Source organism: Streptomyces lydicus (genome assembly GCF_000717345.1).
Taxonomy (GTDB): domain Bacteria; phylum Actinomycetota; class Actinomycetes; order Streptomycetales; family Streptomycetaceae; genus Streptomyces; species Streptomyces lydicus.
This window is the reverse complement of record NZ_JNZA01000006.1, coordinates 1-221,138: the sequence shown is the minus strand read 5'-3', so window position 1 is coordinate 221,138 and position 221,138 is coordinate 1. Positions and strand designations below refer to the sequence as shown.

Below are 221,138 nucleotides of genomic sequence, written 5' to 3'. Positions count from 1 at the left end.
GGGGGGGGGCAGCCCCTCCACCCCCCGCCTCCCTCCCCAACCCTTCACCCTCCGCTACATCCCCTAGGAAACTAATTACTCTCCGTGTTCGTTCCCGTAGAGGAAGAGGAGAGCGGCGGGGGAAGGAGGCGACGGAGAGACGGCGAGGAGGAGACAGGAGCAAGCAGGAGGAGGCGGTGTGCGCACGGGCGGATCCGGAGGATGCCCGCGGGCGTCCGTTCGCTACTTGACGCCGAGCGCCAGCTCGATGGGGTGCAGCAGGAAGTACACCAGGAAGCAGAGGCCGACGACGTCCAGCAGCCAGGGGATCTCCTTGAAGCGGCCGGTGGCGGTGCGCAGCAGGATGAAGGCCAGGACACCGATGCCGATGCCGTTGGTGATGCTGTAGGTGAACGGCATCGAGATGATCGTCAGGAAGGCCGGGATGCCGACGGTGGCGTCGGCCCAGTCGATGTCCTTGACGTTGGCGGCCATGATCAGGAAGCCGACGACGAGCAGCGCGGGGGTCGCCGCCTGCGACGGGACGACGGTCGCCAGCGGCGTGAAGATCAGCGAGAGCAGGAAGAGCCCGCCGGTCATCAGGTTCGCCAGGCCCGTACGGGCGCCCTCGCCGACGCCGGCCGTGGACTCCACGAAGCAGGTGTTGGCGGAGGCGGAGCCGAAGCCGCCGCCCGCGACGGCGATGCCGTCGACCATGAGGATCCGGCCCATGTTCGGCAGGTTGCCGGTCTCGTTGTCCAGCAGCCCGGCCTCCTCGCCGACGCCGATGATGGTGCCCATCGCGTCGAAGAAGCCGGAGAGCAGCACGGTGAAGACGAAGAGGCAGCCGGTCAGCACGCCGACTTCCTTGAAGCCGCCGAAGAGGCTGATGTGACCGATCAGGCCGAAGTCCGGGGCGCCGATGATCTTCTCGGGGACGTTGGGGACCGCCAAGCCCCAGGCCGCGTCCGGGGTGTTGGTGACGGCGTTGAGGATGATCGCGACGACGGCCATGGTGACCATGCCGATCAGGATCGCGCCCTTGGTCTTGCGCACGATCAGCACGAACATCAGCGCCAGGCCGAGGACGAAGACCAGCACCGGCCAGCCCTGGAGCTGGCCGCCCTGGCCCAGGCTCATCGGGACGGTGGTGTGTGCGGCGTCCGGGTTGCGGCTGACGAAGCCCGAGTCGACGAGGCCGATCAGCGAGATGAAGAGTCCGATGCCGATGGCGATGGCGCGCCGCAGGCCGTTGGGGATCGCGTCCATCACGCGCTGCCGCAGGCCGGAGGCGACGAGGATCATCAGCACCAGACCGGCGAGCACGACCATGCCCATCGCGTCCGGCCAGCTCATCTTGGGGGCGAGCTGGAGCGAGACCACGGCGTTGATGCCGAGGCCGGCGGCGATGGCGATCGGGACGTTGCCGATGACGCCCATCAGGACGGTGCTCAGGCCGGCCATCAGCGCGGTGGCGGTGACGAGCTGACCGTTGTCCAGATGGTGACCGAACTTGTCGACTCCGGAGCCGAGGATGATCGGGTTCAGCACGATGATGTAGGCCATCGCGAAGAACGTCGCCAGGCCGCCGCGGAGTTCGCGGCTTACCGTCGACCCCCGCTCGGAGATCTTGAAGAAGCGGTCCAAGCCGTTCTTGGGGGGCTCGGGAGCTGGGTTCTCAAGGGTGTCGACCGGCGTGGTGGCCGAGGGGGACATGCGGGGACCTCAGTCGGACGGGCCTGGGCAGGCGCGGGGGCCCGAGGGCCCGGAACACGTACAGAACATGGATATCCGGATCACCTTGGATGAATCGACGATCCAATCCAGTCAGATCCAGAAAGGTTCAGTATGAATAAACAATGCAGTGATCGCTATCTCCGCGCGTAGACCACCGCTGGATCCTTGTGCCGTACGGGGCCGCCGGCTGCCTCCGGTCCGCGGGGGTCGCCCCTTCGGCCGACGCCCGGCCCCTTCCTGACCCCGGCCTCCGTCCCGTGGGCTCCACCGTCCGGCGCCGAAGTCGTCCCCCGTAAGCTGGGCACCATGTGGAAGAAGTCCGAACTGCGCGAGGCCCCGGCGCCCCTGGAGGGCCCCGTCGTCGGGACGATCATCGGCGGCACGATCATCTGGTTCGTGCTCTTCCTCGGCCAGCTTCCCTTCTACGGCTGGTACGCCGACAACGGCCACGCCTGGTGGGTGTGGACCTGTCTGGCCGGCGGCGGCCTGGGACTGCTCGGCATCTGGTACGTCCGCAAGCGCGACGCCGCGATCAAGCGCGCCGCGGCGGCGACCGCCGACCCCTCCTGACCCGACGGCCGACAGCCGACAGTCGACAGCCGCCCCAACGACCGGTTGAAGCCGGTTGCCCCCGCCCGCCCCTCCCCCCTTCCGCACGGCTGCCCCGCCCCCTTCCAGCAGGTGCCTGGCGCCGTCCGCCCGTAACGTCGAGGGCATGACGGAGCGGGCGAGGGCCGGGGCCGGCGGACGTCCCGGGCCGGGTGGCGGTGAGCCGGTCCGGCGGACCGGGCGGGAGCCGGTCCATCCGGGCCTGACCGCCGACGAGGTGGCGGCGCGGGTCGCCCGTGGCGAGGTCAACGACGTACCGGTCCGCTCGTCCCGCTCCACGGTCGACATCGTCCGCGCCAACGTCTTCACCCGCTTCAACGCGATCATCGGCGTGCTCTTCGCGATCATCCTGGTCATCGGCCCGATCCAGGACGGCCTGTTCGGCTTCGTGATCGTCGCCAACACCGGCATCGGCATCGTCCAGGAGCTGCGCGCCAAGAAGACCCTGGACAAGCTGGCCGTCATCGGGGAGGCGAAGCCGGCCGTCCGGCGCGACGGCGTGGCCCGGCCGGTCCCCACCTCCGAGGTCGTCCTCGGTGACGTGATCGAGTTCGGTCCCGGCGACAAGGTCGTGGTCGACGGCGAGGTCCTGGAGAGCGACGGCCTGGAGATCGATGAATCGCTGCTGACGGGCGAGGCCGATCCGGTCGTCAAGAAGCCCGGCGATGCGGTGATGTCCGGCAGTTTCGTGGCCGCCGGCGGTGGTGCGTTCACCGCGACCAAGGTCGGCCGTGCGGCGTACGCGGCCCAGCTCGCCGAGGAGGCCAGCCGCTTCACCCTGGTCCACTCCGAGCTGCGCACCGGCATCAGCCGGATCCTCAAGTACGTCACCTGGATGATGGTGCCGACCGCGATCGGCCTGATCGTCAGCCATCTGCTGACGCTCGGGCTGCCCGGTGACGCGGCGGTCCGCCGGATGGTCGCCGGGATCGTGCCGATGATCCCGGAAGGGCTGGTGCTGCTCACCTCCGTGGCCTTCGCCGTCGGTGTGGTCCGGCTGGGCCGCAAGCACTGCCTGGTGCAGGAACTCCCCGCCATCGAGGGCTTGGCGCGGGTCGACGTCGTCTGCCTGGACAAGACCGGCACCCTCACCGAGGGCGGTATGGACGTCAGCGCGCTCCGGCCCCTGGGTTCCGCCGCTGCGCCGGAGGGCCGGGAGGGGGGCGGGGACGGTGCGCAGGAGAGTGGCGATGCGGCGTACCTGGGGCAGGTTCTCGGCGCGCTCGGTGCGGCCGATCCGCGTCCCAATGCGTCGCTCCAGGCGATCATCGACGCCTATCCGGCGCCCGACGGCTGGCGGGTCGCCGGGGCTCTCCCGTTCTCGTCCGCCCGCAAGTACAGCGGGGCGGTCCTGGCGGGCCCCGACGGTGCGCGGACGACCTGGCTGCTGGGTGCCCCGGATGTCCTGCTGCGGTCCGGTGACTCCCGCCTCGCGGAGGTCGACGACCTCAACGCGCAGGGGCTGCGGGTGCTGCTCCTGGCGCGCACCGCGCGGGAGCTGGACGGTCCCGACCTCAGCCGGGACGTGCAGCCGGCGGCGCTGGTCGTCCTCGAACAGCGGCTGCGGCGCGAGGCCCCCGACACGTTGCGCTATTTCGGCGAGCAGGGCGTCGCCACCAAGATCATCTCTGGTGACAACGCGGTGTCGGTGGGTGCGGTGGCCGCCAAGCTCGGTCTGCCGGGTGCGGACGCCGCCGTGGACGCGCGCGGGCTGCCCGCCGAGCGGGAGGCGAGGGCCGCGGCGCTCGACGAGACCACCGTTTTCGGGCGGGTCACCCCGCAGGAGAAGCGGGACATGGTCGGCGCCCTCCAGGTGCGTGGCCACACCGTCGCGATGACCGGGGACGGCGTCAACGATGTCCTCGCCCTGAAGGACGCGGACATCGGCGTCGCGATGGGTTCCGGTGCCGAGGCCACCCGGGCCGTCGCCCAGATCGTTCTGCTGGACAACAGTTTCGCGACGCTGCCCTCGGTGGTGGCCGAGGGGCGTCGGGTCATCGGCAACATCACCCGTGTCGCCACCCTGTTCCTCACCAAGACGGTCTATTCGGTGCTGCTCGCCATCCTGGTTGCCTGCTGGCAGATCCCGTACCCGTATCTGCCGCGGCATCTGACGCTGCTGTCGACCCTCACCATCGGCGTGCCGGCGTTCTTCCTCGCCCTGGCTCCCAACAGGGAGCGGGCCCGCCCGCACTTCGTCCGCCGGGTGATGCGGTACGCGATCCCGTCGGGCCTGATCGTCGGCGTCGCCGCGTTCGCCACCTATCTGCTGGCCCGCGCGTACTACAGCGGGCCCGGCGCGCTGTCCGCCCAGACCAGCGCCGCCACCCTGACCCTGTTCCTCGCCGCGCTGTGGGTGCTGGTGATCATCGCCCGCCCCTACACCTGGTGGCGGGTCGTCCTGGTCGGGGCGATGGCGGCGGCGTTCCTGGTCGTCCTGGTCACGCCGTGGTTGCAGCACTTCTTCGCGCTGCGGCTGGTGGGTACGACGATGCCGTGGGTGGCGGTGGCCGTCGCGGTGGTCGCGGCGGCCCTGCTGGAGGCCGGCTGGCGCTGGGTGGCGCGCCGGTTCCCCGCCTGACGCCTTAACGGCCGGGTCACGGAAGCCGCCCCGTCGTGGCGGTGCCTGCCGTTTCCCCCTACCCTCCGCCCCATGAAGCTGATTCCGGGGGACCTCGCGCATCAGGTCCTGGCGAGTTCGCACCACTACCACCACTACCACCGCTCCTACGGGGGCGGCGGTGACGGCGTCGTCGACTGGTGGGAGTGGCTGATCATCGGCGTCGGCGTGGTCGTGGTGATCTGGGCCCTGATCAAGAAGTTCAGCTCGGGCTGAGCCGTGCCCCACGGCTTTCGGCGACCCGCCGGACATAACGCAGCGCGTCGCTGAGCCCCCGGGCGAGGTAGCGGAGCTCGCGGGTCCCGGCCCTGTGGTCGGCGAGCAGGTTGGCCGCGTGGCCGAGGATCTCGTCCGCCATGTGGAGTTGTACGCGCTCGATGTCGTCGGCGACGCGGGAGACGTACCCGGTGCCGTCGCCCACGAGGTAGCAGGGTTTCCCGTCGGGTCCCGCCCAGGGCAGCAGCCGGGCGGTGGCGGCACGGCCCGTCATGCGACGGCCTCCAGCCCGTGGGCCCGCTCGTGGGCGACGAGGTAGGGGCGGACGAGCACGGTGGCCTCGCCCCGCACGACGGGGTGCCGTGGCCTCGGGCGGCGTACGGCGGAGGGCGCTTCCGGGTACGTGGCGAGGGCCCCTGCCCGGCGCCGCCCCGAGGCGGGAAACAGTCGCCGCAGCAGCGCTTCGAAGAGGCGGGCGATAGGTTGGCGCACGTCGTCAACTCCAGGGGTTGAGGGCCATGCCCCCGGGTCGTTGCTGCGGCCGCAGGGGTCCTGCGGTTACTCACCATTGCCGATCAACCACGCTGGGTACAGGCTTGACCTGTCACCAAAGTCCAGCAGTGGACAGCAAGTTGAAGGTGAGTTCGCACGATGGAGCTGAACAACGAGGACGACGGCAGGGCCACTCCGCGCACGGTGCTCGGCCGCCGCCTGCGCCGCCTGCGGGAGGCCGCCGACCTCTCCCAACGGGCCCTGGCCGACAAGGTCGGCTACCCGCACACGTACCTCAGCCGGGTGAAGCGGGGGGAGCAGTTACCGTCCCAGGCGCTGGCCGAGGACTTGGATACGCATTTCGCCACGGACGGCTTGTTCACCGAGCTGCTGTCCATGGCGCAGGACGCCTCGATTCCCGACTACGGGCGAGCGATCGTTGAGCGCGAGGGAACGGCAGCTCGGATTCAGGTCTTCGGGAGCAGCCTGGTGCCCGGTCTGCTGCAAACCGAGGACTATGCTCGCGCTCTCTTTCGTGCCTCACTTTGCGGCGAATCCGAGCAAGGGGTGGAAGAACGCGTCGCCACGCGAATGCGCCGACAACAAGTGCTCACCCGGGAGGATGCGCCGCTTTACTGGGCAATCCTGGATGAAGCGGCATTGAAGCGGCCAATTGGCGGGCCGGAGGGTATGTGCCGGCAAATTCGTCATACCCTCGCAGTGGCTCGATCGCCGCACGTCGTGGTCCAGGTGCTGCCCTTCTCCCAGGCGGAACATCCCATGCTGGGAGGCAGTTTGAGCCTTCTCACCCTGCGCAACGGCGCCACGATCGGATACGTGGAAAGCTTCTTTTCCGGGGAGCAGGTGGAAGCGCCGGGCAAGATTCTTGAGCTCACGCACATGTTTGACCTCGCCCGCGCCAAGGCGCTGCCGGAGAGCGAAACTCTCGACCTGCTAAGGAGCTACCTGAGAGAGTACGAAGATGAAGACGATTCCTGACGCGTCCGCACTCAATGGCTGGCGGAAGTCCAGCTACAGCAATGGCCAGGGAGCCGAATGCGTCGAGGTCGCCGACGGACACCCCGGCGTTGTCCCGGTCCGCGACTCCAAACGCCCGCACGGGCCCGCCGTGGCCTTCCCGGCAAGCAGTTGGTCGTCCTTCATCGCCGCCGTCAAGAACGGCGAGTTGGAGCGCTGAGCACCGCCGGCCCCCGTCGCGTCGTGACGGGGGCCGGTTTTCGGGTTCGGGTGGCGGTCAGTCGAACCAGCGGGCCCGGGCGAGTTCTTCGCCGCGGTCCGGGTCCTCCAGGAGGGCCGCGACCTCGAAGCGGCGCGGCCACTGGCCGGTTGACCAGGCGAGGCCCGCCGCGACGCCCTCCAGGGTCGCGGCGTGCAGGGTGCCGTCGGGGGTCAGCCGCCAGTCGAGTTCGGCGGTCTGCCCGGGGCCGTCGCCGACGAGGAGTTCCTCGTGTTCGAGGTACGCGTCGGGGGTGCCGGGGCCGAGCAGTACCCGTACGGCGTGGGGCACCTCGTGGCGGATGCCGTCGGAGCGGACCTCGGCGTCGACGGCTTCGCTCAGCCGGCGGACCTGCAGCAGTTCGGCGAGTGCGGCGGCGCGGTCCGGGGGGACCGGCAGCAGGGGGAGGCGGGCGGCCAGCGGCATCAGGTCCGGGGCGTCGGCGACGACGGCGTCCGCGGCGTCGGCGACCCGTACCTCCTGGTTGAGCACGGCCCGCAGGTCGTCGGGCAGCGTCACCTTGTCGGGGTCGAGTTCGGCCAGCAGGCCGTACAGGGCGTGGAGTTGGGCGGCGCCGACGGTCAGGTCGGGGTCGGCGAGGCGGGCCAGCAGTTCCGCCGCGCCGCCGGGTTCGTCGAGGAGGGCGGCGACCGAGGTCCGTACGCCGAGTGCCCGCAGCACCTGGGCGTCGACGCCGCCGGCGTCCGCGGACTCGTAGAGTCCGGCCAGCAGGGGGTCGCCGGCCGCCGAGCGGAGGCCGGCGGGGCGGCGGCCGTCCAGTACGGGGTGGCCGCGCAGCCACCAGGCGGTGTAGGGGCGTACGGACTCGGTGGTGCCGTCGGGGAGGAGGACGCGGACGGGGGCGGTGAGTGCGTCGCGCAGCGGGGGCCGGGAGAGCATTTCCAGCACCTGCGGCCAGGCGTCGTCGTCGACCAGGTCGAGGTCGCGGACCGCGACCAGTTCGGTGACGACGGGCGGGACGGGGGTGTCCGGGAGCGTGTCGAGGACGTCTTCGCACCAGACGTCGACGGCGTCCAGCAGTCCGACGTCGTCGGGTTCGGCGTAGTCGCTTTCGCGGGGCTCCATCTCGTCCGGGTCGAGCACCACGTCGGTGGCCCGTACGAGGGCGAAGTCCGCGAGCACGCCCACCGCGGTCAGCGGCTGTTCGCCCCATCGTTCGGTCAACTCGGCGTCGCAGGCCGCGAGTTCACCCTCGCGGATGACCCGTTCGAAGGGGCTGCCGGGGTACACCAGCTCACCCGCCGGGGCGAGTTCGCCGTCCTCGTCGGGCAGGGCGAGGGCGCCGAGCCAGGGTTCGTCGCCGGGCGCGAGCCGGGCGTCGCGGACCAGTCCGAGGACGGTTTCGGCGAGTTCCTCCGCGCCGAGCGGGGCGCCGGGTGCGCCGCCGGCGAAGTCGTCGGCGAAGAGGTCGTAGGCGTCCTCGTCGGCGTCCAGGGAGTTCGCGACGGCCGCCCGGACCTGGGGGGTGGCCAGGACGGCGCGGGGTGCGGCCGGGGTGGCGCCGAGCTTTTCCAGCAGCGGGTGCACCGCGTCGGGGTGGGCGACCTTCAGGCCGAGCCGGGCGAGTGTGCGGTGCCGGGTCTCGTCGGTGTCGGCTGCGTCCGGGCCGCCGCCGGGCAGGGGCAGCAGGACCTGGCGGGGTCCGATCGTGGTCCGGGCGGGCCCGGGGGCTCCGCCGGGGCCCTGGCCGGCGGTGCCGGCGAGCGGCACCGGCAGGCCGCTGAGGCGGTCCGGGTCGGTGCCGGCCAGCGCGTCGTAGAGGCGCCACCACCAGCCCGGCGGTCGTTCGACGCCCGCCAGCCGGTCGACCATTTCGCCCAGCGGGACGCGGGCGACGCCCAACGCCCGTAGTTCGGGGCGGCGTTCGAGGCCGGCGGGCAGCAGGCTGGGGAAGAGTTCCGCCAGCACGGCGACCGTCGCGGTGCCCGCGCCCTCGACCAGTTCGGCGTCGACGGGGCGCAGGACGTAGTGGTCGGCGGCGTCCTCGACGGTGTCCCACTGCTCCGCCGGGGTGTCCGCGGGGCCGCCCGGTTCCGCCGCCGCGGGCCCGCCGGCGCTCGGCAGGAACCGTACCCGGGGCAGCAGTTCGAGCACCTGGCGGCGGAGTTCGCCGTCGAGGCCGCCCTTGCCGAGGGGGCCGGGCACCAGGTCGAGGGTGCCGACGGACACCGGTTCCCAGTCGGCGAGCAGCGCCGCGTAGGTGGCGGCGGCCCGGCCCACCAGGAAATCCGCGAGCGGGCCCGGGGCGACGTGGCGGCGGGTCGGCTCCAGGGGGAACGACGCGATCAGCAGGGCGGGCAGCGCGAGGGGTTCGTCGGTGGGCGTCGGGGCGTGCACCACCGGGGTGGTGGCCGCGCGGGCCGGGGCGCCGTCGGCGTCGACGGGTACCGCCCAGGTCACCGTCCAGGCGGGCCGCAGGCGTTCCTCGACGGGCCGGTCGGCGAGCAGTGCCGGGTCCAGCGGGCCGTGGTCGGACGCCACCCGCCACCGGGTGGTGCCCCGCTCGCTGTCCTCGATGACGACGTAGCGGCCGTCGTCGCGGCGCCGCAGCTCGCGTACGCCTTCGGGGGTGTCGACGATCACCTCGGCCAGGCCCGGCAGGGTCAGCAGCAGCGCGGCGTCGATGCCGGTCAGCAGCCGCTCGGCGAGGTCCTGTGCCGCGATGTCGCGCAGCGGCAGGACGACCGCGGTGTCGTAGCCCTCGGGCGCGCCGCCCTCCGCGGGCAGCGGCAGCCGCAGCAGCGGTACGTGGCCGTCGCGGCGGCGCAGTTCGCCGCCCAGGCCGGGGCTGTGTGCGGCGACCTCCTCGGTCATCGCGCGGGCCTCGGCGAGCGACCAGCGCACGCCGCCGGTGCGTCCGACGAGCGCCGGCTCGTCGCTGACCGAGAGCACCGCGGCGAAGCCGACCCCGAAGCGGCCGACGGCGCCGACCGCGATGCTCGGTTCCCGTTTGGCGGAGGCGCGCAGCGTGGACAGTGACTCGACGCCGGTGGCGTCGAGGGGTGCGCCGGTGTTGGAGGCGACGAGTACGGCGGGGGCGTCGCCGTCGGCGGGGTGCAGGGTCAGGCGGAGGCGGCCGGGGACGCCGGCGCGGGCCGCGGCGTCGGCGGCGTTCTGCGCCAGTTCCACGGCGAGGCGGTCGCGGTAGCCGCCGAGGGCGAGGTCTTCCTCGGCGTTGGCGTCCTCACGGAAGCGGGCCGGTGAGGTGGCCCAGGCGTCGAGCACGCCACGCCGCAGCCGGGCCGTCCCGAACGGGTCTCCGGCGGCGCCTCGCACCCACGACGTAGCGGTCACGTCTCTCGTCTCCTCGGTATGTGGTTGGCCCGGCGGTCGTTGGCTTGACGGTATCGCCCCACGTCGCCGGGTGGCCCGCCGCGGCTGTGGTGTGGTGCTGCACGGGCCTGTGGCGGGGCGGCGGTGGGGGTGGGGTGGCCGGGAGGGGGAGCTCGGAAGCCCGGCCGCAGCGTGGTGCGGCCGGGCTTCCGGGTGGTGCGGTGTCGCGGTTGTTTTTCGGGGCCGCGGTCAGCTGTGGCCGAGTTCCTCGCCCGGGCCGGTGTCCTCCACGGAGCCGCCGTCCCGCTCCGGCCGCAGGGCCAGCGGTTCGACGACGGTTTCGTCGACGACGGGGGGTGCGGGGCGCGGCGGCTTCGGCATGACGGCGGCCTCGGAGTGCGCGCCGCAGCCGTAGGCGAGGGAGACGACCCGGCCGTCCGCCGGGGAGAACTCGTTGGCGCAGACGCCGAACGCCTGGCGCAGGGAGCCCGGCAGCAGGGTGAGGAAGCCGCAGGTCATGCAGGTGGCGGGGGCTGCCTGGGCCATGGCGGTCTTGGGGCCGAAGGCTTCCTCCCAGCGGTCCGCGGCGGCGTGCAGGCCGTAGCGGGACAGGACCCGGGCGCGGCGCATGCCCAGTTCCTCGGCGAGGGCGGCGATGCCGCCCCGGGCGGGCGGCGGCTGGTGGGCGGGCGAGCCGGGGAGGACGTCCGCCTCCTCGGTGTCCGCGACGTCGGCGGCCATGCCCTCGGCGACGGCGGAGTTCGGCGGCGGGCTGTCCTCGCCGGTGAAGCCGGGTTCCAGGCGCAGGTCCTCGGCCTCGGTCGGCAGCAGGTCGCCGGGGCCCATGTCGCCGGGGCGCAGTCGCTCGCTCCAGGGCACCCATTCCGGTGCGAGGAGCGCGTCGGGGCCGGGCAGCAGGGCCGTCTCGTCGATCGTGACGAGTTTGGCGCGGGAGGCGCGGGCGACCGTCACGGCCCAGCGCCAGCCGCGGTATCCGGGGTCGTTGGCGGTGAACAGGTGGGTGACGACGCGGTCCGCGTCGGCGACGGCTCCGATGTGCTCACCGACCATGCCGGGGAGGGCGGCTTCCTCCGCCGCCGCCCTGGCAAGGTCGACCGCCTCGGCGCACAGGCGGTCCGGGGTACGGCTTCGCATCGCAGCACTCACAAGAATCGATTCTCTCTTCCACGCCGTCTCACGAGTGCGCCAGCCGGAGCTGTCCTTGTCCTGTCCGGACGACCGGCGGTGACGGGGGCGGGCGGAGCGGACCTGGGGACCGCGTCGACGTCCGCGCCCGACGGTTCGGTCGAGCGCACCTCTTACGACCCATTCTGCGGGATCGTGGATCGCAATGAGACACGCGGCCACTTCCGACCGCCGGTGGCGCGCTACACACGCTACCCCTTCAGCGGTGTACGACTCCTCGGTGGGAGCGGCAAATGTCAGCGGCAGTGCGCGCCGAACTGGGTGCCCCGCGCGGCATCGGCGACAAAGTGCCCTCGCCCGGGCGAGTTGGGGCACTATGGCCGGGTGGCTGCTGCGGGCGGGTCTCCGAGGGTGGCGAAGGTGGCGAAGACATCGCGGAAGTCGTCGAGAGTGTCGTCGCGGACGTCGTCCCGGGGGGTGCCGGTCCCGGCGGGGGGTGGGGGCGCGGAGGGCCGGGCGCGGCGGGCGGGACGGGCGGCGGGGCGGGCGCTGCGGCGGCCGTTCACCGGCGTGGCGCGGCGGTTGCGGCGGGTGACGCACGCGCACGGGGCGGGCGAGTCGGGGCTGGCCAAGCTGATCGAGCTGCACGCGGTGAACTCCGCCGGCGACATGATGATCACGGTCGCGTTGGCCTCGACGGTGTTCTTCTCGGTGCCGACGAACGAGGCGCGCGGCCGGGTGGCGCTGTATCTGGCGGTGACGATGGCGCCGTTCGCGCTGCTCGCGCCGGTGGTGGGGCCGTTGCTGGACCGGGTGCCGCACGGTCGGCGGGCGGCGATGGCGGGGGCGATGCTGGCCCGGGCGCTGCTGGCGTTGACGATGTCGGGTGCGGTGGCCGGCGGTGGGTTGCAGCTGTATCCGGCGGCGCTGGGCGTGCTGGTGGCGTCGAAGGCGTACGGGGTGGTGCGCAGTGCGGTGGTGCCGCGGCTGCTGCCGCCGCGGATCTCGCTGGTGAAGGCCAACTCGCGGGTGACGCTGGCGGGCCTGGTGGCGACGGGGTTGGCGGCGCCGGCGGGGGCGGGACTGCATCTGCTGGGCCCGGCGTGGCCGCTGTACGGGGCGTTCGTGGTGTTCGTGGCGGGTACGTGCCTGTCGTTGTCGCTGCCGCACAAGGTCGACTCGGCGCGGGGTGAGGCGCGGGCGCGGCTGGCGTCCGGGGAGGCGGGGGCGGCGGGCGGCAGGCCGGTGAAGGCGGGGCTGCGGACGGTGGGGCCTTCGGTGCTGCACGGGCTGCAGGCCAATGCCGCGTTGCGGGCGCTCTCGGGGTTCCTGACGTTCTTCCTCGCTTTCCTGCTGCGCGCGCAGCCGCTGGGCGGGCTGGGCGCGGCGGCCTCCCTGGGGCTGGTGGCGGTGGCGGCCGGGGCGGGTAACGCGTTGGGCACGGCGGTCGGGGCGTGGCTGAAGGCGCGGGGGCCGGAGCCGATCGTGGCGGCGGTGCTGGGGCTGGCGCTGGGGGTGACGGTGCTGGCCGCGGTGTTCTACGGGGTGATGGCGGTGGTCGTGGTCACGGCGGTGGCGGCCACCGCGGGGCTGTGTCAGGCGCTGGCGAAGCTGTCGCTGGACGCGATGATCCAGCGTGATGTGCCGGAGGGGGTGCGGACCTCGGCGTTCGCCCGGTCGGAGACGGCCCTGCAGCTGGCGTGGGTGGTGGGCGGGGCGATCGGGATTTCGCTGCCGCTGATCGGCGTGGTGGGGATGGTGGTGGCGGCGGGGCTGGTGGCGGTGGGCGCGGCGCTGGCCGGGCGGGGGCTGCTGGGCGCGGGGCGGCGTGGTGGTTCGGCCGCGCCGCGGGTGGCGTGACGGCGGGCGGGGCGGGCCGGCCGGGGCGTGCGGCGCGGCACGCCGCACCCGCGCGTGGCGTGGGCCGGGGCGCCAGATAGCCTGCCCGTATGACCGCTGCGTTGATCTCCTGGGGCAAGGGCCGCCGTGCCGCTGCCGCCATCGGTGCCGTGTCCCTGGGTCTTGTCACCCTCTCCGCCTGCGAGAAGCCGACCGCGCTCGCGACCGTGACCGTCGGCTCGTCGACCGTGACGGCCGAGGCCACTCCCGGCTGCGACGGCCACGGCAAGGACCTGTCGCGCAAGGCGGTCGCCGCCTGCATCTCGAAGAAGGGCGGCAAGTCCATCACCGTCCACCCCGGTGAGAAGGTGCGCATCGGCGTCGACCCGGAGGTCGCCAAGTCCGGCTGGATCGCGCTCGGCAACGGCCCGGTCATGCGGGAGCCGAGCAAGCAGACGTACCGCAGCTTCGACGTGGACACGCTGTTCATGCAGCAGAACCCGCAGACCGGCCAGACGACCTACACCAAGGACGTCACGCTGCAGGTCGCCGAGATCGGCAAGAGCGAGGGCCCCACCACCATGTGGCACTTCACCCTGAAGCAGAAGGACTGAGCGCTCTGAGCGCGCGGGACGCCGGGGACCGGGCCGCGGACGGCGCGGACCCGGCGGGCCGGGTCCTGGTCGTCACGGCGGTGGCCGCCGAGCGTGACGCGGTGTGCGCCGCGTCGGCGGACGGCGCGGCGCCGGCGGTGCGTACGCTGCCCGGCGGCGGTGAACTGCGGTGTGTGCGCGGCGGGCCGGTGGCGCTGGATGTGCTGGCGGCCGGTGTCGGTCCGGCCGCGGCCGCGGCGGGGACGGCCACCGCGCTGACCGCCGCGGCGCTCGCCGGCGCGCCGTACGGCCTGGTGGTGTCGGCCGGTATCGGCGGCGGTTTTCCCCCCGGTGCCGGCTCTGTTCGCCCGGGTGGGGCCGCTTCGGGGGTGCCGTTGGGTGCGGTGGTGGTCGCGGAGGTGATCGTCGCGGCGGACCTGGGCGCCGAGACCCCCGACGGTTTCACGCCGGTCACCGAGCTGGGCTTCGGGACGGTGGCGCACCGCCCCGATCCGGCGCTGGTCGAGGCCGTCGCGGCGGCGGCCGGCGCGGCCGTCGGCCCGGTCGTCACCGTTTCCACCGTCACCGGCAGTGCCGCGCGCGCCGCGGAGCTGGCGGGGCGTCACCCGGGTGTGCTGGTGGAGGCGATGGAGGGCTTCGGGGTGGCCGAGGCGGCCGCCGCACACGGTGTGCCCGTTCTGGAGATCCGTTCGGTCTCCAATGCGGTCGGTCCCCGCGACCGTGCCGCGTGGCGCATCGGTGACGCTCTCGCCGCGCTCACCGGCGCTTTCCGTACGTTTCCCGGAGCCGTGGCCGCCGCCGGCGGGCCGGCTGCGGAACCGCACCGTCCCTCCAGGAGGACCTCGTGACCCGGCCGTTGAACATCGCGTACTCGCCGTGCCCGAACGACACCTTCGTCTTCGACGCGCTGGCGCACGGCCGCGTCCCCGGGGCGCCGGAGCTGGCGGTCACCTTCGCCGACATCGATCTGACCAACGGCATGGCCGAGCGGGGCGAGTTCGATGTGCTGAAGGTGTCGTACGCGGTGCTGCCGTGGGTGCTGGAGGAGTATGCGCTGCTGCCGTGCGGCGGGGCGCTGGGGCGCGGCTGCGGGCCGCTGGTGCTGACCCGGCAGGGGGGCGGTGCCGCGGATCTGGCGGGGAAGACGGTCGCGGTGCCCAGTGAGCGGTCGACCGCGTATCTGCTGTTCCGGTTGTGGGCGGCGGCGGAGGTGCCGGGTGGTGTCGGGGAGATCGTGGTGCTGCCGTTCCACGAGATCATGCCGGCTGTGCGTGACGGCAAGGTCGATGCGGGCCTGGTGATCCACGAGGCGCGTTTCACGTATCAGGACTACGGTCTGCGCTGTCTGGCGGACATGGGTGAGCACTGGGAGCTGACCACCGGCCTGCCGATTCCGCTGGGTGCGATCGTCGCCAAGCGGTCGCTGGGCGAGGAGGCGCTGCGCGGCCTGGCGGCCGCCATCCGGGCGTCCGTGCTGATGGCGTGGGACGATCCGGAGGCTTCCCGTCCGTATGTGCTGGAGCACGCCCAGGAGATGGACCCGAAGGTGGCCGACCAGCACATCGGGCTGTACGTCAACGAGTTCACCGCCGACCTCGGTGAGGACGGCTATGCCGCGGTGCGCGGGCTGCTCACCCGCGCCGCGGCCGAGGGGCTGGTGCCGCCCCTCTGCCGGGATGCGCTGCGTTTCGTGTGAGGCGCTGAACGGTGCGCCGGTGTGCGGCGCTTGCGGTGCGCCGTGTGCCGTCAGACGTCGAGCTGGTCGGCGACCGCGCGCAGCATGCCGGCGATCTTCGCGCCGTGCGCCTTGTCGGGGTAGCGGCCGCGTTCCAGCTGCTGGGTGACGTTCTCCAGGAGCGTGGTGAGGTCCTGGACGATCGAGGCGAGTTCGTCGGGCTTGCGGCGCTGGGCCGCGGCGACCGAGGGAGCGGGGTCGAGGAGGGTGACGGTCAGCGCCTGGTCGCCGCGCTGACCTGCTACGACGCCGAATTCGACGCGCTGGCCAGGCTTGAGTGCGGCCACGCCGTCGGGCAGCACCGACGAGTGCACGAAGACGTCACCGCCGTCATCGCGGGAGAGAAAGCCGAAGCCCTTCTCGCTGTTGAACCACTTGACCTTGCCGGTAGGCACGTCTGTCCTCGTCCTCGTACTCGTTGGAAAAAATCTGGGCTGGGCGCGGCCGCTGCATCTGCGGCACGGTGCGGAAGAATGCGGAAGAAACGGTCTGGATAGCAATGCAGCGGGCCGTAGGACCCGCCATCACCAAGGCTAATGGTCCGGGGGCCGGTGACAAGACGCCGCCGGGTGGATCCTCAGCGCTTCTGGCCCGGACTTACCCTGGTCAGGTGTCTGACGAAACTCCCCGTGCCGGGGATCTGCTGGTCCGAATCGGCGCGATCATGTTCCTTGTTGGCGCGGCGGCCACTCTCGCCACGATGACGCCGCTGTTCATCGGGGCGCACCCGCTGCCGTCCGCGTTCTACTGGCTGTGCATGCTGATGGGCCTCGGTTTCCTGGTGGCCGCGGGCGGGGTCGTGCGGTCCGCCGCCGCGCAGCGCCGTCAGGCCCGGGCGGCCTCGGCAGCCTCCGGCGTCCCGTCGCCGTCCGCCCCTTCTGCCCCGTCCGCCCCTTCTGCGACGTAGCGTTCCAGCCATGACGGGAAGGCCGTCAGGTCGTCCAGCAGCACCTCGGCGCCGGCCGCCCGCAGTTCGGCCGCGTCGCAGGGCCCGGTGACGACGGCGACGGACAGCGCGCCCGCGGCCCGCGCGCCCCGCACGTCGCCGGTGTGGTCGCCGACGTAGATCCGCGCGCCGTGCTCCCGCAGCGCCTCGGCCTTGGCCTCCGCCCACAGCGAGCCGATGACCGCGTCCGGCTCGATGCCCAGGTGCGCCAGGTGCAGCTTGGCGTTGGGCTCGTACTTGGCGGTCACCACGACGGCCCGGCCGCCCGCCGCCCGCACCGCGGCGACGGCCTCCCGCGCGCCCCGCATCGCCGGTGTCGGCGTGATGGCGAAGTCCGGGTAGAGCGCCCGGTAGAGGGCGCTGATCTCCGTCACCCGCTCCGCGGGGAACCAGCGGCGGATCTCCTGCTCCAGCGGCGGCCCCAGCCGGGTCACCGCCGCTTCGGCATCGACGAAGGTGCCGGTCCTGGTGGCCAGCTCCTGGTAGGCGGCCTTGATACCGGGACGGGAATCGATCAGCGTCATGTCGAGGTCGAACCCGACCGTCAGGGGGTGTGCAGCCATGCCAGCCATTGTGCCGGTGGGCCCGTTCCGGGCCGACCGGGGCCTTACGCTCAGCCCTGCCTTACCCGACTTCCCTTCCGGCCGCGGACGAAGGGTGACGCGCCCATGACGCCCCGGACGTCCGGCCGCCGCCTCGCCCTGATGGCGGTGGCGCTGCTCGCGCTGCTGCTCGCCGTCCTGCTGTCGCTGGCCGTGGGCAGCCGCGCGTTCTCGCCGGCCGAGGTGCTCGGCGCCCTGGTGCACGGCGGCGACGGCGACGCCGTGCAGGTCGTGCGGTTCCTGCGGCTGCCGCGTACCGAGATCGGCCTGCTGGTCGGCGCGGCGCTGGCGATGGCCGGCACGGTCCTGCAGGGCCTCACCCGCAACCCGATCGCCGACCCCGGCATCCTCGGCGTCAGCCAGGGCGCCGCGGCGGCGGTGGTGGTCGCCATCGCCTTCGCCGGGGTCCACACCCTGACCGGCTACGTGGGCTTCGCCTTCGCCGGCGCGGGGGTCGCGGGCGTCCTCGTCCACGCCGTCGCCACCCGCGGCCGGGGCGGCGCCACCCCGGTCAAGCTCGCGCTGTCGGGGGCGGCCGTCAACGCGCTGCTGGTGTCGGTGACGATGACGATCCTCACCACCAGGGCCGCGGCGCTGGACGAGTTCCGCTTCTGGCAGGTCGGCTCGCTCACCGGCCGGGACGCCGAAGTGGCCGCCCGCGTCTGGCCGTTCCTGCTGGCCGGCGCGGTGCTCGTGCTGTCCGTGGCGCGCGGGCTGGACGCGCTGGCGCTGGGTGAGGACGTCGCCAGGGGGCTGGGCCGGAAGGTCGGAGCCGTGCGCGTCGTGGGCGGGCTGGGCGCGACGGTGCTGACCGGCGCGGGTGTCGCCGCGGCCGGCCCGATCGCGTTCGTGGGGCTGGCCGTTCCGCACCTCGCCCGGGCGGCCGTGGGCGGCGGCCACCGCTGGGTGCTGCCGATGGCGGCGCTGCTCGGGCCGGTCGTGGTGCTGGTCTCGGACACCCTGGGCCGGATCGTCCTCCCGCCGTCGGAGGTTCCGGCGGGCGTGATGACGGCGCTGATCGGGGTGCCGTTCCTGGTGGCGCTGGTGCGCCGGAGGGCAGGGGTGGCGGCGTGACGGACCGGAAGGTGACCGGCCGGGTGCCGCGCCAGGGCGGCGTGCCGGGCCGCCGCACTCCCCCGCCCGGGCCGCCGCGGGGCGGAAGCGCGGTGCGGCCCACCGGGCATGCGCTGGTGCGGGCCGGCCGCGGGTCGTTCCTGGTGCACCGCAGGGCGGCGGTGGCCGCCGTCGTGCTGACGGTGTTTCTGGCGGCCGTGTGCGGTGCGTATCTGTCCGTCGGGGAGAGCTTCGTGCCGCCGTCGCAGGTCGTCGACGTGCTGGTGGGCCGGCCGTCGGCCCACGAGCTGGTCGTCGGCACGCTGCGGCTGCCGCGGATGACCGTCGGCCTGATGGTCGGCGCGGCGTTCGGGGTCGCCGGCGGGCTGATCCAGACGGTGGCCCGCAATCCGCTCGCCAGCCCCGACATCATCGGCATCAGCCAGGGAGCGAGCGCGCTGACGGTCGCCGCGATGACCTTCGGCGTCGCTCCCCCTGCGGTGGGCGGGGGGACCGCCACGTACGCCGTCCTGCCCTACCTGTCCGTGGCCGGCGGGGTGCTGGCCGCCGCGCTGGTTTACGTCGTCGCCTGGCGCGGCGGCCTGCACGCCACCCGCTTCGTCCTGATCGGCATCGGCTGCGCCGTCGCGCTGCGGTCGGTCACCCACCTCTTCCTGACGAAGGGCGACTACCTCGTCGCCCAGCAGGCCCAGGTGTGGATGACCGGTTCGCTCAACGGGCGCGGCTGGGCGGAGGCGGCGCCGCTCGGTGGGGCGCTGCTGGTGCTGCTGCCGGGCGTGCTGTGGGCGGCGCGTGCCCAGCGGGCCGTCGTGCTGGACGACGGCACCGCGACCGCGCTGGGCGTCCGGCTCGGCCGCACCCGCCTCGGCCTGGTGGCGCTCGGGGTGGTCCTGGCGTCGCTGGCCACCGGGGCGGCCGGGCCGGTGGACTTCGTGGCGCTGCTGGCTCCGCAGATCGCCCGCCGGATGACGCGGACGGCGCAGATTCCGCTGCTCTGCTCGGCGCTGCTGGGCGCCGTCCTGGTGGTCCTGGGCGATCTGCTCGCCCGCAAGCTCTTCGCGCCGACGGAGCTGCCGGTGGGTGTGCTGACCGCCGCCGTCGGCGCCCCGTACCTGCTCTGGCTCGTCGTCAGGGGCCCTCGCACCGGCGGCTGTGCCGCGACGGGAGGAACAGCGTGACCGGGACCGGTGACAGCGTGCGGCGGCAGGGCGCGGCGGAGGGCGGCGGGGGCCCGGCCGGCCGGCTCGCCGCCCGCGCCCTGACGCTCGGCTACGACGGCCGCACGGTCGTCGAGGGCCTCGACCTGGACCTGCCGGACGGCGCGGTCACCGTCGTCGTCGGCCCCAACGCCTGCGGCAAGTCGACGCTGCTGCGGGCCCTCGGCCGGCTGCTGCGGCCCCGGCACGGTGCCGTGCTCCTGGACGGTACGGACCTCGCCCGCATCCCCACCCGGAACATCGCCCGGTCACTCGGCCTGCTGCCGCAGAGCCCGGTCGCGCCCGAGGCGATCACCGTCGCCGATCTCGTCGCCCGCGGGCGGCAGCCGCATCAGCGGTGGTGGCAGCAGTGGTCGGCGGAGGACGAGCGGGCGGTCACCGACGCGATGGCGCGCACCGGCGTGGCCGGGCTCGCCGACCGCCCGGTGGACGAGCTGTCCGGCGGGCAGCGGCAGCGGGTGTGGATCGCCATGGCCCTCGCCCAGGAGACCGAGCTGCTGCTGCTGGACGAGCCGACGACGTACCTGGACATCGCGCACCAGGTCGAGGTCCTCGACCTGGTGCGGCAGTTGAACCACGACCGCGGCCGCACCGTCGTCGCGGTGCTCCACGACCTCAACCAGGCCGCCCGTTACGCCGACCACCTGGTGGCCATGAAGGCGGGCCGGGTGGTGGCGCAGGGGCACCCCGGCGAGATCGTCACCGCGGAACTGGTCCGGGAGGTCTTCGGCCTGGCGTCGGTGGTGGTCCCGGACCCGGTGACCGGCTCCCCGCTGGTGGTGCCGGGACGCCCCCGCCTGCCGCGCCCCGCACCGTGACCGCCCGCCGCCCCGCCGTCCGCCCCGGCGCACGGTCCTCCCGCCGCCGGTCCCTCCCCCGTACGAGCCGGTCCCTTCCCGTACGAGCCGAAAGGACATGCCATGCCCCGCTCCTCGGTCGCCAGGCGCCGTTCCGTCCTGCCCTCCCCCACCCCCGCCGTGGCCGCCGCCACCGCACTCGCCGCCGTCCTGCTGCTGACGGGCTGCGGCGCCGGTGACGGCGCGTCCTCCGCGGGCGCCGGCGGCTCCTTCAAGCCCGCCGACTGCCCGGCGCAGCCCGCGGTCACCTGGCCGGAGCCGGCCGCCGGCGGCGGCACCCACCCGGTGCGGACGGCGATGGGCGAGGTGCGGGTGCCCGGCGCCCCGAAGCGGGTGGTCGTCCTGGACACCGCCGAGCTGGACTCCGCGCTGACCCTGGGCGTCAAGCCGGTCGGCGCCACCCGCTCCGACGTGGCCTCCGGCTTCCTCGACTACCTCCCCGGGAAGGCCGTCGCCGGCATCAAGGACGTCGGCAGGATCGGCGCCCCCAACCTGGAGGCGGTCGCCGCTCTCAAGCCCGATCTGATCCTGACCAGCAAGGTCCGTGACGGCGGGCGCTACGCGCAGCTGTCGAAGATCGCGCCGACGGTGATGACGGAGACCACCGGCTACCCCTGGAAGCAGAACTTCGCCACGCACGCCGCCGCCCTCGGCCGGATCCCCGAGGCCAAGCGCGCCGTCGCCGCGTACCGGGCGCACGCCAAGCGGGTCACCGCGGCGCTCGGCGGCCCGGCGAAGGCCGGCAAGCTCCGCACGAACGTGGTCCGCTTCGTCGAGGGCGCCGACACCCGCATCTACGGCTGCCGCAGCTACCTCGGCACCGTTCTCGCCGACCTCGGCACCGGTCCCACCGATGTCGTCGACGGCGCCCGGGACGGCCTGATGACCGAGGTCGGGCCCGAGCAGATCGACAAGGCCGACGCCGACGCCGTCTTCTACGCCTCCTACGGCACGCCGGAGAAGTCCAAGGAGGCGCAGATCACCACCGGCGGCCTGTGGAAGCACCTGCGGGCGGTCACCGCCGGGCGCTCCTTCCGCGTCGACGACCAGCTCTGGATCCAGGGCATCGGCTACACGGCGGCCGGCAAGATCCTCGACGAGATACAGCAGCGGCTCGCCGCGAGGTGAGCGGCGCCGGGCGGGCCGGCGGCGGTGGCGCGCCGCCCGCCCGCGGCCGGGCTCAGCGGGCCGCGCGGCGCATCCGCCACAGCAGGTAGAGCGCCGAGGCGACGGCCGCGACGCGGGCCGTGGCCGGCAGGGCGGCGAGGAGTTCCGGGCCCAGCCGGCCCGGGGCGAGCGGCTCGCCCCAGCGGCCGTCGAAGCGGCCCCACATCCACACCACCAGGGCGCCGACGGCGGTCCCTGGCACGCCGAGCGCGGCGAACTTGGTCTCGGTGCGGGTCAGCCGGCGCGAGACGTACGCCAGCGCCCAGCCGCCGGCCAGCGCGAGCCACGAGCCGAGCACCGCGCCGGCCACCAGGAGCAGCACCGCCAGCGTGGGGACGGGGCTGAGCCACGCCCGCAGCGGGAGGCCCCGCACGGCCTCGCCCGGGATGCCGTCCCGGTCGGCGGTGCCGTCCGCGTCGGCCGGGGGCGGTGCGGCGACGGCCGGGCGGCGGCGGGTGAGGACGCGGCGCAGCGGCTTCGGCAGCGGCCGGGCGCCGCCCGCGGCGGGGGCGTCGGCCGCGTCACCGGCGGCGGCCGGCCCGCCGTTCTTCCGCAGCGACAGCCGCCCGCGCCGGCCCGCCGCGCCGGCTCCCGCTCTCTCGTCGCCGGCTGCCTCGCCGTCCTTGCCGCCGTCGCCGTCTCCGTCGCTCTCGGGGCGCTCCCATATCTCCGGGATCTCGATGCCGCCGACGAAGCCGGGCACGGTCTCGCCCGGCCCGAACGGCGCCGGCTCGACCCGCCACCAGTCGGGCGCGTCCTGCGCGTCGCCCAGCTCGTCCGCGCCGGCGAGGTGCGGGGGCAGCCCGGCGGCCGGGACCGCGGGCGCGGGCGGGGCCGGGTCGCCGCCGCGGGGGGCGGGGACCGCGCCGCGTCCGGTGGCGGATTCGCCGGGCGCGGCGGGGCTGCCGGTCAGGCCGGTGCGGCGGGCCAGGCCGGTGAGCCGGTCGCGGGCGGAGGCGCGGCGGGGCGGCGGTGCGGCGGGCGGGGACGGTTCGCCCGGCGGCGGGGCGCCCCCGGCCTCCGCGACCACCGCCTCCGGCGTCCCCAGCTGCGCCAGCAGCTTCTTGACGCCGGACACCGAATCGGCCTGCTGGCCGTCTATCCGGGCGCGCAGCCCGGTCACCAGCCGCATCCGGGTGGCGGCGGGCAGGCCCCGCTGCTGGGCCAGGTCACCGACCCGGCTCAGATAGTCAAAGACGAGCTGATCACTCTCGATCCCCACGAAATCCCCTGCGGCCCGCGCTGGTTGCTCCCCCGACGGTACCCCCTCGCACCCCGCCGGGACCGGAGGCCGCCGGGGCGGGCGGCCGTGGCGTGCGGGCGCCCCGGCGGGTGGGGCGCGGCGTGCCGTGGCGGCTCCCCGGATCCGCCGTACCCGCCGCTGCCTGCCTCCGCGCACCCGGGGCTGTCGTCCGGATCAGGCCGGGCTTGGCCTGATCCGGACGACAGCCCCTCGCCCCGCTAACGTAGGACGAATGACCGATACCCCGCGCACCCTGGCCGAGGAGCTTCGCACCCGCACCGACAGCGGGCTCGTCGGACTGCTGCGGACGCGGCCCGACCTGCTCAATCCGGTGCCCGGCGACGTCACCCAGCTGGCGACCCGGGCCGGGACGCGGGCCTCGGTGGTGCGCGCGGTGGAGCGGCTCGACCGGTTCGTGCTGCAGACCGCCGAGGCCCTGGCGGTGGCGCCCGACCCGTGCCCGTACGGCACGCTGGCCGCGCTGATGGCCGGGGACGCGGGGGACGCGGCGGTCGCCGCCGAGCTGCCCCGGGCGGTGGCGGCGCTGCGGGCACAGGCGCTGGTGTGGGGTCCTGATGACCGGCTGCGGCTGGTGCGCACCGCCCGGGAGCTGCTGACGCCGAGCGCCGCGCACCCCTCGCCGACCGGTCTGGGCCCGACCGTCGCCGAGGCCACCGCCGGGATGTCGCCGGGGCGGCTGCAGGAGATCCTCGCCGCGGCGGGGCTGCCCACCACGCACGACCCGGTGTCCGCGGTGGCCGCGCTGACGGCGCTGTTCTCCGACCGGGTGCGGATGGCGGCGCTGCTCGACACCGCGCCCGCCGAGTCCGTCACCGTCCTGGACAAGCTGCTGTGGGGCCCGCCGTACGGCGGGGTCACCGACCGTCCGGCGCCGCATCTGCAGTGGCTGCTGGACCGGGGCCTGCTGCTGCCGGCGGGCGCCCGCAACGTCGTGCTGCCGCGGGAAGCCGCGCTGCACCTGCGCGGCGGGCGGGCGCACCACACCCCCGAGCCGCTGCCGCCCGCGCTCGCGCCGGCCACCGAACGTGATCCACAGCTTGTGGACAACGCCGCCGCGAACCAGGCGTTCACCGCGCTGGCGACCGTCGAGGAACTGCTCAAGGAGTGGGACCTGGGCGGCCCGCCCGTGCTGCGCGCCGGGGGCCTGAGCGTCCGCGACCTGAAGCGGACCGCCACCGCCCTGGACACCACCGAGCAGCTCGCCGCCTTCTGGCTGGAACTCGCCTACGCGGCCGGGCTGATCGCGTCCGACGGCGAGGCCGACGAGCGGTACGCCGCCACCCCGTCCGCCGAGGAGTGGCTGCAGCTGCCCGACCACCAGCGTTGGGCGGTCCTCGCGGCGGCCTGGCTGCCGGCGACCCGCACCCCGGGCGTGGTCGGCACCGCCGACGCGAAGGGGCGCGCCCTGGCCGCGCTCGGCCCGCACCTGGACCGCTCGCCCGCGCCGGAGGTCCGCCGGCGCGCCCTGACCCTGCTGGCCGGGCTGCCGCCGGGGACGTCCGTACCGGCGGCGGCGGTGCGCGCCCGGCTGCGGTGGGAGCGCCCGCTGCGCGGCGCCGGGCCGGGCGCGCGGGCGGCGGCCGCCCCGGCGGGCGGCACCGTCCCGGCGGCCGGCGCGGTCGGGGCCCCCGCCGAGGACCTGCGGGCGCGGCTGGCCCAATGGGCGCTGGCCGAGGCCGAGTTGCTCGGCGTGACCGGGCGGGGCGCGCTGTCCGCCCACGGCCGGGCGCTGCTCGGCAGGGAACCGGAGGCGGCCGACGCCACTGCCGCGGAGACCGACGCCGCCGCGGCCCGCGCCGCCGCGCTCCTCGCGCCCCTGCTGCCCGAGCCCCTCGACCACGTCCTGCTCCAGGCGGACCTGACCGCCGTCGCGCCGGGCCCGCTGCGGCGGCCGCTCGCCGAGGCGCTGGGTGTGCTGGCCGACATCGAGTCCAAGGGCGGCGCGACCGTCTACCGCTTCACCCCGGCGTCCGTACGCCGCGCGCTGGACGCCGGCCGGTCCGCCGCCGAGCTGCAGGAGTTCCTCAGCACCCACTCCCGTACGCCGGTGCCGCAGCCGCTCGCCTACCTCATCGACGATGTGGCGCGCCGGCACGGCCAGTTGCGGATCGGCGCGGCCACCGCGTACGTGCGCTGCGACGACGACGCGCTGCTCGCGGAAATCCTCGCCGACCGCCGGGCCGCGCCGCTCCGCCTGCGCCGCCTCGCGCCGACCGTGCTCGCCGCCCAGACCTCCCCCGAGCAACTCCTCGACGGCCTGCGGGCGATGGGGTACGCGCCGGCCGCCGAGTCCGCCGCCGGCGACGTCCTGATCGCCCGCGCCGACTCGTACCGCACCCCGCCGCGCACCGCCCCCGGGCCGGTGCCGGACGGCCCGCCGCCGCCCGACCGCACCCTGCTGGAGGCGGCGGTGCGCGCCATCCGTGCCGGTGATCTCGCCGCGACCGCGGAACGCAAGCCGGTGCCCGCCCCCGCCGCGGCCGCCGGGGCCCTGCCGCGCACCACGTCCGCCGAGACCCTGGCGACCGTGCAGGCCGCGGTGCTCACCCAGTCCGCCCTGTGGATCGGCTATGTCAACGCGGACGGTGCCGCCAGCCAGCGCGTGATCGCTCCCGTGCGGGTGGAGGGCGGCTTCGTCACGGCGTACGACCACACCGCCGACGAGGTCCGGACGTACCCGCTGCACCGGATCACGGGCGTGGCGGAACTGGCGGACGACGCGGTCTGACACCTACCGGGCGGGGGCGGCTCGGGGCGGGGCCGGGGCGGCCCTCACCAGGGGTTCCGCCGGTCCCGGACGGGTCCGGTCACCGCCGGGGAGCTGCCGGTCCCCGACGGTCCCGGCCATCGCTATCGGGTCCGTGCGCCGATGCGGCACACTGGACGTTTGGCCGTATGTGCGGCCGAGGTGCCCGGCCGTCCCAGCGGCCGGCGGCCGGGAAGCGAAAGGCTAGGCGCGTGAACGGACCCCTCATCGTCCAGAGCGACAAGACGCTGCTGCTGGAAGTGGACCACGAGCTGGCGGACGCCTGCCGGCGGGCCATCGCGCCCTTCGCCGAGCTGGAGCGGGCGCCCGAGCACATCCACACCTACCGCGTCACGCCGCTCGGGCTGTGGAACGCCCGGGCCGCCGGGCACGACGCCGAGCAGGTCGTCGACGCGCTGGTGCAGTTCTCGCGGTACCCGGTGCCGCACGCGCTGCTCGTCGACATCGCCGAGACGATGTCGCGCTACGGCAGGCTGACGCTGGTCAAGGACCCGGCGCACGGGCTGGTGCTGACCACCACCGACCGCCCGGTCCTGGAGGAGATCCTGCGGTCGAAGAAGGTGCAGCCGCTGGTCGGCGCCCGGCTCGACCCGGACAGCGTCGTCGTGCACCCCTCCGAGCGCGGACAGATCAAGCAGACCCTGCTCAAGCTGGGCTGGCCCGCCGAGGACCTCGCCGGATACGTCGACGGTGAGGCGCATCCGATCGAGCTGCGCGAGGACGGCTGGGCGCTGCGCCCGTACCAGCAGCAGGCCGTGGAAGGCTTCTGGCACGGCGGCTCGGGCGTCGTGGTGCTGCCCTGCGGAGCGGGAAAGACGCTGGTGGGGGCCGGTGCGATGGCCCAGGCGAAGGCCACCACGCTGATCCTGGTGACGAACACGGTCTCGGCCCGGCAGTGGAAGCACGAGCTGGTGAAGCGGACCTCGCTGACCGAGGACGAGATCGGCGAGTACAGCGGGACCCGGAAGGAGATCCGCCCGGTCACCATCGCCACGTACCAGGTCCTGACGACCAAGCGGAAGGGCGTCTACCCCCACCTGGAGCTCTTCGACTCCCGCGACTGGGGCCTGATCGTCTACGACGAGGTGCACCTGCTGCCCGCGCCGGTCTTCAAGTTCACCGCCGACCTCCAGGCGCGGCGCCGGCTGGGTCTGACCGCGACGCTGGTGCGCGAGGACGGCCGGGAGTCGGACGTCTTCTCGCTGATCGGGCCGAAGCGGTTCGACGCGCCGTGGAAGGAGATCGAGGCGCAGGGCTACATCGCCCCGGCCGACTGCGTCGAGGTGCGGGTCAATCTGACCGAGTCGGAGCGGCTGACGTATGCGATGGCCGAGACCGAGGAGAAGTACCGCTACTGCGCGACGACGGCCAGTAAGCAGCAGGTGACGGAGGCGCTGGTACGGCGCCATCAGGGCGAGCAGACCCTCGTCATCGGCCAGTACATCGACCAGCTGGACGAGCTGGGCGAGCACCTGGACGCGCCGGTGATCAAGGGGGAGACCACCAACGCGCAGCGGGAGAAGCTCTTCGACGCCTTCCGGCAGGGCGAGATCTCCGTACTGGTCGTCTCGAAGGTCGCCAACTTCTCGATCGACCTGCCCGAGGCGACGGTGGCGATCCAGGTGTCCGGCACGTTCGGGTCGCGGCAGGAGGAGGCCCAGCGGCTGGGCCGGGTGCTGCGCCCCAAGGCGGACGGCCACGAGGCGCGGTTCTACTCGGTCGTGGCGCGCGACACGATCGACCAGGACTTCGCGGCGCACCGCCAGCGCTTCCTGGCCGAGCAGGGCTACGCGTACCGGATCGTGGACGCGGACGAGCTGCTGGCGGCCGACGAGGACGCGTGAACGGGGCCGCGCCCCGGGGGCTGTGACGCGTCGGAGATTCCGCGGAAGGTGACGGGTCAGAGCGCCTGGGGGCGGGCCGCCGACAGCTCGTCGGCGCGCGGGGCCGGGATATCGGCGTCGGCATCGGTGGTGTCGGCGTCGGCACCGGAAAGGCCGGCGGGGTGCCGCGTCCACCGGATCAGGACCGTCAGCAGCGCGAGCGCGAGCAGCGGGTACGGCGCCGCGAGCGGCTGCTGCCACCAGGAGAAGTGCAGATCGAGGTCGCCGGCGTGCGGGACGATCCACATCGTCCGGGCGGTGAAGGCGACGGTGACGGCGGCCAGCAGCGCCCGGCGCCAGGGGCTGCGCCGGGTGTGCGCGGCGAGGGCGATGAGCAGCGGCACGCACCAGACCCAGTGGTGCGACCAGCTGATCGGTGAGACCAGCAGGGCGGTGACGGCGGTGGCGAGGACGCCCCAGGCGTCCAGGCCGCGCCGCAGAAAGACCCGGCGGGCCGCGTAGAGCCCGGCCACGGCGGTCAGCCCGGCCGGCACCGCCCACAGCAGTCCCGGCTCGGGGTTGTGCAGCACGCGGGTGATCAGGCCCTGGAGGGACTGGTTGTCCACGATCCAGACCTTGCCGACCCGGTCGGTCTCGAACATCCGCCGGGTCCAGAACTCGATGCTGGCGTCGGGCAGCACCAGCCAGCCCAGCAGCGCCGAGAGCAGGAACCCGCCGAGGGAGTTGGCGGCGGCCCGCACCCGGCCGGTGATCAGGAGGTAGACCCCGAAGATCGCCGGGGTGAGCTTTATGCCGGCCGCGACACCGGTGGCCAGTCCCTTGAACCGCGCGCCGTCCGGCCGGGAGAGGTCCCACAGGACCAGGCAGGTCAGCGCGAGGTTGACCTGGCCGAAGACGAAGGTCTGGAAGACCGGCTCCAGCCAGAGGCCGAGCGCGGTGGCGGCGAGCAGGGTCGGCGCGGTGTGCGCGGCCCTGCGCAAGCCGGCGGCCTTGCAGGAGAGGTGGATCAGCAGCGCGAGGAGGGCGGCGTTGACGAGGACGCAGGCGATCTTGAGGGTGCTGAGGGAGAGCCAGGTCGTCGGGATGAACAGCAGCGCGGCGAAGGGCGGGTAGGTGGCCGGGAGGTTCCATTCGGTGACCGTGAAGCCGTAGAGGTCACCGCCGGTCGCGGCGGCCTCCCCCTCGGCGCGGTAGACCACTATGTCGGACATCGGCAGCGGCTGGACCTGGTACAGCATCCACAGTCCGGCGAAGGACACGACGAGGAGCGCCGCTGCGAGCACCAGCCGGCGTGGGTGCGCGGTACTCACCGCCCAGGTGCGTCTCCAGGTCCACGTCCCCGTGCCCGTTCCCTCGGCGGCAGACACCCGTTGTCCCCTCCTCGTCACCCTGCGCACGCCCTCTGCGGCGACGCTAGTGGATCGAGGCCGATCACCCGTAACGGTTTCCGGTCATCCGGATGTCGCCACGACATCGCCGCGGCTTCGGTCTCCGACGGAATGGTGCGGACTCTCCCGGACGGGCGGGGTGGTCCGGGCGGGCGGGGGCGGCTAGTTGTGGCGGTGGGCTCGGTGGCCGGTCCGGTGGTGGGTCCGGTGGTCGGCGGGGGCGGCGTCCTCGGCGTACTCGCCCATGACGACCACGCTGAACGCGGCCCGGCCGAAGACCTTGACCGCACGGAGCGCGTTGCCGAGGACGTGGCGGTGCCCGTGGACGGACGCACCGCCGGCGGAGTCGGGGCCGAGGGCCGTGGCGCCCTTGGCCGGGTGGAGTACGGCGGACGACATGGAGCCTGGTGGAATCGCTGCGCTGCTCATGTCTCCATGATGGAATTCACGCGATTGGCGCACATCGGTCCACAGGTCCATCCTGAACGGCCCTGACGTCAGCCTCCAGACCCACCCCGCCCCCTACGGGAGACCGACGGAAGACCGACGGCCCCTCAGGGTCACCCACCCCGGCACGGGCCGGGCAGGGGCCCGCCACGCCCCTCGCGGCCTCGAAAAAACCCGTTGGCGCGTTCCCGGGGCGCTGACTACACTCGCGCGTCTGCCTGCCTCCCGCCGAGGAGTGCCGCCGTCCGGACGGAAACCGGCCGGCTCTTCGCTTCACGCCGCTGACCCGCGCCGCGCCCGACCCGCGCTCCGCACCGACGCCGGCCCGCCGCGCGCCCCCGACAGGGCCGCGCGCCCGCCGCAGCACCCGCCCCGGAGGCAACGCCGTGCCCTCGCACGCCCACCCGTCGCCCGACCACCACCCCTCATCGCCGGCCCTACGTGCCGAAAGCCTTAACCCGTCGCCCGACCCCCACCCCTCAACGCCGGCACTACGCGCCGAAACCCTTAACCCGTCGCCCGACCACCACCCCTCCTCACCGGACCACCCCACGCCCCCCGACCACGACCCCCTCCAGCGCGAGAAGGACCACCTCGCCGCCTCACGGGCCGCGCTGCGGGCCATGCGGGCCGACGCCGAGGCGCTGAACATCGCCGATGTCACCGCGAACTGGGTCAACGCCGAGGTGCTGCAGGGCGAGATCGACGCCCGCATCAAGGCGCTCGCCGACCTCTCGCACACCCCGCTCTTCTTCGGCCGCCTCGACTACCTGCACGCCCCGGGCCTCGACCTCGCCGAGGGCGCCGCGGGCGAGAACTTCTACATCGGCCGGCGGCACGTCCACGACGCCGACGGCGACCCCATGGTCATCGACTGGCGCGCACCCGTCTCCCAGCCGTTCTACCGGGCCTCCAAGAAGGACCCGATGGACCTCAAGCTGCGCCGCCGGTTCGGCTACACGGCGGGCGAGTTGACCGCGTACGAGGACGAACACCTCACCGACCCGGCCGAGGCGGCCCGCACCAGCCGGCTGCTCCAGACGGAGATCGAGCGCCCGCGCGTCGGCCCCATGCGGGACATCGTCGCCACCATCCAGCCCGAGCAGGACGAGATCGTGCGCGCCGGCATCGGCGGCTCGGTCTGCGTCCAGGGGGCGCCGGGCACCGGAAAAACGGCGGTCGGCCTGCACCGTGTCGCGTACCTGTTGTACGCGCACCGCGAGCGGCTGGCGCGCTCCGGCACCCTCGTCATCGGCCCGAACCGCTCCTTCCTCCACTACATCGAGCAGGTGCTGCCGGCCCTCGGCGAGCTGGAGGTCAAGCAGGCCACGGTCGACGACCTCGTGGCGCATGTGGAGGTGCGCGGCACGGACGAGGCGGCGGCCGCGACGGTCAAGGGCGACGCCCGGATGGCCGAGGTGCTGCGGCGGGCGGTGCGCTCGCACATCGCGCTGCCCGAGGAGCCCTGCGTGGTCGTCCGCGGCTCGCGTCGCTGGCGCATCCCGGCGTATGAACTCGAAGAGATCGTCCAGGAGTTGCGGGACCGCGACATCCGCTACGGCGCGGCCCGCGAGGCGCTTCCGCAGCGGATCGCGCATGCCGTACTCGTACGGATGGAGCAGGCCGGCGAGGCGCCGGACGACCGGGTGCAGGACGCGGTGGCCCGCAATGCGGCGGTGAAGGCGACGGTCAAGGCGGTCTGGCCGCCGGTCGATCCCGCGAAGCTGGTGCTGCGGCTGCTGAGTGACGCGGACTTCCTCGCCGAGCAGGCCGAGGGGATCCTCACGCCCGAGGAGCAGAAGCGGCTCCTGTGGGCCAAACCGGCCCGTAGCGTGAAGAGCGCCAAGTGGTCCGCCGCGGACGCGGTGCTGATCGACGAGGCGATGGATCTGGTCGAGCGGACGCACTCGCTCGGCCATGTGGTCCTGGACGAGGCGCAGGACCTCTCCCCCATGCAGTACCGCGCGGTCGGCCGCCGCTGCTCGACCGGCTCGGCGACCATCCTCGGCGACATCGCCCAGGGCACCACGCCGTGGGCGACCGACACCTGGGAGGAGGCCCTGGCCCACCTGGGCAAGCCGGGCGCGGCGGTCGAGGAGCTGACCCAGGGTTTCCGTGTGCCGCGTGAGGTGATCGCGTACGCGTCCCGGCTGCTGCCCGCCATCGCCCCCGACCTGACGGAAGCCACCTCGATCCGTGAAGCGGCGGGCGACTTCGAGATCCGTACGGTCGATTCGGCGGACCTGACCGCGGCGGCTCTCGCGGCCTGTGACGACGCGCTGAAGAGGGAGGGTTCGATCGGCCTGATCGCCGCGGAGGCCCGGATCCCGACGCTGCGCGCGGCCCTGGAGGAGGCCGGGGTGACCTGCCTGGCCCCGGGCGAGGAGACCTCCGCCGAGGCCCGCTTGACGCTGGTGCCCGCCACGCTGGCCAAGGGCCTGGAATACGACTACGTGGTCCTGGACGAGCCGTCCGCCATCGTCGACGGCGAACCGGACGCCCGCACCGGCCTGCGCCGCCTGTACGTCTGCCTGACCCGCCCGGTCTCCGGCTTGACGGTGGTCCACGCGGCCCCCCTCCCGGAACAACTGACGGGCGCTCCCACCGGGGTCGCTTGACGCCCTACCGGCCGGAACGGGACGCGTACGGAGAGAAGTTGACGGGCCGGCATTGGTGCCCCGTTGCCCCTACACGCCCCACGCACCCCCAGGGCGTCACAGCTCCTCCCCCTCAAGGGACTTGAGGAGTGCGTCCAGGAGGCCGGGGAACCGCGTATCGAGGTCGGCGCGGCGCAACTGCACATAGCGGTTGCGCCCGACCGACCGCGTGGAGGTGAGTCCGGCCTCGCGCATGATCCGCATGTGGTGCGACACGGTCGACTTGTGCAGATGCCCGACGCCCAGCCGCTCCGACGAGCAGTCGCACTGCTCCCCGCTCGCGTAGACCCGCAGCAGATGCAGCCGCGTCGGATCCCCGAGCGCGTGCAGCACCTTCACCAGCTGGATGTCCTCGACGTCCGGCTGCTCCAGCAGCACACCCTCATCCTCATGGGCGCCCTTCACCACGGCCGCACCGCCTCCTTCCGCCTCGCGCTCACCCACCCACCCTATTTCTCTCCCGATTTCTCCCCGGAAACTGTTTGACATCCATCCAACTGTCTCTATTGTTTGACGCACATCAAACTTACTTGCCCGTTCCCCTCACCCCACCGTGTTCGTACCGGGAAGGACACCCGTGCGTCTCCGTTTGCTACTGCTCGCCCTCGGCACCTTCGCCGTAGGCACCGACTCCATGGTCATGGCGGGCATCCTCGGCCTCGTCGCCCGCGACCTGGACGTCTCCGTCCCGGCCGCCGGCCAGATTGTCACCGTCTTCGCCCTCTCCTACGCCGTGCTCGCCCCGGTGCTCGCCACCGCCGCCGCCCGGTGGCCGCGGCGCCGGCTGCTGCTGACCGCGCTCACCGTCTTCACCGTCGCCAACGCGCTCAGCGCCGTCGCCCCCACCTACCCGATCCTGCTGGCCACCCGGGTGCTGGCCGCCGCCGGCGCCGCGCTCTACACCCCGACCGCCAACGCCGTCGCCACCACCCTCGTACCGCCGGAGCGCCGCGGGCGCGCCCTGGCCACCGTGCTCGGCGGCATGACCGTGGCCACGGCGCTCGGCGTCCCCCTGGGCACCTACCTCGGCCGTACGGACTGGCGGCTGACCATGTGGCTGGTGGTCGCCCTGGGCGCCGCGGCGTTCCTGGGCCTCGCGCTCCTGCTGCGCGACCTGCCGGCCCCGGCCGCCGCCCCCGACCTGCGCGCCCGGCTGGCCCCGCTGCGCAACCGCCGCGTCCTGGTGGCGGCCGCCACGACCCTGGTCTTCTTCCTCGCCATCAACGTGGTCTACATCTATCTCGGTACGGCGGTCCGCCCCGCGACCGGCGGCGACGCCGGGCGGCTCAGCCTGGTCATGCTGGTCTCCGGGGTCACCTCGGTCGCCGGCAACTGGCTGGGCGGCCGCGCGGTCGACCGCTTCGGCGTACGCGTCGTCCTGCTCGCCGGTGGCAGCGCGGCCGCGGCGGCCTTCCTCGCCCTCCCCTGGGCCTCCGCGACGATGACCGGAGCGCTGCTCTACGCCGGGGTCGCGCCGCTCGCCGGCTGGGCCGTCGCGGTCGCGCTGCCGCACCACCTGGCCTCCATCGAACCTTCCAGCGCCCCGCTGCTGATCTCCCTCAACAGCAGCGCCCTCTATCTGGGGGTGGCCGCCGCCGGCGGCGTCGGCAGCCTTGCCCTCACCGTCCTCGGCGCGCACTGGTTCCCGCTCGTGTCGACCGTGCTGGCCCTGGTCGCTGTGTCGTTGGGGGCGGTCAGCACCCGGCGACGGGTGAGCGGGGGCGGCGCCGGTACCGACGGCCCCGGTGGCACCACCCTGATCGCTACGTCCTCCGGGACGCCGGCCCCCGCACCCGCACGCACCGCCGACTCGCCGCAGGGCGTGGCCTAGGTGTATTGACCTACGAGATCCTCTGGACCGCCACCCCGTCGAGCGCCTCCCGCCACTCCCGTACCGCCGCGGCGTCCACCGGGGCTGACCAGCCGTCCGGCCGGGCCGCGCCGCCGATGTGGAAGGCGTCGAGGCCGGCCGCGCGCAGCGCCGGCAGATGGCCGAGTCCGAGTCCGCCGCCCACCAGGATCCGCGGCGCGTACCCGGGCTCGGCCGCCGCGGTCCGCGCCTGTTCGGCGAGCAGCACCGGCAGCCCCGCCTCGACGCCGCGTGCGTCACCGGCCGTCAGATACGTGTCGAGCCCCGCGGCGCCCGCCGTCCCCGCCAGCTCCTTGCGGAGCGCCTCGCGGTCGGCGGCCCGGTCGATGGCCCGGTGGAAGGTCCACCGGCAGCCGTCGATCACCTCGGCCAGCGCGGCCACCGCCTCCAGGTCGGGCCGCCCGTCCGGGGTCAGGAACCCCAGGACGAATTCCTCGGCGCCCTCCGCCCGCAGCGCCGCCGCCTCCTCGCACAGCGCCGCCGGGTCACCGGCCGCGAACCCGTCGGTGGCCCGCAGCATCACCCGCAGCGGGAGGTCGACGGCCGCCCGGATCGCCGCGAAGGTGGCCCTGGGCGGGGTGAGCCCGTCGGCCGCCATGTCGGTGACGAGTTCCAGGCGGTCGGCACCGCCGGCCTGGGCGGCGACCGCGTCCTGCGGTCCGAGCGCGATCACCTCCAGGAGCGCGCGCTTGCTCATATGACCTCAATCCTTCAGCGACGACGTGGCGCGGCTGACCAGCGCCGCACCCGACAACAGGTCTAGTCCAATATCCAGCGTACGGGCTGGTCGGCCCCAAGGCACAATGATTCGCATGACCCCCGCGTCCCGTACGGCAGACACCACCGACCCGGCGCCGGAACTCCGCCGGCGCTGGGCCGCCACCGTCGCCGAGGCCCGTGGCAGCAGACGATCCGCGGCACCCGGAGGCGATCCGGCCCCCGACCCCGGGCCGTACGCCGACAACCTCCTCACCCGGTGGAGCGAGCCGCACCGCCGCTACCACACCGTCGAGCACCTGACGGCGGTCCTCGACCGCATCGACGAACTGGCCACGCATGCCGATGACTTGAGCGTCGTCCAGCTGGCGGCGTGGTTCCACGACGCGGTCTACCGGCCGGACCGCTCCGAGAACGAGGAGCGCAGCGCTGCCCTCGCCGAACGCGCGCTGCCCGAGCTGGGCGTCGGCGCGGCCCGTACGGCCGAGGTGGCCCGTCTGGTGCGGCTCACCGTCACCCACGACCCGGCGCCCGACGACCCCGACGGCGAGGTGCTGTGTGACGCCGACCTCGCGGTGCTCGCCGGCGCGCCGGACGCCTACGCGGCGTACGCGGCGGCGGTCCGCGCCGAGTACGCCTTCGTGCCGGAACCCGCTTTCGCCACCGGACGCTCCGCCGTGCTGCGGCAACTCCTCGCGTTGCCGCGCCTGTTCAGGACCCCGCTGGGGTACGACCGCTGGGAGCACCTGGCCCGCCGGAACCTCTCCACGGAGCTGGAGCTGCTGGGCGGCTGAGGACGGCGGCGGGACCACCCCGCCCGCCCCCGACACCCCCCGGTCTCCCGGTCCGCCGTTCCGCATGGCCGAGATCACGTCCGCGACCGGCCCACGGCGGGAATGTAAGGCGTCCTACCGCGGTTAGTAGCTGACATGCCAGCTCCGTCTCCTTCCGCGCGCGCCCGCCTGCCCGTAGCCGTTTACGTCCTCGGCCTCTCCGTCTTCGCGCTCGGCACGTCCGAGTTCATGCTCTCCGGCATCCTCCAGCCGCTCGCCCGTGACCTGGATGTCTCCATCCCGCGGGCGGGTCTGCTGGTCTCGGCGTTCGCGATCGGCATGGTGGTCGGCGCCCCCGTGCTGGCCGCGGCGACGCTCCGGCTCCCCCGGCGTACGACGCTGATGGCGTTGCTGGCGGTCTTCGGGCTCGGCCAGGTGGCGGGCGCGCTGGCCCCGTCCTACGGCGTCCTGTTCGCCTCCCGTGTCGTGAGCGCGCTGGCCTGCGCGGGGTTCTGGGCGGTCGGCGCGGCGGTCGCGGTGTCGCTGGTGCCGGTGACCGCGCGGGCCCGGGCGATGGCCGTGATGGTCGGCGGTCTGAGCATCGCCAACATCGCGGGCGTCCCGGCCGGCGCCCTGCTCGGTCAGCACGCCGGCTGGCGGGCCGCCTTCTGGGCGGTGGCCGGGCTGGCCGCGATCGGCCTGATCGGCGTGGCCGCGCTGGTGCCCCGCACGGCCGTGCCCACCGGCGACGACCGCCCGCAGCTGCGTCGTGAGCTGGCCATCTACAAGGACAAGCAGGTCTGGCTGGCGCTGACCGCCACCGCCATGAACGGCGCCGCGGTCTTCGCTCTCTTCTCGTATCTCTCGCCGCTGCTGACCGACACCGCCGGGCTCGCCGAGAGCTGGGTGCCGACGGTCCTCGCGCTCTTCGGTGTCGGCGCGCTGATCGGTACGTTCATCGGCGGCCGGATCGCCGACGCGCACCTGTTCGGCACGCTCTTCGGTGGCATCTCCGCCTCCACCGTCGTGCTGGCCGTGCTGGCGCTGACCGCGCACAGCCCCGTCGCCGCCGTCGCGCTCTCCCTGATGCTGGGGGTGACGGCCTTCACCACGGCCCCGGCTCTCAACGCCCGGATGTTCAACGTGGCGAACGCCGCGCCGACGCTGGCCGGCGCGACCACCACCGCCGCCTTCAACATCGGCAACACCCTCGGCCCGTGGCTCGGCGGCCTGGCCATCGGCGCCGGCTGGGGCTACCCGTCGGTGGCCTGGACCGGTGCGGCGCTGGCGGCGGTGGCCGTGCTCACCACCGCGTTCGCCTTCCGGCTGCACCGCGCGACCAACCGCTCCCGGCTGGTCGCGGCGTCACCGAAGGCCGCGGACGCGCCGGCTCCGGAGAGCGTCGAACAGCACTGAGCGGCACCGGGCGGGTGCGGAGCGGGGGCCTCTGCCTCGCTCCTCGCCCGCCCCACCCATATCGTCCCGCTCCACACCTGTCGTCCCGCCCCACGCGCACCGTCCCGCCCCACGCGCACCGTCCCGGCCCGCGCACGCCGTCACGCCCCGTTGTCGAACGTCCACCGCGTCTGGCTGTAGACCGACTCGCCGCGCCCGAAGCCGAAGGCCCGGCGGGGCTCGACGCGGAAGACGACGGCGGAACCGGCCTGCCCGTGGAACGCGCCGTCGCGGACGTCGAACTGCCAGTCGCTGCCGTATTTGCCCACGTACAGCTCGGCCAGCCGGCGCAGCGTCGCCTCGTCCTCGACCCGCTCGGCGTCGCCCTCGACGACCACATCGAGCCCTGCGTGCAGGTCGTTGCCGCCGGCCGTCGAGGTGGTCAGCGCGCAGTGCGGGTTGGCGGCGAGGTTCTTGGCCTTGCGCTCACCGGGGCCGGTGCAGAAGTGGAGGGCGTCCTGCGCCCAGACGGCGAGCAGCGGGGTGACGTGCGGGCGGCCGTCGGGCCGGACGGTGCTGAGCCAGAAGATCTCCGCCTCGGTCATCCCGCCGACGGCCGCGGACCAGGCGATCGCCGTGGCGTCCTCGGTGCTGTAGGCGGGGTCGAGCTCGGTGACCGGTGCTCGGCCCGGTGTACTGGCTGACATGGCTGTCCCCTTTCTCACGCCGCGGTACGGCGGGTGGTGCAGCGGTTGGGCGCGCGGTCAGCCCTATCGTGCGGGGGTGCGCCGGCCGGCCGCCGCTGCGACGCGCCGCGGGAGGCCGCCACCGGAGCCGGCCGCGAGGGGCCCCCTCCCGAGGGGGGTGTCTCAGGGCCGCGGCGCCGGGCGGTGCTTGGGGCGGCGCAGGCCCGCTTCCGTCAGCCGCCGCAGCAGTTCCTTGCTGCCGACCTCCACCGCCCCGGCCCGCACCGCGTCGGCGTACCGCTCCGCCGGCAGGTCGTAGTGATCGCGTTCGAACGCCCGCCGGGGGACGCCGATGCGCGCCGCGAAGGCGTGCAGTTCGTCGAAGGATGCGTCGCTCACCAGGTGCGACCACATCCGGCCGTGGCCCGGCCAGATCGGCCGGTCGATGTATATCGCCACCTCAGCGCTCCGGCCGGATCGCCGCGCCGGCCCCCTGCGGCCTGACCGCCCCGGCCCTGCGTGCGCCGGCTGTCCGCGCCCTCCGCGCCGCGGCCATCTCAGCCCTCCGCCGGAGCGCGGAGCCGGCCGACCGGGGCCACCGCGACCGCCGTCTTCGGACAGACCCAGTGCGGGTCGGGCCCCAACTCGGGGGCGACATCGAGGGCATGCGGGTCACCCGTCCCGGTGCACACCGGGCAGAGCGGCCAGCGGCCGTACCGCTCCAGGAGGGCGTCCTGGACGTCCTGGGCTATCAGGCCCGCGACGAATTCCGCGCCTTCAGGCCATTGCTCCACCCACCAACGGCGGTGGGCGACCGCGTCCTCCACGAGCGAGACGATGTCGGCGTCGGCCACCTCGTCCGCCACCAGGTCGGCGAGCACCAGTGCCCGCGCGGCATGCAATGCCTGTTCCAGCTCCATGTCCCCCATTGTCTCCCGACCGCACCCGCGCGCCCGGCGTTGTCCACAGCCCGCCGCGGTCCGGCGGTTTGTCCACAGCCCCCAGCGAGGAGTATTGACGCGGGAGAGCGATGAAATTACTTTTCAAGCGTGAGTAGCAGCGTGAAGGAAACTTTCAAGGGCGTGGCCGTCGAGACGCGGCCGGCCCCGGCACCACCCGCCCCCGCGGCGCTGGCCGCCAAGGTCCGTACGCTCGCGCCGACGATGACCCGCTCCATGCAGCGGGTCGCCGAGACCGTCGCGAGCGACCCGGCCGGCTGCGCCGCGCTCACCGTCACCGGCCTCGCGGAGCGTACGGGCACCAGCGAAGCGACCGTCGTAAGGACTTCCCGGCTGCTGGGCTACCCGGGCTACCGCGACCTGCGTCTCGCGCTCGCCGCGCTCGCCGCCCAGCAGGCCGCCGGCGGCGCACCCGCCGTCACGGCCGACATAGCGGTCGACGACTCCCTGGTCGACGTGGTCGCGAAGCTCGCGCAGGAGGAGCAGCAGTGCCTGGCCGACACCGCGGCCGGCCTGGACGTCAGCCAGCTCGAAGCGGCCGTCGCCGCCCTCTCCACCGCCCGCCGCATCGACGTCTACGGCATCGGCGCGTCCAGCCTCGTCGGCCAGGACCTCGTCCAGAAGCTGCTGCGCATCGGGCTGATCGCGCACGCCCACGCGGACCCGCACCTCGCCGTGACCAACGCCGTGCAGATGCGCACCGGCGACGTGGCCATCGCCATCACCCACTCCGGTCGCACCACCGACGTCATAGAGCCCCTGCGGGTGGCCTTCGACCACGGCGCCACGACCATCGCCATCACGGGCCGCCCCGACGGCGAGATCGCCGCCTACGCCGACCACATCCTGACCACGTCCACGGCCCGCGAGAGCGAGCTGCGCCCCGCCGCGATGTCCTCCCGGACCAGTCAGCTGCTGGTCGTCGACTGCCTCTTCATAGGCGTCGCCCAGCGCACCTACGAGACCGCCGCCCCGGCGCTCTCCGCTTCGTACGAGGCCCTGGCCCACCGCCACCAGCCCTGACGTGGCCCGGCGCGGCCCCGCCCCCGCGCCCGACTTCCGGAAAGAGCCGCCGAGCAATGACCTCCACCGCCGACCACGCCGACCTGCGCGCCCAGCTGGACGCCCTCACCACCGAGGCGTTCCGCCCCGACCTCGCCGAGATCGACCGCCGCTCCACGCTCGACATCGCCCGCACGATGAACGACGAGGACGCCGCCGTCCCCGCCGCCGTGGCCGCCCGCCTCCCGGAGATCGCCGCCGCCATCGACGCCACCGCCGCGCGGATGGCCCGCGGCGGCCGGCTCGTCTACGCCGGCGCCGGCACGGCGGGCCGCCTCGGCGTCCTGGACGCCAGCGAGTGCCCGCCGACCTTCAACACCGACCCCTCCCAGGTCCTCGGCCTGATCGCGGGCGGCCCGTCCGCGCTGGTCAGCGCCGTCGAGGGCGCCGAGGACAGCCGGGAACTCGCGGCCGAGGACCTCTCCGCGATCGGCTTGACCGCGCTCGACACCGTCGTGGGGATCTCCGCCTCCGGCCGCACCCCGTACGCCGTCGGCGCGGTCGAGCACGCCCGCACCCGCGGCGCACTGACCATCGGCCTGTCCTGCAACGCCGGTTCGGCCCTGGCCGCGGCCGCTGAGCACGGCATCGAAGTCGTCGTCGGCCCCGAGCTGCTGACCGGTTCGACCCGCCTCAAGGCGGGCACCGCCCAGAAGCTGGTGCTCAACATGCTCTCGACGATCACCATGATCCGGCTGGGCAAGACCTACGGGAATCTGATGGTCGACGTCCGCGCCTCCAACGACAAGCTGCGGGCCCGCTCCCGTCGCATCGTCGCGCTCGCCACCGGCGCCGGCGAACCGGAGATCGAAGCGGCGCTCAGCCGGACGGACGGCGAGGTGAAGAACGCCATCCTCACCCTCCTCGGCGACGTCGACGGTCCGACCGCCGCCCGCCTTCTCGACGCCTCCGGCGGCCACCTCCGTGCCGCCCTGGCCGCCGCCAGAAATCTCTGACCGCCCGACCGCCGAGGGCCCGAGCCCCCCGCCGGCCCGCTCACCTTGTTCGTCACCACAGCAAGGCACCCACATGTCCGAAGACCCGAACCGCGCCACCGCCGCCGCGCTTCTCCCGCTCGTCGGCGGCGCCGGGAACGTCACCTCCGTCGCCCACTGCATGACCCGGCTCCGCCTCGGCATCCGGGACCGCTCACTGGTCCACGACGAGGCGCTCCGGGCACTGCCGGCCGTCATGGGCGTGGTCGAGGACGACACGTACCAGATCGTGCTGGGCCCCGGGACCGTCGCCCGGGTCACCCCCGAGCTCGAACGCCTGGTGGAACAGGCCCGCAGCCACCCCGAGCCCGCACCGGAACCGGCGCCCGCCACACCCGCCACCACGGCGGACGCCACCACCACACCCGCCACCACCGCACTCGGCACCACCACCGCGTCCGCCATCACCGCCGAGCAGCTGGCCGACCGGGGCGCCGCACTCAAGGCCCGTCAGAAGGCCAGGAACGCCACCCCCGGCAAGCTCTTCCTGCGCCGGATCGCCAACATCTTCGTCCCGCTGATCCCGGCACTGATCGGCTGCGGCATCATCGCCGGCCTCAGCGGCCTGCTCACCAACCTCGGCCGGCTGCCCGCCGTCGTCCCCGCGCTCACCGCCCTCGCCTCCGGCTTCATGTCGCTGATCGCGGTCTTCGTCGGCCACAACACCGCCAAGGAGTTCGGCGGCACGCCCGTCCTGGGCGGCGCGGTCGCCGCGGTCATCGTCTTCCCCGGCGTCACCCACATCACCGCCTTCGGCCAGCACCTCTCCCCCGGGCAGGGCGGCGTGCTCGGTGCGCTGGCCGCCGCGCTGCTCGCCGTCCAGGTGGAGAAGAAGTGCCGGGCGGTCGTCCCCGCGGCACTGGACGTGCTGGTCACCCCGACCGTCACGGTCCTGGTCACGGGCCTGGTCACGGTCTTCGGCCTGATGTACGTCGCCGGCGAGGTCTCCACCGCCCTCGGCACCCTCGCCACCTGGCTGCTGGCGCACGGCGGCGCGTTCGCCGGCTTCCTCCTCGGCGGCCTCTTCCTCCCCCTGGTCATGCTCGGCCTGCACCAGGCGCTGATCCCGATCCACGCCACCCTCATCCAGCAGCAGGGCTACACCGTCCTGCTCCCGATCCTGGCCATGGCCGGCGCCGGCCAGGTCGGCGCCGCCCTCGCCCTCTACCTCCGGCTCCCCCGCAACCGTTCGCTGCGGACGACCATCAAGTCCGCGCTCCCGGCCGGCCTGCTGGGCGTCGGCGAGCCCCTGATCTACGGCGTCTCGCTCCCGCTGGGCCGCCCCTTCCTCACCGCCTGCCTCGGCGGCGCCTGCGGCGGCGGCTTCATCGGCCTGTTCAACCAACTCGGCGACACGGTCGGCTCCACCGCCATCGGCCCCTCGGGCTGGGCCCTGTTCCCCCTGGTCAAGGGAGGCCAGGGCCTCGCCACGACGCTCGTCGTCTACGCCCTGGGCCTCGCCGTCGGCTACGTCACCGGCTTCCTCGCCACGTACTTCTTCGGCCTCGGCACACAGCAACGGGCCGAACTGAACACGGCCCCGGACGCGCAGGCCCCAACGGGCACGGGCACGGAGAAGGACACGAACAAGGACAAGGACAAGGGCACGGACACGGACGCGGACGCCGGGGCGGGCCCGCAGCCCGCGCCCCGCCCCGCCGCCGCGCCCCCGGTCACGCTCACCCCGCCATGATGCTGCCGAACTGCGGCGCGCCCGCGGTCGAGAGGCCCACCGCCGACGGCGCGAGGAAGCGCGAGCCCGTCGTGGTCAGCCGGGTGCCGTCGGAGGGAAGGGTGATGACCGCGCCGTCGCCCCCGTTCTCGTACGTCGCCCCGACGGTCAGATCCGCCTTCTTGTCGCCGTTGAGGTCGGAGAGGAAGACCTCACCACCGAAGAGGTCGTCCTTCTCGTTGGCTCCCGGAACGCCCGGCGAGTTCTGGTGGAAGTACTGCACGTTGTGGACGGTGTCCACGCCCGCCCGGGAGCCACGCAGCACGGTGACCGCGCCGGTCCGGCTCGCCCCGTCGACGGTCTCGGTGGCGGCCCCGATGGCCAGGTCCTGCACACCGTCGCCGTTGATGTCGCCGACGCTCACCTCGTAGCCGAACTTGTCGCCCGTCTCGGAGCTGCCGGGGATCGCGCCGGACTCCTGGGTGATGGTCTCGATCCGGTCCATGCGCGGGCCGGACGCCGAGCCGTGGATGACGTTGACCTTGCCGCCCTTGGTGCTGCCGGGCACCTTGTCGTCGAAGAGCACACCGGTGACGAGGTCACCGAAGCCGTCGCCGGTGACATCGCCGATGGCCGTGATGATCCCCGCGGGCAGCCGCTGGGCGCGCGCCGCGGACAGCCCCGCCGGGGTGCCCGGCAGGTAGTAGTTGACGTTGAAGTACGGGCTCCGGTTGTCGTAGGCGCTGACGACGAGATCGGTGTAGCCCTGGTCGGTGACCTCACCGGCGGTCAGGTTGAGGATGCCGTTGGTGGCCTCCCCGAGGATCGGCAGCGCGATGGCCGTGTGCGCGCCGGGCGCGCCGGACCTGCTGATGCCGCCCTTGAAGACGTGCAGCGTCGACGAGGAGGTGCCGACGGCGAGGTCGGCCGTGCCGTCCCGGTCGAAGTCGCCGGCGGCCAGGGCCGCGCCGAAGCGGTCGTGCCGGGAGGGCGCCGGATCGGCGAGGGTGGCGCTGCCGCTGCCGGAGAGTCCGCCCGCGGCGCCCCACAGGATCTGCACGGTGCCGCCGTCCGCGTCGCCCGCGACGTCTTCGTACGGCGCAGACACGGCGAGGTCGGCGAACCCGTCGGAGTTGAAGTCACCTGCGGCCAGGCTCGCGCCGAAGAGGTCGCCGGCCTCGGCCGCACCCGGCACCCCCGGGGAGTTCTGGCTCAGGGTGACGTGCCGGGAGGCGTCGATGCCGTGTGCCGAGCCGTAGAGGACGGTGAGCGCACCGGCGCGCTGCTTGCCGTCGACGGTGGCGGCCGGCGCGGCGACGGCGAGGTCGCGGTAGCCGTCGCCGTTGAAGTCCCCCTGGCGGCCGTTGGCGGCCGGCGCGGCCGAGGCGGTGCCGGTGGCCGCGGTCAGCAGTCCGGCCGCGAGCGCGGTGGCGGCCGCGGTGACCAGGGTCGTACGGAGATGCTTGGGCATGCGGGGCTCGTTCTCCCTGTGCGCGTAGGGCAGTTGACGTTGCACGGTTGGTGAACAGGAGACCCGCGGAACCCGACGATGGTTGTAGCGAACCCGTGAAGGAGACACGGAGGAAAAGCGAAGACACGACGACACGAAGCCGCCAGGAGGGGAAGAGGCGAAGGGGTGTCAGGGCGCGCCGATGGGCGTCGCTTCGGGCGCCCGGCCCCGGCCGCCGCCCTCCTCGTCCCGCCGCCGTACCGCCGCCCGCGCCAGCTCGGCCGCCAGCAGGGTGAACCACACGCCCACCAGCACCAGATGGATGCGCTGCGGAATGCCGTGCCAGCCGGGACGGCCGAAGAGCGGGCCCACCGTGCAGATGGCGGACGGCAGCGCCACGGCGAGCACCCGCGGGCCCCAGCGCCCGATCAGCGAGCTGCGGGACCCGTCGGTCACGGCGGCCCGGCTCAGCAGCGCCATCGAGGCGAAGAGGAAGAAGTGGGCCAGGGCGCTGGTGACCGTGTGCCACGGATGGACCGCCTCGCAGGCGCGCTCCACCGAGGGCGCGCAGCGCATCGGCACCAGGACGTCGGCGAGGGAGGACAGGCCGAGGCCGGCCAGGGCCGCGCAGCCGTACCGGGTCCAGGCGCCGCGGGCGATGCCGCAGGCCAGCAGCGCGCCCATGATGACGAGCACCGCGCAGCCGCTCTCGATGCCGCCGAAGAGCGGCCGGAAGGGCTGGTCTGCGGCGTAGAGCTCGCTGACGTACGAGTGGCGTGGGTCCAGGTGGGTCGGCAGCAGGAATTCCAGGAGCCAGCCGTTGTAGAGCACCGCCGCCACGGCGAAGAGCAGGGCGCCCGCGCGTGCCGTTCCGCGGGCCTGGCGCGAGGACCGTCCACCGATGAACATGATCAGCGGTGGTCCGTGGGCGAACCGGTGGTGTCCCTGTGCTTCCTGATGTGCACGCACACCCCTTCACGGCCGGGATCGCGGGGAGCGCGTACGCCCCGGTGATCCACTTCGGTCACTGTCCACATGCGATCTGGTGCACAGAGTAACCATCACCGTGTCATGACCCCACGATCTCGGCGAGCCGCATGGCTCGTTCGTATGGCTCGTTCGTGAAGCGGCGCGGGCAGCAGCCGGAGCGGGGCGGCGCGGGACGCAGGCGAAGCGGCCCGCGGAGGTACCGGAAATGCCGCCGGGGCGGCACCCCCTGGGAGGAGGGTGCCGCCCCGACGTACGTCTGGACGTGTGATCCGCGGGGATCAGAAGTCCATGTCACCGCCGGGCATGCCGCCCGGAGCGGCCGCGGCGGCCTTCTCCGGCTTGTCGGCGATGACGGCCTCGGTGGTGAGGAACAGCGCGGCGATGGACGCGGCGTTCTGCAGGGCGGAGCGCGTGACCTTCGCCGGGTCGATGATGCCCTCGGCGATCATGTCGACGTACTCACCGGTCGCGGCGTTCAGGCCGTGGCCGACGGGCAGGTTGCGCACCTTCTCCACGACGACGCCACCCTCGAGGCCGCCGTTGACGGAGATCTGCTTGAGCGGGGCCTCCAGGGCCAGCTTCACGGCGTTGGCACCGGTGGCCTCGTCGCCGTCCAGCTCCAGCTTCTCGAAGACCTGGGAAGCCTGGAGCAGGGCGACGCCACCGCCGGCGACGATGCCCTCCTCGACGGCCGCCTTCGCGTTGCGAACGGCGTCCTCGATGCGGTGCTTGCGCTCCTTGAGCTCGACCTCGGTGGCGGCACCGGCCTTGATGACGGCCACGCCGCCGGCCAGCTTCGCCAGACGCTCCTGGAGCTTCTCGCGGTCGTAGTCCGAGTCGCTGTTCTCGATCTCGGCGCGGATCTGGTTGACCCGGCCCTGGACCTGCTCGCTGTCACCGGCACCGTCGACGATGGTGGTCTCGTCCTTGGTGATGACGACCTTGCGGGCGCGGCCGAGCAGGTCGAGGGAGGCGTTCTCCAGCTTGAGACCGACCTCCTCGGAGATGACGGTGCCACCGGTGAGGATGGCGATGTCACCGAGCATGGCCTTGCGACGGTCACCGAAGCCCGGGGCCTTGACGGCGACGGACTTGAAGGTGCCGCGGATCTTGTTGACGACCAGGGTCGACAGGGCCTCGCCCTCGACGTCCTCGGCGATGATCAGCAGCGGCTTGCCGGACTGCATGACCTTCTCGAGCAGCGGAAGGAGGTCCTTCACGTTGCCGATCTTCGAGTTGACGATGAGGATGTACGGGTCGTCGAGCGACGCCTCCATACGCTCCATGTCGGTGGCGAAGTACGCCGAGATGTAGCCCTTGTCGAAGCGCATACCCTCGGTGAGCTCCAGCTCCAGACCGAAGGTCTGGGACTCCTCGACGGTGATGACGCCTTCCTTGCCGACCTTGTCCATCGCCTCGGCGATGAGCTCGCCGATCTGGGTGTCAGCGGCGGAGATGGAGGCGGTGGAGGCGATCTGCTCCTTGGTCTCCACGTCCTTCGCCTGCTCCAGCAGGGCGGCGGAGACAGCCTCGACGGCGCGCTCGATGCCGCGCTTCAGCGCCATCGGGTTGGCACCCGCGGCGACGTTGCGCAGGCCCTCGCGGACCAGAGCCTGGGCCAGGACGGTCGCGGTCGTCGTGCCGTCACCGGCGACGTCGTCCGTCTTCTTCGCGACCTCCTTGACCAGCTCGGCGCCGATCTTCTCGTACGGGTCCTCGAGCTCGATCTCCTTGGCGATGGAAACACCATCGTTGGTGATCGTGGGGGCGCCCCACTTCTTCTCGAGGACGACGTTGCGGCCCTTGGGGCCGAGGGTGACCTTGACGGCGTCGGCGAGCTGGTTCATCCCGCGCTCGAGACCGCGCCGTGCCTCCTCGTCGAACGCGATGATCTTGGCCATGTGAAGTGGTCCTCCCGGACTGGGGTGGATTGCTCCGGACCGCGCTGGCGCCCGCGACGGACGACCTGCAAACCTGTGTGGTTCCTTGCCCCACCCGGCCTGCGGGCCTCACCGACCCGGTCCTTCGTTGTCACTCTCACTGGGAGAGTGCTAACGCAATGATTAGCACTCGGGCATGGAGAGTGCAAGCCGCTTCGAAGAAGCGTCGATGAGGGGTGGGGGTCGGGCGACGGGTGGGAGCAAGCCGCTTCGAAGAAGCGTCGATGAGGGGCGGTGGCCGGGTGACGGGTGGGCGCAAGCCGTCAGGGGAAGCGTCGGGGACTCCTGGGGCGCGTCGCACGGGTGCGCGGGCGGTCCGCCCGGGCCCCGGACAGGCAGAAGGCCCGCACCCCCTCCAGGGGTACGGACCTTCCCTACGCAGCAGTCGGTCGGCGCCTCAGCCGGCCACCCGGACCATGTCCGCCTGCGGCCCCTTCTGGCCCTGCGAGATCTCGAACTCGACCCGCTGGCCCTCCTCAAGGGTGCGGTAACCGTCCATCTGGATCGCGCTGTAGTGGACGAATACATCCGCACCACCGTCGACCGCGATGAAGCCGTACCCCTTCTCCGCGTTGAACCACTTGACGGTGCCCTGAGCCATGCCTAACTCCCCTATTACTGGCCCTTGCGCAGGACCGCACTCCGCGGACCCGGGTCAGACCTCACCCCGCGAAAGGCCCGTGGGGTGTGCGCCGGAACGCGTCGACCGCCGCTGAATGTATCTGGACAGATGCCCAGCGCAACAGGTCAATCGGACGAGAATTCTGGCGCCGGGGAAACGGCAATATGCGATGAAATCCCGATTCTCCGGGGCAAGTCGGGCCGGGCATACGCGCACTTAGGCGACAAATACCGCACACACTTTGGGCACAACTCTCCGCGGTTTCCACTGCGCTCGGCATGCTCGCGGGGATATCCGGAGGGGGATCACCCTGATGGTATCCCCTTTCGGAAAGCGGAATTGCCCCGTCCGATTTGGCTGGACGGGGCAATTCCGGTCAAGAAGGGGAAAGAGATGGCGCAATTACTGCACCCTCCCGGGCGCGCGCCGCGCCTGCGGGTCAGCCTCCGGCGACCGCCGGGATGATCGACACGCCCGCACCGTCCGGGGTCGCCGTCTCCAGGCCCTGCTCGAAGCGCACGTCGTCGTCGTTGACGTAGACGTTCACGAAGCGGCGCAGCTTGCCGGTGTCGTCCAGCACCCGGGCCGCGATGCCCTGGTGGTTCTTCTCCAGGTCGGCGATCACCTCGGAGAGGGTCGCGCCCTCGGCGGTGACCTCGGCCTCACCGCCGGTGTAGGTGCGGAGGATGGTGGGGATGCGGACCTTGACGCTCATGGTTCTGCCTTCCGGACAGGAAATACGGAGTACGGGTTCTGGGCGCCGCGGCTCAGCCGGCGAGACCGGCCGCGCGGAACGCGTCCAGGTTCGGACGGATCGTGGCCGTGGGCCCGGAGGTCGGCGCGACGGCGTCAAGCGTCTTGAGTCCGTCACCCGTGTTGAGCACGACGGTGGTCAGGGACGGGTCGAGGAGGCCGTCCTCGATGAGCTTCTTGGTGACGCCGACGGTCACGCCGCCCGCGGTCTCCGCGAAGATCCCCTCGGTCCGCGCCAGCAGCTTGATCGCGTCCACGATCTGCTCGTCGTTGACGTCCTCGACCGCGCCGCCCGTACGGCGGGCGATGTCCAGCACGTACGGGCCGTCGGCCGGGTTGCCGATCGCCAGCGACTTGGCGATGGTCTTCGGCTTCTGGGGGCGTACGACGTCGTGCCCGGCCTTGAAGGCCGTCGACACCGGGGAGCAGCCCTCCGCCTGGGCACCGAAGATCTTGTACGGCTTGTCCTCGACCAGGCCGAGGGCGATCAGCTCCTTGAGCCCCTTGTCGATCTTCGTCAGCTGGGAGCCGGACGCGATCGGGATGACGAGCTGGTCGGGCAGCTGCCAGCCGAGCTGCTCGCAGATCTCGTACGCGAGGGTCTTGGACCCCTCGCCGTAGTACGGGCGCAGGTTGACGTTGACGAAGCCCCAGCCCTCGCCCAGCGGGTCGCCGATGAGCTCCGAGCAGAAGCGGTTGACGTCGTCGTAGTTGCCCTCGATGCCGACCAGGTCGCCGCCGTAGACAGCGGCCATGACGACCTTGCCGGCCTCCAGGTCGTGCGGGATGAAGACGCAGGACTTGAAGCCGGCGCGGCGGGCCGCGGCGCCGACCGCCCCGGCGAGGTTGCCGGTGGAGGAGCAGGACAGGGTCGTGAAGCCGAAGGCGCGGGCCGCCTCGACGGCGATGGCGACGACGCGGTCCTTGAAGGAGTGCGTCGGATTGCCGGAGTCGTCCTTGACGTACAGGCCGCCGGTGACGCCCAGCTCGGCGGCGAGCCGGTCGGCCTTGACGAGCTTGGTGAAGCCGGGGTTGAGGTTCGGCTTGTCCGCGACGTCGGTGGGCACCGGCAGCAGCGGGGCATAGCGCCAGATGTTGTCCGGGCCGGCCTCGATCTGCTTCTTCAGGCTCTCGGGGTCGCCGCTCGGCAGGTCGTAGGCGACTTCGAGCGGCCCGAAACACGTCGCGCAGGCGAAGAGGGGGCCGAGGTCGAACCGTTCACCGCATTCGCGGCAGGACAGCGCGGTGGCGGGTCCCAGGGCGACGGAGGGGGTGTTTGCGGCGGTTTCGGTGCTGTGCACAGCCATGGAGGCGAGGCCCTTTCTCCTCATCTTCCTCGCGACGCATCTCGCCACGAGACGGATTTGGCACCTTCCCTAGCCGGGAGCCTCGCGCGCGCTCGGCGCGGCAAGACCGACTGGAGGGTTGCCGGGGCTTCAACGGGCCGTATCCCTCTGCCCCTCTGGATGAGCGGTATGGCGCTGGGCCGAAACCCAGGCGTTTGTTGCGGTGACCCCGACATGCGATGGCCATCCGCGTTGTTCAAGACTGTAACCGAAGGCCCTGACAGTTGAGATAGTCGTCCGAACCGCGAGATGGATCACACGCGAGAGGTGTTCACGTGCTGGAAGAGGTGGAGCGCTGGCTGACCAGCCGCTCCTGGTCCGCCGCGGACCGCCCACTGGGGCAGCTGCTGGAAGCCAAGCGCCAGACCGGTCGTACGGTCAGCGTCGTCCTGCCGGCGCTCGACGAGGAGGCCACGGTCGGGGCGATCGTCGCCACGATCCGCGCCGAGCTGATGACCGGGACCGTCCCCCTGGTCGACGAGCTGGTGGTGCTGGACTCCGGCTCCACCGACCGCACCGCCGAGGTCGCGGCGGCGGCCGGCGCCCGGGTCGTGCACCGCGACACCGTCCTGCCCCGGCTGCCCGCACTGCCCGGCAAGGGCGAGGTCCTCTGGCGCTCGCTGCTGGTCACCTCCGGCGACATCGTCTGCTTCATCGACGCCGACCTGCGGGAGTTCTCCGCCACCTTCGTCTCCGGGATCATCGGCCCGCTGCTGACCGACCCCGAGATCCAGTTCGTGAAGGCGATGTACGACCGCCCCCTGGAGGCCGGGGCGCACACCGCCGGCGCCGGCCAGGGCGGCCGGGTCACCGAACTCGTCGCCCGCCCGGTCCTCAACCTGCACTGGCCGCAGCTGGCCGGTTTCGTCCAGCCCCTCGGCGGCGAGTACGCGGCCCGCCGCTCCCTCCTGGAGCGCCTGCCCTTCCCCGTCGGCTACGGCGTCGAGCTCGGCCTGCTCGTCGACGCCCTGCACACCGTCGGCCTGGACGCCCTGGCCCAGGTGGACGTCGGCGTCCGCAAACACCGCCACCAGGACAGCCAGGCCCTGGGACGGATGGCCGCCGCCATCTACCGCACCGCCCAACTCCGCCTCACCCGCGGCCACTTGGTACGCCCCCGCCTCACCCAGTTCGACCGCGGCGAACAGGGCTTCGTCCCGCGCACGACCGACGTGGACACCGAGGAACGCCCCCCGATGGCCGAAATCCCGGAGTACGCGGCGCGACGCGCGGCCTGACCCGCGCTCCGCACGTTTGCGCGGATCTGTCGCGGGTTACATGTCGCGACATGGTCTCCGAGCGCAATGCGGTCCAGACAGGTGCCGAGGTTCTCGTCGCGTCCAACCGCGGACCGGTGTCGTACGCCCTGGGAGAGGACGGGACGCTGACCGCCAAGCGGGGCGGCGGCGGACTGGTCTCCGGACTGTCGGCGATCGGGCCCGACACCGACGCGGTGTGGGTGTGCGCCGCGCTCGGGGACGGCGACCGGGAGGCCGTACGGCGCAGCGGCGGCAAACTGGATCCGTCCGACACCGGTGGACAGCGCGTCCGGATGCTGGACATCCCGCCCGACGTGCACGCCGACGCCTACAACGGCATCGCGAACTCGGTGCTGTGGTTCGTCCACCACATGCTGTACCAGACGCCGCTGGAGCCCGCCTTCGGCGCGGAGTTCCGCGCGCAGTGGACCTCGTACGAGGCGTACAACCGCGCCTTCGCGCAGGCCCTGGCCGACGAGGCCGCCGAGGGCGCGGCGGTGCTGGTGCAGGACTACCACCTGGCGCTGGTGCCGGGCCTGCTGCGCGCCCTGCGGCCCGACGTGCGCATCGCGCACTTCTCCCACACGCCGTGGGCGCCGCCGGAGTACTTCCGGATGCTGCCGGACGACATCGCCGAGCAGCTGCTGCGCGGGATGCTGGGCGCCGACCAGCTCGGCTTCCTCACACACCGCTGGGCGGACGCGTTCAGCGCCTGCTGCGCCGCGGTCACCGGCGGCACCCGCGGCACCCGGATCGGGGTCTACGGCCTCGGCGCGGACGCCGAATTCCTCCAGGAGCGGTCGCACCGGGCGGACGTCGCCGAACGGAAGGCCGCGCTGCACGAAGAGATCGGCACCGGCCCGGACGGGACGGCACGCAGGACCATCGTCCGGGTGGACCGGACGGAGCTGTCGAAGAACATCGTGCGGGGCATGCTCGCCTACCGGCAGCTGCTGACGGACCGCCCCACGTGGCGCGAACGCGTCGTGCACCTCGCCTTCGCCTATCCGTCGCGCCAGGATCTGGCCGTCTACCGCGAGTACACCGCGGAGGTCGGCCGGCTCGCCGAGGAGATCAACGCGGAGTTCGGCACGGCCGACTGGCGGCCCGTCGTGCTGCACGTGAAGGACGACTTCGCGCGGTCGCTGGCCGCGTACCGGCTGGCCGACGTGGCGCTGGTCAACCCGATCCGCGACGGGATGAACCTCGTCGCGAAGGAGATCCCGGTGGTCTCCGACCGCGGCTGCGCCCTGGTCCTGTCGCGGGAGGCCGGCGCCCACGAGGAGCTCGGCGCGGACGCCCTGACCGTCAACCCGTTCGACGTCACCGGCACCGCGCAGGCGCTGCACGAGGCGCTGACCATGGACGCGACGGAGCGCAGCCGGCGGACCGAGCGGCTGACGGCGGCGGCCACCGCGCTGCCGCCGGCGCAGTGGTTCCTCCGGCAGCTGCGGGCGCTGACCGGCTGAGCCACCGCCACCCGCGCCACTGTGAGCGGCGTCACACCGTGCCGCCTTGAGCCTCACACAAGTGTGAGGGTTCGAGCCTGGTTGCCACGACCCCACGGCACCCAGCGCTTACGAGGTGAGCCCCATGAACGACCCGCTCCACAACGCCCCGGAAAACCACCCCCGCCCCCACGGGGACAACCAGCTCCGCAGCCACTCGGACCACCCGCTCTACGACTACAGCCCGATCGTCGGGCGCGCGCCGATCCGGTGGCCGGGCGGCGCCCGGGTCGCCTTCTACGTCGGCCTGAACATCGAGCACTACCGGATCGACCGCCCCTCGACCAGCACCTTCGCCGGCACCGCCGGGCTGACACCGGACCCGCTGAACTACGGCTGGCGCGACTACGGCCCCCGGGTGGGCTTCTGGCGGCTGCTGAAGGCGCTCGACCGGCACGGCCTGCGCGCCAGCGCGCTGCTCAACTCCGAGGCCGGGGAACGCTACCCGCAGATCATCGAGGCGGGCCGCGCCCGGGACTGGGCCTGGCTCGCCCACGGCAAGAACAACTCCACCTTCCAGGCCGACATGGAGCCCGAGGAGGAGCGCGCCTATCTGGTGGAGATGCTCGACTCCCTGGAGAAGACCACCGGCCGGCGGCCGCGCGGCTGGATGGGCCCGGCCCTCACCGAAACCTTCCGCACCCCGGAACTGCTCGCCGAACTCGGCCTCGACTACGTCCTCGACTGGACCAACGACGACCAGCCCTACCGGCTGAACGTGCCCGGGATGCTGAGCGTGCCGTACTCGGTCGAGCTCAACGACATCGGACTCTTCGTCAGCAAGGGCCTCACCGGCCCCGACTTCGTACGCGTCGTCAAGGACCAGCTGGACCAGCTCCACGAGGACGCGGCGGACGGCGGCCGCGTGATGTCGCTCGCCCTGCACCCCTTCGTCATCGGCCAGCCCTTCCGCCACAAGTACCTCGACGAGGCACTGGAGTACGTCACGAACCACCCCGGCGTCTGGCTGACCACCAGCGACGACATCGCGACACATTACGCGGGCACGGCGGAGGGGGCTTAGGGGCTGACGGGCGCTACGCCGGGACGGCGTGGGCGTCGTGCGCGGGCGTCGTGGGTGGGGGGGGTGGCGTGGGTGGGCGTCGTGGGTGGGCGTCGTGGATCAGCTGTTGTCGAGGTGCTCCGCGAGGGCCGTCAACAGGCCCACCACGCCGGCCGGACCGTCGACCACCAGGTCGGCCCGGTCCGCCAGTTCGGTCACCTCGTCGCTGCCGCTGCAGACCAGGACGCCCGTCAGCCCCTTCGCACGGAGTTCCTCGACGGCGGCGAAGGCGGCCAGGTCGCCAAGGTCGTCGCCGGCGTAGAGGACCGTCGCTGCCCCGGTCTCACGGATCCAGTCCGCGAGGGCGACGCCCTTGTCCATGCCCGGCGGGCGCAGCTCCAGCACGTAGCGGCCCGGCTCGACGATCAGGCCATGGCGCTCGGCGAGTTCGGTGAGCGGCCCGCGCAGCCGCTCGAAGGCGCCCTGGGGGTCGTCGGCGCGGCGGGTGTGCACGGCGATGGCGCGGCCGCCCTTGCGCTCGATGGCGGTCTCGACCCAGGTGCCGTGCCAGACCCCCGAGGTGTCCAGCACGCCGGGGAGTTCGGCCTGTATGGCGGCGACACCGGGATGCGGCGGCGGAGCGTGGAGCGTACCGGTGGCCGCCTCCCAGCGCTCGGCGCCGTAGTGGCCGAGGACGGTGAGGTGCTCCAGCCCGGGCACCGAGTCGAAACCGCCGAGGCGGACCGCCACGGTGGCCGGCCGGCCGGTGATCACTGCGGCCGCTTGCAGATGGGGCACGAGGCGGGCCAGCGCGGCGACGGCGCCCTCGTGGGCCCGGGCCTGCTCCGGGTCGGGGACGATGTCAGCGAGGGTGCCGTCGAAGTCGAGGGCCACGACGACGCGTTCGGGGTGCGCCAGCAACGCGGCGAGGCCGTCGCGGCCTGCGGGTGTCCGCGGCGTCGGCAGGCGGCCGGGTGCACGCTCGGGTTCGGATGTCGGCTCGACGTTCGGGGAGCTGCCCATGCGCCGACCCTACCGGCGAAGGCCGGGCGCACGGCGGGGGCACGGGCGCATGCCCCCGGCGGGTCGGGACGTCAGGCGCGAGAGGGTGGGCGGCGGGCCCGCGGGCGGGCGGGACACGGGCGGCAGGTCCGGGGGACGGATCCCCGGGGGCCGGCTGGCGGGCCCGCGGGCGGCCGACGGGTCCGGGAGCGGGCGACGGGCCCAGACCGACCCGGGCGACAGGCCCGGGCGCGGGCGGCACGGCGGGCCACCGGCGGGCCGGCGTGGGCGGGGTCAGCGGCGCTTCCGGCAGGCGGTGTCAGCGGCGGGCGCGGCGGGCGTCGCGTACGCGCCGCAGGCGGTTGACCGTGACGGGGGCGTGGGCGAGCGCCTGGGGGTCGTCGAGCAGGGCGTTGAGGAGCTGGTAGTAGCGGGTCGGGGAGATGCCGAGCTGCTCGCGGATGGCGCGCTCCTTCGGGCCGGGGCCCTGCCAGGAGCGGCTTTCCACGGCGAGCACGGCCTCGTCCCGAGCGGACAGACCCGAGGCGCTCGTGCTCCCCGTACCGCCGAGGTCATCCGCGCCGCCGGAGTCGTCCGTACCGCCGAGGTCGTCCGCGCCGCCGAGGTTGTCCGTACCGCACAGGTCGTCCGCGCCGCTCGGGTTCTCCGCACCGGCCGGGCCGCCCGTACCGCTCAAGTCGTTCTCCGCACCGCGCGGGTCCTCCGTGTCGGGGCTGTCGCTCGTTGTCACGTTTTCCACGATAGGCGCAGGGTCTGACAGGCCCTTCGGCCTGAGGGCCCTGAGGGCCCTGAGAGCTCTGCCCCACCGGTGCCCACCGGTGCCCCACCGGCCGCTCCCGTTGTCCGCCGCCGCTTGTTCCTTGTTACGGCAACGATTACGGAGAGTAATCAGTTCCCTCGGAGTGTAGCGGGTGGGGGTGCGGCGGGGCGAGCCCCGGCCGCGCCCCCGACGCGGCGCGACGGAACGTCAGCCCGTGGTGTTGTCGGCCTCGTCCGCCGTGTTCTGGATGTCGGTGAGGACGCCGGCCGGGTTGCCGTCAGGGCCGACTGCGGCGCCCATCTTGGCCTTGACGGTCTTGGAGACCAGCGGCCAGGAGGTCTTGTTCGCCGGGTAGAACTCGGCGTTGGCGAGCTGCTTGAGGAAGCCGTGCAGCTTGGCGTACTTGTCGTCGGCGAGCATGTCCTGCGTGGCGGAGGTGGTGACCGGCAGCAGGCCGTAGTCGCCGGAGAACTTCTCGACGTTCTTGTTGCTGTAGACGAAGTCGAGGAACTTGCCGGCCTCGGCGCGGTGGCCGTTCTGCTTGAACGCCATCATCCAGTCGGCGACACCCATGGTGGTCTTGGCCTTGCCGTCGATGCCGGGCAGCTCGACGGTGCCGTAGTCGATGCCCTTGGCCGCGGCCTGCTTCATGAGGGTGGGGTGGCCGTTGAGCATGCCGACGTCGCCGTCGGCGAAGCCCTGGAAGGCGTCCTCGCGGTTGAGCTTGGCAGGGTCGGTGCCGGTCAGGCCCTTGCCGACGAGGTTGTCCTTCAGCCAGTCGAAGGTCTTGATGTTCTCCGGCGAATCGATGCGGTACTTGCCGATGCTGTCGGTGTAGCCGCCGCCCCCGCTGAGCATCCACATCAGCGTCTCGGCCTGGGTCTCCTCCGGGCCGAGCGGCAGCGCGTAGGGCATCTTGACGCCGCGTGCCTTCAGCAGCTGGGCGTCGTGGGCTATGTCGCTCCAGCTCTGCGGCGGGGCGGTGATGCCGGCCTGGGTGAACAGCTTCTTGTTGTAGAAGAGCCGCCGGGTGCTGGCGCCGAAGGGCATGCCGTACTGGACCCGCTGGTACTCGCCGGCCTCCGCGAGGGAGGGCTGGAAGTTGGCCTGGGTGGGGATGGAGAGCAGCTGGTCGGCGCTGTAGAGCTTGCCCTTGGCGGCGTAGTCGGCGTACGCGCCGATCTGGGCGAGGTCCGGGGCGTGGCCGTCCTTGACGAGGTCCTCGACCTTCTTGTCGACGTCCTTCCAGCTGTAGACCTGGACGTCGACCTTGATGCCGGGGTTCTTCTTCTCGAAGGCGCGGGTGAGCTCGTCCCAGTAGTGCTGGGAGCCGTTGGCCTCGCTGTCGCCGTAGTCCGCCGCGATCAGCTTGAGGGTGACGTCGCCGTCGCCCGATCCGCTGCCGCAGCCGGTCAGAGTCAGCGTCATGGAGGCCGCCATCGCCGCCGCCGCCACGCTCAAGTACCGCCGCTGCACCTCTGTTTACCGCCCTTTTTCCCGTTCCCGAAAACCATGTGCTTGCCGGGGATCCCTACGCCGTCTCGGGGATCGCCCTCGGCCGGCGTGAACAGCGAGCTTCCCGCGCGTTCTCCACAAGGTCTACACCACCGGTGGTTGCGCTTCGGTATCGGGCTCCCACACTTCCTTCACGGGGATCGGCACGCGGAGGCCACCGGGAGCGGCGCGCGGCGGCCACCGGGTTCGACCCACCGACGTCACCGGGTCCGGCCCACCTACGCCACCGGGTCCGGCCCATCGGCGCCCCCGGCACCTCCCGGGCCCCCGCCGTTGCTCCACCCCGTGGTACGCCGTGATCCACCCGGTGAGTGGACTAGACCTTTCGGGGCGGAGCGCGCGAAACTGTTCCCGTGAGACACGTCATCGCCCTTGATGTGGGCGGCACCGGGATGAAAGCCGCCCTCGTGGGGGTGGACGCCGCGCCGTCCGACGGGACGCCGCCCGCCCTGCTGTACGAGGCGCGGCGCCCCACCGGCCGTGAGCGCGGCCCCGACGCGGTCGTCGAGGCCATCCTCGGCTTCGCCGCGGAGCTCCGCGACATCGGCACGGCGCGCTTCGGCACGACCGCGGAGGCGGCCGGCGTCGCTGTGCCCGGCATCGTCGACGAGCGCACCGGCACCGCCGTCTACGCCGCGAACCTCGGCTGGCGGGACGTACCGATGCGGGCGCTGCTGTCCGAGCGGCTCGGCGGGGTGCCGGTCGCCCTCGGGCACGACGTACGCACCGGTGGTCTGGCCGAGGGGCGGATCGGGGCCGGCCGGGGCGCCGACCGGTTCCTGTTCGTGCCGCTGGGCACCGGCATCGCGGGCGCCATCGGGATCGGCGGGCGGATCGAGGCCGGGGCGCACGGCAGCGCGGGCGAGATCGGCCACATCGTCGTACGGCCCGGGGGGCACGCCTGCGGCTGTGGTCAGCGCGGCTGTCTGGAGACGGTGGCCTCGGCCGCGGCGGTGGGCCGGGACTGGGCGGCGGCCTGCGGCGATCCGCAGGCCAGCGCGGCGGACGCGGCGAAGGCCGTGGAGTCCGGCGACGCGCGGGCCTGCGCGGTGTGGCAGGGCGCGGTGGACGCGCTGGCCGACGGTCTGCTCACCGGGCTCACGCTGCTCGACCCGCACACGATGATCATCGGCGGCGGGCTCGCCGAGGCGGGTGACACGCTCTTCGCGCCTCTGCGGGAAGCGGTCCGCCGGCGCGTTACGTTCCAGCGGCTCCCCTCGATCGTTCCGGCGGCCCTGGGGGACGCTGCCGGCTGCCTGGGCGCGGGACTCCTCGCCTGGGATCTTCTCTCCACGGAGGTATCCGCCTGATGGCACAGCAACAGTCCGCGCAGCCGCCGTCGGATTCCCGGCGCACGGTGCTGGCCGGCGCCCGGATCGCCCGGCCGTCCGGCGTCGTCGGGAGCGGCCGGATCACCGTCGAGGGCGGCCGGATCGCCGGGGTCCACAGCCGTGACGTGGATCCGGCCGGGGGCGGGGACGCGGCGGGTGTGGTGGACCTCACGGGGCATCTGATCGTGCCCGGGTTCGTCGACATGCATGTGCACGGCGGGGGTGGCGGTTCCTTCTCGTCGGCGGACCCGGGCGAGTGCATGACGGTGGTCGAGACCCACCGCAGGCGCGGCACGACGTCGATGGTCGCCTCCACGGTCACCGGTGAGCTCACCGAGCTGGCCCGGCAGGCCGCCGTGCTCGCCGAGCTGGTGCAGCAGGGTGAGTTGGCCGGTATCCATTTCGAGGGGCCGTTCATCTCCCCGCAGCGCTGCGGGGCCCACCAGCCGGGGCTGCTGCGCGATCCGGATCCGGCGGATGTCCGCAAGCTGGTGGACGCCGCGCACGGTACCGCGGTGATGATGACCGTGGCGCCGGAGTTGCCCGGGGGGCTTGCGTCCGTGCGGCTGCTGGCCGAGGCGGGGGTGATCGCCGCCATCGGGCACACGGATTCGTCGTACGACGCGACGCGGGAGGCCATCGACGCGGGCGCCACGGTCGCCACGCATCTCTTCAACGCGATGCCGCCGCTCGGCCACCGGGCGCCGGGTCCGGTCGCCGCCCTGCTGGAGGACGAGCGGATCACCGTCGAGTTGATCAATGACGGTACGCATCTGCATCCGGCGGTGCTGCAGTTGGCGGTGCGTGAGGCGGGTGCGGGGCGGGTCGCGTTCATCACGGACGCGATGGGCGCGGCCGGTATGAGCGACGGGATGTATCCGCTCGGGCCGATGCGGGTCGAGGTCAGGGACGGTGTGGCGCGGATCAGTGAGGGGCCGACGGCGGGTTCCATCGCGGGCTCGACGCTGACGCTGGACCGGGCGTTCAAGCGTGCGGTGACGCTCGACGGCCTGACGGTTGATCAGGCGGTGCAGGCGCTCTCGGCGAACCCGGCCCGGCTGCTGGGCATCGATGACCGGGTGGGTTCCCTGGAGGTCGGCAAGGACGCCGACCTGGTGGTGCTGGACGCGGCGTGGGACGTGGTCGGTGTCATGCGTCGGGGCGAGTGGCTGGTGCGTCCCCGGGGGGTGTGACGCTCCGCGGTGGGGCCGGGCCGGCTACGTCGGCTGCCGTCCCTCCTGGTGGCCGGGGGTCACCGGCCGGGTTACCCCGGGTCTGGGCCAACAGCCCTGCGCGATGGCATGATCGCTCGCGCACTTGTCCGCATGCCGCCGCGTGCGGTGGCCCGACCCACGGCCGCCCGGCCATGACTGCCCGGAGGGGCGACCATGATCCTCACGGTCACGCTGAACGCCGCCCTGGACATCACCTATCGCCTGCCCCGGCTCCGTCCGCACGGCACGAACCGGGTCACGGAGGTGTCCGAACGGCCCGGCGGCAAGGGCCTGAACGTGGCCCGTGTGCTGGCGTCGCTCGGTCACCGTACGGTGGCCACCGGCTTCGCGGGCGGCGGTACGGGGGAGGCGCTGCGCGCGCTGCTCGCGGACACCGGTGTCACCGACGCGCTGGTGCCGGTGGGCGGTGCCTCCCGCCGCACCGTCGCGGTCGTCGACGAGGCCGGCGGGGACACCACTCAGCTCAACGAGCCGGGGCCGACGGTCTCCCCCGCCGAGTGGGACGCCTTCCTGGGCACCTATCGCGAACTGCTGGGCGGGGCGCGGGCAGTGGCGCTGTGCGGCAGTCTGCCGCCGGGTGTCCCGGTGGACGTCTACGCGCGGCTGACCCGGGCTGCGCGCACGGCGGGTGTGCCGGTGCTGCTCGACACGAGTGGTGAGCCGTTGCGCCGGGGTCTGGCGGCCCGTCCGGATCTCGCGAAGCCCAATGCGGACGAGCTCGCCGCGCTCACGGGGAGTACCGAGCCGCTGCGCGCGGCCCGGGACGCCCGTCGGCGTGGCGCGCATGCCGTCGCCGCGTCGCTGGGGCCGGACGGCATGCTGGCGGTCACCGCGGACGGTGTGTGGCAGGCCGCGCCGCCGCAGCGGATCGCGGGGAATCCGACGGGGGCGGGGGACTCGGCGGTGGCCGGTCTGCTGTCGGGCCTGGTGGAGGACCTGCCGTGGCCGGAGCGGCTGTCCCGCGCGGTGGCCCTGTCCACGGCGACGGTACGGGCCCCGGCGGCGGGCGAGTTCGACGTGGCGACGTATGAGGAGCTGCTGACGCGCGTGGTGGTGACGGATCATCCGTCGGCGGCGTGAGGTCGGCCTCTTCGCCGGTGGCGCGCGATCGCTGATGCGACTTCCCGTCAAGCACCCTGGCTGATATGCGCCTCGCCACTTCTCCTGGCTGCTGAATATCATCACCTTGATCATTATCTCTGGGAGGCGACAGTGCAGACCACGAGGAAGCTCGCACGCATCGCGGCGACGGGAATGGTCACCTTCGGGATCGTGTCCGCCATGGGCGCCGTTGCGACGACGGCCGGTGCCGCCGCAGCGGACCGAGCCGGTGTGTGGGCGGTGGAGGGGCATTCGTTCACCATCCGGGCCGCCGCGAGCACGTCCTCGGCCAAGCTCGCGACCATCGGCGATTCCGGCGCGAAGGTCGCCTGTACGCACACCCCGTGTGTGCGGAACAACAGCGGCGGCTCCTACACCTGCTGGCACGGAGGGCCGTCGGACAACGACTGGCTCAAGGTGGTGTGGGGCAACAGGTCCGGGTGGGTCGCCGCCGCCTGCGTGGAGGGCGGCCGCATCTGACGACCGGGCGGAGGGCTCACCGGCCGTCCACGCCGGGATCGCCGCCCTCAGCCAAAAGGCCGCGGCCGGAGAGGAAATCCTCTCCGGCCGCGGCCGACAACGTCAGGGTCCAGGAGCCCCGCAGCGGAGGCGAAGGGCGTCGCACCGAAGACGTCGGGCGATCGGCTACGCGCCCGTGCTGGCACGGGCCTTCCCGGCGGCACCGCCGCCGATGGCTTAGTTCCTGGTCAGCCAGATCTTGTCGAGGTTCACGTCGCACTGGTTCCCGCTCTCGCAGGACAGCTTGACAGAGTTGGTCCCCTTGTTGAGCTGGATGTACGACCAGGTCTTGGTCCAGCCCTTGTCCCAGGCGCCCTCCGGGGCGTGGGCGAAGTTCTCCATGTTGATCGGCCGGGATTCGGCCTTGCCGTTGATGTTCAGCGTGAGGTTTTCGTCCTTGCCGGGCACGCCGTAGCCGACCCAGAGTTTGTACCGGCCGGGGGCGTCCACGTCCACGGTCCAGGTGGCCGACGCGCCGGGGGTGTTCATGCCCGCGACATACGTCCCGCCGGCCGAGCGGGCCCCGGGGACGTCCTTCGCCGTGGACGCCCCGCCGTCGAGCCGCAGGCTGCCCGCGTCCTGCTTGGGCAGCTGGCCGGGCTTGGGCTTGGCGGGGGGCTGGCCCGAGGGGGCCACCGTGTCGCCGGCGGTCGGGCCGGGCTTGCCGGCGGAGGTGTCCTTGTTGTCGTTGCCGTTGGTGAGCATGGCCACGCCGATGCCTATGCAGACCACGGCGACCACTGCGACGGCGCCGATCAGCAGGCCGTTGCGGCGGCGCGGCTCGGGGGCGCCGCCGTGGCCCGGGGCGGGGGTGGGGCGGGTGCGGTCGCCGCCGGGCAGGGTCTCGGGGGCGGCGTAGTGGGCGTTCTGCTGCCCGTAGGTCACCTGCTGCGACTGCTGGCCGTACTGGCGCTGGCCGACCGCGCGGACCTGGTTGTAGGAGGTGCGCGGAACTCCCGGCTGCCGGGTCGCGGCGCCGTCGCCCGCCGAGCCGCCCTGGCCGCCTTCCGAGCGGTAGAGATAGCCGAACGGGTCGTCGTTCTCCGGCGTGTCCGCGCCGTTGTTGCCGGCCGTCATTCCGTGTCACTCCCAAGCGATCTGTGCGCGTCGTGTACGCGATCGGTACGCGTGCGCAGACATCTCGGCGTCTGCGCGAAAATTGTCTTACGGGCCCCCGGGCGGCGCGCGCCGCATCGGCGCAGCCTACCCTCTCGCACCTGGCGCACACCGGCCCCGGCGGAGCACAAGATCGCTACGGAACGGTGAACTGCTGGTGCGGCGGCCGGCGGGCCCCGGATGTGAGATACGCGGCACCGCGTCCCGCCCGCGCCGTCCGGTGCGGGGCTCGCTAGCCGGCGGCACGCCGGTTGGCCTTGGAGCGGGAGCGCTTTTCCACGTACATCCGCTGGTCGGCGGACTCCAGTACTTCCTCGGCGGTCATTCCGCAGCTGGCCCAGCCGATGCCGAAGCTGGCGCCGACCCGGACGGCCCGGCCCTCGACGCGGATGGGCGGGATGATCGCGTTGCGGAGGCGGACGGCGAGGTCCTGGGCGTCGGCGGTGCCGAGGCCGTCGGCGAGCACCACGAATTCGTCGCCGCCGAGCCGGGCGACGGTGTCGCCGTCGCGGACGCCGCTGGTCAGGCGGCGGGCGACCTCGATGAGTACCGCGTCGCCGGTGTTGTGCCCGAAGCGGTCGTTGATCGATTTGAAGCCGTCGAGGTCGCAGAAGAGCACCGCGAGGCCCTTGGAGCCGTCGTCGGCGGGGCCCTCGGCGGGGGCGACGAGGTGGACGTGGTGGTCGAAGGGGGCGCGGGTGTTGCCCTCGAAGCCGTCGACGCCCTCGAAGGGCTCCTTGTTGTTGGTGCGGAAGCCGTGCGGGTCGCTGGGGTGGCCGCCGGCCGAGGCGTAGGCGTCGGCCATCGATCCGGCGGGGCGGGAGCACAGCCGGGCGCCGAGGCGGGTGCGCAGTTCGGCGCTGTTGGGCAGGCCGGTCAGCGAGTCGTGGCTGGCGCGGTGCGCGAGCTGGAGTTCGTGCCGCTTGCGCTCCTCGATGTCCTCGACGTGGGTGAGGAGGTAGCGGGGGCCGTCGGCGGTGTCGGCGACGACGGAGTTGCGCAGCGAGACCCACACGTAGGTGCCGTCGCGGCGGGCGAGGCGCAGTTCGGCGCGGCCGCCCTCGGCGGAGGTGCGCAGCAGGGTGCCGATGTCCTCGGGGTGGACGAGGTCGGAGAAGGAGTAGCGGCGCAGTCCGGACGCGGTGCGGCCGAGCAGGCGGCACAGTGCGTCGTTGGTGCGGAGGAGGCGGCCGTGCTGGTCGCCGCCCATTTCGGCCACGGCCATGCCGCTGGGGGCGTACTCGAAGGCTTGGCGGAAGCTTTCCTCGCTGGCGCGCAGGGCCTGCTGTTCGCGTTCCAGGCGGACCAGTGCGCGTTGCATGTTGGCGCGGAGGCGGGCGTTGCTGATGGCGATGGCGGACTGGAACGCGTACATCTGGAGGGCTTCCTGCCCCCAGGGGCCGGGCCGGCGGCCGTTGCGGGGCCGGTCGACGGAGATCACTCCGAGGAGTTCGCCGCCGCCGTTGACGGCGGTGTACATGGGGGCGAAGAGCCGGTCCATGGGGTGCCACTCGTCGGGGAACCGGGGGGCGGGGCCGGCGGTGTGCCACTGCGGTACGTCGTCGTCGTCGAGGACCCAGCCCTCGGTGTACGGGATGAAGCACAGGTTGCCCCAGCGTTCCCCCATGGACAGCCGGCGTTCCCAGGAGGACCGCGAGCCGACCCGGCCGGCCATCAGGGCCTCGGCGCCCGCGCTGCCGGCGACGGCGGCGACGACGAGGTCGCCGTCCGGCCGGACGAGGTTGACCGCGGCCAGTTCATAGCCCAGGCCGGTGAGCGCCCCGTCGGCGACGGTCTGCAAGGTGTCCGCAAGGCTGCGTGCGGTGTTCAGCTCGGCGACCACTTGGTGCAGCTGCCGCAGGGTCGCAAGACGGACGTATGGCTCCGACTCGGTCTCCATCGCTCGCTCTCCCTGAGACCTCGACAGCAAACTCCACGATTCTTTGTCGTCCGATTCCTCGCTCACTGAATCACAGTGAGCTGTTCACTCGGTACACAGGGTCAACAATTAGCGCCTGCTGTGACTCAAGTCACAAACCGTGAGCGAGCGTTGGCGTCCCCCGACGTCCCCATTATTGGGCGGAGCCTTCACTCTTTCCACACTTTCTGAACGCAAATCACGGAGTTCGCGGGCGTTCCCGGGGCCTCGGTCGCCAGACCTAGGGCGTGCGTGGTCCCAGGGCCCGATGCGAGCCGTCCGGCGAGGAAGTTAGCGTTCGTGGCGTGTTCACGAAAACCCCTGCCGAAGCGGTGGCCGCCGGGTCCGCCGTTCCCGCCGTACCCACCGTCGCCCTCGCCTCCGTGCCGGGGAGCGTACCGATCCCGCATGCTGTGGGGGTGAGTGACGACGAGTTCCGTGCCGCCCTGTCCCGCCTCGCCGCCGGCGTGGTGCTGATCACCGCCCACGACCCGGACGACGGACCGCGCGGCGAGGACGTCGGCATGACCGCCACGGCGTTCCTGTCCGTCTCCCTCGATCCGCCGCTCGTGATGGTGAGCGTTCGCAACGACTCGCGGATGGACGACCTGCTGGAGCTTCAGCCGCTGTGGGCGGTGTCGGTGCTGTCGGGGCATCAGCGTCAGATCGCCGGACGATTCGCGATGAAGGGCCGCATCAGCGACCGACTGCTCTTCGAGGACACTCCGCACGTACGGGGCGAAGCGTCCGGGGCGCCGCTCGTCGGGGGCGCGCTGGCGACGCTGGAGTGCCGCACCGAGCAGCGGGTGGAGGCCGGCGACCACACGCTCGTCATCGGGCGGGTCCTCGCGACCTCGGTCCCCAACGAGGACGACGGGCCGCTGATGTACTTCCGGGGGAAGTACCGGCAGTTGGGGTGAGCAGGATCCGGCGGGCGCCGCGAGGGGCCGGGCCGCCGTCAGGTCCAGTCGCGGCCCTGGCGGCCGCGCTTGGTGTCGCCGCGCTGCTTCTTCTCGCGCAGTCGGCGCTCGTTGATGCCCCGTGGGATGCGTGACTTTCGGCGCGGCTTGGGCGGCGGCGCGCTCGCCTCGGCCAGCAGCGCGGCCATCCGTACGGCGGCGGTCTCGCGGTTGCGCCACTGGGAGCGGTGGTCGGAGGCCCGCACGGACAGCACGCCGTCGGTCAGCCGGCCGGCGAGCCGCTCCAGGGCGCGCTCCTTCCACACCTGCGGCAGCGCCTCGGTCCTGGCGAGGTCGAAGCGCAGCTCGACCTGACTGTCGCTGGTGTTGACGTGCTGGCCGCCCGGCCCCGAGGAACGCGAGAAACGCCAGACGAGCTCGGCCTCCGGCAGGGCGACCGAGCCGCGGATGACATAGGGCCCGGACATGCGTCCTATGATCCCCCGGACCTGGGCACCCGTCACCCTCTTTTCACGGCCCCGGGCGCGGCGCCGCCGCAGGATTCCTCCTCGGATCCGGCGCCCGGCATCAGGGTTCGGCAAAGAAAGTAAAGGGACCTGGAACCTCGCGGTCCCCTGACGGCGTTGTGGTGGGTGACGGTAGCTTCGTGCGCAGTGCTTCGCATGCCGTACGGAGCCCGACGACTCGACGCGTTGACTAGGAAAGGGACATCCCCATGGCTGTAAGCCTGTCCAAGGGCGGCAACGTCTCGCTCACCAAGGAGGCACCGGGCCTGACCGCCGTCACGGTCGGCCTCGGCTGGGACGTCCGCACCACCACCGGCACGGACTTCGACCTCGACGCGAGCGCGATCGCGGTCAACCCGAGCGGCAAGGTCTACTCGGACCAGCACTTCATCTTCTTCAACAACAAGGCCACGCCGGACCAGTCGATCGTGCACACGGGTGACAACGTCACCGGTCAGGGCGAGGGCGACGACGAGCAGATCAACGTCAACCTGGCGGCGCTGCCCGCCGACATCGACAAGATCGTCTTCCCGGTCTCCATCTACGACGCCGAGAGCCGCAGCCAGAACTTCGGCCAGGTGCGCAACGCCTTCATCCGCATCGTCAACCAGGCCGGCGGCGCGGAGATCGCCCGCTACGACCTCAGCGAGGACGCGGCCACCGAGACCGCCATGGTCTTCGGCGAGCTGTACCGCAACGGCGCGGAGTGGAAGTTCCGCGCGGTGGGCCAGGGTTACGCGTCGGGCCTGGTCGGCATCGCGAAGGACTTCGGCGTCAACGTCTGAGTCCGGCAACGGCAGGTGCGCCCGGGTCCGTGCGGGCGACACCGCCCGAGACGCCGACCCGTTTGTGGGGCCGGTCCCGTAAGGGGCCGGCCCTCGGTGTTTTCCGGGCGCCGCCGGCCGTCAGGCGACGGCGCTCTCCGTCGCCGCTCCGGGCGGGGTGGCCGGCGTCGCCACCTCGTCCAGCGACAGGCCGAGCGCGCCGGCCAGCGCGGCGACCGTGAAGAACGCCGGTGTCGGCGCCCGCCCGGTCTCGATCTTCCGCAGGGTCTCGGCGGACAGTCCCGCCGCCGCCGCGACGTCGACCATGCTCCGTTCGCCGCGCGCCGTACGCAGCAGCGCGCCGAGCCGTGCTGGCCGCCGTCCGCGCCGCGGCCGCGCCGGGGATGCGGCTGCTGGAACTCGACGAGGTGGCCCGCACGGTCCTGCGCGAGGCCGGCGCCGTCTCACCGTTCCTCGGCTACCGGCCGTCCTTCGCCCCCACCCCGTTCCCCGCCGTGATCTGCGCCTCCGTCAACGACGCGATCGTGCACGGCATCCCGGACGCGTCCCGGCTGCGCGACAGCGACCTGGTGAGCATCGACTGCGGCGCCCTGGTGGACGGCTGAGCGAGTGACGCGGCCGTAACGGGCCGCACCCCGCCGCGACTGCCGCGCCCGCGACGGGCGGCCGGGCGGCAGGCAGGGCTACTTGCCGAGCGCCCGCGCCCCGGCCTCGGCGAACTGCTCGTCGAGCGCACCGCTCGGCGCACCCGCGACCCCGATGCCGGCGACCGGCGCGCCCTCGGCCCGGACCGGGGCGCCGCCCGCCAGGAAGAGCGTGCCGGGGATGTCCTTGAGTGTCGGTGCCTGGCCCAGCCGTCCGACCAGCTCCGACGTGGGGGCGTTCCAGGACACCGCGGTGTACGCCTTCCGTACGGCCGACTCGTACGACTGCGGGCCGGCGCCGTCCCCGCGCAGCTGGACGAGCACGCTGCCGTTGCGGTCCACGACGGCGACCGAGACCTGCCGGTCCGCCTTCTTCGCGGCGTCCAGGGCGGCCTGCGCGGCCTGGGTGGCGGCGGCGAGGGTGAGGTGGGTGGTGGTACGGGTGAGGCCCTTGCCGACGGAGGTGGCGGCGGGCGCGTCGGCCTGAGCTGCCGGGGCGGCGGCCGCGGAGACGGCACCGAAGGTGCCCGCGCCGAGCAGGGCGACGGCGGCCGCGGTTCCGGCGAGGATCCGGCCGCGGCGGGAGGCGGCCGGTCGGGCGGCCCGGTCCGAGGACCGGTGGGAGGACGGGTTCGAGGTCGGGTTCGAGGTCGGGTTCATGGCGGCGCTCCTGGTGGCGGTGGCTGACTGGACTCCCATCGTCGAAGCGGCGCGGGGTCGCGCGGATCGGCGTACCGGCCGGGATCGCCGTGCATGATGGGGGACATCGGGGTCGGCCGTTCGGTTGATGCGGGCCGCTCTCCGCCCGGGTTACGACTGACGTGTGAGAGGTCGCGCCGCGCGTGCCGGCGCCCCGCCCCGTTTCGCGGGAGAGCCCGACGAGGAGATCGACGTGCACACCACACCGGAAGCGCCGGGGCCGTCGGGGCCGTCGGCGCCGCCGCGGCCCGCGGCGTCAGGGGGGTGGCCGGCGGCGGGCCCTGCGCGGGACCCCGACCCGGATGCCCGCTGGCTGGGGCCGGTCATTCACGTCGCGTTCTTCCTCCTGCTCGGCGCCTCGCTCGCGCGCTTCCTGACCCACCACCCCGGCGAACCCCGCACCCCGTGGATCATCGCGCTCGGGCTCGTCCTCGCGCTGCTCCACGTCCTCGGGCCGTCCGTCGGCTCCCCTACCGGCGACGAGCGGCGGCCCACCGCCCGGCGGATGCTCTGGCTGGGCGCGGTGGTCGCCACCTGGGTCGTCCTGGTGCTGCTCGCGCCGAGCTTCGCGTGGTGTGCGGTGCCGCTGTTCTACACGGGGCTGCGGACGCTGCCGGCCGGGGCGGCGACGCTGCTCGTGGGCCTGCTCACCGCGTTCGTCGTGGTCGCCCAGCTGCGGCTGGCCAGCGGCTTCGACCCGAACCTGCTGCTGGCCCCGCCGGCCGTCGCGGCCCTCGCCACCGCCGTGTTCGTCCACATGGAGCGGCAGGCCGGCCGCCAGCGGGCACTGATCGACGACCTCCGGCGCACCCGGCGCGAGCTGGCCGCCACGGAACGGCGCGAGGGCACCCTGGCCGAGCGGCAGCGGCTCTCGATGGAGATCCACGACACCCTCGCGCAGGGCCTGTCCAGCCAGCAGATGCTGCTCCAGGCCGCGGAGCGCACCTGGGGCACCGACCCGGCCACCGCCCGCGGGCACATCCGTACGGCCACCGAGATCACCGCCCGCAACCTCGCCGAGGCCCGCCGGTTCGTCCACGACCTCGGCCCCGCCGACCTGGCCGACGGCAGCACGCTGCCCGCGGCCCTGCGCGCCCTCGCCGCGCGGTCGGCCCGGTCGGCGGCAGCCGGCGACCCCGCCGTCCGCTTCCACCAGGACGGCACGCCCGTTCCGCTGCCCGACCGGGTGCAGTCAGCGCTGCTGCGGATCGCCCAGGGCGCCCTGGCGAACGTCCGTGAACACGCCGCCGCGACCACCGTCACCCTGACCCTCAGCTACCTCGGTGACCAGGTCGCCCTCGACATCGCCGACGACGGCCGCGGCTTCACCCCGCCGCCGGCCCCGTACGCCCCGGCCGGTGGGCCCGCCGACGCTGCCCCGTCCGCCGGGCCGGGGCGGGTGCGCGGGCACGGTCTGCCCGCCATGCACGCCCGGATGCGGCAGCTCGGCGGCACCCTCACCATTGAATCCACGCCGGGCGAGGGCACCGTCCTGTCCGCCGCTGTCCCTCTGGAGCAGACCCCATGACCCCACCCGCCGGCGACCGCGACCCCGCGCACACCCCCGTACGCCCCGTACGCGTACTGCTCTGCGACGACCACGCCGTCGTCCGCGCCGGGTTGCTCGCCCTGCTGAGCAGCGCCCCCGGCATCGAGGTCATCGGCGAGGCCGGCGACGGGGAGGAGGCCGTGGCGCTGGCCGCCGCCCTCCGTCCCGACGTGGTGCTGATGGACCTCCAGCTCGGCTCCGGCATCGACGGCATCGAGGCCACCCGCCGCATCGCCGGCCTGCCCGAGCGCGAGGCCGAGCGTGAGGCCGGGCGCGAGGTTGAGTGTGACGACGGGCGTGACGTCGAGCGTGAGGCCGGGCGTGCCGGCGGACGCGACGTCGAGCGTGAGGCGGCTGGCCGGGGTGCGGCGGGCCGGGGTGCTCCGCATGTACTCGTCCTGACCACCTACGACACCGACGCCGACATCAACCGCGCCATCGAGGCCGGCGCCACCGGCTACCTCCTCAAGGCCGAACGGCCGGAGGAACTGTTCTCCGCCATCCGGGCCGCGGCCGCCGGCCGCAGCACGCTCTCCGCGCCCGTCGCCCACCGCGTGCTGGCCCAGATGCGCAGCCCACGGCCCGGCCTCACCGACCGGGAACTCGACATCCTCGGCCAACTCGCCCGCGGGCTGAGCAATCGCGAGATCGCCCGCGCACTGTTCATCAGCGAGGCCACGGTGAAGACCCACCTGGGCCGCATCTACGACAAGCTCGGCGTGGACACCCGCGCCGGCGCCGTCTCCGTCGCCAAGGAGCAGCGCCTGCTGCCCTGACGGCCCCGACGGTGCCGACGGTGCCGACGGTGCCGACGGTGCCGACAGCATGCAGGGTCCGCCGCTCCTTCACTGCGTACCGTCCGGCCGGCCGCGCCCTTGCGCTCTTTCAGCGCCGGCCGTGGTGACCGGCCGTGGTGACCGGGCGCGGTCCGGTCAACCCTGGACGGCGGCCGCGGCGGCGCGCTCCTCGCCTTTGCGCCGTGCACGCTTGCCGAACATGGTGGTCCACACGACGAGGGCGCCGAGGACGCCGTAGATCAGGAACGGGCTGACGATCACCATGATGTCCGTGCTCAGTGTGTACGAGAGCCCGACCCGGACCGCGGCCTCCAGGCAGTAGGCCACGCCCCAGACCGTCGTCATCGTGGTGACGGTCTTGCGGAATCCTTCGAACTGCCACAGGCCGTTCCACCAGGCGGTGCTCGCGGCGGTGCCGTCGGTCGCGAACTTGCGGCCGAAGTAGAACATCAGCGGGCGCGGAGCCAGCAGCGTCGCCAGGCACAGCAGCCCGAACAGTCCGGTGACGGCGGAGTCCTTGATCAGCAGAGCTCGTTCCGAGTGCGCGCCCACCAGCGACACCACGGCCGTGATCACCAGGAACACCAGGGTGACGAGGGCGAACTCGTCGAGACGTCGGCGCCACACGAGGTGGACGACGCTGTCGAGCACCGGCCAGGCGCCGCCCGCCAGGAGCGCCGCGACCTCGCTCCAGCCGTGGTCGCGGAGTGTGTTGTACGTGATGATCGGAGCAACAACGTTGAGGGCGATGGTGAGGATCCAGCCGAGCGCGGCAGCACCCCCGGACCGGGACGGCGGCTCGGGGCGCTCCTCCGGCCGAGCGGCCCCGGCGTCCGATGCGCTCCGGGCGCCTTGCATGTGCGTGGTGTTCTGAGCGGGCACTGTTCCCCCTGAAAGGTGCCTGGCAAGCGCGGCAGCGCGAAGTAATGCGGGCCCGTGGTGAGGAACCAATGACCCACGCACAGATGATCACCAAATCCGACCGGAATGCCTAATTCCGACCACGTTATGCGCGTGAACGCGGCGCCGATAAAAGCTCATGCCCCCTTTCGTCCCGCACCACGTGGAGCCTGGTCATCGAGTTCGTGGGTGGACGCCCTCGTCGGCAGCTCGCCGCAGTCGGAGGGGAAGACGGCGTACGGCCGCGTCGGCCCCCGCCGCCCGGCCGGGCCGGTGCCCCCGTACGACAGCGTCGGCGCAGCCCGCACCGCAGGCCCGGTGCGGGCGAAGATCGGCCGGACCGGCGTGACACCCTTGAGGCGTGATCGACCTCGGCTACTCCCTCTCCCGCCGCTTCCCGGATCCGCCGCAGACGGACTACCGGACCGCGGAGGTGCGCACCCTGCGCCACGACCTCTTCTGCGGCGACGTCTACATCGCCGACACGAAGACGGACCACGAGCTGTCCACCTCATGGGGCTGGGTGCCGGTCCTCGACTTCGCATGGGCGCTGTGCGACATCGTCGAGCAGCTCGACACCGACCCCCGCGGCAGCCGCTCCTCCCGCCCGATCCACGCCGAGCTGGACTTCACCGAATCCGCCGACCGGATGCTGTTCGAGCGCCGCTTCGGGTGGGTGGACATCGACGCCGACTGGATGCCGGCCGACGAGGCCCCGCTCACCTTCAACCACTCCGCGCTGCGCCGCGAGGCCCGCGACTTCCTGCACGACCTGATCGCCGACCTGACCGACATGCACGAAGGTCTCGGCGACAACCCCGTCATCTGGGACCTCCAGGCACGCTTCCCCCGCGTCTGACCCGCCCCGCCCCACCCCTCCCCGAAGCGCCCCTGGACACCCCCGGACGCCCCCGGACACCGCGGACACCCCCAGAGGCCCCGCGCCCCCGCCCCTCACTCCACCCGTACGCCTATCTGCGCCGCGAACGCCGGTGCCAGATCCATCAGTTGGGTCGCGCTGATCACCGCACCCGACAGCCGGTCGATCCCCCGCGCGATGTCCACCGCGGCCGCACCGCGCAGGTCCACGTCCTTCATCCGCGCCTCGGAGAAGTCCGCCCGCGCCAGCGTGCAGTCGTCGAAGGTCACCCGCTCCAGCGTCGCCCCCGCGAAGTCCGCCTCGACCAGCACACACCCTTCAAAGGCGACGTCCCGCAGCTTCGCCATCCGGAGATTCGGAAAGTCGATCTTCCCGCCGCGCACCACCACCCGCTCCAGCACCGCGCCGTGCAACTGCGCCCCGCCGAGCCGGGCGTCCACCACCTCCACATCGCGCAGGGAAGCCCCGGACAGATCCGTCCCGATCCCGCGCACACCGCTCAGCACACTGTCGATGAATCGGGCCCGGCTGAGCACCGTTTCGTCGAGGCCGCAACGCCGCACCGCGCAGTCCATGAACCGCGCCCCGCGCGCCGACTGCCGCCCCCAGTCCGCGTCCGTGAACTCCAGCCCGTCGTAGTCCCCTTCGGGCTCCAGCTCCCCGCCGTCGTACGCCGCCAGCTCCGGCAACCGCACCTCCGGCCGCCGCACCGCCCGCACCACCGCTTCCTCACCGCGCCCAGCCACGCGATCACCGCCCTTCACCGTCGTCCCGTACGCGTCCCGCCGCCGCGTTGCCGCCGCCCCGTCGCCGGATCGCCGCCGCGTCGCCGCCGCCTCGTCACCGTTCCGCGCCTGCACCACCCATCGTGAACCACCCCACTGACAATCCACCCTGACCTGGGAAAACACTCCGGCGACCACTTCGACAGTTGACCTCAACCACGCTTGAGGTAGCACAGTGACGCCCACGCCCCACCGACCCAACCCCAACTCCCCAGCCCCCCAATTCCCGAATTCCCGACTTCCCCACTCCCCCTGTTCAGGAGACCCCGCCATGCACGCGATTCGGCTGCACGCCTTCGGCCCCGCGGAGAACCTCACCTACGAGACCGTCGAGGACCCCGTACCGGGCCCGGGTGAGGTCCGTATCGCCGTGGCCGCGGCCGGTGTCCACCTCCTGGACACGGCCCTGCGGGAAGGCAAACAGGGCGGCCCCCTGCCGCTGCCCGAGCTGCCGACCGTCCCGGGGCGGGAGGTCGCCGGCACGGTCGACGCACTCGGCGAGGGCACCGACCCCGCCTGGCTCGGCCGCCGCGTCGTCGCCCACCTCGGCGCGGCCCCCGGCGGTTACGCGGAACTCGCCGTCGTCGCCGCCGCACGCCTGCACCCGATTCCCGCGAACCTGGACCCCGGCCAGGCCGTGGCCATGATCGGCACCGGCCGCACCACCATGGGCATCCTGCTCTTCGCCGACCTCACCGCCGACGACATCGCCCTCGTTCCCGCGGCCGCCGGCGGCATCGGCTCCCTGCTCGTCCAACACGCCAAGAACACCGGCGCGACGGTCATCGGCCTGGCCGGCGGGCCCGCCAAGGTGGCCCGGGTCCGCGAGCTGGGCGCCGACCTCGCCGTCGACTACACCGACGACGGCTGGCCGTCCCTGGTACGCGCGTTCCTCGACGGCCGCGGCGCACCCGGCGCCACCCTCGTCTTCGACTCCGTGGGCGGCGCACCCGGGCGCGCCGCCGTCGACCTCCTCGCCCACGGGGGCCGCCATCTGGTGTTCGGCTGGTCCTCCGGCGGCGTACTCGACGGCGGCCCGCTGGAGTTCGCGGACGGCGAGCTGACGGCGCGCGGCATCACGTCCCAGCAGGTCCTCGGGCCGCCCATGCTCGCCAGGGCCGGCGGCGACGACCCGATGCGCACCCTGGAGACCGCGGCCCTCGCGGAAGCGGCGGCCGGCCGGCTGGTACCGGCGGTCCAGCCGTTCCCGCTGGCCGAAGCCCCGGCCGCCCACCGGGCCCTGGAAGGCCGCGCCACCATGGGAAAGGTCGTGTTGGTGCCCGGGGAAGGCAGCCCCGGTGCCTGACCCGGCCCGCCGCCCGACCCCGGCCCCCTACCGCACCTCACGTCACGCGACGCCACCGCTTCCCCTACCGCACCACGGCCATCTCCCGCCCCGTCGCGTTCAACCGCCGCCCGCCCGACTCCGTACACGTCACGATGTCCTCGATGCGCACCCCGAACCGCCCCGGCAGATAGATCCCCGGCTCGATCGAGAAGCACATCCCGGGTACCAGCGGCAGATGCTCGCCCTCCACCAGGTACGGCGGCTCGTGCGTGGTCACGCCGATGCCGTGCCCGGTGCGGTGGATGAAGTACTCGCCGTACCCCGCCGCCTTGATGACCCGCCGGGCCACCCGGTCCACGTCCTGGCACGCGACGCCCGGCCGTACCGCCTCGAACGCCGCCTGCTGCGCCTCCCGCACGATGTCGTGCACCTTGCGCTCCTCGGCGCCCGCCTCCCCGACGTGCACGGTCCGCGACGTGTCCGACCCGTAGCCGTCCTTCAGCCCGCCGAAGTCCAGCACGACCATGTCGCCGTCCTCGATGACCCGCTCGCCCGGCTCGTGGTGCGGATTGGCGCCGTTGGGGCCCGACCCGACGATGGTGAAGTCCACCTGGCTGTGGCCGTGCTCGACCAGCAGCCGCGCGAGGTCCGCCGCCACCTCGGACTCCCGGCGTCCGCCGAAGCGCACCCCCAGGATCTCCTCGTACGTCGCGTCCGCCGCGGCCCCGGCAGCGGCCAGCATCGCCACCTCATGGGCGTCCTTGACGGCCCGCAGCATCGGCAGCACCTCCGTCAGCCCCGCGTACGCACTCCCCGGCAGCGACCGCTGCAGCCCCAGCAGATGCAGCGCCCACGTCGCGTCGGAAACCCCGTAACGCCCCTGCGGATTCATCCACTTGGCGAGCTGCTCGTACGGATCCGAGCCGTCGCTCCACCCGGTCACCTCCAGCGCCCCGGCTCCCGGGGAGCGCTCCGCGTCCGGCTGCTCCAATACGGGCACCAGCAGCCGCGCGCGCCGCCCCGGCTCGATCACCAGGGCGGTCAGCCGCTCGGTGACCGCCGTCGGCCGGTACCCGCACAGCCACGGCAGATCCGGCCCGGGCGTCACCACCAGCCCCGCCAGCCCGGCGTCGGCGGCGGCCCGCCCCGCCCGCTCCATCCGCCGCTCGTAGTCCTCACGCGTCATCGAAGTCGTCATGCGGGCGAACTTACGCCGCCACGTGCCCGACGTCCCGTCAAAATCCACCAGGCACAGCCGCCTTCACCCAGCAGCCCACCGCACACGCTCCCCCCGGCAACGGCGACGGCAACAGCAACAGCAACAGCAACGACGATGGCCGGGGCACATGCCACCCCGCCCGCCTGCCACAGGCGGCCGCCGGACACCGAAAACGCCGTGCGATCAGTTCGCTACGTGCAGCACTCTGAACGCATGAGTCGCTGGAAGCTTTACGACAACTGGAGCGCCGAGCTCACCGGTCTCACCGTCGAGCAGCTCCGTGAGCGCCGGGATTTCGCCAGCCGTCGCGCTCAGCACGCCGGATCGCGAGGCATGGGCCGCAACCCCAAGGCCGCCCGTGACTGGCGCACGAAGCTCCAGGCCGTCGAGGCCGAACTCCTGCGGCGGGGAGTCGAGGAAAGCTAGCCCCTGCCTCGGGCACCACCAGCCCCGAACGCGGCTCCGCGCTCACCCCGCGCAGCAACCGCGTCCGGCCACATCAGGCCGGCTCCTCGTCAGCTTCACCTGCTTCGCCGCTTGCCGTGCCCAGCGGCGCAGGGCGTTCAAGCCCTTGGCCTACGTCTGCCTGACGGTCGGCCTGGCCGCAGCCCTCACCCCCGTCGGCGTGGCAATCACGCTCGCCACCCTCTGAGCCCGCGGGCCCTCCCACCGGGACAAGCAATCCTGAGAGGCTTCGTCCCTTCCGGAGGCCCGGAATCACCTCACCCGCTCATAGACGCTCACCTGCCGCCCCCGCGCGACACTCATCGAACGGCGCACGAAGTGCTCGTCGAGGGCACGCAGCTTGGCGCGATCGCGCGCCGAGTCGGCGTGCAACGGCCCGGCATCGGTGACGAGCACTATCCCCCGGGCGTCCGGCACGGCTTGCTCTATGGCGCCCGGCCCGGCCTCCACGCCCTTCAACGTCCCCGACTCCACCGGCCCCTGGGCCAGGGCGAGGTCGCGCAGGCCCGCGAACGCCTGCGGCGAGACAAGGGCGGTGTCACGGCGCGCGGCGGGGATGTAGAGCACCCCGTCGGCGCCGTGGCGCACACGCCCGACGATGGCTGCCGCGGTCAGTACGTCATCAACACGGCTCTCTGCCGTACGCAGCCGGAGTTCGATCGGGAGCAGCGCCAGGACGGCCAGGACGGCGGTGGCCGGGAGCAGCACACGGGGGTGGGCCCTGACGCGCCCGATGATCGTGGCCAGGAGTACGCCGACGAGAAGCGCGAATCCTACGTACGCGAACAACACGTAGCGGGTGATGTAGAGCGGTTTGACCAGGGAGACCACGGCCAGACCGATCTGCGGCACCGCACACAGCGGGAGCGCGACGGCGGCAAGGCTCACACGAGCAGGCAGCGCACTGCCCCGCAGGCGCTCCGGCAGGCGCGCACGCGCCATGCGCGCGCAGAGCACGGCGACCGCCACCGTGATCACGACACCGAGCACGGTCGACCAACCGAGCGGCTTGATCCAGGAGACCTGGTCGGCCTGTGCCCCGCTGGCCAGTATCAGCGGCAGCGCCCCGGTCACCGCCCCGGTGGCAGCGAGCGCCCACCCGATGCATCGGGCGCGGCCCGGGCGAACGTACGCAACCGTGACGGCATGCGCGACGAGCGCGAGCAGCGAGAACCAATTGAGCAGCGCGGCGACCAGTACGACGCCCGCATACCCCGCCCACCGCAAGGCGCTCGGCCGCCCGAGCGCACCCATCAGAAGCCAGGTCGCCAGCGCCACGAAGGCCAGCACGAGCGCATAGGACCTGCCCTCCTGCGCGTACTCCTGGACCGCGGGAACGACCGCGAGGGCCAGCCCTGCCGCCATGCCGACCCAGCGCCCTGAGAGCCGGGCGCCGATGAGTGCCGTCAGTGCGCAGGCACCGGCGGTGGCGAGCACCGAGGGCAGCCGCAGGGCGACCAGACTGTCGCCGAAGAGGGCGAACACCTCGTGCATCACCGCGTAGTACACGCCGTGGACGACGTCGACCTGGCCGACCATGTGCACTGTCCCGGCCAGCGAACGATGCGCGGCCTGCCAGGTCGCAGCCTCGTCCCGCCACATGCTGTGCTCACGCGTGAGGCCCCACAACCCGAGGACGAGGGCCAGAAGGCCCGGCCCGGCGCAGAGAAATATGCGCCCGTACGACGCCGCACCCCGAGGCACCGACCGTGCCTGCCGCGGCATACCCGCCCGACCGACAACCTCGACGCCCTCCGCATACTGCCGGACCCGAGGCAGAGAGATGTCATTCACCACGGCAGCAACACCAGCCGCCCCCTCGCCCACCGGCCGCCTGCACGCACACCACACCGAACTCCGGCAACGCCCCCCAACCGGCCCTCACCGTGACTGCCGGCCCGTTCTCCCTTGCCTTGCCCCACTGGCCCTCTCCCCCATTGCGCACAGCGCAGACAGAGTGGGAGGCAACTGAGTACCGCCTCCCACCTGCCGCCTCAGCCCCTGAAACCGTGCGGCCCGACGTCAGACCACCCGGAGGGGCCTCAGCCGCGGACTTCCCACCTGCTGCAAACGCCTTCGTCGTCAGGGACCCCGTTGCACGTCCACAGGTTGAGAACGGGCCACCGGCACCGCGCCAGGCGATAGCCGACCCACAGCAAGAGACGCGCGCTGCATGTACTCCACGCCGGCGCCCGGAGGCACTGCGCTCACCACAGAGCACGCGCACATCACCGCACTCGCCCGACAGCGCCGGCACCAGCATCGGCCCCGGCGCCGGCACCGGGGCGACGGACGCCACCACAAACATCAGAAGCCCCAGGCCATGATCGGCCCGGGGCTTCGTCCCTGTTCGTGCTGAGAGCCCCCTGTCGGATTCGAACCGACGACCTTCGCTTTACAAGAGGAGTCGGCTCTCTGACCGGCGCTGCTGCTTCATACTGGGTGGTGCTGTCCTTGCAGGTCAGCACCATTCGGCTTGACGCCCGGTCCGACTTTGGGCACCTCATGTTCCACTGTCCACTCACGCATGGCTCACGCACTAAGAGCCTTCAGCGAAGCTGGTGATCGACTCCGCCTCCGTGATCACAAACCTCGTCCTTCGCGTAATCGACGCCGCAGCTCATGCCACTATCCGAGCCCCAGGGGTCTACCGACCCCTCAGTGGCCTCCTCCACGCGTCATCGGATGCCCCTGGTCCGGGCCCCAGGAGGTTATGGACATCGGCGGCGGCGCGGAGCGCGGTTCTGCTCCCGGCCTGGGGTGGAATGACTGCGCGGTAAGGTCAACCGGCCCGTCGGGCCAACAAGGATTCCGGGATGCTCGACAAGATGGCCGGCTCTGTGGGGCCGCGATACACCAAGTGGAGATCTTCGCGAGCGCGGGTGCACAGCACGAAGAAGCGCAGACGTGCGTCGACGCCCGATGGATCCTCCGTGTAGGCGTCCAGGTCCGGGACGAAGACGCTGTCGAACTCAAGGCCCTTCATACTGGCTGTGCTCACGATCCGGATGGAATTTTCGGAGAATTCCATTCTCTTTCGATCCTCGTCATCGTACACATATGCCTGGGTGTACTTGGCGAGACCGCGCTGCGTAAGCCTGCTCTGAATATCCCGGAGCAGAAGGGTCGATCTGCAGATGATCCCGATGCTCCGCTCCGGCCGCGCGATGAAGTATTGATGAATTCCGGTGAGGAGGTGCCCCAGGGAGGGAACTCTCAGGACACAGGGCATCCGCCCGGATGGCGCAGGCATATGATTCTCGCCATAGCCGTTCGTGTGGAACTCGGATGCCAGCCGGGCAATCTCGCGGCTGTTCCGATGATTCTCGCGCAGTACGAGCGGATCGGAACTTACGGCAAGCGCTCGACACATCTCAGACAAGGTGCTCTGATCGTCACCGATTCGCTGTTCTTCGTCGGCGAAAACAGTGACGCCGATTTCGAGTATGCGGCACAAATCGTAGAAGGCAACGGGAAGGTCCTGCCCCTCATCGATCACCAGATGTGCCGTGGACTTGACCTGATGCAGGATGCAGTCCCGCTGCATCTCGAACCAGTCGTAGTTCCAACCCCCCTCGTCGGTCATCGGGGGTGCGGTTTGAAATCGCGCCCTCCAAAACGCTCCGACCCATCGATGGAAGGTGGTGACGGTGAGTGACTCCGTGAGGTCGGGTGCTGCCTGGGCGAGGTACTGCCGCAACAGGTTGGAGCGCGCGAAGAGGGTGACTTCACGACCTGCGGTTGCCAGCGCCCAGGCGCGATAGACGGCCATCACGCTCTTTCCCGCACCAGGTGCTCCGGTGACCACCCGGCTTCCGTCGAACGGGAGATCGACAACCGCCTGCTGCTCGGCTTCGAGGGCGAGGAGGGAAGGAAACTTCACGGCAGATCAACGGCCTCTACCGACTCCTCCAGTGCAGCGTGGACGACGTCCCGGAAGAATCCCGGGATCTCACCGTCACCGATCAACAAGGTTCTGTCCAAAAGGGAGTTTTCGATCTCGCAGCACGTCTCGGGAAGGAGTGTGCACGCATGGCAAGCAGCCCGGTTGAGGTTGGCCAAGGACCTGCCGGTCGAATCTGCGCAGAGCGGGTCCTGGGAGCACCATTGCGCCGATTCGAGCAAACGGACCAGAGTCTCGACGAGATTCGGTGGTCCGCCCTGACGGACCAGCCCTCCCAGCGTTCCCTCCGCATCCCCCGCGGCTGTGTAGATGAAAACTCCTGCCTGTGGCGGGAGTTCACTGCCCGGGGCATGGCTTCGGGCATAGACACGTTCACGCAGCGATGCCGCGTTGTAGCCGCTGTCGTAGGAGAGTTGACGGATGAAGTGATGGGCCAGGGTGTGCAGCATCACGAATCGTGGGAGGAGCTTCGGGCCGGACTTGTCTCTGAGGCGGTCGGCCTTGAAGGAATGGTCCAGATTGCGCTCGATCCGTCGGGTCCAGTCGCGCACCGACGGAAGTGCCTCCCATGTGCTCAGTCGCTGCTCGTCCACGGAGATGAAGATTCCTTCCCCGTAGGTGTCGATGGCGGGCAGCCACTTGGCCCGGGACTGAGTGTTGACCGACACCACACGGCCGCCTGTGCCTTCCTCGCCGTCACCGGCGTTGGGCTCGTAGCGCGAGAACCCTTCGAGCGCACGGACTTCGCGTACGCGATCGGCCACGACGATTCCGGAGATTCGTGCATCCAGTTCCTGCATGGATTCGGGGTCGTCCCGGTGTACTCCGAGGTGGGTGCGGCGGACAGAGAAGGTTCGGGATCCGGCGACTGCCTCCGGTGCGGAGAAAGCTGCCCATTCGGCGATGCTGAGATCGTCGTCCGAGTTCTCCGCCGACGGCATCGATGCAGCCTCTTCCGCATTGCGGCGCCGCAGAGTCTCGACGAATTCCTCCGGAACGTCGCAGTCACGTGCTATGTACCCCTTGAAGACATCAGAGGCAGGTCCGTTCGCGGAGCTCTTGAAGTCGGGCCAAAAACGGTGATCGTAGACCTCCCGGGCCTTTTCGTCTTCCTCGGAAACACCTTCGGGCGCGGGGATGTCGAGAGCCGAGTGTGTGATCGGGAAGTACACGTTGGAAGCACCGCGCTGCACAGCTTGTGGCGTCTCCTCGCATGGGTCCGACTCGTCACTCACAGATTGCCATGGGTGGCTCCCCGTACATTCCAGGCCGACCTGCTTGAGCACGTTCTTCTGGCTTATCCCTGCCAGGTTCCGTCCGGCGCGACAGGCAACGCAGACGACTCGCAGGGCTTCCAGGCCGGAAGATTGGGGAGTTGCAACAAAACGAAGTCGGTAGACCCGACACTGGCGTTGATCGTGTCCTTCGCTCCTGGAGTGGGCCCACCGGCGCCAGTCGATGTCGGCCATGTGGCCCTGCCGGCACACCTGAATGAAGCGCATCGGGGCCAGCTGCGGCTTCCCGGAGCAATTACCGCATACCGCTTGCTTCCCCCATTGTTCGAGATTCTGTCGCCAGAGCACCATCTTCCTGCACTGAGGGCAGAACAACCATTTGGGGAACCGCACGTACGTGGGCCCGATACGGGTTGCGTACTCGGCCTTGCCGGAGGGGATGACGGGGGCCGATCGGAAGCCCTGCACTCCCAATTTCGCTGCCAGCCGTGGGGATTCGACCCGTTCGCCGTTGACCGCCCAACTGCGAATGTCGGCGGCGACGAACGATTCGCCGCGAATATCAATGATTCCGCCGACGCCGAATGGCACGATGGTCTGCGCCCTGCGAACCTTGCGACGAACGTCCTTCATTGTTTCAGGCCCCTCTCACGACAATGAGGCACTCGCGGTCGACATTGCGCATCGACTGCGGGGTTTCCCAGATGCCCTGCTTGCCGAAGTCGGTGAGAAGCGATGTGTGCAAGCGCCCCTGCGGTTGGTAATAGAGGCGGCTGCCCTCGCCCCGCGCGATCTCGGCCTCCTGCTGCCAGGTCGCGATCAACGAGTCGAGCTTCTCGGCTGCAGCATCGGCTTCCGTCGGGTCGGCCCGTAATACGTGATCCACGATGAGGCCCCGGACCCGCGCGACGCCGTCCGGGTGATCGAGGATGTCGCCCGCCCGGTCCTCGGCGCTGAGACCGATTCCGTGGCGTACGAGAATGACGAGCACCGCATGCAGGGCACGATTGCGGGAGGGCATGGACCACGGCGTGACGCTGGTGGGCTCGACATGACGATAGAGCGAGCGGTGGTAGACGCCGAAGGACTCGTAGTGCGACCGGTCGCGGGGCTTGGTCGAGCGGAAGAGCGTGACGATCAACCCCGGCACATGACGACGGCCGACGCGGCTGGTGGCCTGGATGTATTCCGATGTCGTCTTGGGCTGCCCGTTCATCAACATGAGACCGAGGCGGGGAACGTCGACTCCGACCGAGAGCATGTTCGTCGTGGCGAGGAAGGAAATGCTGCCGCGATCCTTGAAGTGCTTGCCCAGGCGCTCGAGAAGCCGTGGTTGGGCGGCGCGGGGGATGTTGCTGGTGAGCTCGACCACCGAGTCGTCGTTGAGTGTGCGGCGCCGCGTCGCGTCGTTCGTCAGGTGCTCGAGTCGCGCGGGGATGTCGTCCCGGGCGATGGTGACGGTGCGGCCGAGTTCTCGCAGGCTGTTGTGGTAGGCGACGGCGGTCCAGTACGCGTCCCGAAGGGTGTCGTCGTCGCAGATCTCCTTCGGGGCCTGCAGTGCGGCCGCCCCCACATGGACGGTCGAGGTCGACGCAGTGTGCCCCTGAGCCATGACTCCGACGTACAGACGCCCGGGTTTCTCTTCGTCCGGTGAGGCGAAGTACGAGTGGCCGGCCTTCATGCCGGCTGGGGGGAAGAGTTGGGCGGGGCGCCCGTAGAGGCTGCGAACCTGGTCCTGCGAGCGCCGGATGGTCGCCGTGGAGGCGATGACCTTCGGCACGGTGCCGTCCCACGCGCACAGTTCGAGGATGGCCGATTCGTACAGGCCGACCGTTGTCCCCAGGGGTCCGGCCAGGAGATGCAGCTCGTCCTGGATCACCAGTGAGGGTTTGCGTATGCCCTTCCGACCGAAAAGGTTTCCCGCCTTCGGCTCCCATGCAAGTCGCGCGAACTTGTCCACGGTGCCCAGTAGGAAGGTCGGCGGCTCCTCGTAGATCTGCTCGTCCACCACGGAGACCGGAAGCCGCTCATGGAAAACGCAGGTGCCGCGTGGGCAGAAGAAGGAGGTGCTCACCCCGTCCGCCCTGATACCGAAGTCCTTGTCCTGCCCTTGTCGTTCCGGGACGATCTCGGTACCGCACCATGGGCAGCGCTCCAGCAGGAAGCGGTCATCGGGCTCGTTCATCTGCTTCAGAATGCCGAGCGCGTCCTGAGCAGCGGCGACCTTGTTCGGAGTGGTGTCCTTCCCCACCCAGAGACCGATGGAGATGGGCTCCTCTCCCAGGTCGTGGGAGAGCGGGCCGTCGTGTCCCCCGCGGATGTACTCAAGAGCGCAGATGGCCGTTGCCGTGCGTTGGAACTGCTGAGTGGTGAGCAGGCTCAGCGTGTACCGACTCAGGACGGCGGTGCCTCCCCCAGCCGCACCGAACCGCAGTCGGCGCCAGATGATCTCGAAACAGGCAGTGAGGAGGTAGGCCTCCGTCTTGCCGCCGCCGGTGGGGAACCAGATGAGATCGACCGTTCTGCGGTCTTCGTGCTCGGGGTTTATCAGGCCCTCGACCACGAGCAGGAAGTAGGCGAGTTGGAACGGGTGCCATGCGTAGTCGCTACCGGGCTCGGCCAGCTCGAGGACCTCGCCGTCCCTGCGTCGACGGCTGCCCGCCAGCTCGGGCCGACTGTGCAGCATCTGGAGCGCCATGGCGCGGTTTGCCAGCCGAAAGGCCTCGCGCGCCTGGGCCCCTGCTCGGGTCGATGCGGTGAGGGCCTCCACGCCCGACTCCATACGGCCCAGCGCGGTCTCGATGCGCTTGACGATGCGTGCGGCGGGTACCGCGGCCCATCCCTCCAGGGACCCCGCCTTCGCCTGTTGGGTCTCAACCCATGTGCGGTAGCCGTGAACGAAGGAGTGCAGCTCGGCCCGGAGGTCTTCCACGGCGAGCCCGCGCCGGGACAGGTACGCGAGGTTGAGCACCGGCAGGTCCTTCGGCCCGTCCGGTTTGATGTGCTCGACCACCTGCTGGGGCATGACCTGCGCCCGTACGGTGGAGACCTCGGCGGAGTCCTCGTCCCACTCGACGGCGCATCCGTGCCCCACGGCCCTCGTCACGATGTGCCGGTATTGGACGCGGAGCTCCTGCTCCTCCTCGTCGCGGCTGTTGAGACGGGTGCTCGGGTACTCGAGGATCTTCGTTCCGTCGAGCGTCGTGGCCTTCAGCTCGGCTTGGAAGAGCATCAGATCCCGGTCCTTGTGGGAGCTCTCCTCCTCGTCATGCGCATTGGCGAGCACGCAGGTGACGAGATACCCGACGCCGTGGGGACGCCAACGGACATGCAGGCGCCCGTGCCCGTCCAGTACCGGGATCGAGGTCGCCCCTCCCACCTCGACGGTCTTCGTGGTGGACAGCCGAGGCTGCCGTTGCCAGCTGCGTCGCCCGCCTTCACGGTGCGTTGCGTAGCGTGACGCCCCGCACGTGACCTCGATACGCCGGGCATTGGTGAAGAAGGAGAAGCCGAGAGACGAGGGAAGCCATGCATTCGCCTCGGCCACAGGGTCATCGGCAAAGCCGTCCTCCTCCCCGGTTCCGCTGGCTGTCTCGTTGAAACCCTGTTCGCCTTCGTCCTGTGAGTGTTCGGTCAGGGAGGCGCCGCGCGGATACAGGGTGCCCATGAGATAGCGCCGGTCAGGTGGGTCGGCGAGCGTCTCGTCCTCAGCCGCGGCAGGTCCGACGAGCTGGCGCCGCAGATACCTCACAAAGTCGTCGCGATGGTCGGAAAGTTGGGACTCGAGGGCCTTCATCCGAGACGTCCCTCCCGCTTCAGTACGGCGACACCGAACTCCTTGAGTACCTGATGGGTGCCCGGGCGGCAGGCCACCCAGAGCTGGGCGCGAGCCCTCGTCCATGCGACATAGATCGCGTCCAGCCGACCCTCGAGTTGATCGGGCTCGAGGTCGATGAGGCAGACAATGTTGTTCTCGTGGCCCTTGAAGTCGGCGACGGAGGACCACGTGAGCCGGTGCTTGGCCGCCCGATCGGATCCGACCACGTCCGCGAAACGCTCGATTCTGGAGGCTCGCTGTGAGAGACGGGCCGAGCTCGTCTCCCAGTTCCCCGACGCGGACAGCAGCGTGATGTCTCTTGGGGAGACACCTTCCTGAACGAGTTCGTTCACATACGCATCGAGGACGGTGGCCTCCTCCTGTGCGTCCCGCACTTCGGTGAACCGAACCGGTTCGCCTTCGCCCGCGGAGGCTATGCCCAGGTCCGCGCCCGTGTAGAAGTGGACCTGCTTGACTATCTGCACGGTGTTGCGGCAGTTCCGCTTCATGGGGCCGTATAGGGAGCCGAGCGGGCTCAGGTATTCCCAGGCGTCCGGGTCATATGCCTCGGGAGCCAGTACCTGGTTGTTCTGGTCGAGCATGAAGATCCATCGGCCTTCGGCAAGGCCGCCGTCCACCAGTTCCTCCAGGGTGCCCAGGCCCTCGAAGGTCATGAGATCCTGCGCCTCGTCCACGATCAGATGGTCGAAGGTGCGTCCGCGAACTTCGTCGAGGCGGTCGAACGGCAGGACGGTGATCGCGTCGTCGGCGAGGATGCCGGCCATGTGGGCCGCCAAGGTGACGCTGGCGCAGGTGAACAGGACAGTGCCATTGGCAGCCTTGCGGCGGGCTGCCTCGGCGGCGAGAAATGTCTTTCCTGTGCCGGCCCCGCCGGACCAGATCAGGCGCGGGTTCGACTCCAACTCGTCGAGCCTGTCGAGCTGTTCAGCGGTGAGGCGCTCGAAGGCGACATCGAGATGCGTCAACCGGGACTGCAGATTCGGAACCAGGTCGAAATCCGGTCGGACGGCCTCGAGCATCCTCTTGCGCAGGGAGGCGGGGACAGGGGTGCGAGCCCATCCGTTCCGTGGAAGCCAGAATCGGACGGCTCGCTCCATACCCTGCGCCAGGCCGCGTCCGCCGTCGTAGGCATCCCGGCCGAGGTACTGCTGGGGCTCGAACTGGGTCATGCGCGGGATGTTGACGTCCGGGGTGATCACCAGGTACCCGCTCGGCACGCCGTGGTTCCTCAAGCTTCCCACCAGCGCACTCATTTCGCGTTCGAACTCGTGCATGCCCCCGTTGGCCTGCTCCCAGGGGCTCTCCTTGGGGCCCTTCTCGCGGCCGACCGGACCGTAGAACCACTTCCCGTCCTGGTGGTGCACCCGTCCGCCCTTCACCTCGATGAAGAGCAGGAGGTCGGGCATGATGACAATGAAGTCGATCTCGCCGAGACGCTTCTTGTGGTGCCTGGGAAGGTGAACCGTGTGCAGCGCGACGCTCTGGTCGTCCGGGATGGCCTTGAGCGCCGCGAACACACTGCGCTCGGCCCGGCTCCTGGTGCTGCTCGAGATCTCGCTCGGGATGATCCGCATCAACTCTCCCCATGGTCACGCCGACGCCACCAAGGTAGCGAGTGATTGATCGTCACGTTGCTGATCCTGTTGAGGAAGCGCCGGCGGTGAGGGCGTGATTGATGATGGACTGGGAAGGGCGGGGAGCGGGAACGGGACACGGGGACGCGATGGCGACGGTACGGTGCGGTGCATCCAACGAGCCGCTGGACAAGGCCAGTTTGGATGCACTTGTGGGGCTCACGCGGCGATTCACGGCAGAGGGTGTCGAACTCCGCGTTGCCATGGGCCAGGTGATGAGGGCGGCGCGACTTGATGCGGAGCAGGCTCGGGCTCTGCTCGCCGCGGTCAACGCGGCAGAGGCGGGCGGTGAACGAACCGAGGTCGAGCGGGACCCCGTCGCAGACCGGGATCCCGTCGCGGATGAGGCCCCTGGGACCGATGAGGACCCTCGAACCGATGAGTTACCCGGTGACTTCGACTTTCCCGAGGAAGAGGTGGAGGAGGTCCCGGATCTCGAGGCGCTGCGGGGCACCGTGCGCGTCGGCAACCACGATGAGGCGAGGCGTGCTGCTCAGGCTCTGATCGCGGCCGACGCCAAGAGGGTGGCCCCTGAGCAGCGGCTGCTGAGCGCCGAGGAAGAAGTGGGGCTCTGCCTCCTCTTCCGGGCGGTGAGGACGCCCTCGGAGTCATTACCCCCTGGTTATGCGGCGCGACTGCCGAGAGACAGCGAAGCCTACCGCGCCTTCACCGCGATGATTGTTCATAATCAGCGACTCGTTCTCAAGATTCTGAATACGTTGGGACACAGGGAGGGAAGTTCCGAGTACGAGGACCTTGCTCAGCATGGCATGACAGGTCTGATACGCGCGGTGGAGAAGTTCGATGTGTCACTGGGCTGTAAGTTCTCGACCTACGCAACCTGGTGGATTCGACAACACATCAGTAGAGCCATCATCAATGAAGGCTCGATCATCCGGCTTCCCGTCCATATGTGGGAGCAGATCGAGAAGGTTCGCAGGAGAGAACGGATATCGCTGAACCAAGGCTTCAAGCCCAATGTGGACGATCTGGCCCTGGCCTGTGGCATCAGTCCGAAGCGGGTCGTGGAGTGCCTGCGGCTCAGCCGCCGTTCGGTGATCTCGCTCGAGATCGCTGTCAGCGAGAACACCACCCTCGGAGAACTGGTCGTCGGTGAAGGGCAAGCGGTGCCGGGCCCCGAGCAGACACTCCGATCGCGCTTCGAGCGCGAGGAACTCTTCCAGATCATCGAGGCATCCGGGATTTCGGCACGGATGCGGGAAGTCCTCCTCCTGCGACACGGGTTCATCGACGACAAGTTTTGGACACTTGAGGAGATCGGTCGGAGATTCGGCGTCACACGGGAGCGCATTCGGCAGATCGAGAAACGCGCCATGAAGGCGATAAGGATCGAAATGGGCCTGGATCCCGACGATCCCACCGCGGCACGGCGCTGTCAAAGAGCCGCTCGACAGGGCACACAGGAGGACTCCGGAAGGTCAGGGCTTCACAAAGGCCAGGATGGTCAGGGGGAATCCGGTACCGGCGAGCCACTCGAAAGCGAAGTCGGCACGTCCGAGGCGAAGAGAATGTCCGAGGGGAAAGAAGGAACGGTGACCTCGAGAGAGCCGGAGTTCGGCCGATGGTTGGCCGAACGGATGCACAGCAGTGGGATGGACGAAGTCGAGCTGGCGCGCCGGCTGGGAGTGACGCGGGCGCCTGTCTCTGCATGGCTCGAGGCCCGTTCTGTGCCAAGCCCGGACCTCCTGGCGAGGGTGCAGGAGGCGTTCACGGCCGAGGACGAGAGCGAGCAGGGTCTCCGAGATGCTCCGGAACGACAGACGGAACTGTCGGCGACGCCGGCTGTGTGGTACCACCGTCCCGGACATGACGACGGGGGACGGGAGTTCGGCAACGCGGCGGCCTTCGCCTTCGAGGCGGACCTGGGAGTGCTGGCGCGTGAGGCGACCCAGAACAGCCTCGACGAGCGCCTCAAGGAGAACGACCGACCGGTCCGGGTTCGCTACACCTTGCATGAACTGACCGGCGACGCCCTGGCACGATTCCGTACGGCGATCCGCTGGGACGACCTTGTGCCGCACTACGAGGCGGCCGCCGCGCAGGATCAGAAGGTCGGACGTGTCGTCAGCGTCGGCCTGCGGGAAATGCAGGAGCGGGACCGGCTGGTGCTCCTTCGCGTGGACGACTACAACGCCAACGGGCTGACCGGGGACGACTACGAGGACGGTCGATTCTCCGCCGTGGTGCGGCGTCAACTCGACAGTCATAAATCCGATGTGGCGGCAGGAGGTTCGTACGGCCTCGGCAAGGCCACTCTATGGGCGGCCAGCCGCTTGGGCCTGGTTCTCGTGAACTCCACACTCGCCGAGCCGCACGAGGGGCACGTGGAGCGCCGATTGATCGGACGGCTCGATCTGCCGTGGCGGGAGGTACAGGGCAGGCGGTTCGCCGGCCCTGCCTGGCTCGGCCGTCCCGACCCCGAAGCGGACAACGTGGACGTGGTGCGTTCCTGGTGGGCCGATGAGAGAACGGTCGAGGAACTGCATCTCACCCGCGAGGGCAATGACCCCGGCACATCCTTTCTGATCGTCGGAGCACACGATGTGGCCAGCCTTGCGGAGGTCGGCCAGGACTACGAGGGTGATTCCGGCGACGACGAGGACAGTCTCGAGCGCATGCACCAGCGTCTGGTCGGAGCGCTCGGTCGCAACTTCTGGGCCGCGATGACTGCGGGAGGTGACCGGCAGCCGCTGCTGGATGCCTCGGTGAGAACGCTGCGCAACGGCGTCGAGTACCTCGAGGAGGAGCGTGTCGATCCCCAGGTGCACCAGCCCGCGCGCTCACGCGCCCTTCAGGCATTCCTGAGCGGCACCACGGTGGACCGACTCACCGCGGCCGGCCAAGTTGCCGTCACCACTGTCCCGTTGCGGGTGCCCGCGCGCGACGGTTCCACGGGGCCGGCAAGGGAGCATCGGGCAGTTCTCCTCGTGACCGAGGCGTCCGACGCGGACGGCAGGATCAACCAGGTGACCGCAATGCGCGGGAACCGCATGACGGTCAAGACGAGCCGGGTTCCGGACCTTCCGATCGGAACCAATCCGTTTCAGGCAGTCCTGCTCGCGGGCCGGGCTGCAGGCGAAGACGCGCCGTTCGCCGAGGAGGCAGAGGAGTTCCTGCGTACCTCCGAGCCACCTGAGCACAACAAGTGGGGACAGACTGAGGAGCTGAGATTGCGCTACGCGCCGTCGGCCCATCGCAGGATCGCGGCGTTGACCACGGAGACCAACAGAGCCGTGCGCGAGCTCGTGGCGATCCCTCAGGAGAAGAGGCCCAGCGGTACCAGCAGGGTACGCAAGCGACTCAAGATCACCGGCAGGGCGTCGGCAAAGGTCAAGGACGCGGTCGAACCTCCGAAGCTGGACGATCTCGATGCCATGGTCGACGCATCCGGCGCGTGGCAGGTCACGGCCGAGGTCAAGGTGCCGGCTGGTGGTGAGTCCTGGCGCATGAGTCCCATAGCCAGGTTGGAGGTGCGCTCGGGCCCGCGTCCGGTGGTCGAGTGGGCGAGGCTCGAAGCAGTGAGCAACTGTGAATTGGTCGGCGACATGCTTCATTTCACGCCGGGTGCACGCCGTGCGGTCTTCCGGGGCGTCACCGACGCGTCCACCCACCCGGTTCGCGCGGCGCTCACCGGACTCGTCGTCGAACTCCGAGCAGGCAAGGGAGAAACCGCGTGAGGGCCTATCCGTACCCCCGCCTCCCCGGCGCGGTCACGACCCGGGTCACGGCCGTGCGGCTGCGGGGACCCGACGACATACGCGAAGATCTCGACATCAAGGGATTCTCCGCGGTGGAAAGGGTCGTGGCTCTGGGGCGGGCCGAGCGGGACGATTGGCACACGGCTCGACTCTCTCTGTCGGCGACGATCCCTGCCAGGGATATTGAGGCGAAGGGCCACTGGTCCGACGTGGCCGTCGTGGCCGTTCTGACGGAGAAGGCCACCAACGCGCGGTCCGTCACGCGACTCGACCGTGCTGCCGGCGACGGCAAGGAGTGGTCGGGCGAGATAGAGGTCCATCGGACCGGGTATGCGGACCGCGCCTCACTCGCCGTGCATGTGGTGGCGACCGTCGGGGGGGTGGCCGGGCGGATCATTGCCTCCACCGAGCAGGATTGGTTGATCGACGTGACGGCGGACGTTCCGCTGAGAGACCGTGAGCTCGACGTCACCGACGTCAGTTTCGCGCGCGGCGCCGCGTGGCTGCGCCCCTTTCGGGATACGCCTTGGATCGTGGACATCTCGGGACGGATCCCCACCGTGCGCCTTAACTCCGACTTCGAGGGCCTCATGACGCTCGTGGAGGGTCAAGGTTCGAAAATCGAAAACATGGTCAGGGAGATGCTGCTGGCCCAGATGTCCACCGACGTATGGACGGCTGTATTCCACTCTGCCATCGGTGATCTGGAGATCGAGGACGACGGAAGCCCTGTCCTGCCACCGGACTGGCGCGGCGAAGTGCTCCGCGAAATGCTCCCGGACGTCGTGCCCGGGTGTTCGGTGGAGGACGCCCTGCGCGAGGTCCACACACGCCGCACGGGCGAGGGGAGATGGGCCGAACTTCAGCCGCGTATCCACTTCGCAGCCACTCGCCGTGCTGAAGTGCCCAGAACCCTGACCGACACGATCCGTAGGATCGAGCGACTTGAGCAGGAGACCCACGCATGACCGCCAGGCCTGAGCATCTTCCGGAGAGGCTTGCTCGGATCTCCGATATGCAGGCTGCCGAGTTCATCTCCTTGGGGCTGCTCGCCGGCCGCGAGGACGTCCCGTCGATTGCGTTGAACAAGGTCGCCGAGCCGCTCGAGGGCGACGACGAGCGAGGGCGTCTCCACCCTGTGCGGGAGCTGATCGAGGAGGCACTCCGGGAGTTCCGGGGAATGCGCCCCACGGCGGCCGACGCCTGGTTGGCGCCGCGCCTGCACGCAACGCTACGCCTGAGCCGACGTGAAGCGGCCGACGCCGGACTCTGGTCCTACTTGGCTCTTGGTGTCGCGCCGGACTATGTCGTGTGGCGTCACCGCCCCGAGCCGAAAGCGGACGAGGCTCCGAAGGGCGTGGCCCGGAAGCGTTTCCTCGGCCCGCACCACACCCAGGCGTTCGCCCGCCTCTGGTGGGCAGCCGAGCTCTTCCGCGACGGTTCCGACTACGGGCCCGCGGTACGGGCCTGCGGCAACCAGGACATGCTGAACACCACGCTCCGCCTCGATGTCATCGACCATCGCCCCACTGCTCAGGCGCTCGTACGACTCATGGATCGCAAGATCGTGCAGAGTGGTCGCGAGGTCAACGCCTTGGTGGCCGCCGTGAACGCGTCGGCAGCCACACTGATGTATGACGTCATCGCCCCTGACGTGGAGTACGACTCGGAAGCTCTGCGCGACTGGATCGCGGCCGCCGAGACCGCTCGTGCCGTCTCCCGGCACGTCCTTCCGGAAGGTCCGGAGGAGCAGCCCGCGCCGGAGGGGGCTGTGGAGAGTCTGGCCGCCCACTTCGAGGGGCTGTTCGCGGACGTGTCTGTCAGGGGGCGGGCTCCCGACGAGCGCGGGTGACCTTGTGCGACTTCGGGGGGCATTGGCTCCGGTCGCCGCACCCGATCTGGCGAAGGGATTCCGTTGTGGCGCCGGGAACCGTCGGCCACGTGGTCGCCGCCGTCAACTCGTCCTCCGTGGGTGCCTTTCCACGCAGGGCCATGCTGAGCACATGCATGCCGAGTCGGGGCGGTACGGCGTTGCCCACCTGCTGTGCCCGGTCGTTTCCCGACCAGGGGAAGTTGTAGGGGAAGGTCTGGAGTACTCCGGATTCAGGGATGTTGAAGCGGTCGGGCTTCTCGGCCTCGTATTCCGCGATGCTCCTGTACACCTTGTTCCGGGATATCTTCCCGGTGACCGTGAAAGCGGGCTCGGACGACAGACGCCGGCCCCGGTTCTTGGAGTCGCCCCCGGAGCCGTAGTTCGAGACGACGAAGAACTTCGTCTCTCCGTCTGTCCGGAGCCGGGCAACCTTCACGGGGGAGTCCTTCGGCCTGCTCGCCTCTTCGAGGGCCTCGGCCATGGATATCCAGCGTGATTCGGCCCCGGACGGATGAGAGGCGCCCGGGAGCATCTCCGCCTGGGAAGCGTTGCGCCTCCGACGATGCAGTTCGAACGGCAGGTGAGTCGGTTTCGGCGGTTCTACGGCCCCAAGCCCTGGACGACGGGCGACGAGCACCGCGCGTGTGCGCGTCTGGGGCACCCCGAACCGCTCGGTCTTCAACTCCCAGCAATCCGCCTCGTACTTGACGCCGTTCAGTCTTCCTTCGCCACTGCGTAGGAGCTTCGCGTAGAGCTCCCAGAGCGGCAGTACGGCGGGTACCTGCTCCAGGACGATCACGTTGTACGGGCCGCGCCCCTCCGTTTCGATGGCCTTCAGGAGCCAGCGAAGGGGTTCCAGCACCAAGGCGGTGCGTGGGTCACCGAGGGAGTGCAGATCCTCGTCGATCTGCGCTTCACTCTCCCCGCCCACAAGGCGATGGATGAACTCTTCAACCCTGTCCAGTCTCTTCCGTCCCACGCCCTTGCCCGCGACCGAGAAGGACTGACAGGGCGGCCCTCCGGCGAGCACGTCGACGGATTTGGGGATCTCGTCGAAGCGGGTCTCGCGCATGGCGCTCACATCGGCGTGAATCGTCGGCAGGCCCGCCGCGTAGCGCGTCTCGCACGCGTTCCGGTCCCACTCGATCCCGACACTCTTGAAGCCCAGGAAGTGCGCGGCCACGTCGAGCCCACCAGGACCCGCGAAGAGGTCCAGGATGCGGACTCCGTCGAGTCGGTGAACTTGTGTTCCAGGGCTGTTCATGGAGCTGAAGTGTAGTCAGCAACGGCGGTTGCGGTCCTCCAATGCGGCCCGGATCGCCGATCCAAGTGCCCTGCCCACAGGCGGTGGTGAGGCATGCCCGATCTGGCGATAGCGGGCCGTCTTCCGGCCGGCGAATGCCCAATCGGATGGGAAGCCCTGCAGGAGCGCGGCCTGATCGGTCGTGATCCTGACCATCCCGTGGCGGCCGGTATCCGGGGCCCAGACAAAGTCCGGGCCCGGAACCTCGTCCGCCACAGTGCCTCCGTCGACTCCCATTCGGGCCCATGCCTTCTTCGTCCCTGTGGGGCCGAGATCCGCGCCTCCCCGCCTGTCCGACCCACCCACCAAGGTCGGGGCCACGGTGAGCGCCTGGGCCGCCCATCGGTCGGCGTCCCGCCAACCGCCCACCGTCATCGACCGACGCAGGGCCCGCCCCACGGACAGATGTTTACGCACTGTCGGCTCCGGTGGGTGGAAGGCGTCGAAGTACTGCTCCCTCAACGCGACGAGCACTCCTTGCCTCCGATCCTGTGGCACCCCGAAGTCGGCTGCGTTCAGGACGAACCACCGGAAGCGGTAGCCGAGATGGTGGAGCTCTTTCCGGATGAAGTCGCGTATCGGCTCGAAGTCGGGCGCGTTCACCAGACCCGGCACGTTCTCGATGAGCAGGGCCCGGGGCTGGACCGCATGAGCCAGATAGACGGTCGCCTCCAGCAAGCGCAGCTCTGCCTCGGTCTCGTCGTGGGCGACGGTTGCGCCGGACTTCACACGGGGCAGGCCTGCCGACAGCAGATCGACGTCGTAGGTCTCCTGGTACTGACTCGGGGCGAAGTCCAGGAGGTCCGCTTGCAGAACCTGCCACCTCGACCGGTTCGCACGCAGCGTGTCGCAGCTAACTGATTTCTTGTCCAGTAGCAGTACTGGTTCGAAGCCTGCGTGTTCCAACCCCAAAGCCAGTCCGCCCGCCCCTGCGCACACGTCGACGAATCGTAATCCGCTCATCTGCCCCCGCCCTTCCGTCGTTTCCTCCTGTCGCCCTTTCCCGGTCGACAGACGCAGCCACCCGACGCATCACGGCGTCCGGCGACTCGTGTTTTCAGAAGCGCAGCACCGTCCAGCCCTCGGACAGCAGCTGTGCATTCGTCTCCCGGTCCGGCTCCATGTTGCAGTCGAACTCCTCTCGCCACCATTCCGCGTTCGCCTTAGGCCTGGTGGCGTGCTCCGGGCAGCCGTGCCAGAAGCAGCCGCCGATGAGGACGGCCAACTTCGCGCGCGTGGACGCGATGTCAATCTTGCGCCTGGGCATGACCGGCACCGGACAGTGGATCCGATAGCGGTATCCGGCGGCGCGGAGGAGCTGCCACACCACCCGTTCGGCATCGGTTTCCCGGTTGGTCTGCCTGCTCATCCAGGCCGAGACGTCAGGGCTGGAGGGGAGTACAGCACGCCCGGTCCCAGTGTCCTATTTCGTCGCGCCGGTCCACGAGCGCGAAGTCACGCCGAGTGGAGCCCCCGGTGCGGAGGCGAGGGTGCGTCCTCGCCTCGCCGCCTGTGACATGGGGAGCGATCAGGGGCGGACGCGTGACCACGTGGCCAGGTTCGGTTACCCAGTCGGCTGGCAGGTGGGACTCCTCCTCGATCCCCGGGTACAGGACAGAAGCCCCCCGCCGATCGCGGCCAAGGACTCCACGAGCTGATCACCGGAGCCGGGGTTGCCGGCCTCCCGCTTCGTGTCGACGGACCAGGATGACGGCAATGCCGGAGCGACAGCTGGATCGTCCCTGAGCGGGCTGCCCACTCGTGATATCGCCGTTCTATCGGTTCGTCGCGATGGAGCAAGTCTGGTGCAATCCCTGTATCGGCATGGCGGGATGCCGGCTCCACCTAGCGAGCCATGCCCATGTCAGGCCGCCATGGGCAAGCGCCTCATGGCCGGCCTGACCGAGCAGCGGGAAGCGGCAATCGATGTCCACCTCGCGATGCCATCGGGTCGCCGGTGCGCGTCGCGCACGCAAACGGCCCCGGACGAAGAGTCCGAGGCCGAAATAAGACACCTCCCTGGGGAGAAACCCAGGTCAGCACCGCGTGCTCAGAGCCCCCTGTCGGATTCGAACCGACGACCTTCGTTTTACAAGTTCGATCAACGGTCAGGACGCCCGTGGTGCCCGCCGGAGAGGATGGCCACGAGAGGCCGCCCCGGTGTCCCAACGTCTGCTGTGGTTGATGTCAGACGTGGATGTCAGCCAATGAGGAGAGTATGAGAGTTCCAAGCCGCCGTACAGCCCGTCCAGCCACCTCCACCAGATGCGCCGACTATCGCAGGCCGAGACCACGCGGCAGAAGCGCTGGCCATCCTCCTCCCGCTTGCTGAGCACCATGGCGCCAGCCCTGAGGCGACCATCGCACTGGGGGCAGGTCATCGGTTCTTCGTCCGACACGGCGCGCAGCTTGCCCGGGTGCTGGTCACCTGCAAGGCCGTCAGCTTGGGAAGCTGAACGCCATCAGTTCTTGAGGCTCGGCTGGCCACGCAGCCGCTCGCTTTTCCTGCCGAGCGGCAGCATTGGAGTCGGACACGTGGGCATGATGCATCGGTGGACCAGGGGACAGCTGCCGCACTGGGAGCATGCGTGGGTGTTGCCGGGACGTTAGGCACTGGCGTCTTGGCGTATTTCGCTGCTCGGCATCAAATACGCGATCAAGCGAAATTAGAGCACAAGAAAATACTACGCTCAGAACGAAGGGAAGCGTACCGAGAATACTTACGAAGAGTGTGCGAGATTGAGCGTGATATCGAGTTTTTCATGCTTAAGCTTGTTCGACTGAAAGCCGAGCAGGCATCTCCTGAAACATGGCTTGAGGCGTTCGATGACAGTACTGCGCTTAGTGATCGATTGAAGGAATTGAAAGTGCAGTCTACAGATCTTTTGTTGGCAGGGCCGGCCGAACTTGCGCTCCTTGCTGGGCCGGTAATTACCGCCATCAATGAAGAATGGGAGGTCCTGACCGTGGCTGGCATCGGGTTTAGATGGGAGGATGCGGACGAGGAAAAATACCAACAAGTTCGTGCAGCGGCTGGTGAGGCCATTTCCGCCTTGGGCGCGCGTGCATCCGTGATCCTAAACGTGGAACTGTGATGAATTGCAAGTCCCAGTCCCGGCCTTGCCCGCTGCAGAGTTGGCCAGCCCGTGGCGGCCCCCTTCGATGCGGGCTGTTTGGGCCTCAGCCGACGGCAGTCGACCTCGACGACTGAAGGCCTCAGTCACGCTGCTGGTTGCGGTTGAGCAGAGCCAATCCCCGACAGCCGGACTGTGATGACGACCAGGAGGGGCGTCTGTGCTTCAACGCTCTCAGCTTGGGAATCATGGGCTGAATGAGTGCCAATCTGCCCTATGACTTGCAGTGACGCCACTTCGAGCACGGTGCTTTGGTGGACCGTCACGTACCCGAATTCCCCGTGAGTTACCGGGGGCTCGGGCGCACGACGGGCACGCGCACCTTCTGATCCGTAGCTCTATATGGACCGGACGGATCGGAGCCCAGGCCTCGCCCATCATCCAGAATTACGCACATTTTCTTGCTCGTTCTCATTATCTGCAGGCGGCCTCTTGTCCCACGCCACCTCCACCATCACCCCCGCATGCGTGAACCCGTATGTGCCGCTACGCGCACGATTACTACCTACTAGCTCAATTTTTTTGAGACCCATGAACGTGCGAACATCCAACTCCTCAAATGGCCCTGTTTCCTCCAGCGTCCAGGCGAGCACAGGACCAACATTGCCAAAAGTACTTGAATCCTCGGCGCGCATATAACGAACGCAAGTACACCTGGACTCCCAGGTCCCCCCTCTTGGAACTTTCATGTCTGAAACAGATGAGGCAAATTCCCTCTTCGGAGTCATCTTTCCGTCAGCTCTTTTGTACAAAGCGCGCAGCTGAACGACGTCCCAACTTCGGCGCATTTCCACAGGTGCCCTCAGCTCAATAGGTTGAGGGCGAACCGCCAGTTCAAGGCTCTCGATCTCACTATCTGGCGTACCGATCACCGAGGCTGGCACGGCGGGAATTACGACGTCAAGCTTTCCATCCGAAATATTTTGCATTACCGATCGAGTGGTGTATCGCATTCGCACCACCGATTGATCGACATCATGCCAATCCAGCTCAACCCTAATGCTTTGAGTCAAGGTGATCCGGTCATACTCCGCGATGGAATCACTCAGCTTCTTTATGTATTCTTGAGGGGCGGCTACCCCCCAAGAATATCTCAGAGCCTCTGCCGCGATATCCTTAACCAATTGAGCTTTCAGGATGAAATCGACAGTGAGCCCGAGAAAACCTGCAATAAATATGGCCTCCCCCAGAGAGCCTAGGAGCGCGAAATAGGGTTGATGCTCTACTTTTGCACTCGAATGCACAAAGATAAAAGCACCCAGACCACTCAAAGTCGCGATTACCAGAAGGCATCTAAGTATTCCAGATGGCCCTTTACCCCTACTCACATCGACACTCCGAAAGGAGAGGTTTGAAATCCGTAGGTTCCTTTCATTTTCTCCCCAAGAGGGTTATGCTGCAACTCGAACGCAGCATGGGAAGCCTCTCCTACGGCCACTTTTGAAACTTAAGCCAGCGGTACCACCCAGGATCCATCGAATGCGAGCGACCCGCTCCACAGCTGGAAATGTTTACGGCATGCTCCTACTTGCCCAACGGAGGGAAGGTGAGCGGAGCGCCCATGAGGGCTGAGCCACATCGCGGCAGCAGATTGCTCCCCCTCAGCCACCAACTAGGGTGCGGTCCGCTCGCGCTCCTGTATCCGTGACGGTGGCGGTACGGTGGCCCGCCCCTTGCCTGCCTGCATGCCCGGAGCGCTCGGCCCGCTGCCCCCGCTCCTCCCGTAGCCAGCCTTCTTGACGGCGCCAAGACCATGGGCCAGTCGGCAGTGCGCCCGTCACGCAAACCGCTCACCGTTTCCGCCGGCCCGTGAACCTGCGCTTCTCCGCCCGCCCCTACTCCCGGCCTGGTCTTCGTCCCCTTGTGGGCGCGGGCGGCGACGGCGCGCGGCCCGGTGACGAAGGCAAGGAGGGCGGCGCGGCGGCGGCGGCCGGCGCCGCCGCGTGAGCGGCACCTCTGATCTGTGATCTGACTGCTTGCAGTTTCAGGAGGCCGGGGATGTCAACGCTCCTGCGTCAACGTGGCGTGTGCTCCAAACCGCCGCGGGCCGGGTAGCGAGCGGAGCGAGCCTTGATGAAGTAGGGAAAGTTCTATCGCGTCGGCGTCAGCCGCTTGCCGTCATGGCTCCGCACGTGGGGGCCTGCCCCGTCCATGAAGTAGGGAAAGTTCTATCGCGTCGGCGTCAGCCGCTTGCCGTCATGGCTCCGCACGTGGGGGCCTGCCCCGTCCAAGGCGTCCAGGAAGCGGATCGCGTAGACCTCGGACATGGAGTCCGCTACTTCGCCGGGTGTGAGCCAGGTGACTGCTGTCGACTCGCTGGAGGTGCGTTCCTCGCCGCCGACCGGTTTGCAGCGGAAGACCAGGGCGACGATTCCTCGGGTCGTGTTCTTGTAGACCCCGGTGAGCTCGTCGACCTCGACGTGGATGCCCGTTTCTTCCCAGACCTCGCGTCGTACGCCAGCCTCCGGGGTTTCGTTGAGTTCGAGCACTCCGCCCGGGAGTTCCCAAGCGCCGTTGTCTGCCCGTCGGATCGTGAGGAGCTTGCCGTCCTCGCGGACCACGACCCCGGCCACGGACACTGAGTGGAGTGGCGTTGACTGGGCTTCCGAGGCGCTGTTACTCATGTACAGGAGCATAGGAGGCTGGAGAGAACCATGGGAACCGCGGTAGGAGGGGGTAGAGCCGTACCTCGATACGTGCAGATCGCCGACGACATCGTGCAGCAGATCAGGGCTGGGGTGCTCAAGCCCGGCGACATGGTGCCGAGTGAATCCGAGCTGGTCGAGCGCTATGGCGTCGCGGGCGGCACGATCCGGAAGGCGATGGTGGAGGTCCGCGCGAGCGGCCTGGTGGAGACCCGCCACGGCAAGGGCTCGATCGTGAAGGACCGGCCGCCGGTGCGGCACCGTTCCTCCGACCGCTTCCGTCGCTCGCACCGGCAGGGCGGCAAGGCCGCCTACCTGGCCGAGTCGGCGCAGTCGGGCGCCACAGCCAAGGTGAGCGTGCTGTACATCGGGCCGGTGGAGGCTCCGGAGGACGTGGCTGAACGCCTTGGGGTCGATCCTGGCACTCAGGTCCTTGCCCGCCGGCGGCTCTACTTCCGCAACGGCACCCCGGTCGAGACGGCCAGCTCGTACCTGCCGTGGGACGTCGTGAAGGACATCCCTGAGCTCTTTGCCGAGAACCCGGGCGGTGGCGGCATCTACGCCCGACTCGAAGACCACGGGCACGAGTTCGCCGAGTTCGTGGAGACCCTGCAGGCGCGGCCGGCGTCGAAGGCGGAGTCGTCCGAGCTCGCTCTCAGCCCTGGTGCTCCCGTCGTTCATCTCGTCCGGGAGGCGTTGACGACCGAGGGGCGTGTGGTGGAGGTCTGCGACACCCTCATGGCCGCTGACCAGTTCGTTTTCAGCTACCGCATCCCTGCTGCGGACTGACGCTCGCTCAACTTCCCTCAGCCCGCCCCGACTTCTCTGTCCGGGCGGGTTGACTCATGTATAGGAGTCGGGCACTCTTCTTCATGTCACTCATGTACATGAGTGCCGGAGTTCGTCATCTATAGAGGAGTGATCAGCAGTGCGTCAGACTCCCGTCGACACCTCCGCCGCGACCGTGATGGTCGCGAAGCAGCCGCAGATCAAGATCAAGGACCGCCGTACCGGTGAGGTCGCCCTCGACCTCGAGACCGGGGCGAAGCTGATGACCGTGGATGTGATGTTCGCGGCCAACGACGATGTGGAGATCCTCTCCGTCACCGTCCCCGAGACAGGCATCTCCGGTGAGCTGGGCATGGGTGTGCCGGTGGCTCTCACCGGTCTGATCGCCCGTCCCTGGGAGAACGAGTTCAACGGGCAGAAGCGGCACGGCATCGCCTTCCGCGCCGTGGCGGTCACCTCGCTCGCCGCCGGCGGCTCGCAGGCCGAGGCGGCCTGATCATGGCCCGCCTTTCGGTCGTACTGCTGCTGGTCGTCGCCACCGCTCTCGTACTGCGGTGGCGGCGTCCCGCCTGGTACTGGATGACCTTCGGGGTCGTCCTCGCCACGCTGCGGGTCTTAGTCCGCTACGCCTCGGTCATGGACGCCTGTGGACTGACGGTCCCGCCGTCGCGCTGGCGGCTCGCGCTCTCCCGTATGACCGACCGCCCGGCCCCTGAAGCGCGCGCCCCGCGCATCCTCCGTCTCCGGCCCACTCGTACCGGGCTGGTCCTGCGGCTCAAGCTCCGTCCCGGCCAGGACGCTTTCGATGTCTCCGCCGCCACCGACCGACTGCGGCACTCCTTCGGGATGTACGGCGTCACGGCACGGGAGATCCGCTCCGGGGTCATCGAACTGCGGATGACGGGCTACGACGTGCTCCGGCGTGTGCAGATGCCTGCCAAGATTGATCGTGCACCGATGCGCGTACCCGTCGCACTGCGCGAGGACGGGTCGGTCCACTACCGCGACTACCGGGCGGTTCCGCACGGGCTCACGCTCGGGGCCACTGAGTCGGGTAAGTCCGTCTACCAACGGAACCTGGTGGCCGGCCTCGCCGCCCAGGACGTCGCCCTCGTCGGTATCGACTGCAAGCAGGGGGTCGAGCTGTTCCCGCTCGCTCGCCGCTTCTCCGCCCTCGCGGACGATCAGGACACCGCTCTCGAATTGCTCGAAGCGCTGGTGTCGCACATGGAGTCCGTCTACCAACTCGTCCGCGAACAGCAGCGCATCAGCGTGAACGTCCCAGACGCGGAGATCGCTGCCGACATCTGGGACCTGGCCGAGGACTGCGGCCGCCTCCCGTCGTCATCCTGGTGGACGAGGTGGCCGAACTCGCGCTCTTCGCCTCCAAGGAGGAGGAGAAGCGCAGGGACCGGATCATCACCGCGCTCGTCCGCCTGGCCCAGCTCGGCCGTGCGGCCGGCATCTACCTGGAGGTCTGCGGCCAGCGCTTCGGCTCCGAGCTCGGCAAGGGCATCACGATGCTCCGGGCCCAGCTCACCGGCCGCACCGCGCACCGCGTCAACGACGAGACCAGCGCCAACATGGCCTTCGGCGACATCTCCCCGGACGCCGTACTGGCCGCCATCCAGATACCCGCGGACGCTCCCGGCATCGCGGTCGCCGGTGACTCGACCGGTGGCTGGTCCCGCATCCGCGCCCCGCACACGTCGCTTCGTGCGGCGGTCAACCTCTGCAACAAGTACGCCGACCGCACGCCGGATGTGCCTGCGCTCACGCCCTTCCGGCCCGTCGTCGCCTCGTCGGCCTCCGGCGCTCTGACGCTCAACAAGGCGTCCACCGCGACTGCTTGACCCTTTTTCCCCAAGGTTGGCGCTACCTCGACGCGCCAGGTCCCTACCCCCTCCATGCCAGATTCCGGAAGGAGAACCGTCATGGGACGCATCCGCCCGGACGCCGTCCTCGTACAAGCCGTCATCGCCGGAGCGCTCTCCTTCGCCCACCTCCACGATCTGGCCGCCGCTGCCGGGCAGGACGGGTGGAAGGCGTGGGCCTACCCGATCAGCGTCGACCTGCTGCTGGTCGCGGCCTGGCGGCGGCTCCGCGGCGATGGACCATCCCGGCTCGCCTGGAGCTGGTTCGTGATCGCCTTGGTGGCCTCGCTCGGCGCCAACGTCGCAACCGCCGGATTCCTCGACCTCCGGCACCCGCCCGCCTGGCTCCGCTTCGGCATCGCCGGATGGCCGGCACTCGCCTTCCTCGGCGGGACCCTGCTGGCCCATACGGGGAGTGCAGCCGAAGCCGCTGGTCCTGCTCCGTCAGCCAACGTGACTGCGGCACCCGCTCCCGTACCGGTCCCCGTTGCGGTCGCTGAACCTGCGGCCACTGAGTCCGAAGTGGAAGCCGTCGAAGTTCCCGCGGCTCAACCTCGCGCCGAACCGCCCCAGCCCGCGCCCGTACCCGTCCCGGCCGCCCTCGTCGCCCACGCCCGCAAGGTCGCCGACGAACACCGCACCCGGACCGGCGACCCGATCGACACCGACACCCTGCGGACCCGCCTCGGCGTCCCGCCCCAGCTCGCTCACGCCATCGCCGCCCAACTCACCTGATCGCGAAGGAGATCCACCATGCCCGCCCGCGACAACTTCCACTCCCTCATGCGGATCGGCCCCGTACAGATCGGCACCTACCGCGACCGCCACGGCCGCACCAAACACGCCGCCGTCTGCACCGCCGACCGCTGCGGCTGGTCCGCCGACTTCTCCAGCCGCTCGGCCGCCCAGCTCGCCGCCCGTACCCACCGCTGCACCGTCCGCTGACCCGCTGAGGAGACCCCGTGAACGTTCCGCTCTGGCTCGCCCTGATCGTCGTCGGCTACCTCGGCATCAAGCTCATCCGTCCGCCCTGGTGGCTCGTGGCCGTGCTCCTGCTGGGCGGCTACCTCCTCGCCGACAGCTTGCTGGCCCCCGTCATCGACACCGCCGTCAAGTAACGCCTGCAGAAAGGAGATCCGCCGTGCTCCGCCCCAAGGTCCCGACCAACCCGACGCCCACCGGGCTCGTTGTTCCTCTCGCCGTCGAGCCGACCGCCACCGTGCGGCACAGCCCGCCACTGGCCCCGGCCGCTCAGCCCTCGCCCCGCCCCGCGGTTCACCTCACGCCCGCCACCGGGCTCGCCCTCGTCGGCGGCGGCACAGCCGTGGTTCTGATCGTCGGCGCCGTCCTGGTCTCGATGCTCCTCGCGGTCGCCATCACCGGGGCGTCCGTCGCCGTCTGCGCGGTCGTCCTCCGCTCGCTGCTCGCCTCCGGGCGCACGCACCGCTAACCGGCCCCCGGGCGGCCTCAACCGCCAAGTCTCCGCCGCCCGGGCGCCGCGCTCCTGTCCGAACCACACATCCGGAAGGAAGACCCATCATGACCGACCGCACCCACGTCCGTGGGAGGTCGCCCGTGCCTGAGTCGCTCCTCGACCCCACCACCCTCGGCGACCTGCTGAGGGTGGCCTCGGCCCCCGACTACGACCGCTGGGCCGACCAGATCCACCGCACCGGCGGCTGCTCCGACCCGATCCACCTCACCGGCTGGACCCTCACCAAGGACCGCACGTCCGGCGAGACCCTGCACCACTACTCGACCGCGTCCGAACCCGGTGGACGCCTCCGCCTCGCCTGCGGCAACCGCCGCGCCTCCCGCTGCCCGTCCTGCGCCTGGACCTACGCCGGGGACACCTACCGCCTCATCCGCGCCGGCCTGGCCGGAGACGACCGCCGCGACATCCCCGCCACCGTCCGGGGCCACCCCCGCGTCTTCACCACTCTCACCGCGCCCTCCTTCGGCCCCGTGCACAACCGACCCGACCGAGGCGCCTGCCGCTGCGGCACACACCACCGCACGGACGATCCGGTGCTCGGCACCGCGCTGGACCCCGAGACGTACGACTACGCCGCCGCCGTCCTGTTCAACAACCACGCGGGCGACCTCTGGCAACGCTTCACCACCCGCCTCCGCCGCGAACTGGCCGCCCGCGCCGGCCTCACCCAACGCGACCTCAAGGAATCGGCCCGCCTCTCCTACGGCAAGGTCGCCGAGTTCCAGAAGCGCGGCGCCCTCCACTTCCACGCGGTGATCCGCATCGACGGACCGGACGGCCCCGGCACACCACCTCCCTCCTGGGCGAGCGTCGACCTGCTCACCGAGTCGATCCGCGCCGCCGCCGCACACTCATACACCTCGGTCACGGCCCCGGCCGCCAGAGACCAGCCCGCCCGTACCTTCCGCTGGGGCACACAGCTGGATGTTCGACCCATCAAGGCGTTCGGCGACGGCTCCGACATCACAGAACAGGCGGTGGCCTCCTACGTGGCCAAGTACGCGACCAAGGCCGCCGAGACCACCGGCACCCTCGACCGGCGCATCGGCGAACTCGCCGAGCTGGACCACCACCAGGTCCCCGAACACACCCGCCGCCTGATCACCACATGCAAGACCCTGGACCCGCTCTACCCGGACCGCCGCCTCTGGGCCTGGGCCCACATGCTCGGCTTCCGCGGCCACTTCTCCTCCAAGTCCCGCCACTACTCGACGACCCTCGGCGAACTGCGCGCGGCCCGCGCCGACTTCCGCGCCGCCCAGGAACGCGAAGCCGTCGGCCTCAAACCCCCGGAGCCGGACACCGTCCTCGTCCTGACCGACTGGCAGTACGCCGGCCACGGTCACACCCCCGGCGAGGCGGCCCTCGCCGCCACCATCGCCCGCGACATCCAGACCAACCGCGAAACCGCACGCGAAGCCCGCGCCGAACTCGAAGCCAAGGAGGACTGGACATGACCACCGACACCAGCCAGTTGCTGACCGTTCCCGAGGTCATGGCACAGCTCAAGTTCGGCCGCTCCAAGGTGTACGACCTGATCCGCTCCAAGCGCCTCGCCTCGATCACCGAAGGCCGCTGCCGCCGTATCCCCGAAAACGCCCTGCAGGACTACATCCGCGACCGGATCGAGGAGGCGGCCTGATGGCGCAGCAACGCAAGCGCAACCCCAACGGCGCCGGCACCATCACCAAGCGCAAGGACGGCCGCTACCAGGCCGCCGTCTACGTCCTCCAGCCCGACGGCACCCGCGCCCGCAAGTTCGCCTACGGCAAGACCTGGGCCGAGTGCGACGCCAAGCGCCGTGAACTCCTCGACAAGGTCGACCAGGGCGTCCCCGTCCCCACCCGCTCAGCCAAGCTCGCCGAGTGGCTGCCGTACTGGCTGGATAACGTGATCAAGCCGAACCGGAAGCGCAGCACGTACAGCAAGTACGCGATGCACGTGCGGCTCTACCTTGTGCCCCTGCTCGGCACGAAGCGACTGGAGACCCTCGGCCCGCGCCACGTCCGGGTGTTCCTCGTTGACGTGACCCGTAAGTCCTCCGCGGCGACGGCCAAGGAAGCTCACCGCGTGCTCCGTACGGCTCTGACGGCAGCCACCCGGGAGGAGTTGGTCACGCGCAACGTTGCCTCGCTCGTGGAGGCACCCAAGGTCGTCAGCCGCGAGACCACGCCCTGGACACTGGACGAGACGCTGACGTTCCTGGAAGAGGCGCGCCGCGATCCGCTCTACGCGGCCTTCGTCCTCGCCATCGCCATGGGCCTGCGCCGCGGTGAGGTCCTCGGGCTGCGCTGGTCGGACGTGGATTTCGACGGGCGCGTGATCCGCATCAGCAACCAGGTGCAGCGCATCGGTGGCGAGCTGTACCAGGACACCACCAAGACCGGGAAGATCCGCCCCGTACCGCTGCCCCTGATCTGCCTGGCCGCGCTCCGCTGGCACCGGCTCCGCCAGACTCACGAGGCAGAGAAGCGAGGCACCGCGCTGAGCGCAGCCGGCCTCGTCTTCACCACCCGCTCCGGCCGCCCGATCGAGCCGCGAAACCTGAACCGTTCCTTCTCCCGGCTCACCGCCTCCGCCGGTCTCCGCAGCATCCGTCTCCACGACGCCCGACACGGCTGCGCCACCCTGCTCACCGCGGCCGGCGTCGCCCCTCGCGTACTGATGGAGATCCTCGGCCACAGCCAGATCAGCATGACCATGGACGTCTACACCCACGTCGCCCAGGACACCCAGCGGGAAGCGATCAGCCACATGGATCGACTGCTGAAGCGGCGGATCGCTCGTGAGTGATCACTGACGGCGTTGATGTCACCCGTAGATGTCAGAAGCCCCAGGCCACATCCGGCCCGGGGCTTCTTCCCTGTTCAAGCTGAGAGCCCCCTGTCGGATTCGAACCGACGACCTTCGCTTTACAAGAGCGGTGCTCTGGCCAGCTGAGCTAAGGAGGCGTGCGTGAAGAAGTGTACCCAGGCGCGCCGGGTGCCGGGCTCCTGAATTTGATGAGTGCTGGGCTACTGACAGCGGGGCCCGCCGAGGGTAGCGTCACGGGACGGTCCACATCAGTGGACTACACCACTCCTTTTACTCGGATCGTCCGGCACGTTCCTGCCGGTGAAGGGATTCTCACCATGGCTACGGTCACGTATGACCAGGCAACCCGTATCTACCCGGGTACCGACAAGCCCGCCGTCGACAAGTTGGACATCGCCATCGAGGACGGCGAGTTCCTCGTCCTGGTCGGCCCCTCCGGATGTGGCAAGTCCACCTCGCTGCGGATGCTCGCGGGGCTGGAGGACGTCGACGGAGGCGCCATCCGCATCGGGGACCGCGATGTCACCCACCTTCCGCCCAAGGACCGGGACATCGCCATGGTGTTCCAGAACTACGCGCTCTACCCGCACATGACGGTCGCCGACAACATGGGCTTCGCGCTCAAGATCGCCGGCGTACCGAAGGCCGAGATCCGGCAGAAGGTCGAGGACGCGGCCAAGATCCTGGACCTGACCGAGTACCTGGGGCGCAAGCCCAAGGCGCTGTCCGGTGGCCAGCGGCAGCGCGTCGCGATGGGCCGCGCGATCGTCCGTGAGCCGCAGGTCTTCCTGATGGACGAGCCGCTGTCCAACCTGGACGCGAAGCTGCGCGTGCAGACCCGTACCCAGATCGCGGGGCTCCAGCGCCGGCTCGGGATCACCACGGTCTACGTCACCCACGACCAGGTCGAGGCCATGACCATGGGCGACCGGGTCGCGGTCCTCAAGGACGGGCTGCTCCAGCAGGTCGACTCGCCGCGGAACATGTACGACCGCCCGGCCAACCTCTTCGTCGCCGGCTTCATCGGCTCGCCCGCCATGAACCTCGTCGAGGTCCCGATCACCGACGGCGGCGTGAAGTTCGGCAACAGCGTCGTGCCGGTCAACCGCGAGGCGCTCACCGCCGCCGCCGACAAGGGCGACCGTACGGTCACCGTGGGCGTGCGCCCGGAGCACTTCGACATCGTCGAGCAGAACGGCGACGCCGCGAAGTCGCTGTCCAAGGAGACCGCGGACGCGCCGGCCGGCCTGGCCGTCACCGTCAACGTCGTCGAGGAACTCGGCGCCGACGGCTACGTGTACGGCACCGCGGAGGTCGGCGGCGAGGTCAAGGACCTGGTCGTACGGGTCAACGGCCGCCAGGTCCCGGACAAGGGCACCCGGCTGCACGTCGTTCCGCGGCCGGGCGAGACGCACGTCTTCTCGACGTCGTCCGGGGAGCGCCTCACCGACTGAGGCTCCAACGGGACGCGGGACACGGGCACGGGACACGCTGAGGCGCTGATCGCGCTGACGCGTTGACCGTCCATTGCTTGAGTGTGGCAACGGCGGCGGTGCGGGGTAGTACCCCGCCCCGCCGCCGTTGCCACTTCCACGGGCACATGTCCGCGCAATCTATGGCACATAACGGCACTTTTCTTACCAGTGCGTCAACATCACAACCTCACCGACGAGCCATTGCGTCCCCCGATAAGGTGACCAAATGTCGCCAAATCATCACTCCTCGCTACCATCTCGAGCGTGAACTCCGCAGCCCGCCGCATCGGCAGAACTCTCGCCCTGGTCCTCCCCGTCGTTCTTGTGCTCTCCGGGACCCTCGCAGTCACCCGCGTCCCCTGGGCGACGGTGACCTCCACCGACTCACAGATGCTGACCGCCTCCTCCGGGAAGGCTTCCACCAAGGCCGGCCCGCGCCGCCCCGAGGACGCCCTGCGCAAGCGCCTGTTGGTCGAACTCCAGCAGAAGGACCCCGGCGTCGCCCTGACCCACCTCCAGGAGGCGACCACCAAGCGGCCCTCGCTGGCCAAGTTCTGCGTCCCCATCGCCCGCGCTCTCGGCCGTGCCGCGGTCGCCAAGTACGGCGCAGCGCACCGCGCCCAGGCGTACTCCCGCCCGGTCTGCGACACCTCCTTCGCCAGCGGCGTGGCCGACGTCGACACCCCGTGATCGCCGTGCACGCCCCACAGTGACCTTCGCTCGCCCCACATCTCGCACCGCATAGGGTGCGATCCATGACAGGCGCCCAGCATTCACACCCCACGCAGGCCGTGGTCCTGGCCGGCGGCCAGGGCTCACGTCTCCGCCCGTACACCGATGACCGCCCCAAGCCGATGGTCGAGATTCCCGGCACCGGAACCCCGATCATCGGCCACCAACTGAACTGGCTGGCCGACGAGGGCGTCACGGACGTCGTCATCTCCTGCGGCCACCTCGCCGAGGTGCTCCAGGACTGGCTCTCCCAGGCCCAACTCCCCTTGCACGTCACGACGGTTGTCGAACACGAGCCGCTGGGACGCGGCGGCGGCCTCAAGTACGCGGCCAGCTCGCTGCCCCGCCCGGACGAGCCCTGGTACGCCACCAACGGGGACATCTGGACCCGCTTCCCGCTCCGCGAAATGGCGGCCTTCCACGAAGAGCGCGACGCCCAGGCCACCCTGGCGCTGGCCCGCCCCCGCATCCCGTGGGGCGTCGTGGAGACCGACGCCTTCGGCCACGTACTCGACTTCATCGAGGCGCCGCCCTCCCCGTATCTGATCAACGCCGGCGTGTACGTCTTCTCCGCCGCCTTCACGGCCCTGCTCCCCGACCGCGGCGACCACGAGCGCACCACCTTCCCCCGCCTCGCCCGCGAACGCCGCCTGGCCGGCTTCCCCCTCCCCCACGGCGCCTACTGGCGCGCCATCGACACCGCCAAGGACCTCACCGAGGCGGCCAGGGAACTGGGCACACAGGCACGTTGAGGCGCCGTGCGCCGCCGCTGACGGTCGGCGGGCCACCGTACGCTGGCGTCCGCCGTCGACGGCTGCCGTCCGCCGCCGCGGGGGCCAGGGCGCGCTGTGAGGGTCTGTGAGGGCTCGGTGGCAGTCCTACGCGCCTGCCGGACTCTCGTAGCGCTCTCGGGCCCCGTACGGCCTTCAGCAATCGCCGTTGCCTTAGCCCTCGCGGCGGCACCGCCCCCCCCCGCAAGCCGTGCTCCGTACGGCCACGGCAACGACCGCCCGCACCCGAACGTCTACGGCACCCGCGCAAGCCGCCGCCGTACGGCCACGGCCACGGCCCGTAGCCCCCACCCCCTACGCCCAGGCCCGCCCGTACCCCACCCCTCTAGGCCCGCACCCGCACCACCTCTCCACCAGGGGCGCTGCGCGCACTCCCCCGCCCGCCCGCGCACATACACCCGCCCACCCCCCGAAGGGGGGTGGGCGGCGGGGAAAAACCAGAAGGCGGGGCAAAACCAGAAGCAGCGAGGCCAAACCAGAAGAGTCGGGCGGCAGGAAACCGGACGGGAGATCAGACGGGAGATCAGACGGAAACCGGCCGGGAGATCGGACGGGAACCCGGACCGGAGACCAGCCTCGCCCCCCGCCCCTCCCCCTCCCCCCTCTCAGCCCAGCAAGCCTCCCAACGTGCTGCCCCGGCCGCCGGAGTCGCCGGAGCCGTTGGAGCCGGAGGAGTCCGTGCCGGTGGTGCCGCCGCCTGTGCCGCCCGCCGAGGGGACGTGGGTGGTGGGGGCGGGGGCGCGGGTCGGGACGGTTTGCTGGGGGGCGCTGGTGGTGGCGCCGGGCTGCTGGGAGAGGCCGCTGGAGGTGCCCGTGGAGTGGCCGGTGCCCGGGGCCGGCGCGGTCGGGGTGCCGGGCTTGTGGGCCTTGTGGGAGGCATCCGCGGAGGGCGTCCCGGGGCGGGGCGCGGTGCTGCCGGTGTGCCGCTGGCCGGGGCGGGTGGCGCTCTTGCCGGGGCGGGGCAGCGGCGAGCCGGGCAGGTTGTTGATCGCGGGCTCGCCGGGGCGCGGCACGTTCGCGACCGTGGCGGACCGTACGGCGCCGCCGAGCAGCGAGCCGATGAGCAGGGTCAGGCCGGTCACCACCGCGGTCATGATGGCGCCGCGGCGCAGTACCCGGCGGCGCAGGTCGGCGACCTCGACGCGGGGGCCGAGCCGCCGCCACGCCTCGCCGGCCAGCCGGCCGTCCATGGAGTAGACGGGCGCGCCCGCGATGATCAGCGGGCTCCAGGCGGCGAGGTAGATGATGTCGGGGGCGTCGTAGGCGGGGACCGTACGCCAGCTGACGGTCATCAGCAGTGCCGCCGAGAGCAGCGCGCCGATCGACGCGGCGACGCGCTGCCACAGGCCGCAGATGGTCAGGACGCCGACGACGACCTGGAGGAAGGCCACCGTCAGGCCGGCGCCGACGGGGTGGGCCACCGCGAAGTCGCGCAGCGGCACGGCCAGCGCCCAGGGGTCGAGCGACATCAGCCAGGTGACCATCGAGCCCCGCTCGCCGCCGTCGAAGTACACGGGGTCGCAGAGCTTGCCCATGCCGGCGTAGACGGAGATCAGGCCGAGGAAGATGCGCAGCGGGAGGAGGACGACGCCGAGGTTCATGCGGCGGCCGGGGTAGTACGCGTGGCGCACCGAGTCGGGGGTGCGGCGCCGGGAGCCGGCCTCGTAGGGGTCGCGGGCCTCGAAGTGGTCGTCTTCGTAGCCGTCGTCGTCCGGCCCGCGGCCCCCGTAGGCGTGGCGGGGGAGGTGATCGCTGTACGCGCTGCCCACGGGCCGTACGCCGCGCAGCAGGGGGCTGTCGGGTTCGGTGGGGCCGCGCTGGCCGATCACGGTCTGGGCGGGGGCGGCGTCGTCGAGGCGGATCCGCGGCAGGACCTGGGTCGTGCCGACGTCCTCGCCCTGGCCGCCGTCGAGGCCGATGCCCGCGTCGCGCACCGCGTGCAGGAGCTGGGTGGTGGCGCCGGCCGTGCCGCCCGGTTCGGTGCGGCCGCTCCACACCACGGGCGCCCGGCGTCTGGCACCGGGGGACGAGCCCCGGACGGCGGGGATGCGCGCGGTGTCCGCCATGGCGGCGGCCGCCGAGGGCGTGGCGAGCTGTACCCGGAAGCTGGCGTGGTTGACGATGACCTGCGCGGGATCGCACGGGACCTTGACCGAGCTCAGGCCCGGCTCGTCATCGAAGCCCGGCGAGCGTCCCCCCGGAGGCGTGCGGGGTGTTCTGGTGTCCACGCTCATCTAACCGAGTGACTCGCGTTTAAGACACTGCCTTGACCGGGCCGATCTGTCCGAGACCCGTCAAAAGATCACGGGATACGGAGAAGTCATACGGAGGGTCAGGTTTTGCCCCGAGGTGCGGTACGTGCGGACGTACCAGCCCCGGGGCACACCGTTCAGCCGCGGCGCCGCGCGGCCTCCCACAGGACGACACCGGCCGCGACACCGGCGTTCAGGGACTCCGCACCGCCCGGCATCGGGATCCGTACGCGCAGATCGCAGGTCTCGCCGACCAGCCGCGACAGGCCCTTGCCCTCGCTGCCGACGACGATGACTACCGGGCCGTCCAGGACCTCCAGGTCCTGCAGCTCCATGTCACCGTCCGCGGCCAGGCCGACGACCGTCAGTCCGGCCTTCTGGTACGACTCCAGGGTGCGGGTGAGGTTGGTGGCGCGGGCGACCGGCGTGCGGGCCGCGGCGCCCGCCGAGGTCTTCCAGGCACCGGCCGTCATCCCGGCCGCCCGGCGCTCGGGCACGACCACGCCGTGGCCGCCGAACGCGGAGACGGACCGGACGACCGCACCCAGGTTGCGCGGGTCGGTGACGCCGTCCAGCGCGACGATCAGCGGGTCCTCGCCGGCGTCGAACGCGGCCGCGGCCAGGTCCTCGGGGTGCGCGTAGTCGTACGGGGGGATCTGCGCGACCAGGCCCTGGTGGTTGAGCCCGTTGGTCATGCGGTCCAGCTCGGGGCGCGGGGCCTCCATGAGGTTCATGCCGCGGTCCGCGGCGAGCTGGAGGGCCTCGCGGACCCGCTCGTCGCTGTCGATGAACTGCTGCACGTACAGCGTCGTCGCGGGCACGCCCTCGCGCAGCGCCTCGACGACCGGGTTACGGCCGACGACCAGCTCGGCGGTGCCCTTGGGTCCGCCCCGGCGCGGGGCCGGGCGCTTGGCGCTCTGCTTCGCCTTGGCGTTGGCGACGCGGTTCTTGACGTGTCCCTTACGCGCGGAGGCGGGCGGGGTCGGGCCCTTGCCCTCCAGGCCCCGGCGCCGCTTGCCGCCGCTGCCGACCTGCGCGCCCTTCTTGTTGGACGTGCGGCGGTTCCTGCGCTGGCTGTTGCCGGCCATGGGTCACCTGTTTCTTCACTGCTCTCGACGTCTCGCGACGTGGAGTGGGTACGTACGTATGGATTGAGTGTCGCCCGTAGCCACCGGGATGGGCGAATCCGGGTGGCCGGCCGCGGGCACGACGGGGGTCAGGACAGCGACCAGCGGGGGCCCGACGGGGTGTCCTCGATCGACAGTCCCGACTGCTGGAGCTGGTCGCGGATGGCGTCGGCGGTGGCGTAGTCCTTGCGGGCGCGGGCCGCCTGCCGCTGGTCGAGGACGAGGCGTACGAGCGAGTCCACGACGCCGTGCAGGGCCTCGCCACGGCCCGAGGAATCGGTGCCGCCGCCGGCCCAGCGCTCGTCGAGCGGGTCGAGGCCCAGCACGCCGAGCATCGCCCGCAGCTCGGCCAGGCGGGCCACCGTCGATTCCTTGTCGTCGGCGGTCAGCGCGGAGTTGCCCTGGCGGACGGTGGTGTGCACGATCGCCAGCGCCTGCGGGACGCCCAGGTCGTCGTCCATCGCCTCGGCGAAGGCCGGCGGGACCTCGGGCGCGGGCTCGACGGAGCCGACCTTCTCGACGGCGCGCTGGACGAAGCCCTCGATCCGCGCGAACGCGGCCTCGGCCTCGCGGAGCGCGTCCTCGCTGTACTCGATCATCGAGCGGTAGTGCGGGGTGCCCAGGTAGTAGCGCAGCACGATCGGGCGCCAGCGCTTGACCATCTCCGAGACCAGCAGGGAGTTGCCCAGCGACTTGGACATCTTCTCGCCGCTCATGGTGACCCAGGCGTTGTGGGTCCAGTACGCGGCGAAGTCGTCGCCGTACGCCCTGGCCTGCGCGATCTCGTTCTCGTGGTGCGGGAAGACGAGGTCGACGCCGCCGCCGTGGATGTCGAAGGCGGAGCCCAGGTACTTGTGGGCCATCGCCGAGCACTCCAGGTGCCAGCCGGGCCGGCCGCGGCCCCAGGGGGTCTCCCAGCTGGGCTCGCCCTCCTTGGCGGCCTTCCACATGGCGAAGTCGCGCGGGTCCCGCTTGCCGGTCTCGCCCTCGCCGGACGGCTGGAGGAGGTTGTCCAACTCCTGGTTGGACAGCTGGAGATAGCCGGGGAAGGACTTCACGTCGAAGTAGACGTTGCCGTCGGCGGCGTAGGCGTGGCCGCGCTCGATCAGGCCGCGCATCATCTCGATCATCTCGGGGATGTGGCCGGTGGCGCGGGGCTCGTAGGTCGGGCGCAGGCAGCCGAGGGCGTCGTAGGCCGTGTTGAAGGCGACCTCGTTCTCGTAGCCGAGCGACCACCACGGGCGGCCCTGCTCGGCCGACTTGGCGATGATCTTGTCGTCGATGTCCGTGACGTTGCGCACGAACGTCACGTCGTAGCCGCGGTAGGCGAACCAGCGGCGCATGATGTCGAAGTTCAGCCCCGACCTGATGTGCCCGATGTGCGGGGCGGCCTGCACGGTCGCACCACACAGGTAGATCGAGACGCAGCCCGGCGTGAGCGGGGTGAAGTCGCGAATCTGCCGGGCGCTGGTGTCGTACAGGCGAATCGTCACGGAACCAGGGTAGTCGGAACCCGGCAGTGCCCCGCGACGCATGGGCCACGGGGACACAGATCCGTCATAACCGTCCGATTTGCCGGATGTCGTGGCTGAAAATTCCGGCTGGAGGGGCGGATGGGGGCGGCCGAGTGCCGCCCGGGGCGTGCGTCAGATGCTGCCGACCACCTTGCGCGGGGTGATCCGGACGACGACCCGCTCGGCGTCCTTGCCCGCTTCCGGGTTGAACTCGGCGTAGGGCTTGCCGGTGTACTTGCGGGACAGCTCGTCGATGAGCTCCGGGCCGCCCTCGGTGGTCAGCGTGGCGGTGCCGCGGACCTCGGCGTAGGTGTACGGGCTGTCGGACGGCTGGACGACGACCGAGACGCGCGGGTCGCGGCGGATGTTGCGTTCCTTGCGGCGGCCGACGGTGGTCGAGATCAGCAGATCGTCGCCGTCCCGCTTCACCCACACCGGGGACGCCTGGGGACTGCCGTCGGGCTGGATCGTCGTCACGATCACGAAGATCGGGGTGTCGAGGAGCTTCTTGAGGTCGTCGGACAGGGTGGCAGTCACGAGGATCCTTCCTGCGGGCCGTTCCGAGGGACACGAGTACTCCGAATCTTCCCCCAACACCCGTACGGCGTCCGGCATTCCCGCGCCATACGGGGGAATGCCGGACGCCGTAGGTCCGTGGGCCGTCGCCGGTCCCGGGGGTGCCGTTCCGGAGGTGCCGGTCAGCCGGTGCGGAACACGATCGCCGTGGCGACCGCCGCCAGGCCCTCGGCGCGGCCGGTCAGGCCCAGCCCGTCCGAGGTCGTCCCGGAAACCGAGACGGGGGCTCCGGCCGCCGCGGACAGCGCCTTCTGTGCCTCGTCCCGCCGCTTGCCGACCTTCGGGCGTACGCCGATGACCTGCACCGCGACGTTGCCGATCGTGAAGCCCTCGGCGCGGACGATCCGCGCGGCCTCGGCCAGCAGCGTCACGCCGGAGGCGCCGGACCACTCGGGCCGGCTGGTGCCGAAGTGCGCGCCCAGGTCGCCGACGCCGGCCGCCGAGAAGAGCGCGTCGCACGCGGCGTGCGCGGCGACGTCGCCGTCGCTGTGGCCGGCCAGGCCGTAGCCGTCGCTCTCCGCGGCGTCCCAGAGGAGGCCGGCGCACCACAGCTCGCGGCCCTGCTCGAAGGCGTGCACGTCGGTGCCGATGCCGACGAGCGGGATGCCGGCGGCCGGGGCGGCGGGGGCCGGGTCAGACGTAGCCATCGGTGGCCCTCCTACGGGCGAGTACGGCCTCGGCCAGGACGAGGTCCAGCGGCCGGGTCACCTTGAACGCTTCCTCGTGGCCGGGGACGACCACGACCGGGGCGCCGAGCCGTTCGACCAGCCCGGCGTCGTCGGTGGCACCCTCGCCCTCGACGACGGTGTCGTGCGCCTTGCGCAGGGTCTCCAGGCTGAAGCCCTGCGGGGTCTGCACGGCGCGCAGCAGGGCCCGCTCCGGGGTGCCGACCACCGGCTCGGGGGCGCCCTGGGGCTGCGGCGCGACCTGCTTGACGGTGTCGGCGAGCGGCAGCGCCGGGACGACCGCGGGCGCACCGTCCCGTACGGCCGCGATCACTGCGTCGACGGTGTCCACGGGGACCAGCGGGCGCGCGGCGTCGTGCACCAGCACGACGTCGATGTCGTCCGGCAGCGCGGCCAGACCGAGCCGTACGGACTCCTGGCGGGTCTGCCCGCCGGGGACGACCACCAGGTCGGTGCGGTCGGCGAGCGGGTACTCGTTCAGGAGATGGTCGACCTCGGTGGCGCCGTCGGGCGGGGCGACCACGACGATGAGCGAGACGGCGCGGGAGGCGGCCATCGCGCGTACGGCGTGCACCAGCATGGGGGTGCCGCCCAGCGTGCGCAGCGCCTTGGGGGTGCCGGGACCGAGCCGGACACCCCGGCCGGCGGCAGGGATCACCGCGGCGGTGCGGATCGGGCGGGAGGGAACTGACATCGATGGCTCCGGAGTCCGGGGCGCGCCCGGAATTGGCGCAGACAGGTTTGTTTGCTCGGGCGGGGTGGGTATGGCCTGGGCGTGCCCCCTGGTCGAGCTACGCCGGGCGGGGGGAGTGCCGGGCGCGAGCCTTGACCGGACCCTTCCGTGACATCGGTCGAGGCAGCTGCCCGGGCCCGGCACGCCACAGTCAGTAGGCGTCCTCGTCGATCCCGGCGGGCCGCCTTACCCGCAGATATGCCGCAGCGCCCGGCAACAGACCCCTCCGTGTGGGAGGGGCGTCACTCGGGCACCGCGGCATTGCTACGTCGTCACTGGCGTCGGGTGCGGGGGTGTGTCCCATGACCGGCGCGCAGCAGCGTCAGGACGCGAGAACCTCGTCGAGCAGGGCCTCGGCCTTGTCCTCGTTGGTGTTCTCCGCGAGGGCGAGTTCGCTCACCAGAATCTGGCGGGCCTTTGCGAGCATCCTCTTCTCACCGGCGGAGAGTCCGCGCTCGCGCTCACGCCGCCACAGGTCGCGCACTACTTCGGCGACCTTGATCACATCGCCGGAAGCGAGCTTCTCGAGATTTGCCTTGTAGCGACGGGACCAGTTCGTCGGCTCTTCGGCATACGGTGCACGAAGCACCTCGAAGACCCGGTCCAGCCCGTCCTGACCAACCACGTCGCGTACGCCGACGAACTCCGCATTGTCCGCTGGCACACGAACAGTCAAGTCGCCCTGGGCGACCTTCAGCACCAAGTAGGTCTTGTCCACGCCTTTGATCTGGCGAGTTTCGATGGCCTCGATCAGCGCGGCCCCGTGATGGGGATAGACCACGGTGTCGCCAACCTTGAACGTCATGTGACAGGTACCCCTTCCGTGGCTATCCATGCTAACACGGGAACGGACCGTTCTGAATGGCGTTTTCGCAGGTCAGGGCATATCTCGGGGCTTGACAACTCTGGCTGCGACGTGCTTCGAGGGGCCCTTGAGGGCGGGTATTCGCAGGTCGGAGGGGCTTCGCGGGCGGCCGGAAACGTGCCCGTCACACACCGGGAAGGTCATGATCGACAGGCCGAACGTCCCGTTTTGCACGGATCCGCTTGAGCGAGTTCCGCTACTCCGTTCGGCTGCTCGCGCCCCTCTCGGGGTCGATTCCCGAATTGATCACCACCGGACCACCGAAGGGTGTGATCAATTCCGTCGGGCCTTCACATTCTCTGCGAATACTGTTTTTCACCGGGGGAAACCGCAGGCGGAAACGGGTGCGCCAACACCCGAACGGACACCCGCGAAATATCCGGGTGCGTTCCCGTCGGCGCGTTCTCGGTGGCCGTTCCCGTCCACTTCTTCCGGGCGGTTCTTCCGGCTCTCCGTCTTCCTTTAATGATCATGAACTCTTGAGTCGGTTTTCCGTGCGGTGCCGTGCGGCGGGTGACCTCGCGGGCCCGCCCGGGAAACCGCGCCGGGACGGCGGCGACGGGGCCGTGATCGCGCTGGGGGCGGGTCGGGTGCGGCGGCGCGGGGACGGCTCGGTAACCTAGCGGCGCTGACACACCCTTAGGGCGGCTTTACGCACCCGTCGTCATGACGCGTACGCAGGGCCGCCCCAGCCGTCCATCCGCGACCGGGCACGAACGTTCGGCCGCCGTAGCTCGTCAAGGAGATGCCGCCGCCGTGAGCCGCAGCCTTCGACGCGGCGTCCTCGCCGCCACCGTCCTTTCGCTCTCGGTCGTCTCGCTGTCCGCCTGTGCGGCCGGCAACGACGCCCAGACGCTTCAGGTCAAGCCGGACAACGCCGCGACGTCCGTCGGTGACATCAAGATCCAGAACTCGAATGTCATCACCCAGCCCGATGTGAACGCCAAGGGCCCGGCCGTGGTGGCCGCGACGGTGTACAACAACGGCGCCAAGGACCAGAAGCTGACCGCGATCGACGTCGACGGCACCGGCCAGTCGGCCAAGCTGACGCCGGCCGGCGGCGGCTCGGGCCCGATCACCGTGCCGGCCGGCGGCTCCGTCGTGCTCGGCGGCAAGGGCAACGCCTCGGCCGTCCTCACGAGCGGCCGGGAGGCCGTCCAGGACGGCAACATCCAGCCGCTGACCTTCACGCTCAGCTCCGCCGGCAAGGTGAAGGTGAACGCCTACGTCGTCCCGGCCACGAGCTACTTCCAGGGCTTCGGACCCTCGCAGCTCCCGCAGCCGTCCGGCTCGGCCACGCCGTCCGGCTCCGCCAAGCCCTCGGAGTCCGGCACGCCGTCCGGCACCGCTTCCCCGTCCTCCACGGGCAAGCCCGGTGGCGGCGCGCACGCCGGCCACTGACCGTCCGTACGCCTCAGGGGCGCCCCTCCGGTCCGGAGAGGCGCCCCTGAGGCGTATGCGGCGCACCAGCGGGCGCCTGCCGGGCGGCGGGCCGCCCGGGCCGGTCTACGGCTCGAACTTGTAGCCCAGGCCGCGGACCGTGACGAGGTAGCGCGGGGCGCCCGGGTCGGGCTCGATCTTGGCGCGCAGCCGCTTGACGTGCACGTCGAGGGTCTTGGTGTCGCCCACGTAGTCGGCGCCCCAGACCCGGTCGATGAGCTGCATACGGGTCAGCACGCGGCCGGCGTTGCGCAGCAGCATCTCCAGGAGGTCGAACTCCTTCAGCGGCAGGTCGACCTTGCCGCCGGCGACCGTGACGACGTGCCGGTCCACGTCCATCCGGACCGGTCCGGCCTCCAGGGCCTGCGGGGTCACCTCCTCCGGCTCGCCGCGGCGGCGCAGCACGGCGCGGATGCGGGCGACCAGTTCGCGGGAGGAGAAGGGCTTGGTGACGTAGTCGTCGGCTCCTATCTCCAGGCCGACGACCTTGTCGATCTCGCTGTCCTTGGCGGTCACCATGATGACCGGGACGTTGGAGCGGCCGCGCAGCTGGCGGCAGACCTCGGTGCCGGGCAGGCCGGGCAGCATCAGGTCCAGGAGGACGAGGTCGGCGCCGTTGCGCTCGAACTCGTCCAGTCCGTCGGGGCCCGTTGCCGCGATGGCGACCTCGAAACCCTCCTTGCGGAGCATGTACGACAGTGCGTCGCTGAACGATTCCTCGTCCTCGACGACAAGCACTCGGGTCACGGAAGGACCTCCGGGGCTGGGTGAGCAGGGAGCGGATCGTTGAAGGTCTCGTACGGACGGTCCTCGTCGTCGAGGCCCTCCGCTGACAGGTCCGCGGGCCGTTCACGGTCGCGTACGGCCCCGGCTTCCGGGAGACGCAGGGTGAAGGTGGAGCCCTGTCCCTCAGCGCTCCACACCGTGACCTCCCCGCCGTGCGAGGCGGCCACGTGCTTGACGATGGCGAGGCCGAGGCCGGTCCCGCCGGTGGCGCGCGAGCGCGCCGGGTCCACGCGGTAGAACCGCTCGAAGATGCGGTCCCGGTCCTTTTCGGATATCCCGATGCCCTGGTCGGTCACCGAGAGTTCGATCAGGTCACCGCCGGGTGCCGCCACCCGGCGGGCGGCGATCCCGACGCGGGTGCGCGCCGGGGAGTAGTTGACGGCGTTCTCGACGAGGTTGCCGAGGGCCGCCGCGAGCTGGCCGCGGTTGCCCCAGACGCTGAGGTCGGCGGTGCCTCCGGCGGCCATGGTGATCTGCTTCGCGCCGGCCTGCTGGCGGCAGCGGTCCACCGCCTCGGCGACCAGTTCGTCGACCCGGACCGGCTCGGCGTCCTCCAGGGGGTCGTCGTTCTGGACCCGGGAGAGGTCGATGAGCTCCTGGACGAGGCTGGTGAGGCGGGTGGCCTCGTTCTGCATGCGGCCGGCGAAGCGGGTGACGGCCTCGGGGTCGTCGCTGGCGTCCATCACGGCCTCGGACAGCAGCGAGAGCGCGCCGACGGGCGTCTTGAGCTCATGGCTGACGTTGGCGACGAAGTCGCGGCGGACCGCCTCTATCCGGCGGGCCTCGGTGAGGTCCTCGACCAGCAGCAGGACGAGCCGGGAGCCCAGCGGGGCGACTCTGGCGGAGACCGCCAGCGCATCGCCGCGGCCCGTGCCGCGGCGCGGGAGGTCCAGTTCGACCTGGCGTATCTCGCCGTCCCTGCGGGTGTCGCGGGCCATCTGCATCATGGGCTCGACGGCGAGCTTGCCGCCGCGGACCAGGCCGAGGGCGTACGCCGCGGAGCTGGCCTTGACGACGGAGTCGGCCTCGTCGAGGACGACGGCGGAGGACCGCAGCACCGACAGGACGGTGTCGACACCGGGCGGCAGGACGGCGTCGGTGTGCAGGGAGGTACGGGTGGGCTTGGCCTGGTCGCGCTCGCTCCAGCGGAACGCCAGCATGGCGAAGACGCCGGTGCACAACCCGGCGATCGCTGCCACTGCGGCAACGGCCGCGTCCACGTTCATGAGTCCAGAGTATGTGCCGGTTCGGACACTTCCCCAGCCTCGCGGGGCGCTGCTCGAACAGCCGTCGCCCAGAGTTCACCGTGGCGTCCGCGCCGGTTCACTCCGGAGGCCGGGAAGGGGCGCGCCGCCGCCCGGCCGAGGGCCTTGGGGCGACCGGTGCGCGCGCCCCGCGGCTCCGGTGCACGGCCGGTGAACCGTGGTGGCCGCCCCGGCGCGGTGACCGCGTCGCCCAGAGTTCACCTTCACGTCGGTGCCGGTTCACCCCGGGTGGCACCGCAGGACGCGATCCGGCCGCAAGGTGAGGGTGCGGGTGACGGATCGTTTCCGCTCCGGCCGCGGGGCACCGCGCTTCCGGGACACGGGCCGCGCGGGCACGGACCGTGAGAGCGTGGGCACAGGTCATCGTGCACCCCGTTTCCCCTCCCCCACCACCCCACACCACACTCGACGCGAGAGAAGGTCACAGATGCGGGACGCGTACCACGAGGAGCTGGATTCGATCGGCGAGGGCCTGGTCGAGATGGCCCGGCTCGTCGGCTCCGCGATCGGGCGCGCCACCACGGCGATACTCGACGCGGATCTCAAGCTGGCCGAGAACGTCATCGCCGCCGACGAGAAGGTCGACGACCTCCAGCGGGACCTGGAGGCCCGGGCGATCGCCCTGCTGGCCCGGCAGCAGCCGGTCGCCACCGACCTGCGGATCGTCGTCACCTCGCTGCGGATGAGCGCCGACCTGGAGCGCTCGGGCGACCTGGCCCAGCACGTGGCCAAGCTGGCCCGGCTGCGCTTCCCGGAGACGGCCGTGCCGCGCGATCTGCACGCCACCATCCTGGAGATGGGGCAGCTGGCGCAGCGCCTGATGGCGAAGGCCGCCGAGGTCATCATCACCAAGGACGTCGAGCTCGCGCTGCAGCTGGAGCACGACGACGACGCCATGGACCTGCTGCACCGCGCGCTGTTCCAGCACCTGATGGACGACCGCTGGAAGCACGGCATCGAGACCGCCGTGGACGTGACGCTGCTGGGCCGCTACTACGAGCGGTTCGCCGATCACGCGGTCTCCGTGGCCAAGCGGGTCGTCTACCTGGTGACCGGTGAGCACGCCGACGAGATCGCCCCGCCGACGGCGGTCGACGGCAGCTGACGGCGGGGGCGGGAGAGCGGCGCGGGTCCGCTCGGTGAGCGACCGTGCGCCGTTGACGTGTGCCTCCACGCGCCGTTGACGCGCCTTGCCGCCCGGGCTTGCAATGGGCGTCAGGTGACCCCTTGGACACCCGGTGACCCCTAGGAGGCAATGGATGGCACCCATGGCGGACTCCCTCAAGCCCGCGGCGTCAGGCGCCCCGGCGCCCGTCGAGATGTCCGGCTGTTCCTGCGGCCCCGGCTGCAGCTGCGGCTGCCAGTCGGGCGGGCCGTGCCAGTGCGGCGGCGGCTGCTAGCGGTTTCGGCGGCTTCCTACGGCACGGCGCCACTGCTCCACCGCGGCCCCGGCCGGACGGTCTTCCCGACCCTCCGGCCGGGGCCGGCGTGTCTGCCGCCCGGTCGGGCCAAGGGATAACCGACCGCAGGTCACAGGGAGACCGTCAGCGGGTGGATCTCGTCGGCCCGGTGGCCGGCCCGTTCGTGGATGCGTTGCACGGCCCCTGCCGAGGGGGCGTCCGACAGGCAGAACACATCGCCGGAGTCGGTGTCGGCCCAGGCGTGCTCGAAGGTCACGCCCTCCTCGCTCTGGATGGCGAGGTCGGCCTGGTGTGCCGCCTTGATGTCGTCGGGGCTGAGGCCCGTCATTCCGTGGTGGACGTCCATGAACTTGGGCATCGAGCTCATCTCCAGGTTGCAGAAGGGGCGGCCCCCTCTTCCATGCTGCACCGGCCCGCGCCGACCGCATCCAGGGACCGGTCCGTGGCGGGTGCGGGTGCGGTCAGCGGGGGCGGGTGGCGGCGCAGCGCACACAGGTGCTCGCCGCCGGGCGCACCTCCAGGCGCTCCGCGGGGATCGGGTCGCCGCACGCCTCGCACCGCCCGTAGACCCCGCGTGCCAGGCGTTCCTCCGCCCGGTCCAGCGCGGCGAGATGGTCGTGGGCCTGCGCCAGCAGCGCGGCGACATGGGCCCGCTCGAAGGCGGTGCTCGACCCCTCGGGGTCGTGCTCGTCGTCCACCGCGACCAGGGCGTTCGCCTCGACGATCACGTCGAAGTCGCGGCCCAGCGCGGCGATCTGCGCGGTCGTGTCCGCCCGCTCGGCGGCCAGCCGCGCGCGGACCGCGGCGGCCTCGGCCGGGCCGTACGCGGCATCCCGGGACATATCGCTCACCCTCTGGCAACGCCGGCGCCCTGATCCGCATTCCGCGCGCGGCGGGCCCGCTTCCGGCCGCCGCCCCGGCCCGTGGCCGCGGCCGGAGCCCTACGCGCGCGGTCAGTTGGCGGGCTTCTCCCAGACCGAGACGTGCCGGCGGCTCTCACCGGTGAACGGTGCCCCCGTCCAGTCCTCCCAGCGGCTGCGCAGCCGCAGCCCGGCCAGGCGCGCCATCAGGTCCAGTTCGGACGGCCACACGTACCGGAACGGAACGGAGGAGTGCTCGGCGCGTCCGTCGACGATCGTGACGTAGTGGGAGCTCATGGCCTGGGTGACGACGTCGAAGGTGTCGAACGCCCACTTGGTGGGGCTGATGTGGAACGGCACGGCGGTCTGCCCGGGCGGCAGGCGGCGCAGTTCCGGGACCCCCACCTCGATGACGAAGCAGCCGCCGGGCCGCAGATGGGCGGCGGCGTTGCGGAAGCAGTCGACCTGGGCGTCCTGCGTCGTCAGGTTGTTGATCGTGTTGAAGACGAGGTAGCTGACGGCGAACGTGCCCGCCACCCGGGTCGTGGCGAAGTCGCCGATCGTCACGCCGATGCGGTCCCCGCCGGGCTTGGCCCGCAGGCGCGCCACCATGGCCCGGGACATGTCGATGCCGTGCACGGGGACGCCGCGGCCGGCCAGCGGCAGCGCGATCCGGCCGGTGCCGATGCCGAGTTCCAGCGCCCGGCCGTCGCCGGCGAGCCCGGCCAGCACCTCGACCGCCGGGTCCACCGCGTCCGGTCCGAACATGTCCGCCGACGACTCGTCGTACCTTGCCGCGACGCTCTCTCCGAAGTAACCGTCCTCATCAGGCATCCCGGGACGGTAGCGCCCACGGCCGGGCCGGCGCGCGCGATTTTCCGGGGATCGGCCGCCGACGGGGGGCTCCGGCGGCTGTGGGAGGGGTGGCGCGCCGGTGGAGTGGTCAGGCCGGGGACGTCATCGGGCCGGGCGGGCCGGCCGCCCTGGCTGATGCCTCGTCGCGCCGCGGGGCCGGGCCGAGCACTTGGTCGGCACTGTGCGGCTCCGTGCGCGGCTGCTGGTTGAGCTGGTGGCGCGCGAGGGAGGACCGCCGGTAGACCTCCTTGCGGGCCCGCATGATGTTGCCCAGGGGCGCGTGCTCGGCGGTGACCCGCCAGGGCGTGAAGGACAGCGCGTCCATCTTCTCCAGGTTTTCCGGGCTGGAGATGTCCTGCTGCGGCAGCCGCAGCCTGGCCACGGTCACGGACGGGGAGAGTTCCTCGGGCCACTCCACCGTGGTGTCCTCCACCGGCATGCGCCGCAGGTCGGTGCAGAGCTGGACCTGGATGTCGAAGGCGTAGGGCCGCTCCTGCAGCTCGGCCTGCAGCGCCGGACGGAAGACCTCCGGCGCGGAGGCCGGGTCGATGGCGCGCCGGACCACCGCGGCTGCGGAGTGCGGGTCGGGCGCGATGCGCACTTTGGCGATGTGGTCCCCGTGCCTGACCGCGCCCATCGTCCAGTAGCTCGACAGCAGTACGTTGACCGGGGGGATCTTGGAGAGGCGGAGGAAGGCCAGGAACTCGTCCCATGCCCAGTCTTCCTGGGCCAGCGTTCCCTTTCCGGTCACGAAGTCGGCGAAGAAGCGGTGCGCGCCGGGTCGGCCCTGGGAGAAGTAGGACGGCGCGTCCAGGAACAGTTCCTGGATGAACAGGTAGTGCTCGACCGTATTGCAGAAGAAAATCGGGGCATTGATGTTGGCATAGTCGAACGTTCCGGTGTCCGGTTCGTCTTCCAGCAGGGTCGGGCCGGCGATACCGAAAATTTTCAGCGCCAGTCCGGTGGCGCTGCCCAGTCGCGCATCGGCGCCGGCGTGCGGCGATCCGTTGGAAAAGCGGATGAGCGCCTCGTGGGTTCCCGGAGTCGCATAGATTCCTTGGGCGTATTCGGCGGGAAGGCCGTCCAGAATCTCCACCTCCGCCCGGACCAGCCCGTAGCCCTTGGCGTGGGCGTCGCGGAGGGCCTGGCCGGTGCCGCCGGCCGTCACCGACTCGGTGATGTAGCGCTCGGTCTTCTCGATCACCGTCTGTAGGTTTTCGTCGAAATGCGGCTCATCGACTTCGACGTCCGGCGTGTAGCGGACGAAATGTGTTGCCATGACGTCGACCTCTTCTCGGAGGGCCGGGGTGGAGCCTCGGGGCGTAGGGATTGCCTTCAGTCCGCCAATTCGGCGAGCCAGCGCAGGGCACGCAGACCCGGCAGAAAGCAGTACTCGCCGCCGCGGGTGACCACGAAGCCGGGCAGGTTCTGCAGGCGGCGCCGGACCGGTTTCTCGGGGATGGTGACGCTGCCGGTCCCGTCGTGATGTCCGGCCACCGGGTCCTTCTCGCCGGGGCGGCCGATGAAGTTGCCGTCGTTGACCCACTCGGCCTTGATGAATTCGAATTGCCGTTCCAGATGGGCGCCGATGAAGACGCCGACCAGGCCCCGCTCGGCGCCGTCGTCCTCCAGCACGCCCTCCGGGAGCGGCGGACCGTAGGTGGTGCCGCGGCGGATGAGGCGGTGCATCCGCGCGTCGCCGATGATCGTGGCATCGCGGGGGTTGGTGCGCCGGACGTGCGCACCGGCGGGGCACCGGAACCCGCGATCGTCGTTCTCCCGGTACAGGAAGTTGTTGACGCGGTGCGGATCGGCCGCCAGCTCCGGGTCGTCGTGCTCCGGCGACAGTGTCAGGGGCGCCCCGCTGGGCCAGCGGCCGACCATCTTCGCCGCCAGGAGCGCCTCTTCCTGGGCGCTGGAGGTGTTCGCGCGCAGAAACCGGCGCCAGGCCGCCACGTTGGTGTGGATCTTGCGCACGGCCACGTAGGTGCCGTTGCGCCCCAGCACGTCGGGGCTGGGCATGGGCGGCAGGCTGCCGGTCTCGTCGGGGTAGCCGAGGATGAACTCGCCGGCCTTGATGGGGGCTTCCTGCGGGTTGGAGCCGGGCAGGCCCACGCCCTCGATGTTCGGATGGCTGATGCCGTCGCGGAAGCCGAAGGTGGTGCGGCCGGTCGGGAGCTGCTTGACCTCCTGCTGCCAGATCACCTGGACGCCGGGCGTGTCCTCGTAAGCGACGCGGGCCCGCTCCAACTCCCTTTCCAGCTGCGCCGCGTCGGAGGAGAGGGCGCTCAACGCGATGTGTACGTCGCCCGTGCCGAACGGGGTCTCCCAGTGGTCCGGGGCGCTCTCGCCCACGTCGCCGATCCGCTCCGCCCGAGCGGCCATACCCTCGCGGAACGCCCGCGGAAAACTGTCCAGCGACTCCTGAGGCACCCCCAGTGCCCGCAGCCCCTGGTAGGTGAACGCCACAGCCACCCAGGCGTCCCGGCTCGGGTCGACATCGGGCAGCCCCCCCCCCGCCGTGACCGGGAGCAGCCGCCGCAGCAGGGCGCGCCCGGCGTGGCGGTCATCGACGCGCAAGAAGACGAACTTGCCTTCGTACGGCACGGGCCGTGGGCGCAGTGCCCCGCTCTGCACGTCGTCGATCTCGACGTGCACGCCGGTGGCGCTGTTGCTTGCCGTGGTGTCCATGATCGCTCGTGCCTCCACGTCGGTCTCTGCCGGGCAGCCCCGCAGGGGGCCGGCCCGCCGCCGGCCGGCCGACGCGGACCACCGGAGCCGGGCCGGCTCCGAGGAGGCCGGTGCTGCCCGGGGTTCTAGGCCGCAGCCTCCTCCAGCAGCTTCTGGAAGGCCGGTGTGGCCACCAACTGCTCGTTGGCCGGGTTGTCCAGGGCCGCCCGGAACTCGGGGGTGTCCAGCACCTCCTGGAACGCGTCGTCGACGCGCTGGTCCTTGTAGATCTGCTGAACGGTCAGCTCGGGATAGGCGCTGACGAAGACGCCCGCGGGCTCCTGGTGGGCGAGGAACCAGTCCTTGACCCCTGGATCTTTGATACCGGGGAACCCTTCGCTGTGGGAGAAGACCTTGTCGAAGCGTTCCCCGACCACTGTCTTGGCGAAGTCGTCGATGTAGGTGTCCCAGGAGCCGTCGAAGACGCTGGCGAACATGAACCTGGTGTCGTTGTCGAAGATCACGTGCCGTGCGTCATGCAGGGTGCCGATCTGGCGCAGCGCCGCATGGACATTCTCGTCATTCGCCGCGTCGGCGAGCCAGGTAAGATCCTTGCGCAATGCATCGGCCTCGCCCGGCTTGATCTTGGTGAAAACGGTGAACTCGTTAGAGACCCCATCCGTCCTGCCCGGGTGCTCAGGGTGAGCCGGCTGGGTTGCACCTGTCGCAGTCATCGCAAGGTCCTCCTGCCGCAGATGGGTGCGACGGTCGCCCAAACGTCCGTACCTGGGGCGCGGGCGCCCTCACTTCACCATCCTGGCCCCGGCACACGCCGCCTCGCATCTTCGGCTCCGAGGCGGGTGCGCAACGGCAGCAGGGCCGGGTCCTCGCTCCCCGCGGAACTTCCGAGGACAGATCCGCAGGGGCGCAGGAAGATGGAAGAGGCGGTCCGTGTACAACGTCGTCACGTCCCCGGGCAGCAAGCTCCGCGTGGCCTCGAAGCCAGCCGTGGCGCGGCCTGTCTGCCGTGCCCCAGCGCGTTCCCCGCCGCTCCGTGGAGGCAACCATGGGCAACGTTCTCGGTGACGTGCTGGGCCTTGCGGCCGGCGTCGCGATCAGCCCGCTCCCGATCATCGCCGTCATCCTCCTCCTCGCGACGCCGCGGGGACGGCTCAACGGAGTGCTCTTCACCGTCGGCTGGATCCTGGGGCTGTCGGCACTGGGCGCGGTGATGCTGACGATCGCCTCCCCCGCGGGGGCCTCGGCCCACTCTCACCCCGCCACCTGGGTGGGAGCCCTCAAACTCGCTCTGGGGGTCTTCCTCCTCCTCTTCGGTGCCCGGCAGTGGCACCGGCGCCCGGCGGATCCCTCGCAGGCTCAGCTGCCGAAGTGGATGGGCGCGATCGACCGCCTCGCGCCGGTCAAGGTCTTCGGACTCGGACTGGCCCTGGCCGCGCTCAACGCCAAGAACGCCCCGCTGACCATTGCCGCGGGCGCTGCGATCGGCTCAGCCGGACTGCCGGTCGGGCAGCAGATCGCCTCGCTGGCGATCTTCGTGCTGATCGCCACCCTCGGTCTGCTGACCCCGCTGGGGGTCTTCCTGGTGGGAGGTGAGCGGGCGAAGGCCACGCTCGCCGGTTGGAAGGACTGGGCAGCCCGGCACAATGTCGCCGTGATGGCGGTCCTGTTCTTCGTTCTCGGACTGAAGCTGCTCGGCGACGGCATCTCCGTGCTCGTCTCCTGACCGGCGTGCCCACGCGGGCCGGCGGGGGCCCGATCAAGCACCAGAGCCCGGCGTCGGCCACGGCGCACGAGCGAGCCCCCTACTCGCGGGAAAACCGCAGGTAGGGGGCTTACGCGTACGGGCTTACTTCTTCTTGCCCTGGTTCTTCACTGCCTCGATGGCGGCCTTGGCGGCCTCCGGGTCGAGGTAGGTGCCGCCGGGATTGACCGGGCGGAAGTCGGCGTCGAGCTCGTAGGAGAGCGGGATGCCGGTGGGGATGTTCAGGCCCGCGATGTCGGCGTCGGAGATGCCGTCGAGGTGCTTGACCAGGGCGCGCAGGCTGTTGCCGTGGGCGGCGACCAGGACCGTGCGGCCGGTGAGGAGGTCGGGGACGATGCCGTCGTACCAGTACGGGAGCATGCGGTGGACGACGTCCTTGAGGCACTCGGTCCGCGGGCGCAGCTCCGGCGGGATCGTCGCGTAGCGCGCGTCGTGCGCCTGCGAGAACTCCGAGTCGTCGTCGAGCGGGGGCGGCGGGGTGTCGTACGAGCGGCGCCAGAGCATGAACTGCTCCTCGCCGAACTCGGCCAGGGTCTGCGCCTTGTCCTTGCCCTGGAGGGCGCCGTAGTGGCGCTCGTTCAGCCGCCAGCTGCGGTGGACGGGGATCCAGTGCCGGTCAGCGGACTCCAGGGCCAGCTGCGCGGTGCGGATGGCGCGCTTCTGGAGGGAGGTGTGCACTACGTCGGGGAGCAGGCCGGCGCCCTTGAGCAGCTCTCCGCCGCGGACCGCCTCCTTCTCGCCCTTCTCGTTGAGGTTGACGTCCACCCAGCCGGTGAACAGGTTCTTCGCATTCCACTCGCTCTCGCCGTGGCGGAGGAGGATCAGCTTGTACGGTGCGTCGGCCATGGCGTCGAGCGTAATCCAATTCCGGAACCGGCCCGGCGCGGGTCCATGACCTGGGCATCCCGGCGAGGTTTGACGGTTTCCGTCAATTCGGTAGCGGCGGCAGCCGATCGGTAAGTAGGGTGTGATCACCGCCTTCACCACTTACATGGAGCCCACGCTCCACGCACACCGTTCACGGGGGAAATGTCATGTCCGCATCCACGCCAAGTCGCGGTCCCGCCCGCCTCAGACGCGCCGCGCTGGAGAGCGTCTCCGGCCTCCCCCGCCAGTTCTGGTGGCTGTGGACCAGCACCCTGATCAACCGGCTGGGTGCCTTCGTCGCCACGTTCCTGGCCCTCTACCTGACCGTCGAGCGCGGCCACTCCGCCTCGTACGCGGGTCTGGTCGGCGCGCTCTACGGCCTCGGCGGGGTGATCTCGTCCGTGGGCGCCGGGGTGCTGACCGACCGGCTCGGCCGCCGGCCCACGATGCTCGTCGCGCAGTTGTCGACGGCGGCGTCCGTGGCACTGCTCGGCTTCATGACGGACCCGGTCGCGATCGCGGCCGTCGCGGGCGTGGTCGGCATGGCGACCAACGCCTCCCGCCCCGCCGTGCAGGCGATGATGGCGGACATCGTCGCCCCCGAGGACCGGGTCCGCGCCTTCGCCCTGAACTACTGGGCGATCAACCTCGGCTTCGCGGTCTCCTCCACCGCTGCCGGACTCATCGCCCAGCACGGCTACCTGGCCCTCTTCCTCGGTGAGTCGACGCTCGTACTGGCCTGCGCCCTGGTCGTCTTCTTCAAGCTGCCCGAGTCCCGCCCGGCCGCGACGGTGACGGCGGGCGACGACCGGGACGCCGGCGGCTCCGGCCCCGCCGCCGTCTCCATGCGCACCGTGGTGCGCGACGGCCGCTTCATGACCGTCGTCGGCCTCAACCTGCTGCTGGCGCTGATCTTCCAGCAGGCGTACGTGTCCATGCCGGTGTCGATGGGTCAGGACGGCTTCTCCAGCGCCGACTTCGGCACCGTGATCGCGGTCAACGGCGTCCTCGTCGTCCTGCTCCAGATCCCGGTCACCCGCTTCATCGAGCACCGCAGCCCCGCCATGCTCCTCATCGGCTCGGCCCTGCTCGCCGGGTACGGCTTCGGGCTGACCGCGCTGGCCGGCTCGGTGGCCATGTACGCGCTCGCCGTCGTCGTGTGGACCCTCGGCGAAATCATCAACTCCCCCACCCAGATGGGCCTGGTGGTCCGCCTCTCCCCCCTCCACGGGCGCGGCCGCTACCAGGGCATGTACTCGCTGTCCTGGTCCGTCGCCTCCCTGGCCGCCCCGCTGCTCGGCGGCACGGTCATCGACCACTACGGCGCGGACGTGCTCTGGGCGGGCTGCGCGGCGGTGGGCACGGTGGCGGCCCTGGGCTACGGGCTGCTGCTGCGGAGCCTGCCGGGGCGGACGGAGGTGGTGGTGGACGCTTCGGCCGAGCCTGCGCCTGCGTCCGCGTCTGCGTCTGCGCCTGCGCCTGCGTCCGCGTCTGCGCCTGCGTCTGTGTCCGAGCCTGTGTCCGCGCAGGGGGCGGACCCTGTGTCGGCCTCCGCGCCGGGTGGAACGGGCGCGTGACGGGCGGCCCGAAAACCCGTCGAGCGCAGCCGCAGGTACGGGAACGGATGGCGTACGCCAAGGCCACGGGGGCGCGGCGGGGCCGGGCGGTTCAGTCGTACTGCTTGAGGGCGTCCGTCAGCCGGTGGCCCTCAGGGGCTCCTCGGCGCAGGAGCGTCGCGGCCGTGGTGTGCAGTTCGTTCCACGCGTGGGGCCGGCCGATGTCCAAGGCGGCAGGGGCGCTTGCCAGGGCCGCGGCGAAGGCTTGTTCCGCCTCCCCCGCTGCCGCGTGGGCGTGCGCGAGGCAGGCGCGGTACCAGGTGAGGTCGCGCCGGTAGTGGTCCGGGAGAGCGCCTAGGCCCGTGGTGAGGTGGCGGGTGGCTTCGGCCCAGTCGCCCAGGTGCATGGCGGCCATGCCGCGCTGGAGGGTGAACCACGTCTCGTCGTAGAAGTACATCCACGGCGGCTCGTCCTCCGGGCGCTCGGCGGCACGGCTGATCAGGTCCTGTGCCTCGTCCAGCAGTCGACGGGCCTCGTCGGGGGCGTGGTTGAGCGCATGGCCGCGTGCCTGCATCTGGGCGGCCATGCCCCGTACGCCCAGTGAGGTGGCGGGAGCGGACCAGCGGGCGGCTTCCGCGAGCCGTACACACCGCACGCCGCGGCCGCCGGACCAGGCCATGTGAGCCTTCATGCTGAGCGTGGTGGCGGCCATGTCGGCGTCCCCGGCCTCCAGCGCCCATTCGTGGGAGCGGTCGTACCACGCCAGTGCGGCAGCCGACTGCCCCTGGTCCTGCGCCATCCACGCGAGGAACTGGGCGTGCTCGGCTGCGAGCCGTACGACACGTTCCGCCAACGGGCCGCGAGCGCTCGCGTAGAGGTTGACCACCGAGCGGAGTTGCTGGCTCATCACCTCGACGAGCGGCCGGGAGCCGATGAAGTCCTCAGCCCTGCGGTGTTCGGCCAGCAGCCGGTCGAGCCAGTCCAGCGTCGCGCCGTCGACGCGGTGCGCGCCGTCCACCGCGTTGGTGACCCGTGCCAACAGGTCCTCGTCGGGAGCGGTGCCGGAGAACGCCAGGCCGGGCACCGGCAGCGGTTCCGTGACCGCTGCGGCCGGCAGCCGCTCCGGAGGGATTCCGAGACCCGCGATGATGCGTTGCCGCACCTCGACGGAGGTGACTCGGCGTCGCCCGCGCTCGATCTCGGACACATCGGGCTGGACGAGGCCGACGCGCTCGCCGAGCTTCATCTGGCTGATGCCCGTGAGCCGTCGGTACGTGCGGAAGACCGCACCCCAGTCCTCTTCGGCAACGGCCGTGGTGAGCCGAGGGTGGGACCACAGGTCCGTAGCAAAGTCACCCATGCCTCCAATATAGGGCGGTCCTATAGGGACTTGGGATGGGAACGGCGGGCGATCGGCGGGAGGGTCGGGCACGACAACGCCCGCGACCGCGCACGGTCCGGGCAGCCCTACCCGAAGAAAGCAGGCCGCCGTGACGGACCGTTCCCCCCGCCTTCTCCCCTGGACCGCTCCCGGTGGGAAGCCCTGTTACCTGTTCACGGACGACGACGGCGGGTTTCTCTCGCGGTACGCCGATGAGGTCGAGGCGTTACAGCTCGGGATGGGGCTCGGGCTGCTGGAGCACGCGCGGGTGCTGATCGACGATCCGGCGGCCGACGCGCGGCAGTTGCGGTTTCTGTCGGTGCAGCTGAGTGCGGCCCTGCGGGACGCCGTGCGGGTGGCGCAGGCGCGGGGCGCGGGGGTCTCGGCGCAGGTGGAGTGAGGGGTTGAGTTGGCCCGGCTGAGCATCAGAGGTGGTCCGCTGGGTAGCGGAGGCTGACTTGAAGATCAATGCGGGAGCCTCACTCGCTGAGTGTGGCAGCGCGCCCATCACTGTGCGGTGCCTGTCTGCATCGCCCAGTGATGAGCTACTCCGAGGAGGCCGATCAGCTCTGGAGGACGGCACCTCTAGCCGCTCCCGCATCCGTTGTGGGTACTGTCCCCGACAGGACGGGCTCGTCGTTTCCTACGACGTGGTGAGGTTCAGCGTGTACGTGGGCTTACCGTCGACCCAGGTGTCGACGTCACCGCTCGACGACTGGCCTTTGACTTGCAGGTGCACAGTGAAGCGGTAGGTGCCAGGTCCCGCGTAGCGCAGCTCCCTTACATCCAACGGGACGCCGTCCTTGGACACGCTGAGTAGATACGACGACATCACGCTGCACTCGGGGAGCTCACTCCACGGAGAGAACGGGTTTGAGATGAAGCACCTCGCCGATGCCAGCCCCCACTGCAACTTCTCACCGTCAGAGAACGCGCACAACTCAACCTTTGAGCTCATCTGCTTCATACCGTCATCCGTGCGGAAGTCCTCGATGGAACAGACTTTCGCCGCCCCCGGCACCGGCGCCGCGCTGGCCGTAGTGGCCGACGTCGACAGCGCACCGGCGACCAGCAACGAAGCGCCCAAGAGCATGGGAAGAGACGACTTTCGGACCGACATGAGGGATCCTCTCGCGGAGTCGACGAACACAAACGATGGGCCTGGACGCGCGCCACGACCGCCGGAAAGTCCACCCCCGGCGCGACAGCCTGCCCAAGCAGCCCACCCTGTGAAGGGCCGCCGGCGACCGCGCGGCGGACGGGCAACGGGCGCCCGCAGGAACAACCTGTCCGCAGCCGCGTCCGCCCTCACTCGAACACCACCCGATGGCCGGAAACCCACCAAGGCAGCGAAAAGATCGCCTCATCGCTTCCGTCCAGCACAAAAGCCAGGGGCCCGCGCAGCAGCCACCAGGCGTCACCCCCCGTCCCGCGTTCCACCTGTCTGACGCCTTTTCCCTCTCAGCCAGCCCACCGGAGGCAGCGGACCCCGGGCACCTGCCCCAGAGCCACGGCTCATTCCCCATCGCTCACCCGAGTGATTACCCCCCGATCTCAGCCACGACGTGGCCAACACTGGGCGAAGGCGGCGTCCCTGGCGGTGTCGACCCCCAGCCGGGCCAGGCACGGGGGCCGCTAACCCCACCATCGAGAGCACCCGAGCCTCCACAGGCAAGCGCTGACGGGGTTCGTGCTGGCCACACCCTCAGTTGGGGAGGTGGCACGGTCGATCCGGGGCGGCGGGGCCGTGAGGCTGGAGGGGCGGCCGACGGGGCCGTGATGGTGACCTGCGAGGACGACGGGGAGTGCGTCATGGCGGAGGGTGCGGGGGATCGCGGGGCGCGGCGGGAGGTGCTGGCCGGGGCGCTGGTGCTGGCGGGGGCGCTGGTCGCGGCGCCGGCACTGGCGGGGTGTGCGCCGGACGCGGCGCGGGCGGGCGGGTCGGCGTCCGGTCCGTCGCATGCGGCGGCCACCGGCAGGCAGCCGGTGCGGCTGACGCTGCCGGTGCCCGGCGGGCGGTATCCCGTCGGTACGGTCTCGCTCCGTCTGGTGGACCGCGGGCGGCCCGACCCGTGGGTCGGCGGACGGGCGCGCCGGGAGCTGATGGTCAGCGTCCGGTATCCGGCGCGGGCCGAGGCGCGGCGGTACCCGCGCGCACCGCAGATGTCGGCGCGCGAGGCCACCGCGTTCGACGCGCTGAACAACTTCGGGGAGCTGGTGCCGCGGGGGAAGGTCGCGTGGGGGGCCACGCTCACCGCCGCGCACGAGGGCGCGCCGGTGGCGGCCGGGCGGCTCCCGGTGGTGCTCTACTCCCCCGGCGCCGGGGACCCCCGCTCGTTCGGCAGCACGCTCTGCGACGACCTGGCCTCCCGCGGATACGCGGTGGTGACCGTCGACCACACGTATGAGGCGCCGGCCGTGGAGTTCCCGGGCGGGCGGGTGGCGCGCAGTGTGATGCGGGCGGAGCTGACCAAGGCGCAGAAGGCCGGACGGATCACGCAGCTGCTGCGGAAGGTCAGCGGGGTGCGGGTGGCCGATACCCGGTTCGTACTGGACGAGTTGGCGAAGCGGGGGGACCGCTCCCCGCTGCCGGCCGGGCTGCGGGACGCGCTGGACCTGCGCCGGACGGGGATGTTCGGCCAGTCGGCCGGTGGGTTCACGGCGGCGCAGGCGATGCACGACGACCCGCGGATCAGGGCCGCGGTGAACATGGACGGGGTGATGGGTTACACCCAGCGGGATGACGATCCGTCGAACCCGTCGACGGTCGGGCGCGACGGCGTGGACCGGCCGTTGCTGCTGATGGGGTCGGAGGGGGACACCCGTCACACGGTGGCGTCCTGGGACGCGGTGTGGCGGCACAGCCGGGGCACCTGGTTGCGGGATCTGACCCTGCGCGGCGGCCGGCACGCCGGTTTCACCGACGCGCAGGCGCTGATTCCGCAGCTGGCACGGGACTTGCACCTGCCGCGGAAGGGCGTGGTGGAGACGGTCGGGACGGTGCGTCCGGCGCGGGCGATCGCGGCGGAGCGGGCCTGTGTCGCGGCGTTCTTCGACCGGTGGCTGCGGGGGCGGGGCGACGGGCTACCGGCCGGGCTGCCGGGGCGGTATCCGGAGCTGCGGGTCGAGCCGTAGGGGGCGGCGGGGAAAGGGTGCGGGGGTGGCCGGCCGGCCACCCCCGCGCGTGCCGTGGTCAGGCCGCGGTGCCGAAGTGCACGGTCTTCGCGGTCAGCAGGAACAGGTCCGGGCGCCGGTCGACGCCCGCCGGGTCGGCCGGGTCCAGGAGCCGGTCGAGGGTCCGCAGGTCCTCGTCGTCCAGCTGGTCGGCAAGGCCGTTGCGGTAGCGCTCCAGGGACTGCCGCGCCGAGAGCCGTACGGGGCTTTCCGGCCCCGGGGCCTGCGGTGCGGGGTGGTCGATGAGGAACGTCCTGCTCCGTACGCCGGTGAGTCCCGCGGTCCGCAGCATGCCGGGCCAGTCCTCGACCACCGGCACCGAGCCGGGCAGTTCGGCGCGCATCCGGCTGAAGCGGTCGGCCTGCGCCGCGTCGAGCCGTTCCTGCAGGCCGGGGCGGCCGAAGCCGAGGTCGCGGGGCAGCCAGCGGGGCGGCAGCCCGCCCTCGACGACGGCCAGCACACCGCCGGGCGTCAGCAGCCCGGCCAGCCGGCGCAGCGCCTCCTGCTGGTCGCCGACGTGGTGCACGACCTGCCCGGTCCACACCAGGTCCGCCGGGCCCAGGCCGTCGAGTTCCGCGGGGAACTCGGCCAGCCGGGTCCGCAGCCGTACGCCGAGCCGGGCGGCCCGTTCCTCGGCGCGGGCCAGCAGCTCCGGCGTGCCGTCCACCGCGGTGACCTCGGCCTGCGGGAAGACCTCGGCCATCCGGCAGGCCGCGACGCCCGGGCCGCTGCCGATGTCGAGGACGCGGCGCGGGGTCAGGTGGGTGAGTTCCGCCAGGGCCTGGCGGACGTAGGGGCTGTGGGTCTCGCCCTCCAGTTCCAGCAGGTCGGCCATCGCGGACCAGTCGAAGTCGTCGTCGTGGCCGTGGTTGTGGTCCTGGGGGTGCGTGTGGTTGCCGTGCCGGTGCGTGTGCGGGGTTCCGGTCATCGCTGCTGCTCCCGTCGTCCGTTCTCCGTCAGGTCTTCCTCGATCAGGTCCAGGTTCACCGCGCGGGCCGCCCGGTCCCCGGCAGCGGCCGCGACGACCACCTGGGCGGTGGGGTCGACGACGTTGCCGGCCGCCCACACCCCCGGCACGCCGGTCCGGCCGGCGGGGTCGACAGGGACCAGGCCCGACGCGTCCCGTTCGCAGCCCAGGGCGGTGAGCAGCGCGTCGTGGGGCACCGGCCGGGCGGGCACGAAGAGCGCGGCGCGCGGCACGACGCTCCCGTCGGCCAGCCGTACGCCGCGCAGCGCGCCGTCCTCGGCCACCAGGCCGGTGGCCGCGCGGGCCTCGATCCGTACGCCGCTGGCGGTCAGTGCGGCGCGGGCGGTGTCGTCCGGCGCCTCGCCGAAGAACACCACGTCGTCCGTCAACTGCCGGACCAGCAGCGCCTGGTGGACCGCCCGCTGCTCGTGTCCGGCCGGGGCGAGCACGCCGAGCGGCCGGTCGCGGACCTCCCAGCCGTGGCAGTACGGGCAGTGCAGCACCTCGCGTGCCCAGTGCTCCCGCAGACCGGGCAGGTCGGGCAGCTCGTCGTGCATCCCGGTCGCCACGATCACCCGCCGGGCCCGGACCGTGCGGCCGGCCAGGTCGGCCTCGAAGCCGCCCTCCTGGCCGGTGCCGCGGCGCAGTGCGCGGACCTCGCCCGTGACGACCCGGCCGCCGTACCGCTCGACCTCCGCGCGTCCCGCGGCGAGGAGTTCCGCCGGGGGCATGCCGTCCCGGGAGAGGAACCCGTGCACCTGCTCCGCGGGCGCGTTGCGCGGTTCGCCCCAGCCGGCCACCAGCACCCGGCGGCGGACCCTGGCCAGGACGAGCGCGGCGTTCAGCCCGGCGGCCCCGGCCCCGACGACCAGTACGTCCGGTGCGTCTTCCTCCATCGTTGACCACCTCCTGGCGCCGACGATGCGCCCAGGAGGAAGAAGGAGGCAAACCTTGTTGCCGTTTCCGCAACAGGGCCGAGGGAGGCTACGCCTCGGGGGCGTCGTCCCGCGTCAGGCGCTCGAACGCCGCCAGGTTGCGGGTGGACTCCCCGCGCGAGACCCGCCAGGCGTACTCCTTGCGGATGGCGCCGGCGAAGCCCATCTCCAGGAGGGTGTTGAAGCTGCCGTCGGCGTTCTCCAGGACGGTGCCGAGCAGCCGGTCGAGCTCGTCGGGGGTGACGGCGGCGAGCGGGAGCTTGCCGACGAGGTAGATGTCGCCGAGCTTGTCGATCGCGTAACTGACGCCGTAGAGGCGGGTGTTGCGTTCGAGGAGCCAGCGGTGCACCGCCTCGTGGTTCTCGTCGGGGCGGCGCACGACGAAGGCGTTGACGGAGAGGGAGTGCCTGCCGACGCGGAGGGAGCAGGTCGTGGAGAGTTTGCGGGTGCCCGGCAGCGTGACGACGTACGCGCCGTCGGAGGGGGATTCCCATGCGAGACCCGCGTCGTCCAGCGCCGTCTCGATCACCTGTCGCGGATCGTCAGCCATGCGCCGATCGTAGGTGACGCCGCCGCTCCTGCATCGCCGCGGTGTAGACCTCGCCGGTCGCGGCGGCGGCGGTGTCCCAGCCGAACGACTGGGCGTGCCGGGCGGCGTCGGTGCCCATACGGGTGGCGAGCGCCGGGTCGTCGACGAACCGCCGCAGGGCGCGGGCGTAGTCGGCCGGGTCGTGGCCGGCGACCAGGAAGCCGCTGACGCCGTCGCGCACGGCCACCGGCAGGCCGCCGACCGCGGCCGCCACGACCGGCGTCCCGCACGCCTGCGCCTCGATGGCCACCAGCCCGAAGGACTCGCTGTACGAGGGCATGACCAGCACGGACGCGGCGCGGTACCAGTCGGCGAGCTGCTCCTGACCGACCGGCGGGCGGAACTGCACCAGGTCCGCGATGCCGAGCCGGGCGGCCAGCTTCTGCAGGCCCTCGGGCTTGGCCAGACCGCTGCCGCTGGGTCCGCCGACCACGGGCACGACCAGCCGGGAGCGCAGCGAGGGGTCCTCGGCCAGCAGGGCGGCCACCGCGCGCAGCAGGATGTCGGGGGCCTTGAGCGGCTGTATCCGCCCGGCGAAGAGCGGGATCACCGCGTCCTGCGGCAGCCCCAGGCGGGCGCGGGCCGCGGCCCGGCTCTCGGGGACCTCGCCGCCCGAGGGCCGGAAGCGGTCGAGGTTGACGCCGGGGTGGACGACGGCGACCTTGTCGCGCTCCGCCTCGTAGTGCCGTACGAGCTCCTCGGCCTCCTCGGCGGTGTTGGCTATCAGGCGGTCCGAGGCCCGCACGACCTGGGTCTCGCCGATGACGCGGGCGGCCGGCTCGGGGGTGTCACCGACGGCCAGCGCGGCGTTCTTGACCTTCGCCATCGTGTGCATGGCGTGCACCAGCGGGACGCCCCAGCGCTCGGCGGCCAGCCAGCCGACGTGCCCGGAGAGCCAGTAGTGGGAGTGCACCAGGTCGTAGTAGCCCGGGCGGTGGCCGGCCCACGCCTGCATCACGCCGTGCGTGAAGGCGCACAGCTGGGCGGGCAGCTCCTCCTTGGCCAGGCCCTCGTACGGGCCGGCGTCCACATGCCGTACGAGGACGCCGGGGGCGAGCTCGACGGCGGGCGGGAGGGTGCCGGTGGTGGCGCGGGTGAAGATCTCCACCTCGATGTTGAGCGAGGCGAGCTTGCGGGCCAGCTCGACGATGTACACGTTCATGCCGCCGGCGTCGCCGGTGCCCGGCTGGTGCAGCGGGGAGGTGTGCACGCTCAGCATCGCCACCCGCCGGGGGCGGCGCGCGCCGCCGGGCAGGCGCAGCCGGGAAGGCCCCGGGAACGGGCCATGGGGACGGCTGCGGAGCCGGGACACATATGGGCTCACGTCGAGCTACCTCCTACCGGGGCCGGCACGCCCCGAACCCCTGCAACAACCGACCCCGGCCATCCATTTCCGTACGGCGCGCCGTCCGGGTACTTTGCCAAAGCGTGACCTGCGGCCGGCGCTCGGGTGCGGGGTCCGGCCGCCGACCCCATACTCTCGAAGCCATGCCCCGCCGCCCCTCGTCCGTCCCCGCCGCGCCGTCCCGGCCCGTCGGCAACGCCACCCGGGGCACCACCAACCCCAACCGGCTGCGCCGCATGGACCGCTGGATAGCCGCCGAACACGGCGCCGAACTGCGCCGCGCCGCCGACCCCGTCGCGGTCGACCTCGGCTACGGCGCCGCGCCCTGGACCGCGGTGGAGCTGCTGGGCCGGCTGCGCACCGTCCGGCCGGACGCCCGCGTGGTCGGCGTCGAGATCGACCCGGCGCGGGTCGAGGCGGCCCGCCCGTACGGCAGGCCGGGGCTGGACTTCCTGCACGGCGGCTTCGAGGTGCCGCTGCCGGGCGCGCGCGGCCGGGCACCGGTCCTCATCCGGGCGGCGAACGTGCTGCGGCAGTACGACGAGAACGAGGTGACCGCGGTCTGGCGGCGGCTGTGCGCACGCCTGGCGCCGGGCGGGCTGCTGGTGGAGGGCACCTGCGACGAGATCGGCCGGCGGCACGTCTGGGTCGCGCTCGGCCCCGAAGGACCCCGTACGGTCACCTTCGCGGCCCGGCTCGGCTCCCTGCACACCCCCTCCGACCTGGCCGAACGCCTTCCCAAGGCGCTCATTCACCGCAATGTGCCGGGCGAGCCGGTGCACGCCTTCCTGCGGGACTTCGACCGTGCCTGGGCCGCGGCCGCCCCCCTGGGCGCGCTCGGCGCCCGCCAGCGGTGGCGCGCGGCGGTGGCGGCGCTGGCCACCGACTGGCCGCTGGCCGGCGACCCGCGGCGGCGGCGCCAGGGCGAGGTCACCGTGCGCTGGGAGGCGCTGGCCCCACGGGGATAGCGCGCCGGCGCCCCGCCGCCACGATGCGGCGCCCACCCGGCGCCCGCCCGGACCTCCCGCTAGGCCACGCCGGCCGGGGCGGCCCCGGCCCGGGCCGTGGTCACCTCCGGCAGGGCCGCCAGCTCCCGCAGCCGGCGCTCCGTCTCCGAACCGCGCGGGGCGCTGTACGTCACCAGGGCCTGGTCCTCGTCGGCGCCCAGCCGGAAGCTCTCGAAGGTGATGACGAGCTCGCCGACGTCCGGATGCAGGATCCGCTTGGTGCCGCGCAGGCACTCGTGCACCGACTGCGCCGCCCACAGCCGCTTGAAGTCCGCACTGCGCACCAGCAGTTCGTTGACCACCTCGCAGATGCGCGGGTCCTCGGGGTGCCGGCCGCTCTCGGCACGCAGGTTGCCGACGACCTCCTCGGCCTTGTCCTCCCACTCCGGGTGCAGCGCCCGGGCCGCCGGGTCGAGGAACACCAGCAGCGCGGTGTTCCGCCGGTCCGGGGCGACGGCCTCCAGGTCGAAGGCGACCCGGCCGCCGAGCCGGTTCCACGCCAGGATGTCCAGGCCACGGCCGACGACGAGGGCCGGCACGGTGCTCTCCATCGCGTCCAGCAGCTGCCGGATCTCGGGGCGCACGGTCTGGCCGGGGACGGCGCCGGGGGCGCAGCAGTCCGCCGCGCCGCGCCGCCGCGGCACGGCGATGTTGCGCAGATACGTCACCTCACCCGCGGTCAGCCGCAGCGCCCGCGCGATCGCGTCGAGCACCGAGTCGGAGATGGCGTGCGCCCGGCCCTGTTCGATCCGGGTGTAGTAGTCGACGCTGATGCCGGCGAGCTGGGCGACCTCCTCGCGCCGCAGGCCACGCACCCGCCGCCGGGTGACCCCGCCGGGCAGGCCGAGGTCGGCCGGGTCGAGCGCGGCGCGGCGCGCCTTGAGGAACGAGCTGATCTCGATTTCCGCGTGCAGCATCCGTCCAGTATGCGGCGGCCCGCCGGTCGGGTGGTTCCGCCGGACCCAGGCTGCGACGGGCCTGGTCCGCTCCCCGCGGGCGCCGCAGGGTGGTGCGCACACCCGGGGCGCCCGACCAGGCCCCGGCAGATCGCGGGACGAACAGGGAGCAGCTCATGCAGCGCAGGATCCTCGGCGGCACCGGCATCTCGGTCAGCGAGTTCGCGCTGGGCGCGATGATGTTCGGCGCCTGGGGCAACACCGACCACGACGACTGCGTACGGATCATCCACCGTGCGCTGGACGCCGGCATCAACCTCGTGGACACCGCCGACGTGTACGCGGGCGGCGAGTCCGAGGAGATCGTCGGCAAGGCGCTGAAGGGGCGCCGCGAGGACGTCGTCCTGGCCACCAAGTTCTTCAACCCGATGGGCCCGGACGCCAACCACGGCGGCAATTCGCGGCGGTGGATCGTCCGCGCGGTGGAGGACAGCCTGCGCCGTCTCGGCACCGATCACATCGACGTCTACCAGGTGCACCGCCCGGACCCGGCCACCGACATCGACGAGACGCTTTCCGCGCTGTCCGACCTCGTGCGCTCCGGCAAGGTGCGGGCCATCGGCACCTCCACCTTCCCCGCCGAGCAGCTCGTCGAGGCCCAGTGGACCGCCGAGCGCCGCGGTCACGTCCGCTTCCGCACCGAGCAGCCGCCGTACTCGATGCTGGCCCGCGGCATCGAGGGCTCGGTGCTGCCGACCGCGCAGAAGTACGGGATGGGCGTGCTGACCTGGGGCCCGCTCAGCGCCGGCTGGCTCTCCGGACGCGACCTCTCGGCCAGCTCACGGGCCGGCCTGGAGAGCCAGAAGTTCGACCTCTCGATCCCGGAGAACGCCCGTAAGGCGGAGGCGGTCACCGCACTGTCGAAGGTCGCCGCCGAGGCGGGCCTCACCCTCCCCCACCTGGCCACCGCGTTCGTCCGCTCCCACCCCGCGGTGACCTCCGTGATCATCGGCCCGCGCACCCACGACCAGCTCGAAAGCCTCCTGGAGGGCGCCGGAACCACCCTCGACGCCGCCACCCTCGACCGCATCGACGCCATCGTCCCCCCGGGCACCGACCTCAACCGCGCCGACCTCTACTACCTCCCCCCGTCCCTGACGGAGCCGTCCCTGCGGCGGCGGTGACGGGGGCGCGTTACCGGGCCGCTTTGAGGCGCGCCACGCTCCGGGCCCGTTCCGACAGGGCCCGGACGGCGGGAAGCCGGCGGTAGGGCCGTAGGCCGTTTCGCAGGGTCGTGAAGTGCTCGTCGCCGCGGGCGCTGGAGATCCCGGTGTAATCGTCCAGGAAGCGCTCCCATTCGCGGCACGCCTCTTCGACGTGCCGCATCTCCATCAGGCGGGTGGCAAGCAGGCCCGTGGCGTGCAGGCGGCCTTGGCGCTCGCCCTCGGGCCGGTGCCGGTTCGACCGGCGCAGCGCCTTGACCGATGCGTCGCGCTCGTCCAACTCCCAGAGCACGTGGGCCACATGGAACTCGTAGGCGGCACGGTCGTAACCCCCCAGGTGGTCGTTGCGGCCGTCCGCCCGGCTCAACGCTTCCTCGGTCTCCCGGAGCCGGGCAAACGCCTGCCGGCGATCCTTCACCATCGCCGCGCCGTGCGCCTGCTGCCCGCGCAGAAAGGCCACGAGCCGCGGGCCCGACGCCGGGGCGGCTTCGGCAGCGGAGTCGGCCAGGCTCAGCGCCGTGTTGCCGTAGCCGAGGTTGGACGCCTGCAACGCCATGCCGCGCAGGGTGCGGCAGTACGTGACGTGGTCGTCTGCCTGGCCCGCGAGCTTGAGGGCGTTGACGTAGTACCTCTGCCCGAGGCCGTGCTCGCGTTCGTACATCGCCATCCAGCCCGTGAGGTACACGAGGTCGGACGCCGCGCTCCGCATCGCCTTCTGCGCCGCTTCGGTGCCTCCCGCGCGCAGGTAGGGGCCCACGGTGTTGGCGAGGAACGCCGCGGCCATCGGCCGGGCGTGGCCGCCGCCGAGGTCATCGAGGATGTCCGCGATCTTCTCCGTCATCTTGCGGACCGTCGCGACGTCACCGCTCCCGATCCGGACCGTCGGAGCGGCCGCCGCCGACTCGCCGCTATCGGCCTCGTCTTCGAAGGCCGGTACGACCAGGCCCGCCGAGTACAGCCCGGCGCCCAGTACCGCCCGTCGCGACGGGTCCATGTCCGCCCTGCTCAAATCCGCCATCCCAGCGGCGGCGTCCGGCGAATCGACCGGCTCGCCGGACGCGCCGAGACCGGCCTCCGTGGACGTGACGGGCCGCGCGAGGAGCCGTGAGAGCGCTTCGGTCACCGCCGGTCGCGCCTGCGGCTTCGCGTTCTTGATTTCCCCTTCCCGCATCAGGCCCGCAAGGGCGAGGTTCGGCGTTCTTGATCGCGATGCCATCTCGTGTACCCCCGGGCGTTCAACCGGTTCAACCGTCCCTCCACTGTGCTCCCTTACCCCGCGGGGCGCGGCGGAGTTGAGTGATTACCGGCCGTCAGAAACGGTGCCGGACACGCCGCCGGTGGCATGGCTGGCGCCGCCGGGCGGCGGCCGGGAGTGGACGACCGCGCCGGAGGCGATCGAGGAGGTGGCGCCGTGAGCGCCGAACGGCGACCGCAGGTCGGCGACGAGGTGGAGTACGGGCGCGGCCGTCGGGCGATCGTGACGGACATCCGGAACGGCATCCCGTACCTGCGGGCCGCCGGGCTCAAGGAGTGGCCTGCGCCGGACCCCGGAGCCCTTCGGGTGTCGCGGTCCCGGGCGGAGCGGATCGCGGACGGTGATCCCCGGTGAGCGGAATCCGCTCACCGGGACGGGGCTCAGGCCAGATGCAGCGCCGCGAGCAGGGCGTCGATCAGGGGGCGGTCGCGTTCCTGGGTGAGGCGGGCGCGGGCCTCGGAGGGGGAGAGCCAGACGAGGCGGTCGACCTCGGTGTTCGGGGTGAAGGCGCCGGCGACCGCCTCGGCGGCCCAGTAACGGACCTGCTTGGGGCGGCCGTTGGCGAGGTAGCTGGCGGTCGGCAGCGGGGCGCCGGGGCGGCAGTCCATGCCGGTCTCCTCGGCGACCTCGCGCACCGCACCGGCCAGCGCGTCCTCACCGCGCTTCAGCTTGCCCTTCGGGTGCGACCAGTCGTCGTACTTCGGCCGGTGGACGAGCGCGATCTCCAGGCCGGCCTCGGAGCACGCGCGGCGCCACAGGACGCAGCCTGCCGCGCGTACCGGCTTTTGCGGGGTCGTCACGGGCGCATCCCTTCCGGTGCGGTCACGGTGCGTCGCCCCAGGCCGGGCGTTCCGGGGAGCGGGAGAGCCACACCCGGCCGAAGGCGAACCGGGCCGCCTCGACGTGGTGGCGCTGGTCGGCGTGCAGCACACCCAGGGCGTAGGCGGTGGCCGGGGCGATTCTGGGCGTACGGGCCGCGGCGGCGGCTGCGGCGGCGGCCTCGGCGGCGGCGCGGTGGGAGTCCAGGGCCCGGGCGGCGTCCGCCAGCCGGAGGTCGGCGGACTCGGGCGCGATCACCTCCTGAGCGTAGCGGGCCAGCCGCACCAGCAGCCGGACCTGGTGCCACGGGGCGTCCTGGCGGTGGTCGACGGCCAGCGCCTCGGCGTTGTACGGGTGGCCCGCGCGGGCGAGCGGGAGTGCGGCGACGGCCTCCGCGAGCCGCCGGTGGGCCTGGTCGGCGAGGGGGAGCAGCGCGTCAGCGGCCGGCAGCTCGGCGGCCGCGTGCGCGAGCGGCGCCTCGGAGGCGAGCACTGCGACGGAGTCGGCGACGGCGTGGAAGCGGGAGGAGCCCAGGGCCTGGAGGGCGGCGGAGTGGGCGCGGGTGCGGGCGAGGGTCAGCTGGCGGTCCAGCAGGGCCCCGGCCCGGGCGGCCCCGGCGGAGAGCGCGGCGTCGGCGTCCGGGTCGCCGGGAGCGGAGGCGGTGGACCCGCGGTCCGCCGGGTTCGGGGCGGTACGCGCGGCCCCGGCGTCCCGGGTGCCGCGATCGGGGCGGTCGGCACGTTCTCCCCGGCCGGTCAGCCGGGTGAGCGCCGCCATCAGCCGTTCGCGGCGGGCCGCGCAGGTCTGCTCGCGGGCGAGGGTGCCGGACAACCAGCCCAGTTCGGCGAGGAGTTGGTCGGCCCAGGTCTCCTCGGTCAGCGGGCGGAAGGTGTGCAGGGTGGCGCTGATGCGGCGGGCGGCGCGGCGCAGCTGGCGGGCTGCCTCGCCGGCGCCCTCCGCGTCCGAGCCGCTCTCGCGGTGCAGGCGCAGGCTGCGCAGGAAGTCCGAGGACTGCCGGTGCAGGTAGCCCGCGAGCACCTCCTCCGCGGTGCGGGCGGCGAGGGCGCGGTGGGTGGCGTGGACGCCGTGGGGCGGCGCGTGGGCCGGGGCCGTGCCCGGTCCGTCGTACGGCTCGTCGTGGGGTCCGTCCACCACCGCGGCACGGGCTCCGGGTGCCCCGCCGGGCTCGTATCCGCTACCGATGAGACCGGCCGGCCCCCCGGTCGGCTGGTCATGTCGCTGGGCCACGCCGGCGCCTCCGGGCGTCAATGAGCATTTCCTGTACGTTGCGCAGCGGCACGCCGTCGGCGTCGACGGCGCGCCGGTTCCACTCGCCGTCCGGGCCGAGGTGCCAGGAGGACGTGGAGTCCGACATCCCGGTCTCCAGCAGCCGGTTGAGGGAGGCGCGGTGCGCCGGGTCGGCCACCCGCACCAGCGCCTCGATCCGCCGGTCCAGGTTCCGGTGCATCATGTCGGCGCTGCCCAGCCACACCTCGGGTTCCCCGCTGTTGCCGAAGATGAAGACCCGGGAGTGCTCCAGGAAGCGGCCGAGGATGCTGCGGACGCGGATGTTCTCGCTGAGGCCGGGGACGCCGGGGCGCAGGGCGCAGATGCCGCGCACCCAGATGTCGACCGGCACGCCGGCCTGGGAGGCGCGGTAGAGCGCGTCGATGACGGCCTCGTCGACCATCGAGTTGACCTTGATGCGGACGTAGGCCGGCCGGCCCGCACGCTGGTTCGCGATCTCCTTGTTGATGCGCTGGACCAGGCCGTCCCGCAGGGACTTGGGGGCGACCAGGAGGCGGCGGTAGGTCTCGCGGCGGGAGTAGCCGGACAGCCGGTTGAAGAGGTCGGAGAGGTCCGCGCCGACCTGCGGGTCGGCGGTCAGCAGGCCGAGGTCCTCGTAGAGCCGGGCGGTCTTCGGGTGGTAATTGCCGGTCCCCACATGGGAGTAGCGGCGCAGCATGTCGCCTTCCTGGCGGACCACCAGTGACAGCTTGCAGTGCGTCTTGAGGCCGACCAGGCCGTAGACGACGTGGCAGCCGGCCTCCTCCAGCTTGCGCGCCCACTTGATGTTGGCCTGCTCGTCGAAGCGGGCCTTGATCTCCACCAGGACGAGGACCTGCTTGCCGGACTCGGCGGCGTCTATCAGGGCGTCGACGATCGGCGAGTCACCGGAGGTGCGGTAGAGGGTCTGCTTGATCGCCAGGACGTCGGGGTCCGCGGCGGCCTGCTCCAGGAACGCCTGCACGGAGGTGGAGAAGGAGTCGTAGGGGTGGTGCAGGAGGACGTCGCGGGCGCGCAGCGCGGCGAAGATGTCGGGGGCGGAGGCGGACTCCACCTCGGCCAGGTCGCGGTGGGTGCCGGCCACGAACTTGGGGAACTTCAGCTCGGGCCGGTCCAGCGCCCCGATGCCGAAGAGGCCGGTGAGGTCGAGCGGGCCGGGCAGCGGGTAGACCTCGGCGTCGGAGACCTTCAGTTCCTGGACCAGCAGGTCGAGGACGGCGGGGTCGATGGACTCCTCGACCTCCAGGCGGACCGGCGGCCCGAAGCGGCGTCGCATCAGCTCCTTCTCCAGGGCCTGGAGGAGGTTTTCCGCGTCGTCCTCCTCGACTTCGAGATCTTCGTTGCGGGTGACCCGGAACATGTGGTGCGCGCGCACCTCCATGCCCGGGAACAGCTCCTCCAGGTGGGCGGCGATGACGTCCTCGATGGGGACGTAGCGCTGCGGGGACGCCTCCAGGAAGCGGGAGAGCAGCGGCGGCACCTTGACCCGCGCGAAGTGGTCGTGGCCGCTGACCGGGTTGCGTACGACCACGGCGAGGTTCAGCGACAGGCCGGAGATGTACGGGAAGGGGTGCGCGGGGTCGACGGCCAGCGGAGTGAGCACCGGGAAGATCTGCTGGCGGAAGAGGGTGAACAGGCGGGCCTGCTCCTTCTCGGTCAGCTCCGGCCAGCGGATCAGATGAATGCCCTGGTCGGCGAGCTCGGGCGCGATGTCCTGCTGGAAGCAGGCGGCGTGCCGGGCCATGAGTTCGCGCGAGCGTGTCCAGATCTGGTCCAGCACCTCGCGGGGCTGGAGGCCGGACGCGGAGCGGGTGGCGACGCCGGTGGCTATCCGCCGTTTGAGCCCGGCGACCCGGACCATGAAGAACTCGTCCAGGTTGCTGGCGAAGATCGCGAGGAAGTTCGCCCGTTCGAGCAGGGGGGTGGCCGGGTCCTCGGCCAGTTCGAGCACCCGCTCGTTGAACCCCAGCCAGCTGCGCTCGCGGTCCAGGAAGCGGTCGCCGGGCAGCTCCTCGCCGTCCGCGCCCACCACGCCCCGGTCCTCGTACGCGTCCGGGTCGGCGTCCAGGTCGGGCTCCAGGCCCGGCACCGTCCCGCGGACCGCGTGCGGGCGGTGCGCAGCGATGGAGCCCACGGAAGGCTGGGCCGACGGGGCCGGGGCCTGCGGGGGCTTCGGCGTCGGCATCTCGGGCTGGGCCGGTGCCTGAGCGCTGGGCTGCTGGTTCATGGCCTTATTCTTCCGCGTCCCGGGGGTTCCAGGCGCGTCAGGAGGAGGCGGCGCGAGATGGAGCCTCGGGTTGGGGACGTTCGGCACAGCGGGCTGCATTCAGCGATGCTCGCAACCAACATTGAATCACTGGTAACGCGGATATGGCGGACAGGCAATCGGGGTGCTACGGCGAGGGGCCGCCGCACCTCGACCGTGCCCGGGCGGCCCGCGGGAGCCCTACCGCCACTTCCCCGCCGCGGCCGCCGCCACACGCCCCGTTGCGCAGGAGAAATACTCCCGGGTAATTGCCGTGCGGAATACCCGCACGCTCAGTTGAGCGAGCCCTCATGGATTGCGGTCCGGGGCGCGCCGAGGGTACCTCGCGTGATGTTTCGCGTCGCGGACCGTCACCACCGCCCGCGCCCGCCGGGTGCTCGGCTGACGTCCCGTAGGAGGGACGGGCTCAGCCGTGCCGCCGTCGCATCACCCGGAAGACGAGTACGGTCACCAGCAGCGCCAGCGCCAGGACGATGCCGGACTCGATCCAGGCCAGCGGCCAGTGGTGCGACACCGGGTGCTGGTCCAGGAACTGTCCGGTCACGTCGTGGCTGCGCAGACAGCTCGCGTAGTCACCGTTGGGCGTGCACCCCATGTCGTCGCCGGTCAGGCGCGCCCCGGCGCGGGTGAGGTAGCCCTGCCCCTGCACCCAGCCGCTGTCCGGTGCCTGGACCGCAGTGCCGAGGCCGAACCTGCTGGTGGCCACCGGCAGCAGCGCGGGCCGCAGCTGCTGGAACGCGACCTGGACGACGGCCATGGCGGCCAGCGTGGCGGCCATCGACGCCACCGTACGGCGCAGCAGCAGACCGGCCAGTACGCCGACGACCAGGCCCAGCAGGGAGTGGGCGACCGGTACCGGGCCGAGCGCGCCGAAGCCGAGGGTGGAGTACCAGTAGGCGCCGGAGACCTCGTCGCCGCCGACCTGCCAGAGCCAGGCGAAGACCGCGGAGAGCCCCGAGACGGCGGTGAGCACGAACGCGGCGGGCAGGGCAAGCTTCGCCGTCAGCCAGCGCAGCGGGCCGACGGACTGGGTCAGCACGAGCTGGTGGGTGCCGGTCTCCAGCTCGCGGGCGACCAGCGGGGCCCCGATGAACAGGCCGATCAGGGCGGGCAGCAGGAACAGCCCGGTCTCGATGAGCTTGAGCGAGGAGCCGAACTCGGCGCGGAAGGCGATGACCGCCTCCTGGGTGTCGGCACAGTGCGGCACCAGGGAGATCATGGAGCAGCCGGCGAGGTGGTGGGCGTCGATCACCCCGGCCATCCGGCCGCGCAGCACCGCGCACCAGACGGCGGTGGCGGCCGCCCCGGCGAGCAGGACGCCGAGGACCAGCCGGTGCTGTCGCCAGGTCAGCCAGAGCACTCCGCTCAGCGGTGCCCGGCCGGCCGCCTGCCGGCCGCCGGTCCCGTCCGCGGTGGGCCGGGGCCCGCTCGCTCGTCGGTGTGCCGTGGTGGTCATGCCGCCGCTCCCTTGCCGCTGTGGTGGTGGTACGAGGTGTGTGGGGTGCCGCCGGGTACGCCCGCGGTGCCGGGCCGTCCGTTGCGCGGCATGCCGGGGATGCCGGGCCGGCCGCCGGGCCGGTGGGACCTCCGCGACGAGACCGGTTCGGCGCTCGGCGCGATCAGCCCGGGCGCGCCGGGAGCCCGCAGGTAGCCGAGCAGCAGCTCCTCCAGGGACGGCTCGGCCGCCTCCCAGGGGCCGGGGGCGAGCGGGCCCTTCCGCCGTACGAGCGCGGTGAAGTGACGTCCGCTCAGCTGGGTGTCGATCACGGTGTGCGCGGCGATCTCGCGGGGCAGCCCCTCGCCGCGGCGCTCCCCCATGACCAGGGTGTGCATCCCGACGACGTCGTCGGCCTCGCCGGCGAGCCGCACCCGGCCGCCGCCGAGCACCAGCAGGTAGTCGCAGATCCCGTCGAGTTCGGCGAGTGCCTGCGAGGACAGCACCACCGTGGTGGCGCGCTCGGCGGACCGGGCCAGCAGCAGGGCGGCGATCCGGTGCCGGTCCAGCGGGTCGAGCCCGTCCAACGGGTCGTCGAGGAGGAGGAGTTCGGGCTCCCGGGCGAAGGCGAGGGCGAACGCGAGGACGGTGCGCTGTCCTTCGGGGAGCGCACCGGCGCGGGCGCCCAGGGGCAGTCCGCCGTCCCGCACGATCTGCTCGGCGCACCGGTCGTTCCAGCGCCCGGGGTTGAGTTCCCGGCCCAGCCGCAGCGTCTCGGCGACCGTCAGCCGGGGGTAGAGGGGCTTGCCCTGGGTGACGTGCGCGACCCGGGCGCGGCCGGCGGGGCCGCTCTCGCCGCAGATCCGCACGGTCCCCTCGGTGGGGCGGAGCAGCCCGGAGGCCAGGGACAGCAGGGTGCTGGTGCCGGCGCCGGGCGGGCCGGCCAGCGCGCAGATGCGGCCGGCCGGCAGCCGGAAGGTGCAGTCGCGCAGGGCCCAGCGGCGGCCGTACCGCTTGCCGAGGCCGATCGTTTCGAGGGCGGTGCGCCCCGAGGCCCGACCGATCGCCTCGCCCGGCCGTATCGCCATTGCCCCGACCCCCGAACCGTCGCCGACTCATTCCACTAATTAAGTAGTGGAAGCGTGCGGGAAGTGGGCTGCCCTGTCAACCTCCGCTGCGTACGCTGCCCTTCGTGCCCATACCTTCCGCACCCCCCGCACCCCCGCTGCCGTACACCCCCGACTACCCGCTCCGCACCGCGCGACTGGACCTCCGCCCGGTCACCGAGGGCGACTTCAGCGCGATCCACGCCTACCAGCGGCTGCCCGAGGTCTGCCGCTACCTCTACTGGGGGCCCCTCGACGAGGAGGGATCCCGGGCCTCCGTCGCCGCCAAGGCCGCCCGCACCACGCTGCGCGAGTCCGGCGACCTGCTCCAGCTCGCCGTGGTCGTCCGGGAGACCGGCACGCTGGTCGGCGACGTCACGTTCGTCCTGACCAGCCGCGAGCACCGCCAGGGCGGCATCGGCTACGTCTTCGACCCGGCGCACGCCGGCCGCGGCTACGCCACCGAGGCGAGCCGCGCACTGCTGGAGCTGGCCTTCGAGCAGCTCCGGCTGCACCGCGTCCAGGCCGAGCTGGACGGCCGCAACACCGCCTCGGCCCGCGTACTGGAACGGCTGGGAATGCGCCGCGAGGGCCGTCTGCGGGAGAACGAGTTCCTCGACGGCGAGTGGGCCGACGAGGTCATCTACGCGATGCTCGCGCGCGAGTGGCACGCACAGCAGGGGCGTCAGGACGCCTCACGTTAGTGGGGCGTTAGCCGTCCGACGGTGGATCATCAGCCGTGGCCGACAGTCTTGTTCTCACCACCCCGGAACACGACTTGGAGAGCACGGCATGAACCTCTCGCACACCACCCTCCGCCACGCCCGCAAGGCCGCCGCCGCCATGGTGATCGCGGTCGCCGCGTTCGGGCTCACCGCTTGCCAGGACGGCGGCGCCAACGCCTCCTCGTCCCCTGCCTCCGCGCATGCCACGCAGTCCCCGGCGTCCACCTCCAAGACCGCCCGGGGCGCCGGCCAGGGTGCCGCCCAGGGTGCCGGTCAGGGCTCCGCCAAGGGTTCCGGCCAGGGTTCTGCTCAGGGCTCCGCCCAGCATGCCGCCAAGGGTGGGCCGACGGGTGCCCCCAAGAAGTCCGGGGCGCGGTGTACGGACCGGATCAACTACACGGGCGACCCCCGGCCCAACGCCGAGATCAACTCGATCGGCGAGGAGACCGGCCACTGTCCGGCGCCGCAGAAGGGCAGCACGTCGCCGGGTACCCCCAAGAAGCCCGGGGTGCGCTGTACGGACCAGATCAACTACGCGGGCGACCCCCGGCCCAACGCCGACCTCAACTCGATCGGCGAGGAGACCGGCTACTGCCCGACGGCCCGGCAGCAGTGAGTGGGTGGCCGCCGCACCCCGGGTACCGAAGGAACGGGGCGGGCCGTCGCCGGCCCGCCCCGTGAGAGATGCTTCCGGCCCGGCCCTCCGCCGCCGCGCCGTCCCCGCTCAGGTCTCCGAGCGGTACATCAGATCCGTCTCGTGCGTCACGAACCCCATCCGCTCGTAGACGCTCACCGCCGCCGCGTTGTCGGCGTCCACGTACAGCATCGCGGTCGGCAGCCCCTGCGCCGCCAGGTGCCGCAGTCCGACCGAGGTCAGGGCCTTGCCCAGGCCGCCGCCCTGCGCACCCGGCCGCACCCCGAGGACATAGACCTCGCCCAGGCCCTCCTCGGCGTGCACCTTGGTCCAGTGGAAGCCGACCAGCCGGCCGCCCTTCTCCGCGAGGAAGAACCCCTTCGGGTCGAACCACGCCTCGCCCTTGCGGTCGTCCAGGTCGCGCTGGCCCAGCGAGCCCTGCTCCGGGTGGTGGGCGAACGCCTCGGCGTTCACCTCCAGCCAGGCCGCGTCATCGGTGCCCGGCTGGAAGGTCCGGACCGACACGCCCTCCGGCAGCTCCGGCTCGGCCAGCTCCAGATCCGTCAGCGAGCGCCGCATCTGGCGCAGCTCCCGGAACATCGTCAGGCCCAGGGTCTGCGCGAGGTGCCGGGCCGCCGGGTGCCCGCCGTGGGCCCAGACCCGCACCCGGCGCCCTGACTGCTCCAGCAGCTCCGCGCCCAGCGCCCGGCCGTGGCCCCGGCCGCGGAACCCCGGGTGCACCACCAGCTCGGCGGCCGGCGCCTCGACCGGATCGGTGTCCTCCAGCTGCCCGTACCCGACGAGCATCTCGCCCGCCTCACCGCGCGCGTACACGAGCACGTGGCGTACGCCCTCCCGCGGCCCGCCCCGCAGCTGAAGCCGGCCCTGCTCGGACACGGCGGGCTGCCCGTCGGCGCGCGCGGCCCGCTCGATCAGTTCGACGACGGCCGCGGCCCCTTCCGGCGCGAGCTCGTCGACCACCTGGATCCTGCGGCCGGTCCGGCCCATCTCCTGTGCAGCGTCAGTCATGTGTGAAGCGTACGACTCCGCCGGGTTCCCGGACGGGCGCCACCCGCACTCCCGCCGCCCACCGGCAACCAGCCCGTAACCTGCACCCCCTGTTGCGCTACGCGCGTCGACAATAAGCTGCGGTCCGCTCAGGACATCCGGGAGGGGAACACATGCCAGCGAGACCGCAACGGCGCCGTGGGGTCAGCAGATTGACGATCGGGGCCACCGTACTGGCCGCCTGTGTGGGGGCGGCCGTCGCCGGCAGCGCCCTGCCGGCGGGTGCCGAGACCGGGCACCACGGCCACGGCGGCCGCACCGTCGACGTGCAGCTGCTCTCCTTCAACGACTTCCACGGCAACCTCGAACCGCCGCAGGGCTCCTCCGGCACGGTCGAGGAGCTCCAGCCGGACGGCACCAAGAAGGCCGTCCCGGCCGGCGGCGTCGAGTACCTGGCCCAGTCGCTGCGCACGGCCCGCAAGGGCCACCCGTACTCCGTCACCGCCGCGGCCGGGGACCTGGTCGGCGCCAGCCCGCTGCTGTCCGGCCTGTTCCACGACGAGCCGACCGTCGAGGCCATGAACAAGCTGGGCCTGGACGTCACCTCCGTGGGCAACCACGAATTCGACGAGGGCCGGGCGGAGTTGACCCGCCTCCAGAAGGGCGGCTGCCACCCGAAGGACGGCTGCTACGAGGACGGCAAGACGTTCCGGGGCGCCGACTTCCCCTACCTCACCGCGAACGTCACCGATGAGATGACCGGCAAGCCGCTGCTGCGGCCGTACACCGTCTGGAAGCACAAGGGCGTCAAGATCGGCTTCATCGGGGTGACGCTGGAGGGCACCCCCGACATCGTCACCGCCGACGGCGTCAAGGGCCTGAAGTTCCACGACGAGGTCGAGACGATCAACAAGTACGCCAAGGTGCTGGACAAGCAGGGCGTCAAGGCGATCGTCGCCCTCATCCACGAAGGCGGACTGCCCGCCTCCACGTCCTACAACTACCACTGCGACAGTCCCGGGCCGGGCGAGGGGATCTCCGGGCCGATCACCGAGATCGCCAAGCACGTGACGCCCCGGGTGGACGCCCTGGTCACCGGCCACACCCACCAGGCGTACGCCTGCACCATCCCGGACCCGTCCGGGCGGCCGCGCACCGTCACCTCCGCCGCGTCCTACGGCAAGCTCTACACCGACACCACGCTGACCTACGACCGCCGCACCCGCGACATCGTGCGCACCAGCGTCACGGCGCCCGGCGCGGTCAACCACGTCGTGGACCGCACCCAGCCCAAGGCCGCGGACATGACCGCCCTGATCAGCCGCTGGAACAAGCTGGCCGCCCCGGTCGCCGGCCGCCCGGTCGGCCACATCGCGGCCGACATCGCCGGCCGCGGCGCGGGCGCCCCGGAGTCCCCTCTCGGTGACGTCATCGCCGACGCCCAGCTGGAGGCCACCAAGGCGTCCGACAAGGGCGGCGCCCAGCTCGCCCTGATGAACCCCGGCGGCATCCGCTCCGACCTCGCCTACCCGGCGTCCGGCTCGGAGGGCGACGGCGTGGTCACCTATGGCGAAGCGTTCACCGTCCAGCCGTTCACCAACATGATGAACGTCGTCGACCTCACCGGCGCCCAGCTGCTGACCGCCCTCCAGCAGCAGGTCAGCGGCCCCAACGAGTCCTCACCCAAGATCCTCCAGGTCTCCGGCGGGCTCACCTACACCCTCGACCTGACCAAGAAGGGCGCCGACCGCGTCGTCAAGGACACGGTCAAGCTCAACGGCGCCACGCTCGACCCGGCGAAGACCTACCGCGTCGCGATGAACGAGTTCCTGGCCGGCGGCGGCGACGGCTTCCCCGCCTTCAAGGACGGCAAGAACAAGTACGTCGGCCCCTCCGACCTGGACGCCTTCACCGGATACCTGACGGCGCACTCGTCGAAGGAGCAGCCCCTCACGCCGCCGAAGGCGGACCGCATCACCGTCGTGAAGTAACGGCGCCCCGCCGGCCGGGTCGCAAGGCAGTGCGACCCGGCCTGCGGTAGCTCCTCGGGGCTTCCCCTCGTTGTCCCGCTGAGCGGCCCGCTCATCCGGCCCGACGAGAGGAAGCCCCGATGCGTCTGCTGCGGCCCCTGCGCGCCCTGTCCCGGCACGTCCGCCCCCGGGCGGTCGTGCTGGTCCTGTCCACCGCCCTGCTCGGCGCCGCGGCGCCCGCCGCCACCCCGGCCGGCGTCCTGCGCGCCCAGCCGCCCCAGCCCGTGCACGGCAGCGCCGCCATCGAGACCAGCCTGTTCTTCGGCACCGCCCGGCCCGACGGCGGCCCGGCGGTCACCGACCGCCAGTTCCGCGCGTTCGTCGACACGCACATCACCCCGGACTTCCCCGACGGCCTCACCATCCAGCCGGCCCGGGGCCAGTACCGCGACGCCCACGGCACCATCGAACACGAGCGCTCCTACGAGCTCACGCTCTTCTACCCCACCTCACAGGCCCGCCGCCTCGACCCCAGGATCGAACGCATCCGCACCGCCTACAAACGCCGCTTCGGCCAGGAGTCGGTGGCCCGCGTCGACGACCGGGCCCGCGTCGACTTCTGAACCCGCCGTCAGCCAGGAGGAGTTGCCCCTTCCGCACACCGCGAAAGGGGCGGCACCGCTCCCCGCCGGCCGCGGGCCGGTCAGGAGAAGTCGGCCGCGTGGTCCTCCGCCCACCGGGCGAACGTACGGGCCGGGTGGCCGGTGATCCGCTCGACGGCGTCCGAGACGGGGAAGGGCGAGGCGTCGACCGCCCCGCCGAACATCCGGACCAGTTCCAGCGCCGCCTCCTTGGGCAGGTGCGGGCCGGCCATCGCCTCGGCCGCCGCCTCCTCGGAGATCTGCTCGACCCGGGTCTCCCGCCCGGTCGCCCGGCCGATCGCGGCGACCTGCTGGGCGACGGTCAGCACCTCGGGACCGGTGACGAGGTGGGCCCGGCCCTGGTGGGCGCCGGTGCGGTCCAGCAGGGCGGCCGCGGCGACATCGGCGAGGTCGGCCTCGTGGACCGGGGCGCCCTGCGCGCCCGGGTGGGCGTCGCGGACCACGCCCGTCGCGCGGATGGCCGGGGCCCAGGCGAGCGCGTTGGTGGCGTAGTTGCCGCCCCGGACGAACGTCCACTCCAGACCGGAGTCGCGCACCGCGCGCTCCTGGGAGGCGTGCATGCGTGCGATGAAGTTGGACTCGTCGGCGGGGGAATCGGTCACCGCCATCGAGGAGTTGAGGACGATGCGGCGCACGCCGGTCTTCACGGCGGCGTCGACCAGGGCGCCCGCGGCCCGTTCGCCGCCGGCCGCGAGGTTGAGGAACAGCGCGTCGGCGCCCTCCAGCAGCGGTTCGAGGCCGTCATCACCGGTGAGGTCGGCACGCACCACCTCGGCCCCGGCCGGCAGCGCGGCCCGCGCCGGGTCCCGGGTCAGCGCGCGGACGGCGGCGCCTTCGGCGAGGAGCCGGTCGACAAGACTGCGGCCGATATTGCCGGTTGCTCCGGTTACCACGATCATGGGGCACCTCAGAGAAGAAGAACGACCGCCTGCGGGTCGTTGGGCGAATGGAACGCATCACAGCCAACGAACCGGGCCGGCGGAGCATTCCGTCGCCGTGGCCGGCAAGAGGCATGACGGTGGTTCAGATCACCCCGGCAGGCGCGGCAATTTTTCCCCAAGAGCGCTCCGACAACCTTCGCGTATCCGGCATACCTCCGGTAAGACTTGCGTTCGAGGGTCTCGCTCGTGGTGGGATGTGCTGATGCGAACCCCCACACGCATACCCTCGCCCGCCGACCGCCCCGTCCCCCACTCCGCCGCGGCGGGCACCCCGCACGACCCCTCCAGCGACACCAGAAGGCTCGAACCGGTGAACCCGTACGCGGACCTGGCCGCCCTCGCCGACCCGGAGCCCGAAACCGGCCCGGCCGACCCCGGGTTCGACGTCCCGGGTGCCACCCGGCGCCGCAGCTACCTCAACGAGCGCGACGACAGCGACGACCCGCTGGGCCTCGGACTGCGCGCGGACGACGAGGACGAAGTCTGGACCCGGCCGAACCACCGCCGCACCAAGCGCGGCATCAGCCGCTTCGCCGCCATCCCGATCACCGTGAAACTGCTGGTGGCGCTCCTCGTCCTCGCCTCCTTCCTCACCCTCTCGGACCGCTTCGCCGTGCTCTACGCGCAGAACGCGACCGCCGAGAAGCTGAAGGACGCGCTGCACCTGAACGCCACCCCCGAAGTCGACATCCAGGGCTTCCCGTTCCTCACCCAGGTCCTGGACAAGCGCGTCGACCAGGTGCGGGTCACCATCCCCGACCTGGCCGCCGACCGGGTCTCGCTGGCGAAGTTCGAGGCGACCGCAAGGGACGTCCGCCTCGACGGCGATCTGCCCAGCTCCGTCAAGGGCGCCACGATCGGCTCGCTGCGCGGCAACGTCCTGCTCGCCTTCGACGACATGAACCGCGAACTGGGCGCCTCCCAGGTCAAGTTCAGCGCGATGGGCCCCGACGCGGTCAAGGCGGACGGGCAACTGCCGATCGCCGGCCACGAATTGCGGGTACGGGCCGAGGCGCGCATCCACCGGTCCGGTGACCGCGGCGTCTCCACCGACATCAGCCGGATGCGCCTGGACATCGGCGACCTCGCCGTCTACCGCCCCGGCACCGGCAAGGAGGAGGGCCTGCGGCTGACCCGCAAGGCCGCCGCCCAGCTCAGCCAGGAGGCCGCCCGGGTCAAGGCGATGCTGAGCATCCCGGCGATCGCGGACCGCATCGGCATCCCGAAGGACTACGTCCAGGAGGCGCTGCGCAGCGAGGACAAGCTGCACGAGCTGACCGGTTCGCCGCGCTTCGTCCACGAGCTGATGAAGGTCAACCTCGTCGACGTGGTGCTGGACCACCCCTGGCTGCTGGAGAAGGTCGGGATCGATCCGCAGATCCTCGGCACGCTCAGCGGCCTGACCAAGCCGCAGCTCGCCGACCGGCTGTCGCTCTCCTTCGAACTGCCCAAGACGCCCGGGAACGTACGGCTGCGCGCGCTCACCGTCGAGCGGGACGGCATCCGCGCCGAGCTCACCGGGTCGGACCTGCCGTTCGGGGACGCGGCGAAGAAGAAGTGAGCCGGCGCCGGCGGGCCGGCGGCGGGCCGCTCAGCCGCCGCCGTCCGGCCGGGCCGGTGGCCCCTCGGGCGGCGCGGGCGGCGGCGTCGCGGCGCCCGGCAGGGTCAGCACCGCCTCGGTGCCGCCGACGTCCGCGGACCGCAGCCGCACCGCACCGCCGGCCTGCTCCGCCGTACGCGCCACGATCGACAGCCCCAGCCCGCTGCCCGGCAGGCTGCGCGCGGACGGCGAGCGCCAGAACCGCTCGAAGACGTGCGGCAGTTCGTCCTGCGGAATGCCGGGACCATGATCGCGTACGGTCAGCTCGCCACCGGACAGCCGGACCTCGACGCTGCCACCGGCCGGGCTGAACTTCACCGCGTTGTCCAGCAGATTGACCACCGCCCGCTCCAGCCCGGCCGGCTCGGCCCGTACGTACCAGGGCGCGATGTCCGCGGTGAAGGTCAGCGACGGGCCGCGCAGCCGGGCCCGCTCCAGCGCCGTGCCGACCACGTCGTGCAGCGCCACCACCGCGACGGCGCTCTGCCCGGGCGCCGGCGGCCGGGACAGCTCCTGAAGATCCCCGATCAGCGCCGCCAGCTCCCCCATCTGCGCCTTCACCGACGCCAGCAGCGCCTGCTTGTCCTCCGCCGGAATCGGCCGGCCGGACTGCTCGCTGCGCACCAGCAGATCGATGTTCGTGCGCAGCGAGGTCAGCGGCGTCCGCAGCTCGTGGCCGGCGTCCGCGATCAGCTGCTGCTGGAGATCACGGGAGGAGGCCAGCGCCGCGGTCATCGCGTTGAAGGAACGGGAGAGCCGGGCGATCTCGTCGTCGCCCTCCGCCGGGATGCGGATCGCCAGGTCCTGGGTACGGGCGACGTGTTCGACGGCTTCGGTGAGGCGGTCGACGGGTTTGAGGCCGGAGCGCGCAATGACCAGGCCGGCCGTGCCCGCGCCGACGACGCCCAGTCCCGCGACGGCGGCCAGCAGCAGCGCGAGGGTGTTCAGCGCGCCGTTGATCTCGCTCAGCGGGCGCGAGACGGAGACCGCGAACGGCACGCCCTGGATGTTCTTGTGCGTGGTCAGCACCCGCACGTCCTCGCCGCTGGTGGTGACCGCGTCGTGCAGAGTGTCCCGCTGCAGGCCCTGTGCCACCGCGAGGTCCCCGCGCTGCACGCGGACCGGCAGGGAGTTCGGCCCCACACAGCGCGAGCCGTCGACCTGGACGATCTGGACGTTGTAGTACGACGGCGGCGCGTTCTTGTTCTCGGCCGGATCGGTGGGCTGGCAGTTGGCGTAGGTGACCTGCAGATAATCCGCCGGGACGGAGACGTTCTCCAGTGAGCTGTCCACCTCGTCGCGCAACTGGGCGCGGGTGAGCAGCCAGCAGGCCAGCGCGGAGACCGCCACCGCCACCGCCACCGCGGCCGCGGTGAGCAGGGTCAGCCGGGAGCGCAGCGGCAGACTCCCGAAATGCGTGCCGAGCCGGCTTCTCGCGCTCATTCCGACCCGCCGTCCGCCCGCAGCACGTAGCCGACGCCCCGCACGGTGTGCACCAGGCGCGGCTCGCCGCCCGCTTCCGTCTTGCGGCGCAGATACATCACGTACACGTCGAGCGAGTTGGAGGTGGGCTCGAAGTCGAAGCCCCAGACCGCCTTGAGGATCTGCTCGCGGGTGAGGACCTGCCGCGGGTGTGCGAGGAACATCTCCAGCAGCGTGAACTCCGTACGGGTCAGCTCGACCGGCCGGTCGCCCCGGGTCACCTCGCGCGTCGACAGGTCCATCCGCAGATCGGCGAAGCTCAGCGTCTCGCCCTCCCCGGCGGGCTGCGCGCCGGCCGCCGCCGCGTAGGAGCTGCGGCGCAGCAGCGCGCGGATCCGGGCGAGCAGCTCGTCCAGCTCGAACGGCTTGACGAGGTAGTCGTCGGCGCCGGCGTCCAGGCCGGTGACGCGGTCGCCGACGGTGTCCCGGGCGGTCAGCATCAGGATCGGTACGGTCACCCCGCTCGCCCGCAGCCGCCGGGCCGCGGTCAGCCCGTCCATCCTGGGCATCAGCACGTCCAGGACGATCAGTTCGGGGTCGTAGGACGCGACCTTCTCGACCGCGTCCAGACCGTCGACCGCCTGCTCGGTCCGGTAGCCCTCGAAGGCGAGCGAGCGCTGCAGCGCCTCGCGGACCGCGGGTTCGTCGTCGACGATCAGGATGCGGGCGGGCTGATCACCGTGCTCGGCGGGGCTCATGTGTCTGGCTACCTCGGGGAAATGCGGAACGTACGGGGCCGGTCCTCAGCCTTGCACGGCGGCGCGCCATTGGGAGGGGGACGCGGAGCGTCTCCGGCCGGGTGGCGGCGGGTGACGGGCGGGCGCTCAGACGCCGCTGTTGCTGCCCCCGCTGCCGCCGTCCCGCAGCGAGTCGAGGTCGGCCTTGACGGTGTTGATCGGGATGGCGAAGCCGAGTCCGACGCTGCCCGCGGTGCTGCTGGAGGCCGAGGTGGGCGAGTACATCGCCGAGTTGATGCCGATGATCTGTCCCTGCATGTTGATCAGGGCGCCACCGGAGTTGCCCGGGTTGAGCGAGGCGTCGGTCTGTATCGCCTTGTACGAGGTCTTGGACGAGCCGGTGTCGCCGTTGTACTGGTTGCCGCCGAACTCGAACGGCCAGCCGCCGTCGTCCCCGCCGCCCTGCTGCCCCTGTCCCTGCCCCCGGCCCTGCTCCTTGGGGACGGTGACGTCCCGGTTGAGGGCGGAGACGATGCCGCTGGTCACCGAGCCGGTCAGGCCCTCGGGCGAGCCGATGGCCACCACGCCGTCCCCGACCGCGACCTTGTCGGAGTCGCCGAGCGAGGCGGCGGTCAGACCCTTGGCGCCGCCGATCTTGATCAGCGCCAGGTCCTTGTCCGGGTCGGTGCCGGTGACCCGGGCGGTCTTCCTGCTGCCGTCGCTGAAGGCGACGGTGACGGTGTCCGCACCGGCCACCACGTGGTTGTTGGTGATGATCTCGCCGCCGCTGGTGAGCACGACGCCGGAGCCGGTGGACTCCCCGCTGCCGGTCCGCGCCTTGATCTCCACGATCGCCGGGCTGACCGCCTTGGCCACTCCCGCGACGCCGCTGCCGCTGTTCTTGCCCGCGTTGACCAGCGGTGTGGAGGCGGAGTTCTGGGTGTCTTGGTGGGTCGCCCCGGCGATCAGCGCCGCGCTGCCGCCGCCGATGAGACCGGAGGCGACCGCCACCGCCGCGAGCAGCGCCACCGGCCGACGGGCCCGGCGCCGCGCTTCCGGCGCTCCCTCGGGGCCGGGTGCGTACGGCGGGGGCGGCGGAACCGCCGCTCCGGCGTGGTCGCCGTACGGGGCTCCGTGGTGGGAACCGTGCTGGGGGCCGTGCTGGGGGCCGTGCTGGGCGCCGTACGCGTACGGCCCGTTCTGTGGCATCTCATCGCCGCTTCGGCGGTAGCTCTCGGTCATGGTCAAGACAATGCGCCCGCTCCATGAGAACTGCCTGAGAGCGTCCTGAGAGACCCGACAGAAGTGGGTATGCCCGATATAAAGGCAGCCCGGCGCGGGTCAGCCGCCGCAGCCGCAGGAGCGGCGGACGACCAGGCGCGAGGGGAACTGCCGCAGGCGCTCGCGGCGGGAGCCGACGATGCGCAGGCCGTCGTCCAGCACCAGGTCGACCGCGGCCCGGGCCATCGCCTGGCGGTCGGAGGCGACGGTGGTCAGCGGCGGGTCGGTGAGGGCGGCTTCCTTGACGTCGTCGAAGCCCGCGACGGCCAGTTCGCCGGGCACGTCGATGCGCAGCTCACGGGCGGCCCGCAGCACGCCGATGGCCTGGTCGTCGGTGGCGCACATGATGGCCGGCGGCCGGTCCGGCCCGGCCAGCAGCTTCAGCGCGACCTGGTAGGCGTCGTAGCGGTTGTACGGCGCCTCGAAGTAGCGGCCCTCCGAGGGCTTGCCCGACTCCAGCATCGCCCGGCGCCAGCCCTCGACGTGGTCGGTGACCGGGTCGCCGGACTTCGGGGTCTCCTCCGTGCCGCCGAGGAAGGCGACGTACGGATGGCCGTGCTCCAGCAGGTGCCGGGTCGCCAGCTGCGCGCCCCAGATGTCGTCGGTCATCACCGCGACGTCGTCGATGGCGTCCGGCCGGCGGTGCAGCAGCACCACCCGGGCGTCCCAGGCGTCGATCTCGGCGGCGGCGTGCTCGCTGGGGCCCTGGCTGATCAGGATCAGCCCGGACACCCGCATCCCGAGGAACGCGCGCAGGTAGTGCACCTCGCGCTCGTCGAGGTAGTTGGCGTTGCCGACCAGCACCATCTTCCCGCGCTCGGCGGCGGCCTGTTCGACGGCGTGCGCCATCTCCGCGAAGAACGGCTGCCGGGTGTCCGGCACGATCAGACCTATGAGGTCGGTACGGCGGGACGCCATCGCCTGCGCGACGCGGTCCGGCCGGTAGCCGAGCTCCTTGATGGCGGCGAGCACCCGCTCGCGCGTGGCCGGGGCGACCGGCCGTGGTCCGTTGTTGATGACGTAACTGACAACAGCGGTCGACGTACCCGCCAGTCTTGCCACATCATCCCGCGTCACCTTGGCCACGCGCGGCAGTCTACGCGGGTGGTCCTACCGGCGGGCAGGCCGTGCGCCCGTGGATTCGGAAGCCGGGGCGACCGGCCGGGCGGCGGTGTCGCCGTCGGCGGGTGCCGGGCGGCCGCCGTCGGAGGACTGCGCCGCCTTCGCGGCGTCCCCCTTGGCCTTGGACTCCGCGGAGCGGTCCGGCTTCTCGGGCGTGACGAAGCGGTAGCCGACGTTGCGGACCGTGCCGATCAGCGACTCGTGCTCGGGGCCGAGCTTGGCGCGCAGCCGCCGGACGTGCACGTCGACGGTGCGGGTGCCGCCGAAGTAGTCGTAGCCCCAGACCTCCTGCAGGAGCTGGGCGCGGGTGAAGACCCGGCCCGGGTGCTGGGCGAGGTACTTCAGCAGCTCGAACTCCTTGAAGGTCAGGTCCAGGACCCGGCCCTTCAGCTTGGCGCTGTAGGTCGCCTCGTCCACCGAGAGGTCGCCGTTGCGGATCTCCATGGGGCCGTCGTCGGTGGTGATCTGCTGGCGGCCCATCGCCAGCCGCAGCCGGGCCTCGACCTCGGCCGGGCCGGCCGTGTCCAGCATGACGTCGTCGACGCCCCAGTCGGCGGTGACGGCGGCCAGGCCGCCCTCGGTGACGACCAGGACCAGCGGGCAGCCGGGGCCGGTGGACCGCAGCAGCTGGCACAGGGACCGTACGTGGGGCAGGTCGCGGCGGCCGTCGATCAGTATGACGTCGGCCCCGGGGGTGTCGATGAGGGCCGGGCCCTCGGCCGGGGCCACCCGCACGCTGTGCAGCAGCAGGCCGAGCGCCGGGAGCACCTCCGTCGACGGCTGGAGTGCGTTGGTCAGCAGCAGGAGCGAACTCACCTCCGACCACCTGCCCGGTTTCCGGAGCTTTCCACCCTGATCTGCTCGCGGTCCTGCCTGCTTCGCTCGCCCATGACGTCTGGTTCCTCCTCGGTCCCTGCGACGGGGGCACCACCCGGCCCTGGCCGGGGGAGTCTGCGGCACTGCTTCGTACGGTCCTCGCAGCCGCGCGTACGTGGCTGAAAGCACAAAAGGACCCGGGGGCAACGCTGCCCGGATCCTTCTTGCCCAGCAGAATAGCTCACATGACTTCCGGACCCGAGGCCGATTTTGCACGTTCTTGTGTTCCGTCGATCACTTCGAGTGGTCATCGCGTGTCCTTGTTGACGGATGACGGGGTGCGGATCGAGGCCGCCCACACCCCCCGGAAGGCCCGTGCCCACGCGGATCCGGCCACCCCGCCGGCCCCCTCGGCGATCGTCCTCGCACACGGTTTCACCGGGGCGCTGGACCGGCCCGCACTTCTTCGCGCGACTGCCGCATTTTCCCAGCATGCGGACGTGATCACGTTCTCCTTCCGGGGTCACGGCCGGTCCGGGGGCCGCTCGACGGTCGGCGACCGGGAGGTGCTGGACCTGGCCGCCGCGGTCCGCTGGGCGCGGGCGCTGGGCCACCGCCGGATCGCCACCGTCGGCTTCTCCATGGGCGGCTCCGTCGTGCTGCGGCACGCGGCCCTGTACGGCCGGGGAGCGCACAGGGAGCGCACGGGTGCGCACACCGACACGGTCGTCTCGATCAGCGCACCGGCCCGCTGGTACTACCGCGGGACCGCCCCTATGCGCCGCCTCCACCGGGCCGTCACCCTCCCCTCCGGCCGGCTCGTCTCCCGCCTCGTGCTGCGCACCCGCATCCACCCCGAGGACTGGGACCCCGTCCCCCTCTCGCCCACCGAGGCCGTCCCGCTGATCGCCCCCACCCCCCTCCTCCTCGTCCACGGCGACCGCGACCCGTACTTCCCGCTCGACCACCCGCGGATGCTGCTGGCCGCGGCCGACCCCGCCACGGCGGAACTGTGGATCGAGCCGGGCTTCGGCCACGCGGAGAACGCGGCGGACGCCGGGCTGCTGGCGCGGGTGGCGGAGTGGATCACCGGGCACGTCCCGGCGGACCGGGGCGACGCCGCGCACCCCTGATCCGCCGGCCGGGCGTCACTCGCCGGCTTCCGCCGCCGACTCGTCCCCGTCCTCGTCGTGCGCCTCCGGCCCGTCCTCCGGCTCCTCCTCGCCGTCCGTGTCCGGGTCGGCCTCCGGGGGCCGGTGGTTCCACAGTGCGGCCTGCACGTGCGAGGCGGAGCTGTGGAGCTTGCCCCACTCCTCCGCCCGCCCGAGCAGCGGCGGCCAGGTGCCGACCTGGGGCGCGAGGTCCAGCAGGGCGTCGATGGAGTCCCGGGCCTGCTCCAGGAGCTCGCCGAGCCGCCGGCGCTCCGTCGCGCTGCGCTGAGCGGCGGACTGCTTCCTCGGGCCCGGGCCGGTCGGTGCGTCCTCGGCCCGCTCGTCATCGGCGGCACCGGACGCCGCCTGCCCGTCGCCCGGCGCGGAGGGACCGGCCAGGAGCCCGCCGTACTGCGTGTGCCGCTTCGCGGTCTCCTTGCGGGCCTTGGGTTCGTCCGACGCCCAGACCACGTCCCACTGGGTCAGCAGTACGGGCTCGCCCGCCTCGTCCCGGCAGACGCGGTCGGGTGCCGCGAGGTCGATCTTGTGGTGCACGTAGCTGTCGTCGTCCTGCGCCGGATCGGTCCGCTTGACCAGCGGCCGGCGGGTGGCGGCGTTGCGCGGCAGACCGGTGTCCAGGAAGCGCTGCGCGGTCAGGGCGAGCGTCCACAGGCCCAGCTCGTTGTCCCTGCGGGCCAGATTCCCCACCGTCGTGTGGACGTCCGCGCGGAACGGCACGCCGCCGTTCTCCCGCGGGGCGCCCACCGCCGAGCCCACGTTGCGGGTGAGGAGTTTGTCCGCGATGAGGGCCACGCCGCCGCCGACGGCGAGGGTGAGGCGGGCGTTCTCGTCGCCCTTCCGGGCGGGTTCCACCAGGGTGGTGAAGTCGTCGGTGGGGACCGGGTCCCAGTCGGCCTTCACCACGTCGTCGCAGAGCACCCCGCCGTTCGTCCAGGCGTTCCGGGCCTGCTTCGTCACGTCCTGCTTGGCCGTGCGCCAGGGACGGTCCACGAGCGGGCCGAGCAGACCCGCGAAGCCCTTGGTCGCCATGCGGCGTTCGCCCTTGATCTCCTTGGCGTAGTTCTTCAGCGCCTCGAAGAGGTCCGGACGGGTCAGGATGTTGACCAGGTAGACGGCCCGCCACAGCGCGGTCCCCGGGATGTCGCCGTTCTTGAACACCTTGGGGAACTCGGCGGTGCCGATCCGTCCGACGGCGAGCCCGTAGACGTGGCGCAGGTCGTCGGCGTCCACGCCGTCCGGCGGGATCTGCACGAGGCGGTTGAGCGCCCGGCTGGCGACCTCGACGTTCTGGGCCGCCGGGGTCCATTCCTTGAACTCCACGTGCACGCTGGCCAGGATCGAGCGCAGCGCGTCGTCGAAGAGGTCCGCGTCGTCCAGCTTGTTGTCCGGGTAGGGCTCGACGCCCACGGCGATCTGCGCGGGCAGCACATACGTCTGCCCGATCTGGATCGCCCGGTCGGAGGGGCGCTGCCCCGGGGCGCAGCCGCGTTCGAACTCCTCGCGCAGTTTGCGGCGTTGGGCCTCCCGCGCCTGCCCCATGTGCTGGCTGCGGGTCTTGCCGGCCTCGGTCCGCGCCCCCTCGGCCCCGGCCAGCAGCACGTCCGCGGCGAGGTCCGCCACCTCGTCGGGCTCCGCGCGCGGCCCGGCCAGGACGTTCCAGGCGCTGGCGACGCGGGTGATGCCGTCGCGGACGACGAGGGCGTACACCGGGTCGGAGCCGTCCTCGAAGCGGAGCTCCACCGGGTGCGCGATGACCGCGCGGGTCACCCGGCGGGCGAGGACGGACGGTGCGTAACTGTTGAGCCGGAGGGTGCCCTCGATGGTCTGCCAGAGGTGGTTCCGCAGGTGGTCGTGGTCCTGGTACTCGTACGTCAGCAGCGCCTCGGGCCGGCCGTCGCGGACGACCCCCATGACCTTGGGATCGGGGATCTCCATGGCCTCCTGGCCGGTCCGCGGCTGGATGCCGGGGAACAACTCGGTGAGCCAGACCCGGCTGTGCAGCGATCTGAGGGTGGCTCCGTCGACGTGCTCCGCCATCAGCAGGCCGGCCTCGCCGGCCTGGCTCTGGAGCTGGACGGCCACCGCCTCGGGCGTCACCGCGCCGCGGGCGACGGCGTGCCAGGCGTCCTCGGGCAGCGCGGCGAGCCGGTTGGTGCGCGCGGCGGCGATCACCTTCTGCCGGTCGTCGCCGTCGGGGGCCTTGGGCAGGACGGGCTGGAAGCCCGACACCTCGACCCGGGTGTCGCCCCAGTCGAAGGTGATCTTCTCTTCCGTCGTCATCGTCGGTACGAACCTCCATCGGCGACAAGTGATGTGCGAAGGTAGAAGCGCGGTCCTGGCCCGGGTATCCGGGGCACCAGGTCCGATGGCCGGGCCCCGACCGATGGCCGGGGCCCGGCGCCCGGAGCCCGGAGAGCGGCACCGGCAACGGCGGGGGTCACAGGGCCACCGGGGGCCCTGCGTCCGGCAGGATCTCCGGGAACCACTCCCGCATCGGCTCGCGGTTCGGTTGGCGGGCCAGGTGCTGGAACGCCGCGTGCGCGATGAAGTCCGCCGCCTGCACCAGGTGGTTGCGGTGCGCCGGGACGAACAGCGGGTCCTCGATGACGTGCCGGGCGCCGCCCTGGAGTGCGCGGTGGGCCCGGCGCAGCGCGTGCTCGGTGCCGTCCCCGTCCACCACGACGAGCGCATGGCTGCCGGACGCCGCGTGCTGCGCGTTGAGGCGTTCGATCCACGCCGCGTAGAGGCCGGCGCGGTCCCGGCCGATGTCGTGGGTCCGGCGGTAGGCCGCACCGGCCGTCGCGCCGGGCATCTTCGCCACGGTCTCCAGTCCGCGCCGCACGACGTCCCGGTACCGGGACTTCTGCACCTCGCCGTGGGTGCGTACGGCTTCGTTGAGGCGGCGGCCGCGGCCCGCGGCGAGGTTCACGGCGTGCAGTTCGTCATCGGCGCGGATGTCGAGGGCCGGGTCGGTGTGCAGGCCGCGCCGGAAGTGCTGCCAGCTGTCCAAAGCCGGCTGCCAGTGGGCGAGTTCGATGCCTAACCAGCCGATGACGGCGAGGCTTCTGGCATCGCCCGAGTCGTCCACGTAGTAGATCCTGGTCGGCGTGTGCGCAGTGGTCAGGGCCGGCTCCATGCGGTGGAGCTGCTCGGTTGTTCCCGGCAACACCGCCGGACCGTCTTCCTGCCGCCTCGCCGATCCGACGGGGCAGGGCGGTGGAGCCCCTCGCCACGCGCGACGTCGTCCCCGGAGGTTCCGCGCGGTTGCCGCCCGATGGTGAGGAGAGGCCCCATTTCGGCGTGCACCCATCACCGGCAACAGCCCCGGCTGCCACAGGAGTTCCTCCTGGGAGCCGGGGCCTCCGGGACAATTCCCGGCCCCATACGTCGCGATCCGCCCGTACGACACGTTCGTGTCTTACGTTAGCGACGGACCGCCCTCGATGTGCGTTTAAATGCCGATCTCATCGGACGCGGGACCGGGGAGAGCGGCCCGGTCTCAGCCCGTCTCGGCCACCGCCTCGGCGAACTGGGCCGCGTACAGGCGCGCGTAGGCGCCGTTCGCGGCCAACAGGGCGTCGTGGGAGCCCTGTTCGACGATGCTGCCGTTCTCCATGACGAGGATGGTGTCGGCGTCACGGATGGTGGAGAGACGGTGGGCGATGACGAAGCTGGTGCGGCCGGCGCGGAGCTGGGCCATCGCCTGCTGGATGAGGACCTCGGTGCGGGTGTCGACCGAGCTGGTGGCCTCGTCCAGGACGAGGATGGCGGGCTCGGCGAGGAACGCGCGGGCGATGGTGATCAGCTGCTTCTCGCCGACCGACACGTTGCCGCCCTCCTCGTCGATGACGGTGTCGTAGCCGTCGGGGAGGGTGCGCACGAAGCGGTCGACGTGGGTGGCGCGGGCGGCCTCGACGATCTTGTCCAGCGAGGTGCCGGACGGGGCGCCGTAGGCGATGTTCTCCGCGATCGTGCCGCCGAAGAGCCAGGTGTCCTGGAGGACCATGCCGATGTTGGCGCGCAGCTCCTCGCGGGACATGGCGGCGATGTCGGTGCCGTCGAGGGTGATCCGGCCGCCGCCGACCTCGTAGAAGCGCATCAGGAGGTTGACGAGGGTGGTCTTGCCGGCGCCGGTCGGGCCCACGATCGCGACGGTCTGGCCGGGGTGGACGGCGAGCGAGAGGTTCTCGATGAGCGGCTTGTCGGGGGTGTACGAGAACGAGACGTCCTCGAACTCGACGCGGCCGCGGACCTCTTCGGGGCGCTCGGCGTGCTCGGGGTCGGGTTCCTGCTCGTCGGCGTCGAGCAGTTCGAAGACCCGCTCGGCGGAGGCGACGCCGGACTGGACGAGGTTGGCCATCGAGGCCACCTGGGTCAGCGGCTGGCTGAACTGGCGGGAGTACTGGATGAACGCCTGCACGTCACCGATGGACAGTGCCCCGGAGGCGACGCGCAGTCCGCCGACCACCGCCACCAGCACGTAGTTGAGGTTGCCGATGAACATCATCGCGGGCTGGATGATGCCGGAGATGAACTGGGCCTTGAAGCCCGCGGCGTAGAGCGCCTCGTTCTGCTCGCGGAACAGCTCGGCGGACTCCCGCTGCCGGCCGAAGACCTTCACCAGGCTGTGGCCGGTGTACATCTCCTCGATGTGGGCGTTGAGCTTGCCGGTCGTCTTCCACTGCTGGACGAACTGCGGCTGGGCGCGCTTGCCGACCTTGGTGGCCACGACGACGGAGACCGGCACCGTGATCAGGGCGACCAGCGCCAGCAGCCAGGAGATCCAGAACATCATGGCGAGCACGCCGACGATGGTCAGCAGCGAGGCCACGATCTGGCTGAGGGTCTGCTGCAGCGTCTGCTGGATGTTGTCGATGTCGTTGGTGGCCCGGGAGAGGACCTCGCCGCGCTGCTGCTTGTCGAAGTAGCTCAGCGGCAGCCGGGCCAGCTTCTCCTCGACCTGCTCGCGCATCCGGTAGACGGCGCGCTGGACGACCCGGGTGGCGATCCGGGCCTGGACGAAGCCGAAGAGCGAGGATCCCGCGTAGATCAGGGTGACCCAGAGCAGGACCACGCCCACCGCGTCGAAGTCGATGCCCTGGCCGGGGACGACCGGCATCGCGCCGAGCATGTCGGCGAGCCCGCCCTGCCCGTGGGCGCGCAGCTGCGCCGCGGCCTGGGCCTTGGTGATCCCCTCGGGCAGCTTGCGGCCGACGATGCCGGACATGATCAGGTCGGTCGCGTGGCCGAGGACCTTGGGGCCGATGACGGTCAGCGCCACGCTCAGCACGCCCAGCACCAGCGCGACGGAGATGATGCCGCGCTCGGGACGCATCTGGGCCAGCAGCCGTTTGCCGGAGCCCTTGAAGTCCATCGATTTCTCGGCGGGCTGGCCGCCCATGAACCGGGCCGGGCCGGCCGCCGGGGCCGGGCCTCTCCGGGGTGCGGCCTGAGGGGTCTCCTCGGTGGCCGCCGGGGTCTCGGCGCGCGCGGCCGCCCCCTTGTCCGCGGTGGTCACGCCGCCTCCTGCTCGGTGAGCTGGGAGAGCACGATCTCCCGGTAGGTCTCGTTGTCGGCCATCAGTTCGCTGTGGGTGCCGGTGCCCACGACCCGGCCCTCGTCCAGCACGACGATCCGGTCGGCGCCGCGGATCGTGGAGACCCGCTGGGCGACGATCACGACCGTCGCCCGGTCCGTCTCCCGGCCGAGCGCGGCGCGCAGCGCGGCGTCCGTCGCGTAGTCCAGGGCGGAGAAGGAGTCGTCGAAGAGGTAGATCTCGGGGCGGCGCACCAGGGCGCGGGCGATGGCCAGCCGCTGGCGCTGGCCGCCGGAGACGTTGGTGCCGCCCTGGGCGATGGCGGCGTCCAGGCCGCCGTCCATCCGCTCGACGAAGTCGCGGGCCTGGGCGGTCTCCAGGGCCTGCCACAGCTCCTCGTCGGTGGCGTCCGGGTTGCCGTAGCGGAGGTTGGTGGCGACCGTCCCCGAGAAGAGGTACGGCTTCTGCGGGACCAGTCCGATCGCCCCGGCCAGCGTCTCCTGGTCGAGGGTGCGCACGTCCTCGCCGTCGACCAGGACCGTGCCGCCGGTCGCGTCGAAGAGCCGGGGGACGAGGCCGAGCAGGGTGGACTTGCCGCTGCCGGTGGAGCCGATGACGGCGGTGGTCTCGCCGGGGAGGGCGGTCAGCGAGATGTCCTTGAGGACCGGCTGCTCGGCGCCCGGGAAGCGGAACTCGACGTTGCGCAGCTCCAGTTCGCCGCGGCGGCGCAGCTCGGTGACGGGGTTCTCGGCCGGCGCGACACTGGAGTCGGTCGTCAGCACCTCCTGGACGCGCTCGGCGCAGACCTCCGCGCGCGGCAGCATCATCACCATGAACGTCGCCATCATGATCGACATCAGGATGTACATCAGGTAGCTGAGGAACGCGGTCAGCGCGCCGATCTGCATCGAACCGCTGTCGATGCGCAGCCCGCCGAACCAGACGACGGCCACGCTGGAGAGGTTCACGATCAGCATCACCAGCGGGAACATCATCGACATCAGCCGGCCGGCGCGCACCGAGACGTCGTACAGATCGGTGTTGGCCCCGGCGAACCGCTCGCGTTCGTGCGTGTCACGGACGAAGGCGCGGATGACGCGGATACCGGCGATCTGCTCGCGCAGGACGCGGTTGACGGTGTCGATGCGCTCCTGCACCCCGCGGAAGAGCGGACGCATCCGGCGCACGATCAGTGAGACGAGGATCCCGAGGACCGGGACGATGACCAGCAGGAGACCGGAGAGCGGTACGTCCTGATTGAGCGCCATGACGACGCCGCCGACGCACATGATCGGCGCCGAGACCATCATCGTGAAGGTCATCAGCACCAGCATCTGGACCTGCTGGACGTCGTTGGTGGTGCGCGTGATCAGGGACGGCGCGCCGAAGGTGCCGACCTCACGGGCGGAGAAGGACTGCACCCGGTCGAAGACCGCGGCGCGGATGTCCCGGCCGAGGGCCATGGCCGTACGGGCACCGAAATAGACGGCTCCGACGGCGCAGACGATCTGCAGCAGCGTCACGGCGGTCATGAAGCCGCCGATGCGGAAGATGTAGCCCGTGTCCCCCTTCACGACACCGTTGTCAATGATGTCGGCGTTGAGGGTGGGCAGGTAGAGAGTTGCCAGGGTCTGGATCAGCTGAAGCAGCACGATCAGGGATATTGAGCGCCTGTGGGGCCGCAGATGCGCCCGCGCTAGTCGGACCAACACACGCAGAGCCTATTAGAACGCTTGCCTTCGGCAATCGAATTTCCGGAGGACGCGAGGGCCCGCCGTGTTTCTCCGGCGGAATGTGCCCGGAACGGGGCCGGCCGCCGCGTGCGCCATCATGGAGGCGGCAACGACGGGGTGCCCGCCACCACGGGCAGCCCCCCGACCGACACGACGAAGAGGCCGCCGTGACAACAACTGGCACCGTGCGCTACTGGGCCGCGGCCAAGGCCGCCGCCGGCACGGCAGAGGAGCCGTACGCGGCGGCGACGCTCGCCGAGGCGCTCGACGCGGCACGCGCGGCGCACGCCGCGAACCCCGAGTTCGCGCGCGTGCTGATGCGCTGCTCATTCCTGGTGGACGGCGATCCGGTCGGCGCCCGCGACCACGCGGCGGTGCCGCTGGCCGAGGGCGGCACCGTCGAGGTCCTGCCGCCGTTCGCGGGAGGGTGAGCGCACCGATATGAGCGACAACCAGCCGCAGAACCACCGCCCGTACCCGCCGCAGGACCCCTACGGCCGACCGGGTGCGTACGACCCGCACGGGACGTACGAGGGGTACGAGGGGTACGACCGGCAGGCGGCGCCCGCGCCGCAGCAGGCTGCGCCCCGGCAGCCCGCGCCGTACGACCCGCAGACCGGGTACGGCGCCCCCTACGGGCAGCAGGGGTACGGCGCCGCCGCCCAGCAGCCACACCAGCACCCGCAGCAGCACCAGCAGCACAACCCCTACGGGCAGGGCCAGTACGGCTATGACGCCTACGGGCAGCAGCAGCCGCAGGAGCAACGCCCGCAGCAGCCGTACCAGGCGCCCCAGCCTCCTCAGGCGCAGCATCACCAGCCTCAGCCGCACCAGCACCAACCCCAGGCGCCGCAGCAGCCGCACTACGGCCCCCTGCCCACCCAGCACCAGAGCCCGCAGCCGGCCGAGGAGCCGTACGCGCGCCGGCACCCGGAGGCCGCGCCGGCCGCCCCGGCACCCGCCGTCCCGACGCTGCCCACCGCGCCGCTCGCCCCCAACCAGCGGGCCCGCGCCGAGGGCCGCTCGCCGATCATCCCGCCCGGCATCCAGCCGGCCGCGCTGACCGCGGTGCTCGCTCTGCTGCTCGCGCTGACCGGGCCGCTGGCCCGCCCGGTGCTCGCCGTACCGGTGGCGCTGCTCCAGGCGGTCACCGCCGCCGGATGGTTCCGGCTCAACGGCATGTGGCCGGCCCGCCAGGGCATCGCGCTGGCGTTCCTCGCCGGGCTGGCCACCGATGTCGCGCTGCTGTTCACCGACCGCGACAGCGCGCCCCTGGTGGGCATCGGCACGCTCGGCGTGTGGTGCCTGTTCGTCCTCGTCCTTCAGCTGCGCAACCGCAGCAGCGCGGACGAGCGGATGTACGCGCTGACCGCGGGGCTGACCTCGACCGCGCTGGCGGTGCTCGCCGGCGGGCAGCTCGCGGCGAGCCCGCACGCCGTGGTGGTCGGCGCCGCCGCGGTCGGGGTGGCCACCCTCGCCCGCGCGCTGCCGCTGCCGGCCCCGGTCTCGATCGGTGTCGCCCTGGTCGCCGCCGCGGGCGCCGGGGTCGGGGCGGGCCAGCTGACCGGCCTGGGCACGTCCGGTGCGCTGCTGGGCCTGGCGGCCGGCGGCTGCGCCCTGATCGGCCTGCGGGTGGCCAGCTACGACTACCCGTCCCGCTTCGTCCACATGACGGCCGGTGTCGCGCTGCCGCTGGCCCTGGCCGCCCCGGCGGTCTACGTCCTGGGGCGGGCCCTGGGCTGACCCCGGCCCCTTGAGCGGCCCTGTAGGGGCCGCAGAGAGCACACGACGGCGGCCGCCGGACGCGCACCGAGCGCCCGGCGGCCGCCGTCGCCGTGCGCGGGCACCCACCGTGCGGTCCCCCTCCCCCGCGCAGCCCTCTCGCCGCGCGGGCCGCCGCTCGTCGCACCCTGCGGCGACCGCCGCTGCCGTCCCGGCGAGCCCGTCCTCTAGGGTCTGTCCGAGCGCAGGCAGGGGGCCTGCACGGACGAGTCGGCCGGGATCCGGCCCAGGTGTGGGGGAGTGGTTCGATGCGTGCACTTCGCGTGCTGGTGGTTCTCCTGGTGATATTCGGCGGCCTGTTCGTGGCCGCCGACCGGGTGGCGGTCAATCTCGTCGAGGACAAGGCGGCGGACAAGATCCGCGCCAGCCAGGGGCTCCAGGGCACCCCGAAGGTCTCGATCAAGGGCTTTCCCTTCCTGACCCAGGTCGCCGCCCGCGACCTGGACGAGGTCGACGCGGACCTCGGCGGCATCGAGGCCCGGGCCGAGGGCCGCACCCTGCGCATCGACAAGCTGTCCGCGCAGTTCCACGACGTGGCGCTGACCAGCGACTACATGTCCATCCAGAGCGCCGCCTCGGCCACCGGGACGGCCCACATCAGCTTTGCCGATCTGACCAAGGCGTCGGGCAGCAACGTCAAGATCTCCTACGGCGGGCAGAAGAACGGCCGCAGCCAGGTCAAGATCTCCCCGAACGTGCCGGTGCTCAGCTCGCTGGACGTCACCGGCTCCATCACCATCGTCGGCGGGAACACCGTCCGGCTGCGGGCCGACGGGCTCCCCGCGATGTGCAAGGCCCTCCCGAGCTGTGAGACCCGGGTGCGCATGCAGACCGACCACGACTGGAAGCTGGACCAGCTGCCCGGCAACCTGAAGCTGGACAAGGTGACGGTCCAGGCGGACGGCCTGTCGATCTCCGCGTCCGGCAAGGACGTCAAGCTCCCCGGCTGAGCCGGGCGCCCGCGGCGGGCCGCCCCACCGGCCCGCCGTCCATTCCCTGAGACACCCCGGTCCGCAGGCCAGACCCCCCACCGGTACGGACGTGCCGCCGGCGGCCCGGGAGCCTCCGCGCGAGGCAGTGCATCCCACAATACGGACAATCACGTCTCGCCATTCGACACGCCGGTGACATGGCCCGCCTCGCCTCCCTACGATCGGGGCCATGCAGAGCGCATTGAGCCGTCCCCGCCCACGGGGACTGGCGGTACTCACGAAGCGGCGGGCAGTCGACCTGTGCCGCGTCGCCGCCATGCTCTGTCGTCCTGCCTGACGGGTCCTTCCCCCGTCCCCACCGGCCGGCCCCTCGGGCCGGAACCCCGCGTGTCCGGCACAGCGCCATTCCCGCCCCGTACGAGAGTGAGGGGCGCCCGGAAGTCATCGGCGCGCACCCGGCGTACCCACGTGCCACTCCGCAACTGCCCCCGTAACTGCCCCGGAGGAGAAGAACATGAGCCGTAGCGACGTCCTCGTAGACGCCGACTGGGTCGAGGCACACCTCGACGACCCGAAGGTCGTGCTCGTCGAGGTCGACGAGGACACCTCGGCCTACGACAAGAACCACATCAGGAACGCGGTCCGCATCGACTGGAAGCAGGACCTCCAGGACGCGGTGCGCCGCGACTTCGTCGACCAGGAGGGCTTCGAGAAGCTCCTCTCGGCCAAGGGGATCGCCAACGACGACACCGTCGTCCTCTACGGCGGCAACAACAACTGGTTCGCGTCCTACGCGTACTGGTACTTCAAGCTCTACGGCCACGACAGCGTCAAGCTGCTCGACGGCGGCCGCAAGAAGTGGGAGCTGGACTCCCGCGACCTGGTCGACGGCTCCGAGGTCCCCGAGCGCCCGGCCACCGCGTACAAGGCGAAGGCCCAGGACACCTCCATCCGCGCCTTCCGTGACGAAGTCGTCGCCGCGATCGGCAGCCTCAACCTCGTCGACGTGCGCTCCCCCGACGAGTTCAGCGGCAAGCTGCTGGCCCCGGCCCACCTCCCGCAGGAGCAGTCGCAGCGCCCCGGCCACGTGCCCAGCGCCCGCAACATCCCGTGGTCGAAGAACGCCAACGACGACGGCACCTTCAAGTCGGACGACGAGCTCAAGGCCCTCTACGAGGAGGAGTCCGTCGACCTGGCGAAGGACACCATCGCCTACTGCCGCATCGGTGAGCGCTCCGCGCTGACCTGGTTCGTGCTGCACGAGCTGCTCGGCCAGACCAATGTGAAGAACTACGACGGCTCCTGGACCGAGTACGGCTCGCTGGTCGGCGTCCCGATCGAGCTCGGCGCCAACAAGTAAGCAAGCGCTTCTCCCCCGACCCCCTCAAGGAAGTACCCCTATGTGTGGAGCACAGGCCGGCGGCCCGGACGCCTCGACCATCAAGCCCGGTGAAACGACGATCCAGGGCAGCGTGACCCGCGACGGCGAGCCCGTCACCGGTTACGTCCGACTCCTCGACAGCACCGGAGAGTTCACCGCCGAGGTACCCACCTCCGCGACCGGACAGTTCCGCTTCTACGCGGCCGAGGGCACCTGGACGCTGCGCGCGCTCGTCCCCGGTGGCACCGCGGACCGCACCGTCGTCGCCCAGAAGGGCGGCCTGGCGGAGGTCGCCATCGCCGTCTGACGAACGGGCCGACAGGCACCGTCCGTACGGCCGGAGGGCCGCACCCCAGAGGTTTGGACGCCTTGATCGGGGGTGCGGCCCTTCTGCGTGGCGCGCGGGGCGAAGCGGCGTCCCCCCGACTTCTTTCCGGTCCGCCACGGACTTACCGTGGAGTCATGTACGCGCACCGCCGGTCGCCCGCAGAGCGCCGTCATCGCCGGTACTTCGTGCTGATGGGCGTGTGCCTGGTGCTGTTCGTGCTGGCCTGGGCCGTGGTGCGGCTGTGGTCGGTGCCGGTCGCGGTGGGTATGTGCGTCGTCGCCATGGTGATCCCGCCGGTCGCGGCGATCATCGGCAACCGGCGGGAGCCCGGCGAACGCTGGTGGGACGAGTCGGGCGACCCCGAGTCCGACCGCTGGTGGCGCGAGCTGGACGACCGGGGCGACGACAAGCACCCGCAGTAGGGCACCGCACGTCGCCGGGGCCCGGGCCGCCCGCCTGCGTCCGGTCAGTACACCAGCGCCTGGACGTCGTCCGGCATGATCTCGCTGACGAACACCTGGGCGCCGGCGATGCCCGCCCCCTCGATCAGGTCCTTCTGTTCGATGTCGCGCCGGGCCGCGCACTGCGTGCAGACCGTGATCGCCCCGCCGCCCGCGCGGATGCCGTCGATCAGCTCCGGCAGCGGCGCCGCGTGCGGCAGTTCGAACTCCGCCGCCCGGCCCGGCAGCGCGAACCACACCGACTCCCCGGTCAGCCACAGCGACACCTCGACGCCGCTGGCCACCGCCACCGCCGCCACCGTGAACGCCTGCGAGCACCGCTCGGGCGCGTCCGCGCCCGCCGTCACCTTGATCACGAGCTTCTTCGCCATGCCCCCAGAGTAGGCGGGCAGGGGGCCGACGGAGGACCTCGCAGCGCCGCTGTCACCGTCGCCGACTAGACTCGCAGGCGGTCCGTTACACCCTCACCCCGTTTTGAGGAGCGCGCTCGTGCTTGAGGCATTCTTCACCACCCTGCTGGTTCTGGTCGCCGTCGGCGTGCTCGCGTTCGCCGGGCTGACCTGGAAGAAGCTGTACCAGGGCCAGCGCTGACCGCCCACCCGTCACCGCCCTGCACCGGAGCGCTCCGCGCCGCTGCCGACCCCGCCTACAGATCGCCTGAGCTGTCATGATCGAGATTCCGTCCGACCTGAACCCGGCCCTGGTGCCGCTCGTCTTCCTCCTCGGCCGCTGGGAGGGCGCGGGCGTCGCCGAATTCCCGGGCACCGAGAAGTGCAACTTCGGGCAGGAAGTCACCTTCACCCACGACGGCCGTGACTTCCTCGAATACACCTCGCACAGCTGGGTGCTCGACAAGGAGGGCAAGAAGGTCCGCCCCCTGGAGAGCGAGAGCGGCTACTGGCGCGTCCACGAGGACCGCAAGGTCGAGGTCGTGATGACCCGCGACCAGGGCGTGGTGGAGATCTGGTACGGCGAGCTGGCCGACCAGAAGCCGCAGATCGACCTGGTCACCGACGCGGTCGCGCGCACCGCCTCCGCCGGCCCCTACACCGGCGGCAAGCGGCTCTACGGCTACGTCAACAGCGACCTGATGTGGGTGGGCGAGAAGGCCACCCCGGAGGTGCCGCTGCGGCCGTACATGTCGGCGCACCTGAAGAAGGTCGCCGACCTGAAGGAGTGGGCCGAGAGCCTGCCCGACGACATGCCCGACGGGGTCTCCTTCTTCAACCCGGACGGCACCCCGTACCAGGGCTGACCGGCCCGCACAGCACGACGCGCCCCGCGGGGGAAGTCCGGTGAGAGTCCGGCGCTGACCCGCAACGGTAAGCGGAATCCGTTCCGCGAGCCCGATCACCCGCGGCGGCGTCGGATCCTGACAACTCGCCGTGGACTGCGAGGGGACGCCGCCCGGCCCCGCGCCGCGCGCCGCGGCTCCTTTTCCTCCCCCACGCTCTCAAGGAGCAGGGGGACCCGCACGCTCCCGGCCCGAGCCGGAGGCGTACGTCCCTTGGCGAGTCCCGCCCGTACCACTCCCCTGGCGGCCGCGCTGTGCGCCGTCCTCCTCGCCTCCCTGCTGTGCGGCGTCGGCCTCGGCGCCGCCGGGGTGAGCTGGCCGCAGGTCGTGCGCTACCTCGCCGCCGGGCTGACCGGCGGCAGCCTCGCCCCCGACGAGGTCCCCGCCTACACCATCGTGTGGGAGCTGCGCTTCCCGCGGGCCGTGCTGGCCGCGGTGGTCGGCGCCGGGCTCTCCGCCATCGGCGTCGCGGTCCAGGCGCTGGTGCGCAACGCCCTCGCCGACCCGTTCGTCCTCGGGATATCCAGCGGCGCGGCCGTCGGGGCCAACGCCGTCCTGCTCTTCGGGGCGCTCGGCGCGCTCGGCGTCTGGGCGCTGTCGGTCTCCGCGTTCGTCTCGGCGCTGCTCGCCATGGCCTTGGTGTACGCGGCCGCCCGCACCGCCCACGGGCTGACGCCGCTGCGGCTGGTCCTGACCGGCACCGCGATGTACTACGGCTTCTCCGCCGTCACCACCCTGATGGTGTTCACCGCCGACCGCGGCGAGGCGGCCCGCTCGGCGATGATGTGGCTGCTCGGCAGCCTCAGCGGGGCCGGCTGGGGCTCGCTGCCGATCGCCGCGGTCGCGGTGGCCGCCGCGCTGACCCATCTGCTGCTCTCCGCGGGCCGGCTGAACGCGCTGGCCATGGGCGACGAGACCGCCGCCGCGCTGGGCGTCGACGCCGGGCGGCTGCGCCGGGAGCTGTTCGTGGTGGCCGCCGCGGTCACCGGCGCGGTGGTCGCGGTCAGCGGCGCGATCGGCTTCGTCGGGCTGATGGTGCCGCACGTCACCCGGATGCTGGTCGGCGCCGACCACCGCCGGGTGCTGGCCGTCGCGCCGCTGCTCGGCGCGGTGCTGCTGGTGTGGGTGGACCTGCTGTCGCGGGTGCTGCTGGCGCCCGTCGAACTGCCGGTCGGGGTGATCACCGCGGTGATCGGCGTGCCGTGTTTCGTGCTGCTGATGCGGCGGCGCGGCTACTCCTTCGGGGGCGGTGCCTGATGCGGATCGACGTCGAGGACCTGTCCGTGGACGTGGCCGGCCGGCGTCTCGTCCACGACCTCACGCTGCGGGCCGACAGCGGCGGACTCGTCGGCCTGGTCGGCCCCAACGGCAGCGGCAAGTCGACGCTGCTGCGCTGCGTCTACCGCGCGCTGCGCCCGGCCGCCGGGGCGGTCCGGCTGGACGGCGCCGATCTGCACGCCATGGACGCGCGCACGGGCGCCCGGCTGCTGGCCGCGCTGCCCCAGGAGGCGGGTACGGAGTTCGACTTCACCGTCGCGGAGGTCGTCGCGATGGGCCGGCTGCCGCACCAGCGCGGCTCGGGCCGGGCGAGCGCGGCGGACACCGCGGTGTGCGAGCGGGCGCTGGCCCGGGTCGGGGCCGCGCACCTCGCCGGCCGCGGCTTCCTGAGCCTGTCCGGCGGCGAGAAGCAGCGGGTGCTGATCGCCCGCGCGCTCGCCCAGGAGCCGAAGGTGCTGGTCCTCGACGAGCCGACCAACCACCTCGACATCGCCCAGCAGTTGGAGGTGCTGGCGCTGGTGCGGGACAGCCGGCTGACCGTGCTGACCGCGCTGCACGACCTCAATCTGGCCGCCGTGCACTGCGACGCGCTGCATGTGATCGCCGAGGGCCGGATCGTCGCCTCGGGACCGCCGTACGAGGTGCTCACCCCGGAGCTGCTGGCCGAGGTCTTCGGGGTTCGCGCGCACCGCGTACGGCACCCCGTGTCGGGCGCCGTCCAGCTGCTGTTCGACCGCCTCCCGCAGACCGTCCCGCCCGCCTCTTCCTAAGGACCCGTCATGTCCCGCCGTCCCGCAGCGCTGCTCACCGTCCTCGCCGTCGCCCTGACCGGCTGCGGCGCCCACGTCGCCGGTGACGGGAAGGACCGCGCCGGGTCCGCCGGCCACCGTCCCGTCACCGTCGAGAACTGCGGGGTGCGCACGACGTACGACACGGTGCCCCGCCGGGTGGTCACCAACGACGTCGGCATCACCGAGATCATGTTCGCGCTGGGCCTGGAGGACCGGATGGCGGGCTATGTGATGCCCGACGACAAGGGCGATCTCGACGCCGTGCCCTGGAAGGCCGCCTACGGCAAGGTGCCCTGGCTCTCCAAGAAGGCGCTCACCAAGGAGATGGCCCTGGACGCCCGGGCCGACCTGGTCTTCGCCGGCTGGAATTACGGCTTCGGCGAGGACAACGGCCTCACCCCCGCCGCCCTCCGGAAGCTCGGCATCGGCAGTTACGTGCTGACCGAGTCCTGCCACCACGGCAGGGACGGCGGCGCCCGCGGCGTGATGCCGCCCCTGGAGGCGCTCTACACCGACCTGGCGACGCTCGGGAAAATCTTCCACGTCGAGGACCGGGCCGCCGCCCTGGTGAAGAAGTACCGCGGCCAGGTCGCCGAGGCCGCCGCGAAGGCACCGGCCCCCGGCCGCCGTCCCTCGGTCTTCCTCTACGACGACGGCCGCGACAAGCCGCTGACCGCGGGCCGCTACGCCGGGCCGCACGACATCATCGGCAAGGCCGGCGGCGTGAACGTGATGGCCGACCTCAAGGACTCCTGGACGACCGTCGGCTGGGAGACCGTCGTCGCCCGCGACCCCGACGTCATCGTGATCAACGACTACGGCGACACCTCCGCCGCCCGCAAGAAGGCGTTCCTGATGTCCTACCCGCCGCTCGCCGGCGTCTCGGCGGTCAAGCACCACCGGATCTACGTCATGGACTACGCCGAGCTCGTCGAAAGCCCCCGCAACCCGGCCGCCGTCAGCGCGCTGGCCCGCTATCTGCGCGGCGTACGGGCCGACGGCTGAGGAGACGGCGCCTGCGCGCCCGACGCCGCTCCTCCTACACTGGCTGTGTGGTGACCACCGACTGGCAGAGCGACCTCCGCAGGCGCGGATACCGGCTGACCCCCCAGCGCCAGCTCGTGCTGGAGGCCGTGGACAGGCTGGAACACGCCACCCCGGACGACATCCTCACCGAGGTGCGCAAGACGGCGGGCGGGGTGAACATCTCCACCGTCTACCGGACCCTGGAACTCCTTGAGGAACTGGGCCTGGTCAGCCACGCCCACCTCGGGCACGGGGCGCCCACGTACCACCTCGCCGACCGGCACCACCACATCCACCTCGTCTGCCGGGACTGCACGGACGTCATCGAGGCGGATCTGTCGGTGGCCGAGCCGTTCACCGCGACGCTGCGCGAACAGTTCGGCTTCGAGACGGACATGAAGCACTTCGCGATCTTCGGGCGGTGTGCGTCCTGCCAGCGCAAGGCCGCCCAGGGCGACGGCTGAGGCAGTGGACCACGAGTCGTAGGCTGGCCCCATGCTGCATCCGAACGCCAGCCCCCTGCTGTCGCTGCCCGGCGCCGTCCCCGCCGAGGCCCCCGACGAAGGCGTCGCCGCGCACTACGGCGACCTCTTCCGCGAGCAGCGCGCCCTCGCCGGCGGCACCGGCTTCGTGGACCTCTCGCACCGCGGCGTGGTCACCGTCTCCGGACCCGAACGGCTGAGCTGGCTGCATCTGCTGCTCACCCAGCACGTCGGCGAACTCCCGCCCGGCCGGGCCACCGAGGCGCTGATCCTCTCCGCGCACGGGCACATCGAGCACGCCGTCTACCTCGTCGACGACGGCGCGACGACGTGGATGCACACCGAGCCGGGCGGCCAGGAGGCGTTGATCGCCTACCTGGAGAGCATGAAGTTCTTCTACCGCGTCGAGGTCGCCGACCGCACCGCCGAGTTCGCCGTGGTGCACCTGCCGGCCGGCTCCATCGCCGGGACGCCCGAGGGCACCGTCGTACGGGAGACCCCGCACGGCCGCGACCTGTTCCTGCCGCGCGCCGACCTGGAGTCCTTCGCCGCCACGCACGGACCGGCGGTCGGCATCCTGGCGCTGGAGGCGCTGCGCGTCGAGGCGCACCGCCCCCGGCTGGGCCTGGAGACCGACCACCGCACCATCCCGCACGAGCTGGGCTGGATCGGCACCGCGGTGCACCTGCAGAAGGGCTGCTACCGCGGCCAGGAGACCGTCGCCCGGGTCCACAACCTGGGCAAGCCGCCGCGCCGGCTGGTCTTCCTGCACCTGGACGGCAGCGAGGTCCATCTGCCGCCGCACGGCACCCCGGTACGGCTCGCCTCGGACGGCGAGGAGGGCCGCCAGCTCGGCTTCATCACCACCTCGGCCCGCCACCACGAGCTCGGCCCGATCGCGCTGGCGCTGGTCAAGCGGAACGTGCCGGTGGACGCCGAGCTGATGGCGGGCGGCACGGCGGCGGCGCAGGAAGTGGTCGTCGAGCCGTAGCCCGGGCAGCCGCCGGGGCCGGCCCCCGGCGGCGCCGGCCGGCTTTCCGACAGCCCCTAGACCTCGACGAGCACCGTGAACGGTCCGTCGTTGGTCAGCGACACCTTCATCTGCGCGCCGAAGCGGCCGGTCTCCACATGGGCGCCCAGCGCCCGCAGCTGCGCGACGACCTCGTCGACCAGCGGTTCGGCGACCGGCCCGGGGGCCGCCGCGTTCCAGGTGGGGCGGCGGCCCTTACGGGCGTCACCGTAGAGAGTGAACTGGCTGATCACCAGCAGCGGTGCCGAGGTGTCCGAGCAGGACTTCTCGCCCTGCAGGATCCGCACCGACCACAGCTTGCGGGCGAGCTGTGCCGCCTTCTCCGGGGTGTCGTCGTGGGTGACCCCCACCAGCACGCACAGCCCCTCCCCGACGATCTCCCCGACCGTCTCGCCCGCCACCTCGACGCGGGCACCGTCAACTCTCTGCACCACAGCTCGCATACCCGCCATGATGCCGGTCGCCCGGGCGCCTTCGGACAGCCGTGCCCCTACGGGGGCCGTTCGGGTGCCATGGCCCTGCAGAAGGACCGCCCAGAGTGGCACGATGCGTGCACGTGGTGCGTTTCACGGACAACATGCCCTGGACGCGGCACCGGACGAGGGGACGGAATCATTCATGAGCACTGTCGGCGCCGGACAGACACCCGGTCCCGTACCAGCCGCCCGTACGACATCGACCGGACACCCCGCAGCGGCCTCCGCCGCACCGGACACCGGAGCGCCGGCCCCCATCCCTCCGGCCCCGCCATCCGCCTCCACGACGTCGACCACCACCGCCACCACCTCCCCACCCACCACGACGACCACGGCAGCGGCTCGCTTCGAGCCCGCCGGCACCGAGGACGGCCCCATGCTCCAGGCAGGCCAGGCGCAGCACCCCCGCCCCCCGCAACAGCGCGACCCCTGCCGCCCGGCCACCGATCCCGATCTGTCCGGGCTGGGGCTGCCCGAGCTGCGGGTGGTGCGGCGCGACTCCCAGCAGGAGGAGGCCGATCTGAGCTATCTGCGGCGGCTGCTGCAGGGCCGGATCGACATCCTGCGGGCCGAGATCGCCCGCCGTACCGCCCAGCACTCGCCGCTGCTGGACCGGCTGCCGGAGATCCTGGCGGACCTGCCGTCGCGGCACCGTTCCTCGGCCCGGCACGTGACCCTCGGCACCCCGCACAGCGAGGAGTACCGCAGGCTGGCGGAGGAAATGCTCGGTGAGGTGGAGCTGTCCGACCTCACCGCGCGCACGGACCAGGAGCTGCACGACGCGATGAGCCGGCTGATCCGCTACGAACGGCAGGTGTCGCGGCGCCGTTCGTCGCTGCAGCGCACCACCGACGACTGCAGTGCCGAAATCGCCCGCCGGTACCGTGAAGGCGAAGCGCAAGTAGACGACCTGCTGTCCTGAGCGGCCACAAGCCCCGGGCGGTGGGTCTCCCACTCCCACACCCGGAAGGCCGCCGATGACCTCGTCCTCGCCCACCCCGATACCCGAGCAGGCCCCGGCACCCGAGGCGAGCGCCGGCGCGCCGGTCCCGCCGGTCCTCGCCGAGGTCGTGCGCTCCGGTTTCGTCGAGGGCCGGCACCGCGGTTCGCTGGTGGTGCTGGCGGCCGACGGCAGTGTGGAATCGGCACTGGGCGACGTGGCCGCGCCGGTCTTCCCCCGCTCCACGAACAAGCCGATGCAGGCCGCGGCGGTGCTGCGGGCGGGCCTGGAGCTGTCGGGCGAGCGGCTGGCGCTGGCCGCCGCGAGCCACTCCGGTGAGTCCTTCCACCTCGACCTCGTACGGACGATGCTCGCGGAGCACGGGCTGACCCCGGACCACCTGCAGACGCCGCCGGACCTGCCGCTGGACCCCGAGGAGGCGGAGTCCTACCTCGCCTCGGGCCGGGTCCGCGACCGGCTGGCCATGAACTGCTCGGGCAAGCACACCGCGATGCTGGCCGCCGCCGCGCGCAACGGCTGGCCGCTGGCCTCGTACCTCGACCAGGACCACCCGCTCCAGCAGCTGGTGGCCGAGGGCGTGCGCGCGGCGAGCGGCGAGGAGGTCGCCCATGTCGGCACCGACGGGTGCGGCGCGCCGCTGCTCTCGCTGTCCCTGACCGGCCTGGCACGGGCCTTCCGGCACTTCGTGCTGGCGGACCCCGGCACCCCGGAGCGGCGGGTGGCGGACGCGATGCGCGCCCACCCGGAGTACGTCGCCGGCACCCGGCGCCCCGACACCTGGCTGATGCAGGCGCTGCCCGGCACCCTGTCGAAGATGGGCGCCGAGGCCGTCCAGGCGGTGGCGCTGCCCGACGGCCGCGCTCTGGCCTTCAAGATCGACGACGGTGCCACGCGCACCCTGGGCCCGATCCTCGCCCGCCTGCTGCGCCGGATGGGCGTCGACTCCCCCGTGCTGGCGCGCCTGGAGGACGCCCCGCTGCTGGGCGGCGGCGTACGGGTCGGGGAGATCCGGGCGGCGTTCTGACGCGTGTGCCGCCGGTGCGGCCGGACCGGGTGCCGCTCCCCGGGCCGGCCGCCACCATCGGCCCCTCGACCGCTGCCGCAACGGCCATGGCCTGCATAAAGTGGCGATGACAGGGCACACACGCAACATCCACCACAGCAGGAGGCCGGCGACCATGAGTGACGCGAATCCCGAGCCGCGGGGACCCGAGTCGATCGAGCACGCGCACGATCCCGAGGTACTGCAGCTCGCGGCGAAGGTCTTCGACCTGGCGCGGCACGGCGACACCGACACCGTCGCCGCGTACGTGGACGCGGGCGTCCCCGCCAACCTGACCAACGACAAGGGCGACTCGCTGGTGATGCTGGCCGCCTACCACGGCCACGCGGCCACCGTGGAGGCCCTGCTCCAGCGCGAGGCCGACCCCGACCGGCCCAACGACCGCGGTCAGACGCCGCTGGCCGGCGCGGTCTTCAAGGGCGAGGACGAGGTCGTCAAGGCCCTCGTCGCGCACGGCGCGGACCCGTCGGCGGGCAGCCCCTCGGCGATCGAGACGGCCCGGATGTTCGAGAAGACGGAACTGCTGAAGCTCTTCGGGGCGGAGTGAGGCCGGGCGCGGCGGGGGCTCATCCGGGTGACGCTTGACCTCAACTTCGCTTGAGGTCCTAGCGTCGGGTTCCGACGGCGACACCGCCGTCCGCGACTCCCCGCCACGCCACGAAGGGCCCCGCATGTCCGCGCACTCGTACCGCCTCGCAGTGATCATCGGCAGCACCCGGGAGGGCCGGTTCGCGCCCGTCATCGCGAACTGGTTCACCCGGCACACCGAGAGCCACGCCCACATCGACGTGGACGTCATCGACCTGGACACCGTCCGCCCGTACGAACTCCGCCACGGCAGCGAGGAGTACGCGTCCTTCGCCAAGCGCGTGGACGCGGCGGACGCGTTCGTCGTGATCACTCCGGAGTACAACCACTCCTTCCCGGCCCCGCTCAAGCACGCCATCGACCTGCTGCACGCCCCGTGGCAGGCCAAGCCGGTCGGCTTTGTCTCGTACGGGGGAATCTCCGGCGGCCTGCGCGCCATTGAGCAACTGCGTCTGGTCTTCGCCGAGTTGCACGCGACGACGGTGCGCGAGACGGTGAGCTTCCCGCTCGCCGGCAACCTCTTCGACGAGGCCGGCCGCCTGCACGACCCGGCCCCCGCCACCCGGGCCGCCGACGCCCTGCTCGACCAGCTGACGTGGTGGGCCGTGGCGCTGCGCGAGGCCCGCGAGGCCCGTCCGTACGGCGGCTGACGCCCCTGGCCCCTAGGGTCTCGTCGGACAGACCTTAGGGCGCGCCCTCCGGGTCAGGGCCGATCGCGCGCTCGACGAGTGCCGCGATCAGCCCCTCGGTCTGCTCCACCGGCACCACCCCCGGCAGGGTCAACTGCTCCAGCATCAGCCCGGTCATCGCGAGGTAGAGCAGCATCACGGCCGTACGGTCACCGGGCAGCCCGCTGTCCAGGTGGAAGCTGATGTCGTCGTCGAGCGTGGCCCGGATGGTGCGGGTCAGCTCCGTACGCAGTTCAGGGCGCCGGGTCGCCTCCAGGCGCAGTTCCAGCATCGCCAGATAGCCGGTGCGGTCCGCGGCGACCCGGCGATTGATCCAACCCATCAGGTGGACCACCAGCTCCCGGCTCGGGGGCGCCGCCATCACGGCCGCGACCTCGTCCGGGTCGGGCGCGATGCGCTGGTGAATCTGCCCGGTGACCTGGGCCAACAGGGCGTCCCTGTTGGCGAAGTAGTTGGAGGCGGTGCCCTTGGGCACGCCCGCGGCCTCGTCGACGGCCCGGAAGGTCAGCCCGCGGGCTCCGTCCCGCGCCAGCACCTCGATCGCGGCATCCACCAGCGCCGCGCGCCGCTCGGGGTTACGCACCATTGCCTCGTCCTCCTCGCTCCATCCCGTTCCCGCTCCCTCCGGCCGACGGCCGCTCGCGTGACAACAACGTGCCTCCGCAACGCCACCACAGCTGTTTTCGCAACGTCACCACAGCTGCTTCCGCAACGTGCCGGCAACTGCTGCAGCAAAAGGGCTTGCAACCACTACATCTAAAGTACTACAACTGACGTTGTTGTCGTGGCCGGACGGGCCGGCCGCGAACGGAGAGGATCACCATGCGCTTCGCCAAGCTCGGCACCGCCCTGCTGACCGACGACGTCGCCGCCAGCACCCGCTTCTACACCGACCACTTCGGCTTCCGTCCGATCGTGGAACTGGACTGGTACGCCAGCCTCCAGCACCCCCAACACCCCGACCACCACCTGGACTTCACCCTGCGCGGCCACGAGGCCATGCCGGAGGACTTCCGCGCCCAGAAGACCGGCGGCGTACTCCTCGGCTTCCTCGTGGAGGACGCGGCAGCCGAGGAGGCCGCCCTGCGCGCCAAGGGCGTACCGATCGCCGCGCCGGTGCGCGACGAGCCCTGGGGGCAGCGCCGCTTCAACGTCTGGGCCCCCGAAGGCACCCTGATCGAGGTGCTGCAGACCATCGACCCCGACCCGGAGTGGCTGAAGGCCCAGGGTCTGTGAGCAAGGGCCGGGGGCTGTGAGCAAGGCCCGGGCGTGAGGGGCGGGCGGGCGAGGCCGAGGGGAAGGGGCGGCCGCCTGGCCGATAATGGGCCGGGGAACGGGATCGCCCGGAGGGCTTCGCGAGGGGGGAGTTCGCACCATGAGCGCACGCAAGGGCCCGTACGAATGCGGGCTGGACGCCGCGGTGGACGTCATCGACGGCAAATGGAAGGTGCTGCTGCTGTGGGCCCTGGCGCAGGGGCCGCAGCGCTTCGGTGAGCTGCGGCGCGGCCTGCCGAAGATCACTGAGAAGGTACTGACGCAGCAGCTGCGCGAGTTGGAAGCCGACGGCATCGTGCACCGCGAGGTCTTCCCTCACGTACCGCCGAAGGTCGAATACTCCCTCACCGAGGCCGGCACCTCCCTCAACGAGGCCCTGGCCCCCCTCGGGGCCTGGGGCCGCGCCCACATGACCCACCTGGAAGCGACGTACCCCCAACGCCATCCGGCCTAGCCCGCACACTGCACCGCCGCTTCACTGCCTCACCGCCGTGGCGAGGTGGACGGTCATCGCGCACGGAATCCGTCCGTCCGGCAGGGCCGACGCCGCCGACTCCGCCGCGAAACGGGCCCGCAGGTCGGCCCGTACGCCCGGGTCGAGCGGGCCGAGGTCGTAGAAGCCGCCCACGGTCGCCCAGACCTGCTCCGGCGATCCCGTCAGATCGATCCGTACGGTCTCCCACGCCACCGGCCCGAAGCCGGCCGGGACGAACACCGCGTCCCACCCCTCGCGCGTCCGCAGCCGCCGGTCGCCGAGCGACGGAATCTGCTGTTCCGCCGGCGCTGCCCGGAACAACGGCCGGGCCAGCCGCAGAAACTCCCCGTACGCCTCCGTCTCACCGTCCGCCACACCGCCGCCCAGGACGCCCGCCAGCGTCCCGCCGGGCTCCAGCACCCGCGCCAACTCGACCGCGACCTGCTCCACTTCGCCCATCAGCATCAGCGCCATGTGCGAGACGACACCGTCGAACCGGGCGGTGCGGAACGGCAGTTGCTGCGCCCGGGCCGCACACAGTCCGGCCCGCCCGAGTCCCCGCCGGCGGCGCGCGAGCGCCAGCTCCTCCACGGACAGGTCCACGCCGGCGAGCGCGGATCGCGGGGGCCCGCTCGCGGCCAGGAGTTCCAGCAGGAGTCCGTCGCCGCAGCCGAGATCCAGCACCCGCCTGCACCCCGTCACCCGGTCCCGCAGCAGCTCGTAACTGGACCGGCCGTCCGCCGACCGCCCTCGGGCCATCGCCCGGGTCGTCACGGCGGGGTGCGTCGCGTGGAAGGCCCGCAGAAAAGCTTCCTGAACCGTCGCCATCCGCCGATCGTAGGAGCAACGGCCCCGCCCCGCCGCAGAATCCGCGTGCTCGCACCGTCCGCCCCGCTACACCCTCCGCACCGTCGCTCCGCCCCCGTCGCTCCGCCCCGCGGTGCTCCGCCCCGTGGTGCTCCGCTTGCCCGTCCCCCTCCGTCGATCGCCCGTCCGGCGGTCACTCCTCCGCCGGGCACTCCTGCAGGGCCCAGCCGTTTCCGTCCGGGTCGCTGAAGTAGACGAACGAGTTCCAGGCCCCGCCGGGCCCCTCCGCCATCGCCCCGTCCTCGACGTGCTGCACGGGGCCGGCCGGCACGCCCCGCTCCACCAATTCCGCGCGGGCCGCGGCGATGTCGGACACCACCAGCTGCAACCCCTGCACCGACCCCGGTGGCACCGCCGTGACCCCGGTCCCCGCTCCGATCACGATCGAGCAGCCCGAGCCCGGTGGCGTCAGCTGAACGATGCGCGCCTCGTCCCCGACGCACATGTCGTGATCGACGACGAAGCCCATCTGCTCGCTGTAGAAACGCTTCGCCCGCTCCACGTCCGACACCGGAACCGGCACCAGCTCAAGCTTCCAGTCCATGGCGCGCCGCCCTTCCGTACGGACGACGGCCCCGCACAGCGACCGTCGACACCGGCCCTTGTCGCGCTCCCCGAAATCCCGCTCCCCAAATTCTAGGGAGCGGCCGGCACCTGCGCGCCCGCGGAAGGCGGCAGCAGCGGACGCGGCGGTCGCACCCATTGACGGAGTGAGTACTCACTCCGTACGGTCTTCGTATGCCACCACAAGCCAGTCAGCCCCGCCGTCGCGCGCCCGCAATGAGCGTGGAGCAGCGGCGGGCCATGGTCGTGGCCGCCGCGCTGCCGCTCGTGGCGGAGTACGGGGCGGCCGTCACCACCAGCCAGATCGCCCGCGCCGCCGGCATCGGGGAGGCGACGATCTTCCGCGCGTTCAAGGACAAGGACGAGGTGCTCGACGCCTGCGTCGCCGAGGCGGTCGGCACGGACCACGTCCTGCGCGAACTCGCCACGATCTCCCTGGACGAGCCGCTCGACGTACGCCTCACCGAGGCCGCCGAGGCCCTGCGCGCCCACATGGAGCGGATGGGCACCGTCGTCGGCGCCCTGCACGCGTCCGGCCACCTCCGCCCCGGTCGGGGCGGCCCGGACGGCCGGGAGGGGCGCGACGGTCGGGAGGGTCGAGACGGACGGGAAGGTCGAGACGGACGGGAAGGTCGAGACGGGCGGGAGAGTCGAGACGGCCGGGGTGGTCGGGGCGAGGGTCGGGACGGTCAGCACGGGGCCGGACCGCCGCCCGATGCCCGGGCGCAGTCCTTCCTCGCGCTGCGCGACGGTGTCGTCGAGCTGATCGAACCGGACCGCGACGCCTGCCGCCTCAGTCCGGAGAAGGTCGCCACCGCCTTCCTCGGTCTCCTCTTCACCCGGCTCCACACCCCGGCGCCGGGCGCCGAGGCCCCGCTCTCCCCCGAAGAACTCATCGCCGTACTTCTGCACGGCAGCCTCAAGCACCCCGGGAGTGACCGATGACCGTGACCCTCAACCACACCATCGTTCCGGCCGCCGACCACCGCGCGGCCGCCCACTTCTTCGCCTCGGTCATGGGACTGCCGGAGCTTCCGCCGGCCGGCCGCCTGGGCCATTTCGCGCCGGTCCGCGTGAACGAGTCCCTCACCCTCGACTTCATGACCGTGCCCGAGGCCGAGGGCCACCATCTCGCCTTCGACGTCGCCCCCCAGACCTTCGACGGCATCCTCGCCCGCATCGAGTCGGCCGGCGTCCCCTACGGAAACGACCCCGCCACCCCCGACAACGGCCGCATCGACCACCCCCTGTGCGCCCGCGGGCTGTTCTTCCGCGACGCTTTCGGCAACCTCTACGAGGTCATGTCCCCGGCGTAGCCCTCCCCCGTCCCTGCGACCGAACCCACCGCCCCCGCGCCCTCGCGGTCCCGCACGCCCACACGTTCGCAGGGGCGCTCAGCCGTTGACGAACGTCATGCTCACCTCGTCGTAGCGGGTCCCGGCGATCCCGGCGGCGGGGGCCGCGGCATCTATCGCGGCCAGCTCGTCGGCGGACAGCTCGACGGTGAGGGCGCCGAGGTTCTCCTCCAGGTACTTCTGCCGGCGGGTACCGGGGATCGGCACCACGTCGTCGCCGCGGTGCTGCACCCAGGCCAGGGCGAGCTGTCCGGCGCTGACGCCCTTGTCGGCGGCGAGTTCGTTCAGCTTCTCGACGATGGCGAGGTTCTGCTCCAGGTTGCCGTCGGCGAAGCGGGGCTGCGTACGGCGTACGTCGGACTCCGGCAGCCCCTCCACCGAGGTGTAGCGGCCGGTCAGGAAGCCGCGCCCGAGGGGCGAGAACGGCACCAATCCGATGCCGAGTTCACGGCACACCGGCACGATCTCCTGCTCCAGGTCGCGGGTCCACAGCGACCATTCGCTCTGCAGCGCGGCCATGGGGTGCACGGCATGTGCCCGCCGCAGCGTCGCCGCGCTCGCCTCGGACAGTCCGAGGTGCCGCACCTTGCCGGCCTCGACCAGTTCGGCCATCGCACCGACGGTCTCCTCGATCGGCACCTCCGGGTCGACGCGGTGCTGGTAGTAGAGGTCGATGTGGTCGACCCCCAGCCGGCGCAGCGAGGCGTCGCACGCCTGCCGTACGTAGGCGGCGTCACCCCGGATCGTGGTCGGCTGGCCGAGCACGTTGGCGAACCCGAACTTCGTGGCCAGCACCACCTCGTCCCGCCGGCCGGCGATGGCTCGCCCTATGAGCTCCTCGTTGTGGCCGGCGCCGTAGAAGTCGGAGGTGTCCAGCAGGCTGACGCCGAGGTCGAGCGCGCGGTTGAGGGTCGCGATCGACTGCTTGTCGTCCGATTCCCCGTAACCGTGACTCATCCCCATGCAACCGAGGCCCTGGGAGGAAACCTCCAGCTCGCCGAGCTTGCGGGTAGGAATGTTGGTCGTGGTCATTGCTTCTGATACCTCCTGGACCGGGCCTGTCCCGGAATCCCGTGAGAACGCTAGGAGTTGGAGCGCACTCCAAGTCAACACGCCGCCGGGCAACGGGCGGTGCCTGCGGGCGGCCGGTGACCACCGACGGGTGCCAGGTGGTGTCGGCGGGTGTCAGGTGGTGTCGGCGAACGTCAGGTGGTGTCGCCCGCTATCGCCCGGAGCGCCCGGCAGTGGTCGGCGAAGGCGGCCCGGCCGCCGGCCGTCAGCGCGAGCCAGGTGCGGGGGCGCTTGCCGACGTAGCCCTTGGTGACGGCGACGTAGCCGGCCTTCTCCAGGGTGGCGACCTGCCGCGACAGCACCGAGTCGCTCACCTCGACGGTGTCGCGGACGAAGGCGAACTCCGCCTTGTCGGCCGCGGCCAGCGTCGCCACGATGGAGAAACGCACCGGCGCGTGAATCACCTCGTCCAGCCCGTGGCGCGGGTGGTTTCCCTCTATCGGTGCGGTCACCGCCGGGCCTCCATGTAGCCGCCTATCAGCCCGGGAAGGGCCACCACCAGTGCGCCGGGCAGCCACCACGCCACGGCACCCTGGAACCAGATGGTGCCGGGCACCAGGACCGCGGCGTACAGCAACGCCCAGGCGACGATCATGCCGGCATGCCACCGCCCGAACCCCCGCCGGGCGACGTGCTGTCGGGCCGAGTAGACCGACAGTCCGGCGATGACCACACCCCAGAAGCCGACGCCGATCGCCACCCCGTACGGATGCCCCAGCAGCCCGATGGCGAGCACCACGACCGCGGCGGCGCAGCCGTAGATCACTTGGTAGCGCACGTACCACTTCGCGCCCTCGCGCACCGTGGAGCTCAGCTCCTGTGCGCGGGCCAGTGCGGCCGCCGCGTCCTCGGCTGCGTATGCCTGCTCCGTCATGCCAGTCCCCCCTGACTGTGCGTCGGGTACCCCGACTCTTCCCCTCGCCGGGCGTCCTTCGGGCGTTCGCCGTCACGGCTCTGCCGCCCGCTCTGCTCCCGGCCTTGTGCATTCATCGTGCCAAGTACTTTCCAATCCGACAAGTACTTTCCGTTCATTCGTTCGGCGGATGGGCGTGCCCCTTCTCGGATGTCCGCCCTCGGCAGTGGTGACGTGTCGCAGTCGGGCCGGCGCGCGGCGGCCCCGGCGGCGGCTTGCACCTGTGCGGGGCGCCGCAGCTCAGGTACTGTTGCGGTCCCAGTGGTGGACCGACCGAGGAGGTGAGACCGATTCCCCGCCAGATCAGGCAGGCGCTCCCGTCTCACGCCGGTGCGGTAGACCCGATGCAGGTGACCGTCCGGCACACGTGATCCGGGAAGCGCCCTCGGCGCCCCGAAAGGCTCACATGCCGTCACGTCCCAAGCCGTCGTCCCGGATGTCTTCTCCTCAGCTGTCGTCCCCCGCCTCACCCGTCCCCGCCCCGTACCGGCCCGGGGTCACTTCCGCTGCCCCCGCTTCCTCCCCCGCCTCACCTCCCACTCCCGCACCGTCAGCGCCGCTCCCCCTCTCCGCCCTCGTGAGCAGGTTGCGCGCGGCCGGCTGCGTCTTCGCCGAGGACGAGGCGGAGCTGCTCCTCACCACCGCGCGTACACCGGACGAGCTCGCCGCCATGGTGGAGCGGCGGATCGCCGGCCTGCCCCTGGAACACGTCCTCGGCTGGGCGGAGTTCCACGGGTTGCGGATCGCCGTGGATCCGGGGGTCTTCGTACCGCGCCGCCGCACCGAATTCCTCGTGGGCCAGGCCGTAGGTCTCGGCCGACGGGCCGGCCGCCCGCCCTCGCGGCCCGCGGTCGTCGTCGACCTGTGCTGCGGCTCCGGCGCGGTGGGTGCCGCACTGGCCACCGCAATGGGGCGGGTCGAGTTGTACGCGGCCGACATCGAGCCCGCCGCGGTGCGCTGCGCCCGCCGTAACATCGCCCCCCTGGGAGGGACGGTCTACGAAGGCGACCTGTTCGCCCCGCTGCCCACCGGGCTGCGCGGCCGTATCGACATCCTGGTGGCCAACGTCCCCTACGTACCGACCGAAGAGGTCGGGCTGCTGCCCCCGGAGGCGCGCGAGTACGAGCCGCTGGTGGCGCTCGACGGCGGCGCGGACGGGCTCGACGTACTGCGACGGGTCACCGCGGTGGCGGCACAGTGGCTGGCCCCCGGTGGTCATCTGCTGGTCGAGACGAGCGAACGGCAAGCGCCGCTGGCCGTGGAGGAGTTCACCCGTCGCGGACTGCTCCCCCAGGTGGCCGTCTCCGACGAGCTGTACGCGACGGTCGTCATCGGCACCCGGCCGCCGACAGCACCCCGACCGGAGGAGCCGAAGGGGGCAGAGAGAACCGCACGGCGCTCCGCCCGAGGAACCGCAGGGCGCTCCGCCCGTACGGCTCCCTCGCCCGCTCCGGGGACGGATCACACGACCGCGAGTCCCAGCCCGTAGTACGTCACCGTGTACTCGCCGACGTCCTGTGCCTCGCTTCCCAGCAGCAGGCCCTCCGGACCTGCGACCCCTTCCGCGCGGGCCGTCGCCACGACCGTCTCCGCCAACGCGCGGGCGGGCGGCTCCCCGGGGCCGCCCGCGTCCAAGCGCCACCGCGGATCGGAGGTGTCCGGCCAGGTGTCCCGGCTGCGGGGGTGCTCGGCGACGGTGCCCCAGCCGAACGAGGCCGCGTCGAGGTCGTCTTCCGCGTAGGAGGCGACCATCAGCCGGTCGTCGGCATCGATGTCGAACAGGCACGGCGCGCCGCCGTCCAGCCGGCCGTAGATCCGCATGACCTTGGCGATGCCGAGCGCGGCGCACTCGGCGGGCAGCGTGGCGAAGAAGGCGGTGAGCGCTTCGGTCGCAGTCTGCCAGCTCCGCGCCGTCCAGCGGCCGGGGAGGCTGAGACCGGTGTTGGCGGGGCACCTCCGGGTGCCGAGGAAGCCGCTGATTGCGTGCTCCTCACCGTGGCCGAGGCTCCACAGCCATGCCTCGAGCGGGGCGGTGGGCCCGAGGACGAGCTCCGGTCCGTGATGGCCGGCGCGCAGTTCGAGGGTGTCCTGGGCGCCCCGCCAGCGGAGGAACGGTGCGCCCCAGGCCGGCGTGGAGCCGTGGTAGGGCCCCAGGGTCCCGTAGGAGCCCATGCTCGACGGTTCGCCGAGGGCGTCGGCGAGTTCGTCCTTCGCCGCGCGGAAGGCGCGGGCCTGACTGGCGGCGTCCGGTGCGGCAGTGGCCACGGGCACCGCCAGTTCCAGGTACGCCTCCTTCTTGACGTACCGCTCCTCGGACGGGCCGACCGGGCGCAGCCTCAGGTCCCCGGCGGACGGGCCGCCGGCGGTGCGGTCCCGGCGGCCCAGCTGCTCGACGAGGGCGCGGGCGCCGTCCGCGCTCCAGCCGCCGGTCTCCGCGGCGCGGAGCCGCTGGGCGAGACCGGCCAGCGGTTCGCCCGTGAGGGGGGTGTGCGGATCGGCGTGCGGATCGGTATGGGGAACGGTCATGGGCGGGATTGTTTCCCATCCTCCCCGCCCGTGCCTGCCGCGGTTTCTCCGGTGCGGTGGACGGGGAACTCCCGCCGCACTGCCGGTCGTTCAGTCGGTGACGGAGGGTGTGGAGTCGGTGACCAAGCGGGTGGATCCGGTGACCGGCGGCGTGGGGAGGTGGTAGTCGAAGGTGTAGACGACGGACGGTTCGCCCTGCCTGGCGGTGTAGCTGCCGGTGCCGCCGAGGCCGGCCAGATCGCCGGTGCCCGATCCCGCGACGACCTCGAAGGTGCAGTGCACGGCACCTTCGGTGTCGAACCAGCCGCGTTCCTCGACGGCGAAGGCGCCCTCGCGCCCGTCGAGCCCGCCGGTGAGTACCTGCATACCGGTGAAGGTGCCGGTCTTGTCCGGGCGGTAGACGATGACGTACTCGCAGGTGGTGTGGGCGGCCGTGATACCGCCGGAGTATGCGTTGGTGACGGAGGCGCAGGCGAGGGTGGGGCTCGTCCCGTCCGGACTGACGGTGCGCTCCTCCCAGTTGGCGAAGGTGAAGTGGCCGGTGGTGCGTGTGGGCATGGCTGTCCTCTCGGTGAACTCTGCGATGAGCGGGCGCTTCCGTACGGGCTCCCGTACGGCGTGTGTGACCAGCCTGTGCGCCGTACCTGACATCTCCTGTCAGGTACGCGGGACAATGGCCACCATGCGTGCCGATCGGCTCCTCTCCCTGCTTCTGCTGCTTCAGAATCGCGGCCGGATGACCGCCCCCGAGCTCGCCGCCGAGCTGGAGGTGTCCGTCCGTACCGTCTACCGGGACATCGAGGCGCTCGGCGCGTCGGGCGTTCCGGTCCGTGCCGACCGCGGGCCGGCGGGCGGCTACTGCCTGATGGCCGGGTACCGCACGCGACTGACCGGCCTGACCGACGCCGAGGCCGGTTCGCTCTTCCTCTCCGGGATGCCGGGCCCGGCGCATGACCTGGGCCTCGGGGCGGTGCTGGCGTCCGCTCAGCTGAAGGTGCAGGCGGCCCTTCCCGCCGAACTGGCCGACCGCGCGGGGCTGGTACGGGACCGGTTCCATCTGGACGCACCGGCCTGGTTCCGGGACGCCGAGCCGGTTCCGTATCTGGCGGCCGTCGCCCGGGCGGTGTGGGAGCAGCGCGTGCTGCGCGTCCACTACCGGCGGTGGGGCGGCGAGGTGCACCGGGAGCTGCGTCCGCTCGGCATCGTCCTCAAGGGCGGCATCTGGTACGTGGTGGCGCTCGCGGACGAGACCGTGCGGACGTACCGGATCGCGCGGGTGCTGGCCGTGGAGGCCACCGGGGAAGACTTCGAGCGGCCGGCCGGTTTCGCCCTCGCCGCCTACTGGGAGGGGTCCTCGCAGCGTCTGGCGGCCGCGCTCCATCAGGACACCGCGCTGCTGCGGATCTCACCTCGTGCGCAGCGGCTGCTGCCCATGTACTTCGGCGCAGCGGGCACCCGGGCGCTCCAGGAGGCCGGGTCGCCGGACCCCGAGGGCTGGGTGGCGGTGGAGCTGCCGGTCGAGGGACCTGCCGTCGCGGTCGGCGATCTGCTCCGGCTGGGCGTCGAGGCGGAGGTGCTCGGGCCGCCCGCGTTGCGCGAGGCCGTGACCAGGGCGGTGGCCGAACTGGCACAGCGCTACGCGGCCGCGCCCTGACCCGTCCGGCGCGGCACCCGACAGGCACCCAGTACCCAGCACCCAGCCCCCGAGTCACACTTTTGCTAGCGCTTGCTTGCAATAGTTAGCACGAGGAGGCACCATCGATACATGGCATCACTCAACGTCGGCAATCTCGGCGAGTTCCTTCGGGAGCAGCGGCGCACCGCGCAGCTGAGCCTGCGGCAGCTCGCGGATGCCGCCGGGGTGTCGAACCCGTATCTCAGCCAGATCGAGCGCGGCTTGCGCAAGCCGAGCGCGGAGATCCTTCAGCAGCTCGCCAAGGCGCTGCGGATATCCGCGGAGACGCTCTACGTCCAGGCCGGGATCCTGGACGAGCGGCACGGGCTGGACGGGGCCGCGGTGCAGACCGCGATACTCACCGACCCGGCGCTGAACGAGAGGCAGAAGCAGGTCCTGCTGCAGATCTACGAGTCCTTCCGCAAGGAGAACGGGCTGGTCGGTGGCGGTGAGGACCGCACTGCGAGCGGGCATGAGAGCGAACCGGGCACCGTATCCGGACAACCCGGCACGGACTCCCCTGAGACAGAGGCCGACGGCGGCCCGCACGCCACCTGAGCAACCGATTCCGTTTCCAGGAGGAACAACGTCATGGCCATCAACCCCGATGACCTCCGCAAGGCTCTGACCGACGCGACCCCGCTGTACGCCCTGGCCGGCACCGTCGACCTGGCCGCCGAGAAGCTCGGCGAGGTGCCGCAGATCGTCGAGAAGATCCGGACCGAGGCGCCCAAGCGCTTCGAGTCCGTGCGCAGCACCGACCCCAAGGACGTCCAGGCGCTGGTCACCAAGCAGGCCAAGGACGCCCAGGAGAAGCTGGGCGAGCTGCTGGAGTCGCTCGACGGCGACTTCAAGAAGTTCCGCGACCAGGCGCAGGAGCTGGCGCTCCAGGGTGTCGGCCGGGTCGCCGAGACCGCGGTGCGCGCCCGTGAGGGCTACGAGGAGCTGGCCGAGCGCGGCCGGGGCGCGGTGGCGACCTGGCGCGGCGAGATGGCCGAGCGCACCGAGGACGTCGCGGTGGCGATCGAGCCGGATCCGGCGCCGAAGCCGGCGAGCAAGCCCACCCCGCGCACCGGTGCCGCCAACGGCGCGAAGACGCAGACCAAGTCCGCCCCCGTCACCCCGGCCAAGCCGGCCGCGGCGAAGAAGCCGGTCGCGCAGCGCAAGCCGGCGCCGGGCCCGGCGAAGAAGAGCACCCCGCCGTCCGCGAAGTGAGCCGGCTCACGGTTCGCTGAGGACATCGGATTCACCGGACGGGCCGGGCACACTTGACGTGCCCGGCCCGTTGTCCGGGTACGGTGGGCCGCACGAACGGCGGGCCGCCGTGGCGGACCGGAAACGACACGACTGACGAACGGGCGGTGGACGGCGGTGCTGATCTACGGGTTCCAGAACCTTCTGAGCTGGGCACAGCTCGTCCTGGGCATCTATGCCGCCGTGATGCTGATCGACGCGGCCGTGCGCCGCGAGGACGCCTACCGCGCCGCGAGCAAGCAGAGCAAGGGCATGTGGCTGATCTTCCTCGCCCTCGCCACCGCGCTGCTGTTCGTCCTTCCGATCATGTCGTTCCTGCCGGTCATCGGCGTGATCGCGGTGATCGTCTACACCGTCGACGTGCGGCCGGCGCTGCGCGAGGTCAGTGGCGGCGGGCGCGGCCCGCGGCGCGGCGGCGGCTCCAGCTCGGACGGGCCGTACGGGCCGTACAACGGCGGACGCTGAGCGCACCGGCCCCGCGGTCACGGCACTGCCGTCAGCGGCGGTCCAGCAGCAGGACGGCCACGTCGTCGGTCAGTTCGCCGCCGTTGAGGTCGCGCACCTCACGGACCGCGGCGTCCAGCAGTTCCTCGCCCCGCAGCCCCGCCGCCATCCGGCGGCCGACCAGCTCGGTCATCCCCTCCTGGCCCAGGCGCTGGTTGCCCTTGCCGATGCGGCCCTCTATCAGGCCGTCGGTGTACATCATCAGGCTCCAGGAAGCGCCCAGTTCGACCTGCCGGCGCGGCCAGCGGGCGTTCGGCAGCAGGCCGAGCGCCGGGCCGCCGAACTCGTAGGGCAGCAGCTGCGGGGGCAGTCCGGCGCGGGCCAGCAGCGGCGCGGGATGGCCGGCCAGCGACAGGCCGGCGCGGTGGCCGTCGGCGGAGATGTCGACGGTGCAAAGCGTCGCGAAGATCTCGTCGTCGGAGCGCTCGTGCTCCAGCACCTTCTGGAGGGTGGCCAGCAGCTCGTCGCCGGACAGCCCCGCGAAGGTCAGCGCGCGCCAGGCGATGCGCAGCTCGACGCCGAGGGCCGCCTCGTCCGGGCCGTGGCCGCAGACGTCGCCGATCATCGCGTGGACGGTGCCGTCCGGCGTGCGGACGGTGTCGTAGAAGTCGCCGCCGAGCAGGGCACGGCTGCGGCCGGGCCGGTAGCACGCGGCGAAGCGCAGGTCGGAGCCGTCGAGCAGCGGCGTGGGCAGCAGGCCGCGCTCCAGGCGGGCGTTCTCCTGGGCGAGCATCCGCGACTCGGTGAGCTGGCGCTGCGCGAGGTCGGCGCGCTTGCGCTCGACGGCGTAGCGGACCGCGCGGCTGAGGACGGCGCCGTCCAGCTCGTCACGGAAGAGGTAGTCCTGGGCGCCGACGCGGACGGCATCGGCGGCGCGCTCGGCGTCCGTCTCGTAGGTGAGGACGAGGACGGCGTGCGAGGGCGCCATCCGCAGGACCTTGCGCAGCATGCCCAGCTCGTCGCCGGTGCCGGTGCGCTCCGGGTCGCGGTCGGCCGGCTCGGCCGGGGACAGATCGAGCAGGATGCAGTGCACGTCGTCGGTGAGCAGCCGCTCGGCCTCGGTGAGGTTGCGGGCGGTGCGCAGCCGCACCTTGCGGCCCGCCCAGTCCCACATGTCGGGGACGTGGCTGTTGGGGTCCTCGCCGATGAGGAGCAGGGTCAGGCCCTGATTGGCGGGTCCGCGCTCGGCCGGAACCTGCTGCTCGCCGAGGAGCGGCTCGGTGGCCGGAACGTTTCGGCCGGCGGCGGCTTCCGGGGCGGGTGCGCTCCGGTCCGTCGCGACTCCCGCGCCCGGCGCGCCGGCGACCTGCGCGTCCGGCGCGTGGGCGTCGTCCACCGGTCCTGCCTGGTGCGGCAGTACGACCGTCCGCTGGTGCGGTACGGGTACGGGCATCGGTCTGCTTCCTTCCCTCCCCCCGAGGGGCGCGATGGGCGCCGACCGGCGCACCACCGTGCCCGGCTCGGCTCCGCTCGTCGGTCACAGGAGCGGGCCACACACCGGGCGCTGAAAGGCGACCATAGCGGGAGTGGGGAGGGGGAGGGAATGGCCGAAGGTAATCAGCCATTGTCATATGCCCAGGCCGGTAAGCCTTTTGACCTGGGGCGGGCGGAATGCGGAATGACGAACATCACCCCGCTTGGGTGCATTCAGCTACTCCACGACAACCCTCGGATAGCAAACAATCCGGTCATTCACCGTCCGAGTGAGCTGCGTCATCGTGCCCCGGGTCACCGTCGGGGCGGACCACACCGAGGATCGGCATGGAGCCGGCGCCGGTGATCGTCACCTGCCGGCCGGGCCGGGGGGCGTGCACGAGCGCGCCGTCGCCCAGATACATCCCGACGTGGCTGGCGTCCGAGAAGTAAATGATCAGGTCGCCGGGCCGCATGTCCTTGAGCGCGACGTGCGGCAGCTGCCGCCACTGCTCCTGCGAGGTCCGCGGAATCGTCCGTCCGGCGTGCTCCCAGGCCCGCAGGGTCAGCCCCGAGCAGTCGAAGGTGTCCGGCCCCTCGGCGCCCCACACGTAATCCTTGCCGAGCTGCGCGGTGGCGTAGGAAATCGCCTTCCGGCCGGCGGCCGACGCCTTGTTGCTGATGTCTTTGAGGATGCCCGAGTCGAGCCACTTCTGTTGCTGCTGGAAGGCCCGCTCGTCCTCCAGGTGCTGAAGCCGGGCCTTTTCCTTGGTGGCCAGCCGGGATTCCAGCTCCTTTGCCGCGTCGATCTTTTTCTTGATGTCCCGCTGGGCGCTTTCCTTCTTCTTGCGGTTCGCCTCCAGCCGCTCCCAGCGGTCCGTGGCGGAATCCGAATAACTCTCCAAGTCACCCTTGAGATTCGCAAGTTGGCTGATCACGCGCTTGGCGGCGAGCTGCCCCTTGCGGGCCAGGGTGGCATTGTCGAGAAAGCCCTCGGGGTCGGCGTTGAGCATCAGCTTCGCCTCGGCGGGCAGCCCGCCGCCGCGGTACTGGGCGCTGGCCAGCGCGCCCGCCTGCCGCTTGAGGGCGGCCAGCCGGCGCTGGGTGGCGTCGATGTTCCTGGCCAGCCGGACGATCTCCTTCTGCTGGAGTTCGACCTGTTCCTTGGCCGCGTTGTACGCCTCGGTCGCCTGCTCCGCCTTGCGGTAGAGGGCGTCGATCTTCTTGCGTACGTCGTCGAGGTGCCGGGCGTCGGAGTCGTCGCCGGGCGCGGAGCCGCCGCCCGGCCGGTCCGCGCCGTTCCTCGCGTCGGAAGGGGGCTCGGGGTCGTCGGCGTGAGCGGTACCCGCCGCGGTGCCGAGGAGCCCCGTCACGGACAGGACGACGGCGGTGCACGCCAGCAGCCGCCGGCCCCGTGCGCCGCGGGCCGTCCGGAGGCCGCGGCCGGCCCCTGCGCCGCGTTCGTACGCCTCGCCCCGTTCACCCCGCCCGACCGGTACAGGGTTTTCGCCCCCTTCGCCCGGTACCTCAGCCACGCCCTGAACGCCCCGCCCTGCCCCCTGGCGTCCCACCAGCCACCTCCGGTCGTTCCGCACCGATTTCGCGTGTTCCTCCGGCGCGGATGCTGCCATACCGGCCGGTAATTCAACAGGGCGACGGGCCGTTTGGCACGGGTGAGCGAACACTTCTTCGGCCGCACCCACCTGATGGCCGAGGTTCACCCTGCGTTCACTCTCCTCCATCGGCCGCTTCACCTGATCTGCCTAATTTCGGCCTCACCGAGTGCGCGCCACGCCCCCCTGGCAAGCGCGACACGGCTAGGACAGCCCTGGTCGGCACACCGCACCCCACGGCGGTCACCACTCACCTCACCACTCAGCACGCCGAGGATGCGGCGCGCCCCAGGAAGGAATTCCCGACAGTGAAGCTTCAGCGCAAGAACCGGGTTCGCGCCCTCGCCGTTGGCGCTCTCGCCGTCTCCGGTGCCCTGGCCCTGACGGCGTGCGGCTCCGACGACACCACCGCCGGCAGCGGTGGCAGCGGCTCCGCCAAGACCTCCAACATCAAGTGCGAGGGCAAGGGCAAGCTGCTCGCGTCCGGCTCGTCGGCGCAGAAGAACGCCATGGACGTCTGGGTGCAGAACTACTCGGGCGCCTGCAAGGACACCGAGATCAACTACCAGCCGACGGGTTCCGGCGCCGGCGTCACCACGTTCCTCCAGGGCCAGACCGCCTTCGCGGGTTCGGACTCGGCCCTGAAGCCCGACGAGGTCACCAAGTCCAAGCAGGTCTGCAAGGGCGGCCAGGCCGTCGACCTGCCGATGGTCGGCGGCCCGATCGCGGTCGGCTACAACGTCCCCGGCGTGGACAACCTCGTCCTGGACGCCCCGACCCTGGCGAAGATCTTCGACTCGAAGATCACCAAGTGGAACGACGCCGCGATCAAGAAGCTGAACCCGGACGCCAAGCTCCCGGACCTCAAGATCCAGGCGTTCCACCGCTCCGACGACTCGGGCACCACCGACAACTTCACCAAGTACCTCAAGGGCGCCGCCCCGGGTGACTGGAAGCACGAGCCGGCGAAGAAGTGGGAGGGCACCGGCGGCCAGGCAGCCTCCGGCTCGGCCGGCGTCTCCTCGCAGGTCAAGCAGACCAGCGGCGCGATCTCCTACTTCGAGCTGTCGTACGCGACCTCCGGCAAGATCCCCACCGTCAAGCTCAACACCGGTGCGAAGGCGCCGGTCGAGGCGACGGTCGACAATGCTTCCAAGGCCATCTCCGAGGCCAAGCAGGTCGGCAAGGGCAACGACCTTGCCCTGCAGCTCAACTACACCACCAAGGCCGAGGGCGCGTACCCGATCACCCTGGTGACCTACGAGATCGCCTGCGACAAGGGCAACAAGGCCGAGACCCTGCCCGCCACCAAGTCGTTCCTGACCTACATCTCCAGCAAGGACGGCCAGGCCGCACTGAAGGACCTGGGCTACGCCCCGCTGCCGACCGAGATCGCCGACAAGGTCCGCTCGACCGTCGCGACGCTCTCCTGACCCACCGGGCGGCGGCCCCCTTCCGGGCCGCCGCCCGTCCGGTGCACCGCCGCGCCAGGAGCCCTCACCGGCTCCGCAGACCGGAGAAACCATGACTCACTCCTCCTCGACAGCCGACCTTCCGCCCCTTCCACAGGACGACCGCTCGCCCGTGTCCGGCAAGGCGGTCCGTCCCGGCGACCGGATCTTCCTCGGGCTCTCCCGGGGCTCCGGCATCGCCCTTCTGGTGATCATGGCCGCCATCGCGGTCTTCCTCACCTACCGGTCCGTGCTCGCCATCTCCGGCGACAAGGCCAACTTCTTCACCACGCTCGACTGGAACGCCACCGGCACCGACCCGAAGTTCGGCATCGCGGTGCTCGCCTTCGGCACGGTCGTCAGCTCGGTGATCGCGATGCTCATCGCGGTCCCCGTCGCGGTCGGCATCGCGCTGTTCATCTCGCACTACGCGCCGCGCAAGCTGGCCTCCCCGCTCGGCTACGTCATCGACCTGCTCGCCGCGGTGCCCAGCATCATCTACGGCCTGTGGGGCGCGCTGTTCCTCGTCCCGCACCTGAGCGGGCTCTACGGCTGGCTGGACGACTACCTCGGCTGGACCGGGATCTTCAGCTACTCCCAGGGAGCGGCCCGCTCGCTGTTCACCGTCGGCATCCTGCTCGCGATCATGATCCTGCCGATCGTGACCAGCGTCAGCCGCGAGGTCTTCCTCCAGGTGCCGAGGATGCACGAGGAGGCCGCGCTCGCGCTCGGCGCCACCCGCTGGGAGGTCATCCGGATGTCGGTGCTGCCCTTCGGCCGCTCCGGCGTCATCAGCGCGTCCATGCTGGGCCTGGGCCGCGCGCTCGGCGAGACGATGGCCGTCGCCACGGTCCTGTCGCCGAGCTTCCTGATCAACGCCAGTCTGCTGGACCCGGGCGGCGGCACGTTCGCCCAGAACATCGCCAGCAAGTTCAGCGAGGCCGACCAGTTCGGCCAGGACGCCCTGATCGCCTCCGGTCTCGTCCTCTTCGTGATCACGCTGCTCGTCAACGGCGCGGCCCGCCTGATCATCGCCCGTCGCAAGGAGTACTCGGGAGCCGCAGCATGAGTGAGCGAAGCGAACGAATCATCGAAAGGTGCGCGGCTCGCGCATGCGACACCTCGCGCAGCGAGGTGACGGCATGAGCGTCATGACGGACCGCCGACCGGTCGCCGACGGCGGCAACCCGCTTCCGGTCTCCCTCAAGCAGGCACGACTGCCCCGCTGGGCCACCCCGGCCCTCGCGCTGGTCGCGGCCGGCGCCGGCTGCGGCATCGGGCTGGGCGCCGGCCTGGACAGCACCGTCCAGTGGGGCCTGATCGCCGCCCTGCTCTTCATCCTCGGCACGTTCGCGCTGGCCGCGGGCGTCGAGGGCGCCCGGCAGGCCAAGGACCGGCTGGCCACCTGCCTGGTCTGGGTCTGCTTCCTGCTCGCCGTCGTACCGCTGGCCTCCCTGCTGTGGGAGACCGTCGCCCGCGGCAGCAAGGTCCTCGACGGCTACTTCCTGTCGCACTCGATGGGCACCCTGCCGGACGCGATGCCCGGCGGCGGCATCTACCACGCGATCATCGGCACCCTGGAGCAGGTCGGCCTGGCCGCCCTGATCGCCGCGCCGGTCGGTCTGCTCACCGCGATCTACCTCGTCGAGTACGGCCGCGGCCGGCTCGCGAAGGCGGTCACCTTCTTCGTCGACGTGATGACCGGCATCCCGTCGATCGTGGCCGGCCTGTTCGTGCTGTCCGTGTGGATCCTGATCCTCGGCTTCGGCCCGTCCGGCTTCGCCGGCTCGATGGCCCTGGCGATCCTGATGATGCCGGTCGTGGTCCGCTCCACCGAGGAGATGCTCAAGCTCGTCCCGAACGAGCTGCGCGAGGCGTCGCTGGCGCTGGGCGTCCCCAAGTGGCGCACCATCCTCAAGGTCGTCCTGCCGACGTCGATCGGCGGCATCACCACCGGCGTGATGCTCGCCATCGCCCGGATCACCGGTGAGACCGCCCCGGTGCTGCTCCTGGTGTGGGGCGCGAAGACGATCAACAACAACCCCTTCGAAGACGCCCAGCAGTCACTGCCGCTCTACGTGTTCCAGCAGTGGCAGCAGGGTTCCGATGCCTCCTACGACCGCGCATGGGCCGCGGCACTGGTCCTCATCGCCTTCGTCATGATCCTCAACCTGGTGGCCCGCGGCATCGCCCGCTGGAAGGCCCCCAAGACCAACCGCTGACCGAGCGTCCGCACAGAGAGAAGCAGTGATCCCATGGCCAAGCGAATCGACGTCAGCGGCCTCTCCGCCTACTACGGCAGCCACAAGGCCATCGACGACATCTCGATGACGGTCGAGCCGCGCTCGGTGACGGCCTTCATCGGCCCGTCCGGCTGCGGCAAGTCCACCTTCCTGCGCACCCTGAACCGCATGCACGAGGTCACCCCCGGCGGCCGCGTCGAGGGCAAGGTGATGCTGGACGCCGAGAACCTCTACGGCTCCGGTGTCGACCCGGTGGCGGTCCGCCGCACCGTCGGCATGGTCTTCCAGCGCCCCAACCCGTTCCCCACCATGTCGATCTTCGACAACGTCGCCGCCGGGCTGCGGCTGAACGGCTCGTACAAGAAGACCGAGCTCAAGGACATCGTCGAGAAGTCCCTCAAGGGCGCCAACCTCTGGAACGAGGTCAAGGACCGGCTGAACAAGCCCGGCTCCGGCCTCTCCGGCGGCCAGCAGCAGCGGCTGTGCATAGCCCGCGCCATCGCGGTCGAGCCGCAGGTGCTGCTGATGGACGAGCCCTGCTCGGCGCTCGACCCGATCTCCACCCTCGCCATCGAGGACCTGATCGGTGAGCTGAAGGAGCGCTTCACGATCGTCATCGTGACGCACAACATGCAGCAGGCCGCCCGCGTTTCGGACCGTACGGCGTTCTTCAACCTCGCGGCCGTCGGGCAGCCCGGCAAGCTGATCGAGATCGACGAGACCGAGCGGATCTTCTCCAACCCGTCGGTCCAGGCCACCGAGGACTACATCTCCGGCCGCTTCGGCTAGGCCCTGCCCGGCCGACGCCCCTCAAGCGTCCTGCGGTGCTGCATGGCGGTGCCACCGCACGACGAAGGGCCCGCCCCTCCTTCCCGGGGGGCGGGCCCACTGCGTTGTCGCGCGGATCAGCCGAAGGCCAGCGCGATGAGCGAGTACGCGAGCGCCGCGACCAGCGCCGCCGCCGGCATGGTGATGAACCAGCCCATCACGATGTTCTTGGCGACGCCCCAGCGCACCGCGCGCGGGCGCTTGGTCGAGCCGACGCCCATGATCGCGGAGGTGATGACGTGGGTGGTGGAGATCGGGGCCTGGAACATGAACGACGCGGTGTACATGACCGAGGCGGCCGTGGTCTCCGCGGCGAAGCCCTGCGGCGGGTCCAGCTCGATGATCCGCCGGCCCAGGGTGCGCATGATGCGCCAGCCGCCCGCGTACGTACCCAGCGAGAGGGTGAGCGCACAGGCCAGCTTGACCCAGATCGGGATGGCCGCGTTCGGGTCCTCGACGTCGGCGATGACCAGAGCCATCACGACCACGCCCATGGTCTTCTGGGCGTCCTGCAGACCGTGGCCGAGGGCCATGCCCGCGGCCGAGACGGTCTGGGCTATGCGGAAGCCCCGCTTGGCCTTGTGCGGGTTCGACTTACGGAAGAGCCACAGGATGAGGACCATCACCAGGTAGCCGAGCACCAGGCCGACGACCGGCGAGATGAACATCGGCAGAACGACCTTCTCGACCACGCCGGACCAGATGACCGTCGTGCCGCCGGCGAGGGCCGCACCGACCATCCCGCCGAACAGCGCGTGCGAGGACGACGAGGGCAGCCCGAAGTACCAGGTGACGAGGTTCCAGACGACCGCGCCGAGCAGCGCCGCGAAGAGGATGCCCATCCCCTTGTCGCCCTGCGGCGTGGCGATCAGCCCCTCGCTGACCGTCTTGGCGACCCCGGAGCCGAGGAAGGCACCCGCGAGGTTCATCACGGCGGCCATCGCCAGTGCGGCCCGCGGGGTCAGCGCCCGGGTCGAGACCGAGGTGGCGATCGCGTTGGCGGAGTCGTGGAAGCCGTTGGTATAGGTGAAACCGAGCGCGACCGCAATGGTCACGACGAGCGCGAAGGTGTCCATGGCCGGCGCTCAGGACTCCTTGACCGCGATGGTCTCGACCGTGTTGGCGACGTGCTCGAACGCGTCCGCCGCCTCTTCCAGGATGTCCACGATCTGCTTCAGCTTCAGCACCTCGATGGCGTCGTACTTGCCGTTGAAGAGGTGCGCGAGCAGCTTGCGGTGGATCTGGTCGGCCTGGTTCTCCAGGCGGTTGACCTCGATCCAGTACTCGGTGAGGTTGGACATCGTGCGGAGGTTGGGCATCGCCTCGGCGGTCAGCTCCGCCGCCCGCGCCAGCACCTCGATCTGCTGGTCGACGCCCTTGGGCAGCTCCTCGACCTTGTAGAGGACGACCAGATCGACGGCCTCCTCCATGAAGTCCATGATGTCGTCGAGCGACGAGGCGAGGTTGTAGATGTCCTCGCGGTCGAACGGCGTGATGAACGACGAGTTCAGCTGGTGGAAGATCGCGTGCGTCGCGTCATCTCCCGCGTGCTCCGCCGCGCGCATCCGTTCGGCGATCTCGGCCCGTGCGGAGGCGTCCGCCCCGAGCAGTTCCATCAGGAGCTTCGAGCCCGTGACGATGTTGTCCGCGGACGCGGCGAACATGTCGTAGAAGCTCGTCTCCCTGGGGGTCAGACGAAAGCGCACGTGAAATCCTCGGGGTGCATCGGATTCGGTCGAGTTGATGCTAGGCGCATCATCCAGCCACAGCTAACCGGCATTCCCTCAGTGTCGCCCATCGGGCAGCATGCTCTGCACGGGGTACCGCAGGTGCCCGCAAAGTTCGGTACCATATACCCACCAGGGGTATATAGATCGCCTAAATACCACGGGAGACGGCCATGACGACCACGGACGCCGACGCCAACGGCAGCCCCCGGGCCGCCGCCGCCCACCCCGCCCCGCAGCCCGCGGACGCCCCCCTCACCGAGGACCGGACCGTGACCGACGCCGCAGAGATTGCCCCGTCGCACGGCGTCCACGGCTACGCACAGCAGAAGGACGCACACCTCAAGCGACTGCGCCGCATCGAGGGCCAGATCCGCGGACTCCAGCGGATGCTCGAAGAGGACGTCTACTGCATCGACATACTCACCCAGGTCTCGGCCAGCACAAAGGGCCTGCAGTCCTTCGGTCTGCAGCTCCTGGAGGAACACCTGCGGCACTGCGTCGCCGACGCGGCCGTCAAGGGCCCCGAGGCGATCGACGCCAAGGTCCAGGAGGCGACCAAGGCGATCGAGCGGATGCTGCGCACCTGACGACGGCTACGCCGGTTCGCCCGCCGGGTCCCGCTGCTCCCCCTCCACGTCCAGCACCTCGTCGATACGGTCCGGGGTGAGCCGATCCTCGCTCGCGGCCGCCGCCGCGATCATCAGCTCACCGGTCAGGTCGATCTCGACGAGGGCCACGTGATCCTGCACGGTCGTATGACGGTGTCCGGCCACGTGCCGCACCTCCTCCTTCGAGCGCCTTCCCACGCCTGGGGCGGTTACCGCCCAGCGTAAAGAGGGGCGCACGCTCCGCGCATGGCACGTATGGACCATTTCCGCCCTCCGGCACGGGCCCCCGCCACGTGCCGGGCCGTTCTTCCGGGGGGACCGGCGCTACGACGCGGCCGACGCGATCTTCCCGGCGTAGATGTCGCGCCGGTCCGGGAGCCGCACCGCGACCGGCCGCCCGAAGCCCGACAGCTCCGTGGTCGAGATCACCGACGCGCCGTCGGGCGCCCCGTTGGCGAAGCGGAACTGCTGGCGCACCTTGCGCAGCCGCCCGGCCTCGTCCAGATACGCGTCGAACGGCACGACGTCGGTGGTGAAGCCCTTCTCCGCGGCGAGCAGGGCCGGCCGGGTGCGCGGCGACGCCGCCCGGGCGGCCGCCCCGATGTCGGTGGTGCCGCGGTAGTGCCGCACCCGGACACCGTCCCGCCACTCCTCGCCCTGATACGTCACCTGCCGTGCGCCGCGCAGCAGTTCGGCGGCGGCCAGCGGGTCGGTGGCGCCACCGGTGACGAGGTTCCCGTCGGCGAGCGAGGCGGTGTCCACCCGCACCCACTTGTCGGCCGGCACCCCCGCCCCGCGGTTCTTCATGTACAGCGCGCCGGGCGCGAGGATCTCGGTGATCGGCTGGCGGCCCTCGGCGGGCCGGCCCGCCGGGTCGGGCAGCACCACGCGCAGCTGCCCGCTGCTGGTGGTGAAGTCGTAACCGCCGGTGCCGCGGATGGCGACGCGGGTGCCGCCGCTCACCGTCTCCATGGCCGTACGGACCTCGGCGGAGCGGGCCCTGACCAGGGCGTCGGCGCCGGCACGGACGTCCGCGGCGGCGGACCGGCGGGCAGGCCCCTGGTCGTCGGCCGCGGCGCCATCCGGGGAACAGCCCGTCGCCAGCAGCCCGACCGCCAGACCCGTCCCGCACGCCACCGCCACCGCGGCCGCGCCGCCTCGCCTGTCCTGCACCACCATCGCGTACGAGCCCCCTCGGCCGCTGTCTTCGGGACCGGCCTGGCCGGCCGGTCCGCTCGGGAGGGTCGGACGTTCCGCCCACACCGCACCTGACGTTCCGTCGACCGATCCGTTCAACGACCGTTACGGGGGCTCGTCACGCAACGCCACCTGGGGCGCGTAGCGTGGCCGGGTGCCCGACCGAGTCCCCCACGCGACCTCCACCACCGAACGCGGCTCCTTCTGCACGGCCCGCTGCACCTGCGGCTGGCGGGGGCCGGCCCGGCGTGCCCGATCGCAGGCGCGCACGGACGCGGAGCGCCACCTGGCCGACGCCGGGGCGCCCGGGGCCGGCAGTCCGCTGGAATGAGGAAGTCCGTTCCGGGAACCCCCAACGCCCGTACCGCATCTGGGTAGTGAGAGAAGCAACAGCACCACGCCGATAACGGACTGCAAGCCCGGAACCGGACAGTCCCGGACGGTGTGGCGCATGCCGGGCGCGGTGGGCGGGGGAAGCAGCACGCGGCCGCACCGCCCGGCACCGCGCTCCCGGCACGCGCCCCGCGCGACCACGGCCGGCGGCGTCGAGCCCGTGGACACGGCACCTCGATCCGCCACGGCCCCTCGCGCGGGCGAGACCGTACGACATCGAGGGGGACTCATCCCAGTGAAGCGGCGCACACTCCTGCAGGCCGGCACCGGACTGGCGGCGACGTCGGTCGCCTGGGCCACCGGCTGCGACAGCAAGACCGGCGGGGCGTCCGCGGCGTCCGCCGCCTCCACCACCGGGACCGACGCCGCACAGACCCGTGCGGCCTCCGCGCCCGCGGGCGTCGCCCGGGCGACCCAGGCCAACTGGAGCGCCCTCGGCAAGAGCCTGGACGGCCGGCTCATACGGGCCTCCGACGCCGCCTACGCCACCGCCCGGAAGCTCTACAACACCCGCTACGACACGCTGAAGCCGTCAGCCATCGCGTACGTCAAGCACCCGTCGGACGTCGCCGAGTGCCTCGCCTTCGCGCGGCGCTACGGCGCCCCGGTCGCCATCCGCAGCGGCGGTCACTCCTACGCGGGCTGGTCCAGCGGCAACGGCAAACTGATCATCGACGTCTCGTCGCTGTCCAAGGTCACCGCCCCTTCGGGCGGGATCACCCGGATCGGCGCCGGCACCAAGCTCATCGACGTCTACGAGGGCCTGGGCGCGCACGGCGTGACCATACCCGGGGGCTCGTGCCCCACCGTCGGCATATCCGGCCTCACCCTCGGCGGCGGCCACGGCGTGGTCTCCCGCGCGTACGGGCTGACCTGCGACAGCCTCGTCGGCGCCACCGTGGTCACGGCCGACGGCAAGACCGTCGACTGCGACAGCAAGCAGCACTCCGACCTCTTCTGGGCGCTGCGCGGCGCCGGCAACGGCAACTTCGGCGTGGTCACCGAGCTGCGCTTCCGCACCCATCCGGCGCCGCGCGCGGTGCGGGCGTACATGACCTGGCCGTGGGCCAAGGCGGCGAAGGTGCTGGGCTCCTGGCAGAAGTGGGGTCCCGTACAGGCCGACGAGATCTGGTCCGCCTGCCATCTCGACGCGCGCCCCGGCGGCACCCCGGCGGTCTCCGTCGCGGCCTTCTCCCTGGGCGGCTACCGCGAGCTGCAGAACGCCGTGGACAAGCTCGCCGACCAGGCGGGCGGCCCCGGCCCCGCCTCCACGGTCCATCTCACCCCGATCGGCTACCTGGACGCGATGGAGTCGTACGCGGGCTGCTCGTCCAAGTCCACCGCGCAGTGCCACATGCCCGGTTCGCTGCCCGGCCACACCGGCGGCGGACAGCTGGGCCGGGAGACCTACGCGGCCCGCTCGCACTTCTTCGACCGGTCGCTCTCCGCGGCCGGCATCCACACCCTGCTGCAGCAGATCGAGAGCGGCGGCCGCAAGGGCGTCACCGGGAACGTGGCGCTGACCGCGCTGGGCGGCGCGGTCAACCGCGTCGGCCGCACCGACACCGCCTTCGTGCACCGCGGATCGCGGTTCCTCGCCCAGTACTTGGCGTCCTGGCCGGCGAACGGCTCCTCGGGTACGCGCACAGCGTGGCTGGATTCCTTCCACGGCGCGATGCAGCGGTACTCCTCCGGCGCCGCGTACCAGAACTACACCGACCCCGGCCTGACCGACTGGAAGAGCGCCTACTACGGCGCCGCCGCCGGCCGGCTCGCCGAGGTCAAGCGGACCTACGACCCGCAGCGGCTGTTCAGCACCTTCCCGCAGGCGCTCTGAGACCGCCCACGCGCGGACACACGGACGGCCCGGCCCCGCGAGGGGGCCGGGCCGTCCGCATCCGCCAGGTCTTCACCGGCCCGCTCGGGGGCCGTACCGGGCCTGCCGGCTCAGGCCGCCAGGTCCTTGTCCCGCTCCTTGTGGCCGTTCGCCATCGCCGATCCCGTGGCCACCACCCGGCTGCCCTCACCGTCCGGCCCCGGGCGGCCGCCCGCACCGGCCGGTTCCGCCGCGACGCCGGGCGCCCGCACCAGCCACGCCAGCTTCGACCGGCCGATCGCCGTCATCAGCGGCACCAGCAGGGCCTGGGCGAGCGGCGCGAGCAGCAGCGCGACGGCGGTGCCGAGCGCGAAGCCGCCGACCACGTCGGTCGGGTAGTGCACGCCCATGTAGACGCGGCAGAAGCCCTCGGCGAGCGCGAGCAGGATGCCGAGCACGCCGTACTTGCGGCTGGCGATGAACAGGCCGACGCCGACCGCCATCGTCAGCGTCGCGTGATCGCTGACGAAGGAGAAGTCGCTCTTGCCGGGGATCAGCACCGTGAGGCCGGCGTGGTCCTTGAACGGCCGCGGCCGCTCGACGAACGCCCGGATCGGGATGTTGGCCAGCAGCGCGATACCGGCGGCCAGCGGCGCCCAGACCAGACCCGCGACCGCGGACGGCGCGCCCGGCCGGCGGCGCGCGGACCACCAGGCGACCAGGCAGAGCACACCGAGGGCGGCGATGATGCCGTACTCGCCGATGTACTCCATGGCCGTGTTGACCCAGTGGGGCGCGTGCTTCGCAAGGCCGTTGACGCCGTCGAGCACGTCGACGTCGGGGTTCGGCCCCTCGAGTGCGAGTCCAGCCATCTGCCGCGGCCCCTTATCTTTCGCGCGCGCGAGCGCCTCGGTGTACTGCCCACCCCCGTGGTCGTCGAGCGTGTGCTGCTTCGAGCGTTGCTACGTCTCCACGCAAAGGAAACGCCCTCCCCGCCCCGGGCGTTCCACCCTCCACGGGATGATCACCAGGACGTTATCGAAGCTTGACTCATCGCTGCAGTTCAGGGCCTCATGTTCACGCAGCGTTCGCAGCGGGGAGCGCTTTTGCGCCATCCGAGGTCACGCGGGTCGCGCCAAGGTAATCCGGCGTGTCGATCTTGTCGAACCGGATCACGGCCCCGGTGTACGGCGCATTGATCATGTACCCGCCGCCCACGTAGATCCCCACATGGTGGATCGACCGCGGGTCCTTCAGGTCGTACGCGAAGAACACCAGGTCCCCCGGGAGCAGCTCGTTCCGCTTCGGGTGCGGCCCGGCGTTCCACTGGTCGTTCGCCACCCGCGGCAGCTCGATGCCCACGGAGTGGTACGCGGCCTTGGTCAGCCCCGAGCAGTCGAACCGCCCGTTCTGCGCGGCGGTCCCGGTGCCGCCCCACAGATACGGCGTGCCCAGCTTGTCCTGCGCGTAGTAGATGGCGCCCGCGGCCTGCTTCGACGGCGCCACCGGCCCGGCCGGCGCCTCGAAGCTCTTCGCCAGCGTCGTGATCGTCTTCACGTAGTTCTGCGTCTCGCGGTACGGCGGCACCCCGCCGTACTGGATCACGCGGTAGGCGCCGGCGTTGTACGCGGCGAGCATGTTGTGCGTCGCGTCACCCGGCGCGTCCTTCACGTACTTGGCCAGCTCGCAGTCGTACGAGGCGGCCGAGGCGATGGCGTCCTCCGGGTCCCACACGTCCCGCTTGCCGTCACCGTCCCCGTCCACGCCGTGCGTCTGCCAGGTCGCCGGGATGAACTGCGCCATCCCCTGCGCGGCCGCCGGGCTCTGCGCCTTCGGGTTCCAGCCGCTCTCCTGATAGAGCTGCGCCGCCAGCAGCGCGGGGCTTATCGCCGGACACAGCGTGCCCCACTTCTGCACCTGCGTCAGATATTCGGCGGGCACCGCACCCTTGGCCAGCCCTAGGGCCCGGCCACCGATTCCGGCCAGCCCGGCCGCCGCCACGTACGTACCGATCAGGAGCAGCCCGAGCAGCAGCACCAGCCCTGCCCCGAGCCCACCGGCCACCCAGAATTTCCGCACCCCACAACCCTCCCCCATTCAGGCGCGGTTCACTGCCTTTTTCCGGCCGGACGCTGCGCGTTGCGTCACACGGGAGGCGCAGGGGGCGCTCCGGCCCGGGCGCGGTGCCGCACACGGCGACACCCGGCGCACCGCCGTATGAGCGACACTTGGCCGCGGGCCCCGGAAAACCGCGGCCCGCGACCGGCCCCGTTTACCACTGCGCCGCCGCCCCGATGATCATTGCTCAGGGTTATCGCCCGTGATACACACGGTGAGACTAGTCGGTTCAATGGACGACGTGCGCCCGCCCGCACACGCCACCACCATCGGATCCGTCAAAGAAAGGCGCCAAGTCGACTTCTGACGGCGTCTTCGTCAGCGAAGATAGAAGCGGGGCCCGCGCACACCGGCACGGGCACGGACAGCTAACTACCCATAAAGGGGCGGTGAGTTCACACATGGCGCAGATGTCACACATGATTCTTGCGGCCGAAAAGGGCGACATCACCACCATCATCGGCGGAATCGCCCCGGACTGGGGCCCGTTCGGCAGCCTGGGCAACGAGGCCCGGGTGATGGTCGAGGTGGTCATGGCGGTGGCGATCCTGCTGTGCCTCGGCATCGCGATCTGGGGCGCCGCCAAACAGCGCATCGGCGCCACCGCGCTGCGCGACACCTTCAGCGCCGAACAGGGCAAGGGCCTGATCGTGGCCGGCCTGACCGGCGTCTTCATCATCGGGTCCCTGGGGACGCTGTTCACCATCGTCTACGGCATGGCGGTCTAGGCCGTGCCTTCCGGACCGGCCCCGGGCGCTCCGCAAGACAGGCCCTAGGCCCTGCCGCGGCGGCCGCTCCGGGGCTCCGTGCGGGCGTCTCCGGACACCCGCCGCCCTTCCGCGACCGCCGGGGCCCGCACCGCCGCACCGCGGGCAGGCCCCCGTCCCCGCGCCGCCCCCATGCGCCCCCGCCCGTCCTCTCTCCGCCGTCCCGTGCCTCCACCCGCTTCCACCGGCCGCACCTCCCCTGCCGAGGCCCCATGCTGACGCCCACGCACCCCGGCCCGACGGGGCCCGCACCATGCCCTCCGCACCCCCGCGACCAGCGGACCGATTGCGCCGCCCGCTGCGCGGGGACAGGTGGACCCGGGGCCAGGAGGCCCTACGGAAGCAACGGCGAAGGGGGAACGAGCGATGCGCACAAATAGCCCAGAGTCCCCCATTCGCCTCCGCCGCACCGCATCTGAGGACCCGTCACGGTGAGATGTACTCGTACCACTTCGCCCGAGCTGCTTCCCGCGCGGCTACGGTCATATGAGGGCGGCACAACGACGGCACGCACGGCGACGGCGGTAGAGGGGGCACAGGCGCGATGAGTCTCAGCGACGACGGCGGCTACGGCGGCGACGGCCACCGCGGTTCCGAGGCGGGCCAGACACGGACCAGACTTCCCGGGAGCGAGGGCGACCTCTACGGCTCGGGACGCCGCCCCCGGACGGGCATGTCCAGCCGCAACCTCGTCACCATCGTCGGCGTGATCGTCCTGCTGCTCGCGGCCATCGCCTTCGCCAACCGCGACGGCAGCGGCAACAACGAATCCCCCGGCGACTCCGCCAAGGACACCGCCGCCGGCCCTGCCCGCCCCACCTCCCCCACCGGCACCAAGCCGGTCTCCGGCAAGGCCAGCGGCATCGCCACGGGCTTCGCCAAGACGGAACAGGGGGCGCAGTCGGCGGCGGCGAACTATGTGGTGGCGTTGTCGAGTGACGGGATGTACAACGCTGACAGGCGGCAGGAAATCGCCGCGACGGTCTATGCGCCCTCGGTGGCGGCGGCGCGCAAGGGCAGTGCCGACAAGGTGTACTCCGATGCCGCGCTGCTCGGACGCATCGGACTCAAGCCGGACGGCAGTGCTCCGAAGGGCATGACCTTCATCTCGCGCGCGAACCCTGTCGGCACGAAGACCGAATCGTTCAAGGGCGACACCGCCAAGGTCTCGGTCTGGTACTCGACCCTCTTCGGGCTCGCCGGCGCACAGTCCCAGAACCCGGTTACCGAGAGCTGGTACACGAACACCTTCGACCTGAAGTGGCTGAACGGGGACTGGAAGGTCACCGACTTCACGCAGAAGAAGGGCCCCGCCCCCATCGGGCGTGACCAAGCTGCCGCAACGGCGGAGGACATGACCAAGGCCGTGCAAGGCTACGGAGGTTTCACGTATGCCCGGTAAGCGAAAGCACCGCCGTGCGCTGTCGGTCGTCGCCGTGCTGGCCGGCGTGCAGACCTCTGTCCTCATGCTCGCGACACGTGCCATGGCCGCACCGTCCCCCACCCCGAGCCCTGGGTCCGATCAGTGCAGCTCATCCAGTGGCGTCCTCAAGGACTACTGCGAACAGCGCAACCAACCCGGCGGCGGATCCCTCCCCACCAACCCCCTAGACAACAACCCCCTGGACCCCCTCGACTCCCTGGCCAAAGGCTGCGCCAAAGCCGCCGCCTGGATCGTCAACAAGCTGTCCGACGCCGTGAACGCCACCTCCCAGGTGGACTTCACCAACGCGGCGTTCCTCCGCCAGTACGCGGTCGTCTTCGCCGCCTCCACCGTGCTCACGCTCGTGCTGTGGCTGCTGGCCGTCGCCAAGCGGGCGGTGCGCGGGGTGCGGCTCACCGAGGCGATCAGTGAGGCGGTCGGGTTCCTCTGGCTGACGGTGCTGGCCTCCGCGTTCACCCCGCTGATCCTCTACACAGTGGTCTCCGCCACCGACGGCGTCACCGCGATCATCGCGAAGGGCACGGGCGCCCAGACCGACACCTTCTTCGGGTCGTTCTCCCAGGCGCTCACGAAGGGCACCGACATCGGCGGCGGGCCGATCATGCTGATCGTGGTGTCGCTGGTGTCCGTGCTGGCCGCCGGTGTGCTGTGGCTGGAGCTGGTGATCCGGGCCGCGCTGCTGTACGTCGGGGCGCTGCTCGGGACCGTCGTGTACGCCGGGCTGGTCGACAAGAACATGTGGGGCCACGTGCGCCGCTGGGCCGGCATCATGATCGCGGTGATCATGGTGAAACCGGTCATCGTGATCGTGCTGGGCATCGCCGGCGCCCTGTCGTCCAACAAGGGGCCGAACGCCATCTCCGCCGTCGTCTCCGGCCTCGCGATCATCCTGCTGGCCATCTTCGCCAGCGCGGTGATCTACCGCTTCGTCCCCGGCTTCGGCGACGAGATCGCCGCGTCCCGCAACAACCGGATGAGCCGCGGGGCGGAGAACACCGCGGCGGCCGTCCTCAGCTCCCCCGCCGCGCTGGTGTCCCAGGGCATCAAGACCCACAGCTCCCGCACCTCCGGCGGCGACGGCGGGCAGGGCGCGCAGGGCGGCCAGTCCCGGCCGGCCGACGCGGTCTCCGGTGGCGTCGCGGCACACGGCTCCCGCTCCGGCGGCGGCCAGACCCCACCCCCCGCCACCCCGGCCCCCCGTACGAACCCCACTCCCGGCAGCAGCGCCCGCACCGGCAAGACAGCAGGAGGTGATGGGCGTTGAGCACGCAGTCCCACCCGATCGCGCCACGTCGCACATATCTGATCGGCCGTGCCCGGCCCAACGCGATCGTCGGCAAGAACCGCGAGACCGGTGAGATCGCGCTGATCATCGTGGGTGCCTTCCTCGGCATGATGTGCGGACTGCTGGTGCCCGTGCTCTCGCTGCGCATCGTGACGCTCACCGGCTTCCCGATGCTCGGCCTCGCCGCCGTCTACGTCCCGTACAAGGGCCGCACGTTCTACCGGTGGTTCGAGATCCGCCGCAGCTTCCGCCGTACGGTCCGCCGGGGCGCCACTTACCGCTCCGGCGCCGCCGAGGCGGGCGTACGGCTGGACGGCCGGGAGGTCGAGATCGGCCCGCCGCCCGGCATCGGACGGATCAACTGGCTGTCCGCGCCGTTCGGCCCGGACGAGATCGCGGTCCTGCTGCACGCCGACCGCCGCACCGTCACGGCCGCCATCGAGATCGAGGGCCCCGGCGTCGGCCTGCGCGACAGCGAGGACCAGGAGGCCCTCGTCGACCGCTTCGGCACGCTGCTCAAGCACGTCGCCAACGGGGACGGCTTCGTGACCCGGCTTCAGATGCTGGCGCGTACGCTCCCCGCCGACCCCGACGCGCACGCCAAGGACGTCAGCCAGCGCGGCGACACGGCCTCCCCCCGCTGGCTGCAGGAGTCCTACGACCAGCTGCAGTCGATGGTGTCCACCTCCTCCGAGCAGCACCGCGCCTACCTCGTCGCCTGTATGCACTACACCCGCGAGCTGGCCACCGAGGCGCACACCATGGCCCGCGCCGCCCGGATGCACCAGGGCGGGCTGCTGCGCAAGAAGCTCGACCGGGACGCCGGCCTGGCGGTGGTGATGGCCCGTGAGCTGACCGACATCTGCGCCCGGCTCGCCGAGGCCGACATCCGGGTCCGCCAGCCCCTCGGCCAGGCCCGGCTCGCCTCCCTCGTCCACTCGATGTACGACCCGGACCACCCCATCGACCACATCCAGGCGATGAGCAAGCGCAACGCCTGGCCCGCCGAGCTCGACGCGATGGAGCCGACGTACCTCCAGGCCAAGACGCGCGAGTCGACGACCCGCGCGCCGTGGTGCCACGCCACCGCCTGGGTCAAGGAGTGGCCGCTCACCCCGGTGGGCGTCAACTTCCTCGCGCCCCTCCTGGTGCACACCCCGGACGTCATCCGCACGGTCGCGGTCTGCATGGACCTGGAGCCCACCGAGATCGCCATCGAGCGCATGCTGACGGAGAAGACGAACGACGACGCGGAGGCCAGCCGCGCGGCGAAGATGAACCGGGTGGTGGACCCGCGCGACGTGGCCCACCACGGCCGGGTCGACCAGCGCGGCGAGGACCTCGCGTCCGGCGCGGCCGGCGTCAACCTCGTCGGCTACATCACGGTCTCTTCCCGCTCGCCCGAGGCGCTCGCCCGCGACAAGCGCACCATCCGCGCCTCCGCCGGCAAGTCGTATCTGAAGCTGGAGTGGTGCGACCGCGAGCACCACCGGGCGTTCGTCAACACCCTGCCGTTCGCGACCGGAATCCGCCGCTAAAGCCGCTGGGAGGCGCGTACGTCATGGCCATGCTCGACCCGCTCGGAGCGCTCACCGAGGCGTTCACCAGCTTCCTGTTCGGGAAGGTGGAGACCACCCGGCTGCCCGTACGCACCTCCACCGGCCAGGCCCAGGCGGTCTACCTGCCCACCGCGGCCCCCGGCCTCGGCGACTCCGGCGTGATCATCGGCCGTGAGGTCTACAGCGGCAAGGGCTACATCTACGACCCGTTCCAGCTCTACGGACAGCAGCTCCCCGCCCCGCACTGGCTCGTCCTCGGCGAGTCCGGCAACGGCAAGTCCGCCCTGGAGAAGACCTACGTCCTGCGCCAGCTGCGGTTCCGCGACCGGCAGGTCGTCGTCCTGGACGCGCAGGGCGAGGACGGCGTCGGCGAATGGAACCTCATCGCCGAGGAGCTGGGGATAACCCCCATCCGCCTGGACCCGACGGCCGCCCTCAACGGCGGGATCCGTCTCAACCCGCTCGACCCGTCGATCACCACGACCGGCCAGCTGGCCCTGCTCCGCACGATCATCGAGGTCGCGATGGGCCACGGCCTGGACGAACGCTCCGGCTTCGCCCTCAAGGTCGCCCACGCGTACGTCAACGAGACCATCACCGACCGCCAGCCCGTCCTGACCGACATCGTCGAGCAGCTGCGGCATCCCGAGGCCGAGTCGGCCGAAGCCATGAACGTCGACATAGACGACGTACGGGCCTGGGGCCTCGACGTGGCCCTGGTGCTCGACCGGCTCGTCGACGGTGACCTGCGGGGCATGTTCGACGGCCCGACGTCCGCGGGCATCGACCTGGACTCCCCGCTGATCGTCTTCGACCTCTCCCACATCGACCGCAACTCCATCGCGATGCCCATCCTGATGGCGATCGTCGGCGTGTGGCTGGAGCACACCTGGATCCGGCCCGACCGGAAGAAGCGGATCTTCCTGGTCGAGGAGGCATGGCACATCATCAACTCGCCGTTCGTCGCCCAGCTCTTCCAGCGACTGCTGAAGTTCGGCCGACGGCTCGGCCTCTCCTTCGTGGCCGTCGTCCACCACCTCTCCGACGTGGTGGACGGCGCGGCCGCGCGGGAGGCCGCGGCGATCCTCAAGATGGCCTCCACCAGGACCATCTACGCCCAGAAGGCGGACGAGGCACGGGCCACCGGGCGGGTCCTGGGCCTGCCCCGCTGGGCCGTGGAGATCATTCCGACGCTCACCCCCGGCATCGCGGTCTGGGACGTCAACGGCAACGTCCAGGTCGTCAAACACCTCATCACCGAGGCGGAACGCCCGCTGGTCTTCACCGACCGGGCGATGACCGAATCCTCCGCGATGCCGACCGACGAGGCACGCGCCCTGGAAGCGGCGGCGGACGCCGAGGCCGAGGCACGCGCCGAGGCCATCGCGATGGAGCGCCGGTGGAGAGACGAGTCGAGCGAGACGGTGGCGTGAGGCGCGGATACGACGACGAACGAGGCGGCGGCCGCGGCTACCGCGACCCGCACGACGACCGGGGACGCGGCATCCCCGACTCCCTGCTGGTGGCGCTGCTCGCCTTCCTGCTGGGCCTGACGCTGCTGGTGTGGACGGCGACCGGCCTGGCCGGCCTGTTCGCGCACGGCGCCTGGCCCCGGGGCGTGGACTACGCCGGCACCCCGATGGCGCTGCGCCACCTGGTGTCCGCGCCGCACGACCTGCCCGCCGCCTGGCCCGGCACCCCCAAGGCCCAACTCTCCGGCTACGGCCTGTTCTGGGGCATCCTCATCGGCGAGCTGATGGTCCTGCTGGTCCTGACCATCTTCACGATGGGCACCGTCACCCGCTACCGCTCCGTACGGGCCGCCCGGCGCGCCGCGGCCCGCAGGGCCCGACAGGAGGCGCTGGAGCCGCTCCTGGAGGCTCCCACCGCGGCCCGCACCCCCGCGCCCACGGCCCCCACCGAAGACGCACCAGCCGCCCCGGTCGCACCACTCACCCCGTCACCGTCCGTCCCGGCTGCCGCCCCAGCCACACCCGAAACGGCCGCCGTCCCCCTTCCCACCGGCCCGGTCCCCGAACAGCGCACCGCGTCCCCGGCCGCCGCCCCCGCCCCGGGCACCGAACTCCCGCTCCCCCGCGTCCAGTTCGCCACCACCGGCCGGGCCGCCACCCTCGCCGCCGCGGTCGCCACCGCCACCGCGGCACCAGGCCCCCTCATCGTCGCCACGACGGACCCCGCCCTGTGGTCCGAGACCAAGGACGCCCGCGCCAAGCTCGGCCCGCTGCTGACGTACGACCCGACGCACCTCCTCGACACCCCCGCCCGGCTCCGCTGGTCGCCGACCACCGGCTGCGAAGACCTCGCCACCGCCACCACCCGCGCCACCGCCCTGCTGGCCCCCGTACGGCCGTCCGCCACCGCGGACTCGGCGGTCGCGGACGCCGCGCAGACCCTGCTGCGCTGCTGGCTGCACGCCGCCGCGCTGGACGGCCGCCCGTTCCGCCAGCTGCACCGCTGGGCGCATGCCGCCGGCGCCGCCCAGGAACCCGTACGGATCCTGCGCACCAGCCCCAAGGCATCCGCGGGCCAGGCCGGCGAGCTGGAGTCCGTGCTCACCGCGCACGCGGAACGCCGTGAGCTGGCAAAGGAACTGGTGGGCCGCTCCCTGAGCGCCCTCTCCTCCCTTCACATCCGGGACGCCTGCACTCCACTTCGAGCGGATTCGGTCATTCTCGAATCATTTCTCGATGAGGGGGGAACGCTGTACGTGGTAGGCGAACCCCTTGAGGATCCGCGTACCGAACCGGGTGCGATGCCACTGCTCACCGCACTCCTCTCGAGCGTGGTCGAGCACGGCCGCCGCATGGCCGAACGGTCATCTGACGGTCGGCTCGACCCACCACTCACCCTCGTCCTGGACGACATCGCCGCGCTCGCCCCGCTGCCCGCGCTCCCCGATCTCCTCGAAACGGGCCGGATGCGCGGCCTCCTGACGCTGGCCACCATGCGCTCCCAGGAACAAGCCCGAGCCCGCTGGCCCCACCGCTCCCTACCGGTCTGACCCGAACCCGGCGCACCCGCCCCAGCCCTATCAGGCTCATGACGCCGCATCACCGGCTCCGTTACCCCAGCGGCCCCGCGGTGTTCCGGTCGGACATCCACCCCGACCACATGCGTCTGCGGCACCTCGCCGTCCATCTCCCCCGATGAACGTGATCGCCCCGTCACCCACGCCACCCCGCGCGGCCGCAGCCACAACCCAACGGTCTGGCCGGCCGGCGCCCCGTCCGACGGGCGACCGATATTTCTCCGGAAACGCAAAAAAGCCTCGTTCCCCGAGTCGAAACTCGGGGAACGAGGCTTTTTCAAAATTTGTTCGGCGGCGTCCTACTCTCCCACAGGGTCCCCCCTGC

At 71.6% G+C, this 221,138-nt stretch carries 207 protein-coding genes, 1 tRNA gene, 2 pseudogenes and 2 riboswitches; of the genes and pseudogenes, 108 read left to right on the top strand and 102 right to left on the bottom strand.

Going from position 1 to position 221,138, the window contains the following annotated elements:
* Nucleotides 1–222 precede the first annotated feature (222 nt).
* Nucleotides 223–1,695 (bottom strand): NCS2 family permease, encoded by a 1,473-nt coding sequence (locus OO62_RS07485; RefSeq protein ID WP_033266420.1) that lies wholly within the window; start codon nt 1,693–1,695, stop codon nt 223–225.
* A 327-nt stretch (nt 1,696–2,022) separates the two neighbouring features.
* On the opposite strand from OO62_RS07485, the gene OO62_RS07480 reads away from it, so the two are divergent.
* From OO62_RS07480 to OO62_RS07470, 3 genes are all read left to right on the top strand, one after another.
* Entirely contained in the window at nt 2,023–2,286 is a 264-nt protein-coding gene (locus OO62_RS07480; protein ID WP_033266419.1) for a DUF2530 domain-containing protein, read from the top strand.
* Nucleotides 2,287–2,431: 145 nt separating this feature from the next.
* Nucleotides 2,432–4,906, top strand: coding sequence for an HAD-IC family P-type ATPase (locus OO62_RS07475; RefSeq protein ID WP_033266418.1), 2,475 nt, complete (start codon nt 2,432–2,434; stop codon nt 4,904–4,906).
* Between the two features lie 72 nt (nt 4,907–4,978).
* Complete coding sequence (locus OO62_RS07470) at nt 4,979–5,161, top strand: hypothetical protein (RefSeq protein WP_033266417.1); 183 nt, start codon at nt 4,979–4,981, stop codon at nt 5,159–5,161.
* Here OO62_RS07470 and OO62_RS07465 read toward each other — a convergent pair.
* Both OO62_RS07465 and OO62_RS36375 read right to left on the bottom strand, forming a co-directional pair.
* Nucleotides 5,148–5,435 carry a hypothetical protein gene (locus OO62_RS07465; protein WP_033266416.1) on the bottom strand — a complete coding sequence of 96 codons (288 nt, stop codon included), beginning with the start codon at nt 5,433–5,435 and terminating at the stop codon, nt 5,148–5,150. The genes OO62_RS07470 and OO62_RS07465 overlap by 14 nt on opposite strands.
* The gene (locus OO62_RS36375; protein ID WP_051732840.1) at nt 5,432–5,653 is read right to left on the bottom strand and encodes a hypothetical protein; all 222 of its coding nucleotides are present in this window, start codon (nt 5,651–5,653) and stop codon (nt 5,432–5,434) included. Before OO62_RS36375 ends, OO62_RS07465 begins: the two co-directional genes overlap by 4 nt.
* A 159-nt stretch (nt 5,654–5,812) precedes the next feature.
* Between OO62_RS36375 and OO62_RS07455 the strand changes: the two genes are divergently transcribed.
* Together OO62_RS07455 and OO62_RS37725 are read left to right on the top strand one after the other, a co-directional pair.
* Nucleotides 5,813–6,652: a helix-turn-helix domain-containing protein gene (locus tag OO62_RS07455; protein ID WP_033266415.1), complete on the top strand. Its 840-nt coding sequence runs from the start codon at nt 5,813–5,815 to the stop codon at nt 6,650–6,652.
* A complete protein-coding gene (locus tag OO62_RS37725) occupies nt 6,636–6,851 on the top strand; it encodes a DUF397 domain-containing protein (RefSeq protein ID WP_078617063.1) in 216 nt (71 codons plus the stop codon). The genes OO62_RS07455 and OO62_RS37725 overlap by 17 nt, the downstream gene beginning before the upstream one ends.
* 57 nt (nt 6,852–6,908) lie before the next feature.
* On the opposite strand, the gene OO62_RS07450 is transcribed toward OO62_RS37725, so the two are convergent.
* The 3 genes from OO62_RS07450 to OO62_RS39910 all read right to left on the bottom strand — a co-directional run bounded on the left by OO62_RS07450 (nt 6,909) and on the right by OO62_RS39910 (nt 11,896).
* Nucleotides 6,909–10,205 carry a sacsin N-terminal ATP-binding-like domain-containing protein gene (locus OO62_RS07450; protein ID WP_078617062.1) on the bottom strand — a complete coding sequence of 1,099 codons (3,297 nt, stop codon included), beginning with the start codon at nt 10,203–10,205 and terminating at the stop codon, nt 6,909–6,911.
* Nucleotides 10,206–10,433: 228 nt separating this feature from the next.
* Nucleotides 10,434–11,339: a DUF3027 domain-containing protein gene (locus OO62_RS07445; protein ID WP_033266413.1), complete on the bottom strand. Its 906-nt coding sequence runs from the start codon at nt 11,337–11,339 to the stop codon at nt 10,434–10,436.
* A gap of 365 nt (nt 11,340–11,704) precedes the next feature.
* Nucleotides 11,705–11,896 (bottom strand): hypothetical protein, encoded by a 192-nt coding sequence (locus OO62_RS39910; RefSeq protein WP_164993220.1) that lies wholly within the window; start codon nt 11,894–11,896, stop codon nt 11,705–11,707.
* Here OO62_RS39910 and OO62_RS07440 point away from each other — a divergent pair.
* The 4 genes from OO62_RS07440 (at nt 11,808) to OO62_RS07425 (ending at nt 15,479) form a co-directional block, all read left to right on the top strand.
* A complete protein-coding gene (locus OO62_RS07440; RefSeq protein WP_033266412.1) occupies nt 11,808–13,190 on the top strand; it encodes an MFS transporter in 1,383 nt (460 codons plus the stop codon). The two genes, OO62_RS39910 and OO62_RS07440, sit on opposite strands and share 89 nt — an antisense overlap.
* 89 nt (nt 13,191–13,279) lie before the next feature.
* Nucleotides 13,280–13,783: a hypothetical protein gene (locus OO62_RS07435; protein WP_033266411.1), complete on the top strand. Its 504-nt coding sequence runs from the start codon at nt 13,280–13,282 to the stop codon at nt 13,781–13,783.
* Between the two features lie 5 nt (nt 13,784–13,788).
* Nucleotides 13,789–14,631, top strand: coding sequence for a futalosine hydrolase (locus tag OO62_RS07430; protein WP_051732857.1), 843 nt, complete (start codon nt 13,789–13,791; stop codon nt 14,629–14,631).
* Nucleotides 14,628–15,479: a 1,4-dihydroxy-6-naphtoate synthase gene (locus OO62_RS07425; RefSeq protein ID WP_033266410.1), complete on the top strand. Its 852-nt coding sequence runs from the start codon at nt 14,628–14,630 to the stop codon at nt 15,477–15,479. Before OO62_RS07430 ends, OO62_RS07425 begins: the two co-directional genes overlap by 4 nt.
* Before the next feature lie 50 nt (nt 15,480–15,529).
* Here the strand turns inward: OO62_RS07425 and OO62_RS41285 are convergent, their stop codons facing one another.
* Together OO62_RS41285 and OO62_RS07415 are read right to left on the bottom strand one after the other, a co-directional pair.
* A complete protein-coding gene (locus tag OO62_RS41285) occupies nt 15,530–15,913 on the bottom strand; it encodes a cold-shock protein (RefSeq protein WP_033266409.1) in 384 nt (127 codons plus the stop codon).
* A 430-nt stretch (nt 15,914–16,343) separates the two neighbouring features.
* Nucleotides 16,344–17,027, bottom strand: a complete 684-nt coding sequence (locus OO62_RS07415) for an HAD family hydrolase (RefSeq protein ID WP_033266408.1) — start codon at nt 17,025–17,027, stop codon at nt 16,344–16,346.
* 105 nt (nt 17,028–17,132) lie between these two features.
* Between OO62_RS07415 and OO62_RS07410 the strand changes: the two genes are divergently transcribed.
* The 4 genes from OO62_RS07410 to OO62_RS07395 all read left to right on the top strand — a co-directional run bounded on the left by OO62_RS07410 (nt 17,133) and on the right by OO62_RS07395 (nt 21,342).
* Nucleotides 17,133–18,140 carry a FecCD family ABC transporter permease gene (locus OO62_RS07410; RefSeq protein ID WP_033266407.1) on the top strand — a complete coding sequence of 336 codons (1,008 nt, stop codon included), beginning with the start codon at nt 17,133–17,135 and terminating at the stop codon, nt 18,138–18,140.
* Nucleotides 18,141–18,181: 41 nt separating this feature from the next.
* A complete protein-coding gene (locus tag OO62_RS07405) occupies nt 18,182–19,318 on the top strand; it encodes a FecCD family ABC transporter permease (protein WP_206738464.1) in 1,137 nt (378 codons plus the stop codon).
* A gap of 17 nt (nt 19,319–19,335) precedes the next feature.
* Nucleotides 19,336–20,175: an ABC transporter ATP-binding protein gene (locus OO62_RS07400; RefSeq protein ID WP_051732856.1), complete on the top strand. Its 840-nt coding sequence runs from the start codon at nt 19,336–19,338 to the stop codon at nt 20,173–20,175.
* Between the two features lie 102 nt (nt 20,176–20,277).
* Complete coding sequence (locus OO62_RS07395) at nt 20,278–21,342, top strand: ABC transporter substrate-binding protein (protein WP_051732837.1); 1,065 nt, start codon at nt 20,278–20,280, stop codon at nt 21,340–21,342.
* A 52-nt stretch (nt 21,343–21,394) separates the two neighbouring features.
* Here the strand turns inward: OO62_RS07395 and OO62_RS07390 are convergent, their stop codons facing one another.
* Nucleotides 21,395–22,603 (bottom strand): hypothetical protein, encoded by a 1,209-nt coding sequence (locus tag OO62_RS07390; RefSeq protein ID WP_033266406.1) that lies wholly within the window; start codon nt 22,601–22,603, stop codon nt 21,395–21,397.
* A 253-nt stretch (nt 22,604–22,856) separates the two neighbouring features.
* Here OO62_RS07390 and OO62_RS07385 point away from each other — a divergent pair, with 253 nt between their 5' ends.
* Both OO62_RS07385 and OO62_RS07380 read left to right on the top strand, forming a co-directional pair.
* Nucleotides 22,857–25,373 carry a helicase C-terminal domain-containing protein gene (locus OO62_RS07385; protein WP_033266405.1) on the top strand — a complete coding sequence of 839 codons (2,517 nt, stop codon included), beginning with the start codon at nt 22,857–22,859 and terminating at the stop codon, nt 25,371–25,373.
* Between the two features lie 230 nt (nt 25,374–25,603).
* Nucleotides 25,604–27,256: a DNA repair helicase XPB gene (locus tag OO62_RS07380; protein WP_033266404.1), complete on the top strand. Its 1,653-nt coding sequence runs from the start codon at nt 25,604–25,606 to the stop codon at nt 27,254–27,256.
* Between the two features lie 56 nt (nt 27,257–27,312).
* On the opposite strand, the gene OO62_RS07375 is transcribed toward OO62_RS07380, so the two are convergent.
* Nucleotides 27,313–28,494, bottom strand: a complete 1,182-nt coding sequence (locus OO62_RS07375) for a glycosyltransferase 87 family protein (protein ID WP_033266463.1) — start codon at nt 28,492–28,494, stop codon at nt 27,313–27,315.
* A 312-nt stretch (nt 28,495–28,806) separates the two neighbouring features.
* On the bottom strand, nt 28,807–29,073 hold the full coding sequence (locus OO62_RS07370; protein ID WP_078617059.1) for a hypothetical protein: 267 nt from the start codon (nt 29,071–29,073) through the stop codon (nt 28,807–28,809).
* Between the two features lie 404 nt (nt 29,074–29,477).
* Here OO62_RS07370 and OO62_RS07365 point away from each other — a divergent pair, with 404 nt between their 5' ends.
* Nucleotides 29,478–31,709, top strand: a complete 2,232-nt coding sequence (locus OO62_RS07365; RefSeq protein WP_078617058.1) for an AAA family ATPase — start codon at nt 29,478–29,480, stop codon at nt 31,707–31,709.
* Between the two features lie 96 nt (nt 31,710–31,805).
* Here the strand turns inward: OO62_RS07365 and OO62_RS07360 are convergent, their stop codons facing one another.
* The gene (locus tag OO62_RS07360; RefSeq protein WP_084773019.1) at nt 31,806–32,192 is read right to left on the bottom strand and encodes an ArsR/SmtB family transcription factor; all 387 of its coding nucleotides are present in this window, start codon (nt 32,190–32,192) and stop codon (nt 31,806–31,808) included.
* Nucleotides 32,193–32,325: 133 nt separating this feature from the next.
* Between OO62_RS07360 and OO62_RS07355 the strand changes: the two genes are divergently transcribed.
* Entirely contained in the window at nt 32,326–33,579 is a 1,254-nt protein-coding gene (locus tag OO62_RS07355; protein WP_078617056.1) for an MFS transporter, read from the top strand.
* 10 nt (nt 33,580–33,589) lie between these two features.
* Here OO62_RS07355 and OO62_RS07350 read toward each other — a convergent pair whose 3' ends face one another.
* Nucleotides 33,590–34,315, bottom strand: a complete 726-nt coding sequence (locus tag OO62_RS07350) for a copper homeostasis protein CutC (protein WP_033266401.1) — start codon at nt 34,313–34,315, stop codon at nt 33,590–33,592.
* A gap of 115 nt (nt 34,316–34,430) precedes the next feature.
* Between OO62_RS07350 and OO62_RS07345 the strand changes: the two genes are divergently transcribed.
* Both OO62_RS07345 and OO62_RS07340 read left to right on the top strand, forming a co-directional pair.
* Nucleotides 34,431–35,129, top strand: coding sequence for an HD domain-containing protein (locus tag OO62_RS07345; protein ID WP_033266400.1), 699 nt, complete (start codon nt 34,431–34,433; stop codon nt 35,127–35,129).
* 135 nt (nt 35,130–35,264) lie between these two features.
* A complete protein-coding gene (locus OO62_RS07340) occupies nt 35,265–36,524 on the top strand; it encodes a Cmx/CmrA family chloramphenicol efflux MFS transporter (protein ID WP_033266399.1) in 1,260 nt (419 codons plus the stop codon).
* A 140-nt stretch (nt 36,525–36,664) separates the two neighbouring features.
* Here the strand turns inward: OO62_RS07340 and OO62_RS07335 are convergent, their stop codons facing one another.
* The 3 genes from OO62_RS07335 to OO62_RS07325 all read right to left on the bottom strand — a co-directional run bounded on the left by OO62_RS07335 (nt 36,665) and on the right by OO62_RS07325 (nt 38,109).
* Nucleotides 36,665–37,210 carry a pyridoxamine 5'-phosphate oxidase family protein gene (locus tag OO62_RS07335; protein ID WP_033266398.1) on the bottom strand — a complete coding sequence of 182 codons (546 nt, stop codon included), beginning with the start codon at nt 37,208–37,210 and terminating at the stop codon, nt 36,665–36,667.
* Nucleotides 37,211–37,372: 162 nt separating this feature from the next.
* Nucleotides 37,373–37,648: a DUF4031 domain-containing protein gene (locus OO62_RS07330; protein ID WP_033266397.1), complete on the bottom strand. Its 276-nt coding sequence runs from the start codon at nt 37,646–37,648 to the stop codon at nt 37,373–37,375.
* Nucleotides 37,649–37,746: 98 nt separating this feature from the next.
* A complete protein-coding gene (locus OO62_RS07325) occupies nt 37,747–38,109 on the bottom strand; it encodes a hypothetical protein (RefSeq protein ID WP_033266460.1) in 363 nt (120 codons plus the stop codon).
* A 129-nt stretch (nt 38,110–38,238) separates the two neighbouring features.
* On the opposite strand from OO62_RS07325, the gene OO62_RS07320 reads away from it, so the two are divergent.
* The 3 genes from OO62_RS07320 to OO62_RS07310 all read left to right on the top strand — a co-directional run bounded on the left by OO62_RS07320 (nt 38,239) and on the right by OO62_RS07310 (nt 41,898).
* The gene (locus OO62_RS07320) at nt 38,239–39,171 is read left to right on the top strand and encodes a MurR/RpiR family transcriptional regulator (RefSeq protein WP_063738983.1); all 933 of its coding nucleotides are present in this window, start codon (nt 38,239–38,241) and stop codon (nt 39,169–39,171) included.
* 56 nt (nt 39,172–39,227) lie between these two features.
* Nucleotides 39,228–40,166 carry an N-acetylmuramic acid 6-phosphate etherase gene (murQ, locus tag OO62_RS07315; protein WP_033266396.1) on the top strand — a complete coding sequence of 313 codons (939 nt, stop codon included), beginning with the start codon at nt 39,228–39,230 and terminating at the stop codon, nt 40,164–40,166.
* Between the two features lie 73 nt (nt 40,167–40,239).
* Nucleotides 40,240–41,898, top strand: coding sequence for a PTS transporter subunit EIIC (locus OO62_RS07310; RefSeq protein ID WP_078617055.1), 1,659 nt, complete (start codon nt 40,240–40,242; stop codon nt 41,896–41,898).
* On the opposite strand, the gene OO62_RS07305 is transcribed toward OO62_RS07310, so the two are convergent.
* The 6 genes from OO62_RS07305 to thrC all read right to left on the bottom strand — a co-directional run bounded on the left by OO62_RS07305 (nt 41,885) and on the right by thrC (nt 48,939).
* Nucleotides 41,885–43,348, bottom strand: coding sequence for an FG-GAP-like repeat-containing protein (locus OO62_RS07305; protein WP_033266395.1), 1,464 nt, complete (start codon nt 43,346–43,348; stop codon nt 41,885–41,887). The genes OO62_RS07310 and OO62_RS07305 overlap by 14 nt on opposite strands.
* A 168-nt stretch (nt 43,349–43,516) precedes the next feature.
* Entirely contained in the window at nt 43,517–44,236 is a 720-nt protein-coding gene (locus tag OO62_RS07300; RefSeq protein ID WP_063738982.1) for a DUF998 domain-containing protein, read from the bottom strand.
* A 359-nt stretch (nt 44,237–44,595) separates the two neighbouring features.
* Nucleotides 44,596–46,218 (bottom strand): chaperonin GroEL, encoded by a 1,623-nt coding sequence (gene groL, locus OO62_RS07295; protein WP_033266394.1) that lies wholly within the window; start codon nt 46,216–46,218, stop codon nt 44,596–44,598.
* Between the two features lie 436 nt (nt 46,219–46,654).
* A complete protein-coding gene (locus OO62_RS07290; RefSeq protein WP_003986833.1) occupies nt 46,655–46,858 on the bottom strand; it encodes a cold-shock protein in 204 nt (67 codons plus the stop codon).
* A gap of 460 nt (nt 46,859–47,318) precedes the next feature.
* Nucleotides 47,319–47,594: a MoaD/ThiS family protein gene (locus OO62_RS07285; protein WP_033266393.1), complete on the bottom strand. Its 276-nt coding sequence runs from the start codon at nt 47,592–47,594 to the stop codon at nt 47,319–47,321.
* Between the two features lie 52 nt (nt 47,595–47,646).
* On the bottom strand, nt 47,647–48,939 hold the full coding sequence (gene thrC, locus OO62_RS07280) for a threonine synthase (protein WP_033266392.1): 1,293 nt from the start codon (nt 48,937–48,939) through the stop codon (nt 47,647–47,649).
* A gap of 17 nt (nt 48,940–48,956) precedes the next feature.
* Nucleotides 48,957–49,105: riboswitch (SAM riboswitch) on the bottom strand.
* Between the two features lie 148 nt (nt 49,106–49,253).
* On the opposite strand from thrC, the gene OO62_RS07275 reads away from it, so the two are divergent.
* From OO62_RS07275 to OO62_RS07265, 3 genes are all read left to right on the top strand, one after another.
* Nucleotides 49,254–50,216, top strand: coding sequence for a glucosyl-3-phosphoglycerate synthase (locus OO62_RS07275; RefSeq protein ID WP_033266391.1), 963 nt, complete (start codon nt 49,254–49,256; stop codon nt 50,214–50,216).
* A 50-nt stretch (nt 50,217–50,266) separates the two neighbouring features.
* Nucleotides 50,267–51,706, top strand: coding sequence for an alpha,alpha-trehalose-phosphate synthase (UDP-forming) (locus OO62_RS07270; protein WP_033266390.1), 1,440 nt, complete (start codon nt 50,267–50,269; stop codon nt 51,704–51,706).
* A gap of 124 nt (nt 51,707–51,830) precedes the next feature.
* Nucleotides 51,831–52,769, top strand: coding sequence for a polysaccharide deacetylase family protein (locus tag OO62_RS07265; protein WP_078617054.1), 939 nt, complete (start codon nt 51,831–51,833; stop codon nt 52,767–52,769).
* A gap of 99 nt (nt 52,770–52,868) precedes the next feature.
* Here the strand turns inward: OO62_RS07265 and otsB are convergent, their stop codons facing one another.
* The 3 genes from otsB to OO62_RS07250 form a co-directional block, all read right to left on the bottom strand.
* Nucleotides 52,869–53,771, bottom strand: a complete 903-nt coding sequence (gene otsB, locus OO62_RS07260) for a trehalose-phosphatase (RefSeq protein ID WP_051732835.1) — start codon at nt 53,769–53,771, stop codon at nt 52,869–52,871.
* A 298-nt stretch (nt 53,772–54,069) separates the two neighbouring features.
* A complete protein-coding gene (locus OO62_RS07255) occupies nt 54,070–54,288 on the bottom strand; it encodes a DUF3263 domain-containing protein (protein WP_033266454.1) in 219 nt (72 codons plus the stop codon).
* 450 nt (nt 54,289–54,738) lie between these two features.
* Nucleotides 54,739–56,007, bottom strand: coding sequence for an extracellular solute-binding protein (locus OO62_RS07250; protein WP_033266389.1), 1,269 nt, complete (start codon nt 56,005–56,007; stop codon nt 54,739–54,741).
* A gap of 392 nt (nt 56,008–56,399) precedes the next feature.
* Between OO62_RS07250 and OO62_RS07245 the strand changes: the two genes are divergently transcribed.
* From OO62_RS07245 to OO62_RS07230, 4 genes are all read left to right on the top strand, one after another.
* On the top strand, nt 56,400–57,356 hold the full coding sequence (locus OO62_RS07245) for an ROK family protein (protein WP_033266388.1): 957 nt from the start codon (nt 56,400–56,402) through the stop codon (nt 57,354–57,356).
* Nucleotides 57,356–58,570, top strand: coding sequence for an N-acetylglucosamine-6-phosphate deacetylase (gene nagA, locus OO62_RS07240; RefSeq protein WP_033266387.1), 1,215 nt, complete (start codon nt 57,356–57,358; stop codon nt 58,568–58,570). Before OO62_RS07245 ends, nagA begins: the two co-directional genes overlap by 1 nt.
* 195 nt (nt 58,571–58,765) lie before the next feature.
* Nucleotides 58,766–59,692, top strand: a complete 927-nt coding sequence (locus OO62_RS07235; protein ID WP_033266386.1) for a 1-phosphofructokinase family hexose kinase — start codon at nt 58,766–58,768, stop codon at nt 59,690–59,692.
* Nucleotides 59,693–59,824: 132 nt separating this feature from the next.
* Nucleotides 59,825–60,193, top strand: a complete 369-nt coding sequence (locus OO62_RS07230) for a hypothetical protein (RefSeq protein WP_129322849.1) — start codon at nt 59,825–59,827, stop codon at nt 60,191–60,193.
* A 216-nt stretch (nt 60,194–60,409) separates the two neighbouring features.
* Here the strand turns inward: OO62_RS07230 and OO62_RS07225 are convergent, their stop codons facing one another.
* Entirely contained in the window at nt 60,410–61,309 is a 900-nt protein-coding gene (locus OO62_RS07225) for a carbohydrate-binding protein (RefSeq protein ID WP_033266384.1), read from the bottom strand.
* Nucleotides 61,310–61,580: 271 nt separating this feature from the next.
* A complete protein-coding gene (gene cdgB, locus OO62_RS07220; RefSeq protein WP_033266383.1) occupies nt 61,581–63,248 on the bottom strand; it encodes a diguanylate cyclase CdgB in 1,668 nt (555 codons plus the stop codon).
* Nucleotides 63,249–63,685: 437 nt separating this feature from the next.
* Between cdgB and OO62_RS07215 the strand changes: the two genes are divergently transcribed.
* Nucleotides 63,686–64,186 (top strand): flavin reductase family protein, encoded by a 501-nt coding sequence (locus OO62_RS07215; protein ID WP_323135811.1) that lies wholly within the window; start codon nt 63,686–63,688, stop codon nt 64,184–64,186.
* A gap of 38 nt (nt 64,187–64,224) precedes the next feature.
* Here the strand turns inward: OO62_RS07215 and arfB are convergent, their stop codons facing one another.
* A complete protein-coding gene (arfB, locus tag OO62_RS07210; protein WP_033266382.1) occupies nt 64,225–64,653 on the bottom strand; it encodes an alternative ribosome rescue aminoacyl-tRNA hydrolase ArfB in 429 nt (142 codons plus the stop codon).
* A gap of 248 nt (nt 64,654–64,901) precedes the next feature.
* Here arfB and OO62_RS07205 point away from each other — a divergent pair, with 248 nt between their 5' ends.
* Nucleotides 64,902–65,477: a TerD family protein gene (locus tag OO62_RS07205; protein ID WP_033266381.1), complete on the top strand. Its 576-nt coding sequence runs from the start codon at nt 64,902–64,904 to the stop codon at nt 65,475–65,477.
* Nucleotides 65,478–65,597: 120 nt separating this feature from the next.
* On the opposite strand, the gene OO62_RS07200 is transcribed toward OO62_RS07205, so the two are convergent.
* A complete protein-coding gene (locus tag OO62_RS07200) occupies nt 65,598–65,813 on the bottom strand; it encodes a helix-turn-helix domain-containing protein (RefSeq protein ID WP_051732851.1) in 216 nt (71 codons plus the stop codon).
* Nucleotides 65,814–65,824: 11 nt separating this feature from the next.
* Between OO62_RS07200 and OO62_RS36370 the strand changes: the two are divergent.
* Nucleotides 65,825–66,079: pseudogene (locus OO62_RS36370) on the top strand (M24 family metallopeptidase); the annotation flags it as partial.
* Nucleotides 66,080–66,160: 81 nt separating this feature from the next.
* Here OO62_RS36370 and OO62_RS07190 read toward each other — a convergent pair.
* The gene (locus tag OO62_RS07190; protein WP_078617052.1) at nt 66,161–66,781 is read right to left on the bottom strand and encodes a GlcG/HbpS family heme-binding protein; all 621 of its coding nucleotides are present in this window, start codon (nt 66,779–66,781) and stop codon (nt 66,161–66,163) included.
* Nucleotides 66,782–67,013: 232 nt separating this feature from the next.
* Between OO62_RS07190 and OO62_RS07185 the strand changes: the two genes are divergently transcribed.
* The gene (locus OO62_RS07185) at nt 67,014–68,348 is read left to right on the top strand and encodes a sensor histidine kinase (RefSeq protein WP_051732831.1); all 1,335 of its coding nucleotides are present in this window, start codon (nt 67,014–67,016) and stop codon (nt 68,346–68,348) included.
* Nucleotides 68,345–69,145 (top strand): response regulator, encoded by an 801-nt coding sequence (locus tag OO62_RS07180; RefSeq protein WP_051732829.1) that lies wholly within the window; start codon nt 68,345–68,347, stop codon nt 69,143–69,145. Before OO62_RS07185 ends, OO62_RS07180 begins: the two co-directional genes overlap by 4 nt.
* A gap of 156 nt (nt 69,146–69,301) precedes the next feature.
* Here the strand turns inward: OO62_RS07180 and OO62_RS07175 are convergent, their stop codons facing one another.
* Nucleotides 69,302–70,024, bottom strand: a complete 723-nt coding sequence (locus OO62_RS07175) for a VC0807 family protein (RefSeq protein WP_051732826.1) — start codon at nt 70,022–70,024, stop codon at nt 69,302–69,304.
* Between the two features lie 403 nt (nt 70,025–70,427).
* Between OO62_RS07175 and OO62_RS07170 the strand changes: the two genes are divergently transcribed.
* Nucleotides 70,428–70,925 carry a hypothetical protein gene (locus OO62_RS07170; RefSeq protein WP_033266379.1) on the top strand — a complete coding sequence of 166 codons (498 nt, stop codon included), beginning with the start codon at nt 70,428–70,430 and terminating at the stop codon, nt 70,923–70,925.
* 95 nt (nt 70,926–71,020) lie between these two features.
* Here the strand turns inward: OO62_RS07170 and OO62_RS07165 are convergent, their stop codons facing one another.
* Nucleotides 71,021–71,665: a pentapeptide repeat-containing protein gene (locus tag OO62_RS07165; RefSeq protein WP_033266378.1), complete on the bottom strand. Its 645-nt coding sequence runs from the start codon at nt 71,663–71,665 to the stop codon at nt 71,021–71,023.
* 337 nt (nt 71,666–72,002) lie between these two features.
* Here OO62_RS07165 and OO62_RS07160 point away from each other — a divergent pair, with 337 nt between their 5' ends.
* The gene (locus OO62_RS07160; protein ID WP_033266377.1) at nt 72,003–73,037 is read left to right on the top strand and encodes a zinc-binding dehydrogenase; all 1,035 of its coding nucleotides are present in this window, start codon (nt 72,003–72,005) and stop codon (nt 73,035–73,037) included.
* Between the two features lie 64 nt (nt 73,038–73,101).
* On the opposite strand, the gene OO62_RS07155 is transcribed toward OO62_RS07160, so the two are convergent.
* On the bottom strand, nt 73,102–74,205 hold the full coding sequence (locus tag OO62_RS07155; protein WP_077193208.1) for an aminopeptidase P family protein: 1,104 nt from the start codon (nt 74,203–74,205) through the stop codon (nt 73,102–73,104).
* Between the two features lie 246 nt (nt 74,206–74,451).
* Between OO62_RS07155 and OO62_RS07150 the strand changes: the two genes are divergently transcribed.
* Nucleotides 74,452–74,664, top strand: coding sequence for a hypothetical protein (locus OO62_RS07150; RefSeq protein WP_033266375.1), 213 nt, complete (start codon nt 74,452–74,454; stop codon nt 74,662–74,664).
* A 291-nt stretch (nt 74,665–74,955) separates the two neighbouring features.
* On the opposite strand, the gene OO62_RS07145 is transcribed toward OO62_RS07150, so the two are convergent.
* From OO62_RS07145 to OO62_RS07125, 5 genes are all read right to left on the bottom strand, one after another.
* Nucleotides 74,956–76,305 (bottom strand): glycosyltransferase family 39 protein, encoded by a 1,350-nt coding sequence (locus OO62_RS07145; protein WP_078617064.1) that lies wholly within the window; start codon nt 76,303–76,305, stop codon nt 74,956–74,958.
* Between the two features lie 1,180 nt (nt 76,306–77,485).
* Entirely contained in the window at nt 77,486–78,586 is a 1,101-nt protein-coding gene (locus OO62_RS07140) for an AAA family ATPase (RefSeq protein WP_033266374.1), read from the bottom strand.
* Nucleotides 78,583–80,475, bottom strand: a complete 1,893-nt coding sequence (gene drmB / locus OO62_RS39515) for a DUF1998 domain-containing protein (RefSeq protein ID WP_033266373.1) — start codon at nt 80,473–80,475, stop codon at nt 78,583–78,585. Before drmB ends, OO62_RS07140 begins: the two co-directional genes overlap by 4 nt.
* A 4-nt stretch (nt 80,476–80,479) precedes the next feature.
* Nucleotides 80,480–83,638, bottom strand: coding sequence for a helicase-related protein (locus OO62_RS07130; RefSeq protein WP_033266372.1), 3,159 nt, complete (start codon nt 83,636–83,638; stop codon nt 80,480–80,482).
* Nucleotides 83,635–85,254, bottom strand: coding sequence for an NERD domain-containing protein (locus OO62_RS07125; RefSeq protein WP_033266371.1), 1,620 nt, complete (start codon nt 85,252–85,254; stop codon nt 83,635–83,637). The genes OO62_RS07130 and OO62_RS07125 overlap by 4 nt, the downstream gene beginning before the upstream one ends.
* A 149-nt stretch (nt 85,255–85,403) precedes the next feature.
* Here OO62_RS07125 and OO62_RS41510 point away from each other — a divergent pair, with 149 nt between their 5' ends.
* The 3 genes from OO62_RS41510 to OO62_RS07105 are packed head-to-tail and all read left to right on the top strand — an operon-like array spanning nt 85,404 to nt 90,885.
* Nucleotides 85,404–89,012: a sigma-70 family RNA polymerase sigma factor gene (locus tag OO62_RS41510; RefSeq protein WP_164993227.1), complete on the top strand. Its 3,609-nt coding sequence runs from the start codon at nt 85,404–85,406 to the stop codon at nt 89,010–89,012.
* Nucleotides 89,009–90,001 (top strand): hypothetical protein, encoded by a 993-nt coding sequence (locus tag OO62_RS07110; RefSeq protein ID WP_206738426.1) that lies wholly within the window; start codon nt 89,009–89,011, stop codon nt 89,999–90,001. The genes OO62_RS41510 and OO62_RS07110 overlap by 4 nt, the downstream gene beginning before the upstream one ends.
* Nucleotides 89,998–90,885: a DUF6339 family protein gene (locus OO62_RS07105; RefSeq protein WP_033266370.1), complete on the top strand. Its 888-nt coding sequence runs from the start codon at nt 89,998–90,000 to the stop codon at nt 90,883–90,885. Before OO62_RS07110 ends, OO62_RS07105 begins: the two co-directional genes overlap by 4 nt.
* Here the strand turns inward: OO62_RS07105 and OO62_RS07100 are convergent.
* From OO62_RS07100 to OO62_RS36365, 3 genes are all read right to left on the bottom strand, one after another.
* Nucleotides 90,854–92,170, bottom strand: a complete 1,317-nt coding sequence (locus OO62_RS07100) for a DNA cytosine methyltransferase (RefSeq protein WP_033266369.1) — start codon at nt 92,168–92,170, stop codon at nt 90,854–90,856. The two genes, OO62_RS07105 and OO62_RS07100, sit on opposite strands and share 32 nt — an antisense overlap.
* Before the next feature lie 15 nt (nt 92,171–92,185).
* Complete coding sequence (locus OO62_RS07095; protein ID WP_033266368.1) at nt 92,186–93,172, bottom strand: DNA cytosine methyltransferase; 987 nt, start codon at nt 93,170–93,172, stop codon at nt 92,186–92,188.
* A gap of 94 nt (nt 93,173–93,266) precedes the next feature.
* Complete coding sequence (locus OO62_RS36365) at nt 93,267–93,578, bottom strand: hypothetical protein (protein ID WP_078617050.1); 312 nt, start codon at nt 93,576–93,578, stop codon at nt 93,267–93,269.
* A gap of 1,360 nt (nt 93,579–94,938) precedes the next feature.
* Between OO62_RS36365 and OO62_RS39510 the strand changes: the two genes are divergently transcribed.
* Nucleotides 94,939–95,304 (top strand): hypothetical protein, encoded by a 366-nt coding sequence (locus OO62_RS39510; protein WP_129322848.1) that lies wholly within the window; start codon nt 94,939–94,941, stop codon nt 95,302–95,304.
* 416 nt (nt 95,305–95,720) lie between these two features.
* On the opposite strand, the gene OO62_RS39505 is transcribed toward OO62_RS39510, so the two are convergent.
* On the bottom strand, nt 95,721–96,614 hold the full coding sequence (locus tag OO62_RS39505; RefSeq protein WP_129322847.1) for a hypothetical protein: 894 nt from the start codon (nt 96,612–96,614) through the stop codon (nt 95,721–95,723).
* An 897-nt stretch (nt 96,615–97,511) separates the two neighbouring features.
* The gene (locus OO62_RS07085) at nt 97,512–97,979 is read right to left on the bottom strand and encodes an NUDIX hydrolase (RefSeq protein ID WP_033266367.1); all 468 of its coding nucleotides are present in this window, start codon (nt 97,977–97,979) and stop codon (nt 97,512–97,514) included.
* Nucleotides 97,980–97,997: 18 nt separating this feature from the next.
* Between OO62_RS07085 and OO62_RS07080 the strand changes: the two genes are divergently transcribed.
* The 10 genes and pseudogenes from OO62_RS07080 to OO62_RS07040 all read left to right on the top strand — a co-directional run bounded on the left by OO62_RS07080 (nt 97,998) and on the right by OO62_RS07040 (nt 104,939).
* Complete coding sequence (locus tag OO62_RS07080) at nt 97,998–98,777, top strand: GntR family transcriptional regulator (RefSeq protein WP_051732823.1); 780 nt, start codon at nt 97,998–98,000, stop codon at nt 98,775–98,777.
* A gap of 139 nt (nt 98,778–98,916) precedes the next feature.
* Nucleotides 98,917–99,273 (top strand): SCO3933 family regulatory protein, encoded by a 357-nt coding sequence (locus tag OO62_RS07075; RefSeq protein WP_033266365.1) that lies wholly within the window; start codon nt 98,917–98,919, stop codon nt 99,271–99,273.
* Between the two features lie 2 nt (nt 99,274–99,275).
* Nucleotides 99,276–100,630, top strand: a pseudogene (locus OO62_RS36360) (FtsK/SpoIIIE domain-containing protein).
* Nucleotides 100,631–100,711: 81 nt separating this feature from the next.
* The gene (locus tag OO62_RS07065; RefSeq protein WP_033266364.1) at nt 100,712–101,386 is read left to right on the top strand and encodes a DUF2637 domain-containing protein; all 675 of its coding nucleotides are present in this window, start codon (nt 100,712–100,714) and stop codon (nt 101,384–101,386) included.
* 18 nt (nt 101,387–101,404) lie between these two features.
* Complete coding sequence (locus tag OO62_RS07060; protein WP_033266363.1) at nt 101,405–101,596, top strand: mobile element transfer protein; 192 nt, start codon at nt 101,405–101,407, stop codon at nt 101,594–101,596.
* Between the two features lie 17 nt (nt 101,597–101,613).
* Nucleotides 101,614–101,769 (top strand): hypothetical protein, encoded by a 156-nt coding sequence (locus OO62_RS38845; RefSeq protein WP_106974817.1) that lies wholly within the window; start codon nt 101,614–101,616, stop codon nt 101,767–101,769.
* 23 nt (nt 101,770–101,792) lie between these two features.
* Entirely contained in the window at nt 101,793–102,101 is a 309-nt protein-coding gene (locus tag OO62_RS07055; RefSeq protein ID WP_033266362.1) for a hypothetical protein, read from the top strand.
* A gap of 89 nt (nt 102,102–102,190) precedes the next feature.
* A complete protein-coding gene (repSA, locus tag OO62_RS07050; RefSeq protein ID WP_033266361.1) occupies nt 102,191–103,603 on the top strand; it encodes a replication initiator protein RepSA in 1,413 nt (470 codons plus the stop codon).
* On the top strand, nt 103,600–103,788 hold the full coding sequence (locus OO62_RS07045) for a helix-turn-helix domain-containing protein (protein ID WP_033266360.1): 189 nt from the start codon (nt 103,600–103,602) through the stop codon (nt 103,786–103,788). The genes repSA and OO62_RS07045 overlap by 4 nt, the downstream gene beginning before the upstream one ends.
* Nucleotides 103,788–104,939 (top strand): tyrosine-type recombinase/integrase, encoded by a 1,152-nt coding sequence (locus tag OO62_RS07040; RefSeq protein WP_033266359.1) that lies wholly within the window; start codon nt 103,788–103,790, stop codon nt 104,937–104,939. Before OO62_RS07045 ends, OO62_RS07040 begins: the two co-directional genes overlap by 1 nt.
* An 84-nt stretch (nt 104,940–105,023) precedes the next feature.
* On the opposite strand, the gene OO62_RS07035 is transcribed toward OO62_RS07040, so the two are convergent.
* Nucleotides 105,024–105,097: transfer RNA gene (locus tag OO62_RS07035), tRNA-Thr, on the bottom strand.
* A 180-nt stretch (nt 105,098–105,277) separates the two neighbouring features.
* Between OO62_RS07035 and OO62_RS07030 the strand changes: the two genes are divergently transcribed.
* The 3 genes from OO62_RS07030 to OO62_RS07020 all read left to right on the top strand — a co-directional run bounded on the left by OO62_RS07030 (nt 105,278) and on the right by OO62_RS07020 (nt 107,919).
* Nucleotides 105,278–106,414, top strand: coding sequence for an ABC transporter ATP-binding protein (locus tag OO62_RS07030; protein ID WP_033266358.1), 1,137 nt, complete (start codon nt 105,278–105,280; stop codon nt 106,412–106,414).
* Nucleotides 106,415–106,699: 285 nt separating this feature from the next.
* Entirely contained in the window at nt 106,700–107,125 is a 426-nt protein-coding gene (locus OO62_RS07025; RefSeq protein ID WP_033266357.1) for a hypothetical protein, read from the top strand.
* A gap of 65 nt (nt 107,126–107,190) precedes the next feature.
* A complete protein-coding gene (locus OO62_RS07020; RefSeq protein WP_033266356.1) occupies nt 107,191–107,919 on the top strand; it encodes a nucleotidyltransferase family protein in 729 nt (242 codons plus the stop codon).
* A 644-nt stretch (nt 107,920–108,563) separates the two neighbouring features.
* On the opposite strand, the gene OO62_RS07015 is transcribed toward OO62_RS07020, so the two are convergent.
* The 7 genes from OO62_RS07015 to OO62_RS06985 all read right to left on the bottom strand — a co-directional run bounded on the left by OO62_RS07015 (nt 108,564) and on the right by OO62_RS06985 (nt 115,651).
* Nucleotides 108,564–110,192: a DoxX family protein gene (locus OO62_RS07015; RefSeq protein ID WP_033266355.1), complete on the bottom strand. Its 1,629-nt coding sequence runs from the start codon at nt 110,190–110,192 to the stop codon at nt 108,564–108,566.
* Nucleotides 110,193–110,347: 155 nt separating this feature from the next.
* A complete protein-coding gene (gene rlmB, locus OO62_RS07010; RefSeq protein ID WP_033266354.1) occupies nt 110,348–111,298 on the bottom strand; it encodes a 23S rRNA (guanosine(2251)-2'-O)-methyltransferase RlmB in 951 nt (316 codons plus the stop codon).
* 128 nt (nt 111,299–111,426) lie between these two features.
* Nucleotides 111,427–112,830, bottom strand: a complete 1,404-nt coding sequence (gene cysS, locus OO62_RS07005) for a cysteine--tRNA ligase (RefSeq protein WP_033266444.1) — start codon at nt 112,828–112,830, stop codon at nt 111,427–111,429.
* 153 nt (nt 112,831–112,983) lie between these two features.
* A complete protein-coding gene (locus tag OO62_RS07000) occupies nt 112,984–113,388 on the bottom strand; it encodes a PPOX class F420-dependent oxidoreductase (protein WP_033266353.1) in 405 nt (134 codons plus the stop codon).
* A 161-nt stretch (nt 113,389–113,549) separates the two neighbouring features.
* On the bottom strand, nt 113,550–114,074 hold the full coding sequence (gene ispF / locus OO62_RS06995; protein WP_033266352.1) for a 2-C-methyl-D-erythritol 2,4-cyclodiphosphate synthase: 525 nt from the start codon (nt 114,072–114,074) through the stop codon (nt 113,550–113,552).
* The gene (ispD, locus tag OO62_RS06990) at nt 114,061–114,807 is read right to left on the bottom strand and encodes a 2-C-methyl-D-erythritol 4-phosphate cytidylyltransferase (RefSeq protein ID WP_033266351.1); all 747 of its coding nucleotides are present in this window, start codon (nt 114,805–114,807) and stop codon (nt 114,061–114,063) included. Before ispD ends, ispF begins: the two co-directional genes overlap by 14 nt.
* Before the next feature lie 361 nt (nt 114,808–115,168).
* Nucleotides 115,169–115,651 (bottom strand): CarD family transcriptional regulator, encoded by a 483-nt coding sequence (locus tag OO62_RS06985; protein ID WP_003953493.1) that lies wholly within the window; start codon nt 115,649–115,651, stop codon nt 115,169–115,171.
* An 816-nt stretch (nt 115,652–116,467) separates the two neighbouring features.
* Between OO62_RS06985 and OO62_RS06980 the strand changes: the two genes are divergently transcribed.
* Nucleotides 116,468–117,112, top strand: coding sequence for a copper chaperone PCu(A)C domain-containing protein (locus tag OO62_RS06980; RefSeq protein WP_033266350.1), 645 nt, complete (start codon nt 116,468–116,470; stop codon nt 117,110–117,112).
* Nucleotides 117,113–117,217: 105 nt separating this feature from the next.
* On the opposite strand, the gene phoP is transcribed toward OO62_RS06980, so the two are convergent.
* Both phoP and phoR read right to left on the bottom strand, forming a co-directional pair.
* A complete protein-coding gene (gene phoP, locus OO62_RS06975; RefSeq protein WP_466755907.1) occupies nt 117,218–117,889 on the bottom strand; it encodes a two-component system response regulator PhoP in 672 nt (223 codons plus the stop codon).
* 5 nt (nt 117,890–117,894) lie between these two features.
* On the bottom strand, nt 117,895–119,163 hold the full coding sequence (gene phoR / locus OO62_RS06970) for a two-component system sensor histidine kinase PhoR (protein ID WP_033266348.1): 1,269 nt from the start codon (nt 119,161–119,163) through the stop codon (nt 117,895–117,897).
* A 466-nt stretch (nt 119,164–119,629) separates the two neighbouring features.
* Here phoR and phoU point away from each other — a divergent pair, with 466 nt between their 5' ends.
* Entirely contained in the window at nt 119,630–120,307 is a 678-nt protein-coding gene (gene phoU / locus OO62_RS06965; RefSeq protein WP_033266347.1) for a phosphate signaling complex protein PhoU, read from the top strand.
* A 425-nt stretch (nt 120,308–120,732) separates the two neighbouring features.
* On the opposite strand, the gene OO62_RS06960 is transcribed toward phoU, so the two are convergent.
* The 6 genes from OO62_RS06960 to OO62_RS06935 form a co-directional block, all read right to left on the bottom strand.
* Entirely contained in the window at nt 120,733–120,981 is a 249-nt protein-coding gene (locus OO62_RS06960; protein ID WP_033266443.1) for an SCO4226 family nickel-binding protein, read from the bottom strand.
* A gap of 103 nt (nt 120,982–121,084) precedes the next feature.
* A complete protein-coding gene (locus tag OO62_RS06955) occupies nt 121,085–121,465 on the bottom strand; it encodes a TraR/DksA family transcriptional regulator (RefSeq protein WP_033266346.1) in 381 nt (126 codons plus the stop codon).
* Nucleotides 121,466–121,576: 111 nt separating this feature from the next.
* Nucleotides 121,577–122,317 (bottom strand): class I SAM-dependent DNA methyltransferase, encoded by a 741-nt coding sequence (locus OO62_RS06950; protein WP_033266345.1) that lies wholly within the window; start codon nt 122,315–122,317, stop codon nt 121,577–121,579.
* A 109-nt stretch (nt 122,318–122,426) separates the two neighbouring features.
* Nucleotides 122,427–123,617: a catalase family protein gene (locus tag OO62_RS06945; protein ID WP_051732821.1), complete on the bottom strand. Its 1,191-nt coding sequence runs from the start codon at nt 123,615–123,617 to the stop codon at nt 122,427–122,429.
* Between the two features lie 56 nt (nt 123,618–123,673).
* On the bottom strand, nt 123,674–125,029 hold the full coding sequence (locus OO62_RS06940; RefSeq protein ID WP_051732819.1) for a Dyp-type peroxidase: 1,356 nt from the start codon (nt 125,027–125,029) through the stop codon (nt 123,674–123,676).
* Nucleotides 125,030–125,154: 125 nt separating this feature from the next.
* Nucleotides 125,155–125,628: a hypothetical protein gene (locus OO62_RS06935; RefSeq protein ID WP_228332510.1), complete on the bottom strand. Its 474-nt coding sequence runs from the start codon at nt 125,626–125,628 to the stop codon at nt 125,155–125,157.
* Nucleotides 125,629–126,074: 446 nt separating this feature from the next.
* On the opposite strand from OO62_RS06935, the gene OO62_RS06930 reads away from it, so the two are divergent.
* On the top strand, nt 126,075–126,752 hold the full coding sequence (locus tag OO62_RS06930; RefSeq protein WP_033266344.1) for a GAP family protein: 678 nt from the start codon (nt 126,075–126,077) through the stop codon (nt 126,750–126,752).
* 123 nt (nt 126,753–126,875) lie between these two features.
* Here OO62_RS06930 and OO62_RS06925 read toward each other — a convergent pair whose 3' ends face one another.
* Complete coding sequence (locus OO62_RS06925) at nt 126,876–127,637, bottom strand: phosphoglyceromutase (RefSeq protein WP_033266343.1); 762 nt, start codon at nt 127,635–127,637, stop codon at nt 126,876–126,878.
* Nucleotides 127,638–127,825: 188 nt separating this feature from the next.
* On the opposite strand from OO62_RS06925, the gene OO62_RS06920 reads away from it, so the two are divergent.
* On the top strand, nt 127,826–129,235 hold the full coding sequence (locus OO62_RS06920; RefSeq protein WP_033266342.1) for an MDR family MFS transporter: 1,410 nt from the start codon (nt 127,826–127,828) through the stop codon (nt 129,233–129,235).
* 91 nt (nt 129,236–129,326) lie between these two features.
* Here the strand turns inward: OO62_RS06920 and OO62_RS06915 are convergent, their stop codons facing one another.
* Nucleotides 129,327–130,574: an NsdA family TPR-like regulatory protein gene (locus OO62_RS06915; RefSeq protein ID WP_033266341.1), complete on the bottom strand. Its 1,248-nt coding sequence runs from the start codon at nt 130,572–130,574 to the stop codon at nt 129,327–129,329.
* Nucleotides 130,575–130,704: 130 nt separating this feature from the next.
* On the opposite strand from OO62_RS06915, the gene OO62_RS06910 reads away from it, so the two are divergent.
* Entirely contained in the window at nt 130,705–130,995 is a 291-nt protein-coding gene (locus OO62_RS06910; RefSeq protein ID WP_033266340.1) for a hypothetical protein, read from the top strand.
* A 243-nt stretch (nt 130,996–131,238) separates the two neighbouring features.
* Here OO62_RS06910 and OO62_RS06905 read toward each other — a convergent pair whose 3' ends face one another.
* Nucleotides 131,239–131,715, bottom strand: coding sequence for a hypothetical protein (locus tag OO62_RS06905; RefSeq protein WP_129322846.1), 477 nt, complete (start codon nt 131,713–131,715; stop codon nt 131,239–131,241).
* Nucleotides 131,716–132,374: 659 nt separating this feature from the next.
* Here OO62_RS06905 and OO62_RS06900 point away from each other — a divergent pair.
* Nucleotides 132,375–133,730: an alpha/beta hydrolase family protein gene (locus tag OO62_RS06900; RefSeq protein ID WP_228332509.1), complete on the top strand. Its 1,356-nt coding sequence runs from the start codon at nt 132,375–132,377 to the stop codon at nt 133,728–133,730.
* A gap of 58 nt (nt 133,731–133,788) precedes the next feature.
* Here the strand turns inward: OO62_RS06900 and OO62_RS06895 are convergent, their stop codons facing one another.
* From OO62_RS06895 to mshA, 4 genes are all read right to left on the bottom strand, one after another.
* Nucleotides 133,789–134,697 carry a class I SAM-dependent methyltransferase gene (locus OO62_RS06895; protein WP_078617048.1) on the bottom strand — a complete coding sequence of 303 codons (909 nt, stop codon included), beginning with the start codon at nt 134,695–134,697 and terminating at the stop codon, nt 133,789–133,791.
* Complete coding sequence (locus tag OO62_RS06890; protein WP_033266338.1) at nt 134,694–135,632, bottom strand: NAD(P)/FAD-dependent oxidoreductase; 939 nt, start codon at nt 135,630–135,632, stop codon at nt 134,694–134,696. Before OO62_RS06890 ends, OO62_RS06895 begins: the two co-directional genes overlap by 4 nt.
* A gap of 88 nt (nt 135,633–135,720) precedes the next feature.
* Complete coding sequence (locus OO62_RS06885; RefSeq protein WP_033266337.1) at nt 135,721–136,221, bottom strand: type III secretion system chaperone family protein; 501 nt, start codon at nt 136,219–136,221, stop codon at nt 135,721–135,723.
* A complete protein-coding gene (gene mshA, locus OO62_RS06880) occupies nt 136,214–137,584 on the bottom strand; it encodes a D-inositol-3-phosphate glycosyltransferase (RefSeq protein WP_033266336.1) in 1,371 nt (456 codons plus the stop codon). Before mshA ends, OO62_RS06885 begins: the two co-directional genes overlap by 8 nt.
* A 164-nt stretch (nt 137,585–137,748) precedes the next feature.
* Here mshA and OO62_RS06875 point away from each other — a divergent pair, with 164 nt between their 5' ends.
* Nucleotides 137,749–138,573 (top strand): class I SAM-dependent methyltransferase, encoded by an 825-nt coding sequence (locus OO62_RS06875; RefSeq protein WP_033266335.1) that lies wholly within the window; start codon nt 137,749–137,751, stop codon nt 138,571–138,573.
* Nucleotides 138,574–138,632: 59 nt separating this feature from the next.
* Here the strand turns inward: OO62_RS06875 and OO62_RS06870 are convergent, their stop codons facing one another.
* Entirely contained in the window at nt 138,633–139,529 is an 897-nt protein-coding gene (locus tag OO62_RS06870; RefSeq protein WP_033266334.1) for a helix-turn-helix domain-containing protein, read from the bottom strand.
* Nucleotides 139,530–139,684: 155 nt separating this feature from the next.
* On the opposite strand from OO62_RS06870, the gene OO62_RS06865 reads away from it, so the two are divergent.
* Nucleotides 139,685–140,692: an aldo/keto reductase gene (locus OO62_RS06865; protein ID WP_033266333.1), complete on the top strand. Its 1,008-nt coding sequence runs from the start codon at nt 139,685–139,687 to the stop codon at nt 140,690–140,692.
* Between the two features lie 10 nt (nt 140,693–140,702).
* On the opposite strand, the gene OO62_RS06860 is transcribed toward OO62_RS06865, so the two are convergent.
* Nucleotides 140,703–141,947, bottom strand: a complete 1,245-nt coding sequence (locus OO62_RS06860; protein WP_033266332.1) for an NsdA family TPR-like regulatory protein — start codon at nt 141,945–141,947, stop codon at nt 140,703–140,705.
* A 195-nt stretch (nt 141,948–142,142) separates the two neighbouring features.
* On the opposite strand from OO62_RS06860, the gene OO62_RS06855 reads away from it, so the two are divergent.
* Nucleotides 142,143–142,340: a hypothetical protein gene (locus tag OO62_RS06855; RefSeq protein WP_033266331.1), complete on the top strand. Its 198-nt coding sequence runs from the start codon at nt 142,143–142,145 to the stop codon at nt 142,338–142,340.
* Between the two features lie 26 nt (nt 142,341–142,366).
* Here the strand turns inward: OO62_RS06855 and OO62_RS06850 are convergent, their stop codons facing one another.
* The 5 genes from OO62_RS06850 to OO62_RS06830 all read right to left on the bottom strand — a co-directional run bounded on the left by OO62_RS06850 (nt 142,367) and on the right by OO62_RS06830 (nt 148,881).
* Nucleotides 142,367–142,786, bottom strand: coding sequence for an NUDIX hydrolase (locus OO62_RS06850; RefSeq protein ID WP_033266330.1), 420 nt, complete (start codon nt 142,784–142,786; stop codon nt 142,367–142,369).
* Nucleotides 142,787–142,808: 22 nt separating this feature from the next.
* Nucleotides 142,809–144,074 (bottom strand): CHAD domain-containing protein, encoded by a 1,266-nt coding sequence (locus OO62_RS06845; protein ID WP_033266329.1) that lies wholly within the window; start codon nt 144,072–144,074, stop codon nt 142,809–142,811.
* A complete protein-coding gene (locus OO62_RS06840; RefSeq protein ID WP_033266328.1) occupies nt 144,037–146,319 on the bottom strand; it encodes an RNA degradosome polyphosphate kinase in 2,283 nt (760 codons plus the stop codon). The genes OO62_RS06845 and OO62_RS06840 overlap by 38 nt, the downstream gene beginning before the upstream one ends.
* Nucleotides 146,320–146,764: 445 nt before the next feature.
* Nucleotides 146,765–147,814 carry an ABC transporter permease gene (locus OO62_RS06835; RefSeq protein WP_033266437.1) on the bottom strand — a complete coding sequence of 350 codons (1,050 nt, stop codon included), beginning with the start codon at nt 147,812–147,814 and terminating at the stop codon, nt 146,765–146,767.
* Complete coding sequence (locus OO62_RS06830) at nt 147,811–148,881, bottom strand: ATP-binding cassette domain-containing protein (RefSeq protein WP_051732817.1); 1,071 nt, start codon at nt 148,879–148,881, stop codon at nt 147,811–147,813. Before OO62_RS06830 ends, OO62_RS06835 begins: the two co-directional genes overlap by 4 nt.
* A gap of 104 nt (nt 148,882–148,985) precedes the next feature.
* Between OO62_RS06830 and OO62_RS06825 the strand changes: the two genes are divergently transcribed.
* Nucleotides 148,986–149,603, top strand: a complete 618-nt coding sequence (locus tag OO62_RS06825) for a GNAT family N-acetyltransferase (protein WP_078617047.1) — start codon at nt 148,986–148,988, stop codon at nt 149,601–149,603.
* An 88-nt stretch (nt 149,604–149,691) separates the two neighbouring features.
* Nucleotides 149,692–150,240: a hypothetical protein gene (locus OO62_RS06820; RefSeq protein ID WP_033266327.1), complete on the top strand. Its 549-nt coding sequence runs from the start codon at nt 149,692–149,694 to the stop codon at nt 150,238–150,240.
* Between the two features lie 108 nt (nt 150,241–150,348).
* Here the strand turns inward: OO62_RS06820 and mshD are convergent, their stop codons facing one another.
* Nucleotides 150,349–151,266, bottom strand: coding sequence for a mycothiol synthase (mshD, locus tag OO62_RS06815; RefSeq protein WP_099872217.1), 918 nt, complete (start codon nt 151,264–151,266; stop codon nt 150,349–150,351).
* Nucleotides 151,267–151,439: 173 nt separating this feature from the next.
* On the opposite strand from mshD, the gene OO62_RS06810 reads away from it, so the two are divergent.
* Nucleotides 151,440–153,257 carry a bifunctional metallophosphatase/5'-nucleotidase gene (locus OO62_RS06810; RefSeq protein WP_051732815.1) on the top strand — a complete coding sequence of 606 codons (1,818 nt, stop codon included), beginning with the start codon at nt 151,440–151,442 and terminating at the stop codon, nt 153,255–153,257.
* Between the two features lie 119 nt (nt 153,258–153,376).
* Nucleotides 153,377–153,859 (top strand): DUF3574 domain-containing protein, encoded by a 483-nt coding sequence (locus OO62_RS06805; protein ID WP_051732812.1) that lies wholly within the window; start codon nt 153,377–153,379, stop codon nt 153,857–153,859.
* A gap of 80 nt (nt 153,860–153,939) precedes the next feature.
* Here the strand turns inward: OO62_RS06805 and OO62_RS06800 are convergent, their stop codons facing one another.
* Nucleotides 153,940–154,797: an SDR family oxidoreductase gene (locus OO62_RS06800; protein WP_033266324.1), complete on the bottom strand. Its 858-nt coding sequence runs from the start codon at nt 154,795–154,797 to the stop codon at nt 153,940–153,942.
* Between the two features lie 244 nt (nt 154,798–155,041).
* On the opposite strand from OO62_RS06800, the gene OO62_RS06795 reads away from it, so the two are divergent.
* Nucleotides 155,042–156,400 (top strand): LmeA family phospholipid-binding protein, encoded by a 1,359-nt coding sequence (locus OO62_RS06795; protein ID WP_033266433.1) that lies wholly within the window; start codon nt 155,042–155,044, stop codon nt 156,398–156,400.
* Nucleotides 156,401–156,430: 30 nt separating this feature from the next.
* Here the strand turns inward: OO62_RS06795 and OO62_RS06790 are convergent, their stop codons facing one another.
* The 5 genes from OO62_RS06790 to OO62_RS06770 form a co-directional block, all read right to left on the bottom strand.
* Nucleotides 156,431–157,882 carry a HAMP domain-containing sensor histidine kinase gene (locus OO62_RS06790; protein ID WP_033266323.1) on the bottom strand — a complete coding sequence of 484 codons (1,452 nt, stop codon included), beginning with the start codon at nt 157,880–157,882 and terminating at the stop codon, nt 156,431–156,433.
* Nucleotides 157,879–158,619, bottom strand: a complete 741-nt coding sequence (locus OO62_RS06785) for a response regulator transcription factor (protein ID WP_033266322.1) — start codon at nt 158,617–158,619, stop codon at nt 157,879–157,881. Before OO62_RS06785 ends, OO62_RS06790 begins: the two co-directional genes overlap by 4 nt.
* 126 nt (nt 158,620–158,745) lie before the next feature.
* Nucleotides 158,746–159,840 carry a S1C family serine protease gene (locus OO62_RS06780; RefSeq protein ID WP_033266321.1) on the bottom strand — a complete coding sequence of 365 codons (1,095 nt, stop codon included), beginning with the start codon at nt 159,838–159,840 and terminating at the stop codon, nt 158,746–158,748.
* Between the two features lie 99 nt (nt 159,841–159,939).
* On the bottom strand, nt 159,940–160,965 hold the full coding sequence (locus OO62_RS06775) for a LacI family DNA-binding transcriptional regulator (RefSeq protein WP_033266320.1): 1,026 nt from the start codon (nt 160,963–160,965) through the stop codon (nt 159,940–159,942).
* Between the two features lie 24 nt (nt 160,966–160,989).
* Nucleotides 160,990–161,817, bottom strand: a complete 828-nt coding sequence (locus tag OO62_RS06770; RefSeq protein ID WP_033266319.1) for a response regulator transcription factor — start codon at nt 161,815–161,817, stop codon at nt 160,990–160,992.
* A gap of 245 nt (nt 161,818–162,062) precedes the next feature.
* Between OO62_RS06770 and OO62_RS06765 the strand changes: the two genes are divergently transcribed.
* On the top strand, nt 162,063–162,950 hold the full coding sequence (locus OO62_RS06765) for an alpha/beta hydrolase (protein ID WP_078617046.1): 888 nt from the start codon (nt 162,063–162,065) through the stop codon (nt 162,948–162,950).
* A gap of 15 nt (nt 162,951–162,965) precedes the next feature.
* Here OO62_RS06765 and OO62_RS06760 read toward each other — a convergent pair whose 3' ends face one another.
* The 4 genes from OO62_RS06760 to OO62_RS06745 all read right to left on the bottom strand — a co-directional run bounded on the left by OO62_RS06760 (nt 162,966) and on the right by OO62_RS06745 (nt 170,237).
* Nucleotides 162,966–165,269, bottom strand: a complete 2,304-nt coding sequence (locus OO62_RS06760; protein WP_228332508.1) for a hypothetical protein — start codon at nt 165,267–165,269, stop codon at nt 162,966–162,968.
* A 157-nt stretch (nt 165,270–165,426) separates the two neighbouring features.
* A complete protein-coding gene (locus OO62_RS36915) occupies nt 165,427–166,158 on the bottom strand; it encodes a DUF3800 domain-containing protein (protein WP_157850130.1) in 732 nt (243 codons plus the stop codon).
* Nucleotides 166,159–166,488: 330 nt separating this feature from the next.
* The gene (locus OO62_RS06750) at nt 166,489–168,390 is read right to left on the bottom strand and encodes an ABC transporter ATP-binding protein (RefSeq protein ID WP_051732844.1); all 1,902 of its coding nucleotides are present in this window, start codon (nt 168,388–168,390) and stop codon (nt 166,489–166,491) included.
* Between the two features lie 113 nt (nt 168,391–168,503).
* The gene (locus tag OO62_RS06745; RefSeq protein ID WP_033266317.1) at nt 168,504–170,237 is read right to left on the bottom strand and encodes an ABC transporter ATP-binding protein; all 1,734 of its coding nucleotides are present in this window, start codon (nt 170,235–170,237) and stop codon (nt 168,504–168,506) included.
* Nucleotides 170,238–170,443: 206 nt separating this feature from the next.
* On the opposite strand from OO62_RS06745, the gene OO62_RS06740 reads away from it, so the two are divergent.
* The 7 genes from OO62_RS06740 (at nt 170,444) to OO62_RS06715 (ending at nt 175,103) form a co-directional block, all read left to right on the top strand.
* Nucleotides 170,444–170,689, top strand: a complete 246-nt coding sequence (locus tag OO62_RS06740) for a MoaD/ThiS family protein (protein ID WP_033266316.1) — start codon at nt 170,444–170,446, stop codon at nt 170,687–170,689.
* Between the two features lie 10 nt (nt 170,690–170,699).
* Nucleotides 170,700–172,001, top strand: a complete 1,302-nt coding sequence (locus tag OO62_RS06735; RefSeq protein ID WP_033266315.1) for a hypothetical protein — start codon at nt 170,700–170,702, stop codon at nt 171,999–172,001.
* 287 nt (nt 172,002–172,288) lie between these two features.
* Nucleotides 172,289–172,990: an LmeA family phospholipid-binding protein gene (locus tag OO62_RS06730; RefSeq protein WP_033266314.1), complete on the top strand. Its 702-nt coding sequence runs from the start codon at nt 172,289–172,291 to the stop codon at nt 172,988–172,990.
* 211 nt (nt 172,991–173,201) lie between these two features.
* On the top strand, nt 173,202–173,309 hold the full coding sequence (locus tag OO62_RS41665; protein ID WP_350728968.1) for a putative leader peptide: 108 nt from the start codon (nt 173,202–173,204) through the stop codon (nt 173,307–173,309).
* 177 nt (nt 173,310–173,486) lie between these two features.
* A complete protein-coding gene (locus tag OO62_RS06725) occupies nt 173,487–174,332 on the top strand; it encodes a sulfurtransferase (protein ID WP_033266313.1) in 846 nt (281 codons plus the stop codon).
* 40 nt (nt 174,333–174,372) lie between these two features.
* A complete protein-coding gene (locus tag OO62_RS06720) occupies nt 174,373–174,660 on the top strand; it encodes a DUF1416 domain-containing protein (protein ID WP_006603933.1) in 288 nt (95 codons plus the stop codon).
* 155 nt (nt 174,661–174,815) lie between these two features.
* Entirely contained in the window at nt 174,816–175,103 is a 288-nt protein-coding gene (locus tag OO62_RS06715) for a DUF3099 domain-containing protein (RefSeq protein WP_077193183.1), read from the top strand.
* Nucleotides 175,104–175,147: 44 nt separating this feature from the next.
* Here the strand turns inward: OO62_RS06715 and OO62_RS06710 are convergent, their stop codons facing one another.
* Nucleotides 175,148–175,513: a DsrE family protein gene (locus OO62_RS06710; RefSeq protein WP_033266312.1), complete on the bottom strand. Its 366-nt coding sequence runs from the start codon at nt 175,511–175,513 to the stop codon at nt 175,148–175,150.
* A 296-nt stretch (nt 175,514–175,809) separates the two neighbouring features.
* On the opposite strand from OO62_RS06710, the gene OO62_RS06700 reads away from it, so the two are divergent.
* From OO62_RS06700 to ygfZ, 6 genes are all read left to right on the top strand, one after another.
* Complete coding sequence (locus tag OO62_RS06700; protein ID WP_033266310.1) at nt 175,810–176,397, top strand: heme-binding beta-barrel domain-containing protein; 588 nt, start codon at nt 175,810–175,812, stop codon at nt 176,395–176,397.
* Between the two features lie 29 nt (nt 176,398–176,426).
* A riboswitch (cobalamin riboswitch) is annotated at nt 176,427–176,498 on the top strand.
* 151 nt (nt 176,499–176,649) lie between these two features.
* A complete protein-coding gene (locus OO62_RS06695; RefSeq protein WP_033266309.1) occupies nt 176,650–177,693 on the top strand; it encodes a FecCD family ABC transporter permease in 1,044 nt (347 codons plus the stop codon).
* On the top strand, nt 177,693–178,484 hold the full coding sequence (locus OO62_RS06690; RefSeq protein ID WP_033266308.1) for an ABC transporter ATP-binding protein: 792 nt from the start codon (nt 177,693–177,695) through the stop codon (nt 178,482–178,484). Before OO62_RS06695 ends, OO62_RS06690 begins: the two co-directional genes overlap by 1 nt.
* A 9-nt stretch (nt 178,485–178,493) precedes the next feature.
* Nucleotides 178,494–179,510 (top strand): ABC transporter substrate-binding protein, encoded by a 1,017-nt coding sequence (locus OO62_RS06685; protein ID WP_033266307.1) that lies wholly within the window; start codon nt 178,494–178,496, stop codon nt 179,508–179,510.
* 47 nt (nt 179,511–179,557) lie between these two features.
* A complete protein-coding gene (locus tag OO62_RS06680) occupies nt 179,558–179,995 on the top strand; it encodes a Fur family transcriptional regulator (RefSeq protein ID WP_033266306.1) in 438 nt (145 codons plus the stop codon).
* A 31-nt stretch (nt 179,996–180,026) separates the two neighbouring features.
* The gene (gene ygfZ / locus OO62_RS06675; protein WP_033266305.1) at nt 180,027–181,004 is read left to right on the top strand and encodes a CAF17-like 4Fe-4S cluster assembly/insertion protein YgfZ; all 978 of its coding nucleotides are present in this window, start codon (nt 180,027–180,029) and stop codon (nt 181,002–181,004) included.
* Between the two features lie 56 nt (nt 181,005–181,060).
* Here ygfZ and dtd read toward each other — a convergent pair whose 3' ends face one another.
* A complete protein-coding gene (gene dtd, locus OO62_RS06670; protein WP_033266304.1) occupies nt 181,061–181,486 on the bottom strand; it encodes a D-aminoacyl-tRNA deacylase in 426 nt (141 codons plus the stop codon).
* 409 nt (nt 181,487–181,895) lie between these two features.
* On the opposite strand from dtd, the gene OO62_RS06665 reads away from it, so the two are divergent.
* From OO62_RS06665 to OO62_RS06650, 4 genes are all read left to right on the top strand, one after another.
* Entirely contained in the window at nt 181,896–182,441 is a 546-nt protein-coding gene (locus OO62_RS06665) for an RsiG family protein (RefSeq protein WP_033266303.1), read from the top strand.
* Between the two features lie 55 nt (nt 182,442–182,496).
* Nucleotides 182,497–183,504 (top strand): asparaginase, encoded by a 1,008-nt coding sequence (locus tag OO62_RS06660; RefSeq protein ID WP_033266302.1) that lies wholly within the window; start codon nt 182,497–182,499, stop codon nt 183,502–183,504.
* A gap of 154 nt (nt 183,505–183,658) precedes the next feature.
* Nucleotides 183,659–184,090 carry an ankyrin repeat domain-containing protein gene (locus OO62_RS06655; RefSeq protein WP_033266301.1) on the top strand — a complete coding sequence of 144 codons (432 nt, stop codon included), beginning with the start codon at nt 183,659–183,661 and terminating at the stop codon, nt 184,088–184,090.
* A gap of 124 nt (nt 184,091–184,214) precedes the next feature.
* A complete protein-coding gene (locus OO62_RS06650; RefSeq protein WP_033266300.1) occupies nt 184,215–184,781 on the top strand; it encodes an NADPH-dependent FMN reductase in 567 nt (188 codons plus the stop codon).
* Between the two features lie 34 nt (nt 184,782–184,815).
* Here the strand turns inward: OO62_RS06650 and OO62_RS06645 are convergent, their stop codons facing one another.
* Complete coding sequence (locus tag OO62_RS06645; protein WP_033266299.1) at nt 184,816–185,406, bottom strand: TetR/AcrR family transcriptional regulator; 591 nt, start codon at nt 185,404–185,406, stop codon at nt 184,816–184,818.
* A 236-nt stretch (nt 185,407–185,642) separates the two neighbouring features.
* Here OO62_RS06645 and OO62_RS06640 point away from each other — a divergent pair, with 236 nt between their 5' ends.
* Entirely contained in the window at nt 185,643–186,056 is a 414-nt protein-coding gene (locus tag OO62_RS06640; protein ID WP_033266298.1) for a VOC family protein, read from the top strand.
* A gap of 139 nt (nt 186,057–186,195) precedes the next feature.
* Nucleotides 186,196–186,549, top strand: coding sequence for a winged helix-turn-helix transcriptional regulator (locus OO62_RS06635; RefSeq protein ID WP_033266297.1), 354 nt, complete (start codon nt 186,196–186,198; stop codon nt 186,547–186,549).
* A gap of 21 nt (nt 186,550–186,570) precedes the next feature.
* On the opposite strand, the gene OO62_RS06630 is transcribed toward OO62_RS06635, so the two are convergent.
* Nucleotides 186,571–187,398 (bottom strand): class I SAM-dependent methyltransferase, encoded by an 828-nt coding sequence (locus OO62_RS06630; RefSeq protein ID WP_033266296.1) that lies wholly within the window; start codon nt 187,396–187,398, stop codon nt 186,571–186,573.
* 172 nt (nt 187,399–187,570) lie between these two features.
* A complete protein-coding gene (locus OO62_RS06625) occupies nt 187,571–187,981 on the bottom strand; it encodes a VOC family protein (protein ID WP_033266295.1) in 411 nt (136 codons plus the stop codon).
* A gap of 260 nt (nt 187,982–188,241) precedes the next feature.
* On the opposite strand from OO62_RS06625, the gene OO62_RS38840 reads away from it, so the two are divergent.
* Both OO62_RS38840 and OO62_RS06615 read left to right on the top strand, forming a co-directional pair.
* Nucleotides 188,242–188,946, top strand: a complete 705-nt coding sequence (locus tag OO62_RS38840) for a TetR/AcrR family transcriptional regulator (protein ID WP_051732842.1) — start codon at nt 188,242–188,244, stop codon at nt 188,944–188,946.
* The gene (locus OO62_RS06615; RefSeq protein WP_033266294.1) at nt 188,943–189,317 is read left to right on the top strand and encodes a VOC family protein; all 375 of its coding nucleotides are present in this window, start codon (nt 188,943–188,945) and stop codon (nt 189,315–189,317) included. Before OO62_RS38840 ends, OO62_RS06615 begins: the two co-directional genes overlap by 4 nt.
* A 78-nt stretch (nt 189,318–189,395) precedes the next feature.
* On the opposite strand, the gene OO62_RS06610 is transcribed toward OO62_RS06615, so the two are convergent.
* The 3 genes from OO62_RS06610 to OO62_RS06600 all read right to left on the bottom strand — a co-directional run bounded on the left by OO62_RS06610 (nt 189,396) and on the right by OO62_RS06600 (nt 191,301).
* The gene (locus tag OO62_RS06610) at nt 189,396–190,388 is read right to left on the bottom strand and encodes an aldo/keto reductase (RefSeq protein WP_033266293.1); all 993 of its coding nucleotides are present in this window, start codon (nt 190,386–190,388) and stop codon (nt 189,396–189,398) included.
* A gap of 173 nt (nt 190,389–190,561) precedes the next feature.
* Entirely contained in the window at nt 190,562–190,879 is a 318-nt protein-coding gene (locus OO62_RS06605; RefSeq protein ID WP_033266292.1) for a winged helix-turn-helix domain-containing protein, read from the bottom strand.
* Nucleotides 190,876–191,301 (bottom strand): hypothetical protein, encoded by a 426-nt coding sequence (locus OO62_RS06600; RefSeq protein ID WP_033266291.1) that lies wholly within the window; start codon nt 191,299–191,301, stop codon nt 190,876–190,878. Before OO62_RS06600 ends, OO62_RS06605 begins: the two co-directional genes overlap by 4 nt.
* A 616-nt stretch (nt 191,302–191,917) precedes the next feature.
* On the opposite strand from OO62_RS06600, the gene OO62_RS06595 reads away from it, so the two are divergent.
* On the top strand, nt 191,918–192,829 hold the full coding sequence (locus tag OO62_RS06595; RefSeq protein WP_398741927.1) for a putative protein N(5)-glutamine methyltransferase: 912 nt from the start codon (nt 191,918–191,920) through the stop codon (nt 192,827–192,829).
* Here the strand turns inward: OO62_RS06595 and OO62_RS06590 are convergent.
* Together OO62_RS06590 and OO62_RS06585 are read right to left on the bottom strand one after the other, a co-directional pair.
* Entirely contained in the window at nt 192,802–193,866 is a 1,065-nt protein-coding gene (locus OO62_RS06590; RefSeq protein ID WP_033266290.1) for a hypothetical protein, read from the bottom strand. The two genes, OO62_RS06595 and OO62_RS06590, sit on opposite strands and share 28 nt — an antisense overlap.
* A 90-nt stretch (nt 193,867–193,956) precedes the next feature.
* Nucleotides 193,957–194,424: a DUF3224 domain-containing protein gene (locus OO62_RS06585; protein ID WP_063738979.1), complete on the bottom strand. Its 468-nt coding sequence runs from the start codon at nt 194,422–194,424 to the stop codon at nt 193,957–193,959.
* Between the two features lie 124 nt (nt 194,425–194,548).
* Here OO62_RS06585 and OO62_RS06580 point away from each other — a divergent pair, with 124 nt between their 5' ends.
* The 4 genes from OO62_RS06580 to OO62_RS06565 all read left to right on the top strand — a co-directional run bounded on the left by OO62_RS06580 (nt 194,549) and on the right by OO62_RS06565 (nt 197,260).
* Entirely contained in the window at nt 194,549–195,520 is a 972-nt protein-coding gene (locus OO62_RS06580; RefSeq protein ID WP_206738425.1) for a helix-turn-helix transcriptional regulator, read from the top strand.
* 111 nt (nt 195,521–195,631) lie between these two features.
* Nucleotides 195,632–196,099: a helix-turn-helix domain-containing protein gene (locus tag OO62_RS06575; protein WP_033266288.1), complete on the top strand. Its 468-nt coding sequence runs from the start codon at nt 195,632–195,634 to the stop codon at nt 196,097–196,099.
* Nucleotides 196,100–196,132: 33 nt separating this feature from the next.
* Complete coding sequence (locus OO62_RS06570) at nt 196,133–196,756, top strand: hypothetical protein (RefSeq protein WP_033266287.1); 624 nt, start codon at nt 196,133–196,135, stop codon at nt 196,754–196,756.
* Between the two features lie 156 nt (nt 196,757–196,912).
* Nucleotides 196,913–197,260 carry a DUF2516 family protein gene (locus OO62_RS06565; RefSeq protein ID WP_033266286.1) on the top strand — a complete coding sequence of 116 codons (348 nt, stop codon included), beginning with the start codon at nt 196,913–196,915 and terminating at the stop codon, nt 197,258–197,260.
* Between the two features lie 31 nt (nt 197,261–197,291).
* Here OO62_RS06565 and OO62_RS06560 read toward each other — a convergent pair whose 3' ends face one another.
* Nucleotides 197,292–198,692 carry a PP2C family protein-serine/threonine phosphatase gene (locus OO62_RS06560; RefSeq protein ID WP_033266285.1) on the bottom strand — a complete coding sequence of 467 codons (1,401 nt, stop codon included), beginning with the start codon at nt 198,690–198,692 and terminating at the stop codon, nt 197,292–197,294.
* 295 nt (nt 198,693–198,987) lie between these two features.
* Nucleotides 198,988–200,112 (bottom strand): C40 family peptidase, encoded by a 1,125-nt coding sequence (locus OO62_RS06555; RefSeq protein ID WP_033266425.1) that lies wholly within the window; start codon nt 200,110–200,112, stop codon nt 198,988–198,990.
* A gap of 521 nt (nt 200,113–200,633) precedes the next feature.
* Here OO62_RS06555 and pstS point away from each other — a divergent pair.
* The 4 genes from pstS to pstB all read left to right on the top strand — a co-directional run bounded on the left by pstS (nt 200,634) and on the right by pstB (nt 204,808).
* Nucleotides 200,634–201,758, top strand: a complete 1,125-nt coding sequence (gene pstS / locus OO62_RS06550) for a phosphate ABC transporter substrate-binding protein PstS (RefSeq protein WP_033266284.1) — start codon at nt 200,634–200,636, stop codon at nt 201,756–201,758.
* A gap of 91 nt (nt 201,759–201,849) precedes the next feature.
* Complete coding sequence (gene pstC / locus OO62_RS06545; protein ID WP_033266283.1) at nt 201,850–202,845, top strand: phosphate ABC transporter permease subunit PstC; 996 nt, start codon at nt 201,850–201,852, stop codon at nt 202,843–202,845.
* A 73-nt stretch (nt 202,846–202,918) separates the two neighbouring features.
* The gene (gene pstA / locus OO62_RS06540; protein WP_033266282.1) at nt 202,919–203,998 is read left to right on the top strand and encodes a phosphate ABC transporter permease PstA; all 1,080 of its coding nucleotides are present in this window, start codon (nt 202,919–202,921) and stop codon (nt 203,996–203,998) included.
* A 33-nt stretch (nt 203,999–204,031) separates the two neighbouring features.
* Nucleotides 204,032–204,808: a phosphate ABC transporter ATP-binding protein PstB gene (pstB, locus tag OO62_RS06535; RefSeq protein ID WP_033266281.1), complete on the top strand. Its 777-nt coding sequence runs from the start codon at nt 204,032–204,034 to the stop codon at nt 204,806–204,808.
* A 116-nt stretch (nt 204,809–204,924) separates the two neighbouring features.
* Here the strand turns inward: pstB and OO62_RS06530 are convergent, their stop codons facing one another.
* Complete coding sequence (locus OO62_RS06530; protein WP_033266280.1) at nt 204,925–205,923, bottom strand: inorganic phosphate transporter; 999 nt, start codon at nt 205,921–205,923, stop codon at nt 204,925–204,927.
* A 9-nt stretch (nt 205,924–205,932) separates the two neighbouring features.
* Nucleotides 205,933–206,553, bottom strand: coding sequence for a DUF47 domain-containing protein (locus tag OO62_RS06525; protein ID WP_006603963.1), 621 nt, complete (start codon nt 206,551–206,553; stop codon nt 205,933–205,935).
* 194 nt (nt 206,554–206,747) lie between these two features.
* On the opposite strand from OO62_RS06525, the gene OO62_RS06520 reads away from it, so the two are divergent.
* Nucleotides 206,748–207,164: a metal-sensitive transcriptional regulator gene (locus tag OO62_RS06520; RefSeq protein WP_033266279.1), complete on the top strand. Its 417-nt coding sequence runs from the start codon at nt 206,748–206,750 to the stop codon at nt 207,162–207,164.
* A 6-nt stretch (nt 207,165–207,170) separates the two neighbouring features.
* Here the strand turns inward: OO62_RS06520 and OO62_RS06515 are convergent, their stop codons facing one another.
* Together OO62_RS06515 and OO62_RS06510 are read right to left on the bottom strand one after the other, a co-directional pair.
* Entirely contained in the window at nt 207,171–207,359 is a 189-nt protein-coding gene (locus tag OO62_RS06515) for a hypothetical protein (protein ID WP_077193167.1), read from the bottom strand.
* A gap of 150 nt (nt 207,360–207,509) precedes the next feature.
* On the bottom strand, nt 207,510–208,364 hold the full coding sequence (locus tag OO62_RS06510) for an SCO4651 family lipoprotein (protein WP_033266423.1): 855 nt from the start codon (nt 208,362–208,364) through the stop codon (nt 207,510–207,512).
* A 172-nt stretch (nt 208,365–208,536) separates the two neighbouring features.
* Between OO62_RS06510 and OO62_RS39905 the strand changes: the two genes are divergently transcribed.
* Entirely contained in the window at nt 208,537–208,713 is a 177-nt protein-coding gene (locus tag OO62_RS39905; protein ID WP_164993226.1) for a hypothetical protein, read from the top strand.
* Nucleotides 208,714–209,010: 297 nt separating this feature from the next.
* Nucleotides 209,011–210,612, top strand: a complete 1,602-nt coding sequence (locus OO62_RS06505) for an FAD-binding oxidoreductase (RefSeq protein ID WP_033266278.1) — start codon at nt 209,011–209,013, stop codon at nt 210,610–210,612.
* 110 nt (nt 210,613–210,722) lie between these two features.
* On the opposite strand, the gene OO62_RS06500 is transcribed toward OO62_RS06505, so the two are convergent.
* Both OO62_RS06500 and OO62_RS06495 read right to left on the bottom strand, forming a co-directional pair.
* Entirely contained in the window at nt 210,723–211,463 is a 741-nt protein-coding gene (locus tag OO62_RS06500) for a phosphatase PAP2 family protein (protein WP_033266277.1), read from the bottom strand.
* A 205-nt stretch (nt 211,464–211,668) separates the two neighbouring features.
* Complete coding sequence (locus tag OO62_RS06495; RefSeq protein WP_033266276.1) at nt 211,669–212,670, bottom strand: C40 family peptidase; 1,002 nt, start codon at nt 212,668–212,670, stop codon at nt 211,669–211,671.
* Between the two features lie 458 nt (nt 212,671–213,128).
* Here OO62_RS06495 and OO62_RS06490 point away from each other — a divergent pair, with 458 nt between their 5' ends.
* From OO62_RS06490 to OO62_RS06465, 6 genes are all read left to right on the top strand, one after another.
* Nucleotides 213,129–213,437 (top strand): hypothetical protein, encoded by a 309-nt coding sequence (locus tag OO62_RS06490; protein WP_033266422.1) that lies wholly within the window; start codon nt 213,129–213,131, stop codon nt 213,435–213,437.
* 583 nt (nt 213,438–214,020) lie between these two features.
* A complete protein-coding gene (locus OO62_RS06485) occupies nt 214,021–214,878 on the top strand; it encodes a DUF8175 domain-containg protein (RefSeq protein ID WP_033266275.1) in 858 nt (285 codons plus the stop codon).
* The gene (locus OO62_RS06480; protein ID WP_033266274.1) at nt 214,868–216,184 is read left to right on the top strand and encodes a hypothetical protein; all 1,317 of its coding nucleotides are present in this window, start codon (nt 214,868–214,870) and stop codon (nt 216,182–216,184) included. Before OO62_RS06485 ends, OO62_RS06480 begins: the two co-directional genes overlap by 11 nt.
* Nucleotides 216,181–217,743 (top strand): SCO6880 family protein, encoded by a 1,563-nt coding sequence (locus OO62_RS06475; RefSeq protein ID WP_033266273.1) that lies wholly within the window; start codon nt 216,181–216,183, stop codon nt 217,741–217,743. Before OO62_RS06480 ends, OO62_RS06475 begins: the two co-directional genes overlap by 4 nt.
* 29 nt (nt 217,744–217,772) lie before the next feature.
* Entirely contained in the window at nt 217,773–219,197 is a 1,425-nt protein-coding gene (locus OO62_RS06470; RefSeq protein WP_033266421.1) for an ATP-binding protein, read from the top strand.
* A complete protein-coding gene (locus tag OO62_RS06465) occupies nt 219,194–220,786 on the top strand; it encodes a type IV secretory system conjugative DNA transfer family protein (protein ID WP_033266272.1) in 1,593 nt (530 codons plus the stop codon). The genes OO62_RS06470 and OO62_RS06465 overlap by 4 nt, the downstream gene beginning before the upstream one ends.
* The last annotated feature ends 352 nt before the right edge of the window (nt 220,787–221,138 follow it).

Bases quoted from the DNA above. Each gene is read 5' to 3' on its own strand.
- OO62_RS07485 (WP_033266420.1), bottom strand. From the start codon at position 1,695: ATGTCCCCCTCGGCCACCACGCCGGTCGACACCCTTGAGAACCCAGCT.
- OO62_RS07480 (WP_033266419.1), top strand. From the start codon at position 2,023: ATGTGGAAGAAGTCCGAACTGCGCGAGGCCCCGGCGCCCCTGGAGGGC.
- OO62_RS07475 (WP_033266418.1), top strand. From the start codon at position 2,432: ATGACGGAGCGGGCGAGGGCCGGGGCCGGCGGACGTCCCGGGCCGGGT.
- OO62_RS07470 (WP_033266417.1), top strand. From the start codon at position 4,979: ATGAAGCTGATTCCGGGGGACCTCGCGCATCAGGTCCTGGCGAGTTCG.
- OO62_RS07465 (WP_033266416.1), bottom strand. From the start codon at position 5,435: ATGACGGGCCGTGCCGCCACCGCCCGGCTGCTGCCCTGGGCGGGACCC.
- OO62_RS07455 (WP_033266415.1), top strand. From the start codon at position 5,813: ATGGAGCTGAACAACGAGGACGACGGCAGGGCCACTCCGCGCACGGTG.
- OO62_RS37725 (WP_078617063.1), top strand. From the start codon at position 6,636: ATGAAGACGATTCCTGACGCGTCCGCACTCAATGGCTGGCGGAAGTCC.
- OO62_RS07445 (WP_033266413.1), bottom strand. From the start codon at position 11,339: ATGCGAAGCCGTACCCCGGACCGCCTGTGCGCCGAGGCGGTCGACCTT.
- OO62_RS07435 (WP_033266411.1), top strand. From the start codon at position 13,280: ATGACCGCTGCGTTGATCTCCTGGGGCAAGGGCCGCCGTGCCGCTGCC.
- OO62_RS07415 (WP_033266408.1), bottom strand. From the start codon at position 17,027: ATGGCTGCACACCCCCTGACGGTCGGGTTCGACCTCGACATGACGCTG.
- OO62_RS07410 (WP_033266407.1), top strand. From the start codon at position 17,133: ATGACGCCCCGGACGTCCGGCCGCCGCCTCGCCCTGATGGCGGTGGCG.
- OO62_RS07395 (WP_051732837.1), top strand. From the start codon at position 20,278: ATGCCCCGCTCCTCGGTCGCCAGGCGCCGTTCCGTCCTGCCCTCCCCC.
- OO62_RS07385 (WP_033266405.1), top strand. From the start codon at position 22,857: ATGACCGATACCCCGCGCACCCTGGCCGAGGAGCTTCGCACCCGCACC.
- OO62_RS07375 (WP_033266463.1), bottom strand. From the start codon at position 28,494: ATGCTGTACCAGGTCCAGCCGCTGCCGATGTCCGACATAGTGGTCTAC.
- OO62_RS07370 (WP_078617059.1), bottom strand. From the start codon at position 29,073: ATGAGCAGCGCAGCGATTCCACCAGGCTCCATGTCGTCCGCCGTACTC.
- OO62_RS07350 (WP_033266401.1), bottom strand. From the start codon at position 34,315: ATGAGCAAGCGCGCGCTCCTGGAGGTGATCGCGCTCGGACCGCAGGAC.
- OO62_RS07345 (WP_033266400.1), top strand. From the start codon at position 34,431: ATGACCCCCGCGTCCCGTACGGCAGACACCACCGACCCGGCGCCGGAA.
- OO62_RS07340 (WP_033266399.1), top strand. From the start codon at position 35,265: ATGCCAGCTCCGTCTCCTTCCGCGCGCGCCCGCCTGCCCGTAGCCGTT.
- OO62_RS07335 (WP_033266398.1), bottom strand. From the start codon at position 37,210: ATGTCAGCCAGTACACCGGGCCGAGCACCGGTCACCGAGCTCGACCCC.
- OO62_RS07325 (WP_033266460.1), bottom strand. From the start codon at position 38,109: ATGGAGCTGGAACAGGCATTGCATGCCGCGCGGGCACTGGTGCTCGCC.
- murQ (WP_033266396.1), top strand. From the start codon at position 39,228: ATGACCTCCACCGCCGACCACGCCGACCTGCGCGCCCAGCTGGACGCC.
- OO62_RS07310 (WP_078617055.1), top strand. From the start codon at position 40,240: ATGTCCGAAGACCCGAACCGCGCCACCGCCGCCGCGCTTCTCCCGCTC.
- OO62_RS07305 (WP_033266395.1), bottom strand. From the start codon at position 43,348: ATGCCCAAGCATCTCCGTACGACCCTGGTCACCGCGGCCGCCACCGCG.
- OO62_RS07300 (WP_063738982.1), bottom strand. From the start codon at position 44,236: ATGTTCATCGGTGGACGGTCCTCGCGCCAGGCCCGCGGAACGGCACGC.
- groL (WP_033266394.1), bottom strand. From the start codon at position 46,218: ATGGCCAAGATCATCGCGTTCGACGAGGAGGCACGGCGCGGTCTCGAG.
- OO62_RS07290 (WP_003986833.1), bottom strand. From the start codon at position 46,858: ATGGCTCAGGGCACCGTCAAGTGGTTCAACGCGGAGAAGGGGTACGGC.
- OO62_RS07285 (WP_033266393.1), bottom strand. From the start codon at position 47,594: ATGAGCGTCAAGGTCCGCATCCCCACCATCCTCCGCACCTACACCGGC.
- thrC (WP_033266392.1), bottom strand. From the start codon at position 48,939: ATGGCTGTGCACAGCACCGAAACCGCCGCAAACACCCCCTCCGTCGCC.
- OO62_RS07270 (WP_033266390.1), top strand. From the start codon at position 50,267: ATGGTCTCCGAGCGCAATGCGGTCCAGACAGGTGCCGAGGTTCTCGTC.
- OO62_RS07265 (WP_078617054.1), top strand. From the start codon at position 51,831: ATGAACGACCCGCTCCACAACGCCCCGGAAAACCACCCCCGCCCCCAC.
- otsB (WP_051732835.1), bottom strand. From the start codon at position 53,771: ATGGGCAGCTCCCCGAACGTCGAGCCGACATCCGAACCCGAGCGTGCA.
- nagA (WP_033266387.1), top strand. From the start codon at position 57,356: ATGGCACAGCAACAGTCCGCGCAGCCGCCGTCGGATTCCCGGCGCACG.
- OO62_RS07235 (WP_033266386.1), top strand. From the start codon at position 58,766: ATGATCCTCACGGTCACGCTGAACGCCGCCCTGGACATCACCTATCGC.
- OO62_RS07225 (WP_033266384.1), bottom strand. From the start codon at position 61,309: ATGACGGCCGGCAACAACGGCGCGGACACGCCGGAGAACGACGACCCG.
- cdgB (WP_033266383.1), bottom strand. From the start codon at position 63,248: ATGGAGACCGAGTCGGAGCCATACGTCCGTCTTGCGACCCTGCGGCAG.
- arfB (WP_033266382.1), bottom strand. From the start codon at position 64,653: ATGTCCGGGCCCTATGTCATCCGCGGCTCGGTCGCCCTGCCGGAGGCC.
- OO62_RS07205 (WP_033266381.1), top strand. From the start codon at position 64,902: ATGGCTGTAAGCCTGTCCAAGGGCGGCAACGTCTCGCTCACCAAGGAG.
- OO62_RS07190 (WP_078617052.1), bottom strand. From the start codon at position 66,781: ATGAACCCGACCTCGAACCCGACCTCGAACCCGTCCTCCCACCGGTCC.
- OO62_RS07180 (WP_051732829.1), top strand. From the start codon at position 68,345: ATGACCCCACCCGCCGGCGACCGCGACCCCGCGCACACCCCCGTACGC.
- OO62_RS07175 (WP_051732826.1), bottom strand. From the start codon at position 70,024: ATGCAAGGCGCCCGGAGCGCATCGGACGCCGGGGCCGCTCGGCCGGAG.
- OO62_RS07160 (WP_033266377.1), top strand. From the start codon at position 72,003: ATGCACGCGATTCGGCTGCACGCCTTCGGCCCCGCGGAGAACCTCACC.
- OO62_RS07155 (WP_077193208.1), bottom strand. From the start codon at position 74,205: ATGACGCGTGAGGACTACGAGCGGCGGATGGAGCGGGCGGGGCGGGCC.
- OO62_RS07150 (WP_033266375.1), top strand. From the start codon at position 74,452: ATGAGTCGCTGGAAGCTTTACGACAACTGGAGCGCCGAGCTCACCGGT.
- OO62_RS07145 (WP_078617064.1), bottom strand. From the start codon at position 76,305: ATGTGGCGGGACGAGGCTGCGACCTGGCAGGCCGCGCATCGTTCGCTG.
- drmB (WP_033266373.1), bottom strand. From the start codon at position 80,475: ATGAAGGACGTTCGTCGCAAGGTTCGCAGGGCGCAGACCATCGTGCCA.
- OO62_RS07130 (WP_033266372.1), bottom strand. From the start codon at position 83,638: ATGAAGGCCCTCGAGTCCCAACTTTCCGACCATCGCGACGACTTTGTG.
- OO62_RS07125 (WP_033266371.1), bottom strand. From the start codon at position 85,254: ATGCGGATCATCCCGAGCGAGATCTCGAGCAGCACCAGGAGCCGGGCC.
- OO62_RS41510 (WP_164993227.1), top strand. From the start codon at position 85,404: ATGGCGACGGTACGGTGCGGTGCATCCAACGAGCCGCTGGACAAGGCC.
- OO62_RS07105 (WP_033266370.1), top strand. From the start codon at position 89,998: ATGACCGCCAGGCCTGAGCATCTTCCGGAGAGGCTTGCTCGGATCTCC.
- OO62_RS07100 (WP_033266369.1), bottom strand. From the start codon at position 92,170: ATGAACAGCCCTGGAACACAAGTTCACCGACTCGACGGAGTCCGCATC.
- OO62_RS07095 (WP_033266368.1), bottom strand. From the start codon at position 93,172: ATGAGCGGATTACGATTCGTCGACGTGTGCGCAGGGGCGGGCGGACTG.
- OO62_RS36365 (WP_078617050.1), bottom strand. From the start codon at position 93,578: ATGAGCAGGCAGACCAACCGGGAAACCGATGCCGAACGGGTGGTGTGG.
- OO62_RS07085 (WP_033266367.1), bottom strand. From the start codon at position 97,979: ATGCTCCTGTACATGAGTAACAGCGCCTCGGAAGCCCAGTCAACGCCA.
- OO62_RS07080 (WP_051732823.1), top strand. From the start codon at position 97,998: ATGGGAACCGCGGTAGGAGGGGGTAGAGCCGTACCTCGATACGTGCAG.
- OO62_RS07065 (WP_033266364.1), top strand. From the start codon at position 100,712: ATGGGACGCATCCGCCCGGACGCCGTCCTCGTACAAGCCGTCATCGCC.
- OO62_RS07060 (WP_033266363.1), top strand. From the start codon at position 101,405: ATGCCCGCCCGCGACAACTTCCACTCCCTCATGCGGATCGGCCCCGTA.
- repSA (WP_033266361.1), top strand. From the start codon at position 102,191: ATGACCGACCGCACCCACGTCCGTGGGAGGTCGCCCGTGCCTGAGTCG.
- OO62_RS07045 (WP_033266360.1), top strand. From the start codon at position 103,600: ATGACCACCGACACCAGCCAGTTGCTGACCGTTCCCGAGGTCATGGCA.
- OO62_RS07040 (WP_033266359.1), top strand. From the start codon at position 103,788: ATGGCGCAGCAACGCAAGCGCAACCCCAACGGCGCCGGCACCATCACC.
- OO62_RS07030 (WP_033266358.1), top strand. From the start codon at position 105,278: ATGGCTACGGTCACGTATGACCAGGCAACCCGTATCTACCCGGGTACC.
- OO62_RS07020 (WP_033266356.1), top strand. From the start codon at position 107,191: ATGACAGGCGCCCAGCATTCACACCCCACGCAGGCCGTGGTCCTGGCC.
- OO62_RS07015 (WP_033266355.1), bottom strand. From the start codon at position 110,192: ATGAGCGTGGACACCAGAACACCCCGCACGCCTCCGGGGGGACGCTCG.
- rlmB (WP_033266354.1), bottom strand. From the start codon at position 111,298: ATGGCCGGCAACAGCCAGCGCAGGAACCGCCGCACGTCCAACAAGAAG.
- ispF (WP_033266352.1), bottom strand. From the start codon at position 114,074: ATGGCTACGTCTGACCCGGCCCCCGCCGCCCCGGCCGCCGGCATCCCG.
- ispD (WP_033266351.1), bottom strand. From the start codon at position 114,807: ATGTCAGTTCCCTCCCGCCCGATCCGCACCGCCGCGGTGATCCCTGCC.
- OO62_RS06985 (WP_003953493.1), bottom strand. From the start codon at position 115,651: ATGACGTTCAAGGTTGGCGACACCGTGGTCTATCCCCATCACGGGGCC.
- phoR (WP_033266348.1), bottom strand. From the start codon at position 119,163: ATGAACGTGGACGCGGCCGTTGCCGCAGTGGCAGCGATCGCCGGGTTG.
- phoU (WP_033266347.1), top strand. From the start codon at position 119,630: ATGCGGGACGCGTACCACGAGGAGCTGGATTCGATCGGCGAGGGCCTG.
- OO62_RS06960 (WP_033266443.1), bottom strand. From the start codon at position 120,981: ATGCCCAAGTTCATGGACGTCCACCACGGAATGACGGGCCTCAGCCCC.
- OO62_RS06955 (WP_033266346.1), bottom strand. From the start codon at position 121,465: ATGTCCCGGGATGCCGCGTACGGCCCGGCCGAGGCCGCCGCGGTCCGC.
- OO62_RS06950 (WP_033266345.1), bottom strand. From the start codon at position 122,317: ATGCCTGATGAGGACGGTTACTTCGGAGAGAGCGTCGCGGCAAGGTAC.
- OO62_RS06945 (WP_051732821.1), bottom strand. From the start codon at position 123,617: ATGGCAACACATTTCGTCCGCTACACGCCGGACGTCGAAGTCGATGAG.
- OO62_RS06940 (WP_051732819.1), bottom strand. From the start codon at position 125,029: ATGGACACCACGGCAAGCAACAGCGCCACCGGCGTGCACGTCGAGATC.
- OO62_RS06930 (WP_033266344.1), top strand. From the start codon at position 126,075: ATGGGCAACGTTCTCGGTGACGTGCTGGGCCTTGCGGCCGGCGTCGCG.
- OO62_RS06925 (WP_033266343.1), bottom strand. From the start codon at position 127,637: ATGGCCGACGCACCGTACAAGCTGATCCTCCTCCGCCACGGCGAGAGC.
- OO62_RS06920 (WP_033266342.1), top strand. From the start codon at position 127,826: ATGTCCGCATCCACGCCAAGTCGCGGTCCCGCCCGCCTCAGACGCGCC.
- OO62_RS06915 (WP_033266341.1), bottom strand. From the start codon at position 130,574: ATGGGTGACTTTGCTACGGACCTGTGGTCCCACCCTCGGCTCACCACG.
- OO62_RS06905 (WP_129322846.1), bottom strand. From the start codon at position 131,715: ATGTCGGTCCGAAAGTCGTCTCTTCCCATGCTCTTGGGCGCTTCGTTG.
- OO62_RS06900 (WP_228332509.1), top strand. From the start codon at position 132,375: ATGGTGACCTGCGAGGACGACGGGGAGTGCGTCATGGCGGAGGGTGCG.
- OO62_RS06895 (WP_078617048.1), bottom strand. From the start codon at position 134,697: ATGACCGGAACCCCGCACACGCACCGGCACGGCAACCACACGCACCCC.
- OO62_RS06890 (WP_033266338.1), bottom strand. From the start codon at position 135,632: ATGGAGGAAGACGCACCGGACGTACTGGTCGTCGGGGCCGGGGCCGCC.
- OO62_RS06885 (WP_033266337.1), bottom strand. From the start codon at position 136,221: ATGGCTGACGATCCGCGACAGGTGATCGAGACGGCGCTGGACGACGCG.
- OO62_RS06875 (WP_033266335.1), top strand. From the start codon at position 137,749: ATGCCCCGCCGCCCCTCGTCCGTCCCCGCCGCGCCGTCCCGGCCCGTC.
- OO62_RS06870 (WP_033266334.1), bottom strand. From the start codon at position 139,529: ATGCTGCACGCGGAAATCGAGATCAGCTCGTTCCTCAAGGCGCGCCGC.
- OO62_RS06865 (WP_033266333.1), top strand. From the start codon at position 139,685: ATGCAGCGCAGGATCCTCGGCGGCACCGGCATCTCGGTCAGCGAGTTC.
- OO62_RS06860 (WP_033266332.1), bottom strand. From the start codon at position 141,947: ATGGCATCGCGATCAAGAACGCCGAACCTCGCCCTTGCGGGCCTGATG.
- OO62_RS06840 (WP_033266328.1), bottom strand. From the start codon at position 146,319: ATGAACCAGCAGCCCAGCGCTCAGGCACCGGCCCAGCCCGAGATGCCG.
- OO62_RS06835 (WP_033266437.1), bottom strand. From the start codon at position 147,814: ATGACCACCACGGCACACCGACGAGCGAGCGGGCCCCGGCCCACCGCG.
- OO62_RS06830 (WP_051732817.1), bottom strand. From the start codon at position 148,881: ATGGCGATACGGCCGGGCGAGGCGATCGGTCGGGCCTCGGGGCGCACC.
- OO62_RS06820 (WP_033266327.1), top strand. From the start codon at position 149,692: ATGAACCTCTCGCACACCACCCTCCGCCACGCCCGCAAGGCCGCCGCC.
- mshD (WP_099872217.1), bottom strand. From the start codon at position 151,266: ATGGGCCGGACCGGCCGCAGGATCCAGGTGGTCGACGAGCTCGCGCCG.
- OO62_RS06810 (WP_051732815.1), top strand. From the start codon at position 151,440: ATGCCAGCGAGACCGCAACGGCGCCGTGGGGTCAGCAGATTGACGATC.
- OO62_RS06805 (WP_051732812.1), top strand. From the start codon at position 153,377: ATGCGTCTGCTGCGGCCCCTGCGCGCCCTGTCCCGGCACGTCCGCCCC.
- OO62_RS06800 (WP_033266324.1), bottom strand. From the start codon at position 154,797: ATGATCGTGGTAACCGGAGCAACCGGCAATATCGGCCGCAGTCTTGTC.
- OO62_RS06795 (WP_033266433.1), top strand. From the start codon at position 155,042: ATGCGAACCCCCACACGCATACCCTCGCCCGCCGACCGCCCCGTCCCC.
- OO62_RS06790 (WP_033266323.1), bottom strand. From the start codon at position 157,882: ATGAGCGCGAGAAGCCGGCTCGGCACGCATTTCGGGAGTCTGCCGCTG.
- OO62_RS06785 (WP_033266322.1), bottom strand. From the start codon at position 158,619: ATGAGCCCCGCCGAGCACGGTGATCAGCCCGCCCGCATCCTGATCGTC.
- OO62_RS06780 (WP_033266321.1), bottom strand. From the start codon at position 159,840: ATGACCGAGAGCTACCGCCGAAGCGGCGATGAGATGCCACAGAACGGG.
- OO62_RS06765 (WP_078617046.1), top strand. From the start codon at position 162,063: ATGACTTCCGGACCCGAGGCCGATTTTGCACGTTCTTGTGTTCCGTCG.
- OO62_RS06760 (WP_228332508.1), bottom strand. From the start codon at position 165,269: ATGACGACGGAAGAGAAGATCACCTTCGACTGGGGCGACACCCGGGTC.
- OO62_RS06750 (WP_051732844.1), bottom strand. From the start codon at position 168,390: ATGGGCGGCCAGCCCGCCGAGAAATCGATGGACTTCAAGGGCTCCGGC.
- OO62_RS06735 (WP_033266315.1), top strand. From the start codon at position 170,700: ATGAGCGACAACCAGCCGCAGAACCACCGCCCGTACCCGCCGCAGGAC.
- OO62_RS06730 (WP_033266314.1), top strand. From the start codon at position 172,289: ATGCGTGCACTTCGCGTGCTGGTGGTTCTCCTGGTGATATTCGGCGGC.
- OO62_RS41665 (WP_350728968.1), top strand. From the start codon at position 173,202: ATGCAGAGCGCATTGAGCCGTCCCCGCCCACGGGGACTGGCGGTACTC.
- OO62_RS06725 (WP_033266313.1), top strand. From the start codon at position 173,487: ATGAGCCGTAGCGACGTCCTCGTAGACGCCGACTGGGTCGAGGCACAC.
- OO62_RS06720 (WP_006603933.1), top strand. From the start codon at position 174,373: ATGTGTGGAGCACAGGCCGGCGGCCCGGACGCCTCGACCATCAAGCCC.
- OO62_RS06715 (WP_077193183.1), top strand. From the start codon at position 174,816: ATGTACGCGCACCGCCGGTCGCCCGCAGAGCGCCGTCATCGCCGGTAC.
- OO62_RS06710 (WP_033266312.1), bottom strand. From the start codon at position 175,513: ATGGCGAAGAAGCTCGTGATCAAGGTGACGGCGGGCGCGGACGCGCCC.
- OO62_RS06700 (WP_033266310.1), top strand. From the start codon at position 175,810: ATGATCGAGATTCCGTCCGACCTGAACCCGGCCCTGGTGCCGCTCGTC.
- OO62_RS06690 (WP_033266308.1), top strand. From the start codon at position 177,693: ATGCGGATCGACGTCGAGGACCTGTCCGTGGACGTGGCCGGCCGGCGT.
- OO62_RS06685 (WP_033266307.1), top strand. From the start codon at position 178,494: ATGTCCCGCCGTCCCGCAGCGCTGCTCACCGTCCTCGCCGTCGCCCTG.
- ygfZ (WP_033266305.1), top strand. From the start codon at position 180,027: ATGCTGCATCCGAACGCCAGCCCCCTGCTGTCGCTGCCCGGCGCCGTC.
- dtd (WP_033266304.1), bottom strand. From the start codon at position 181,486: ATGCGAGCTGTGGTGCAGAGAGTTGACGGTGCCCGCGTCGAGGTGGCG.
- OO62_RS06665 (WP_033266303.1), top strand. From the start codon at position 181,896: ATGCTCCAGGCAGGCCAGGCGCAGCACCCCCGCCCCCCGCAACAGCGC.
- OO62_RS06660 (WP_033266302.1), top strand. From the start codon at position 182,497: ATGACCTCGTCCTCGCCCACCCCGATACCCGAGCAGGCCCCGGCACCC.
- OO62_RS06655 (WP_033266301.1), top strand. From the start codon at position 183,659: ATGAGTGACGCGAATCCCGAGCCGCGGGGACCCGAGTCGATCGAGCAC.
- OO62_RS06650 (WP_033266300.1), top strand. From the start codon at position 184,215: ATGTCCGCGCACTCGTACCGCCTCGCAGTGATCATCGGCAGCACCCGG.
- OO62_RS06645 (WP_033266299.1), bottom strand. From the start codon at position 185,406: ATGGTGCGTAACCCCGAGCGGCGCGCGGCGCTGGTGGATGCCGCGATC.
- OO62_RS06640 (WP_033266298.1), top strand. From the start codon at position 185,643: ATGCGCTTCGCCAAGCTCGGCACCGCCCTGCTGACCGACGACGTCGCC.
- OO62_RS06635 (WP_033266297.1), top strand. From the start codon at position 186,196: ATGAGCGCACGCAAGGGCCCGTACGAATGCGGGCTGGACGCCGCGGTG.
- OO62_RS06630 (WP_033266296.1), bottom strand. From the start codon at position 187,398: ATGGCGACGGTTCAGGAAGCTTTTCTGCGGGCCTTCCACGCGACGCAC.
- OO62_RS06625 (WP_033266295.1), bottom strand. From the start codon at position 187,981: ATGGACTGGAAGCTTGAGCTGGTGCCGGTTCCGGTGTCGGACGTGGAG.
- OO62_RS38840 (WP_051732842.1), top strand. From the start codon at position 188,242: ATGGTCGTGGCCGCCGCGCTGCCGCTCGTGGCGGAGTACGGGGCGGCC.
- OO62_RS06615 (WP_033266294.1), top strand. From the start codon at position 188,943: ATGACCGTGACCCTCAACCACACCATCGTTCCGGCCGCCGACCACCGC.
- OO62_RS06610 (WP_033266293.1), bottom strand. From the start codon at position 190,388: ATGACCACGACCAACATTCCTACCCGCAAGCTCGGCGAGCTGGAGGTT.
- OO62_RS06600 (WP_033266291.1), bottom strand. From the start codon at position 191,301: ATGACGGAGCAGGCATACGCAGCCGAGGACGCGGCGGCCGCACTGGCC.
- OO62_RS06590 (WP_033266290.1), bottom strand. From the start codon at position 193,866: ATGACCGTTCCCCATACCGATCCGCACGCCGATCCGCACACCCCCCTC.
- OO62_RS06585 (WP_063738979.1), bottom strand. From the start codon at position 194,424: ATGCCCACACGCACCACCGGCCACTTCACCTTCGCCAACTGGGAGGAG.
- OO62_RS06580 (WP_206738425.1), top strand. From the start codon at position 194,549: ATGCGTGCCGATCGGCTCCTCTCCCTGCTTCTGCTGCTTCAGAATCGC.
- OO62_RS06575 (WP_033266288.1), top strand. From the start codon at position 195,632: ATGGCATCACTCAACGTCGGCAATCTCGGCGAGTTCCTTCGGGAGCAG.
- OO62_RS06570 (WP_033266287.1), top strand. From the start codon at position 196,133: ATGGCCATCAACCCCGATGACCTCCGCAAGGCTCTGACCGACGCGACC.
- OO62_RS06560 (WP_033266285.1), bottom strand. From the start codon at position 198,692: ATGCCCGTACCCGTACCGCACCAGCGGACGGTCGTACTGCCGCACCAG.
- pstC (WP_033266283.1), top strand. From the start codon at position 201,850: ATGACTCACTCCTCCTCGACAGCCGACCTTCCGCCCCTTCCACAGGAC.
- pstA (WP_033266282.1), top strand. From the start codon at position 202,919: ATGAGCGTCATGACGGACCGCCGACCGGTCGCCGACGGCGGCAACCCG.
- pstB (WP_033266281.1), top strand. From the start codon at position 204,032: ATGGCCAAGCGAATCGACGTCAGCGGCCTCTCCGCCTACTACGGCAGC.
- OO62_RS06530 (WP_033266280.1), bottom strand. From the start codon at position 205,923: ATGGACACCTTCGCGCTCGTCGTGACCATTGCGGTCGCGCTCGGTTTC.
- OO62_RS06520 (WP_033266279.1), top strand. From the start codon at position 206,748: ATGACGACCACGGACGCCGACGCCAACGGCAGCCCCCGGGCCGCCGCC.
- OO62_RS06510 (WP_033266423.1), bottom strand. From the start codon at position 208,364: ATGGTGGTGCAGGACAGGCGAGGCGGCGCGGCCGCGGTGGCGGTGGCG.
- OO62_RS06500 (WP_033266277.1), bottom strand. From the start codon at position 211,463: ATGGCTGGACTCGCACTCGAGGGGCCGAACCCCGACGTCGACGTGCTC.
- OO62_RS06490 (WP_033266422.1), top strand. From the start codon at position 213,129: ATGATTCTTGCGGCCGAAAAGGGCGACATCACCACCATCATCGGCGGA.
- OO62_RS06485 (WP_033266275.1), top strand. From the start codon at position 214,021: ATGAGTCTCAGCGACGACGGCGGCTACGGCGGCGACGGCCACCGCGGT.
- OO62_RS06480 (WP_033266274.1), top strand. From the start codon at position 214,868: ATGCCCGGTAAGCGAAAGCACCGCCGTGCGCTGTCGGTCGTCGCCGTG.
- OO62_RS06470 (WP_033266421.1), top strand. From the start codon at position 217,773: ATGCTCGACCCGCTCGGAGCGCTCACCGAGGCGTTCACCAGCTTCCTG.